The organism is Phocaeicola dorei (assembly GCF_013009555.1).
Classification (GTDB): domain Bacteria; phylum Bacteroidota; class Bacteroidia; order Bacteroidales; family Bacteroidaceae; genus Phocaeicola; species Phocaeicola dorei.
Genome location: NZ_CP046176.1, coordinates 1,564,277 through 1,794,962, shown reverse-complemented (window position 1 = coordinate 1,794,962; position 230,686 = coordinate 1,564,277). Strand labels below are relative to the sequence as shown.

At 41.3% G+C, this 230,686-nt stretch carries 204 protein-coding genes, 4 tRNA genes and 16 pseudogenes (2 of these 224 cut by a window edge); 109 read left to right on the top strand and 115 right to left on the bottom strand.

From position 1 onward, the window contains the following. The 3 genes from GKD17_RS07430 to GKD17_RS07420 all read right to left on the bottom strand — a co-directional run. A protein-coding gene (locus GKD17_RS07430) for a glycoside hydrolase family 140 protein (protein ID WP_007852656.1) crosses the window boundary here: on the bottom strand, window positions 1-528 show its 5' end (the start). The gene continues 942 nt to the left of window position 1, outside the view; 528 of the gene's 1,470 nt are visible here — the first part of the coding sequence; it begins with the start codon at window positions 526-528; its stop codon lies beyond the left edge, outside the window. Window positions 529-724: 196 nt separating this feature from the next. Beyond that, window positions 725-1,921: a glycoside hydrolase family 88/105 protein gene (locus tag GKD17_RS07425; RefSeq protein ID WP_007837938.1), complete on the bottom strand. Its 1,197-nt coding sequence runs from the start codon at window positions 1,919-1,921 to the stop codon at window positions 725-727. Between the two features lie 48 nt (window positions 1,922-1,969). Beyond that, window positions 1,970-4,414: a glycoside hydrolase family 95 protein gene (locus GKD17_RS07420; protein ID WP_007837937.1), complete on the bottom strand. Its 2,445-nt coding sequence runs from the start codon at window positions 4,412-4,414 to the stop codon at window positions 1,970-1,972. Window positions 4,415-4,579: 165 nt separating this feature from the next. Here GKD17_RS07420 and eno point away from each other — a divergent pair, with 165 nt between their 5' ends. After that, a complete protein-coding gene (eno, locus tag GKD17_RS07415) occupies window positions 4,580-5,875 on the top strand; it encodes a phosphopyruvate hydratase (RefSeq protein WP_007837936.1) in 1,296 nt (431 codons plus the stop codon). Window positions 5,876-5,959: 84 nt separating this feature from the next. Here the strand turns inward: eno and GKD17_RS07410 are convergent. The 3 genes and pseudogenes from GKD17_RS07410 to GKD17_RS07400 form a co-directional block, all read right to left on the bottom strand. Continuing rightward, window positions 5,960-6,284 (bottom strand): annotated as a pseudogene (locus tag GKD17_RS07410) (PD-(D/E)XK nuclease domain-containing protein); the annotation flags it as partial. After that, window positions 6,280-8,715: a helicase-related protein gene (locus tag GKD17_RS07405; protein ID WP_007837934.1), complete on the bottom strand. Its 2,436-nt coding sequence runs from the start codon at window positions 8,713-8,715 to the stop codon at window positions 6,280-6,282. The gene GKD17_RS07405 and the pseudogene GKD17_RS07410, both read right to left, overlap by 5 nt. A gap of 109 nt (window positions 8,716-8,824) precedes the next feature. Continuing rightward, a tRNA-Thr gene (locus GKD17_RS07400) sits at window positions 8,825-8,898 on the bottom strand. A 256-nt stretch (window positions 8,899-9,154) separates the two neighbouring features. On the opposite strand from GKD17_RS07400, the gene GKD17_RS07395 reads away from it, so the two are divergent. Genes GKD17_RS07395 through GKD17_RS07370 form a run of 6 tightly spaced genes read left to right on the top strand, consistent with a single transcriptional unit; the run spans window position 9,155 to window position 13,450 of the window. Continuing rightward, window positions 9,155-9,688: a DUF4199 domain-containing protein gene (locus GKD17_RS07395; RefSeq protein WP_007837933.1), complete on the top strand. Its 534-nt coding sequence runs from the start codon at window positions 9,155-9,157 to the stop codon at window positions 9,686-9,688. Between the two features lie 3 nt (window positions 9,689-9,691). Next, window positions 9,692-10,645, top strand: a complete 954-nt coding sequence (locus GKD17_RS07390) for a glycosyltransferase family 2 protein (RefSeq protein ID WP_007837929.1) — start codon at window positions 9,692-9,694, stop codon at window positions 10,643-10,645. 1 nt (window position 10,646) lies between these two features. After that, window positions 10,647-11,195: a DUF6452 family protein gene (locus GKD17_RS07385; protein ID WP_007837928.1), complete on the top strand. Its 549-nt coding sequence runs from the start codon at window positions 10,647-10,649 to the stop codon at window positions 11,193-11,195. After that, on the top strand, window positions 11,143-11,844 hold the full coding sequence (locus tag GKD17_RS07380; protein ID WP_008652553.1) for a DUF6048 family protein: 702 nt from the start codon (window positions 11,143-11,145) through the stop codon (window positions 11,842-11,844). Before GKD17_RS07385 ends, GKD17_RS07380 begins: the two co-directional genes overlap by 53 nt. Before the next feature lie 3 nt (window positions 11,845-11,847). After that, on the top strand, window positions 11,848-12,420 hold the full coding sequence (locus tag GKD17_RS07375) for a manganese efflux pump MntP (RefSeq protein ID WP_007842750.1): 573 nt from the start codon (window positions 11,848-11,850) through the stop codon (window positions 12,418-12,420). 13 nt (window positions 12,421-12,433) lie between these two features. Continuing rightward, entirely contained in the window at window positions 12,434-13,450 is a 1,017-nt protein-coding gene (locus tag GKD17_RS07370; RefSeq protein WP_007837924.1) for an FAD:protein FMN transferase, read from the top strand. Window positions 13,451-13,608: 158 nt separating this feature from the next. On the opposite strand, the gene GKD17_RS07365 is transcribed toward GKD17_RS07370, so the two are convergent. After that, complete coding sequence (locus tag GKD17_RS07365; protein WP_005844726.1) at window positions 13,609-14,211, bottom strand: MarC family protein; 603 nt, start codon at window positions 14,209-14,211, stop codon at window positions 13,609-13,611. A gap of 186 nt (window positions 14,212-14,397) precedes the next feature. Between GKD17_RS07365 and GKD17_RS07360 the strand changes: the two genes are divergently transcribed. From GKD17_RS07360 to GKD17_RS07335, 6 genes are all read left to right on the top strand, one after another. Next, window positions 14,398-15,075 carry a Crp/Fnr family transcriptional regulator gene (locus GKD17_RS07360; RefSeq protein WP_007837923.1) on the top strand — a complete coding sequence of 226 codons (678 nt, stop codon included), beginning with the start codon at window positions 14,398-14,400 and terminating at the stop codon, window positions 15,073-15,075. 157 nt (window positions 15,076-15,232) lie between these two features. Then, entirely contained in the window at window positions 15,233-17,275 is a 2,043-nt protein-coding gene (locus tag GKD17_RS07355) for a M3 family metallopeptidase (RefSeq protein ID WP_007837922.1), read from the top strand. Between the two features lie 13 nt (window positions 17,276-17,288). Next, the gene (locus GKD17_RS07350) at window positions 17,289-17,783 is read left to right on the top strand and encodes a DUF4847 family protein (protein WP_007837920.1); all 495 of its coding nucleotides are present in this window, start codon (window positions 17,289-17,291) and stop codon (window positions 17,781-17,783) included. A gap of 4 nt (window positions 17,784-17,787) precedes the next feature. After that, a complete protein-coding gene (locus tag GKD17_RS07345; protein WP_005844718.1) occupies window positions 17,788-18,222 on the top strand; it encodes a deoxycytidylate deaminase in 435 nt (144 codons plus the stop codon). A gap of 14 nt (window positions 18,223-18,236) precedes the next feature. Beyond that, complete coding sequence (locus GKD17_RS07340) at window positions 18,237-19,985, top strand: S41 family peptidase (protein ID WP_007842744.1); 1,749 nt, start codon at window positions 18,237-18,239, stop codon at window positions 19,983-19,985. Further along, window positions 19,960-20,439 carry a 5-formyltetrahydrofolate cyclo-ligase gene (locus tag GKD17_RS07335; RefSeq protein WP_007837918.1) on the top strand — a complete coding sequence of 160 codons (480 nt, stop codon included), beginning with the start codon at window positions 19,960-19,962 and terminating at the stop codon, window positions 20,437-20,439. Before GKD17_RS07340 ends, GKD17_RS07335 begins: the two co-directional genes overlap by 26 nt. Window positions 20,440-20,611: 172 nt before the next feature. Here GKD17_RS07335 and GKD17_RS07330 read toward each other — a convergent pair whose 3' ends face one another. Together GKD17_RS07330 and recF are read right to left on the bottom strand one after the other, a co-directional pair. Continuing rightward, the gene (locus GKD17_RS07330; RefSeq protein WP_007837917.1) at window positions 20,612-20,902 is read right to left on the bottom strand and encodes a DUF721 domain-containing protein; all 291 of its coding nucleotides are present in this window, start codon (window positions 20,900-20,902) and stop codon (window positions 20,612-20,614) included. Further along, a complete protein-coding gene (gene recF, locus GKD17_RS07325; RefSeq protein WP_007837916.1) occupies window positions 20,899-22,014 on the bottom strand; it encodes a DNA replication/repair protein RecF in 1,116 nt (371 codons plus the stop codon). The genes GKD17_RS07330 and recF overlap by 4 nt, the downstream gene beginning before the upstream one ends. A 152-nt stretch (window positions 22,015-22,166) precedes the next feature. Between recF and GKD17_RS07320 the strand changes: the two genes are divergently transcribed. The 5 genes from GKD17_RS07320 (at window position 22,167) to GKD17_RS07300 (ending at window position 25,762) form a co-directional block, all read left to right on the top strand. Further along, entirely contained in the window at window positions 22,167-22,844 is a 678-nt protein-coding gene (locus GKD17_RS07320) for a tetratricopeptide repeat protein (protein ID WP_007842740.1), read from the top strand. Between the two features lie 96 nt (window positions 22,845-22,940). After that, window positions 22,941-23,447, top strand: coding sequence for a 6,7-dimethyl-8-ribityllumazine synthase (gene ribH, locus GKD17_RS07315; protein ID WP_007837914.1), 507 nt, complete (start codon window positions 22,941-22,943; stop codon window positions 23,445-23,447). A 111-nt stretch (window positions 23,448-23,558) separates the two neighbouring features. After that, window positions 23,559-23,641: transfer RNA gene (locus tag GKD17_RS07310), tRNA-Tyr, on the top strand. Between the two features lie 8 nt (window positions 23,642-23,649). Continuing rightward, window positions 23,650-23,722: transfer RNA gene (locus GKD17_RS07305), tRNA-Gly, on the top strand. 1,335 nt (window positions 23,723-25,057) lie between these two features. Next, window positions 25,058-25,762 (top strand): pirin family protein, encoded by a 705-nt coding sequence (locus tag GKD17_RS07300; RefSeq protein ID WP_007837904.1) that lies wholly within the window; start codon window positions 25,058-25,060, stop codon window positions 25,760-25,762. Window position 25,763: 1 nt separating this feature from the next. On the opposite strand, the gene GKD17_RS07295 is transcribed toward GKD17_RS07300, so the two are convergent. From GKD17_RS07295 to GKD17_RS07260, 8 genes are all read right to left on the bottom strand, one after another. Then, window positions 25,764-27,506, bottom strand: coding sequence for a hypothetical protein (locus GKD17_RS07295; RefSeq protein WP_007837895.1), 1,743 nt, complete (start codon window positions 27,504-27,506; stop codon window positions 25,764-25,766). 19 nt (window positions 27,507-27,525) lie between these two features. Next, the gene (locus GKD17_RS07290; RefSeq protein ID WP_032936507.1) at window positions 27,526-28,728 is read right to left on the bottom strand and encodes a 6-bladed beta-propeller; all 1,203 of its coding nucleotides are present in this window, start codon (window positions 28,726-28,728) and stop codon (window positions 27,526-27,528) included. Between the two features lie 182 nt (window positions 28,729-28,910). Then, on the bottom strand, window positions 28,911-29,669 hold the full coding sequence (locus tag GKD17_RS07285) for an exodeoxyribonuclease III (protein WP_007837890.1): 759 nt from the start codon (window positions 29,667-29,669) through the stop codon (window positions 28,911-28,913). Between the two features lie 152 nt (window positions 29,670-29,821). Next, complete coding sequence (gene secG / locus GKD17_RS07280; protein WP_007837888.1) at window positions 29,822-30,184, bottom strand: preprotein translocase subunit SecG; 363 nt, start codon at window positions 30,182-30,184, stop codon at window positions 29,822-29,824. Between the two features lie 5 nt (window positions 30,185-30,189). Continuing rightward, a complete protein-coding gene (locus GKD17_RS07275) occupies window positions 30,190-30,942 on the bottom strand; it encodes a hypothetical protein (RefSeq protein WP_008652565.1) in 753 nt (250 codons plus the stop codon). Window positions 30,943-30,958: 16 nt separating this feature from the next. Further along, on the bottom strand, window positions 30,959-31,486 hold the full coding sequence (locus GKD17_RS07270) for an LptE family protein (protein WP_007837880.1): 528 nt from the start codon (window positions 31,484-31,486) through the stop codon (window positions 30,959-30,961). After that, on the bottom strand, window positions 31,473-32,735 hold the full coding sequence (locus GKD17_RS07265) for a sigma-54 interaction domain-containing protein (protein WP_007842724.1): 1,263 nt from the start codon (window positions 32,733-32,735) through the stop codon (window positions 31,473-31,475). The genes GKD17_RS07270 and GKD17_RS07265 overlap by 14 nt, the downstream gene beginning before the upstream one ends. Window positions 32,736-32,903: 168 nt before the next feature. Beyond that, window positions 32,904-34,211 carry an inositol-3-phosphate synthase gene (locus tag GKD17_RS07260; protein ID WP_007845157.1) on the bottom strand — a complete coding sequence of 436 codons (1,308 nt, stop codon included), beginning with the start codon at window positions 34,209-34,211 and terminating at the stop codon, window positions 32,904-32,906. A 135-nt stretch (window positions 34,212-34,346) separates the two neighbouring features. On the opposite strand from GKD17_RS07260, the gene GKD17_RS07255 reads away from it, so the two are divergent. Beyond that, complete coding sequence (locus GKD17_RS07255) at window positions 34,347-35,243, top strand: PfkB family carbohydrate kinase (protein ID WP_007837877.1); 897 nt, start codon at window positions 34,347-34,349, stop codon at window positions 35,241-35,243. A gap of 52 nt (window positions 35,244-35,295) precedes the next feature. Here GKD17_RS07255 and GKD17_RS07250 read toward each other — a convergent pair whose 3' ends face one another. The 9 genes and pseudogenes from GKD17_RS07250 to rlmN form a co-directional block, all read right to left on the bottom strand. Then, a complete protein-coding gene (locus GKD17_RS07250) occupies window positions 35,296-36,495 on the bottom strand; it encodes a sugar MFS transporter (RefSeq protein WP_007837876.1) in 1,200 nt (399 codons plus the stop codon). 5 nt (window positions 36,496-36,500) lie between these two features. After that, a complete protein-coding gene (locus GKD17_RS07245; RefSeq protein WP_007837875.1) occupies window positions 36,501-37,223 on the bottom strand; it encodes an HAD family hydrolase in 723 nt (240 codons plus the stop codon). A 4-nt stretch (window positions 37,224-37,227) separates the two neighbouring features. Beyond that, window positions 37,228-38,232 carry a lysylphosphatidylglycerol synthase transmembrane domain-containing protein gene (locus GKD17_RS07240; protein ID WP_007837873.1) on the bottom strand — a complete coding sequence of 335 codons (1,005 nt, stop codon included), beginning with the start codon at window positions 38,230-38,232 and terminating at the stop codon, window positions 37,228-37,230. Next, a complete protein-coding gene (locus GKD17_RS07235) occupies window positions 38,229-39,179 on the bottom strand; it encodes a CDP-alcohol phosphatidyltransferase family protein (RefSeq protein ID WP_007837871.1) in 951 nt (316 codons plus the stop codon). Before GKD17_RS07235 ends, GKD17_RS07240 begins: the two co-directional genes overlap by 4 nt. Before the next feature lie 4 nt (window positions 39,180-39,183). Continuing rightward, window positions 39,184-40,038 (bottom strand): ATP-grasp domain-containing protein, encoded by an 855-nt coding sequence (locus GKD17_RS07230; protein ID WP_007837870.1) that lies wholly within the window; start codon window positions 40,036-40,038, stop codon window positions 39,184-39,186. Window positions 40,039-40,059: 21 nt separating this feature from the next. Then, a complete protein-coding gene (locus tag GKD17_RS07225; protein WP_007837868.1) occupies window positions 40,060-40,770 on the bottom strand; it encodes a nucleotidyltransferase family protein in 711 nt (236 codons plus the stop codon). 43 nt (window positions 40,771-40,813) lie between these two features. Beyond that, window positions 40,814-41,914: a 4-hydroxythreonine-4-phosphate dehydrogenase PdxA gene (gene pdxA, locus GKD17_RS07220; protein WP_007837867.1), complete on the bottom strand. Its 1,101-nt coding sequence runs from the start codon at window positions 41,912-41,914 to the stop codon at window positions 40,814-40,816. Between the two features lie 27 nt (window positions 41,915-41,941). After that, window positions 41,942-43,006, bottom strand: a complete 1,065-nt coding sequence (locus tag GKD17_RS07215; RefSeq protein ID WP_007837866.1) for a DUF4837 family protein — start codon at window positions 43,004-43,006, stop codon at window positions 41,942-41,944. A gap of 25 nt (window positions 43,007-43,031) precedes the next feature. Next, window positions 43,032-44,064 (bottom strand): annotated as a pseudogene (gene rlmN / locus GKD17_RS07210) (23S rRNA (adenine(2503)-C(2))-methyltransferase RlmN). Between the two features lie 86 nt (window positions 44,065-44,150). Here rlmN and GKD17_RS07205 point away from each other — a divergent pair. The 6 genes and pseudogenes from GKD17_RS07205 to GKD17_RS07180 all read left to right on the top strand — a co-directional run. Beyond that, entirely contained in the window at window positions 44,151-46,622 is a 2,472-nt protein-coding gene (locus tag GKD17_RS07205; RefSeq protein WP_007837863.1) for a DUF4922 domain-containing protein, read from the top strand. Between the two features lie 56 nt (window positions 46,623-46,678). Beyond that, complete coding sequence (locus GKD17_RS07200; RefSeq protein WP_007837862.1) at window positions 46,679-47,995, top strand: SpoIID/LytB domain-containing protein; 1,317 nt, start codon at window positions 46,679-46,681, stop codon at window positions 47,993-47,995. Window positions 47,996-48,060: 65 nt separating this feature from the next. Beyond that, a complete protein-coding gene (locus tag GKD17_RS07195; RefSeq protein ID WP_007837860.1) occupies window positions 48,061-49,335 on the top strand; it encodes an MFS transporter in 1,275 nt (424 codons plus the stop codon). 540 nt (window positions 49,336-49,875) lie between these two features. After that, window positions 49,876-50,013 carry a hypothetical protein gene (locus tag GKD17_RS07190; RefSeq protein ID WP_007837858.1) on the top strand — a complete coding sequence of 46 codons (138 nt, stop codon included), beginning with the start codon at window positions 49,876-49,878 and terminating at the stop codon, window positions 50,011-50,013. A gap of 209 nt (window positions 50,014-50,222) precedes the next feature. Continuing rightward, window positions 50,223-50,780: a DUF4251 domain-containing protein gene (locus GKD17_RS07185; protein ID WP_007837852.1), complete on the top strand. Its 558-nt coding sequence runs from the start codon at window positions 50,223-50,225 to the stop codon at window positions 50,778-50,780. Window positions 50,781-51,013: 233 nt separating this feature from the next. Further along, a pseudogene (locus tag GKD17_RS07180) lies at window positions 51,014-51,217 on the top strand (DUF4251 domain-containing protein); the annotation flags it as partial. Between the two features lie 816 nt (window positions 51,218-52,033). On the opposite strand, the gene GKD17_RS07175 reads toward GKD17_RS07180, so the two are convergent. The 4 genes and pseudogenes from GKD17_RS07175 to GKD17_RS23540 all read right to left on the bottom strand — a co-directional run bounded on the left by GKD17_RS07175 (window position 52,034) and on the right by GKD17_RS23540 (window position 53,684). After that, on the bottom strand, window positions 52,034-52,345 hold the full coding sequence (locus tag GKD17_RS07175; RefSeq protein ID WP_004295270.1) for a helix-turn-helix domain-containing protein: 312 nt from the start codon (window positions 52,343-52,345) through the stop codon (window positions 52,034-52,036). An 8-nt stretch (window positions 52,346-52,353) separates the two neighbouring features. Next, complete coding sequence (locus tag GKD17_RS23695) at window positions 52,354-52,818, bottom strand: IS5 family transposase (protein WP_005650024.1); 465 nt, start codon at window positions 52,816-52,818, stop codon at window positions 52,354-52,356. After that, on the bottom strand, window positions 52,772-53,143 hold the full coding sequence (locus tag GKD17_RS07165) for a helix-turn-helix domain-containing protein (protein ID WP_005641938.1): 372 nt from the start codon (window positions 53,141-53,143) through the stop codon (window positions 52,772-52,774). Before GKD17_RS07165 ends, GKD17_RS23695 begins: the two co-directional genes overlap by 47 nt. A gap of 224 nt (window positions 53,144-53,367) precedes the next feature. Further along, window positions 53,368-53,684 (bottom strand): annotated as a pseudogene (locus tag GKD17_RS23540) (helix-turn-helix domain-containing protein). Window positions 53,685-53,757: 73 nt separating this feature from the next. Between GKD17_RS23540 and GKD17_RS07155 the strand changes: the two are divergent. Both GKD17_RS07155 and GKD17_RS07150 read left to right on the top strand, forming a co-directional pair. After that, window positions 53,758-53,934, top strand: a pseudogene (locus GKD17_RS07155) (Ppx/GppA family phosphatase); the annotation flags it as partial. A gap of 128 nt (window positions 53,935-54,062) precedes the next feature. Next, window positions 54,063-54,191, top strand: a pseudogene (locus tag GKD17_RS07150) (transposase); the annotation flags it as partial. Window positions 54,192-54,401: 210 nt separating this feature from the next. On the opposite strand, the gene GKD17_RS07145 reads toward GKD17_RS07150, so the two are convergent. The 14 genes and pseudogenes from GKD17_RS07145 to GKD17_RS07085 all read right to left on the bottom strand — a co-directional run bounded on the left by GKD17_RS07145 (window position 54,402) and on the right by GKD17_RS07085 (window position 66,693). Continuing rightward, a complete protein-coding gene (locus GKD17_RS07145) occupies window positions 54,402-54,938 on the bottom strand; it encodes a methylglyoxal synthase (RefSeq protein WP_005835659.1) in 537 nt (178 codons plus the stop codon). A 54-nt stretch (window positions 54,939-54,992) separates the two neighbouring features. Beyond that, on the bottom strand, window positions 54,993-55,802 hold the full coding sequence (locus GKD17_RS07140) for an arginase family protein (protein WP_004295276.1): 810 nt from the start codon (window positions 55,800-55,802) through the stop codon (window positions 54,993-54,995). A gap of 16 nt (window positions 55,803-55,818) precedes the next feature. Continuing rightward, window positions 55,819-58,377: an alpha-glucan family phosphorylase gene (gene glgP, locus GKD17_RS07135; protein WP_004295277.1), complete on the bottom strand. Its 2,559-nt coding sequence runs from the start codon at window positions 58,375-58,377 to the stop codon at window positions 55,819-55,821. Between the two features lie 21 nt (window positions 58,378-58,398). Next, window positions 58,399-60,645 (bottom strand): cation:proton antiporter domain-containing protein, encoded by a 2,247-nt coding sequence (locus tag GKD17_RS07130; protein WP_005835662.1) that lies wholly within the window; start codon window positions 60,643-60,645, stop codon window positions 58,399-58,401. A gap of 13 nt (window positions 60,646-60,658) precedes the next feature. Continuing rightward, on the bottom strand, window positions 60,659-61,642 hold the full coding sequence (pfkA, locus tag GKD17_RS07125; protein ID WP_004295279.1) for a 6-phosphofructokinase: 984 nt from the start codon (window positions 61,640-61,642) through the stop codon (window positions 60,659-60,661). Window positions 61,643-61,667: 25 nt separating this feature from the next. Further along, a pseudogene (locus GKD17_RS23170) lies at window positions 61,668-61,742 on the bottom strand (RNA polymerase sigma factor); the annotation flags it as partial. After that, entirely contained in the window at window positions 61,708-62,163 is a 456-nt protein-coding gene (locus tag GKD17_RS07120) for an RNA polymerase sigma factor (RefSeq protein ID WP_005641942.1), read from the bottom strand. The gene GKD17_RS07120 and the pseudogene GKD17_RS23170, both read right to left, overlap by 35 nt. An 85-nt stretch (window positions 62,164-62,248) precedes the next feature. Beyond that, on the bottom strand, window positions 62,249-62,677 hold the full coding sequence (locus GKD17_RS07115; protein ID WP_004295281.1) for an Hsp20/alpha crystallin family protein: 429 nt from the start codon (window positions 62,675-62,677) through the stop codon (window positions 62,249-62,251). Window positions 62,678-62,745: 68 nt separating this feature from the next. Then, complete coding sequence (gpmA, locus tag GKD17_RS07110) at window positions 62,746-63,495, bottom strand: 2,3-diphosphoglycerate-dependent phosphoglycerate mutase (RefSeq protein WP_004295282.1); 750 nt, start codon at window positions 63,493-63,495, stop codon at window positions 62,746-62,748. A 13-nt stretch (window positions 63,496-63,508) separates the two neighbouring features. Next, entirely contained in the window at window positions 63,509-64,558 is a 1,050-nt protein-coding gene (locus tag GKD17_RS07105) for a class I fructose-bisphosphate aldolase (RefSeq protein ID WP_004295283.1), read from the bottom strand. A 28-nt stretch (window positions 64,559-64,586) separates the two neighbouring features. Continuing rightward, entirely contained in the window at window positions 64,587-65,069 is a 483-nt protein-coding gene (locus GKD17_RS07100) for a ferritin (RefSeq protein ID WP_004295284.1), read from the bottom strand. Window positions 65,070-65,119: 50 nt separating this feature from the next. After that, window positions 65,120-65,767, bottom strand: coding sequence for a MarC family protein (locus GKD17_RS07095; protein WP_005835670.1), 648 nt, complete (start codon window positions 65,765-65,767; stop codon window positions 65,120-65,122). 102 nt (window positions 65,768-65,869) lie between these two features. Continuing rightward, window positions 65,870-66,322: pseudogene (locus GKD17_RS07090) on the bottom strand (ferritin-like domain-containing protein). 161 nt (window positions 66,323-66,483) lie between these two features. Then, a complete protein-coding gene (locus GKD17_RS07085) occupies window positions 66,484-66,693 on the bottom strand; it encodes a hypothetical protein (RefSeq protein WP_004295287.1) in 210 nt (69 codons plus the stop codon). 1,378 nt (window positions 66,694-68,071) lie between these two features. Between GKD17_RS07085 and GKD17_RS07080 the strand changes: the two are divergent. Next, a pseudogene (locus GKD17_RS07080) lies at window positions 68,072-69,094 on the top strand (site-specific integrase); the annotation flags it as partial. A gap of 68 nt (window positions 69,095-69,162) precedes the next feature. Here the strand turns inward: GKD17_RS07080 and GKD17_RS07075 are convergent. From GKD17_RS07075 to GKD17_RS07060, 4 genes are all read right to left on the bottom strand, one after another. Continuing rightward, window positions 69,163-69,702, bottom strand: coding sequence for a flavodoxin (locus GKD17_RS07075; protein WP_004295290.1), 540 nt, complete (start codon window positions 69,700-69,702; stop codon window positions 69,163-69,165). Between the two features lie 42 nt (window positions 69,703-69,744). Continuing rightward, window positions 69,745-70,776 (bottom strand): alpha/beta hydrolase, encoded by a 1,032-nt coding sequence (locus GKD17_RS07070; protein WP_005835680.1) that lies wholly within the window; start codon window positions 70,774-70,776, stop codon window positions 69,745-69,747. Between the two features lie 7 nt (window positions 70,777-70,783). Then, on the bottom strand, window positions 70,784-71,956 hold the full coding sequence (locus tag GKD17_RS07065) for an aldo/keto reductase (protein WP_004295292.1): 1,173 nt from the start codon (window positions 71,954-71,956) through the stop codon (window positions 70,784-70,786). Between the two features lie 126 nt (window positions 71,957-72,082). Then, window positions 72,083-72,640 carry a PPC domain-containing DNA-binding protein gene (locus GKD17_RS07060; protein WP_005641953.1) on the bottom strand — a complete coding sequence of 186 codons (558 nt, stop codon included), beginning with the start codon at window positions 72,638-72,640 and terminating at the stop codon, window positions 72,083-72,085. A 118-nt stretch (window positions 72,641-72,758) separates the two neighbouring features. Between GKD17_RS07060 and GKD17_RS07055 the strand changes: the two are divergent. The 4 genes and pseudogenes from GKD17_RS07055 to GKD17_RS07040 all read left to right on the top strand — a co-directional run. Next, window positions 72,759-73,583 (top strand): annotated as a pseudogene (locus GKD17_RS07055) (AAA family ATPase); the annotation flags it as partial. After that, window positions 73,580-74,701 (top strand): DUF6371 domain-containing protein, encoded by a 1,122-nt coding sequence (locus GKD17_RS07050; RefSeq protein ID WP_005835686.1) that lies wholly within the window; start codon window positions 73,580-73,582, stop codon window positions 74,699-74,701. The pseudogene GKD17_RS07055 and the gene GKD17_RS07050, both read left to right, overlap by 4 nt. Window positions 74,702-74,988: 287 nt before the next feature. Beyond that, window positions 74,989-76,455, top strand: a complete 1,467-nt coding sequence (locus GKD17_RS07045) for a hypothetical protein (protein ID WP_005835689.1) — start codon at window positions 74,989-74,991, stop codon at window positions 76,453-76,455. A 177-nt stretch (window positions 76,456-76,632) separates the two neighbouring features. After that, window positions 76,633-77,556, top strand: coding sequence for an Abi family protein (locus GKD17_RS07040; RefSeq protein WP_007837814.1), 924 nt, complete (start codon window positions 76,633-76,635; stop codon window positions 77,554-77,556). 243 nt (window positions 77,557-77,799) lie between these two features. Here GKD17_RS07040 and GKD17_RS07035 read toward each other — a convergent pair whose 3' ends face one another. Continuing rightward, entirely contained in the window at window positions 77,800-78,777 is a 978-nt protein-coding gene (locus GKD17_RS07035) for a bacteriophage abortive infection AbiH family protein (protein ID WP_005835694.1), read from the bottom strand. A 1,292-nt stretch (window positions 78,778-80,069) separates the two neighbouring features. On the opposite strand from GKD17_RS07035, the gene GKD17_RS07030 reads away from it, so the two are divergent. Beyond that, a complete protein-coding gene (locus tag GKD17_RS07030; RefSeq protein WP_038606157.1) occupies window positions 80,070-80,258 on the top strand; it encodes a hypothetical protein in 189 nt (62 codons plus the stop codon). Between the two features lie 103 nt (window positions 80,259-80,361). On the opposite strand, the gene GKD17_RS07025 is transcribed toward GKD17_RS07030, so the two are convergent. The 5 genes from GKD17_RS07025 to GKD17_RS07005 all read right to left on the bottom strand — a co-directional run bounded on the left by GKD17_RS07025 (window position 80,362) and on the right by GKD17_RS07005 (window position 89,256). Then, the gene (locus tag GKD17_RS07025; RefSeq protein ID WP_005835699.1) at window positions 80,362-80,964 is read right to left on the bottom strand and encodes a Crp/Fnr family transcriptional regulator; all 603 of its coding nucleotides are present in this window, start codon (window positions 80,962-80,964) and stop codon (window positions 80,362-80,364) included. Window positions 80,965-80,973: 9 nt separating this feature from the next. Continuing rightward, entirely contained in the window at window positions 80,974-82,590 is a 1,617-nt protein-coding gene (locus tag GKD17_RS07020) for a RagB/SusD family nutrient uptake outer membrane protein (RefSeq protein WP_005641955.1), read from the bottom strand. 12 nt (window positions 82,591-82,602) lie between these two features. After that, on the bottom strand, window positions 82,603-85,299 hold the full coding sequence (locus GKD17_RS07015; RefSeq protein WP_005835700.1) for a SusC/RagA family TonB-linked outer membrane protein: 2,697 nt from the start codon (window positions 85,297-85,299) through the stop codon (window positions 82,603-82,605). A 1,170-nt stretch (window positions 85,300-86,469) separates the two neighbouring features. Further along, window positions 86,470-88,077: a carboxymuconolactone decarboxylase family protein gene (locus GKD17_RS07010; protein ID WP_005835705.1), complete on the bottom strand. Its 1,608-nt coding sequence runs from the start codon at window positions 88,075-88,077 to the stop codon at window positions 86,470-86,472. Between the two features lie 24 nt (window positions 88,078-88,101). After that, window positions 88,102-89,256: a lactonase family protein gene (locus tag GKD17_RS07005; protein WP_004295300.1), complete on the bottom strand. Its 1,155-nt coding sequence runs from the start codon at window positions 89,254-89,256 to the stop codon at window positions 88,102-88,104. Between the two features lie 279 nt (window positions 89,257-89,535). On the opposite strand from GKD17_RS07005, the gene GKD17_RS07000 reads away from it, so the two are divergent. Further along, the gene (locus GKD17_RS07000) at window positions 89,536-90,456 is read left to right on the top strand and encodes a helix-turn-helix domain-containing protein (protein ID WP_007837811.1); all 921 of its coding nucleotides are present in this window, start codon (window positions 89,536-89,538) and stop codon (window positions 90,454-90,456) included. A gap of 68 nt (window positions 90,457-90,524) precedes the next feature. Here GKD17_RS07000 and GKD17_RS06995 read toward each other — a convergent pair whose 3' ends face one another. The 5 genes from GKD17_RS06995 to GKD17_RS06975 all read right to left on the bottom strand — a co-directional run bounded on the left by GKD17_RS06995 (window position 90,525) and on the right by GKD17_RS06975 (window position 94,268). Then, window positions 90,525-91,451 (bottom strand): site-specific integrase, encoded by a 927-nt coding sequence (locus GKD17_RS06995; protein WP_005641960.1) that lies wholly within the window; start codon window positions 91,449-91,451, stop codon window positions 90,525-90,527. 7 nt (window positions 91,452-91,458) lie between these two features. Further along, complete coding sequence (locus GKD17_RS06990; protein ID WP_004295303.1) at window positions 91,459-92,220, bottom strand: hypothetical protein; 762 nt, start codon at window positions 92,218-92,220, stop codon at window positions 91,459-91,461. Between the two features lie 29 nt (window positions 92,221-92,249). Continuing rightward, the gene (locus GKD17_RS06985; protein ID WP_005835710.1) at window positions 92,250-93,170 is read right to left on the bottom strand and encodes a relaxase/mobilization nuclease domain-containing protein; all 921 of its coding nucleotides are present in this window, start codon (window positions 93,168-93,170) and stop codon (window positions 92,250-92,252) included. A 4-nt stretch (window positions 93,171-93,174) separates the two neighbouring features. Continuing rightward, on the bottom strand, window positions 93,175-93,546 hold the full coding sequence (locus GKD17_RS06980) for a plasmid mobilization protein (RefSeq protein WP_005650044.1): 372 nt from the start codon (window positions 93,544-93,546) through the stop codon (window positions 93,175-93,177). Between the two features lie 227 nt (window positions 93,547-93,773). Beyond that, window positions 93,774-94,268 carry a DUF3408 domain-containing protein gene (locus GKD17_RS06975; RefSeq protein WP_004295306.1) on the bottom strand — a complete coding sequence of 165 codons (495 nt, stop codon included), beginning with the start codon at window positions 94,266-94,268 and terminating at the stop codon, window positions 93,774-93,776. Window positions 94,269-94,745: 477 nt separating this feature from the next. Between GKD17_RS06975 and GKD17_RS06970 the strand changes: the two genes are divergently transcribed. Next, window positions 94,746-95,057, top strand: coding sequence for a helix-turn-helix domain-containing protein (locus GKD17_RS06970; protein WP_004295307.1), 312 nt, complete (start codon window positions 94,746-94,748; stop codon window positions 95,055-95,057). Window positions 95,058-95,100: 43 nt separating this feature from the next. Beyond that, complete coding sequence (locus tag GKD17_RS06965; RefSeq protein WP_004295308.1) at window positions 95,101-95,424, top strand: helix-turn-helix domain-containing protein; 324 nt, start codon at window positions 95,101-95,103, stop codon at window positions 95,422-95,424. Window positions 95,425-95,764: 340 nt separating this feature from the next. Here the strand turns inward: GKD17_RS06965 and GKD17_RS06960 are convergent, their stop codons facing one another. From GKD17_RS06960 to GKD17_RS06950, 3 genes are read right to left on the bottom strand one after another with little or no spacing between them, the layout of a single operon-like run. After that, window positions 95,765-95,914, bottom strand: coding sequence for a hypothetical protein (locus GKD17_RS06960; RefSeq protein ID WP_229095249.1), 150 nt, complete (start codon window positions 95,912-95,914; stop codon window positions 95,765-95,767). Between the two features lie 34 nt (window positions 95,915-95,948). Beyond that, window positions 95,949-96,341: a hypothetical protein gene (locus tag GKD17_RS06955; protein ID WP_005835711.1), complete on the bottom strand. Its 393-nt coding sequence runs from the start codon at window positions 96,339-96,341 to the stop codon at window positions 95,949-95,951. 31 nt (window positions 96,342-96,372) lie between these two features. Continuing rightward, on the bottom strand, window positions 96,373-96,933 hold the full coding sequence (locus GKD17_RS06950) for an RNA polymerase sigma factor (RefSeq protein WP_004295311.1): 561 nt from the start codon (window positions 96,931-96,933) through the stop codon (window positions 96,373-96,375). Between the two features lie 323 nt (window positions 96,934-97,256). On the opposite strand from GKD17_RS06950, the gene GKD17_RS06945 reads away from it, so the two are divergent. Continuing rightward, a complete protein-coding gene (locus tag GKD17_RS06945; RefSeq protein WP_235778247.1) occupies window positions 97,257-97,508 on the top strand; it encodes a hypothetical protein in 252 nt (83 codons plus the stop codon). Between the two features lie 370 nt (window positions 97,509-97,878). Here the strand turns inward: GKD17_RS06945 and GKD17_RS06940 are convergent, their stop codons facing one another. The 4 genes and pseudogenes from GKD17_RS06940 to GKD17_RS06925 form a co-directional block, all read right to left on the bottom strand. Continuing rightward, entirely contained in the window at window positions 97,879-98,478 is a 600-nt protein-coding gene (locus tag GKD17_RS06940; protein ID WP_004295313.1) for a GNAT family N-acetyltransferase, read from the bottom strand. 5 nt (window positions 98,479-98,483) lie between these two features. Beyond that, the gene (locus tag GKD17_RS06935) at window positions 98,484-98,651 is read right to left on the bottom strand and encodes a hypothetical protein (RefSeq protein WP_004295314.1); all 168 of its coding nucleotides are present in this window, start codon (window positions 98,649-98,651) and stop codon (window positions 98,484-98,486) included. Window positions 98,652-98,684: 33 nt separating this feature from the next. Beyond that, window positions 98,685-99,168 (bottom strand): annotated as a pseudogene (locus tag GKD17_RS23535) (hypothetical protein). Continuing rightward, the gene (locus GKD17_RS06925; protein WP_005835714.1) at window positions 99,158-100,405 is read right to left on the bottom strand and encodes a site-specific integrase; all 1,248 of its coding nucleotides are present in this window, start codon (window positions 100,403-100,405) and stop codon (window positions 99,158-99,160) included. The pseudogene GKD17_RS23535 and the gene GKD17_RS06925 overlap by 11 nt, the downstream one beginning before the upstream one ends. A 254-nt stretch (window positions 100,406-100,659) precedes the next feature. Here GKD17_RS06925 and GKD17_RS06920 point away from each other — a divergent pair. From GKD17_RS06920 to GKD17_RS06900, 5 genes and pseudogenes are all read left to right on the top strand, one after another. Then, window positions 100,660-101,028 (top strand): annotated as a pseudogene (locus tag GKD17_RS06920) (DUF4251 domain-containing protein); the annotation flags it as partial. A gap of 25 nt (window positions 101,029-101,053) precedes the next feature. After that, window positions 101,054-101,686 carry a DUF4136 domain-containing protein gene (locus tag GKD17_RS06915; protein WP_007837788.1) on the top strand — a complete coding sequence of 211 codons (633 nt, stop codon included), beginning with the start codon at window positions 101,054-101,056 and terminating at the stop codon, window positions 101,684-101,686. A 12-nt stretch (window positions 101,687-101,698) separates the two neighbouring features. Beyond that, window positions 101,699-102,337: an outer membrane beta-barrel protein gene (locus GKD17_RS06910; RefSeq protein ID WP_007837787.1), complete on the top strand. Its 639-nt coding sequence runs from the start codon at window positions 101,699-101,701 to the stop codon at window positions 102,335-102,337. Between the two features lie 116 nt (window positions 102,338-102,453). Then, the gene (locus GKD17_RS06905) at window positions 102,454-103,497 is read left to right on the top strand and encodes a sensor histidine kinase (protein WP_007837786.1); all 1,044 of its coding nucleotides are present in this window, start codon (window positions 102,454-102,456) and stop codon (window positions 103,495-103,497) included. Continuing rightward, on the top strand, window positions 103,490-104,275 hold the full coding sequence (locus GKD17_RS06900; protein WP_007837785.1) for a LytR/AlgR family response regulator transcription factor: 786 nt from the start codon (window positions 103,490-103,492) through the stop codon (window positions 104,273-104,275). The genes GKD17_RS06905 and GKD17_RS06900 overlap by 8 nt, the downstream gene beginning before the upstream one ends. Before the next feature lie 101 nt (window positions 104,276-104,376). On the opposite strand, the gene GKD17_RS06895 is transcribed toward GKD17_RS06900, so the two are convergent. After that, entirely contained in the window at window positions 104,377-107,508 is a 3,132-nt protein-coding gene (locus tag GKD17_RS06895) for a DUF6298 domain-containing protein (protein ID WP_007837784.1), read from the bottom strand. 248 nt (window positions 107,509-107,756) lie between these two features. Between GKD17_RS06895 and GKD17_RS06890 the strand changes: the two genes are divergently transcribed. The 11 genes from GKD17_RS06890 (at window position 107,757) to GKD17_RS06840 (ending at window position 120,795) form a co-directional block, all read left to right on the top strand. Beyond that, on the top strand, window positions 107,757-108,596 hold the full coding sequence (locus GKD17_RS06890; protein ID WP_007837782.1) for an ATPase: 840 nt from the start codon (window positions 107,757-107,759) through the stop codon (window positions 108,594-108,596). Next, window positions 108,593-109,429, top strand: a complete 837-nt coding sequence (gene murQ / locus GKD17_RS06885) for an N-acetylmuramic acid 6-phosphate etherase (protein WP_007837781.1) — start codon at window positions 108,593-108,595, stop codon at window positions 109,427-109,429. Before GKD17_RS06890 ends, murQ begins: the two co-directional genes overlap by 4 nt. A 3-nt stretch (window positions 109,430-109,432) precedes the next feature. After that, window positions 109,433-110,134 carry an SIMPL domain-containing protein gene (locus tag GKD17_RS06880; RefSeq protein WP_007837779.1) on the top strand — a complete coding sequence of 234 codons (702 nt, stop codon included), beginning with the start codon at window positions 109,433-109,435 and terminating at the stop codon, window positions 110,132-110,134. A gap of 516 nt (window positions 110,135-110,650) precedes the next feature. Continuing rightward, window positions 110,651-112,447 carry a 30S ribosomal protein S1 gene (gene rpsA / locus GKD17_RS06875; protein WP_007837774.1) on the top strand — a complete coding sequence of 599 codons (1,797 nt, stop codon included), beginning with the start codon at window positions 110,651-110,653 and terminating at the stop codon, window positions 112,445-112,447. A gap of 248 nt (window positions 112,448-112,695) precedes the next feature. Next, on the top strand, window positions 112,696-113,142 hold the full coding sequence (locus GKD17_RS06870) for a cold-shock protein (protein ID WP_007837772.1): 447 nt from the start codon (window positions 112,696-112,698) through the stop codon (window positions 113,140-113,142). 70 nt (window positions 113,143-113,212) lie between these two features. Further along, complete coding sequence (locus GKD17_RS06865) at window positions 113,213-114,142, top strand: ribonuclease Z (protein WP_007837771.1); 930 nt, start codon at window positions 113,213-113,215, stop codon at window positions 114,140-114,142. Between the two features lie 33 nt (window positions 114,143-114,175). Continuing rightward, window positions 114,176-114,727, top strand: coding sequence for an RNA polymerase sigma factor (locus GKD17_RS06860; protein ID WP_007837769.1), 552 nt, complete (start codon window positions 114,176-114,178; stop codon window positions 114,725-114,727). Window positions 114,728-114,771: 44 nt separating this feature from the next. After that, on the top strand, window positions 114,772-115,149 hold the full coding sequence (locus GKD17_RS06855; protein ID WP_005848193.1) for a hypothetical protein: 378 nt from the start codon (window positions 114,772-114,774) through the stop codon (window positions 115,147-115,149). A gap of 11 nt (window positions 115,150-115,160) precedes the next feature. Further along, window positions 115,161-115,607, top strand: a complete 447-nt coding sequence (locus tag GKD17_RS06850; RefSeq protein ID WP_007837768.1) for a hypothetical protein — start codon at window positions 115,161-115,163, stop codon at window positions 115,605-115,607. Between the two features lie 272 nt (window positions 115,608-115,879). Continuing rightward, the gene (locus GKD17_RS06845) at window positions 115,880-119,041 is read left to right on the top strand and encodes a SusC/RagA family TonB-linked outer membrane protein (protein WP_007837767.1); all 3,162 of its coding nucleotides are present in this window, start codon (window positions 115,880-115,882) and stop codon (window positions 119,039-119,041) included. Between the two features lie 23 nt (window positions 119,042-119,064). Next, window positions 119,065-120,795, top strand: coding sequence for a RagB/SusD family nutrient uptake outer membrane protein (locus tag GKD17_RS06840; RefSeq protein WP_007837766.1), 1,731 nt, complete (start codon window positions 119,065-119,067; stop codon window positions 120,793-120,795). Window positions 120,796-120,989: 194 nt separating this feature from the next. Here the strand turns inward: GKD17_RS06840 and mazG are convergent, their stop codons facing one another. Next, a complete protein-coding gene (gene mazG, locus GKD17_RS06835) occupies window positions 120,990-121,775 on the bottom strand; it encodes a nucleoside triphosphate pyrophosphohydrolase (protein WP_007842683.1) in 786 nt (261 codons plus the stop codon). A gap of 110 nt (window positions 121,776-121,885) precedes the next feature. Here mazG and GKD17_RS06830 point away from each other — a divergent pair, with 110 nt between their 5' ends. After that, window positions 121,886-124,513: a valine--tRNA ligase gene (locus GKD17_RS06830; RefSeq protein ID WP_007837764.1), complete on the top strand. Its 2,628-nt coding sequence runs from the start codon at window positions 121,886-121,888 to the stop codon at window positions 124,511-124,513. Between the two features lie 180 nt (window positions 124,514-124,693). On the opposite strand, the gene GKD17_RS06825 is transcribed toward GKD17_RS06830, so the two are convergent. Further along, window positions 124,694-125,134 (bottom strand): DUF6249 domain-containing protein, encoded by a 441-nt coding sequence (locus GKD17_RS06825; protein ID WP_005847274.1) that lies wholly within the window; start codon window positions 125,132-125,134, stop codon window positions 124,694-124,696. 143 nt (window positions 125,135-125,277) lie between these two features. On the opposite strand from GKD17_RS06825, the gene GKD17_RS06820 reads away from it, so the two are divergent. After that, a complete protein-coding gene (locus GKD17_RS06820) occupies window positions 125,278-125,823 on the top strand; it encodes an RNA polymerase sigma factor (RefSeq protein ID WP_007837761.1) in 546 nt (181 codons plus the stop codon). After that, window positions 125,820-126,188, top strand: a complete 369-nt coding sequence (locus GKD17_RS06815) for a hypothetical protein (protein ID WP_007837760.1) — start codon at window positions 125,820-125,822, stop codon at window positions 126,186-126,188. Before GKD17_RS06820 ends, GKD17_RS06815 begins: the two co-directional genes overlap by 4 nt. A gap of 73 nt (window positions 126,189-126,261) precedes the next feature. On the opposite strand, the gene GKD17_RS06810 is transcribed toward GKD17_RS06815, so the two are convergent. The 5 genes from GKD17_RS06810 to lnb all read right to left on the bottom strand — a co-directional run bounded on the left by GKD17_RS06810 (window position 126,262) and on the right by lnb (window position 134,045). Further along, the gene (locus tag GKD17_RS06810) at window positions 126,262-126,711 is read right to left on the bottom strand and encodes a hypothetical protein (protein WP_007837759.1); all 450 of its coding nucleotides are present in this window, start codon (window positions 126,709-126,711) and stop codon (window positions 126,262-126,264) included. 70 nt (window positions 126,712-126,781) lie between these two features. Continuing rightward, the gene (locus GKD17_RS06805) at window positions 126,782-127,774 is read right to left on the bottom strand and encodes a DUF6340 family protein (RefSeq protein ID WP_007837758.1); all 993 of its coding nucleotides are present in this window, start codon (window positions 127,772-127,774) and stop codon (window positions 126,782-126,784) included. A gap of 122 nt (window positions 127,775-127,896) precedes the next feature. Beyond that, the gene (gene secA, locus GKD17_RS06800; protein ID WP_007837757.1) at window positions 127,897-131,193 is read right to left on the bottom strand and encodes a preprotein translocase subunit SecA; all 3,297 of its coding nucleotides are present in this window, start codon (window positions 131,191-131,193) and stop codon (window positions 127,897-127,899) included. A 96-nt stretch (window positions 131,194-131,289) separates the two neighbouring features. Next, window positions 131,290-132,873, bottom strand: coding sequence for an alkaline phosphatase family protein (locus tag GKD17_RS06795; RefSeq protein WP_007837756.1), 1,584 nt, complete (start codon window positions 132,871-132,873; stop codon window positions 131,290-131,292). Next, window positions 132,870-134,045 (bottom strand): lipoprotein N-acyltransferase Lnb, encoded by a 1,176-nt coding sequence (gene lnb / locus GKD17_RS06790; protein ID WP_032936691.1) that lies wholly within the window; start codon window positions 134,043-134,045, stop codon window positions 132,870-132,872. The genes GKD17_RS06795 and lnb overlap by 4 nt, the downstream gene beginning before the upstream one ends. Window positions 134,046-134,171: 126 nt before the next feature. On the opposite strand from lnb, the gene GKD17_RS06785 reads away from it, so the two are divergent. The 8 genes from GKD17_RS06785 (at window position 134,172) to GKD17_RS06750 (ending at window position 144,156) form a co-directional block, all read left to right on the top strand. Beyond that, on the top strand, window positions 134,172-134,900 hold the full coding sequence (locus tag GKD17_RS06785) for a type III pantothenate kinase (RefSeq protein WP_007837752.1): 729 nt from the start codon (window positions 134,172-134,174) through the stop codon (window positions 134,898-134,900). Beyond that, window positions 134,887-136,203 (top strand): porin family protein, encoded by a 1,317-nt coding sequence (locus GKD17_RS06780; protein WP_007837750.1) that lies wholly within the window; start codon window positions 134,887-134,889, stop codon window positions 136,201-136,203. The genes GKD17_RS06785 and GKD17_RS06780 overlap by 14 nt, the downstream gene beginning before the upstream one ends. 47 nt (window positions 136,204-136,250) lie before the next feature. Beyond that, window positions 136,251-137,606, top strand: coding sequence for a tetratricopeptide repeat protein (locus tag GKD17_RS06775; protein ID WP_007837748.1), 1,356 nt, complete (start codon window positions 136,251-136,253; stop codon window positions 137,604-137,606). A gap of 2 nt (window positions 137,607-137,608) precedes the next feature. Next, window positions 137,609-138,253 carry an LPS export ABC transporter periplasmic protein LptC gene (lptC, locus tag GKD17_RS06770; protein WP_007837746.1) on the top strand — a complete coding sequence of 215 codons (645 nt, stop codon included), beginning with the start codon at window positions 137,609-137,611 and terminating at the stop codon, window positions 138,251-138,253. Between the two features lie 13 nt (window positions 138,254-138,266). Further along, a complete protein-coding gene (locus GKD17_RS06765; RefSeq protein WP_007837744.1) occupies window positions 138,267-139,526 on the top strand; it encodes a hemolysin family protein in 1,260 nt (419 codons plus the stop codon). Between the two features lie 105 nt (window positions 139,527-139,631). Further along, window positions 139,632-141,764: a peptidylprolyl isomerase gene (locus GKD17_RS06760; RefSeq protein ID WP_007837738.1), complete on the top strand. Its 2,133-nt coding sequence runs from the start codon at window positions 139,632-139,634 to the stop codon at window positions 141,762-141,764. A gap of 712 nt (window positions 141,765-142,476) precedes the next feature. Next, window positions 142,477-142,920 carry a hypothetical protein gene (locus tag GKD17_RS06755; protein WP_007842669.1) on the top strand — a complete coding sequence of 148 codons (444 nt, stop codon included), beginning with the start codon at window positions 142,477-142,479 and terminating at the stop codon, window positions 142,918-142,920. Between the two features lie 21 nt (window positions 142,921-142,941). Beyond that, window positions 142,942-144,156 carry a sodium ion-translocating decarboxylase subunit beta gene (locus GKD17_RS06750; protein ID WP_007837729.1) on the top strand — a complete coding sequence of 405 codons (1,215 nt, stop codon included), beginning with the start codon at window positions 142,942-142,944 and terminating at the stop codon, window positions 144,154-144,156. A gap of 93 nt (window positions 144,157-144,249) precedes the next feature. Here the strand turns inward: GKD17_RS06750 and GKD17_RS06745 are convergent, their stop codons facing one another. The 7 genes from GKD17_RS06745 to GKD17_RS06715 form a co-directional block, all read right to left on the bottom strand. After that, window positions 144,250-145,335: an energy transducer TonB gene (locus GKD17_RS06745; RefSeq protein WP_007845182.1), complete on the bottom strand. Its 1,086-nt coding sequence runs from the start codon at window positions 145,333-145,335 to the stop codon at window positions 144,250-144,252. Between the two features lie 127 nt (window positions 145,336-145,462). Then, window positions 145,463-146,506 (bottom strand): ketol-acid reductoisomerase, encoded by a 1,044-nt coding sequence (gene ilvC, locus GKD17_RS06740; protein ID WP_007837725.1) that lies wholly within the window; start codon window positions 146,504-146,506, stop codon window positions 145,463-145,465. A 34-nt stretch (window positions 146,507-146,540) separates the two neighbouring features. Further along, window positions 146,541-147,284 carry an acyl-[acyl-carrier-protein] thioesterase gene (locus GKD17_RS06735; RefSeq protein WP_007837723.1) on the bottom strand — a complete coding sequence of 248 codons (744 nt, stop codon included), beginning with the start codon at window positions 147,282-147,284 and terminating at the stop codon, window positions 146,541-146,543. Further along, window positions 147,284-147,838: an acetolactate synthase small subunit gene (gene ilvN / locus GKD17_RS06730; protein ID WP_007837721.1), complete on the bottom strand. Its 555-nt coding sequence runs from the start codon at window positions 147,836-147,838 to the stop codon at window positions 147,284-147,286. Before ilvN ends, GKD17_RS06735 begins: the two co-directional genes overlap by 1 nt. Before the next feature lie 10 nt (window positions 147,839-147,848). After that, window positions 147,849-149,546, bottom strand: coding sequence for a biosynthetic-type acetolactate synthase large subunit (gene ilvB, locus GKD17_RS06725; protein ID WP_007837719.1), 1,698 nt, complete (start codon window positions 149,544-149,546; stop codon window positions 147,849-147,851). 101 nt (window positions 149,547-149,647) lie between these two features. Then, window positions 149,648-151,450 (bottom strand): dihydroxy-acid dehydratase, encoded by a 1,803-nt coding sequence (gene ilvD / locus GKD17_RS06720; protein WP_007842662.1) that lies wholly within the window; start codon window positions 151,448-151,450, stop codon window positions 149,648-149,650. A 410-nt stretch (window positions 151,451-151,860) separates the two neighbouring features. Next, window positions 151,861-152,235, bottom strand: coding sequence for a hypothetical protein (locus GKD17_RS06715; protein ID WP_005848211.1), 375 nt, complete (start codon window positions 152,233-152,235; stop codon window positions 151,861-151,863). Window positions 152,236-152,590: 355 nt separating this feature from the next. On the opposite strand from GKD17_RS06715, the gene GKD17_RS06710 reads away from it, so the two are divergent. From GKD17_RS06710 to GKD17_RS06700, 3 genes are all read left to right on the top strand, one after another. Then, entirely contained in the window at window positions 152,591-153,157 is a 567-nt protein-coding gene (locus GKD17_RS06710; RefSeq protein WP_007837717.1) for an FKBP-type peptidyl-prolyl cis-trans isomerase, read from the top strand. 427 nt (window positions 153,158-153,584) lie between these two features. Then, the gene (locus GKD17_RS06705; protein ID WP_008652602.1) at window positions 153,585-154,853 is read left to right on the top strand and encodes a putative DNA modification/repair radical SAM protein; all 1,269 of its coding nucleotides are present in this window, start codon (window positions 153,585-153,587) and stop codon (window positions 154,851-154,853) included. Continuing rightward, the gene (locus GKD17_RS06700) at window positions 154,850-155,617 is read left to right on the top strand and encodes a TIGR03915 family putative DNA repair protein (protein ID WP_007837714.1); all 768 of its coding nucleotides are present in this window, start codon (window positions 154,850-154,852) and stop codon (window positions 155,615-155,617) included. Before GKD17_RS06705 ends, GKD17_RS06700 begins: the two co-directional genes overlap by 4 nt. Here GKD17_RS06700 and truA read toward each other — a convergent pair. Further along, complete coding sequence (truA, locus tag GKD17_RS06695; protein ID WP_007837713.1) at window positions 155,583-156,356, bottom strand: tRNA pseudouridine(38-40) synthase TruA; 774 nt, start codon at window positions 156,354-156,356, stop codon at window positions 155,583-155,585. The genes GKD17_RS06700 and truA overlap by 35 nt on opposite strands. Window positions 156,357-156,390: 34 nt before the next feature. Then, window positions 156,391-157,065: a DUF5715 family protein gene (locus GKD17_RS06690; protein ID WP_005848222.1), complete on the bottom strand. Its 675-nt coding sequence runs from the start codon at window positions 157,063-157,065 to the stop codon at window positions 156,391-156,393. Between the two features lie 157 nt (window positions 157,066-157,222). Here GKD17_RS06690 and GKD17_RS06685 point away from each other — a divergent pair, with 157 nt between their 5' ends. The 10 genes from GKD17_RS06685 (at window position 157,223) to GKD17_RS06640 (ending at window position 166,569) form a co-directional block, all read left to right on the top strand. Then, window positions 157,223-158,227, top strand: a complete 1,005-nt coding sequence (locus tag GKD17_RS06685; RefSeq protein ID WP_007837712.1) for a PhoH family protein — start codon at window positions 157,223-157,225, stop codon at window positions 158,225-158,227. A 20-nt stretch (window positions 158,228-158,247) separates the two neighbouring features. After that, a complete protein-coding gene (locus GKD17_RS06680) occupies window positions 158,248-159,192 on the top strand; it encodes a phosphoribosylaminoimidazolesuccinocarboxamide synthase (protein WP_007842657.1) in 945 nt (314 codons plus the stop codon). Window positions 159,193-159,288: 96 nt separating this feature from the next. Next, the gene (gene ubiE / locus GKD17_RS06675; protein WP_007837710.1) at window positions 159,289-160,026 is read left to right on the top strand and encodes a bifunctional demethylmenaquinone methyltransferase/2-methoxy-6-polyprenyl-1,4-benzoquinol methylase UbiE; all 738 of its coding nucleotides are present in this window, start codon (window positions 159,289-159,291) and stop codon (window positions 160,024-160,026) included. 18 nt (window positions 160,027-160,044) lie between these two features. Continuing rightward, a complete protein-coding gene (locus GKD17_RS06670) occupies window positions 160,045-160,785 on the top strand; it encodes a shikimate dehydrogenase family protein (protein ID WP_007837709.1) in 741 nt (246 codons plus the stop codon). Between the two features lie 7 nt (window positions 160,786-160,792). Further along, on the top strand, window positions 160,793-161,743 hold the full coding sequence (locus GKD17_RS06665) for an alpha/beta hydrolase (RefSeq protein ID WP_007837708.1): 951 nt from the start codon (window positions 160,793-160,795) through the stop codon (window positions 161,741-161,743). Continuing rightward, window positions 161,740-162,660, top strand: coding sequence for a TPM domain-containing protein (locus GKD17_RS06660; protein ID WP_007837707.1), 921 nt, complete (start codon window positions 161,740-161,742; stop codon window positions 162,658-162,660). Before GKD17_RS06665 ends, GKD17_RS06660 begins: the two co-directional genes overlap by 4 nt. A gap of 36 nt (window positions 162,661-162,696) precedes the next feature. Then, on the top strand, window positions 162,697-163,278 hold the full coding sequence (locus GKD17_RS06655) for a LemA family protein (protein WP_005847199.1): 582 nt from the start codon (window positions 162,697-162,699) through the stop codon (window positions 163,276-163,278). Between the two features lie 206 nt (window positions 163,279-163,484). Further along, window positions 163,485-164,561: a chorismate synthase gene (gene aroC / locus GKD17_RS06650; protein WP_007837704.1), complete on the top strand. Its 1,077-nt coding sequence runs from the start codon at window positions 163,485-163,487 to the stop codon at window positions 164,559-164,561. Between the two features lie 13 nt (window positions 164,562-164,574). Further along, window positions 164,575-165,927: a dipeptidase gene (locus tag GKD17_RS06645; protein ID WP_007837701.1), complete on the top strand. Its 1,353-nt coding sequence runs from the start codon at window positions 164,575-164,577 to the stop codon at window positions 165,925-165,927. 12 nt (window positions 165,928-165,939) lie between these two features. Next, window positions 165,940-166,569 carry a nitroreductase family protein gene (locus GKD17_RS06640; protein ID WP_007837700.1) on the top strand — a complete coding sequence of 210 codons (630 nt, stop codon included), beginning with the start codon at window positions 165,940-165,942 and terminating at the stop codon, window positions 166,567-166,569. A gap of 87 nt (window positions 166,570-166,656) precedes the next feature. Here the strand turns inward: GKD17_RS06640 and GKD17_RS06635 are convergent, their stop codons facing one another. Both GKD17_RS06635 and GKD17_RS06630 read right to left on the bottom strand, forming a co-directional pair. Continuing rightward, window positions 166,657-166,905, bottom strand: coding sequence for a hypothetical protein (locus tag GKD17_RS06635; RefSeq protein WP_007837699.1), 249 nt, complete (start codon window positions 166,903-166,905; stop codon window positions 166,657-166,659). Window positions 166,906-167,107: 202 nt separating this feature from the next. After that, window positions 167,108-167,431, bottom strand: a complete 324-nt coding sequence (locus GKD17_RS06630) for a hypothetical protein (protein WP_007837698.1) — start codon at window positions 167,429-167,431, stop codon at window positions 167,108-167,110. A gap of 356 nt (window positions 167,432-167,787) precedes the next feature. Between GKD17_RS06630 and xpt the strand changes: the two genes are divergently transcribed. From xpt to GKD17_RS06610, 4 genes are all read left to right on the top strand, one after another. Next, entirely contained in the window at window positions 167,788-168,354 is a 567-nt protein-coding gene (gene xpt, locus GKD17_RS06625; protein ID WP_005847479.1) for a xanthine phosphoribosyltransferase, read from the top strand. A gap of 4 nt (window positions 168,355-168,358) precedes the next feature. Further along, window positions 168,359-169,690, top strand: coding sequence for a nucleobase:cation symporter-2 family protein (locus GKD17_RS06620; RefSeq protein WP_007837697.1), 1,332 nt, complete (start codon window positions 168,359-168,361; stop codon window positions 169,688-169,690). Between the two features lie 102 nt (window positions 169,691-169,792). Further along, complete coding sequence (locus GKD17_RS06615) at window positions 169,793-171,223, top strand: RapZ C-terminal domain-containing protein (protein ID WP_007845217.1); 1,431 nt, start codon at window positions 169,793-169,795, stop codon at window positions 171,221-171,223. Beyond that, window positions 171,220-172,065 carry a sugar phosphate nucleotidyltransferase gene (locus GKD17_RS06610; protein ID WP_007837695.1) on the top strand — a complete coding sequence of 282 codons (846 nt, stop codon included), beginning with the start codon at window positions 171,220-171,222 and terminating at the stop codon, window positions 172,063-172,065. Before GKD17_RS06615 ends, GKD17_RS06610 begins: the two co-directional genes overlap by 4 nt. A gap of 128 nt (window positions 172,066-172,193) precedes the next feature. Here GKD17_RS06610 and metH read toward each other — a convergent pair whose 3' ends face one another. From metH to GKD17_RS06585, 4 genes are all read right to left on the bottom strand, one after another. After that, window positions 172,194-174,947 carry a methionine synthase gene (gene metH, locus GKD17_RS06605; RefSeq protein WP_007837694.1) on the bottom strand — a complete coding sequence of 918 codons (2,754 nt, stop codon included), beginning with the start codon at window positions 174,945-174,947 and terminating at the stop codon, window positions 172,194-172,196. A 110-nt stretch (window positions 174,948-175,057) separates the two neighbouring features. After that, window positions 175,058-175,510 (bottom strand): SsrA-binding protein, encoded by a 453-nt coding sequence (gene smpB / locus GKD17_RS06600; RefSeq protein WP_007837693.1) that lies wholly within the window; start codon window positions 175,508-175,510, stop codon window positions 175,058-175,060. Next, window positions 175,510-176,079 carry a Yip1 family protein gene (locus GKD17_RS06595; RefSeq protein WP_007837692.1) on the bottom strand — a complete coding sequence of 190 codons (570 nt, stop codon included), beginning with the start codon at window positions 176,077-176,079 and terminating at the stop codon, window positions 175,510-175,512. Before GKD17_RS06595 ends, smpB begins: the two co-directional genes overlap by 1 nt. Window positions 176,080-176,817: 738 nt before the next feature. Next, complete coding sequence (locus GKD17_RS06585; protein ID WP_032936503.1) at window positions 176,818-177,573, bottom strand: hypothetical protein; 756 nt, start codon at window positions 177,571-177,573, stop codon at window positions 176,818-176,820. A gap of 347 nt (window positions 177,574-177,920) precedes the next feature. On the opposite strand from GKD17_RS06585, the gene GKD17_RS06580 reads away from it, so the two are divergent. Together GKD17_RS06580 and GKD17_RS06575 are read left to right on the top strand one after the other, a co-directional pair. Then, window positions 177,921-178,535, top strand: a complete 615-nt coding sequence (locus GKD17_RS06580; protein WP_007837689.1) for a hypothetical protein — start codon at window positions 177,921-177,923, stop codon at window positions 178,533-178,535. 215 nt (window positions 178,536-178,750) lie between these two features. Beyond that, window positions 178,751-180,130, top strand: coding sequence for a sodium/glutamate symporter (locus GKD17_RS06575; RefSeq protein ID WP_007837688.1), 1,380 nt, complete (start codon window positions 178,751-178,753; stop codon window positions 180,128-180,130). Between the two features lie 164 nt (window positions 180,131-180,294). Here the strand turns inward: GKD17_RS06575 and GKD17_RS06570 are convergent, their stop codons facing one another. Beyond that, entirely contained in the window at window positions 180,295-180,804 is a 510-nt protein-coding gene (locus GKD17_RS06570; RefSeq protein ID WP_032936685.1) for a DMP19 family protein, read from the bottom strand. Between the two features lie 237 nt (window positions 180,805-181,041). Between GKD17_RS06570 and GKD17_RS06565 the strand changes: the two genes are divergently transcribed. Both GKD17_RS06565 and GKD17_RS06560 read left to right on the top strand, forming a co-directional pair. Next, the gene (locus GKD17_RS06565) at window positions 181,042-181,743 is read left to right on the top strand and encodes an iron-sulfur cluster assembly scaffold protein (protein ID WP_005847450.1); all 702 of its coding nucleotides are present in this window, start codon (window positions 181,042-181,044) and stop codon (window positions 181,741-181,743) included. Window positions 181,744-181,761: 18 nt separating this feature from the next. Continuing rightward, window positions 181,762-182,772 carry a GGGtGRT protein gene (locus tag GKD17_RS06560; RefSeq protein ID WP_005847449.1) on the top strand — a complete coding sequence of 337 codons (1,011 nt, stop codon included), beginning with the start codon at window positions 181,762-181,764 and terminating at the stop codon, window positions 182,770-182,772. Window positions 182,773-183,340: 568 nt separating this feature from the next. On the opposite strand, the gene GKD17_RS06555 is transcribed toward GKD17_RS06560, so the two are convergent. From GKD17_RS06555 to GKD17_RS06520, 8 genes are read right to left on the bottom strand one after another with little or no spacing between them, the layout of a single operon-like run. After that, complete coding sequence (locus GKD17_RS06555; protein WP_005847448.1) at window positions 183,341-184,369, bottom strand: DUF4857 domain-containing protein; 1,029 nt, start codon at window positions 184,367-184,369, stop codon at window positions 183,341-183,343. A 32-nt stretch (window positions 184,370-184,401) separates the two neighbouring features. Then, a complete protein-coding gene (locus tag GKD17_RS06550; protein WP_007837683.1) occupies window positions 184,402-185,073 on the bottom strand; it encodes a hypothetical protein in 672 nt (223 codons plus the stop codon). A gap of 23 nt (window positions 185,074-185,096) precedes the next feature. After that, window positions 185,097-185,984, bottom strand: coding sequence for an ABC transporter ATP-binding protein (locus GKD17_RS06545; protein ID WP_005847446.1), 888 nt, complete (start codon window positions 185,982-185,984; stop codon window positions 185,097-185,099). A gap of 27 nt (window positions 185,985-186,011) precedes the next feature. Next, window positions 186,012-186,587 carry a PepSY-associated TM helix domain-containing protein gene (locus GKD17_RS06540; protein WP_005847445.1) on the bottom strand — a complete coding sequence of 192 codons (576 nt, stop codon included), beginning with the start codon at window positions 186,585-186,587 and terminating at the stop codon, window positions 186,012-186,014. Beyond that, a complete protein-coding gene (locus tag GKD17_RS06535) occupies window positions 186,571-187,155 on the bottom strand; it encodes a hypothetical protein (protein WP_005847444.1) in 585 nt (194 codons plus the stop codon). The genes GKD17_RS06540 and GKD17_RS06535 overlap by 17 nt, the downstream gene beginning before the upstream one ends. A 20-nt stretch (window positions 187,156-187,175) precedes the next feature. Beyond that, entirely contained in the window at window positions 187,176-188,726 is a 1,551-nt protein-coding gene (locus tag GKD17_RS06530) for a DUF6850 family outer membrane beta-barrel protein (protein WP_007837682.1), read from the bottom strand. Between the two features lie 38 nt (window positions 188,727-188,764). Further along, entirely contained in the window at window positions 188,765-189,979 is a 1,215-nt protein-coding gene (locus tag GKD17_RS06525; protein ID WP_008652641.1) for a DUF4876 domain-containing protein, read from the bottom strand. 21 nt (window positions 189,980-190,000) lie between these two features. Then, entirely contained in the window at window positions 190,001-192,736 is a 2,736-nt protein-coding gene (locus GKD17_RS06520) for a TonB-dependent receptor (protein ID WP_007837680.1), read from the bottom strand. A gap of 454 nt (window positions 192,737-193,190) precedes the next feature. Between GKD17_RS06520 and GKD17_RS06515 the strand changes: the two genes are divergently transcribed. Both GKD17_RS06515 and GKD17_RS06510 read left to right on the top strand, forming a co-directional pair. Further along, complete coding sequence (locus tag GKD17_RS06515; protein ID WP_007837678.1) at window positions 193,191-193,481, top strand: hypothetical protein; 291 nt, start codon at window positions 193,191-193,193, stop codon at window positions 193,479-193,481. A 98-nt stretch (window positions 193,482-193,579) separates the two neighbouring features. After that, window positions 193,580-193,945, top strand: coding sequence for a hypothetical protein (locus tag GKD17_RS06510; protein ID WP_007842609.1), 366 nt, complete (start codon window positions 193,580-193,582; stop codon window positions 193,943-193,945). A 264-nt stretch (window positions 193,946-194,209) separates the two neighbouring features. On the opposite strand, the gene GKD17_RS06505 is transcribed toward GKD17_RS06510, so the two are convergent. The 5 genes from GKD17_RS06505 to GKD17_RS06485 all read right to left on the bottom strand — a co-directional run bounded on the left by GKD17_RS06505 (window position 194,210) and on the right by GKD17_RS06485 (window position 199,747). Continuing rightward, window positions 194,210-195,940 (bottom strand): ABC transporter ATP-binding protein, encoded by a 1,731-nt coding sequence (locus tag GKD17_RS06505; protein WP_007845248.1) that lies wholly within the window; start codon window positions 195,938-195,940, stop codon window positions 194,210-194,212. 11 nt (window positions 195,941-195,951) lie between these two features. Next, window positions 195,952-196,572, bottom strand: coding sequence for a class I SAM-dependent methyltransferase (locus GKD17_RS06500; protein WP_007837672.1), 621 nt, complete (start codon window positions 196,570-196,572; stop codon window positions 195,952-195,954). 12 nt (window positions 196,573-196,584) lie between these two features. Then, window positions 196,585-198,381, bottom strand: a complete 1,797-nt coding sequence (locus GKD17_RS06495; protein ID WP_007837670.1) for an ABC transporter ATP-binding protein — start codon at window positions 198,379-198,381, stop codon at window positions 196,585-196,587. A 140-nt stretch (window positions 198,382-198,521) separates the two neighbouring features. Then, on the bottom strand, window positions 198,522-199,133 hold the full coding sequence (locus GKD17_RS06490; protein ID WP_007837668.1) for a TetR/AcrR family transcriptional regulator: 612 nt from the start codon (window positions 199,131-199,133) through the stop codon (window positions 198,522-198,524). 98 nt (window positions 199,134-199,231) lie between these two features. Beyond that, entirely contained in the window at window positions 199,232-199,747 is a 516-nt protein-coding gene (locus GKD17_RS06485) for a TlpA family protein disulfide reductase (RefSeq protein ID WP_022185602.1), read from the bottom strand. A gap of 65 nt (window positions 199,748-199,812) precedes the next feature. Here GKD17_RS06485 and GKD17_RS06480 point away from each other — a divergent pair. After that, window positions 199,813-200,988, top strand: a pseudogene (locus GKD17_RS06480) (MFS transporter). Window position 200,989: 1 nt separating this feature from the next. Here the strand turns inward: GKD17_RS06480 and GKD17_RS06475 are convergent. After that, window positions 200,990-201,379 (bottom strand): DUF2721 domain-containing protein, encoded by a 390-nt coding sequence (locus GKD17_RS06475; RefSeq protein WP_007842602.1) that lies wholly within the window; start codon window positions 201,377-201,379, stop codon window positions 200,990-200,992. Between the two features lie 118 nt (window positions 201,380-201,497). Between GKD17_RS06475 and GKD17_RS06470 the strand changes: the two genes are divergently transcribed. After that, complete coding sequence (locus GKD17_RS06470) at window positions 201,498-202,667, top strand: DUF3843 family protein (protein WP_007837658.1); 1,170 nt, start codon at window positions 201,498-201,500, stop codon at window positions 202,665-202,667. Here the strand turns inward: GKD17_RS06470 and GKD17_RS06465 are convergent. The 6 genes from GKD17_RS06465 to GKD17_RS06440 all read right to left on the bottom strand — a co-directional run bounded on the left by GKD17_RS06465 (window position 202,664) and on the right by GKD17_RS06440 (window position 206,531). Further along, window positions 202,664-203,671, bottom strand: a complete 1,008-nt coding sequence (locus GKD17_RS06465) for a 2-hydroxyacid dehydrogenase (protein WP_007837650.1) — start codon at window positions 203,669-203,671, stop codon at window positions 202,664-202,666. The two genes, GKD17_RS06470 and GKD17_RS06465, sit on opposite strands and share 4 nt — an antisense overlap. Before the next feature lie 65 nt (window positions 203,672-203,736). Continuing rightward, window positions 203,737-204,318, bottom strand: a complete 582-nt coding sequence (locus GKD17_RS06460) for a Maf-like protein (RefSeq protein WP_007837649.1) — start codon at window positions 204,316-204,318, stop codon at window positions 203,737-203,739. Window positions 204,319-204,335: 17 nt separating this feature from the next. Then, window positions 204,336-204,854, bottom strand: coding sequence for a KdsC family phosphatase (locus GKD17_RS06455; RefSeq protein ID WP_007837648.1), 519 nt, complete (start codon window positions 204,852-204,854; stop codon window positions 204,336-204,338). 5 nt (window positions 204,855-204,859) lie between these two features. Next, entirely contained in the window at window positions 204,860-205,666 is an 807-nt protein-coding gene (locus GKD17_RS06450) for a Rossmann-like and DUF2520 domain-containing protein (protein ID WP_008652681.1), read from the bottom strand. Then, window positions 205,666-205,992 (bottom strand): hypothetical protein, encoded by a 327-nt coding sequence (locus tag GKD17_RS06445; protein ID WP_007837645.1) that lies wholly within the window; start codon window positions 205,990-205,992, stop codon window positions 205,666-205,668. The genes GKD17_RS06450 and GKD17_RS06445 overlap by 1 nt, the downstream gene beginning before the upstream one ends. Before the next feature lie 2 nt (window positions 205,993-205,994). Next, complete coding sequence (locus GKD17_RS06440) at window positions 205,995-206,531, bottom strand: nitroreductase family protein (RefSeq protein ID WP_007842596.1); 537 nt, start codon at window positions 206,529-206,531, stop codon at window positions 205,995-205,997. 45 nt (window positions 206,532-206,576) lie between these two features. Between GKD17_RS06440 and GKD17_RS06435 the strand changes: the two genes are divergently transcribed. The 7 genes from GKD17_RS06435 to GKD17_RS06405 all read left to right on the top strand — a co-directional run bounded on the left by GKD17_RS06435 (window position 206,577) and on the right by GKD17_RS06405 (window position 212,822). After that, window positions 206,577-207,599 (top strand): GNAT family N-acetyltransferase, encoded by a 1,023-nt coding sequence (locus tag GKD17_RS06435; protein WP_007837641.1) that lies wholly within the window; start codon window positions 206,577-206,579, stop codon window positions 207,597-207,599. Between the two features lie 156 nt (window positions 207,600-207,755). Further along, window positions 207,756-208,169, top strand: a complete 414-nt coding sequence (gene mce, locus GKD17_RS06430; protein WP_005847427.1) for a methylmalonyl-CoA epimerase — start codon at window positions 207,756-207,758, stop codon at window positions 208,167-208,169. 102 nt (window positions 208,170-208,271) lie between these two features. Further along, window positions 208,272-209,825 carry an acyl-CoA carboxylase subunit beta gene (locus GKD17_RS06425; protein ID WP_007837638.1) on the top strand — a complete coding sequence of 518 codons (1,554 nt, stop codon included), beginning with the start codon at window positions 208,272-208,274 and terminating at the stop codon, window positions 209,823-209,825. A gap of 27 nt (window positions 209,826-209,852) precedes the next feature. Then, complete coding sequence (locus tag GKD17_RS06420) at window positions 209,853-210,782, top strand: OadG family transporter subunit (RefSeq protein ID WP_007837636.1); 930 nt, start codon at window positions 209,853-209,855, stop codon at window positions 210,780-210,782. 23 nt (window positions 210,783-210,805) lie between these two features. Then, window positions 210,806-211,237, top strand: a complete 432-nt coding sequence (locus GKD17_RS06415) for an acetyl-CoA carboxylase biotin carboxyl carrier protein (RefSeq protein ID WP_007837634.1) — start codon at window positions 210,806-210,808, stop codon at window positions 211,235-211,237. 1 nt (window position 211,238) lies between these two features. Continuing rightward, window positions 211,239-212,399, top strand: a complete 1,161-nt coding sequence (locus tag GKD17_RS06410; RefSeq protein ID WP_005848291.1) for a sodium ion-translocating decarboxylase subunit beta — start codon at window positions 211,239-211,241, stop codon at window positions 212,397-212,399. Window positions 212,400-212,573: 174 nt separating this feature from the next. Continuing rightward, window positions 212,574-212,822 (top strand): cyclomaltodextrinase C-terminal domain-containing protein, encoded by a 249-nt coding sequence (locus GKD17_RS06405; RefSeq protein WP_007837632.1) that lies wholly within the window; start codon window positions 212,574-212,576, stop codon window positions 212,820-212,822. Window positions 212,823-212,913: 91 nt separating this feature from the next. Here the strand turns inward: GKD17_RS06405 and GKD17_RS06400 are convergent, their stop codons facing one another. Together GKD17_RS06400 and GKD17_RS06395 are read right to left on the bottom strand one after the other, a co-directional pair. Then, window positions 212,914-213,672, bottom strand: coding sequence for an SDR family oxidoreductase (locus tag GKD17_RS06400; RefSeq protein ID WP_007837631.1), 759 nt, complete (start codon window positions 213,670-213,672; stop codon window positions 212,914-212,916). Between the two features lie 4 nt (window positions 213,673-213,676). Further along, window positions 213,677-214,495 carry an alpha/beta hydrolase gene (locus tag GKD17_RS06395; protein ID WP_007837630.1) on the bottom strand — a complete coding sequence of 273 codons (819 nt, stop codon included), beginning with the start codon at window positions 214,493-214,495 and terminating at the stop codon, window positions 213,677-213,679. Between the two features lie 97 nt (window positions 214,496-214,592). Between GKD17_RS06395 and GKD17_RS06390 the strand changes: the two genes are divergently transcribed. Continuing rightward, window positions 214,593-216,302: a heavy metal translocating P-type ATPase gene (locus GKD17_RS06390; RefSeq protein ID WP_007837629.1), complete on the top strand. Its 1,710-nt coding sequence runs from the start codon at window positions 214,593-214,595 to the stop codon at window positions 216,300-216,302. Between the two features lie 22 nt (window positions 216,303-216,324). Beyond that, window positions 216,325-216,750 carry a Fur family transcriptional regulator gene (locus tag GKD17_RS06385; RefSeq protein ID WP_007837628.1) on the top strand — a complete coding sequence of 142 codons (426 nt, stop codon included), beginning with the start codon at window positions 216,325-216,327 and terminating at the stop codon, window positions 216,748-216,750. Window positions 216,751-216,923: 173 nt separating this feature from the next. Here GKD17_RS06385 and GKD17_RS06380 read toward each other — a convergent pair whose 3' ends face one another. Next, window positions 216,924-218,075 (bottom strand): acyltransferase family protein, encoded by a 1,152-nt coding sequence (locus GKD17_RS06380; protein WP_007837627.1) that lies wholly within the window; start codon window positions 218,073-218,075, stop codon window positions 216,924-216,926. A gap of 117 nt (window positions 218,076-218,192) precedes the next feature. After that, window positions 218,193-218,756, bottom strand: coding sequence for a Crp/Fnr family transcriptional regulator (locus tag GKD17_RS06375; RefSeq protein WP_007837625.1), 564 nt, complete (start codon window positions 218,754-218,756; stop codon window positions 218,193-218,195). 533 nt (window positions 218,757-219,289) lie between these two features. On the opposite strand from GKD17_RS06375, the gene GKD17_RS06370 reads away from it, so the two are divergent. Further along, on the top strand, window positions 219,290-219,733 hold the full coding sequence (locus GKD17_RS06370; protein ID WP_007837618.1) for a hypothetical protein: 444 nt from the start codon (window positions 219,290-219,292) through the stop codon (window positions 219,731-219,733). Between the two features lie 158 nt (window positions 219,734-219,891). After that, window positions 219,892-220,335 carry a PH domain-containing protein gene (locus tag GKD17_RS06365; RefSeq protein WP_007837616.1) on the top strand — a complete coding sequence of 148 codons (444 nt, stop codon included), beginning with the start codon at window positions 219,892-219,894 and terminating at the stop codon, window positions 220,333-220,335. Window positions 220,336-221,236: 901 nt separating this feature from the next. Here GKD17_RS06365 and GKD17_RS06360 read toward each other — a convergent pair. After that, window positions 221,237-221,321: transfer RNA gene (locus tag GKD17_RS06360), tRNA-Ser, on the bottom strand. Between the two features lie 146 nt (window positions 221,322-221,467). Here GKD17_RS06360 and GKD17_RS06355 point away from each other — a divergent pair. The 9 genes and pseudogenes from GKD17_RS06355 to GKD17_RS06310 form a co-directional block, all read left to right on the top strand. Continuing rightward, entirely contained in the window at window positions 221,468-223,978 is a 2,511-nt protein-coding gene (locus GKD17_RS06355; protein ID WP_007837615.1) for an endonuclease MutS2, read from the top strand. Window positions 223,979-224,313: 335 nt separating this feature from the next. Continuing rightward, window positions 224,314-225,472: pseudogene (locus tag GKD17_RS23050) on the top strand (site-specific integrase). A 52-nt stretch (window positions 225,473-225,524) separates the two neighbouring features. After that, a pseudogene (locus GKD17_RS06340) lies at window positions 225,525-225,837 on the top strand (hypothetical protein). Window positions 225,838-226,192: 355 nt separating this feature from the next. After that, window positions 226,193-227,560: pseudogene (gene mobV / locus GKD17_RS06335) on the top strand (MobV family relaxase). Window positions 227,561-227,740: 180 nt separating this feature from the next. Further along, entirely contained in the window at window positions 227,741-228,490 is a 750-nt protein-coding gene (locus tag GKD17_RS06330) for a class I SAM-dependent methyltransferase (RefSeq protein WP_007837606.1), read from the top strand. A gap of 1 nt (window position 228,491) precedes the next feature. Continuing rightward, a complete protein-coding gene (locus GKD17_RS06325; RefSeq protein WP_007837605.1) occupies window positions 228,492-229,076 on the top strand; it encodes a GNAT family N-acetyltransferase in 585 nt (194 codons plus the stop codon). Window positions 229,077-229,113: 37 nt separating this feature from the next. Beyond that, entirely contained in the window at window positions 229,114-229,629 is a 516-nt protein-coding gene (locus GKD17_RS06320) for a hypothetical protein (RefSeq protein WP_007837604.1), read from the top strand. A gap of 269 nt (window positions 229,630-229,898) precedes the next feature. Beyond that, complete coding sequence (locus tag GKD17_RS06315; RefSeq protein ID WP_007837603.1) at window positions 229,899-230,450, top strand: RNA polymerase sigma-70 factor; 552 nt, start codon at window positions 229,899-229,901, stop codon at window positions 230,448-230,450. Between the two features lie 102 nt (window positions 230,451-230,552). Beyond that, on the top strand, window positions 230,553-230,686 hold the start of the coding sequence (locus GKD17_RS06310; RefSeq protein ID WP_007837602.1) for a FecR family protein. 1,036 nt of this gene lie beyond the right edge of the window; 134 of the gene's 1,170 nt are visible here — the first part of the coding sequence; the start codon lies at window positions 230,553-230,555; its stop codon lies off the right edge, out of view.

The following is a 230,686-nucleotide window of genomic DNA, read 5'->3' as shown; positions in this document are numbered from 1 at the left end:
CGGCTCATCCTTGTAACGTTCCGCAAGAAATTTACCGTATGCCACGGCTTCTTTTTCATTCATCAACCCTTGTTCCACGGGAGTTCCCCAAATACATACCATCCCTATATAGATGCCCCGTGAAGCAGCACTTTTAATAATATAGTCCATGTGGTCCCAATATCCATAAATCCCTTTGCGGTTGATATCCTTGAAATTAAAACCGTCTATCATGGAATACTGACCGTAAATATTCATGGAAGGCACACCGTTCAATACCTGCACCTGCACCATGTTATATCCGGCATCCTTGCACTTATTCAGATAGTAAGAAACCTCGTCACGATTCAAGCGTTGCGGCATCAGCCATCCAGTTTCACCCAACCAGAAGAAAGGTACTCCATTTTCATGCTTCAGGTAGCGTCCCTCCTCGGACACCACCAGTTTGCCATTCTTCCAGGGAATATACGTTTTCGCTTTCTGCGCCGGCAAGGAAGTAGAGTAACATAGCAATAAAGCCAATAAGGAAAGTAATGCGTGTCTGTTCATCATTGTATTTTCAAATTCGTTTATTAATTAATTAACAATCTCTAAACAAGAGCTTTTATCAAAACAACAAGGTGTTAAAAAAAGGTCCTTATGTTTTTTAAAAAAGGCGGTTATCTTTTTTAAAAAGCTCTTGATCTTATGAGAAAAGATGAAGACTTTTTTGACAAATGTCCTCATCTTTCTCAGATTATTCCTACTACTTCATTTTCTCATATTCAATAGCCGCCAAAATAAAGGAACCTACTGACTTCGGATCATTCTCTATTACCGGCTCACCTATATAATAAGCAAAACTTCCATCCCGGTTTCCTTTACCGCCTAATCCGGCAACAGCACAACAGTTGGTAATAGTGTACGAACCATCAGGTTCTTCTTTAATGAATTGTTTGATCAGGCCATTAAAACCACGTTCTGCAGCCATCTTATATTCCGAAGAAATATATCCTTTATTCACTGCTTTACACAAGAAATACACAAAAAGCGATGAAGCAGAAGATTCCAAATAGTTTCCTTTACGGTTATTTTGGTCAGTCACCTGCCACCATACCCCTGTTTCAGGATCTTGATATTTTACAATACCTTCGGCCAACATATTTATGATCGTCATTATACTGTCACGTCCTTCGAACTGCGCCGGCATATAATCCAATACATCCACCACGGCAGCGGCATACCAGCCTATACTGCGGCTCCAGAAATTGGGTGAGCATCCGGTTTCCTTATTTGCCCAATTTTGTGTCTTGCTCTCATCCCAACCATGATAAAACAAACCGGTTTTAGGATCATACGTTTTACGGGCAATCAGCTTTATTTGATTCACAATATCGGCATTGACCGTAGTATCCTTGAATACGTTACCATATTGAGCCAAATAAGGAGAAGCCATGAATATACCATCCAGCCACATTTGATGCGGATATATCAGTTTGTGCCAGAAGCCACCTTCACTGGTACGGGGCTGTTCGGTCAGTTGTTTACGAAGAGTATCCATCGCCACCTTATAACGCCCGTCTCCCGTCTTTTCATAAAAATCGAATAAAATCTTTCCGGCATTGATATTATCAATATTAAAAGAAAGATATTTCATGGTCTTTATCTTACCGTCAGTGTCTATCAGACTGTCTGCATATATTTTTGCATAATTATAATAGGCTGTGTCACCGGTGTGTTTCCATTCCTCCAACATGGATTTCACCACCAGTCCGTGCGTATAGCCCCAACGAGGCTTTTTCGCTTTTTCTATCATCCAAGGCTCAGGGAAACGTTGCATTTCCGACTGAGCCATACGTTCGCTCCATTTGATTTCTTCGGTCTGTTTAGGAGTGGCAGTACATGCACACATTCCACCTACCAGCAACAATGAGCAAATAATGTTTAATCCTGTTCTTTTCATATTTCTTCTTTTTACTATTTTTCATCCTTACAATCAGTGCAAGAATCATCACTTACCTAAGAATATATATTCTTCACCTGCTTTGGTTTCCAGATCATAAAGATAAGTTTTTTTCAACTCAACTTTATTCAATTTCGCTTCTTTATTTATAATCGGTTGCAAGATTTCGGGTATGGCATACAATTTATTCGGATTCTCCCCTTTTGCCGTTCTCAGCCCTTTGCCTGCCAGCGGATTTAAAGAACGCAAACGACAGTTCCCCCCATTACGGGATTTCACCACCAACCGGCTCACTTTACCATTCTTCCAACTCAAATCCAATTCAAAACCTCCACGAGCTATAATCCCGTTCACGCTTCCTTCTTTCCATTGCGCCGGCAATGCGGGAAGTAAATAAATAAAACCATCGTGGCTCTGCATCAGCATTTCTACGATACCCGCTGTACAACCAAAATTACCGTCAATCTGAAAAGGTGGATGGGCATCAAACAAATTAGGATAAGTTCCTCCTTTTTTCTTCTCGTTACGTACGAGAGTCAACTGATCGGTTATCAGTTTATAAGCATGATCACCATCCAACAGACGAGCCCACAAACATACCTTCCATCCCATACTCCATCCGGTAGACGGATCGCCACGATGGATCAGCGAAGTACGTGCCGCATCAAACAATTCGGGAGTACGGTAAGGAGAAATCTGATTACTGGGGAACAAACCATAAAGGTGTGACACATGACGGTGCACATCCTGCGGATTGTCCCAATCTGTCATCCATTCCTGCAATTGCCCCCAACGTCCTATCTGCATGGGTGCCATTTCCTTTAAACGCTGTTCCAAATGGGTGGCAAATTCAGCATCCGTACCCAATAATCGGGCGGTAGTGATTATCTGATTCCATAAATCGAATATCAGTTGGTTATCCAAAGTACACCCAGCAGCCGTAGTCGCTTTTCCATTACTGCCCGCATGAGTATTCTCCGGAGAATTGCTCGGGCATACCACCAACCAGTTATGTAACGGTTCCTTCACCATTATTTCATCAAAAAACTTACCGGCTTCTTTCATGATAGGATAAGCCGAACGGAGAAACTCCATATCGCCTGTATAAAGATAACGTTCCCACAAATGACGGCACAGCCAAGCTCCACCCGTAGGCCATAATCCCGACGGAGCCTTGTCTATAGCTCCGGTAACACGCCATATATCCGTATTGTGATGCAATACCCAACCATCCGCCCCATACATAATCTTTGCTGACTCACGCCCTGTTTCACTCACTTCACGAATCAGCTGTATCAAAGGCTCGTGCAATTCGCTAAGATTCGTCACTTCGGCCGGCCAATAGTTCATTTCAACATTGATATTACAAGTATATTTACTATCCCAGGAAGGAAATAATTTATCATTCCAAATGCCTTGCAAATTAGCAGGCTGCCCACCCGGCTGTGAAGAACAAATCAACAGATAGCGGCCGAAACGGAAATAAGTAGCTACCAGAAAATCATCCTTCGTTTCCTTGAAATTCTGCACACGCATATCAGTGGTTACCCCTGCATATTTGTCTATACCTAAATCCAAAGAGACACGGTCCATATATTGCTTGAAAAAATCAACATGTGCCTTACGTGATGTCACATAATCCTTACTTACAGCCCGGCGCAGATAGTTCTTCGCACGCTCCACTTGGTTACCTGTTATATCCTTATAATTAGTAAAGTTGGTAGCAATGGAAATATAAATCACAGCCTCATCCGCCCCTTCTATACTCAAGACTCCGTCACGACAAGCCTGGGTCCCTCCTTGACTACGTGCAGTCATACGTCCCTGAAATTCGACTTTCCCTTTTAGCCCCTCATGCCAAGAAGATACGCCCGAAAGGGTAACCTCCTCCCCTTCCGTCGAGACCATCACATCCTGATGCGGAGTAGTAAGATTGGCATTACAAGTAATCTTTCCGGGTTGGCTGGCAGTAAGACGCACCATAACTACCTGATCAGCAAACGAAGTCAATGTTTCACGCTGATAAGTCACCCCGTCCACCTTATAACGTACAATGGTACGAGCTGAGTCCAGGCTCAGTTCCCTATAGTAATCGGAATAACGTGTATGCCCCGGAAAAGAAATATGCAGATCGCCAAACGATTGATAGGGCATACCACTATTGGTTTTCGCCATTATTTTCTCAGTAGCCAATGTTTGTGCTTCAAGATATTTTCCTTCGAACACCAACTGGCGCACTTTGGGAATATATTCCAACGCATTGGGATTAGCATTATTATTGGGACGTCCTGCCCAAATAGTTTCTTCATTCAACTGGATATGCTCCACACCGGGATTGCCGAATACCATCGCTCCCAACCGCCCGTTACCCAGCGGAAGTGCTTCAGTCCAAACTTGAGCGGGTTCATCATACCACAGTTTATATTCTTGTGCGGCAGCCTGCAAGTAAGAACTTGCCCATAACAGCCCCCCCACTATCCATTTTATTTTCATATTGATCTCTAGCTTTTATTAAAGGGAGACGAAAAATAAAGACGGATGTACTCTGTGGAAAGAAATAAAAAAGTAAATATCATGAAAAAACTTTCCCTAGTACCTCAACAAATCCGGCTTCTCTATTGTTATTAAAATAAAACCATCTTATAAAATTAGAACTATATGAAAATAGCAGAGATTAAAGGAAGAGAGATTTTGGACTCACGTGGTAATCCCACTGTGGAAGTGGATGTTATATTGGAATCAGGGATTATGGGCCGTGCCTCTGTCCCATCGGGTGCGTCAACCGGTGAACATGAGGCTTTGGAATTACGTGATGGCGACAAGACCCGTTACGGAGGCAAAGGCGTATTAAAAGCTGTAGAAAATATAAATACTCTTATCGCTCCGGCATTGAAAGGAATGGACTCTATGGACCAACGTGGTATTGACAAAGCCATGCTTGATCTGGATGGAACTCCAACTAAATCAAAACTGGGCGCAAATGCTATTTTGGGCGTATCCCTAGCCGTGGCAAAAGCTGCAGCCAATTATTTGGATATTCCTCTTTACAGATATATTGGCGGAACAAACACCTATATCATGCCTGTTCCAATGATGAATATCATTAATGGAGGCTCACACAGCGATGCCCCTATCGCTTTTCAAGAATTTATGATTCGTCCTGTCGGTGCTAAAACATTCCGTGAGGCCTTGCGGATGGGCGCAGAAGTATTCCATGCTTTAAAAGAGGTATTGAAAAAACGCGGACTAAGTACAGCCGTAGGAGACGAAGGTGGTTTTGCCCCTGCGTTGGATGGCACCGAAGATGCTTTGAATTGTATCCTTGCCGCTATCGAAGCTGCCGGATATGAACCGTTTAAACATATCACCATCGGCTTGGATTGTGCTTCTTCCGAATTCTATCATGACGGCATCTATGACTATACCAAGTTTGAAGGCCCAAAAGGGGAAAAGCGCAGTGCCGCCGAACAGGTTGCTTATCTGGAAAAATTGAGTTGGGACTACCCCATTGATTCGATAGAGGATGGTATGGCAGAAAACGACTGGGAAGGATGGCGCATGCTGACCGAGCGTCTGGGCAATCGCTGCCAGCTGGTAGGTGATGACCTGTTCGTTACCAATGTGAAGTTCCTGGAAAAAGGAATCAGTGAAGGTTGTGCAAACTCTATCCTAGTAAAAGTAAATCAGATCGGTTCGCTGACCGAAACTCTGGATGCTATTGAGATGGCTCAACGTAACGGCTATACCACTGTGACCAGCCACCGTTCCGGTGAAACGGAAGATGCTACCATTGCGGACATCGCCGTAGCCACCAATAGCGGACAGATTAAAACCGGTTCACTGAGCCGTAGCGACCGTATGGCGAAATACAACCAGTTGCTCCGCATTGAAGAAGAATTGGGCAACCGTGCCGTATATGGATATAAAAAAATAGCACGCAATTTTAAAGCGTAAGCGGTTTGTATCCCCAATTCCATAAACGAAGAATGCCTCAAGACGGATCGTGATGATTCCGGCTTGAGGCATATTTTTGCACTATTATTTAATCACAACAGGGTTACAATGTTTTTCCTCCCATTCCTCCACCGTCATGGTTTCCGATGAAAAACTGATACCAATTCCCGTAACTTTGCACGTATCTGTCAGATAAGGCTTAGCATATCCTTTGTCCTCTATCTGCTGTAAAGCTTCAGCAGCCGTACTATCCAGTTTAAGCTCAAATATATATATACATAATCCTTTGTTTCCAATATACAGTCCACTCTTCCTCTTGCCCGAGTTTTTTCCACATGCAATTGACAATATAGCTTTCTGCCGCCTCAGCTGTCTTTATCGAGCCGTGAAAATCATACGGTATTTCAGACCTTACACAGCCGGCATTCCACAACACAAGAATATTTTTCTTTCAATCCCTCCAAATTCATCCCCGTAAAATAATCCTCTATAAACTCCCATCGCTGCTCGTCACTTAACTTCGTATTGCCAAAGAACAGCCGGAACAACTCTATCTGTTCCTGGAATATTTTCTCATTATTCTCCAGCACACGGTTCTGATAGCCCTCCGAGGCAGCTTCCTTTTTCAATATCTCCGCATCACGAACACGCACTCCAACAGAAGGAACACCCCCCTCTACGGTAAAGTCCACCACATTGAGCATAGACAGCAAGTTGAGCAACATATTGAGATCGGAGAACGGAGTGACATAGAACAACAGCCGGTCTCCTTTCTTTCCTGTAATACGCTGGGCACACAACTTCTGGTAACGGGACAATAACAAATCAAAACCACGGGTAACGGTAAACATCAGTTTGTCTTCATCTTTCTTCTTGGCACTGGTGATGTAACTCACACTTCTGCCCTCCTCTACCCTGGACTCCAGTAACGAAGTGATAAAACGCTTGGCAGAAGGAACATCCATATCATACGCCGCAAAAATACTACGCAAATCGTCCTCCTCGAACTTTCCTTTATTACCATACAGACTCACCGTCAACAAATCTTTCAAACTCTTCAAGAGACTTGCCAGCTTGGAGCAGATATCCGCTGCACTCTCTTTTAACAAGACATCATGCTTACCCACAGCTGCCGCACGAACTCCCTCAAAGAGATTTCCATTGTATAAATCGCGCTTAAACTCACGATACCCCATCTCCGAGAAACAATTTTCCCACAAAGATTCAAAAGCCACCTTGTAGACTCCTTCAACCCCTTCCACGGGAACCATATACTGCTTGTATTTTTTACGGAAAGCGGCATCACCCGTCTTTTCCTGTACATAGCCATCGGCAAACAGAGTCTGTGAATTGATTTCAACAGGAGAACCGCCATGCCGGAAACTCAGATCCTCTTCTATCCATAACAAAGCCGTCTTGATGACTTGCTCCAAATCCGATTCATATTCCAGCTTGTTCTTTTTACGAGGCAGCCTCACTGCAAATTCAAAATCGGATAAAGACATCTGCATTTCATCACTACAGCCTTTCATCAGATATATTTCCCATACTTTCTTCAGAATCATCCCCAACTGTTCCTGGGAGATGGCACCTGCAGAATGCAGGCGTTTCATATAATAAAAGTCGCGTTCATTAAAGTCCGTCGCTGCCACACCAGAAATGTTCTTATCACGGGCTGCACGGCCAATCTCCTGAATATAATCGACAAAGGTACCGGATGGAGCCACATGATACACACGGTCAATATCGCTGATATCCACCCCCATGCCAAAAGCTTTCGTAGCAACGATTATTTTTTTCTCACCCTCCTTAAAAGCTTGTATAATTTCGGCTTTTTGCTCTTTATCCTTTTTACCATAATAAGATGCCACCCAATGCCAGTTAGCCGGATACACCCAAGTCTTCAGTTTCATATCTATACCTCCGGCAAAAGGATAATAAATAATAGTCTTATGCCCGTCCAGAAAATCCTCCACCCGGGCGGCAACAGTACGTTGCTTGGCCTTATCGTAGGTCTCTCCCTCCTCTATGGTCATGGCGGTAATGTCAAAGCCAATATTTTCACGCTTCACCGTGCCCACGTACAAGGCACACGGAGCAAGATGCAACGACCGGATGGTATCAAAAATCATATCGTTCCCACCTTTGGGATTCCACACAGCAGTGGCTGTCAATGCAAAAACAGGGAATACATATCCCAACGCATTCTTTAAAGCTTCCAGATGACGCCCTAGAAACCAATAATCCACCCGGAACTCTTTACCCCAAGTAGTCACGGTATGAGCCTCGTCAACTACTACCAATCCAATGCGGCGTTCACCTACGAAATAACTAATATCATACGCCAACAATAATTCAGGGGAAAGATAAAAAAGATCAACCTCCCCGTCACGGACACGACGATATACTTCGTTCTTTTGTTCAGGTGAAAGATCGGACGAAGCATACGCCACACGTTCATATCCTAACTCCTGCAACGCCTCAACCTGGTCCACTATCAATGCTTTCAGCGGAGAAACCACAAGAGTAAGAAGCTTATATTCATTACCCAGATAAATGGCAGGGAGCTGAAACAACAATGATTTTCCAGCTCCGGTCGGAGCAGTCAGGAGCAAATTATGAACAGACGAATCACCCTTGATCCCTTTTTCAGCTTCCATGATGACTTCCTCAATTAATTGCCCTTGAGACAATTGCAATTTTTCCTTACCTTTGAACAAGTCATCATAAACTTCTAAATTACGGAAATCTTCATATCCGTACACTTCCTGCAAAAGAACCTTTACCGCTTCACGGCATTTAGACGGCAATACTCTTGCCGCAATCTGTGACTCTATCATACAAAAGAACTCTTAAATAACGGTTGTACCAACCTTAAAACTAATATCAGCGCAAATATAATAAAAAAGCGAGAAGAATGAAGATTTCTTCGTCCTTCTCGCTTTTCTGAGCCTCTTGTCGGATTCGAACCAACGACCCCGAGATTACAAATCACGTGCTCTGGCCAACTGAGCTAAAGAGGCGGGTGGGTAAGCTTACTATATCGCGCCGCTACAACCAACTACCTTTGCTGCGATCAAGCCCTGGAGGATTCATCAGGAGCTGGCCGTATAGGACTTACCCATTTTTGTTTTGCGAGTGCAAAGGTAGACATTATTTTCAAAACTACAATACTTTCGAATACTTTTTTTGATTTTAGCAGAAAAAATACATTTTTCACCCATAACTATAGGACGGATTCCCGTAAAAGAAGTACTTTTGTGCACTTATTAATAAAGAATGACGAATTATAAACCGACTTTGCAGGAATGCGCCATGCGCTATGGTACGGGCATGGGTCTTTTATGGGCCTTCAAATTCATGCTCTTCCCACTAGGATTGAGAATACCTTTCCTACAATTACTTTTTATAGTCTTAACTATAGGAGTACCCTTTTTAGGATACATATTTGCCAAAAAGTTCAGAGAACGGCATTGTGGCGGAAGCATCACTTTTTCACGTGCGTTTCTATTCACTACCTTTATGTATATGTTCGCCTCTCTATTTGTAGCGGTAGTGCATTACATCTACTTCCGCTATATAGATGGCGGGTTCGTATTCGAGGCATACCGCTCCATCTTAAATCAGTTCAAAGAAACTGCCGGACCCGAACTGACAACCTCACTAAACCAATTTGAAGAAGCGATAGATTTACTGTCGGGACTTACCCCGCTGGAAATGACATTTCAACTGATATCACAAAATATGTTTTACGGGATGCTAATGGCTATCCCTACGGCATTGATCGTGATGCGTAAAAAGAAAAATGAATAAAAGATGGATATATCTGTAGTTATTCCTTTGTATAACGAAGAAGAATCTTTGCCGGAACTATTCGCATGGATTCAACGTGTAATGGATGCCAACCACTTCAACTATGAAGTTATTTTTGTCAATGACGGCAGCACCGACCACTCCTGGCAAGTGATTGAGAAACTACGCTCGGAATCGGACAACGTAAAAGGTATTAAATTCCGCCGGAACTACGGCAAGTCCCCTGCTTTGTATTGTGGTTTTGAAAAGGCGCAAGGTGATGTGGTGATTACAATGGATGCCGACTTGCAGGACAGCCCGGACGAAATACCGGAATTATACAGAATGATTACAGAAGACGGCTACGACTTAGTATCAGGATACAAGCAAAAACGCTATGACCCGTTATCAAAAACCATTCCGACCAAACTATTCAACGCCACAGCACGTGCCGTCTCAGGCATCAAGAATCTGCATGACTTTAACTGCGGACTAAAAGCTTATCGTCGTGATGTTGTAAAGAACATCGAAGTATACGGTGAAATGCACCGCTATATCCCCTATCTGGCAAAGAATGCAGGTTTTCCTAAGATAGCCGAGAAGGTAGTACACCATCAGGCACGGAAATTCGGTAAAACAAAATTTGGCGGATTAAACCGTTTCTTCAATGGTTATCTAGACCTCATCACTCTGTGGTTTTTATCCAAATTCGGTATCAAGCCGATGCACTTCTTCGGGTTTATGGGATCATTGATGTTTATTCTTGGTTTCATTTCCGTCATTATCATCGGAGCAAACAAGCTATATGCCTTGTCACATGGTTTACCTTATATATTAATTACTGATTCTCCTTACTTCTATCTGGCCCTAACTTTGATGATTTTGGGAACCCAACTGTTTCTGGCAGGATTCATAGGAGAACTGATAGCCCGGAATGCTCCTGAACGCAATAATTATAAAATAGAGAAAGAGTTTTAAAATGAAGAGACTACCAGCCATTATCTTATTGCTCCTGATTACCGTAAGCACCTTGATGCAAAGCTGTGGGGAAAGCGATTGTCCGCTTACCACCAATTCCTTTGCCCATTTCGACTTTCTGGATGCAGAAACACACCAAGCTGTGAAATTCAGTCCAGCTTTTGACGTCACTGGATTTATCACTACCGATGTGATTGTACGTGACACACTGGAAGATGGAACTATTAAGGAAACTGTAGTAAAAGACTCATTGATGAATGACACGATATTCAATAAAGCGGAAAGCAGTATGAGCCTGCCTTTGAGTTATACATCAAAAACTACCTACGTATTGCATTATACGGAAAAGATGCGTGACACCATCATACTCATTCACCAGAATATCCCCTACTTGCAGAATATAGAATGTGGCACCATGATGTTTTATAAAGTGGAAGACATTAAATACACCACTTATAACTTAAAATCTATCGAGACTGTAAATCCGGACATCAATAATGAAGAAAAAAAGAATTTCAACATATATTACGTTGTTAACGCTACTGAGTAGTATGCTATTGTACAGCCCCACACTGGCGGCACAAGAAAAAAAAACAACCATAGAGGAAGAAAAGGTACCCTTCTATCAGGGAACTACTATCGGTATAGATATATTTGGCCTGGGAAGCAAAATTTTTGGAGGTGACATTACAAGTACAGAAATCAGCGTAGAGGTCAATTTGAAAAACCGTTATGTCCCCGTAGCTGAAATTGGATATGGAACCACCGACACTACTGATGACGGTACCAATATACATTATAAAGCCTCAGCTCCCTATTTCCGTATAGGTATGAACTACAACTTCTTTTTCAAGAAGCCCTATCTGCCTGGTTTTCTGTATGGAGGCATACGTTACGGATTCACCTCTTTTTCATACGATGTAGATGCTCCGACAATGAAAGACCCTACATGGGGATTTCCGGAAATCCCCTTCAGTTATGAGGGAGTTAAAACCACAGTAACCTGGACCGAACTGCTGGCAGGAATAAAGGTAAATGTATACAAGAATTTCTATATGGGCTGGTCACTGCGCTACCGCATACGCATGAACATGAAAAAGACGGAACACACCGAGCCTTGGTATATTCCCGGTTTCGGAAAGAACAACTCGACTAACTTAGGAGTAACATACAGTTTAATATACAAATTACCATTTTAACTAATGACAACTTTAGAAATATGGCTCCTTGCCATCAGCCTTGCTATGGACTGTTTCACTGTTTCCATAACAAGCGGAATTATCATGCGTCGCATTTGCTGGCGCACTTTTTTTATTATGGCATTCTTCTTCGGTCTTTTCCAGGCCGTCATGCCGCTTATCGGTTGGTTTGCCGCCAGCCGCTTCAGCCACCTGATAGAGGATTACGACCATTGGATCGCTTTTGGGTTATTGGCATTCCTGGGAGGGCGTATGATTAAAGAGAGTTTCAGCAATGAAGACAAATGCTGCTTCGACCCCACTAAATTAAAAGTGGTTGTTACGCTGGCTATAGCAACCAGCATTGATGCGTTGGCCATCGGTATATCATTTGCTTTTGTAGGAATGAACTCTTTCACTTCCATTCTTTCTCCCATTGTCATCATCGGCTTTACCTCTTTTGTTATCTCAACATTAGGAAGTCTGATAGGTGTATTTTGCGGCAAGCGTTTCAACCTGCGCATGGAATTATGGGGAGGTTTGGTTCTGATTATTATCGGTGTTAAAATCTTAATAGAACATTTATTTCTTTCTTAACTAAAATACAGGTATGAATAAAAAAAAATTAGCATGGCAATTGCCGTTTCTAGCAATTCTGATAATAGGAACAATTATTATTCTAAAAAAGCAAGCACCTTTCCGTACGGATGAAGGCTTTGTATTCGGTACTGTATACAAAATCACCTACCAGTCCGAAGATAATCTGAAAGAAGAAATAGAAACCGAACTGAAGAAAGTGGACTACTCCCTCTCTCCTTTCAATCCGAATTCTGTAATCACCCGCGTAAACCACAATGAAAAGACAGAAGTTGACAGTTTTTTCGTACATGTATTCCATCTCGCAAAAAAAATATCCGATGAAACCCATGGAGCCTTTGATATCACTGTCGCACCTTTGGTAAATGCATGGGGATTTGGATTCAAAAAATCTACAGGAGTGGATTCACTGATAGTGGACAGCTTACGCCCAATGATAGGATATCAAAAAATAGACTTACAGAACAACCGGATAATAAAAAAAGACCCTCGTATAATGCTGGATTGCAGCGCTATCGCCAAGGGATTCGGAGTAGATGCAGTAGCAAGGCTATTAGAACGTAAAGGGATAAAAAACTACATGGTAGACATCGGTGGTGAAGTAGTGGTAAGAGGCAAAAATTCCAAAATGAACGCTTGGCGTATCGGCATAAACAAACCTGTAGATGACTCCTTGTCAGTAAACCAGGAGTTACAGACTGTACTTGCCATTAGTGACGTAGGTATGGCGACATCAGGAAATTATCGTAATTTCTATTACAAAGGTGGAAAGAAATATGCACATACCATAGACCCACGCACCGGATACCCAGTACAACATAGCATCCTGTCATCCACTGTCATTGCAAAAGATTGCGCCAGTGCCGATGCATACGCTACTGCTTTCATGGTGATGGGACTGGACTCAGCCAAAGCTTTTTGTGAAGCACATCCTGAACTGGATGCCTATTTTATCTGCTCGGGCGAAGGGGATAAATATGAAACTTATTTTACAGATGGGATGAAGAAATTTATCGCCAGCGAGAAATAGACATCAAAGAGGCGCATCAAAACATCGAACAACTATCATTCAAATGGAATGATACCGGGACTCACCACAGATTAATATCGATTTAACACAAAGCAGTTGGTTTCCAATAAAATATCTATGGTGAGTTCCGACATTATTATCTGCAAAGAAACAGCATATTACTGAGCTTTCTGAAACTGTTCTATCAACAAAGTCAGATTAGCCGTAAATAAACGCGCTGATATTGCTAACAAAATGATTCCGAAAAACTTACGAATAACATAAATTCCACCTTTACCCAAGAAACGTTCGATACGATCTGTCAACTTCAACACCACATAAACCCAAACCATATTCAATATCAAGGCTACAACAATGTTTACAGGAGCATACTCCGAACGAAGGGAAAGTAACGTAGTAAACGCCCCCGCACCTGCCAATAACGGAAAGACCAAGGGAACTAAAGTCGCTTCCTTGATAGGACCTTGATTCTTGAATATTTCGATATCCAAAATCATTTCCAAAGACATGAGAAAAATAACAAAAGCACCCGCCACGGCAAACGAAGCGATATCTACCTGAAATAACTTCAGCATCATATCTCCTGCATAAAAGAAACCTATCAATAAAGCAAAAGAAATGCCGGTAGCTTTATTAGCATTGACATTTCTCCCTTTCTGCTTAAGGTTCAATATAATAGGAATAGATCCGATAATATCAATGACAGCAAAAAGTACGATAAACGCACTTAAAAATTCTTGAAAATCAAATGATCCAAACATAAACTCCTCCTTTTTTGAATGCAAATATATTTATTTTTTATACAGCCCGCAAGTATTCTGCTTTTAAACATTAGGAGACGGTAAGAAACAATAAAAAAAATAAAAGTTCTCCCACCTATAAATAATAAATCTCGTTTTATCGTTACCTTTGTGTGTTAAACTATAACTTAACGAACATTAGAACTTATGGAAATAACAATGTATGATACACTTTTACAACTTCCTCTCTTCCAGGGATTATGTAAAAATGACTTCACCAATATCATAGGTAAGGTAAAGCTACATTTTCGTAAATACAACGCCGATGATATCATTGTGGAACAAGGAGCACCTTGCACTCAATTAATCTTTCTCTTAAATGGGGAGATAACCTCCCAAGCAACCGATAACCAACATTCATACTCCTTATTTGAAACTTTTGGAAGTCCTTTCGTTATAGAGCCCTATTCATTATTCGGCATGCAGACCAACTATACAGCGACTTACAAAGCACGTACAAATATTAACATAGTTACCATAGATAAGTTATTTGTATTAAATGAACTGAACAACTACGAAATCTTCCGCCTTAATTATTTAAATATTCTGAGTAATAGGGCACAAGTGGCATACGAAAAATTATGGAACAGCCACATAGGTAATACAGAAGAAAAAATACTGAATTTTTTAGTACTGCGTTCCATGAAGCCCGAAGGGAAAAAAATTCTTAAAATCAAAATGGAAGATTTGGCGAGTTTGATTGATGAGACACGAATCAATGTGTCAAAAGTACTGAATGATTTACAGGAACAGGGATTGGTACAACTTAGCAGAAAAGCAATCTCCATTCCGGCATTGGAAAAACTGACCGAAAAGAATAAATAATCAGGTAAAACCTCATAAAGATGAAAAGCACAGGCATTTCTGCTTGTGCTTTTTTATTTTTAACCTAACTATTTAATATACTTTGTTAAATAAGTAAATAGAATGAGGATAGTGATACTTTTTTTTAGCAAATTTGTAAGTCAAATAAAATAGTGCCATGACTGAAAATAAAAATCCATTTTTAAAACCCTATAACACTCCTCATGACACGGCTCCGTTCCATCTCATCAAGATAGAACATTATGAACCTGCCTTGTTGGAAGGAATGAAAGAACAAAATGAGGAAATTGATGCAATTGTCAATAATCCCGAAGCACCGACTTTCCAAAACACCATTGTTGCTCTGGAAAATTCGGGTGCGTTGCTAGACCGCGTAACTACTGTTTTCGGCAATTTGATGAGTGCCGAGACTAGTGACGAGATGCAGGAATTGGCAGAAAAAATGATGCCCTTACTGTCTGAACACAGCAACAACATCAGTTTGAATGAAAAACTGTTTGCCCGCATAAAAGCTGTATACGAGCAGAAAGACCAGTTGCAACTGAAAGGTGAAGACGCCCAACTGCTGCAAAAAACATACGACAGTTTTGTAAGAAGCGGTGCCAATCTGACCGGTGAGGCAAAAGAAAAGTTCCGCCAACTGAATACTGAATTAAGCATATTAACCTTACGTTTTTCTCAGAATCTGTTGAAAGAAACGAATAACTACGAATTGGCATTGACGAAAAAACAATTGGAAGGATTACCCGAAAGTTCATTGGAAAGTTATGCTCAAACAGCAAAGGACAAGGGAAAAGAAGGCAGCATCATTACATTGGATGCTCCCAGTTTTGTTCCTTTCATGAAATATTGTGACGACCGTTCACTGCGCAGAGAAGTCTATATGGCTTATAATACCCAATGTACACACAATAACGACTACAACAATGTGGACATCATCAAGCAATTGGTAAACATTCGCATGGAACTGGCTCATTTACTAGGCTTCTCCACTTTTGCCGAGTATAAACTGAAAAAGCGCATGGCCGAAACAAGTGATGCCGTATACAAATTGCTCAACCAATTATTGGAAGCCTACACCCCTGCCGCCCTAAAGGAAGTAGCAGAAGTAGAAGCATTGGCACGCGAAATGGAAGGCAATGATTTCCAGCTGATGCCATGGGATTGGGCCTATTATTCAGAAAAACTGAAAAATAAGAAATTCAATCTGAATGAAGAAGAGTTGCGTCCTTATTTTGAGCTTAGCCAAGTAGAGAAAGGCGTATTTGGTCTGGCTACCCGTCTGTATGGCATCACATTTAAAGAAAATAAAGAAATTCCGGTCTATCATCCCGATGTAAAAGCTTATGAAGTATTCGACAAAGACGGAAGTTTCCTGGCTGTACTTTATACAGATTTCCACCCCCGTGCCGGAAAACGTTCAGGTGCATGGATGACCAGCTATAAGGAACAGTGGATAGAAAACGGAGTCAACAGCCGCCCCCACGTATCCGTTACCATGAACTTCACCAAGCCATCGGCTGGAAAACCGGCATTGTTGGCTTTCTCGGAAGTAAATACTTTTTTACACGAATTCGGACACGCCTTGCACGGAATGTTTGCCAATACCACTTATTCAACCATGAGTGGTACCAGCGTATACTGGGATTTTGTGGAGCTTCCATCACAAATTATGGAAAATTTCGCCACTGAAAAAGAATTTCTCAATACATTCGCCAGACATTATCAGACGGGAGAACCCATTCCTGCCGAACTGATTCAAAAAATTGTAGATGCATCCAATTTTAATGTGGCCTACGCCTGCCTACGTCAAATAAGTTTCGGCTTACTGGATATGGCATGGTACACCCGCCAGGAAACATTTGACGGAGATGTCCGCGCTTATGAAAAAGAAGCATGGAAAAAAGCGCAAATACTGCCCGGAGTAGAAGATACCTGCATGTCCGTACAGTTCTCACATATCATGGCGGGGGGATATTCTGCCGGATACTACAGTTATAAATGGGCGGAAGTACTGGATGCGGATGCCTTCTCCTTATTCAAGGAAAAAGGAATCTTCAACCAGGAAGTCGCTGCTTCTTTCCGGGAGAATATTCTCTCGAAAGGAGGAACGGAACATCCGATGGCCCTTTACAAACGCTTCCGTGGACAAGAACCCAGTATCCATGCCTTGCTGAAAAGAAATGGAATAATCAACTAAAAAACTAAACAATATGAAACTAAAGTCTATTCTTTATATACTGATGCTACTCCCCTTCTTATGGAGTTGCAACAATGAAGACGATGTAGAGGAAATCTTTGCAAGCGGCACATGGCATGTAGTGGATTTCTATGGTAAAGCCAATTGGGACAAACGGAACGGAGAGCCCAAATACAATGCAATGGCACACAACCCGGATAAGACTATCGCAGCCGAAGGAAGAAAAGCCTTGGATATCATTCATGGTTTCAACATTACTTTCAAAGCGGATGGCACTTTTACAGGAAGCATACAAAACGGAACCATTGAAGGCACATGGCAAGCGGATGGAAAAGACCGGACAGTAAACATAAATTTTACCAAGACTCCATCTTCAACAAGCTATAATAACGAGTTCATAGAAGCATTGAATAATGCAATATTTTATCAAGGTGACAGCAATGTTTTATTGCTAGCTCCCGAAGGGAAAAAAACTTATATTCAATTTGCACATAATAAGCAAGACTGAAATAATGGAAACGAAAGAAGAAAAACAACTCAAACTCGACAAACGATACATCCGCATGGCTAGTATTTGGGCGGAAAATTCATACTGTGAACGCCGTCAGGTAGGAGCATTAATCGTAAAAGACAAGATGATCATCTCCGACGGATATAATGGAACTCCTGCAGGATTCGAAAATGTATGCGAAGATGACAACGGAGTCACCAAGCCTTACGTGCTACACGCCGAAGCGAATGCTATCACCAAAATAGCACGAAGCAACAACAGCAGTGACGGAGCAACCATGTACGTCACCGCATCTCCTTGCATAGAATGTGCCAAACTCATCATCCAAGCAGGAATCAAACGTGTAGTTTACTCAGAAAAATACCGTTTGGAAGACGGGCTTGATTTATTGAAACGCGCAAATATTGAAGTAATCTATATCAATCCCAATGAATAATAGCAAATAAAGATATGAGCAAAAATCGAACATCCCGTTTTATGCCGGTAATCGTTGCGGTAAGCATCGTAGCCGGAATATTGATTGGAACTTTTTACGCCAACCACTTTTCAGGAAACAAATTAGGTATCATTAATACTTCATCCAACAAACTGAATGCATTATTGCGTATCATTGACGACCAATATGTAGATACAGTAAACATGGGTGAACTGGTGGAAGATGCTATGCCGCAAATTCTAGGCGAGCTGGACCCTCACTCTTCTTATATTCCGGCAAAAGACCTGGAAGCTGTAAATTCTGATTTAAAAGGGAGCTTCAGCGGAATTGGTATCCAGTTTACCATCCAGCAAGATACCATCCATGTAAACAGTGTCATCCAAGGCGGACCATCAGAAAAAGTGGGCCTAATGGCAGGAGACCGCATTATAGAAGTTGATGACAGTGCCTTTGTAGGAAAAATTGTCACCAACTATGAATCCATGAAAAGACTGAAAGGTCCCAAAGGCAGTGAGGTAAAACTTGGCGTTTTTCGTCCGGGAGAAAAAGAAACTTTACACTTCACCATTGTTCGTGGTGACATACCGGTAAAGAGTGTAGATGCCGCCTATATGTTGAATGACAAATTCGGTTACATAAAAGTAAACAAGTTTGGTGAAACAACTTATCCCGAATTATTGATTTCATTAGCCAAGCTAAATCAGGCAAACTGCGAAGGAGTGGTAATCGACTTACGCGGTAATACCGGCGGATATATGGGTGCAGCAATCCAGATGGTAAACGAATTCTTACCCAAAAACAGACTCATCGTTTATACACAGGGACGTAAGTCTCCACGTGAGAACTATACATCCAACGGAACCGGAAGTAGCCAGAAAATGCCTATTGTCGTATTGATGGACGAAGGATCGGCTTCTGCCAGCGAAATTTTTGCCGGAGCTATCCAGGACAATGACCGAGGGACAATCATCGGGCGCCGCTCTTTCGGAAAAGGGCTAGTACAACAGCCTATCGACTTCAGCGATGGTTCAGCCATCCGTCTGACAATTGCCCGTTACTATACTCCGTCAGGACGCTGTATACAAAAACCGTATGTAAAAGGTAATGACGCAAATTATGAAATGGATATCCTGACCCGTTACGAACACGGAGAATTTTTCTCACAGGACAGTATCAAACAGGATCAAAGCCAAATCTTTGAAACTTCTTTAGGCCGTCCTGTATATGGAGGTGGAGGTATTATGCCCGATATCTTTGTACCGCAGGATACTACCGGTGTGACTTCCTATTATCGTATGTCCGTTAACCGCGGACTAACCATCCAGTTTGCTTTCCAGTATACGGACAACCACCGTGCCGAAATGCAAAAATATGAAACAGAAGAAAGCCTGTTGCAATATTTGAAACATCAGAACATTTTGGAACAATTCGCCCGTTTCGCTGAAAGCAAAGGGTTAAAACGTCGCAACATATTGATGTACAAATCACAGAAACTATTTGAAACAAATTTATATGGAAACATCATTTATAATATGCTGGGCATGGAAGCTTATATAGAATACTTAAACAAGAGCGACAAAACTGTCCTCAAAGCATTGGAAGTATTGGATAAAGGTGAATCATTTCCCAAAGCTCCCGAACAACCCATAGAACCGAAAGTAAGCGATGAAGGAACTAAAAAAACAACTGCGCAAGCAGATAGCGCAAGAAAAACGCCGTCACGACATCACCGAATTAATGACAAAGTCCGCTGCTTTGCTTGAGAAACTGGAACAGCATCCCAAATTTGCATCGGCCCGTACCGTTTTGCTCTATTATTCATTGGGTGATGAAGTACAGACACATGACTTCGTTGAGAAATGGCACCGGCAGAAAACAATTTTGCTGCCGGTAGTCAAAGGAGACGAATTGGAACTCCGTATTTATGCAGGTAGACAAAACCTGAAAAACGGCGAGGCTTATCACATAGAGGAACCGACGGGAGAAGCATTTACAGCGTATGAGAAGATAGACCTCGCCATTATACCGGGTGTTTCTTTTGATGCCCAAGGCAACCGATTGGGAAGAGGAAAAGGATATTATGACAAATTACTGCCTCTTCTTCATTCCTATAATATAGGTATATGTTATAACTTCCAAGTAAGCGAAAAGCTGCCTGTCGAACCTTTCGACCGGAGAATGGATGAAGTCTGGACTGAGAATGGAATACTGAAATAGAATCTATCGTGATAAGAACTGCCCCATAAGCCACTCTTACATCACACTTCTTTCAAGTCAAGTGTGGACTTTACGAAAAAGATGAAGGAAAATCCGTAAAAATCCGCACCTGGCAGGAAGTTTTACAGGAACCTTCGGAGATAACCAAAAGAACATACAGAAGACCGCCTAGTTAACGAAAAATAATATTGACTATCACTTGTGCCCCTACCTGCTTATTCAGATTCTTCACCAATAAATCACGTCCCATCATCAACTCCTGACGGAGCACGGACGAAGTGATATGCACATAAAGTATTTGATTCTTGATATAAAGATTACTAGTATATTTGGTAATGGCAGGCCCCACAACATCTTTCCATGCTTGTATCAGACGATACTCATTCAGTGGTGCCTCCAAAGCATTCTGCCGGAAGAATTTCCGAATCATCTCCCCTATTTGTTCCGCATCATTACGTCTCATTCAGCCACTTCCTTTCTTTCAGTCACACAGCCATCTTCTACAGAAAAGACTCTGTATTCCCTTTCAATCTTTTTCAATATTTTATCCAGATGATCCCTATTGGTATCCGTAATGAAAATCTGTCCGAAACTATCCCCGGCCACTAGTTTCACAATCTGTTCCACACGGGAAGCATCCAACTTATCAAAAATATCATCCAGCAACAACAAAGGAGTGCTATTGCTCCCCGTTTTCTTCAAAAAATCAAACTGAGCCAGTTTCAAAGCGATCAGATAAGTTTTATTCTGCCCTTGTGAACCTTCCCTCTTTATAGGGAAATCACCCAACTGCATCACCAAGTCATCTTTATGAATTCCTCTCAGCGAATACCCCATTATACGGTCACGTTTGCGGCTCTCTTTTATTATATCCAGCAAATTCCCATTCATAGCATGAGATTCATACGCCAGATTCACTTTCTCCTTATCTTGCGAAATATAAGAGTAGAAAGATTGAAAAGTAGGAATAAATTCGGCTATAAACTCACTACGTTTTCTAAAAACAATCTCGCCTGCAAATGCCATCATCTCCTCCCATACCAACATCAATTCCTCATCAGGTTCCTGCTCCGACTTCAATAAGGCGTTACGCTGTGTCAGCGCTTTATTATAACGTATCAGTGCATCCAAGTATTCCTTATCATATTGAGATATCACCACATCCATAAAACGGCGGCGCTCGTCACTACCTCCCGCAATCAGTTCCGCATCAGCAGGAGAAACCATTACGAGAGGAATAAAACCGATATGATCTGATAAACGGCTGTATTCCTTTTTATTCCGCTTAAACTGTTTTTTCTGACGACACTTCAAGCCGCAATATACCTCTTCAGGATCTCCTTGATTCGTTTCATAGAAACCCTGAATCACAAAAAAATCGCCCTCGTGACGGATATTCTGCGAGTCTATGGGATTAGTGGCACTTTTACAGAATGAAAGATAATAAACCGCATCCAGCAGGTTCGTCTTCCCCATGCCGTTCTGTCCGATAAAACAATTCATCTTTGGCGAGAATTCCAGTTCTGCCTGCTCCAGGTTTTTATAATTCAATATCGAGATGCGTTTCAGTATCATAGAACTTCTGTTTAATTGAGGATACAAAATTAGAGATAAAAACGGGAAAAACTAAAAAAATATGCCCGTAAATTTCATTAATACATAGAAATGAACTACTTTTGCTGACCGAAAAAGTAGATTCGCAAAATAATAAAAAAGTAAATATAAAAATGGCAGAACAAAAACACACTCAGGACCCATTGGATATGGAAGAAGCACTGAGTACTTCAGAAGCATTCCTTATCAAGTACAAAGGAAAAATCCTTGGAACTATTGCAGCAGTTGTGATTATCATTGCAGGTTTCATGGGATATAAGCATTTTATTTCTGAACCCAATGAAATGAAAGCATCAGAAGCTTTGTTCAAAGGAGAACAATATTTCGGAGCCGATAACTTTGAAACAGCATTGAACGGCGACAGCATTGGTTACAAAGGTTTCTTGAAAGTAGCAGATGAATTCAGCGGAACAGCTGCCGGTAATTTAGCAAATGCTTATGCAGGTATCTGCTACGCACAGTTAGGCAAATATGAAGACGCAGTGAAGTATTTAGATAAATTCAGCGCTAAAGATCAGTTGGTAAGCCCCGCTATTTTGGGAACTATCGGTAACTGCTACGCTGAGATGGGGCAATTGGACAAAGCTGCCGGAACTTTGCTGAAAGCAGCAGACAAAGCAGACAGTCAGGCATTAAGCCCTATCTATTTGATTCAGGCAGGTCAGTTGTTCGAGAAACTGGGTAAGAACAGTGAAGCTGTTAAAGCTTATACATTGGTGAAAGAAAAATACTTCAATTCTTATCAGTCAATGGACATCGACAAATATATCGAGCGTGCCTCTATCAAATAAGAAAAGAAATATACCTTGAATTATATAAAGAGGTTGTCTGCACCCACGTACAGATAACCTTTTTCTTTTATTAATCCCACTAAAAAACAAAAAATAATGGCAACAGCGTATCATAACTTATCTGATTATGACTTTAACTCGGTTCCCAATGCAGAAAACATGCGTTTCGGTATCGTAGTATCCGAATGGAACAGTAACATCACCGGTCCCTTATTGGAAGGCGCCGTAACCACCTTGAAAAAACATGGTGCAAAAGATGAAAATATTTTGGTACAAACTGTACCCGGAAGTTTTGAACTGACTTTTGGTTCCGCACAAATGATAAAAAGCGGAAAAGTAGACGCAGTGATTGCAATAGGATGTGTAGTTCGTGGTGACACTCCACACTTTGACTATGTATGTGCCGGTACTACCCAAGGCATCGCCCAACTGAATGCCGAAGGAGATATTCCTGTAATTTATGGTTTGATTACCACCAATACCATGCAACAAGCAGAAGACCGTGCCGGTGGAAAATTAGGTAATAAAGGAGATGAATGTGCAATAACTGCCATCAAAATGCTCGATTTCAAGCAAAAAGTGCAGGGAAAGCAGATTTTTTGAAAAAAAGTTCTTGTAGAATTTGCATATTCAAAAAAAAGACGTACCTTTGCATCGCAATTGAGAAACAAGCCTACTCAATAAGAGAATTGAGATAGAATCTTAAGAGCGAATGGGCAAATACCAGAGTGGCCAAATGGGGCAGACTGTAAATCTGCTGTCTTTCGACTTCGGTGGTTCGAATCCATCTTTGCCCACAAAAATTGCGGAAGTAGCTCAGTTGATAGAGCATTAGCCTTCCAAGCTGAGGGTCGCGGGTTTGAGCCCCGTCTTCCGCTCTACAGAAGAGATGATTAAATCATCTCTTCTTTTATTTTATATCCTACCCTTCCTTCACTTACCCGATAATTATAAGAGCAGGATGTCCAAGAATTCTTGTTCGGCTCCAAGAAACCAGGTTCATCCGATATTTCATAGAGGAACACTTTTGCTTTGTCCCGTTTTTGTGACAGACCCTCTGCAAGTAATAGGTGAATCTGATAAAACTTCAAGCATAACTCCGGGAAACTCTGAGCAAAACTCGTCAAACCTATAAGGATAGTTTGAAAAAACCTTCCGGCATAAAGTGAAAAAGGGTGGAACGCTTTTTGGGAAGAAGAAAATGCAAATCCGGTTTACACGTACGTACGCATGAGGCGATGCATACATATGTATAGCTTCATGCATACGTACAGGCCGGGCTTGTCCAAAGGACAGGCCTAGCTTGTTTGACGAACATGCTTAGCTTGTTCTGTGGACAACGTCATAAGTTATCTATGAGCTATAAGATTTAAATGTATGAACTGTAAGATTAACTACTCAAGTTGCCAGCATCCGAATTGTCTTTACATGAAAAATAAAATTGTTCAATCACTATAATCAATTAGTATCCAGTAATTTGTGGTGATAAAAGGACGTAAAAGACGCTCAAGTGGTTTGACCCCGGACAAGCCCAACATGCTCCAAGGACATGCCATGCCCGTCTGGTTCCGGAAACGAAAAGTGTATGGCATATTCACCGTCAACTACCACTTGGGCATGTCTTACCATCTTTCTACACAGTAAACCATTGAACAACAATAAGATATGGTGATGAAAGGATTTTATTCCGTTCGTAAAAACAAATGTATACATACAAATTCGTTTTCTTCTGTTGGGCAATCAATCATCACATTGCTTTATTTTACTTTCCCAATCAGTTCGATAGCCCTTGTCCGGTTTCAAGAAGCTACATTTCCTCCTACCGGAGTGTTCAGAATCTTGATACAAATTCTGCCGGATCCTGCGCCAAGTTCTATGAATTCTTGTGCCAAACATAAGTTCCTTTCATTAAAAGATAAGGATGTTTTTCCAAAACAATAAGGTCTTTTAAAAAAAGATAAGGCCCTTTTTGAAAAACGAACTTATCTTTTTACCTGTCTGCTAAACCAAAAGCTTCTTACCATAGAGTGTTCTCCAAAAATCTTCACTAAAACCGAAACAAAATGTGTTTTCTAATGTAACAAAAGACTCTAACAGATCATTTAAAAGAGCTGAATCTAAAGTACAACCCACCTTACAGCAACCGTTAAACTTTTCTGTTTCCCAATTGTTATATCAAATATCAACAAATTAAAAAAGAAAGGATATGAGTTATGAAAACAGTAATTGACAAAGCTAATACAAGAGGGTATTTTAATCACGGATGGCTAAAAACCTACCATACATTCAGCTTTGCAGACTATTATAATCCAAGACGAATTCACTTCGGTGCTTTACGCGTACTAAATGATGATACAGTAGCTCCCGGAGAAGGTTTCGGTATGCACCCCCATAAAAATATGGAAGTGGTGTCTATCCCTTTACAAGGATATTTAAGACATGGAGACAGCGTACAGAATGAAAGTACCATTGCCCCAGGTGAAATTCAGGTAATGAGTACAGGCACAGGCATCTATCATAGCGAATACAATGCCAGTAAGACTGAAGACGCAAAATTCCTGCAAATCTGGATTATTCCCAATGTGGAGGGAACTAAACCCGAATACCATAATTATGACATTCGTCCGTTATTGAAACGTAACGAACTAGCCACCTTCATCTCACCATCTGGCAATACACCGGCGCATCTGCTACAGGACGCATGGTTCTCTATGGGCACATTGGATGCCGGACAAAGTGTGACATACCGTATGCACAAACCACGCACAGGTGTTTATATCTTCATTATAGAAGGAGAAATAAATATAGCAGGCGAGAATCTTTCACGTCGTGACGGTATCGGTATCTGGGACATTGAAAGTGTCACAATTGAAGCTAAATCCGAAGCGCAAATACTGGCCATCGAAGTAGCCATGTAAGCTATATATTTGTGTCGCAATCATCCAAACGGAAAATTTGCGCCACAAATTCATCTTTGCTTCCTTGTTCTATACCCATCTTTCTACAAATTCTATATACCACACGGTTTACAGAACGGGACTGCACTCCCAACAAACTGGCCATCTCATCAAATGAAAGTCCCACTACAAACAGGTAACAAATATCCTTCTCTCCGTTGGTCAGAGATGGATAAAGCTTTTCCAATCGCTCGGCCCAGCGATTACGGGATATGTTCAACCAATACTCTAATTTAGTACGGTCTTCAGCAGGGGTATAATGAGGAGTTCCCTTCGTCACGATTTGCAAGTATACTTGTGCTGCCTCCACCGACTCAACCGGAAGCGAGATGTGTTTCGAACGGAAAGTGAGTTCCAACTGACGAATACGTATTTCCTTACTTTTCTTTTCCTTTTCAAGGATTTGCATCTGTTCTTGCAGATTCTTCGCCTCACCTTGATTCTCTTCTATCCTCTCTTGTAAATCATCAATCTGCTGCTGCAACATGGAAGCATCCCTTTTATAATGACTTAAAATCTCCAGTTTCTGGCGGCGAAAAAATTTCCAACTACCCCATAGCAGTAAAGTCAATGAAAAAACAGCAGCCACTGTTATCAACAGAGTAATGCTCCATCGGCTTCGATATTCATCATTCTGACGTAATAAAGCCATGTAATCATATCTTTTCTCGATTTTAAACAATTCAGTACGGCTTCCGGAAGTAAATAGTAATTCCAGTTCATTGATATAGCATTGCATATATTCATTAGCCTTACTTAACTTACCAGCCGCCAGCAAATCCTGGTATATAGCTTTGTACACAGAGGATCTCAAAAGTGGTCGCGAAGATTTCAATGCCCTATTACGAAGGCTGTCTACTAGTTCAGTTTTTCCTAAATGTTTATAGATAACAGCTAATTCAGCATCATACCAGTAACGGGACTCAACAGTAGTGGTATAGTCCATCGCTTTTAACAGGAACGAAGCCGCCGAATCCCATTCCTGCTTGTCTTTCTCCTTCAAGGCCCATTGATAATAGATTTTCTCTTGCGAGGTAAAGTCCATCCTATTAACCAAACCTAAAAACTTATCATAAACCAACTTGACCTCTTCATTGTACCGGGGAGTTCCCTGAGCCAGATAAAGAGGGGCAAATATATATTCTCCCCCCATTGCATTCCAAGCCGGAACTGATAGATTAAGATCCAACGCCTTTCTATAATACGACAGTGAGTGCTCATAATGAGCATACCTTCCATTGATATTCCCTAAAGCTGTATATATCAAAAAATGGATCCGCAAATCCTTAACAGTCTTTACCGCCTCCTCTGCCTGTTTATAGGCATACAAAGCTTCATTATCCTGCCCCAAGTCCTCTAAAATATATCCTTTATAAAGCAAAGCGGAAGCTTTATCATCTGCATTACCTTGTGAAGAATAATACTGTACAGCAATGTTTATCAATGAATCGGAAGATATCTTATGCCCACATCTATACATAGCTTGTGTCATCAGTAATGCATAGCACGCTTGTTCTTCTACGGAAAGTTTATCGGGAAAAGGAATGGCATTCAGTATCCGGTAGGAGGAATCCGGGGCACTCCACAAATAATATTTCCCCCATGCCAGTCTAGAAGTGCCCTTATCCTGACTGCAAGAGGAGATGATACCCAATATCACCACCATCCATACAGCCCAGCCTATAAACAAGTACTTTCTCATCATATCGCAAATGTATCACTTTTTAGCCTTCTCGCAATTTATAGACTATAAAAATAGGATTACTATCCACATTTATCTTTTTTAATTCATCCGGAACAGTAAGGGTGGATCCTTTTTCATAAAGACTCAGCTCATAAGGAATGACAACCTGCACCAAACCATCTTTCTCCATACGGCCCCAAACGGGAAAGCTACGATAACTCCGTGTCCCCAACATACCAAAAAGAAGATTGGCATCAGAAAGTTTAAAAATATCTTCAGGCTGCTCACATTGCTCCGCCAGAATCTTCCCTGTTTCTTTATCAACGGAAACCACATAATATCCTCCATCATACCTGCAACGGAAATAATAACTTCGTGGCGTCTCAAAAAGATCAGACACAAAAATATCCTTATTTCCTCCAAATTTTTGATGTAAGCTACTGAAATCAGTCGCATCCAGGCAGCGGATGATTTCTTGGTCTGAATTCTGTAAATTCAAAACACAAGCTGGCATAATTTTATGATCGGAAATTCTGAAAACAGTATCATTACATCCTGTTTTAAACAGTAATGACTGCTGCTTACCTGAATAGGTAGCTGCAATGCCTATAGTAAAACCTGCTTTCTCCGGAGGAACCAGTGGCGAAGTAAAATCATTCTTTACAGCAATAGTGTCCCCTTGCTCTGTGAATATGCCTAAGCCATAACTCCCGCTCCGAAAAGGAATATACGGAAATGCCACCGAAGCAAAACAGTCTTGTTCCACCTTACGCTGATATACTATCTGATAATCATGGTTCAAATTTTGAATAAACTCCCCCTCTAAGGTGTAGACCCCTATCTGATTAGCACTGAACAGGTAAAGACGATTATTTTCCTCATCGGCCTGTATACCTGCTAAAAAATTACTGAACTCCCCCGGTCCTTGTCCGAAAGGAATCAATGTCTTTATAAAATGACCTTTCCGGTCAAACTGAACAATCCGTTGTTCTTTTACGGGAGAAACATAGATGTATTTGCTTGTCAAAGCATATTCGGATACTCCATCCAACAAAGAAGCGGGATCATCGGTTGTTTCCAAAGGTATATATTCCACACTCTCTACCTCATCTTGCAGATTGAGCATAGAAGGATGATCTATCCCCTGTCGCAAGTCCACCGAAATTAATTCTCCGGAACCGGAATGTCCGGAGTCACAAGCTGCCATCAAAGGCAACAAGCAAAATAAATGCCATTGTTTCATAGATTCAATCAGTTTTTCAGGAAAAAAATATTTATTTCCCGAAACAAAGATATACAGGAATCCATGATTTATGAGAATAAAACAGAATAAGTTTTGCGACGACACAAATCCCTGATTATCTTTTTATTGCAGATAATCAGGGATTCATTTTGCGACAACTACAAAGTTTTTTTAGCCCATTTTTACAATTCTATTGTCAATTCCACCGGACAATGATCTGATCCCAAGATGTCAGTATGAATCTGAGCACCTCTCAATTTATCCTTCAACGAATCGGAAGTGAGAAAATAATCAATACGCCAACCCGCATTCTTCTCACGGGCTTTGAAACGATAGGACCACCATGAGTAAATTCCCTCTTGCTCCGGATAGAAATAGCGGAATGTATCCGTAAAACCTGATTCAAGCAAAGTAGTGAACTTTGCACGCTCTTCATCAGTGAAACCTGCATTTTTCCGATTCGTTTTAGGATTCTTCAAATCTATCTCCTTATGTGCTACATTCAAATCACCACACACAATTACCGGTTTTTTCTCTTCCAATTTCTTCAAATAAGCACGGAAATCATCATCCCATTTCATTCTATAATCCAAGCGTCGCAATTCTTCCTGCGAATTAGGAGTATAAACAGTTATCAGATAATACGATTCCAGTTCAAGCGTAATTACACGGCCTTCGTGATCGTGCTCTTCAATGCCTAAACCGTATGTAACGGACAATGGCTTTACTTTAGAAAAAATAGCAGTACCCGAATATCCTTTCTTTTCAGCATAATTCCAATAGGACTGATACCCTTCAAATTGTACATCCAGTTGTCCTTCTTGCATCTTTGTTTCCTGTAAACAGAAAAAATCAGCTTCCAAACGATTGAAAGCATCAGCAAAACCTTTATCGTAACAAGCTCGCAAGCCATTTACATTCCATGATATGAATTTCAACATGATTCTTTTATTATTTTTAAACTAACATATTCCAGAACAAAAGTAAGCACAAAAGCATACTTATCAAAGCAAAATATCTTAAAACAAAAAAGCGCTCTGTTTCACTGATAAAACAGAACGCCTATCCTTATTAAGGAAAATGCTCTCTTTAATTACTGTGCCGAATCACCCGGAGCAGGAGTCTCTGCAGCATCATTTGTCTGCGGAGCAGCAAAACCTGAAGGTGCATTCAACGGATTGGTAGCTCCCTCTTTCACCGCTTCTTCCATGATGATAGAAGAATCTGTATGAGCAGTAGGAACAAAATAAGCGGTAAGCACGCTACATGCTACCATAAAAGCAGCTAATCCCCATGTTAATTTCTCAATAAAATCCGTAGTCTTACGAACTCCCATAATTTGATTTGAAGAAGCAAAACTAGAAGCCAAACCACCTCCTTTTGAATTCTGAATCAGTACGACGAAACACATCAAAAGAGCTGCAAGCACAATTAATCCAATAAGTAATAAATACATTTTCTTTATTTTGATTTAGTGTTAATAATCAATTTCTCCAAAAATCTTATTTGGTCTGCAAAGTAAGCGTTTTTTTTTGGATATTTCAAATTTAATTTTTTAATAATTTCCAGAGCCTTAGAATATCTTTGCTGTTTAACGTATATTTTGGCCAATGTTTCGGTAAAATAGCTTTCATCTTCTATATCTTCCTCCGCTTCCGGTTCATCCTCTTCGGGCATTTCCTTTTTCACCGGCACTTCCTCTTTTATCCCTAATTGAGGTAATAAAGGTTCCTCTGCAGACTTTTCAATGAAATCATCTATCAGACTCTGGCCTTTCATCCGAGGAATACCATCATCGGACGGATGCTCTTCTTCATGTAATAAGAAAGAAGTATAATCGGCTGTTACATCCATAGGCAACTCCACGGCAGCAGAGTCCTCGGGTAAAGAAGACAGAAAAGCATCTATCAATGAAAGAGTACGGTCCAATCCGCCTTCCTCCTTAGGCTTCTCTTGCTTGTCAAGAGGAGAAATGATAAAACGCTCCCCTTCTATCAGATAAAAAAGAACTTTGCGATCGGCCACATACAATGCAGCCTTACGCAATTCTTCACCGAATGTTATATCATGCAGTAAAAACAGATTCTTCAGATAAAGCAACCTCACCGTCTGAAAATACGGATAACGCGCAAGCAACGTACGCAGCTCGTATAGTGTATCCCGATTTAATAATTCAGGATGGGTTATCCATTCATATAATTGCTGTTGTGTCATGACGGAAAAGGGCTCACTACCAGTTTGCCACGGTAGCATTGAATATTTGCTCTACAATTTCTTTAATCATCTGGGTTACTAATTCATCCTGTACAGCACTCAACTGCTGATTAGCGTTGTATTCTCGGCTAGCCGAGAATTGTTGACCATTCATATTCTCTGTCGGATTGGAATTGTTGACAAAGTTCACCCTAACCGTCATACGCAATTCCACCATGCTGGAATAACCGTCAGAACCAATTCCTTTATTCAAAGCATCATAATTGGTTATTTCCCCTGACAATTGCAGGTCACCTCCACGCTTGGCTTGCTTCAACCGGGTCTGCTGCATATAAATATCCTGCAATGCCGTATTGAACATGCTCTCCATCGGTCCCCACACAAAACCTGCCGAACGGTTCGGGAAGTTTTCGAACGAAATAGTCTTTACCTTAGTATAGTCTATAGACGATCCGTTAAACTTATAAGAGATGGAACAAGCAGTTACTATTCCCGCCAGTACCATCAACACACCAACTACTTTCAATTGTTTAATCCAAACCATATTCTTTTATTTTTCTATAAAGTGTGCGCTCTGAAATATTCAAATCTTTTGCCGCATTCTTTCGTTTTCCATGATGACGGTCGAGCGCCTTACGTATCATTTCTTTTTCCACTTCATCCAATGACAGTGTCGCTTCTTCCACAAATTCCTCCGTGTCCTGAATATCATCTACTACAGGATGCACGGATTTAGCGGCAGAGATAATGGTAGGTGTAGCAGGCACTACTGTAGCGACCAAATTCCGTTGAGGTTCTTGATAATAAGAAACTGCTGTAGTAGCCGGTGGCGGAACAGGTTGCGCTCCACGTTCCGACATCAAGGTGTTTACCAATTTCTTCAACTCAGTTACATCACGCCGCATATCAAACAGCACCTGATACAGAATCTCGCGCTCACTTTCAAAAGCCTTCCCCGCACTTGCTTTCACACCAAATAAAGCGGGTAAACCGGAGTTTACACGTTGTTCCGGTAAATAATTTCTCAAAATTTCCGCCGTAATGTCGCGATTGGTTTCAATAATAGATATCTGTTCTGTAATATTCTTCAACTGGCGTACATTACCGGGCCATGGGTAAGCCAACAACAAGGCTTTTGCATCTTCTGTCAGCTGAATGGCCGGCATACGGTACTTCTCAGCAAAATCCGATGCAAATTTGCGGAAAAGTAATGTTATATCATCTCCACGTTCGCGCAGAGGTGGTATCTTGATAGGCACAGTGTTCAGACGATAATATAAATCCTCGCGGAAACGGCCTTCGGCAATGGCTTCCGTCAGATTTACATTGGTAGCGGCAACAATACGTACATCCGTCTTTTGTACTTTGGATGAACCTACTTTAATGAATTCACCACTCTCGAGCACACGTAGCAGACGCGCCTGCGTAGCAAGAGGTAACTCTCCCACCTCATCCAGAAAAATAGTTCCACCATTGGCTTCGGCAAAATAACCGTTACGGTCACTGATAGCTCCTGTAAAAGCACCTTTCTCATGTCCGAAAAGTTCTGAATCTATTGTACCTTCAGGTATAGCTCCACAATTCACGGCTATATACTGTCCATGTTTCCGACGGCTGAACTGATGGATGATCTGCGGAAAATTTTCCTTTCCCACACCACTTTCACCGGTGATCAATACTGATAAATCTGTGGGCGCCACCTGAATAGCCACGTCTATGGCACGGTTCAATCCTTCAGCATTACCAATAATACCAAATCTGAGTTTAACATTTTGTATTTCTGACCTGACCATATTCATTTTATTATATGACAAAATTACAAATTCCCGAGCAGACAGCAAGTAATTATGGCAGAAAAATAAAAAATAAGGCGCGGATTTCACGGATTGATACGGTCTTTTATAAAGAGAAACCGTAAAATCCGCGCAATCCGCGCCTGAATAAAAACAGTCTGTTATAAATTAATCAATTTCCTGATCAGCTTCATAACCACCCATTTCGCGAATAGCATTCTTCAAGATAGCATACTGCTGGAAGAGATGGTTGACAGGTATTTCATTTTCTGTATAATCATGCATCGGGCTCTTCAAGAAGAAACTCAAGAAACGCTGTATACCAAAACGTCCTGCACGTGCAGCCAAGTCACTCAATAATACTAAATCCAAACATAAAGGAGCAGCCAAAATTGAATCACGGCAAAGGAAATTAATCTTAATCTGCATGGGGTAGCCCATCCATCCGAAGATATCGATATTATCCCAACCTTCCTTACTGTCATTACGAGGGGGATAGTAATTGATACGTACTTTGTGATAATAATCTGTATATAAATCAGGCTGGTCTTCGGGTACAAGAATCGACTCCAAAGTAGACAGCTTGCTGACTTCTTTAGTACGGAAGTTAGCCGGTTCGTCCAACACCAAACCATCACGATTACCTAAGATATTTGTAGAAAACCAGCCGGACAAGCCTAAGCAACGGGTTCCGATAATCGGAGCGAAGCCTGACTTAACCAATGTCTGGCCTGTTTTGAAGTCCTTACCAGCAATAGGCATCTTCGTTTTTTCAGCCAATTCCCACATAGCCGGGATATCAACTGTAGTATTAGGAGCTCCCATGATGAAAGGGCAACCTTCTGACAGCGCTGCATAAGCATAGCACATAGACGGAGCAATGTGTTCCTTATCATCCTCTTTCATCGCTTGCTCCAATGCTGCCAAGGTTCCGTGTACTTTTTCTTCAACAGGTACATAGATTTCTGTAGAAGCAGCCCAAAGAACTACGATACGGTCGCAATTATTTTCAGCTTTGAAATTGCGGATATCTTCACGCAGCTGTTCTACCATATCCCAACGATTCTTGCAATCTTTCACATTATCGCCATCCAAACGACTAGCATAGTTGTGATCGAAAGCAGCTTTCATCGGAACTATCTTTTCCAGTTCTTCCTTTACAGGAAGAATGTCTTTTTCTTGTAAAACTTCAGCATTTACAGCTGATTCATAAGCATTAGCAGGATAAACATCCCATGCACCAAAAACAATGTCGTCCAAAGTTGCCAATGGAACGATTTCTCCATAATGCAAATACTTTTTATTTTCTCCACGGCCAACACGCATTTTATCATATTGAGTCATAGATCCGACAGGTTTTGCCAGTCCCTTACGAGCCATCAGCACACCTGTCATAAAAGTTGAAGTAACAGCGCCCAATCCAACACAAAGAACGCCCAATTTACCGGTTGCCGGTTTCACATTCATTTTTTCCATTCTAATTTCTTTGTTAAAATTGCATCTCATAGCAGAGATTAAGATAATTTGTGCCAAAGTTACACCTTCTTTTGAAAACTTCCATGCTTTTTCTAGTTTTTTTTGTAGCTTTGCAACCGTTTAATATAAATAGGTATGGATGATATTTGTTGCATAGGCCACATTACATTAGATAAGATAGTAACACCCAGGAAAACGACTTATATGCCCGGCGGAACATCCTATTATTTTTCACACGGAATCAGTCATTTAAAGGATACAAAGCATTATCAGCTGGTCACAGCACTAGCGCCCAGTGAATTTAAAGCTGTAGAAGATATCCGTGCAAAAGGTATCAGAGTCACTGTTATTCCCAGTCAGCGAACAGTCTATTTCGAGAATACATACGGGGAAAATCAAGATAACCGCAGTCAGCGGGTATTAGCTAAAGCCGATCCTTTCACAGTGGAACAGCTACAGAATATAAATGCCCATATTTTTCATTTGGGAAGCCTTCTGGCAGATGATTTTTCACTGGATGTTGTAAAATATCTTTCAGAAAAAGGTATTTTGGCGGTAGATGCCCAAGGATATTTGCGCGAAGTCCGGGGTGAAAGAGTTTATCCCATAGATTGGACAGACAAGTTGGAAGCCTTAAAATATATTGATATTCTAAAGGTAAACGAACACGAAATGGAAGTGCTTACCGGTCACAAAGACATAAAACAAGCCGCTTTGCAACTTGCTGAATGGGGAGTAAAAGAGGTATTGATAACCTTGGGAAGTCTGGGTTCTGTAATTTATGCAGAAGGTAGATTTCATAAGATACCCGCCTATCCTCCTAAAGATATAGTTGATGCTACAGGATGCGGAGATACGTATGCCACAGGATATTTATATATGCGCAACAAAGGAGTATCCTATGAAAAAGCCGGTTGTTTTGCAGCAGCCATGTCGACACTGAAATTAGAAGCATCCGGTCCCTTCAGCAAAACAGAAGAAGATGTATGGGATATTATCCGGACTAGTCCTTTGAAAGCCGAGGAAATTTAAAAATAGATAGAAATCCCGATAAAGCCAGACAGCCATATCGGGATTTTTTATTTCAGTTTCCTTCTACATCGGCATACCACGAATAGAATAATACAACACAAAAAGAAACAAATGGTATAATGAATGATAAGGACATATTACTATTGTCTGCCACATATCCCATCAACACAGGGCCAATAGCTCCTCCTACAGGAGACATCATTAAAAAAGAAGAGGCTCGTTTGGTTTTATTTCCCAACCCTTTCAAAGATATAGCAAAAATAGTGGGAAACATGATGGCTTCGAACACATATACCAAAAACAAAGCAACTAATGAAATTTTTCCTAAATTGCAAACGATAAGAAAAGTAGCCGCTACCGTTCCCAAAGCACAGTATAGCAAAACTCTTTCTGCACGAATTCGCTGCATAATCCAACTACCGGCAAAACGTCCGCACATAAATAGCCCGAGCCCACCGAATGAAAGCACTACTGCCGCATCACGGGCATTCATCCATCCATCGTCCACCACATAATTGATAAAGAAACTATTGATAGAAATCTCTGCTATTTCATAACTGAATAGTGCCAGTAGACCAAATAAAAATAATTTATGCGACCATAAGCCTTTTTTAACTGTCTTTCCATTCACCACATTGTCTGTATGAACAATCTCCGGAAGTTTGATACGGGAAAAGACCAGTGCCACTATCAGCACAACTACCCCCATCAGCATATAAGGATATGAAATATTCGCCTCTCCCTTCTCCGAGAACAACAATAGTCCTCCCACCAAAGGGCCGCAAATACATCCTAATCCATTAAAGGACTGGGCCAGGTTCAACCGACTGGCAGCTGTTTCCCTATCCCCTAATTCTGTCATATAAGGATTTGCAGCCGTTTCCAAAAAAACCAAGCCGCAAGCGATGACAAACAAAGAGAACAGAAAAAATTCAAATGACATCCAGTATTCGCCGGGAATAAACATCAACGACCCGATGCCGTAAAGCAATAATCCGAAAACAACTCCCCTACGATATCCATATCTGGTGATGAATAACCCTGCCGGAACAGCCATTACGAAATAACCTAAATAAAACATTACCTGCACCATTGCCGAATGAGTACGGGTAATATCCATCACCTCTTGAAAATGTTTATTCAGCACATCAAGAATAGCATGTGCAAATCCCCATAAAAAGAATAAAGAGGTTACTAAAACAAAAGGAACTAGATAGTCCCTTTTTACCAATGCATGTCTTTGTGTCTCCATACTTTTTATAATAGAACAGGCAGTTGGGCCAAATTCGTTATAATCACATCAGGAACAGATTCGTCAATGACTTCTCCTCCCCAACCTTCTCCTTTCAACCAAGCTACACGACATCCCACCGCTTTGGCAGGAACAACATCTTTTGAGAAAGAATCTCCAACCACCAGCACATTCTTTGCCACAAATCCCATAGCATCCACTCCGAGTCTGTAGATAGCGGGATCTGGTTTACGAACACCCACCACAGAGGATTCAATAATTTCATCAAAGAAATCCAGAAGTCCAAAATCCTTTAAAATGGTCTGAATATTACCATAAAAATTAGAAACCAGCACTAACTTATATTTTTTGGACAACTCTTCCACTACCGGACGTGTAACCTGCAATATATCCAATACATACTCATAACAGCTGTCTGCTACTTTCGTGGCATAAGATTGCAGTTTCAACTCATCCATAGGCAACTTTCTCTGTTCTGCCAACCATTCCATCTGAAGTTTGGCCTTAATGGAAAGTACATCATGAAAATCATGCCAAGGCTGGACAAAAGGGTATTTAGCCAACGCTCTTTCTCCAAAGACGTATGCCTCACGAAAACTCTCCTTATCCACCGGAATCTGATGTTCCACATACTTGGCCCACAATACTTCCGCCCAGTGACGGCTATTCGTATCTATCGTACCGCCGTAATCAAATATAACTCCCTGAATATCTTTCAATGCGTTCATTATCTCATGCTTTATTAGTAGGTGTACCGTTGCCGACTTTCATCAACAACACACCAATTACAATCCAAATCAATTCACGTACACGGGTTATCAATCCGGTATAAACTCCGAAAGCTCCCGGAATAGCCAGTCCTCCTACCGCTAAAGCAAAGCCCCCCTCACGAGCGCCCAATTGCATAGGCGAGAAAAAGAACAAATTAGCAAATAAAGAAGTAAATGCCATAATCAGAATACAAGCCGGAAAGCTAACATCTGTTGTCAGAATATTCAATATGAAATACACTTCCAGGCAACCTAGAATCCGAGCCATGAATTCCAGACTTAACGAGGCATAAAATGTAGACTTACGCTGTTTGTGCAGCTCTGCTATCTGACTGTCCACACGTTCCAAAGTCTCCCGTTTGTTTTCTGAAAAACGTTTGGCCCATCCTTTAATAAAAGGAATATATTGTAATAATTTTAAAGTACGGACAGCCATTCCATTCTTGTATCCTTTCATAAAAAAATAAATAGCCAAAAGAGAAACCACACCCACAACAGCCAGCATAGTCCCCATGGCAATATCTACCGGGCGTAAAGCCAAATACAAGAAAATAGAACAAAACCAAAAACAAAAATGCGAGAAAATATGCATCATCACATAAAGGATAACTGATGATGTTGCCTTACTGGCCCCGACATAAGGAGTCAGTTCCATGATACGGTAAGGTTCTCCTCCCATTAATCCTACCGGAGTAGCATAATTCAGTGCAAACCCGGAAACTGTAAGCTTATAAACTTTCCAAAATGGAATAGGCGTTCCTTTTTTTCCATCTCGGATAATAATGTACCAAGAAAGGGTATTGAACAAGTAAATGATAATCCATAACCCTACTACAGCCGGCAGCCAAATCCCTGCCCGGCGCAAGTTAGCCAACAATTCATCATACTCCATATCAAAAGTACAGAGCATTACCACGATAGCTACAATCCCAAATATCAGGAATATATTTCTATATTTACTTTTCACTTCGCCGCGTATTTATAATATAACTGTGCGCAAACCGCCTCGTGGCAATGGCGCATATATACAAATAAAGAAGTCATTACAATAATCTCGAATACAAAATACAACCAAGGTTCGCCAATCAGCAAACTGATATACAAAGCAATGGCACGTGTATTAAAAGTCAAGATATTGGTATATTTCATCAAAGGTTTGCTAGCTGCACGAAATTCGTTCCGCAACTCCTGTGGAATATTGTCCCCATACTTTTCCTTTACCAAAGCATAGAAACGCTGAAAATTAGGGGTCATTCTTTCCTGCTGACGTGTGTAATTACCATAAAAATACAAAAAAGCTTTCCACCAGAAATTTCCTTTCCAAGGTAAACTATAGAAGATCTCACGCTGTTGTTTGAAATTATCCAGCTCACTTCCATTTTTCCCTTTCAGAAAATATAAATGAATATTACGATAATAATCCGCCAATGTACATTGTTTACTATGACAAACAGTGCCCGAAAAAGCAGCCAATATCCAAATAAAAATCCCCCAATGCATCCCGTCACCAATATGAAACGGCATAGGCTGGTCCATCAGTCTGAGACAGATCGCCGCATAAATAGTAAAGAACCAAATATCACCGGCAAAGCCATCCAACATACGTCCCCACTGGGTTTTCTGCCCTGTAAGCCGTGCCAATTGGCCGTCCGCACTGTCATAATGGTTTGCCCACATCAATAGAAGTATACCAATCAGGGTATGTTTCATATCGGGGTAATAGAACATCACGCCTGCGCCTATACCTAGAATAATAGAAAAAATGGTCACGACATTGGGATGTACCTTCAATTTTTTAAACAATAGCGCCCATGCATATCCTATGGGACGATTGAAATAAATATCCAGGAACTCCTCTGTGTCCATGGATTTGAAAGAAGCCTCTATTCCTTTCTTCTCACTCTCTGTACTCATGTCTTTATTGTTTCATTTGCTTTTTAGCCCGGTTATAAATGCACTCTGCAATTTTACCTCCCGCTTCCTCACGACAACGGGCAAAGCTGGGCCAATCATTAAAATCTATAATCCGCAGTGTTCCGTCGGCTGAAACCACACAATCACCTCCGTAAATGGGTACGTTCAGCGCCTCAGCAGCTTTATCACTTTGTATTTTCAATTCCTCTACGCTAAAAGGAATCCCTTTGGCTATTCCGTTTATTTTTTCCAAACCGAACTTACTGTGCGAACAAGGAGACGGATAAAACCAATAAAAGAAATCAGTGCCGTGTACCCCATAGAATTTCACCAAGTCGCCTTGCAAGTGCTCATTGATGACCGCAACAGGAATGTCACGGTTGCGAAAATCAGCCAGAATATTCTCCACCTCTTCCTTACAAGTGGCATAAGCTACATCTTCTTTCACCATAGCATGAGAGTCTCCCCGCTTTACCCAACAAGGATAACAGTTTTCAGAATACTCGTCTGCTGTGGAAATAATAAAACTCTGCGGATGAGGAACTCCTCTTTTTATAAGTAGCTCCGTCATGGGTCTACGTACACAATTATCTATACCGTAAGCAGAGTTTATCACCAACGCACCTCCATCCTCCAAAGACTTCAAGCGGGCTATTGTTGCTTTATCACGGGCCATATCAAAAATGATATCTCCTTTGACACCCTGCTCCACGAAATCCTTCTCGGCATAAACCTCAACTTCACAGCCCAATTGTCCCAACTCTTCCACCACCTTATTAAATATGGCGGCATCATTGTCCACATGATTGGGTGAATATTCGTTTCCACGGCTTACCCCTATTATTGAAATCACATTCATTCCTTTATGTTATCTTTTAAATTACTCGTCCTTACCGGTCAGAAAGTTTTCCGCTTTCACTATATCACTGGCATGGTCTACATCCAGAATTTTTGTAAAAGGATAAGCCTTTAATTTCAAGCCGTCGGCCACTAACTGCCTCTGGAAGTTGCGCATACGGGACATACCTTTTTCCATACACCCGTGCAATGTCTTGACCGCTGTCGGAGTCAGGCAGTAAATTCCTCCCGATATATAGCGGCATCCGGAGATGGCCTCATCATGAAAGCCAGTTATGTTCAAAGCTTCATCTGTAGAAATGTAAAGCGGTTTTTCATCGTCTATGAAATCGGTCACCGCCATATATCCATCTTTGTCCGATTGTTTGAACGCTTCAATAAAAGTCGAGAATTCTTCTTCACGGAATATGGTATCTACAGTAGTCAAACAGAACTTATCGTCTTTCAAATAAGAGTTCAGTTCATAAAAACTATGCATTGAACTAGGCGTAGTTTTCACAACTACTTCCAATGGCACTGTCGCTTCCGCCTGTAGTTTTGCCAAATGCTCTTTTGTCAACGGACTTTCATTATTAATAATGATGACCACCTTATCAGCCCCGTTGCGCACAAAGATCTGTATCAGACGGTCAATCATGGCAACTCCGTTCAGTTGCACCAAAGGTTTGGGTAAAGCTACCCCTTCTTGTGAAAGTCGGGAGCCTTCACCCGCTGATATAATTGCAAATTTCATTTCTACTCTTTTTCTTGAAATTATATTTTAGACCGGTTCACCATCAATCTTCATCATCAATGGTATCTAACTTCAGTTTATCGCTATCATCCCGTTTCTCATAATACTGTTTACGCAATGGATGTGCATGGATTTCTTTTTCGACAATCCGATTACGGAAAACATCCATAGCCACATAGATAGCCTGGCGAAAAGAATCTTCCAAGGCAACCCCTTGTCCGGCAATATCATACGCAGTACCATGTGCCGGAGAAGTGCGTACAATAGGAAGTCCTGCCGTGTAATTCACTCCTTCATCCATTGCCAAAGCTTTGAAAGGAGCCAATCCCTGATCATGATACATAGCTAGAATTCCATCAAAATGAGTATAGTTGCCAGATCCCATAAAGCCATCGGCCGGATAAGGTCCGAAACACTGAATGCCTTTAGCAACCATTTCCTTCATTGCCGGAATTATGATATCACTCTCTTCCGTACCAATCAATCCCTCATCACCCGCATGAGGATTTAATGAAAACACAGCTATACGCGGACTGTCGATGCCAAAATCCTCTTTTAAAGAACGATGGAAAACAGCCAATTTTTCCATAATAAGTTCCTTGGTAATATCTTGTGCTATCTCGCGTACAGGAACATGACCAGTCACCAAAGCTACCCGGAAATCATTCTTCAGCAAAATCATTAACGCTTTCTGTCCTTCCCCCACACGCTCTTCAATATATTCTGTATGACCGGGGAAATGAAAAGTTTCCGACTGAATGGTATGCTTATTGATAGGAGCAGTTACCAAAACATCAATCATTCCCTCCCGATAGTCCTGCAAAGCTCTCTCCAACGCATCCAAAGCTGCTTTACCAGCTTCCGGTGTCGGTTTGGAGAGCTCCACCTTCAATTCGTCTTCCGTACAATTCACGATGCTCAGTTTATCCGGCTGAGCATCATCTGCAGAATTGACAATACTGAAATTTGTTTGAATATCCATTGCTTTACGATGATAAGCAGCCACTTTAGGTGATCCATAAATAATGGGTGTACAAAGTTCCAGCATGGTAGGATCCGAAAAAGTTTTGAGAATTACTTCATATCCTACTCCGTTGATATCCCCATGAGTAATACCAACTCGTATCTTGTAGTTATCTTCCATCTATATTATATATTATAATGTCTCTTCTTACTTTACCCGGCTTGTTGTATCTATTTTTTCTTCCGGAATATTACCACTAATTACAATTTCGTCAATCAAGCTTTCATTGGGCAATCTCAATGTATAAAGTGAAGCTTCCATCTGACGCATCAGATTACGTTTCAATTTATCCGGTGAATAAATAAAGGCCTCAACCACAATGACACGACCGTTAGCACGATCCACCCGTGCATGAGACACAAACGGACCTCCCATCATGTCACCTTCCATTTCCCATAATCCGCGAGCTTCTTGCGCATACTCTCCTTTTACAACAATATCTTCCACATCCACAAACATAGAGTCTGTTGCCATATACATTCCTTCGCGTTCACCCGGAATATTTGCTTTCATTACAGAATCACGTTTATGAATGAAATAATCTTTAGTAAAGGTATCCTTGTCTGTATAAGGATAAGAGTACATTACAAAATTCATATCCGCTGTAGCACGATTAGTAGAAGCCCACAAAAAATCTTTGCCTTCTTTATAGTTAGCCAGTTCTATCGGCACCCAGATATCACAATCAAAAATACTTCCTACCTTAGTGGAAATCACATCGCTATGTTTTTGTTTCAACAAAGTTATCTGACGATTCATCTCAGCTTTCACAAAGAAATCTATAATCACTTTACTGTTCTTTGCTACAAATTCCTCAAATTCGTCTTCATTAGGAGCCTGAATTGTCATAATCATCTGTGGAGACGCATAAACATCACGGGAAAACTTGAGTTTGGGCTGAGTATAAATATCTTGAATATCCACAATGATGATATTACGGAATATTTTCAGCACACGGTCAAAATGCTGAGGGTCCACATTTGATATACGAAACGAACGCTCCGCCTGGGGCAGTCCGGGCACATTGGTATCCAATACATCAAACAATGCACGTCCTGCAGGACGGTCCCATACAGGTTTATTTACTACGACCAATACTTCGTAAGGTCTACCGCTGGACGTGGGGGTAAACAAGTTCTTTTGTCCCTTCTTACAAGAAGCCAGTACCAGAACCACCAGCACCAAACTTAAATAAAATGCTATTCGTTTCATAATTATATGGTATTATTGTTGTTATTTACTGTAATGTAACACCTTTCTCCTTCTGTTGTTTAGCCGTTGACAACATTCCACAAGCAGCAAAAATATCTTCTCCTCTTGAAGCACGGATCGTAGCAAATACGCCATGCTGCGTCAAGTAATCACGGAAGGCAACCATTGTTTCCATATCTACCCCTTCCAAATCCACATTAGGAATGGCATGAAACCGGATCAAATTGACACGACATTCAATGCCGCGCAAAAGTTTCACAATCTCTTTCGTTCACCCCTTTGAATACGATATACTCAAAAGACAGACGCCGCTGTTTGCTAAAATCATAATTATGCAATATATCAATAATTTCCGTAATGGAAAAAGCTTTCTCGGCAGGCATTAAATCCCTTCGTTGCGAAGGAATCGGAGTATGCATACTGATAGCCAGATGACAATCACTTTCATTCAGAAAGCGCTCCAGTCCTTTCTTTAAACCCACAGAAGAAACAGTGATGCGTTTCGGGCTCCAGCCGTAACCATATTCTGAAGTCAGAATCTCAAGCACTTTCAACACCTCATCCAGATTGTCGAAAGGCTCTCCCATACCCATGAAAACAAGATTAGTCAGCTTTTCCCTTTCAGGAATAGAATAGATCTGGTTTAATATTTGATGGGCACTCAGATTAGCTGTAAAACCTTGCTTCCCGGTCATACAGAACTTACAATTCATCTTGCATCCCACTTGCGAGGAAACGCAAAGAGTAGCCCGGTCCTCATCGGGTATATAAACCGCTTCAATAAAATTATGAGCCGGTGTACGGAAAAGATATTTCACCGTACCGTCTACCGAACGCATTTCTTCCACCGGAGCAGATGCTCCCACCTCATACCCTTCTTTCAATGTTTCGCGATGCTTTAATGACAAATTGGTCATTTCGTCTATCGTTTCCACCTTTTTATCATACAACCAAGACGTAATCTGCTTTGCGGCAAATTTAGGCATTCCCAGATTCCTCACAATCTGTTGAATCTCATCCAATGTCCTGCCAAGTAATGCTGTTTTCGGAGTTTCCATTTATATTTAAAAGACAATTAGCGTACAAAGGTAGAGAAAAAATAAGATATATTACCTATCTTTGCCGTGAGAAATACTTTTTAACAATGAGAAAAACAATTAATTGCTTTATTCCTTATAGGGAAAGCACAGCGGCAGAACAGACAATCCATGCTCTAAAAGAAAGTAGCATAGTCAACAAAATCTATCTGCTGAACATCGAACCCAACAAGACATTATCCACCCCCGAAGGATGCGAAATATTACCTGTTGATTCACTAACCAGTTCTAAGACAATGAAGATGATTGCTGAAAAAGCAGACACACCTTATATATTGCTCTATACCAAAACTTCTGCTTTGGAACTGGCTTACAAGGCACTGGAACGCATGACGGACTTCCTGCAGGACAGAGAATGCGGCATGGTCTATGCCGACCATCATGAATGGAAAAACGGAGAAAAGAAGAAACATCCCGTCAACGACTACCAACCCGGCAGTGTGCGTGATGATTTCGACTTCGGTCCGCTACTGATATTCAACAGAACGGAATTCATCCTCGCCAGTCTCCAAATGACAGAGGAAAGAAAGTATGCCGCCCTTTATGAACTGCGTCTGTTCCTTACCCTCCATTCTCATCTGGTACATATCAACGAATATCTTTATACGGAAACAGAAAGCGACAACCGCCTGTCCGGCGAAAAGCAGTTCGACTACGTAAATCCCCGTAACAGGGAAGTACAGATAGAAATGGAAGAAGCATTCACACGATACTTGAAATCCATCAATGCCCTCCTTGAACCCATATGTGTGGAAACGGATGTAAAGAAAGGAAATTTCGAATATGAAGCCTCCGTCATCATCCCCGTGCGCAATCGCGCCCGTACCATTGACGATGCCATCCGGTCGGCACTCACACAAGAAACACGCTTTCCATTCAACATCATCGTCGTGGACAATCACTCGACAGACGGAACCACAGAAATCATCGGTCAATACAAGGACAACAAAGCGGTAATCCACCTTCAGCCCCAACGTACCGATCTGGGCATAGGGGGATGCTGGGACCTCGCAATCAACCACCCCCGGTGCGGACGCTTCGCCATACAGCTTGACAGCGATGACCTGTACAGCGACACCCATACCCTGCAAACCATCGTAGACACGTTCTACAAAGAGCAATGCGCCATGGTAATAGGAACTTACCGCATGACGGACTTCCGGCTGAACACCATCGCTCCGGGAGTGATAGACCATAGCGAGTGGACGAAAGAGAACGGACACAATAACGCATTGCGCATCAACGGTCTGGGAGCTCCGCGCGCATTCTTCACACCTATCCTGCGCGAAACAGGCGTGCCCAATGTCAGCTACGGAGAAGATTATGCCCTGGGACTCATTTTCTCGCGCCAATATAAGATAGGAAGAATCTATGATGTACTCTATCTGTGCCGCCGCTGGGAAGGGAACTCGGATGCCGCCCTGAGCATAGAGCAGACCAATGCCAACAATCACTACAAAGACAGCCTGCGCACCCGTGAACTGGGAATCCGCAAAAAATATACAGAAGAGCTGAAGAACCGGAATGAAATCAAGCGATTTATAGACAGCCAACTGGCGTGCTGGCCACTGGCACACCACAACCACGAGGCATTACAGACTGTACAGACCAAGGAACTGTCCATAAACGGCTACACGTTTGTGGTACAGTGCAATGCACAGCGTGCGGTTTCGACTACCGCCAAAGTGGATAAGGACAGCATCCAAGCACGCCCCTGTTTCCTGTGCAAGGAAAACCAGCCTAAGGAGCAGAAAGCACTGGAAACCATCACTGCAAACAGAATATGCGTTAACCCTTATCCCATATTGCCGGATCACCTCACTATCGCCCATAAAGATCACATCCCCCAACTCATGGATGAGAATATTTTCAGTTACGATGACGTCCGTGCATTCGTACAGAAATATCCGGACTACGCCCTATTCTATAATGGAGCACATTGCGGAGCCTCTGCACCGGACCATCTCCATCTTCAAGGAGTCAGAAAAACTGATGTTCCCATCATCCCGAACGTACAACAGCTGATAACCCACGCACAGACAATCGATATACGCAGCATGTATTTTCCCTACCTAGAAGAAGAGGAAGATTATCCACTAGAATGTAGCCGAATTTACCTCAACACCAAGGACTATCCCTGTCCTTTGGTAATCCTCTCAAGCAACACGCATTATGACGACTCCCTGTTATACAGCGCCCTCGCCGCTTTCCCACCGGATGAAGACGGACAAGAAGCGAAGTTCAACCTGCTGTTATGGAAGGAAGGCCATCTATACTATACGGTGGTTTTTCCCCGCAGCAAGCACCGTCCCGACTGCTACTTTGCAAAAGGCAGCGAACAGATGCTCATCAGTCCGGGAGCTTTGGACATGGCTGGCGTAATCGTCACCACCCGTCAGGAAGATTTCGACAAAATAACAGAAGAAAAAGTGGCATCCATCATAAAAGAAGTGGGAATAACAGTAGAAGAAGCCGAGAAGATACCCGGACGTTATTTTGACGAGAAAGCAAAAAGATAGAGAGAACACGAAGAGATGAAGGAATTACAGCAAGCCCATAAACAAGACGAATAACAATGAAAGAACCCGAAATAAGCGTAGGAATAGTAAACGCACAAGAAATTCATTTTTCACTGAACGGCAATTTTTTCGCTAAAGGAGAAACGGTCTGTGGTGAACAACAAGTAGCCTTCAGCGAAGGAGGTATTCTGTGGAATGGTAATCTTTACCGCGAACTGACCTTCACTCCACAAGACGAACATGCCTCGTTTTCATTATATGACGTAACCATCGGAATTAATTTCCACTGGGAACGGCAAGAAACCCAAAGTTTTATGGGAACACTGAAACTAGTGGTGGACGAAGGCAAAATCACCGCTATCAATATTCTTCCCGCCGAAGACTATTTGATAAGCGTCATCTCTTCGGAGATGAACGCCACCTCCTCTTTAGAGTTTCTGAAAGCACATGCCGTGGTATCACGCAGCTGGCTGTTTGCTCAAATAGAGAAACGCAAAGCTTTAAGTGGCAAAAATGAAGGTTTCTTTTCCTTTATCAAGACCGATACCGAATATATCCGTTGGTACGACCGGGAAGACCACACCATATTCGACGTTTGTGCAGATGATCATTGCCAACGTTATCAGGGAATAACCAAGGCATCCAGTGCTGCCGTAACTGAAGCAGTACAGGCAACCCGAGGGCAATTACTAATGTATGAACGCGGCATCTGCGATGCTCGTTTCTCTAAATGTTGCGGAGGTGCAAGTGAGGAATTCGGCTATTGCTGGGAAGATAAGAATTATCCCTATTTGTCTACCATCCGTGATACGGAAGAAGAAGAAAACCGTCCGTTACCCGATCTGACTAAAGAAGAAGAGGCAGAACGTTGGATACGTACTTCTCCCGTTTCGTTCTGTGATACCCACGATAAAAAAGTAATTTCACAAATACTGAACAATTACGATCAGGAAACCACAGATTTCTATCGTTGGAAAGTGCGTTATTCCCAGTCAGAGCTAGCCGAACTGATCCGTCAAAATACAAAATCAGATTATGGAGACATCATCGACCTGATTCCCATCCAACGTGGCAAGTCCGGACGTATCTGCAAACTGAAAATTGTAGGTTCTTTGAAAACATTGACTATCGGAAAAGAATTGGAGATACGTCGTACCCTGTCTTCGTCCCACCTATTCAGTTCAGCCTTTGTAGTAGATAAGGGAGAATTGAAAAACGGCGTCCCCGAATGGTTTCTGCTAACGGGTGCCGGTTGGGGACATGGAGTAGGCCTGTGCCAAATCGGGGCTGCCGTAATGGGGGAACGGGGATATACCTACGACGAAATTCTATTGCATTATTATAAAGGTGCAGATATCCGCCGTTTCTATTAACCGATCCACCAAGCCATGCGCCGGATAGGATTTCCATCCGGAATCTTTAAAATGAAAAAGGAATAATGAAAAACAAACATACTTCACCGTGGGCATGGATACCCACGCTATACTTTGCACAAGGGCTGCCCTACGTGGCAGTGATGACTATTTCAGTCATTATGTATAAAAGATTAGGAATCAGCAATACCGAACTGGCTTTTTATACCGGCTGGCTTAATCTGCCCTGGGTTATCAAACCTTTGTGGAGTCCTTTCATAGACCTTATCAAAACGAAACGCTGGTGGATCGTCACTATGCAACTCTTAATGGGTGCGGGACTGGCAGGCATAGCCTTCACCATCCCCACCGAACACTTTTTCCAACTTACGTTGGCAATTTTCTGGTTGTTGGCATTCAGCTCTGCCACGCATGACATTGCTGCCGATGGTTTTTACATGCTGGCACTGGACTCGCACCAGCAAGCTTTATTTGTAGGAATCCGCAGTACTTTCTATCGCATTGCGACTATTGCAGGACAAGGGTTGCTTATCATGCTTGCAGGAAGACTGGAAATTGTAACAGACAATATACCTTACGCCTGGTCCATCACCTTTTTTGTATTGGCCGGGCTTTTCCTGGGAGTGTGGATCTATCATAAGTTTATTCTTCCCCATCCGGATTCAGACCATGCAGCTAAAGAAGTTTCCGCTTCTACCCTACTCAAAGAATTTTTTGGCACTTTTGCCAGTTTCTTTCAGAAAAAGCAGGCAAGTATTGCTATTCTCTTTATGTTACTCTACCGTTTACCGGAAGCACAACTGGCAAAAATGTGTATTCCTTTCTTTATAGATCCTATTGAAGAAGGTGGTTTGGGGCTCACCACTGAGGAGATAGGTTTCGTACAAGGAACAGTCGGCATCATCGGGCTTACCCTTGGAGGTATTTTAGGAGGAATAGCCGTAGCCCGTAACGGTTTAAAACAATGGTTGTGGCCGATGGTATGGGCTATTTCCTTACCTGATTTAGTCTATGTTTACCTCAGTTATGTCCAACCCGATTCCCTATACCTTATCAATATTTGCATTTTTATAGAGCAATTCGGTTACGGATTCGGTTTCACAGCTTATATGCTTTATCTTATTTATTTTGCGGACGGAGAACATAAAACGGCACATTATGCCATTTGTACCGCATTTATGGCATTAGGCATGATGATTCCCGGAATGGCCGCCGGTTGGCTTCAGGACCAGATGGGATACAACCATTTCTTTATCTGGATTATGATATGTTGCGCTGTAACCTTTGGGGTGACGGCACTGTTAAAGATTGATCCGGAATTCGGCAAAAAAAAAGATTGATGCCGATGATGAAGAATACATCTACAAACTGAGACTTTGCCCTCTTTCTCCAACAGAGTTTTTCATTTCTGCTACCACTACTGAGCTTTTATCAGAAGTAACAATCTAGATATAAGCATCTTATAGAGGTGGTGGCAGCAGTATTTTTTAGATACCCAAAAGGCTGCCACCACCTCTTATAATACTTTTCTCATCAAGACTCGAATTATTCCCACAAAAAGGAACATATATTTAGAGGAATTCTTCCGCTCCTTTTGAAAAAAGATAAGGAACTTCCGAACAATACATGCTTATCTTCTGATACATTCAACCGCATGATGTTTCGGTTTCAACTTAATGGAACAGTCTGGAACAACTCGGCATGTAGAATGAATGCAGTGTAGTTTAACGCTTTAGGTTGACTACTCTTTCATCTTACTTGTACGGATGGTTGACAGAGATAATACTTAGTTATAATATCAGTTGACTCTTTCAAGAGTTATTTCTTTGCCGGGTTGACAATCTTCCTGCAATTACTATTATCAAAAAGAATATCCTAAAATGGTGGCAGTAACATTTTCCATCCCTTCAAATATTCTGCTGCCATCACCCCTCAAAGCCTTTATTTATGAGCATTCCAGACAAAAGGTGGCAGCAGTGGCAGTAGAAAAGAAACTCTATAGAGAAAAAAATAAATAGAAGTTCACATAGCCCCCGGAAGAAAAAATCTTTTTTAAAAGATAGAAAGACAGAAAATAATGCTATACTTGCAAACTCAAGCCAAATAAAACAGACTAGAAAGAATATGACAAGGAAGAGTTTTAACCTAAAAAATAAGATAAAGTCCTCTCAACAAAACAGTTATTATATTTGTTTCATATTCAAACAATAACATAAAAGATACATATATGAAAAAGATTATTTTATTAGTATTCGTCACCTTGTTTTGCTGCATAGACTACTCACAAGCACAAACAACAGAAAAGAAAATGACACGTCAGGAAAAGAAAGAGGCGCAAAAAGCCATGGAACAAGCCTTGTTCGAAGAAGCCAGACAAGCTATAGAAAACAAAGCTTTCACACTGGAAGCTGACCGGGTTATATTTAAAAGAGGCAGAAATGCCTTTGTTTCTTCTAATACCAATTTTGTAATGGTAGACGACGATAGAGCATCCGTACAGGTAGCGTTTAACATTCCTGCCAGCGGCCCTAACGGATTAGGAGGTGTCACTGTAGACGGCAATGTTTCCGGTTACAAGATCAAAACCGACAAGAAAGGAACCATGTATCTGACAATGAGTGTAATGGGGGTGGGTATATCTGCTCAGGTAAGCATAACATTACCTCATGGAAGCAACAATGCCACCGTAGATATACGGCCCAACTTCAATTCCAACCGCCTGACTTTATCCGGTGAACTACTGCCGCTTGACAAGTCAAATGTATTTAAAGGAAGGTCTTTCTAATCACTTTATAGTTCATAGAACATAAGCCCCGGAAATTTTGTTAAAGCAGATTTCCAGGGCTGTTTATTTCCCATTCATTCCTCTTCACACTTTTAATTTCAGTTCTTCAAAAATACACTTCAGCAACCAGTTTTTCCGTTTCAGTAACAAATTACTACCTACTTATGCCAAAGCTTATTATGTTTGTACCGGATTTCAATAGGAAAACAACATAAAATAAAAAAGTAGGTATTATGAGAAAAGTTGTAATATTAACATTAGTAACCTTGTTTACCTGCGTAGAGTACTCACAGGCACAAACAACAGAAAAGGAAATGACACGTCAGGAAAAAAAAGCAGCTCAGGAAGCTTTGGACAAAATGTTATTTCAGGAAGCCAAAGAGGCAATAGACAACCAAACCTTTGTACTGGAAGCGGACAGAGTTTACTTTAAATTCTTATCAATTTGATGGATTAATTTGAAAGACAAACGCTTATGGAAGTTCTGAAAAGTCTAAGGTAACGATTTGGAGATTGTGCTAATTTCAGTACTTTACAGTCTCATACTTATGAACAACTTTTATAGGACAAAGATACTATTTTTTTTGAATAAGAGAATAATTTCACAGGAAAAATAGAAATTTTATGGGGAAGTGTTCTGATAGCATGTCGTTGTAGATTGTAGGGAGGGGATGTAAAACGGCAGGCACATAGAATTTCCGATATTCAGAAAGCCGTATTCCCAAAATAGAGATTATTTTTGAAAGAATCACATAATCCGCTAAGAATAAAAGTTTATGCGGATCATCAAAAAACGAGGTAACGAGTTGGCAACCGTTCTGGTTTCTACATACTTGCATCAATTGCGTTGATGTGCAACTCACTTTATGTAAAGGTACGATTTTTTACGGAACATGCAAAACACCTTTGATTTTTCTTTTTTAGCAACCGTCAAAAACAATCTTTCGGTTTCATATCCCGGTCACAAAGGCGGTACAGTCTCTTTATGAAAAGTAAACAAAGGTCAGGCAGGATTGAAACAGACTGTTACGAGAACAGTCAGAAAAGGATTGCATACAGGAATTACAGTCTGATACCGGGCAGGGGACAACTTTGTGCCAAAGTCCAAAAAGAGGTTCTTTTTCCAGACGGCAAACTCCCTCACCTCTAAAAAACAGTCTGTGGCTGGCGCACGCAAACGTCCAGCCTTTATGCGGACAGCCTTAATGCCCGCAGCCTGTACAAGTGCGTAAAAAAACAGGTAAATGGAATCTTCATCCGCTTCCCCGCGCCTTGCCGACACTCCTATATTCCCGTTCCAACACCTGCTCGATCTCGCTCCTCTTGTACAAGACCTTGCCACCAAGTACATAGTAAGGCAGCGTGCCGTTGCTCCGATACTCGCCCAATGTCCTGCGGCTGACTTTCAGCATACACGCCACCTCACTGTCGCACAGGTACACGTCTTCTTTTGGCGGAACCGCGCCATCTCCGAAAATGCCGTCAATCATCGCCGACAGCCGGTCGATACGCTCGTGGATGGACTGCATCCACGCATCGTCTTTCGTTTTCAATTCATTAAACATTATATAGATTAATTTGTTATATGACTCATTTTGTGACTGATTCTGAAGTTGTGTAATCCACAAGCAATAAGAATCACCATATCTTCGAAACCGAATTTATGGCATCTGAATCGTTCTTTGACAATACGGCATTTTTTCATACCACCTATGGCATGCTCCACTTTAATCCTAACTCCGGAAATCCGCTTGTTCTCTTGTTTTTCAACACAAGTAAGCTCTTTCCCTTTAGGTTTCTTTTTGGGCATGCATATTTCAACTCCATCCGGTTTGTGTCCGATGAAACCTGTATCCTGCCAGAGCCTAATACCTTTGGGAAGTAGAAGAGGTTCTTCATCACAAATCTTTTTGTCATGGACATGACCTTTGTATGTGGAGCTCAACCATACAATCCGAAGATTGTTAGTACATAACAGGTTATTCTTTATGCTATGAGTTTTTTTTACCACTATAGCATGCAGACTGCCAGTCTTCATCCAAAGGACGCTGAATAGGTCGCTCGGTTCCGTCCAACAAGACTTCTTCGCACCCTTGAAGAATGTGTATCAGACGTTTGGAGTTACGGTCAGGCAATTCACCAAGCGTTTTCAATGTACGCCGGAGAATCTCAGAAAGAAGGTGAATCCATCTATTGGCCTGGGGCTGGGTCATCTCAAACTGAATAGCATGGAGTTCCTGAAGGGGATTGGTCTTCAGATATACCAATATGAAGAACATTTTGTCCTGAATCAGAGACAACACTGTTGTAAGATATACGTTGGCGCACTTTACCTTCCAAGGTAAAATGGCTGTAATATTCATCCCAATGGTACTTGAAAGTTATTAGCAAAGCGTCAAACTCAGCAGGAGTTAATCCTGTCGCAGCAAGCACTTGGCTATGACGGTGGCGAATCTTGTCGTAATACATCAATTGAACTTTTTAGATCACAAAGATAAATCAAAGAACGCTTTAATCAATTATTCGATATAAACTCTATTATACATACTGCTCATTTGTCTTTTGTTGATACTTCAGTTCAATTCCTTCAAATGGTGTGCCCCCTGTAGCGTGCATCCTTGCGTCTGTCCTCCACTTTCGTGACGATACGCTCCACGTCTTCCGGCAGGTAATAGGTACGGTTGCCTATCTTGGTATAGGCGAGCGTGCCGTTATCCCGCAAGGTCTGCAAGGTGCGCTTGCTGATTTTCAGCTTCAGGCAGACATCCTGGTGGTCGAGCCAGCCAGCCGTCCTCTTCACGCCTTTCAAATCCAGATGGGGATTCCCTCCACCCTATGTATGAACCGTTCGATTTTCATGGCAAATTCCTCGAACGCCTTCCTTTCAAAACATACGGTTTCCATAACAATCCGATTTTATGTTGATACTTCAAATTCATACCATCCGGAGAAACGGTCACTCGTGGTGCCGGTATAACAGCGCATGGAAGAATTTAATCTGAAAACTGACCGTGCAGATGTTATTGTTCCCGCCGCTGAGATATTTCTGATAATTGCAGGTATTGTCAAAGCTGAGTATATCCATGTTCCGGTCATTGGCTTAGCAGATGGTATTATTGACAATTTGTATGCCATATACCTGAAAACGGAATAAAAGGAATTGTGCATAGCTGTTTTAACTAGGGGATATTCAGTAAATCCTATAAAATTAGCCAACTAATTCATACTAAAAGTATTGCGAATTAGTTGGCTTTTTGTATCTTTAGGTATTTCCCCTAAAATTTTGAAGAACGATTGACAAATGCTTCAGCGGAGTCGTTCAATGCTAAAATCAAAGCTCTTCGAAGCCAGTTTAGAGGGGTGGCTGATCTGAAATTCTTCATGTTCAGACTGGCTAGGCTATACGCTTAAAGGAAAGCTTGCCAACCGGAAAAATCCGCTGCCCCTGGAAAAAGCAGCATAGCCAAAAGAAAATATAGCAGAACTGTAAAATATAAAAGAGTTTGTGCCAACGTTTTGACACAAACTTAGCAGATTACTATTCAGCTGATACCTATTCTGAAAGATGTAAACAACTTGTTTCTTAGATAGCCTTATAAATATTCTACTACTTATTACAGTTCATTTAGAAATGTTATTCTCACTTTTATTCCTCCGCTTTTTCACTTGCTCCACTGCTTCAGATATGATTCCCTTGTTTTCAAAACGCTGCGTGTAATTGGTGTAATCCGGGTGAATACGTTCGTAAGTTAGGTCAGTGAATAAGGGACTCGTAATAATGTGGTCCGCAGTCGAACGGTTACAGCAGAAAACAATATTTTCAACTCCAGCCAGTCTGGTCAATGCTTTCACATCCGTATCATGCGGCTGTAGTGTCATCGGATCTGTAAAAAAGAACAGATAGTCTATTTCTCCTTCTACGATCCGCGAACCAATTTGCTGGTCACCTCCTAAAGGACCAGATTTCAGGATTGTGATATCCCATTTGATTTCAGGATGTTTTTCTTCAAGGGCTTTTTTAATTAGTGTACCGGTTGTACCCGTACAATAGAATTTATGTCCTATCAGACGTTCCGAGTTCCAGAGAACCCACTCTATCATGTCTTTTTTCATTGCATCGTGTGCAACAAGTCCAATTCTACGAACAATTGTTTCCATAAAGCTAAATTATTTTATTTTTATATGATAATTATAATAACAAAAAAACTAATTCTATTGAAGGCCGGAGGATGACCGGATAAATCTGAGCAATTCTTTGTTTGCCTGGCTATCCATGACGGTTTCCCGTTTTTCTTCAAAAAGATTGAGTGTTGTGGAGCATTCCCCACAGATGTCAATGCCTACTACCTGTTCTTTCTGAAGAATAACAGCCAGCAGTTTCTCCAATTCCCATAAGCTGAGAGAACCTTGATCCCAGTTTGTTGCTGCCGAAGCCGGATTCAAGACATCCTTGTCTATGGAAATGTAAACCGGTCCGTTGATATGTCCGGAAGAAAAGTTCTGCCAACCCTCTTCGTGCATGAGCGTAGTTTCACTGTAAAACCGAACTTGTCTTTCATATCCTTTCGGCACAGCCTGTATCAGTTTGTCTGAAGAACCTACGATAATTACTTTCTTGCAGTTGTTGTTATGGTCCAATATATCCTTTACCCAACTTCCGCAAGAAAGTATGTTGTCAAACAACGGTGGCTGCATATCGGGATGGTGGTCGAACACAATCAGCGAAAACGGAGTTTCAAGTTTGTCTGTCCAGAATTTAGTCAAATAATGATAATTGCCTGAATCGATGAAATGGACTCCCTCCGCCGGATAATCAGCAATCATCCCCTTCAAAGCCAAAGCCCCCTCCCTGTCACAGTAGCCATCTGTACCATAAAGATGACGACAATCCAGCCATATAAATTTATTGTTCCGGGCAAACGCCTCGTAGTCATACACTCCCGTGAAGTTCATGATGATGATCGGCCATGCTATCCGTTTATCTGTTTTTTGATTTTGCCCGCTCATACGTTGTTTTTGCATATCCTTTTACTGTTCATTAAAACCATCGTACATAACAGAAATCTTGTCGGTGAGGTAACAAAGCATTCTTGGGATACATACGGAAGGCCTGCTTGAAGCTTCCAGCGTTGAAAATGCCGGATGTCGCCTTAAAGGTATATAAATTCCCATTCTTGGAAACCGGCAAAAGGGGAATAACCTCATATATGTGATCCTGACCGTCTTCACGCCTGATAATGACCGATTCTATTCCGATTGCGTCATCCAGGCCTTTCTCATCAACGACAACCGTCACCTCATATTCCTTTCCGGCTTCAACCGTGGCATTCAGCCCATTCCCTGCCTCTATGGATTTGATTTCTATGGCATCCCATCTGCTTCGGACGTTTGCTTTCCAGTCAGCCATCATTTTCGCCTTCGCAAAGTTGTCGGCTGCCAGAATGTGGAAATGCTCTGACAGTTTGTTATAGAACCTGTCATAGTAGTCGTCCAACTGTCTTTTCATGGTAAAATGGGGAGCGATTTGTGCGATTGAGTTCTTGATATACTTGACCCAGTCTTCCGAATAGTTCTTCCCCCCATGCTCGTAATACAGTGGCAGGATGTCATGCTCCAACAAATAATAGATGGCTTCGGCATCCAGCTGGTTTTGGTACTGTTCATTCTGATAAGTCCTTTTATCAGTCAGTGCCCATCCAGCATCCTTACGGTATCCTTCATACCACCAACCGTCCAGCACGGAGAAATTAAGCACACCGTTCATCAATGCCTTCTCGCCCGACGTACCCGAAGCTTCTGCCAACCGCGTAGGGGTGTTCATCCAAATATCCACCCCCGAGATAAGATGGCGTGCCAGATCCATGTCGTAATTCTCCAAGAATATGATTTTACCTAAAAATTCCGGACGCCGGGATATTTCCACGATTTGCTTGATCAGCCCCTGCCCGGCACCGTCATTGGGATGGGCTTTGCCTGCAAAGATGAACTGTACCGGATATTTCGGATTATTCACAATCCTGGCAAGTCGGTCTATATCCGTGAACAGAAGATGAGCCCTCTTATATGTAGCAAAACGGCGTCCGAAGCCTATTAGAAGAGCATCGGGATTGAATCTCTCAAAAATGGAAACGCTCAATGCCGGATCAATCTGACTCCTGAGCCAGTCCTTGCTGCATTTGCTTTTGATATAGTCCAGCAATTTTGCTTTCTGTTTTAACCGGGTATTCCATATCTCTTCATCCGGGATGCCATAGACGGCCTCCCAGATTTTCTGATTGGACTGGTCGCAGAAAAAATTCTCATCAAAATTGTCCTTGAAAAGCTTTTTCCATTCTGCCGCACACCAGGTAGGCAGATGTACCCCGTTGGTTACATAACCCACATGGTTCTCTTCCGGGAAGTATCCCTTCCAGATCGGCGCAAACATTTGCTGGGATACCGATTTATGCAACTTGCTGACACCGTTTACCTCCTGGCAGGTCTTGCAGGCGAAGACAGACATGCAGAAACGTTCCTCCTTGTCTCCCGGATTGTGACGCCCGAGATCCATCAGGTTATCCCAGGTTATACCCAACTTGCCAGGATATCCCTTCATATATTTATTGAAAAGCCCTTCGTCAAAATAATCATGACCAGCGGGTACGGGAGTATGTACGGTATAAAGTGAGGAAGCACGTACCAGCTCCATGGCCTGCCCGAAATTCAAGCCGCCATTTATGTAATCACAAAGCCGCTGGATATTGATCAGTGCGGCATGCCCCTCATTACAGTGATATACATCTTTCGTTATACCTAAAGCTCTCAGCGTTATCATCCCGCCTATGCCAAGCAGTATTTCCTGTTTTAGCCGATTCTCCCAGTCGCCTCCATACAGATGGTGAGTGATAGGGCGGTCAAACTCGCTGTTGAGTTCATTGTCCGTATCCAGCAGATAAAGGGGAATACGCCCCACACTGGCTTTCCAGACATTGGCATGTACCACAAAACTGTCGGCATAGGGGACGTGGATTACCAGTTGTTTCCCATCCGGTTGCATTACCTTTTCAATCGGGAGCTGCCCGAAATTCTGCGCTTTATAATTGACTGTCTGCTGGCCGTCCATGGAAAGCGACTGGTCAAAATAACCGTAACGGTACAAAAGTCCTATGGCACAAAGGTCCACATTGCTGTCCGACGCCTCTTTCAGGTAATCCCCCGCCAACATTCCCAAACCGCCGGAATATATCTTAAGGACTTCATCCAAGCCGTATTCCATGCTGAAATAAGCTATTGACGGGCGCTGGTGATCCGGTTCCACATCTACGTATTTTTTGAAGGCGGAATAGACGGCATCCATTTTATAGACAAAGTTCTCATCATGTGCCAGCGCTACAAGCTTCTCATAATTTATCCGCTCCAGAAACAATACCGGATTCTGTTCCACCTCTTTCCAAAGTTCCGAATCCAAATCACAATACAGTTTCTTTGCGTCATCATTCCATGTCCACCAGAGATTATGTGCGATTTCTGCAAGTTTTCGCAGTTCTGCAGGAAGATGTGAACCTACTGTAATCTCCCTCCACTGAGGGGTATTTACATTATAACTTGAATATTCCATGACATTTTAATTAAATAAGTCCTAATCTTTATTCAGTCCTTTTATTATTTTTCGTTTACCGACAATCCATACCGTATCATTCTCCTTGAAAATTGTATCAGGGTCTGGATTCATAATATTCACGGTACTCCTCTCTATTCCGATAATGATGCTATCCGATATGTCTGCCTCCCGGATCGTCTTTCCGATCAATGGTGAACCTCCTTCGACAGGAAATTGCCCTATTTCCATCTCATCCTGCGAGGATGTTCCGTTCCCGTTCCTTTCTACCTTCTTTTGCTCCATGGATGTCCGGAAGCTTTCCAACTGTCGGTCCGTACCTACGACCGTAACCTTGTCATATGGATAGAGATGTTCTTCCCCTTGTGGTATATCTAGGCGTTTTTCTCCACGGGTGATTGAAATCACATTTATCTGAAACAAGGTGCGCAAGCTGCTTTCTTTTAATGTTCTGCCCACATATATGGAATCAGGGGATACTGTGAAATCCGCCAAATGTAATTCCTTGAACGGGATATTGCTGCCAAAGGTGGAGCCTGTATCACTTTCTGTAGAAAGTCCATTCCCGTCCGTCCCCTGAAAGTTTGCCATAAATTGTCTCTCTATAGTCAGCGACCGTTTCTTGATCCGCTTGGAAAAATAAATGACGGCAATGATAATGGAAGAGACTACCAACCCGGCTCCCAAGGCAACATTGAAAAGATGGGTAATGATACTCATCATGATAATCGTGCAGATCAGTATTTTGACAAGTACTATTGATACCAAAGGCCCTCTGTTGAACTTGTTGTCCGTCCAGAGTTTACGGAACTCGGTTGAATTGTTCCTTTTCATGATGATGGCCCATAGAAACGGGGATATGACAAGAAAGATGATGATGAAGCCCAACAAGTTCCCTTCCATTCCCGGCAGACTTTTCCTAATCAAAGGATGCACATAGGAAAAATATAAAGTGATGAAAAAAACGCATACGACCAGATAGAGTGTGACAGACACCAGCATAGACCGGATCAGTTTATGCCAAGTACCCTGGTGTTTTACAGTCATTGCCCCGGACGTATAGTGTACGAGATAATCTTTCAGGGATTCAGGCATGTGGATGTCTATAAACCGGTATGCTGGTTCCGAAAGCCGTATCATATAGGGGGTAAGAAAAGTCGTTATGACAGATACTGCCACTATGACCGGATAGAGATACTTGTCCGTAACATTCAGACTGACGCCTAAAGATGCGATGATGAATGCGAATTCACCGACCTGTGTCAGTGAAAAGCCGGACTGTATGGCAATTTTCAACGGCTGGCCGGAAAGCAAGACACCAAAGCTCCCGAACAGTACCTGACCGGACAGTACCAGCAATGTCAGGATGAGAATAGGGACGGCATATTCCCACATCATGGCAGGATCGATCATCATTCCTACCGACACGAAAAATATGGAAGCGAACAGGTCTTTTACCGGCTGTACGATATGTACGATTTTTTCCGCTTCAACGGTCTCTGCCAGCAGGGACCCCATGACAAAGGCTCCCAATGCGGCAGAAAATCCCGCTTTTGTCGCAATCATCACCATTCCCAGGCAAAGTCCCAGAGAGGTTATCAATAAAATCTCGTTGCTGGTGAAACGGCGTATCTTCTTCAGCAGGGTAGGTATCAGATAGATACCCAATGCCGACCAGAAAATCAGGAAAGCGGCCAGCTTCAATATACTTTCCAGCATCTCCTTCCCTTCAAAATGTTTGCCTACCGCCAACGTGGAAAGAACAACCATCATCACTACAGCCACCAGATCTTCGATAACAAGAATCCCCAAGACAATGCCAGTGAATTTCTGTTGGAGAAGTCCCATGTCATTGAAGGCCTTGAATACGATGGCCGTGGACGACATGGACAACATTCCACCCAGAAAAATACTGCTCATGTGGGAGAACCCCATTGCATTCCCCGCTGTATAACCTATGAACATCATGCCACATACAATAGTGACAGTGGCAACGATAGCCGTAATGCCCACATTTATCAATTTCTTGAACGAAAAGTCCAGTCCCATCGCGAACAGCAGAAAAATGACACCGATGTCCGCCCATATTTTGATATTGGCAGGATCGGAAACAGTCGGGACCAGAGAAACGGAAGGACCCGCCATAATACCGGCTACAATGTAGCCCAATATGACCGGTTGCTTCAGCCACTTGAAAATGACGGTTACAATACCGGCAATAATCAGAATTATGGCAAGATCCGATATTAAAGGAGCAACTTCTGACATATTAACGGTTATTTTAGATCGATAATTCGTTAAGGACCCGGATCAGGCTTTTGTCAATAGGCTTGTCCTTTTTGATTGCCTGGACAAAAGGAACATAAACAATCTCGTTGTTCCGTATGCCTATCATAACATTTCGCTGGCCTTCCATTAAGGCCTGGATTGCGGCTTCACCCAGCCGGCTTGCCAGTATACGGTCATTGGCACTCGGAGCACCACCCCGTTGCAGATGGCCCAGGATAGAAACCCTGACATCATACCCGGGATATTCCTTCTTTACCCGGTCGGCGTAATATATGGCACCTCCATTCTTGTTTTCAGGACTTTCGGTCACAATTACGATGCTGCTGTTTTTCGTCTTTCTGAATCCGCGCCCGATGAATGTTTCCAACTGGTCCACGTCCGTCCTGTCCTCCGGGATGATGGCCGCTTCAGCACCGGAAGCTATTGCGCTGTTTTGTGCCAGGAAGCCCGCATCACGCCCCATCACTTCGACAAAGAAGATACGGTCATGGGAGGTTGCCGTGTCCCTGATTTTATCCACGCATTCCACAATGGTGTTCAATGCCGTATCATATCCTATGGTAAAATCGGTACCATATAGGTCATTGTCAATGGTGCCGGGCAATCCTATGCACGTCACATCATACTCCTCCGCAAAGATACGGGCTCCCGTCAGGGAACCGTCTCCACCGATAATTATCAAAGCATTGATGTTCTCTTTCTGTATGACCTTATAAGCTTTCTTGCGTCCTTCGGGAGTGGTGAAAGTCTCGGAGCGAGCTGTTTTCAGTATGGTGCCTCCCCTCTGGATAATGCTACTTACATCTTCCGTCGTGAGTTCTTTCACTTCACCGGCAATCAGCCCCTCGTAACCTCTATAAATTCCTTTCACTTTAAATCCGTTAAAAATGGCGGCGCGGGTCACGGCACGGATAGCCGCGTTCATTCCTGAAGCATCCCCTCCGGAAGTCAGAATTCCAATATACTTGTTATCCATAATTTGTTTTTTATATTTTAATTAATCAGGCAAAATTAGAAAGCAACTGTTTTAGCCTTTTTCTGCTATAAAAGATACGGCTTTTTATCGTACTCAGTGACACTCCTATCTTTGCGGCTATTTCCCGATATTTGACTCCGGTACAACATAAAAACGACATAATGTGCTTTAGGCAATGTTTTAAGGGCTTCCCTTATCTCTTTTGCATCATGCCCGTTATCCACGAAAATGAAAGAGTCGTCCCTTAACAGGAAATGATATTCAGGTTCTGATAATACATATAAATTCCCTCGTATTTTCTTTGTCCGGCAATTATTGATAAATGCATTGCGCATGATGGTATACATCCAGCCTTTAAAATTCGTACCGGAATCAAACTTATCCTTATTATCCAACGTCCTCAACATTGTTTCCTGCAACAAGTTTTCTGCTTCATCCTTGTCAGCAGTCAGTTTATATGCAAAACAATGCAGTTCATTCTGAAGGGCTACCAGCGCTTTATCGAAATCAAATCCTCTCATTATATTTATTTTGGAATTCAAATATCCGGGTGAAGGCATTCCCTGATAATAAGAAATGCCTTCTGTAGAGTCTCATCAAGATATCTTATTTGACATCAATAGTTTTGGTGGTTTCCTGAACCTTCTTATCTACGACTTTGGGAATATCGATAAACAGGACCCCGTGTTCCACTTTGGCCGAAATTTTATCTTTTTCCACATTATCCGGCAGCAGGATACTCTGCTGGAATCGGGAATAGGAGAATTCACGGCGCAAGTATTTTCCGTCTTTCTTCTCCTCCTTTTTCTCGTCCTTTTTTTCCATGCAGATTACCAGATTGTTGCTTTCATCCACACTTACCTTAAAATCATTCTTGGTCATTCCCGGAGCTGCCAGTTCTACCTTGTAGTCCTTTTCATTCTCAATCACATTGATGGCTGGAGCCGTAGCGTTTGCTCTTGCCATCCATTCATTGTCAAAGAAATCGTTAAAAATACTCGGTAACCAATTCTGGTTTGTTTTTACAGGTACCATTTTTACCTCCTCTTTAAAAGTTAATAATTAAAACTTAAAAAAAAAGCATCTGCTTGATAGACAGATTTTTATTTTTTAGCCATCCCTTGTTTGGCCACAGCTTCTGCCCGTTTCCGTATCTCTTCCGGGTTTCCAAGGTAGTAGTCCTTGACAAGAACCAGCCTGTCGTCAAATTCAAAGACATAAGGAACTGCCGTAGGCAGGTTCAGGTTGGAAATATCCGTATCGGAAATTCCTTTGAGATGCTTGATGATTCCGCGCAGGCTGTTACCATGGGCGACTACCAGCAGGCTGTCCTTATACATCAATGCGGGAAAGATGATGCATTTCCAGTAAGGCATGACACGCCCAATAGTATCTTTCAGGGATTCCGTACGGGGAAGTTCGCTATCTGGTACACCGGCATAGCGGATATCCATGCCCGGATTACGGGGATCATCTTTGCCTACCGGAGCGGGAGCCACGTCATAGCTTCTTCGCCAGATGTGTACTTGTTCTTCACCATATTGGACCGCTGTTTCACTCTTATTCAGTCCCTGAAGCATGCCGTAATGCTTCTCGTTCAGCCGCCAGGTCTTTTCAACCGGAATCCAGTCTTTATCCAGCCGGTCCAAGACACAGTTCAACGTTTTTACGGCACGTTTCAAGTAAGAAGTGTAAGCTGCCTCAAAAGAAAATCCAGCCTCCCGTAATGCATCGCCTGCCTTGCAGGCTTCTTCAACTCCTTTCTCGCTTAAATCCACGTCCGTCCATCCAGTAAAACGGTTTTCTTTGTTCCATAGACTTTCGCCATGACGTAATAACACTATTCTTTTCATGGATACTTCTTCTTTATGCAATGGTTATTGAAGAATCCAGATATACGTCCTGAATGGTGTTCAGAAGTTGAATTCCGTCTTTCATCGGTTTCTGGAAAGCCTTACGACCGCTGATCAGCCCCATACCACCTGCACGCTTATTTACTACTGCCGTTACGACAGCATCATGCAGGTCGGATTCCCCATGGGATTCACCGCCCGAGTTAATCAATCCGACACGTCCCATATAGCCATTCGCCACCTGATAACGGCAAAGGTCTATCGGATGGTCAGTGGTCAGTTCCGAATACATACACTCGTTTGTCTTTCCGAATCCGATAGCCTTGAAACCGCCGTTATTGGATGGGAGCTTCTGCTTCACGATATCGGCTTTAATGGTAACCCCGATATGGTTGGCTTGTCCTGTCAAGTCGGCAGCGGCATGATAGTCGGTACCATCCTTTTTGAAGCTGCTGTTTCTCAAATAGCACCACAGAATAGTAGCCATTCCCAGTTCGTGGGCATATTCAAAAGCCTGTGACACTTCCACTATCTGGCGGCGGCTTTGTTCCGAACCGAAATAAATGGTAGCACCGACAGCTACGGCTCCCATGTTCCATGCCTCTTTCACCGTACCGAACATTACCTGGTCGTAGCTGTTCGGATAAGTCAGCAACTCATTATGGTTCAGCTTGACGATAAAAGGTATCTTGTGTGCATATTTGCGTGCCACGGCGCCCAACACACCGAATGTGGATGCCACGGCATTACACCCTCCTTCAATGGCCAGCTTTATGATGTTTTCGGGATCGAAATAAAGCGGATTGGGGGCGAAAGACGCTCCTGCAGAATGTTCTATGCCCTGGTCTACAGGCAGAATGGATACATAGCCCGTATTGGCCAGACGTCCATGTCCGTATAAAGCCTGCAAACTTTCCAATGTACGGATATTCCTGTCGGAATTCATCCATACCTTATCTATCATATCCGGTCCCGGAATATGGATAAGTTGTTTGTCTATCGTCTTACATGTATGGTTCAGGTAGTACTCAGCCTTTCCTCCCAATAAATCTACTATTTTCATTTTATTTATTTTTATTGATTATTCTGGTTTATGACTCCCGTTCACCCAGTTTTGCATCCATAAAAAGGATAGCACAGTCTCCGGCTTTCCTCAGATGACTAACAATATTGAGTACATTCGCTTCATCTTCTACTTGCTCACGAACAAATTGCCACAAGAAGTCCTGAGTGGCATTGTCTTTCTCTTCGGATGCTACCTGTACCAACTCATCAATCAGTTTGGAAACATGTTTTTCATGCTCCAAAGCATGCTCGAATACTTCAACAGGGTTACCCCAACCTTGTGGAACCACATCGACCTTGTCTACTTTCGGGGTTGCCTCACGCTTAATCATGTACCCGGCAATGGCATATGCATGCCCGGTCTCTTCTGCAGACTGTTTCTGCATCCAGCGAGCCATTCCGGAAAAGCCCTCTCTTTCCAGATAAAAAGACATTGATAAATACAGGTTGGCAGACCATAATTCTGCTGTGATTTGCTCATTCAGAGCATTTTGCAATTTTTCAGTCATGATGAATCAAACTTTTAATGTTAATAATAAATCCAAATTATCTCTCTTCTTTAAGAACAAGCATGGGCTTGTTTCAAGATTTCAATTAATACCGGACGTATCCCGCTGATAAAACATTCCACGGCGATCACTATTAGAATAAGTCCCATCAGTCTCATCATCACATTGTTTCCCGTCTCTCCCAAGATTTTTAAAAGCTGGGTGGACGCGCACAGAATAAAGAAGGAAAGAATGCAGACCAAAGCGATTACGCCAAGCAATACTATTTTGAAAGTATATTCCGAAGCATCTTCCATCAATGTTATTCCACTGGAAATCGCTCCCGGACCGCATAACATCGGAATGGCAAGAGGTGTGATGGTTATATCTTTGGAATATTCTTTTCGTTCAGTTTCATTCAGTTTCACATGGGTAAAATGTGCCTGCAACATATCATATCCGATTTTAAAGATGATGATACCTCCCACAATCCGGAATCCGTTTGTTGAGATGCCGAAAAAATGAAACAGAAACCTGCCCGATAATGTAAAAAGGACTAATATGATAAATGCAATGGTACATGCTTTCAAGGCGATATATCTGCGTTCTTTCGTATCCATTCCATCAGTCATTTGCAGGAATACCGGCATCACTCCAAGAGGGTCCATCAAGGTGAATAGCGAAGTGAAACACAATGTTAAATATACAAATATATCCATGATGACATATAGTTTATTATCGATTATTATATCGCAAAAAACATACCAGATAGCATTCTGCAATATTAAATTTTGCATAACATCAATCTTAAATCCATACCGTCAAAAATAAGGTAGTTTCCGTTCGTTTTCCTTGGCGAGGATACGTAACAATTCCATAAATGCCGTACTTACATATATACGGTCTGCATACAGCCCGCTGATGAAAGAATGGAAGGACATGCTTACATTCCAGCATAATATGAGAAATGTGTTTACCTGACGTGATATGTACTGCTCATGTTCAAGCAATTCATTCAAGGCATTCAATGGCGTTGTCCATTCATGTGTATCCCGTTTCATTTCATTGATTACAACACATCCTCCATCATAGCATATCCGATTCATCATCTGATAAACCTTGTTCATATTGTCCTGTGCTTGGGAGTTCAGCTAGGAGCTAAGTATTGGAAGCCGTTCATCTTCAAAATAAACCTGCAATGACAGGTATAAACCGGTTGACCATATTTCTGTATTGATCAACTCATTCATGGCGTTTTCTATTCGTTTATCCATTATCACTCTGAATATTGAAAATCCATTACTAATATCATGTGTTATTCTCAGTATATAAAAATTCCATTCGATTGTGGGTAACCCATAAAACGGAATTCTTAAACGAGGCTTAAATAATAGGATAACTTATCGGCGTAGACAAATTGTCATAAAAAATAGCACTATGATGTCTTTTTGTCTTGCCTCCCTTGCAGAATATCCAATAAGACATCCAGTTCTCTTTCTATTCCTTCAATCTTATCGGAAATACAGTCCAAAGTATTATGGTGCAGACTAGCTTTACACTCCTGCAACTCTCTTGACAGAGAAAGTATCTGTAACCAAAGTTCTTCCTCTATGTGATAGGGGGAGTTACTATTATCTAGTACCATAGCAGGAGAAGGCAGAAAAGTGCTTTGGCATGTAATTTGTATGATAATGAACGGTATGTTCCGAAAGAGACAGGAATGGAAATGAAAGGATAGAATATTCCACAAAAGACAGTAACAAACAAAGGGGGAAAGTCGTTGGAGACAGTTGTCTCGCTTTTAAAACAAGTTGCTTTCATAATGTTTATTATAAGCCAACCCTGTTCCCTGGAGTTGTGTTTATATAAAGTTAAGCGTGGGAACTTTGGTATTACCGTTCAGAAGTATCCCCATACTCAACAACATATAATACACAAAGCCCCACGTCTATATATAACAAAAATCTATATAGATAGAACGTGGAGCGTCCAATGTATTATCCAATTGTTGTTTCGAAATTGGGGATTTCCTGAACTTGGATAATGCCTTAACGCTTTACTATAAATCTTCTATTTTCAAAAGACTAATACAAATGTAATAAAAGAAATGAATTCTTTGAAAGGAAATATCTCTTTTTTTTAAGGGGTGGCTTAATTTTTCTTTATTTAAAGTCTTAGAATTACTGCCCACCAAAGCCCGTCACGAATGTTTTGAAATCCTCAAGCTGTACATTAAGCTCTATATAGTATAGCAGAATAGCAGAAAAACAGACCATGATACCGCAGGTATATAGGTCATAACCCACTCTTCCGTAAGTATCTTATCTATTTGACAATAATAAAAATGTAAAGGAGGATAATGACATGGACAATATTCGTATCCCAATACATATAGGTTAACATATAAGGGAGAATGGTCACGGAGTCCACAAACCATAGAATGAAAAAATATATTTCCATCGTGTACGGTTTATGTCTCTATCCGGATATTTGACCGGTGCCGCAAATGCGCAATGCATACTCCACAAAAAACACCAGGGAGGAAAAATAAGTCATACTGAATAACGCCTGTCTGTAATGGGCCATGGATACAAATGAACTACAGATAATAGCTGCAATAGATATAACGATACAAGCACAAAATAATGTACGAACGTGTCCATCAGTTGCATTTGGATGAAACAGTACCACTTTATGCAATGTTTGGTTAGATTGAGTCTGAACATAGGACCTTAAAAATTAGACGGATATAAATTTACTAAAAATCTGTGGAAAAGAGGAATAGAAAGGCGGAAATGTTTTTAAAACGGCTATGAATAAAGCGTTTGTGAGGACAAATGAGGACAAAGGCATAAAACGAGGTAACGCAAAAAAAAGTAAATTTATGAAGTAGAAAGGTTGCTAAATCATTACCCCGTGAAAGGTGGTTTTTGATACTCCGTGCTGAATTTTTCTCCGTATGGCTTCGGTTGGTTTACAAGGCATAACTCATTGATACTTAATTTTAAACTTAAAAAACGAGTATGGCAAGAAGTACATTCAAAGTGCTGTTCTACGTGAACGGCAACAAGGAGAAAAACGATATTGTCCGCATCATAGGACGGGTAACGATTAACGGGATTGTGACGCAGTTCAGCTATAAGTAGAGTATCCCGAAAACGCTTTGGGACGTGAAAGAGAACAGGGCGAAAGGCAAGAGTGCGGAAGTACGTGATATCAACCTTGCCCTTGACAACATCAAGGCTCAAATCATCAAGCACTACCTGCGTATATTCGACCGTGAAGCGTTCGTGACGGCTGAAATGGTGAGCAATGCTTATCAGGGTATCGGCAGTGAGTATGAGACACTGCTCAAAGCGTCCGGACGTGAGAACGAAGTATTCAAGAAGCGTGTCGGAAAAGACAGGGTAATGGCAACCACCGTTCACGGGTGGTGGCAAGAAACCATGTGGCAGCGTTCATCAAGTCTTTTTACAGACGGACGGATATGTTCATGCTGGAGATTAAGCCCGACTTCATCAAGGGGTTTGCAGCCTACCTATCAACGAAAGCGGGACTTCACAACGGGACGATATGGGAAAAATGCATGTGGCTGAAAGGCGTTGTCATGTGTGTGCACTTTAACGGACTAATACCGAAAAAAACGTTTGCCCAATTCCACATCAGCCCTAATGTGACGGAACGTGAGTTCCTGACGGAAGATGAACTGAAAACGTTGATGACGCACGAGTTGGGGATGTCCAACTGTTCTATATTCGTGACATTTTTGTTTTCGCCAGCTTCACTGCCCTCTCTTTCGTGGACATCAAGGAACTAACCAATAGCAACATCGTAGAAGTGAATGGTGAGAAGTGGATATTGTCCAAACGGTACAAGACAAAAGTGCCGTTCCAAGTGAAACTGTTGGATACTCCTTTGCAGATTATCGAGCGTTACCGACCCTGTCAGGAAGACAATCTCATATTCCCTAATCTCAACTACTGGTCTATCTGCAAATCTCTGAAAAAGGGGATGAAAGAGTGCGGATAACAAAGGATATTTCATTTCAGTATTAAAACTATTAAACGGGCGTAATTTAATTCGACAGAAAATCCGGCTTCTGACAGCCATTTTTTCACTTCATTCCGAGAGTTTGCAGTTTGACTGCCATAAACAGCAATATTTCAGCATGGGGACATAGTTTGCGGATATTATCCACACTTTGTGCTGTTCCGCTTCCTCCATGTGTACAGAATGGGAGTATCTTTTTCCCGGACAAATCATAACCGGACAGGAAACTTTTTACAGGAGAAGACAGAAGACCACCCCAAATAGGACTACCGATAATCAATGTATCATAATCATCCATATTCTCTACTTTTGTACGCAGAGCTGGAAGAATATGATTGTCTCTTTCATTTTTGAAACGGTCAACCACTTCATTATATTCATCAGAATAGGGTTCTTCCGGTTCAATCTCCACCATGTCGCATCCAATAAGTTCATGGATAATGTTGGCTACAGTTTGCGTATGTCCGCTCCATGAGAAATAGACTATCAATGTTTTCCCCGGCTCTGAGTGAGGCAACGAATCTATCTTATCTTCAACAGCCGGAGTGTTGCTGCACGAAAGGAAGGTTAAGAGCAGCATTGCCAATAAGCACTTCAGTTTCATAACTATTTTTATTTAGGTTTTGGGGTTATCCTCTGTTAATTTCTATCTGTCCAGCTGTTTCTCATACAGCCACTTCGACAGCAGGTCAGCTACTTCCACATTGTTCAAATCCGACATCGGGAAGTGCGTATTCCCATGCAGACCGACATCGGGCAGATGAATGACCGTCACGTCACCGCCCAGCTTATTGAGCATTTCGGCCCACTTGCGCATGAGATGCAGACGGCGTGTCCATTCGTAAAGTTCCGGATGTTCGTCTGTTTCGGGCAGGTTATCCCCATAGTAAATGATGATGGGAATTTCCATGTATCTCTTGAAAACTGCCATAGGGACTTCTATTCCTTCTGTTTTTTTAGACCGTGTCAAGACTTTGCCTTCTTCGGGAACTTGACCGGTTGGGAAGGGTACACTTCCACCGGGTTCGTATGCTACAATGGCTTTGATGTTCTTCGTTTTGAGCAAAGTAAACCAACCCACCGGACCGCCTTGTGAATGAGTGACAAATATGGCCGGACCGATTTTGTCAAAAAGAGCAGCATAGGCATCGGAATAGACATCGAAGTCCAAAGGTCCGATGGTCGGCGTCATCTGCCGGAAGTACTGGTTTAAGGCTTCCCGGTCGCGACTGAACTGTACACCCTCGAAATAATCAGGATAGATTCCCACACGGAAACGGTTGAACCATTCTTCTTCATCGAATACCGGTTCCAGTGTGACAGCTTCCGTACTCCGTCCGGCATTTTCCCGGCGAGGCTGGTCGACAAGATAGGTGGAGAAACCTTTGCGAAGAAATATATTCTGAAACCCTTCGCGTCCGTCAGGAGTGGTCTCCCATGTTTTGGAAAACTGGCCGACACCATGTGCAAAAACAAGCGGATATTTCCGTGCATCAACCGGTTTCTGATAAAATACATAAGCATGGTCGCCGTGGTATTTGTGTCCCAATGAATCGGTCAGTACGGTGCCACCTACGGCAAAACTGCCTTGTTCCTCTATTTGCAGAATATTCCCTTTGTAACAATTACAGCCCGACAGTAAAGCGATGAACGTCATGTAAAATATCTGTTTCTTCATACACGGATTATTTTGGGATTTTAGACTCCTGCAAGGCATCGTAGCGGCTACCCACCACAGGAATGGCAGCTACGGCTGTTTCCAGTTCTTCTATCTCTTCTGCCGTGAAACGGATGTCGCAGGCACGAAGGTTCTCTTCCAGATGAGAGAGTTTGGTGGTGCCCGGAATAGGCACGATAAAAGGCTTCTTGTTCATCAGCCAGGCCAAAGCTATCTGTGCCGGGGTAATGCCTCTTGTACGGCCGAAAGCGTTAAGAACTTCCACAATACGATAGTTGGCGCGTATGGCTTCGGGCTGGAAGCGTGGCAAGGTCTGCCGGTTGTCGTTGGTAACATCAAACTTGGTATATTCATTGATCATACCGCCCAAAAAACCACGGTTCAGCGGACTGTATGGAACGAAACCGATGCCCAAATCCTCGCACAGCTCCAACACTCCGTTCGTCTCTACCATGCGGTGCATCAAGTGATATTCGCTTTGGATTGCCGTAACCGGACATATCTTGTGCGCACGGCGGATGGTATCAACGTTTACTTCACACATGCCCCAATGCAGGATTTTACCTTCCTTGATGAGTTTGCTGCATGTTTCAGCCACCGCTTCAATCGGTGTGTTCGGGTCTATGCGGTGCTGGTAGAACATGCCCAATGTTTCAACTCCGAGATTGCGCAACGAGTTTTCACAAACCCGGCGGATGTTGGCCGGAGTGCTGTCCTCTTCGGTTTTAATCTGCACACCGTTTACAAACTTATGTCCGAACTTCGATGACACAAATACCCGGTCGGTATATCCTTTTAAGGCTTCGCCGACCAATTTTTCATTGATGTGGTAGCCGTAGCTTTCGGCTGTATCGAAAAGGGTCACCCCACGTTCAACAGCTTCATGCACCAGGGCGATTTCTTTTTCCCTGCTCGGGTACTGGCTGCGGTTATGGTTCAAGCCCATACAGCCATATCCCATTGCAGAAACAGTGAATGCCGTATTTCCGTGTCCCAATGTTCGCCGAGTGCGCACCGCCGCCATGCCTGCAGGGATGTTGTTTGCAACTTGTTGTTTCCCCATCCATACCCGTTCTGCTGCCGTTACCTTGTTCAAGGTAGGCCCGACACACATGGCAGCTCCTGTCAATGCCGCCATTTTAAGGAATCTCCGGCGGCTCATATCCTTGTCTTTATCCATATTTGATAGTCTTTAAATTATTTCTGTTGCAAAGTTAACGTGACAGAATTGATAAACTTTTTTTGATATATATCATCTAAGCTGAATGATGTATTATCCTGTATTCCAAGCGATATTTATAGGCAACTATCTTTCAAAATCGTATATATTCAGTCCTAAATCCGGATTATATGTGCGACTTATCCGCTCGCTATAATCTTCCACCACGAACTCCCCTGCACCATTCTGTATTGCGGAAAGTAGATGTCCGGCTAAAGCGGAATAGTCGCTCCTGCCGACGGTTATATGCAAATGAAGATATACCTGCTCATTCATAGATGATATATTCCCTGTAAGGTTGGATATTTCCATTTGCTCCCGGAATGTCTTATCATCATATGCTTTTGTCTTGGGATTGAAGAAACGGAGGGTCAGCTCTCCGATAGCACCAATCCCGTTGATAGAACCCGACAGAATTCCTTTCTCCTTGCAGAAAGCATTCAGGGCTTTCACAATTTCAGTATGATTGTTAATGCTGACAATATACTTGTTGCCAATTTTCTTGTACGAATACATATTCTTTTCGTTTTGTGCGTTTGCCGGAGCAATCAGTACCCCGACAAACAGCAAGATAAACAATAATTTCTTTATAAAATGCCCCATCAGTACACTTATGACTGTCTCTGTTTTGATTAATCTTACCATAATAGATAAAATTATCCCACATCAGTGCTTTCCACTTTTGTTTTTAATCTGCACACCGTTTACGAACGTTACCTTGTTCAAAGTTGGCTCTTCCTTCTTATTTTCCATATTCTATAATCTAGATTTCGAGTTGTCCGAGAAACAGTTCCAGCTCCGCTATACCAACGAGCACGGCAATCTGTATTCCTTCCCCGAAAGGCTGTACCGTGTATCCCTTGATTGTGATTCCCTCCTTGATGCCAACTTCGAGGAGGCAATCATCGGTAGCATCGAGCAGATGGCACTGCAGACAGGATGCAGGATATTCATCGTTGATAACCTTACCTATCTGTGCTGTGCCATGGAAAAGGGGGATGCGGCAGGACGGCTGATGATCCAGCTCAACAATCTCAAGAAGAAATACGGGTTGTCCCTCCTCGTCCTGGCACATACTCCCAAACGCTCCTTGGACTGTCCCATCACCTCGAACGACCTTGCCGGAAGCAAACGCCTGTACAACTTCTTTGACAGTGTATTTGCCATTGGCAAAAGTGCCCAAGATGGAAGTCTACGCTATGTGAAGCAACTTAAGGTGCGCTATGGGACATACTCATACGATGGCGACAATGTCATCATCTATGAGATTGAGAAGGTCGATTGCTTTCTGCAATTTGTACACCGAGGGTACTCCACGGAAAAGGAACATCTGAAGCAGTTGGGAGACGATGAATCCACCCGTAGGGACAGCCAGATATTGGAGCTCTCCCGAATGGGCAAGTCGTTAAGGGAGATTGCTTCACAAGTAGGTTGCGGTAAATCAACTGTCGGGCGAGTAATCCACCGAAGCAAAGAGAATGAAAAAGCCATCGTCCCAAGTGTCCCACCGTCCCAGCCCTTAGGGGAACGGGAGATGGGACAGGACGGGACACCCGATAATACCGAGAGAAAGGAGGCCAAGGCATGAAACGATATTCATTACAAAGCTACAAAGGTATAGCCACACGGCATACCTGTCCAAGTTGTGGCGACAAGCGTTCCTTTGTCTATTATGTGGACGAGGAGAATACACCTCTGCATCCGTCAGTCGGAAGATGCAACTACGAAAGCAGCTGCGGGTATCATTACACTCCCAAGCAATACTTTCAGGATCATCCCGAATGCCGTACCTTTGATGCTTCTTCTTTTGATGGGCAAATGAAAGAAGTGAAGAGCAAGAGCACTCCGACCGAGCCAATGAAACCTACGCCCATCGGCTATGTTCCGATTCACTATGTGGAGAAATCTAAAAGCGTGCAGAGTAATTTCTTCCGCTTTCTCTCTATATTGCTTGGCAACTACTATGGCAGCAAGTCTCAGGAGGTGTTGAACCGCTTGTTGGATGAGTATCGTTTGGGGGCGACCCGTGACGGTGCTGTTATCTTTTGGCAGATAGACAAGAACGGAAAGGTGCGTACAGGAAAGGTAATGCAGTACAATCCCGAAGATGGACACCGTATCAAGGAACAAGGTGTAGCCATCAACTGGATACATAACATACTGAAAAAGCAGAATGTATTGCCAGAAGAATGGCTACTATCCCAATGTCTTTTCGGTGAACACCTGCTAAGCCTCTATCCCGACAAGGTGGTGGTATTGGTTGAATCCGAGAAGAGTGCCATCATCGGCTCTGCTATCTTCCCTAACTATGTATGGTTGGCGACAGGTGGCAAGAGTCAGATGAAAGAGGACAAACTTCGTGTGTTGAGCGGAAGAACCGTACTTCTCTTTCCCGATGCAGACGGATATACCGAGTGGAAACAGCGTGCCGAGAGCATGACCTATTGCAAAGCTATCGTTTCTGACCTCTTGGAAAAACACGCTACTCCCAAGCAGAAAGCAGACCATATCGACATAGCCGACTGGATTATTATTCAGATACAGGAAGGCAAGTTAATGTCCACTGCCAACCACTTGGTAGAAGCTGAAAAAATCCTCCAACAGATGATAGAGAAGAACCCTGTACTGCAAAAGCTGATTGATGAACTCGACCTTGTATTGGTCGATGCAAGTCACATCGCAAGCGATGACAAAAGCCCTCCTTGACAGCAGGAGAGCGGAAGCCGTAGGCTGTAGCGGACTGACAAGGGCTTGCCCTTGATATAGCCCACTATAACTACACGCTTCGCTTACGTAGTTGTGGGCTCTCCCGAGGGGATTAAGGCTTTGCCCTAATGACCCACTTAGGGCGTTTCTCCCCTGAGCACCCAGAGCAAAGAGTGACCCTCTCTTTGCAATCTCCGCTTATGGGTTGTACCCCTAAGAACCCCTTGCGGTTATGAGCGGACAAATAAAAGAAATGTTAGTCAATAACTCAAATCAAATTCAAAAAAATGGCAACAAAAAGCAGTATACATATCAAGCCTTGCAATATAACATCAAGCGAGGCTCATAACCGCAGGACTCCCGAATACATGCGTAACATCGGGGACTCCAAAATCTATATCGTACCCGAACTCTCTGCCGATAACGAGCAGTGGATAAATCCCAGTTTCGGCAATGTCGCTTTGCAGACGCATTATGACAACATCAAGCGTATGGTTAAGGAAAAGACTGGGCGTGCGATGCAGGAAAAGGAACGTGAACGCAAAGGCAAAAACGGAAAGATTATCAAGGTGGCCGGGTGCTCGCCCATCCGTGAAGGAGTATTGCTTATCAAAGCAGATACCACCTTGAATGATCTTCGCAGATTTTGTGATATATGCGAACAGCGTTGGGGTATCACTCCGATACAGATTTTCATACACAAGGATGAAGGGCATTGGCTCCCTGGCGAACCCGATGCAGGCGATAAGGAGAGCTTCAAAATTGGGGACAGATGGTTCAAACCGAACTACCATGCCCATATCGTTTTTGATTGGATGAACCACGACACAGGAAAGAGCTGCAAACTTAATGATAACGATATGATGGAAATACAGACATCAGCATCCGAGATTCTTGAAATGGAGCGAGGACAATCGAAAGCCGAGACAGGCAAGGAACATCTGGAACGTAACGACTTCATCCTTGAAAAACAGAAATCCGAACTCCGTAATTTGGATGCCGTAATGCGATACAAGGAGTATCAAGTGAAATGTGCCGAGCAGGAGGTTCAGGAAGCAGAGAGTATAACACAAGCCCTACGTGATGAAGCCCTGCAAAAAGAGAAGCAGAGTGAAATGCTCGATAAGGCTATCAGTGATAAACGCTCCAAACTGAACAAGGAGAAAGGAAACCAGTTGCTCGGAGCAGTTGCTGATTGGGCTACGGGAAAGTCCAAAGCCTTGAAAGGCGACATTGAGGACTTAAAATTTGACTTGGCGGAAGCACACGAAACCATAGCCGAAGAACGCAAACGGACGCAGGCTGAAACCGCCAAACTTGAAGCCTACAAGAAAACAGTTGCACAGCAGATGGAAAGTGCCGTTCGCAATGCCACACTCAAAAAGGACGATGAAATTAACAACTTGAAAGACCGCATTTCGTGGAGAGACAAGATGCTGGGGATGTTCACAAAAATCCTGATGCAAAGTAATGGCACCTTCAGAAAGGCAGTCGATTCAATCATCAACTTTGCCAAAGATACATATCGTAGTATCTTCAGCCGAGAGGAGGCAAAGACCATCAAGAGTGTGATGGAAGCCTTTGGTAAAAATAAGGAGGATTACAGAGCTATTGGAACTTTCCTCGTGTTCACGGCAGACAAAAAAGAGAACCTATCCAACAGCGAGTACCGCAAGGCTGTTCGCGAAGTGGATGATGTTGCTATCGGCAGATATGAACAGGCGCAGAAGCGTGGAAATTCTCTAAAACTGTAAGGATTTAGGTAAAAAAGCATGATTCTTGTAAAATATTTCTGCAATTATTTGTTATTAGAGACAAAAAGCATTACCTTTGCATCGTAAATATGATGATCATCGGTTTGTGCCGAGTCAATGATAACAGAACCCGTTAGCATCCCGTAGAACTGCTGGCGGGTCGCTTTTTTTATTACTATGAACCAGCGCCCACGCACAATAGAAGAACAGGTCTCATTGCTCAGAGCAAAAGGGATGGAATTTGAAGATTTAGGCGAAGCAAAAGCTTTGCTTGCTCGAATCAGTTATTTCCGGTTGAAGTATTTCTGGACAGACCTGATTGATGACTCTACAGATGGTGATTTCTTGCCTGATACATCTTTTGATATGGTCATGAAACGCTATAATTTCGACCATAACCTACGATTGGTGTTGTTTGATGCAATAGAAATGATCGAAGTAGCTTTTCGTGCTAAAATCATCAATCATATGTCAAAAGCAGCAGGCAATGGACTTTGGTATCTTGATGCATCATTGTTTGAAGATGCCGACAGACATCAAGAGTTTGTGCTTAACTTGAAATATGAGTTTGAAAGAAGTACTGAACCATTTGCTAAGAAGTACATTGAGAACCATCCCAATTGGCAAGGGGATAGTTTTGAGGGTGATAACCCTGATGCTTGGATGATAATTGAGGTGGCTACTTTCGGCACACTGTCGAAGATGTATAAGAACTTGAAGAATCAATTGCCTCAAAAGTCAGCCATTGCAAATGATTTTGGACTTTACTCATCGAGAGAGTTTTCTAACTGGATAGAGATAATCTCGTTAATGCGAAATATCATAGCACACCATTCTCGTCTATGGAACAGAGCACTCAGCAAGAAAATATCGAATATCAAGGGGCATAGAGACCTTTGGTTGAATAACGAATTCTCAGAAATGCAGAAGAAAAAGCCCTATGCAGTAACTTGTGCATTGGTTTATCTCTGTAGAGCCGTAAGTGGTAGCAAATCTATCCAAGAAAAAGTAAAGGCGTTGTTTGAGACAAGTTCCCAAGTCATACCTATTCATAAAATTGGTATTCCTATCAACTGGAAGAATGAACCTCTTTGGAGATAAACAGTGAGTCTATCTGTGTGAGTTTGTAAATGGACCTGTAAAAAGGTTCTTATAGAGCATAAAAACTCAAACAAAAAATAACAGAATCCGTCAGCATCTCGTAAGAACTGCTGGCGGGTCGCGTTTTATTACCGTGAAACAAATAGATGTACCACAGCATATATATTAAATGAGTGACTTATTGCACAAATAAGTGAACAGGCTAATCCACATAATTTGAATGTAATAAGAGAGAGAAATTGATTAGTTGGCTGGAAAATCTATTTCTAATTGTAATCGAGATATTAATGTGTTCAGTTCAATCACCTTATAGTTGGTTATTTTATGTAAATCAATAAACGATGTGATTTCCATTTCACAATATCCTTGATAATCACTTATTTCCCATTCTGCGTCTCTTGCTATTTGAGCAACCATGTTTAAATATGGCGCATCAACTTCCGAGAATGACATTCCATAAACATGTATATGTGTCACATCGTAAAGGCTATCAAAGAAGTCTTTATACCTATGCAATAATTTTTTGACAGGTTTTTGTTGAGATGCAACGCCACTTACTGCGGCATCTTCTGCTAATTGTTGGTGTAATTGATGATTGTCCTCCATCTCCATTCTCCATTGTTCATATGCTTCTGGATCATCGTCAGAAGGTGGTTCTGGATCATTTACTATTATCATCTTCCGTAATTCATCCTCTCCTACACAATGTCCTAGAACAAATTCTTCATTATCATCAATACAGCCATGTATGTGAAGAATTTGTGCGGAAGGAACACCATACATATTCTCAAGAGTTTTCGAATAATTAAAGGTTAAGAAACGAGATCCTTCTCTTATCAATTCAATCTTTTTGTCTTCTCTTGGAGAATTCAGTTGCAGTATCCAATTTCTAAAACAACTTCTTAAATCGCTATATAGTCCATCAAGGCTCTGCTCCACCTCTATTTGGGCATCATTCCACATTCTATCACAATGGTCAGACATCAAATCCGGCACATTTTCACTTGCTACAGCACTAGCATATTCTAATATATCTAGTGAACCAAGTTGATTCTCGAAATCAGACCACCACTCATCATCACAACAGCCGTAGGCTTCTTCTATGTCTTGAATGACAGTCGGTTCATTTTCATATAACCAATCACGAAAATTTCGATATGAACTATTTATGCCATGGTGTAAATCAAAACCATTACCAATTATATATAAATGTCTCTCCATATGTGTGAATTCATCTTACCTATGCTATTTTGTATCTCATACAAAGATACATAAACTATTTCTATAATTAGTATTATCACTTATTAAACTTTATTCAGATAATGTGATACGGTTATATAATAACTTAATTTACAAGGTGATTTATAAGAGGAAGAAAAAAACGTTAATTAACATTCCATTTAAAGAGTCATATCTTAGTTTTTTATCTCAATATCATTTCAAACATAATTCATGATTTGATAAATGTCAAATAAATCTGCTTAAATTTAAATTTTCACACTTTTATTGCAGTCTGTAATTCTAAATCGACATACATTTGCACCAGAAAAACAAAACAGGATAACAGAAAATAAAAAGAAAGTCATAAATAATAACTATTAAATAACGATTTGAATATACAAATATTGGTGATTGTTAGGATAATAATATCAAATTGTCAAAGAAAGAAAAAAGTGAGTATAAACCCCTCTTCGGAGGAACTAAATTTGGAAAGGTATGAAAAAGATTGAAATGTTTTTAAGTACTGTGTTTGCTAATAATAGTGCAAATTCCAATAAGTGTAATAAGATTAACTTTTGGTGTCCGACTGGGATGCCCCCCATCTTTTGTGATTTTCAAAGCAAATGAATTTGAGACACATTAGAATTTTATAATAATCGAGCGCTGTGAATTGGCAGCTCAGTAGTACTAACGTTCTCTCGAAACTAGAGAGACTAATTCAGATAGGTATGAGAAAGATTATAGTTTATATTGGTTCAATATTTTCAAATCATCCTACTAATTTGAATGCCAACGACTGCAACAATATCAACTTTTGGTGTCCAACCGGGATGAATCCAATATTCCATCATCAGATCAAGTATTATCAAGACTAATGGAATAATAGAACCTACGGCAATCACCAATTATAATTAGTATTAACCAACTTTTTACATTAAAGAGCTTAACAGCTAAAGGTATAAAAAAGATTGTAAAAATGACTAATATAGTTGATAACAATAGTTTGAGAATAAATTACTTGTGCCCCACTGGTATGATCCCTGTCTTTTATAATTTAAAGTCAAGCAAGAGAGGAAAGTAAATAGGGTTTAGTTTATGCATAGTAAATGTAAGATTTACTTGCAACAGGTAAAAAGATTTTTAAGGTTAACAATGTATGCGGCATGCTAAAAAGTGATTATTATGTTGGAAGTTGTTCTATATAAGTATTTACTTTTTGTCGTTCAAAAGATATGACTTCAATATAGTAAACATACACTTTTTAGTTTGCCCTTATTTTTCGAATAAGATGAGTGAGTCATAAACATCAGTTACATATTATGAATACTTTCGGCTCTATCACGTATGAATTTTTTAACAATAAAAAGAACTATCATTTTGATTTAACAGGAGCTTTTAGTAACATTATTGAAGAAAGTGAAGCAATAGAATATGATGATGACGACGATGAGGATGAATTCGATGATGATGACGATGACTAACATCTCATTAATCCATAGCTTTTAAGTTTATTAAAGAAACAGGTCAGGACGCTATATCCTGACCTGTTTTTGATGTTAGTTAAGTCCTAATAGTTAGTTTGCTTTATTTGCTCTCAGCATTAGCTATTGATGCACGTACTCTGCTTAATGTTTCCAATGTCATCTGAAGATATGAAGCAATCATTGTCAAAGGTGCTCTTCTAGTTATTTCAGGAAAATGTTGCTGTAATCTAGCGTATCTGTCATTTGCTGATTCGAAACGTAAAATGTCAGCCTTTAATTGTGATAACATTAAGGAATTTTCAAAAAAACTCCGATATAGATAAGCTATATCACCATTAGCATCAGAAAGTTCTTCCATTATATCACGCGGAATTTCCCATAAAACACTGTTTTCTACAGCATCCATCATAAGATGTGTTGGCTCTCGGTTAAAATAGCTGTCAATACACCAGACAACATCTTTTTCACATGCTAAATGTTCTATCACATCCTTATCATGCTTTAGGTAGTGCTGTCTAATAAATCCCTTTTCTATATAAAATAGGCAATTACAGATATCACCTTCATTTAGAATTATATCACCTTTTTGATATTTCTTAGGCTGAATAATATCTGCAAAAAGGCGAATATTCTCCAACTTAAGTTTGCGATTAGGGCATGTTTCAGCTATAATCTGTTTTGCAATGTCAAATTGAATACTCATAGGCTAAAGTTATTTATATCCAACATTTTGTTTCAATTTTGGGTTCAAGTCTATACTTTTTTGTGGAATAGGAAAAACTGTGGTATACCCATTTTTCTCATCAGCCAGTTGGACTCGCTGATCGTATGATTTGTGATAAACTCCAAAACGCACCATATCTTGTCGTCGCCAGCCTTCCCATACTAACTCCAACAAACGCTCTTTCAATATGTTCTCAAGCGTAGCTTCTCGATATGGCATACCAACACGACCTCGGACTTCGTTCAACTCCAACGAGCCATCCTCACCATTACGTACCTTTGCCTCGGACTTCATCAGGAGAGCATCGGCATAGCGGAATAGCACGATGTCGTTATCCGGTTGTCTACCGTCGGAATGTGAGGTCCTATCAACCTCATATTTTGCCATACGAGCACCAGCTGTCTTGACATAGGAGCTTCCCGTAAGATTCAACTTTAGCTCCAATGGGAAATACTCCAACTGCTGTCCATTGTCCATCATTACAGGCTTTCCATCAACCTCTACGATGCCGGCATAGAAGTTCTTTTCAAAGCGAGCATCTACATCATCTGTGCCGTATCCGTTGGCTAAGACTGTTGAGATATTGGCACTGGTACCATTTTCCGATGAGCCACCCAACGCACCGCCATGGTTGTAGTGTCGTGATCGGAAGAGATACCAGAACTGCGCAGCATAGAGGTTCTTATCCAACGGAATGGTGAATATGTTTTCGTTGGAGTTCTCGTTATGCACAGAGAAATTATAGCTATAATCGTCCTCCAACCGATAACCTACCTCGGCAAGTTTATTGCAATATTTGATACAGGTCTGCCAAGCGTTGAGTTTCTCACCATCGACGGTGAAAAATATCTCTTTACCGTTCCGTGGAACGCCATCAGTCCAATTATCATCACAATATATCTCGGCATTAAGAGCCAACTTAGCCAAAAGGAAATTAGCTACAGGTGTTGTTATACGACCATAGTAGTTACCCATCTTATTACTACGCTCATTTGGCAACAACTCGGCAACCTCCTGCAACTCATTCACGATAAAACGGAAAACCTCGCTACGCTCGCTCTGCACAACTTCATCCTGCGGTTGTTCATAGGATGTTACGATGGGCACTCTGCCATACATATCCATAATGTAGTAGTAGAAAAGTGCTCTCAGAGCTCGCACCTCAGCTTCGTAGGCCACTCTCTGCTCCTCAGATAGGTTATGGCTATACTTATCGATGATATGCAGAGATTTGTTCGATAACACAACAACCTTGTAGAGGTATTTCCAAGTATTGTAGAGTGGTAAATCATTAGGACTCCACTTATGCTGATACATATTCGTCCACAAACCTCCATCGTACCAGTCGCCACCACGAATAGGTATCATGGCTTCGTCTGTAGTAAGTGTGTTATAGTCATAAATCCCACGACAGGTCCCCTGTAAACCCTCACTGTCTGCACTGCCACCAATGTAATTGTAGAGCACAGCCACTGCATTAATATATATGTTGTTGGCATTGTTGTAAATGTCTTCTTCATAAAGTTGATCTCTAGGGTCTTCAGTAAGACAAGAGGTCATCATCGTTGCCAAAGCAACCATCAATATGTTTATATATCTTTTCATAACTGTAAGCGGTTAGAATTGAATACTAAGACCTAACGAATAGGTACGATATAAAGGATAGGTGCGTTTGTCGTCAATGCCCAAAGTGTTGCTTACTACATAACTGTTTATCATTGGAGTAAGACCGCTATAGCCTGTGATTGTTGCAAGGTTGCTAATGCCTGCCGAAAGACGCAATGACTTCACAGCCTTGGATTTCATTGGAATATTGTAGCCTATGGTAATATGTTCAATATTTACATAGTCACCTTTTTCCAACCAATAGTCTGAAACATTCTGATCAATAATATTTTTTTCAGGAGCACCCTTCAATACATTGTAGTCAGGGAATATAGACATATTGGTATAAGCCAAGCCCGTGCCATTGAATATCTTATGACCGAAAGCACCATTTATCTGCATGGCAATATCAAAGGACTTGTAACGGAAACTGATGTTTGATCCAATAGTTACCTTGGGGGTTGCCTGACCTGCTATATACCTGTCTCCGCCATCGCTAAAATCAATCTCGCCATCATCATTCAAATCTTCAATATCGTAACTGTAGCCACCAAGTTCATTTTCTTTAAGCCCTTTGCAGTGAGGTAGATAGAATACCCCCAATGGCTGACCTACAATCTGATATACTACATTATTGTCTCCACCGTTCTGACCTGCACCATAAAGCGAGCCAATCGGAGTAATATCTGAAGCTGTCATATGCATACCATTATACTCTCCACTAAGCGAAAGTAACTTATTCTTCTGGTAGGACATATTGAAGTTGATATTCATCTCCATATCCTTTCGTTGAATGGGAACTACCGAGATTCCTAGTTCGACACCCTGGTTAGACATCGAGCCGATATTTGCCATCAGTTTATCGAACGCAAAGGTCGGAACGGGAACATCATACTCATAGAGCATATCCGTTGTCTTTGAGTAATATAATTCCGAGGTAAGCATCAACCGATTATCCCATATACCTAAGTCAAAACCGATATTAAATGTTGAACGAGTCTCCCACTTAAGGTCCGGATTCGTGTTGCGTATACTTCCCATTGTTACGGTAGGTGCACCGTTGATGGATACGATACCATTCTCCTTTACGGTATTAAGTGTTGTATAGGATGTTATACCTCCAAGATTTCCTGACCGACCATATCCGGTTCTTAGTTTCAACATTGTTATAAAGTCAGTATCAGAGAGGAAGCCTTCTTTTTTTACATCCCAACCCAGTGATACTGATGGGAAGAATCCGAAAGTATTGTTATCGCTTACCATTGAAGAGCCATCTCCACGGAGTGCTGCCGCAATAGAATATCTATCCTTGTAACTATATGTGACACTACCCATTATTGAAGCAAGTGACGGGTCTTCATAGCTACTGCTCGTACCACCGAAAGGACGCGATGATGTTGCTCCGATGTTATTATAGGAGAAATCATTTGTTGTTATTCCTTTTGCCTGCACCCATAAACCAGTCCTTACCTGTTTAAGATATTCTGCGCCAACAACAGCATCAAGGTGTGAGTCTCCCCAAGCATTGTTATATGAGAGGGACACATTTGTAAAGTAGTCTTCACCCTTGAACTCTCCACGATAAACATTGCCTTGCGCCCACACCCATGTAGGACAAAATTGAGCATTTCCCGTAGATGAATATGAATAAGAGCCGAAAGCCGACAATATCAAATTGTCAAGGATATTAAATTTCAGCCCCAAATGTGTATTGAAATTCCGTTCTTCGGAGTCATTTTTCTCATAGAGGAGTGCTCCGGGGTGGTTGATGTGTGATGCAGCCGAGTTCTTCACCCAGTTGCCATTAACATCAGTTCCTGCTGGATATGTAGGATTCTGTGCAGCTGCCGAGTAAAACAGCATTCGTGTATCGAAAATGTCGTGTATCTTTGACGAGTAGCCATATACACCAAAATCGCCAACTAAGCGACCATCGAAAGCCTTTTGTGTAGCATCAAGTTTTACCACTAAATTTCGGTAATCGTTAACTTTGACAATTGTATTATGATCCATAAAACCGAACGATGCTCGATAGTTTGAGTTTTCCGAACCACCGCTAAAAGCCAAGTGATGCTGATGTATCAAGCCCGTACGAGTAATTACATCGTGAAAATTGGTGTTGTAGCCACCATTATTGTAATCTAATCCAAGTGCCTCTGCTGTAGCTATATACTCCGGGCCGTTGAGCATTTGCAGATGTTTATACATTGACTCGAATCCGTAGTTGCCATCATATGATATTTCGAAACCTCGCCCCGTTCCTTTCTTGGTCTTAATCTCAATTACACCTGAAGCACCACGGGAACCGTACATTGCCGTTTCGGTAGCATTCTTCAAAATAGTGAAACTCTCGATGTCTGCGGGATATATGGTAGATAGCGTAGCGATGTCAGATGTCACTCCGTCAATAATTACTAACGGGTCATTGCCACCCATAATGGATGTGGTACCACGCACACGGATACTATTCAGCATAGCGAGCCTGTCAGTCCCATTAGTGGTGACGTTCACACCGGCAGACTGACCACTCAATACATCCAAAGCATTATTCAATGGTCCCTTCTTGATATTCTCGGGCCTGATATGCTCTAATGATTTAGTCGCCGAAATGGTATCTTGTTTCTCTCTGATATTCTGTACTTGTGCATCAATTTTTTGAGCACTACAGATGAAGAACATTATGACAAGACAAAGACTGACTCTTCCCATCTTGATTCGTTAAATCTCTGTAGATTCCCCAGACCAGACAGTTAATAAATCTTATACGCAATGTATTATAAAGAGGGGGATTGGGAATCTGTACTATTTCCCTGCCTGTCCGTCCGCTTAGCCATTGTATATTTTTTTTTGTTATTTCATATCAGTGATGCTGATAATCCAAGCAAGAACAGAGTAAACATCTACCTCTTTTATACATAAATCCTTTCCAAGGACTTTATAAGCGCAACCATTAACTACATTACATTACAAAGGTAACAATAATTTGTCATTTGAAGAAATTTAGAAAAAAGAAAAAGTCATTATGCGTGATATTTTTTATTTAATTACGACATTTATCAAATACAAAAAATCATAGAAGGACAAAAATCTTTAAATGATTTGATTATAAACAAACTTTAAATAGTTAAATTGCAATAATACTATACCATGGTTGTTCTTTACCTTAATGTAATACTACTGTTATATATCTGGTCATTTATCTCCTTTTGTCGGATGCAAAGGTTGCCAAACCTCTTTTAGAAAACGAAAAGTTCAAGCGGTAAACCATTTGGAGCAGTTTCGTCCTCCGTTGGAGAGTAAACAGCTCCAAAACCTTTTCTTATTCATCGGCTTGGCTGAAAACTGCATCCGGCAACGGAGATAAACGACTGACGAAATAATAGCATAAAACAGCATAGCCCCCCCCTTAATAAGGCAATTTTATCAATGCTGTTTTCATTCTTTTCAGAGGACTATTATTTTCGACAGAGAGAAATTTGGCAAGCGGCAGATTTCACTCCCTCAAAAATAATAGATTTGAATTGCTGTCCTCTTGCCTTTATTGGAAATTGTAGTACCTTTGTAGTGGCTTGTGCGAACGAGCCAAGCAATGTGGAAAGATGGGAACATCGAACCATCAATAAAGTACCGAAAAGAGGGAAAATACCCTCTACCACCGCTCTTTGAGTGTTAAGAAATAATAAAAAGGTTAAATCTTCACCTTTTAGAATGTACCCCTAAAGGTTATGCCCATATTTCTGACTTATAACTCACAAAATATTGAGTAATAACTGGTTGCAAATACTATAATCTTTAAATTGTTTCTGTTGCAAAGTTACCCTCCTGCGTATTCGCTTTGCTGTATCATAATCACGGATAGCATTACCATTTTCATCTGAATTACCGCAAAGCATACCAGAAGAATTCCGAAATTTTTTCGAACGGTATCTTATCCATCCGGTCATACAAGTCTACATGATTGGCTCCGGGAACGATATACAGTTCTTTCGGTTCGCTGGCTTCTTGATAGGCATCCTCACTGAAATAGCGCGAATGTGCATGCTCGCCTGCAATGAATAGCACGGGGCGTGGTGAAATCTCTTTAATCATGGCAAACGGATAGAAGTTCATCAATGCCGCCTGACTGGTAAAGCGTATACCTTGATAGCGCGGATGATAGCCACGCAAGGGGTTGCGATAGTAATCGAAAAACTCCTTCTGCACGGCATTGGCATTTCCCAGCAGTTTCTCCGGTGTGCCAAAGCGGATACGTGCTTCTCCCGTTTCTGCTTCCTTCCAACGTTGTTCGGCAACTTCATCCAACAGTTTGCGTCTTTGTTCATCCGTCATCGAATCCCCCAAACCGTTACGGGTGGCACGCCCCATATCATACATGCTCACGGTTGCCAATGCCTTGATGCGGGGGTCGAGAGAAGCCGCACAGACAGAGAACCCGCCGCTTCCGCAGATGCCAATCACACCGATACGGTTGCGGTCAATAAACGGTTGTAGTCCGAGCCAGTCTACAGAAGCACTGAAGTCTTCCACCAATGCGTCGGGCGATACCGTGTGACGCGGTTCTCCTCCACTTTCACCTTGATAGGAAGCATCAAAAGCCAGAGTCACGTAGCCTCGCCGTGCCATTTCCTGTGCATAGAGTCCGCTACACTGTTCTTTCACAGCCCCGAACGGGTGTCCGATGATGAGGGCTGCATAGTGTTGCGCTTCATTGAAATCCTTCGGGAGGTACATTTCGGCGCAAAGCATGATATCATACCTGTTTTTATAAAAGACCTTACGGACAGTAATTGTCGGATCTGTTTGAAAAGTCTTTGCCGGTTCATCGGATTCAGAAAGCACCATTCCGTTCCGACAGCGTGCCGCCATGATAAGTACTTCGTCTATCTGAGCCTGTGTCACGCCGTTGTGCTTGGCATGGGCAATGTGAGTATTCAACTCATTCTTCACGCCGTCCAACACCGACAAGGCAGCCACAGTAGACAGTTCACGGGTACGCCAGTCGAGATTGTCACGGCTGAATATGTCACCGAACAGATGAGCTTTCAGAAATTGGTCCAATGCCGGAGCAAATGTCAGCACTTCTCCTAGTGCCGGACGACCGAACAGTTTCAGCTGGTTTTGTCCACCGACAACAAACATATCCGAACTCTTTACCGGAGAAGGCTCCCGTCCGGCTTCATCCTTTATGCCTTGTGCTGCACGCTCTTTGGTGAGATTCATCAGCGTAACCAATGCACCCATGCTGCGTGGAAAGCCGCAATAGGCATAGAGCTGGGTAAGTACTTCTTTTTCTTCGCTCACGGTCAGCCCACAGTCAAGTCCTCTGGCAAGGATCACTTTGAGGCTGTCCTGATTGCCACGTGCGGCATACATACTGATGGCGGCAATACTTTGTTCTTTCTTGCTTAACATATTGTCCTTGTTTTGTGCCTGCGTATAAACGATACAGCATATCAGGCAGGCGATGGTTGTAATTAACTTGTTCATATTGCTTTCTGTTTAGTGATGAATTTATAAGAACTTGACAAACGCCGGTCTTTCCAGTCGGATATTTTTTCCCGTATTCTTCAGTAACCCCGTATTTCGGTTTCTTTCGAATATCTGTATGCAGTTGGCATCCCTGCAAACCACTGCCAAATAGCAACCATCCGGAGAGATGGCAAAACTTCGCGGATAAAGACCTGTTGGCTGAAATCCTATTTGAACCAATGTTCCTTTTTGGGAATCAATGGAATAAACAATTATGCCATCTTCTTTCAAGTGCTTGGAAGCATAGAGGAATTTGCCATCGGATGAAACATGGATATCTGCATTTCCCTCTGCAACGAAAGGGTCGCAGACAATTGTTTGTAAACGTTCCAACTTGCCTTCATTATAGGAGAATACAGTTATTTTACCCGAGAGTTCACTGATGAGATAAGCAAATCTGCCATTCGGGTGAAAACATATATGTCGAGGTCCTGAGCCGGAATCCATCTGTATGCGGACTACTCTTGATTCATCCAACAGAGAATGAGCCTTACCTGCTTCCGGTCGTTTGCCTATCGGAAACAGATAGATACAATCTGTTCCCAAATCGGTAGCAAGAAGGAATTTGCCATCAGGTGTAAAGGTCACGCAATGCAGATGCGATTGTTCCTGCCTTTTTTTATTCGGCCCATTTCCAGCAAAACGAATTATTTTTGTATCACGTTGCAACTTTCCTTTCTTATCCTGTGAGAATACCGTGATGCTGCCACCCTTATAATTTGCTGTCAGAACAAAGTATTCCTTTGGACTGAGAGTAATATAAATAGGAAGTTCACCGTCTGTAGATTGCGAGTTAAGCAGAGACAGCAGACCACTTTCCTTATCAAAAAGCAAAGCATTGGCAGTCGAACTTTTCCCTTCATCATCGCCTATGGCATAAATTCGATTACCAGTGCTATCAGATGTAAGGAAAGCAGGATTTGAAATCCCTCTCAGCCCACACGGATAGTCGACATCGGCAGTTTGTCCGTCAAACCGGTACATTCTGACACCTTCTTCGTCTGGCTTCATATAACATCCTACCAACAGAAATTTTGCATAAGTTCCCTTATCCGGGACATCTTCGGTTGACCGCGCTTGAATCGTAGTGAAGCTAAGCCATAAGATTAACATGACAAATAAAGCTTTTGGTTTCATCTTATTTACCTTTTTGGTTTCACTTGCAAAATTACAGCATTCACATACTGAAGATTAGACCTCAATCACTGATAAAATTACCACTTTCATCGGGCTTGGACCGGGTTAAATGTTATCTGTGAAAATGGTAAGACAGTCTGTGATTAGGGTTATATGTTCGTTGATTGAATGAACTAACTTTGTCGTCATGGAATAAAATAAATAAGGGATAGAAAAGAAACAGCTGTTCCTCAGACAGCAATGTCAATATAAATACTTATTTTTGTAAAAAACAAAAGGATGGTTATGGGAGATATAACAAGAATAGATACAGTTCAGCAGTACTGCGACCTTTTCGAAGTCGAAGCTCTGCACCCGTTGGTCAGCGTTGTGAATTGTTACGAGGTGCAGCCCATCAGACACTCAAAGAAACTGTACAACATTTATGCTGTGTTGCTGAAAGATACTGACTGCGGTACGATGAATTATGGACGGAGCCTCTATGACTATGAAAAAGGCTCCATGCTGTTTATCGCTCCGGGGCAGGTAATGGGTTCTGACGATGATGGCAGTCTGCACCAGCCGGCCGGATGGGCCCTGATGTTCCATCCCGAACTATTGCGCGGTACTTCCCTTGCACATATAATAAAAGAGTATTCTTATTTCTCATATAATGCCAACGAAGCACTGCACCTGTCAGAACAGGAGCGCAAAGTAGTCATTGAATGTATAAACAATGTAGCAGAAGAATTGAGGCATCCTATTGACAAGCACAGCCGTTCTTTGATTATTGATACCATGAAGCTTCTCCTTGACCGCTGCATCCGCTTTTATGACCGCCAGTTCATTACAAGGGAAAATGCCAACAACGATTTGTTGGCGCATTTTGAATTGTTGCTCAATAATTACTATCATTCTGCCTTGCCAACGAGTAAAGGTATTCCGACGGTACAGTATTGCGCTGACCAACTGTGTCTTTCCACCAATTATTTCAGTGACCTGGTAAAAAAGGAAACCGGTATGTCAGCAATCAAGCATATCCAGCAAAAAATTATGGATATAGCCAAAGAGCGCATCATGAACACGCAAAAAAGTATCAGTCAAATCTCAGATGAAATGGGTTTCCAATACCCGCAACATTTCACACGTTGGTTCAAGAAGATGGAAGGTTGCACACCGAACGAATATCGCAATGAAATTATAAAACAAGCGATAAACTAACTGGTCTTATCATCATTTATTCGTAGAGTCTCTTACAAATAATACTCTGGATATAACCAACAAAGCAATTAATGAACAACTTTGAAATCTTGAACCGATAAACAAAAAAGTTTGATGATCTCCTGCATACACTTTTCCCATCGGATGAACAGCTGTTGTCCGGTCTTTTTCCTGCGGTAAGTCAGGATTCCGTTCGCAATGTCTCCCTTTTTCAGATAAGCCATGTCCACAAAGGACATCCCCCGTGTGTAAAAGCAGAACAGGAACATGTCACGTGCGAAATCAAGGTGGGGTTTCAGGGACAAGTCCAGTCTTTTGATACGCCTGATATCATTTAAATGAATGGCCCGTTTCAAGGTCTTTTCCACACCTGTATAAACAGACTTGAACAGGTTCCGCTGTCCGGTCAGTCCGTTCTCCACCGCACGGTTGTAGACCGCTTTCAGAATGCGCATGTAGAACGAGATTGTATTGGGTGAGTTCCCCCTGTTTTTCAGATAAGCCTCGTATTCCATGAGCAAGTCAGAGCTAAGTTCGCCAAACAGTATATCGCTACCTTTCATAAAACTGCTGAAACTTTTGAGCGCGGCTGTATAGGTTTCAGAGGTCCGTATCTTTCCCAAACGTTTCAGCCTTACTATCTGTTGCCGGATATAGTCGTTAAACGAAGGTTCTTGTCCGCTGTCATGGAAACGTATGACGATATCATCCGCTGTAAACGGACCGGATTGGCTTAATGTCCTGATAGCCTTTTCCAGTCGGATTTTGTCCCGTCTTATCCGTTCCCCTACCGATAGAAGATAATTGTCCCGTTCCATCCCTGCAGGGTGTTGACAGGGAATGACCGCTTCGGAACGTTGGTCCCATTCCGAAGCGAAAAGTTTGTATCCGGTACTGATCTGCCTGACCACACGGTTATGAATCACCTGATAATACAGTGCGCCCTCCCTGCCTTCCGCGGACGAGGACCTGAATTTGGTTCTGATTGTTGCCATAGTGCAGTCATTTTGAATTGGGATTGTCCAGTTGCTTCCTGATTTCCTGTGCCTCCCTGAACAGCCGGTGCGCCAGACTGTCCTTGTAGGCTGCCATTTCATGGTTACGGATGCGGTTCCTGACCGAGTCCTCAAAAGCGGTCACCAGCCTTTCCACACGCCGGATCTTTTCCTCGTCCCGCTTGATGGTGAAATGCTTCTCAAGGAAGGCGATGTCGGGATCATCCCCCGGCAGGCAGATCCTGATGGCTCGGTATTTCAAATCGGCATCTTTCAAAAGCCGGTTCGTGCGGTACTGGTTGCAGTTGGTCCAGACGGAAATGATCAGTGCCAGGATCAGTGCTGAAGCTGTCGTTACCACTGCCTTGGATGCGCTTTCCAGACGGTAGGTCACCAGTCTGCGCTCCGGTTCCTTTTTCAGCAGGACCATTCTCTCATCCAGCCGTCTCACTGTCTCCTTTACAGCTTGGCAGTCTTGACTCAGGCAGTATCTAATCTTTTCCATCTCCCCGGCAAACGTTTCGGCAGACAACGGCCAGCCTTCCGACAACCGGACGGTATGGTTACGTACCGCTGCTATTTCCAAGCCGTTTTTCTCCACCGCGGATTGCAGGCGTTCCAGACGGATTTTCAGTTCCGCAATCCCTTCCGGGGAACTGGTCCGGTTTCCAACTGCGGGGCTTGTGCCTTCCACGGGCAGCGTCTCCACTTTCTTCTCGATCCTTTCAAGGCATCCGTAGATGCCTTCCAGATAATTTTCCTCTTTCATCTTTCAAAGTTTTTTGTTATACATATGGTTCACAAACTCCTTCCTTTCCTGCGCTTCTTCTTTCTCCGCAGGCGTTCCGCCTCTTTCTCGTCCTCCGTCGGTGCCACCGACGGCATGAACACGCCACCCGTACCGGTGACTTCGACCAGGTTATCAATAACAGAACCATGACTTTGTTCATGGTACGGTTGCTTTTGGGAAACGTCATTTTCCAGGGACGTGACATGGTTATGGTCCAATGCCGCATCCAGCCTTGACCAGCTGAAACTGCGGTCAATCCCACTTCCCTTGAATGACAGACCGTTCTTTATAAAGCGGATGCCCTGCACTTCATTAGTGTTTTCCTTGTACTTGAATTCCATTTCCACGCCCATTTTTAAGAGCTTATTTTGAAATTCTTTCCATGTATCTGCACTCCTCAAAGCTTCCTTGACCGCACGGTATATTTCGTATTTCACCTTTTCGGAAGCATGCAGCTTTTCCGTTTTAACGGACTGTTTGCCTTCGGAATAGGTGAGCGAATACTTGTCCTTAAGCATTTTTGTCACTTTCTCGTTGCGCCTGAAATCGTTGCTGTCGGAAATCACCTTCCCGTCGAAGTCCACCCGGTTGAAGACGATGTGGCAGTGCGGGTTGTCCGTCCCGTGATGCCTCACCACGATGAACTGCGTGTTCCGTATCCCCATCAGTTCCAGGTATTCCCCCGCCAGCCTTGCCATAAACGCGTCGGTCAGCCTCGGTGCGTCCTCCGGCTTGAAGCTGAGCGCGATGTGTCCCACCGGTTTCGCCACGTCCGGATTCAGCAGGCATTGCCACCGGAAACTTCGCGCCATCTCTTCTGCCGTTCCCAGCAGCACGCCTTCCGAGGCGATGATTTCCGCGTCGTCCTTCTGCGTCACGTAGCGTATGCAGCCGCCGAACGAGCGGCCTTTCCTGATCTTCCCTATCATGAGGCTATCCTCCTTTCGGTCTGTAATCATCCATGATCCGCTTCAGCTTTCCCAGCAGCCCCTCTATCAGCAGCCTTGTCCTGTAAAAGCCGGTCTGGTGCGAGAGCTTTGTCAGCTGGTTCAGGTTGTTAGCCATTCCCGCCAGGCTGCGCAACAGTGCGTTCTCCTCCGGTGTATGCCTTGCCGTAACGGTGGCCGCCAGTGCTGCCTCCCTGATATAGACCGCCAGACTCCGGCCGGACTTCCCTGCCCTGAACCTGAGAGCCTCGTAGCTGACGGGGGAGAACTTCACCGTCACGCCTCTGGTCAATTTACGCGTCCTGCCCAGTGCCGGACGGCCACATTTTTTCTTCATCCCATTCACATCGTTTGTCATATGTTTTTTCTTTTTCGTCCGTACTTCTTTCATTCCAAAATCTGCGACCGGCGGGAGCGGATTTGCCCTCCCAGCAACCGCCGGGCGCGGGGAGCAAGGGTTTTCGGGAATCCGGAAACATACCCTTGCTCCCCCCACAGAAAAATCCCCCCGCATTTTCCACATTGAAGCGGGTACACAGGGGACTGTGCATACATCGGGTATACTCCACGCCCGGTAACAGGCTGTCAGATTTTTCTCCACTGCTCGATGTCCTCACGGTAGGCGGCAAGATGCTCCCTGGCAAGGTTCTCCAGCAGTCCGGAAACGCTCATGCCACGCCCACCGAGCCTGCGGACGATGGCGTCCAGTTCGTCCCTCACATCCTCACTGACGAACACCGTCTTGCGCTTCCTAATCTTCGGGACGGTGAGGTATGTTTCTCGGTACTCCTCCAGCGAGGCCCTACGCTGCCTGCCGCTCGTCCTTCTTCTCACGGGGTCTTCCGGTTCCGGCGGGGTGTCCTTTCTTCCCGCTTCCCCGGACACCTCTTCCGCAACGGCCCCGGATGGAATCACCGGTTCCGCATCCGTACCGGCGGATTCTCCCGAACCGGGTTCCATCATGAGTCTTTCCCACCACTCGTCGTGGCCGGCTCCGGGACTACGGCCGTTCTTTCTGTCTGCGGTTTCGGATACCGCCATTTTCTTCCCTTTCGTTTTTTCAGTCGGTTCACTTTTCATTGTACATGGATTTTAGATGGTTGATACTGTGGGCACAGTCTACCCGTTTGCCCGATTGTCGGAAGCAAATAAAACGATAATAACAAGTGCTGTGAAACGGACGGGTCCGATTGGCGGGGTTTGCCGTGTTATTCATATTGTTGGATCAGTCTGACGGTGATGACTTCACAAATATACGCACCGGAAATTTCCCACTCTTCGGGAACGGATCTGAACGTCTGTTTACTAAAAGCAAATGAATATTAAAATCCGATTTCCATGACATCTGATGACATATAATGACATCTGATGAAGGGGCGGAACCATATCCGGGAACAATCATTTACTTTGCAGATGAAACAAGTACGCATATGGTGTCAAAGGTAGTCATCCTGTCTTGAAATTCAGGACGTTCCGCCGGGATTCACTAAATTGCGGAACGGAATCCGGATCCGAAAAGAGAATGAAACAGATGTCAAACCTGAAATTACAGTGATTATGGAAATAGTGAACATTGAGGCAAGGACCTTCGAGGCGATGCTCTCGGCCTTCCGGACGTTTGCGGACCGGCTGGACACCCTCTGCCGGCTGTACGGCGACATGGAGGAGAAGAAATGGCTGGACAACCAGGAGGTGTGCCTGCTGCTGAAGGTCAGCCCGAGAACCCTGCAGACCCTCCGTGACAACGGCACGCTGGCATACACACAGATCTGCCACAAGACATATTACAAGCCCGGGGACGTGGAAAGTATCATCCGGATAGTGGAGGAGCGCCGCAAGCGGGCTGAAAGTATGGGAAGGTCGATCTGAAAGGCCATGAAAAACGAATGTCGAACAAAAAAAAGATCAAGTCATGATGAATACCGATAACCGTCTGCTCACCCGTGAGAGCAGCGAGCATATAAGAGAGTTCTTCTCCACCGTCGAACGTCTCTCCGTTTCCATGGAGCGTCTCTTTGCCGGCAGGTCACCGGCGATGGCGGGCGAGAACTTCTATACGGACCGCGAACTGGCTGAAAAGCTGAAAGTGAGCCGCCGCAGCTTGCAACAGTACCGTGACAGCGGTCTGCTTGCCTTCACCCGGCTGGGCGGCAAGATACTGTACCGTTCTTCCGACATCGAGAAGCTGCTTGACGGCTGCTACCGGGAGGCGAGAACCAGGCCGGAGGAACTTTAGAAAAGTTCCGTACGGGATCGTGAATGAAGGGGCGGTCGGTTGTCATACCGGTCGCTCCTTCATTTTCTTTCCACCGGATGAACGACTTTAATTTGCTCGTAAAATACTTATACACAAAGTGTTTTTTTCTTTATGAATTATGATCCGGTGACAACATTGGCATAACATGGCGGGACATGGAAACATTTTTCCGATATGGCAATAAGATACGGGGATTCCATTATAAAAAAAGACTCTTATTTTATTATGTCATTATGTTATTCTGAAATTGGGGCGGGCCGTTCGTGTACCGGTGGGACGATCCGTTCCCGTAATGGCGGCACATTCCGTACTGGTATCATTATCCTCCGGCAATGCCGTTTCCCGGTCTTTTCGGAGTGACCTTATGCCGGCCGGTGACAACCGCATGTCCGTGTGTAAACATGGCGGCGCATAAAAACAGGCACATCCTCCGGGCTCCTGTCCCGTCGGATGCACCTGTCTCCGTCATGTCATATACAGCCGGACTCCTCCGGCCCATGCCTCTATCTGAGTATCGGATTCGAGAGCAGTATCTTGTAATAGGCCACTCCGCCAATCTCTACCGGCATCCTCGCCATCATGAACTGCACGCTCTTCCTCTCCACCTTCGCCTGCCGCATGAGTCTCTGCACGATAAACCCCGCCGAGAACCTTGCGCATCTTTTATCCTTCCAGACAATGAACCCCTCGCTGTCATCGGCCCGGCAGATGTACCAGTCATCCGTCTCGTCGTCGTGGGCGAAGTTCACCCGTCCGCCACCGAGGATTCCCAATTCGATTGACATCGTCTTTGACAGATAGACGGTCCCCCTGCTGTCAAGGTTGATGGTCCGCTTTCCCTTGTATGTGACTTCCTGCGAACGGGAGTTTTCCCTGTTGTATACTATCAGTGCCATAACTTTCTTACTTTTCCGTTAAACAATTTTTTCAATACATGAAGCTTTCCACCGCCAGCATCTGACTTCTCCATGCGAAACCGCTGTGGGTACGTACCGCGTCCACTATCCTGCATACTTTCTGCGATATGGCCGATGCCGAGATACCCATGCATTCCGCCAGTGCCTTGAACGAGAACTGCGCCTCATAGAACCTGAGCATGAACATCCGGTACTCCTCGTAGGAGAACTTCTGCCTTACGAAACGCAGTATGTCTCTTACCAGCCGCTCGCACCCGTTCAGGTCGTCCTCGGAAAGGAATTTTGCCTCTTCGCCACATCGGAGGAAGAAATCATCTTCAGGGTGTGCATACCGATTCTCCCTTTTAATCTTTACCAGGGCCGCCTTTTTGTAGCATCCGATGAAATACGCGTCATAGTCCGTTATGTCCTTTCCGGGAACCAGCACCTGCCTTCTTACAAAAAGGTAGGTGTCATGGAAATTGTCCTCGTCCAGCATTCCGTACCGGCGTAACGTCCCTCTCAACCTGTCATAGGATGCAGTGAACCACTCGTTGAACAGTCTTTCCTTTTCTGCGCTCTTGTCTGCCATAGCTTTATATTTTTTTGAGTTATACATGGCCTACACGGGTAGGCATTCTTATTTCTTGTGCTTCCTCCAGTTTGTTTTTCGGCGGTCTCCGGCAAGGCTTGCCGTGAAAAAATACGCTCACGCGAAGCGTGAGGAAGATTTTTTCACGTGCAACCAGCCCGAAGGGCCGCCTTGCGGGACCGGCCTGAAAAACAACTATTTTTGCCGCAAGAAATGAGGATGATGGATTCCTTCCTTCTATCTATTGTCTGTCCGGTGAGAATTTAGATTCCATGCAGCTTTTCTGTCTTTGGTATGTTTGGAGAAATATTCAAGGATATGAAATGAGAACGGCAATACGTGATGTTGCGGAAGGAGCAGATATGGGATTGGAAACAGGAAGCGTGCCCGGGCTTTCATGCAGTTTATACGGCGGTGTTGATTTTGGGGAGGATTACAGGGAAGTGACAGGAAAGTCGGCCGTTCCGGAGAAATTGTATGTGTACGTTGTTACTTCCGAAATACGGAGTCTTTTAAAATCATGGAAGACCTCATTCGGGAGTGTGTCTCGATATTTGCCTGAGACAAAATTATAAGTCGCCTATTCATGGATAAGTATTTGGAATATATCAACGACATGCTACGATGCAATAAAGAGAATCGGAACGGCAGACTGAAACTCGCAATCTGCTGATAATGCGGACTATTCTAAAACAAGTGTGGAAAACTTGAAGACATCCGACGGAAAACCTTGGAAAAAGAAGAACCGGACAAAGTCTCCGCCTTCAAAATAATGCTCTATTATGCCACAGGTGCGGCATTACTTGTCATTCCGGATTGGCTTCCCATGAAATCCACCGCCCGCCATCAAGAAAACGACCGGTGCCATATGGCAGGTAATCGTAGCGACAGCCTGTCTTTGGAACCCGTTGTCACCCTAAAGGATTTTACTGATATATTATTATGTCAGTCCTTTTTCAAATCAAAATACAGCAAACGGGTTTTCAAAGGTTCATCTTGCGGAATATCATAATATTGCTTTTCTATCACGTCTGTTTTATAGAGTGGAACGAAACCGTTTCTTTCATAATACCTGAGAATCTTTTCCTCATTGTATGCATCCACCACGATAAAACGGCATCCTGTCTTGTTGTCCTCATGACGGAACCAGTCTTTTATGAAAGCCATCAGTTGCCGTCCTACGTGGCTTGATGTACCCTGATATTCCAGGTTGACCCCCAGTCTTCCTATCAGCACGGCCGGATAGCTGCGTCCACGTTTAGGATTTACAATATTGCGTTGCAGCCTGTTTTTATCATTGGGGGATATTAATCTGGTCTTGATACTGTCATTGGACAAGGTAAACAAGGCCACAATACGATGCGGGATTTCAGTCGTCACCCAACAATATGTTTTCCCAAGGAGTTCATCCGCATACAGATCGGCATCATTGAGAAAAAAATCATCAAGGTCATTCTCGCCACAAGTGAAAGGAAGGCAATTCCTCCGTACTTCCTTGTTATAGGCAAGCATGACACAATCATCATATAAAGAAATACCGTCCATTGCTGTTAATTGAACCGGAATGAACGGGATTTCTCCAATACTTTTCGCAACCGTTTCTTTGCCTCCACTGATAACCGGGGTGTTACCTTTGCGGCGTTCTTGTCTGCACTGCGTACGAAATCTTCCGCCGTAACGCCCTCCAAAACCGGAATGTTCTTGATAGTTATAGCCATAATATTATTTTTTGCAAAAATACAACTTTGTTGTTATACAGCCAAATAATAGCCCGTCTTCCACTCTTTTTTCCGGAATGTTCCTCCATATCCGGAAAAGTCTGTGTCACGCCACCCGTTGCGGTAAGCCGTTTTTCTCAAGGAAAGGGCAGGCAATACCGGCGGACGTGGATATGGGCAAAACAACCCGCATATGCAATGCAGAGGGAGCAGGAGAGCCTTCACCACAGCCGGAGAGAAAAGTGGTTTCATGCCGGGGTACGGCATGAAAAGGGGGCTCCCGGACAGTTCTTTTCCTTGTCGCACATGCACTACGTCGGTCGCAGTTTTCGCCTTCTGAATCCCTCTTACGTCCGTCCCTGCGCTTTCGGAGCGTTTTTCCGGCAGAAAATTTCGCCGTACGGAAATTTTCTGCCGGAAACCGAAGGGAAAACGCGGAGTCCCGCAGGGACGGACGAACTTTGATGAGGAAGGGGAAAATCATCCGTTTCATAAATACCATTTCCTCAGATGGCATCGCATATTTCCTTCTCCATCTTTTCCAGCTTATGGGACAGGATTTCCATGTCGCTGCTGATCTTCTGGTTGGTTATCCGGGCATATATCTGGGTGGTTTTCAAATCCGTATGCCCCAAAAGACGGCTTACGGTCTCGATGGGTACACCGTGCGAGAGCAGCACGGTGGTGGCGTTCGTATGCCGGGCCACATGATAGGTCAGCCGTATCTTGAAACCGCACTGCCTGCCAAGTTCCTTCAATATGGTGTTGCATCTGCCGTTGCTCGGTACCGGAAATACATGACCGTCCTTGGACAGTCCCTTATACTTCTCTATGATGCGCTTGGGCACGTCCAGCAGGCGGATGTTGGACTCGGTGTTTGTCTTGCGACGGCGGGTGATGATCCAGAGGTTGCCGTCGAAGAAGGTCTGGAGCCGGTCGGTCGTCAGTGCCTTCACGTCCGCGTATGCCAGTCCGGTGAACACAGAGAAGATGAAGAGGTCGCGTACCAGTTCGCAGGTCCCGCTTTTCACCGGGGTCTCCATCAGTGTCTGTATCTCACGCTCCGTCAGGTAGCCTCGGTCAACGCTCTCGGGGGAATTGATGTACCCGGCGAAGGGGTTGAAGGGAAGCGCACCGCTGTTGCGGGCGATGGAGATGACGTGCTTGAGCCCGATCATGTAACCCCATACGGTATTGGTGCGGCATTTCTTCTCCGTACGCAGGAAATACTCGAAGTTGTTGATGAAGGTTAGGTTGAGTTCCTTCAGGGGGATGTCGTCACGGCGGTATACTTTCGGGACGAACTCGCAAAGGTGCCTGTATATGGTACGGTAGCGGTTGTATGTTCCCTGCACGCGGCTGTGTCCCACTTTCTTGATGAACTCCTCGTTGTGCTGCTCGAAGAGCTTCAGCAGCGTCTCGCGTTTCACGCCCAGCCCGAGGCAGGCGTCCCTCAGCCTGGCGGCGGTGACATAGCCGTCGGACTGCATCAGTTCCTGGTAACGGCGGTTCACGTCCACGCGTATCCGGTCAACCGCCGCATTGATTTTCTGCGCCTCGGCGCTCTTGCCCGTGGCACGTGCCGTTTTCACGTCCCAAAGTTTCGGGGGCACGTCCAGCTTGCAGCTGAACTGCTTGATTTCGCCGTCTACCGTAAGACGGCACATCAGGGGGAGATAGCCGTTGGCTCTCTCGCTGCCCTTCTTCACGTAGAAGAGGATTTTGAAGGTCGATCTGCTCATACTCGTTTTCATACTTTTTTGATCGTTACAAAGTTAATATCAAGCGAGTTGTCCTCAGGTATGAAAAACTGTGCAAATTACTGAAATAGAATCTGTTGTGCCGTTTCTTGTTCCTGTTATATCAGTAACGATATGGGAACTGAAGTCTTTCGCAGCTTTTATCGGACCTCCTTTTTCAGCTTATGCAGTATTATGAGTTAAACACCTAACCACTTAATAGACTGCATTTTTGCTGTATTATCATCAACCTTGCTTTTTCTTTCTGCGTTTACTTTAAATACGGAACCTCCGCTTTCGTTTCATCCAACACCAACTTTGTAGGACTGGACGGTGACAAGGCTGTAGTGCAAGTAGCATTCAATGTACCTTTCAGCGGTCCGAACGGACTAGGAGGTATTACCGTAGACGGGAATGCTTCGAACTATAAAGTAAAAACCGACAAAAAAGGTAATATTCATGTCAGTATGAACGTGATGGGAATCGGAATCTCAGCCCAAGTAAGCATTGATATACCTTATGGAAGCAACAATGCGACTGTAGATATTCTTCCGAACTTTAATTCCAGCCACATGACTTTATCCGGTCAAATATTGCCATTAAAGAAAGCCAATGTGTTTAAAGGACGCTCACTATAAACTACTTAACTAAAATAATAGGAATATGAAGAAGCTACTATTTCCACTATTCATGCTTGCCATGATAGTTACTTCGTGCGAGAAAGATCCGGATATGAATAAACTGGATAGTGACTACAGCGTTTACACCGATTATGACAACAGTGTACATTTCAATGAGTTTTCCACCTATTATCTGCCAGATAGCATTCTGGTTCCGGACAACAGCCTGAAAGCCAATTATTGGAAAGATGAAAATGCCCAAAACATTATCAGTGCAGTAGCCCATGAAATGGAACAGAAAGGCTATGTAAGGACGGAAGATAAAGAAAAAGCCAATGTAGGCATTCAGTTGTCATACGCCCAACAAAGAATACAAATAACCACAGGAGGATGGTATGGCGGCTGGTGGGATGCCGGATTCTGGGGACCTTACTGGGGAGGAGGATGGTATTATCCTTATCCGGTAACTTACAGCTATGACACAGGAACCCTGATTATGGAAATGGTTGATTTAAGACAACCTGTCGATCAGTCTAACCAAAACAAACTGCCTGTCATCTGGCATGCTTATGCGTCAGGACTGCTATACGGAAACTCCCATTTCAATATGCAGTTGACATTAAATGCCGTCAATCAGGCATTTGCACAATCTCCTTATCTGTCAAACAAACAATAAAACCGGAAAATCATGAAAACGAAAATATTAAAACACAGAGCTCCCAAACGTATCCTCATCGGAGTGTTATTAGTTCTCTTTTGTTTCACAAGTAAAGCACAGATCTGGGAAAATGTACATTTCAACGTAGACTGGCAGATGAATATGCCGTTGAACAGCAACTTTGCCGATAAATTCAGCGGATGGGGAATGAACTTTGAAGGAAAATATGATCTGACTCCCTATTGGTCTATAGGAGCTTTCCTTAATTTTCATACCAATCACCGATACGTGGACCGCCAGACCATCCCCCTCACCCCAACGGCTTCATTGACAACAGACCAGCAACAATCGGCGTTCCAACTTCCCTTTGGAATATCTGTATCCTACAAGTTACTGGATAACAGGTATGTAAAACCTTACTTCGGAGTCAAATCGGGTGCCATGTATTCTCAAAACTCCATTTACAACAATCTGGTACAATGGTATGAACGCCCGTGGGGATTCTATGTATCACCCGAATTGGGAATAGATATTCATCCGGTACCTTATCAGCGTCTGGGATTTCATGTAGCCGTATATTATAGCTACGCAACCAATCAAACCGATATCCTGACTTATTCTGAAGATGGAAGAAATAGCATGGGTGTGCGTGTAGGAGTTTGTTTTTAATCCATACTAAGCGTTTGCTCATAAAAGAGGAGATTTGGAAAGTATTCTATTTTTTTCTGAATTTCCTCTTTTTTTCATAGTTTTGTAAAATAACCCAAATCATTTTCAGCAGCGGAATGGCTATGCAAAATAAATACAATCAATTCTTCAACTTTTTCCTGTTTTCAGGTCTGGCATGTTTCTCATACCTTTCGCTGGTACTATATACCGACCTTACGCCTCAACATCAGAAAATATTAATCTCCTTTCTGGGATTTATTTCTGTGGTATTCATATTCAATCTGGTAGGCTTTAGTCTGATATTCATCAACCGATGGCTGAAAAAAAGCTATCTATTCTTTATCAAGAAGAGAAACAAACTGATCATCAATTGCATTTTGATTGCAGCTATTCTTTTCTTCATGAATTACGCTACTCTGACCATCTGTAAAGTATTGCTGGAACTGCCCTTCCCATTTGTACTAAGCAGTCCGGGCCTGCGCTTGATCATGATTATATGGTTGGTAGAAATTGTGATTGTGAGCCTAAGTATCATGAACGCTTTTTACAGGCAGCTGGTTATTCTGCATGAAAAAACAATGAAACTGGAAGAAAGTTCCATCAAAGCACAATACACGGCTTTACAAAATCAATTAAATCCACATTTCCTGTTCAATAGTTTGAATACTTTAATATCCGAAATAGAATACAATCCGGAAAACGCAGTAGTTTTTACACAAAAGCTATCGGATGTTTATCGTTATATCCTAAAAAGTCAGGAACAAGGACTTGTTACTTTACGTAATGAACTGGAATTTCTGGATTCATATATCTATCTGCATCAAGTGCGTCTGGGAAAATGTATTCAACTGGAAAACAAAATACCCCCCACGTTATTGAACAAGAAGATTCCTTCATTAACTCTACAGTTGCTTATCGAAAATGTGATAAAACATAACATCATCAATATGGAAAATCCAATGGTCATCCATTTGGATTATTCTGACAAAGATCAAACTCTTTCCGTAAGAAACAAGATCAAATTAAAAAAGAATGTTGCAAAATCAGGAATGGGACTGAAGAACTTATCTGCCCGCTATCTGCTGATTTGCAACTTGCATATCACAATTATTGACGATTCTGAATATTTCACCGTTAAAATACCTTTGCTGAATGAATAAGATAAAAGCCGCTATTATAGAAGATGAAATTCCTGCAGGACGCCTGCTACATAAAATGTTGTCAGGATTAAGGCCAGACTGGGAGATAGTTGTATTACCCGGCAGCGTAGAGGGATCTGTAAAATGGTTCCAGGAGCATCCACACCCGGATATAATCTTTCTAGATATCCAACTGACCGACGGCATTTCTTTCACTTTCATAGAACAGACCCAACCGGAAAGTATGATTATTTTTACCACCGCCTACGACGAATATGCCATACGTGCTTTTACTGTAAACAGCATAGACTATCTGCTGAAGCCAATAAACAGGGAAAGATTGGCCGAAGCCATCGAAAAGTTTGAAAGATTAACTGCCAGATATGGCAATGCCAACCTATCGAGCTCATCCAATGAATTACTGAACTTACTGAAAAATATAAGTAATCCGGAAAAAAAATACCGTACCCGCTTCCTGATATCAGGAGACGAAAAGCTGTATACCTTGCAAGTAGAAGATATAGCTTATTTCTATTCTGAAAACAAAATTACTTTTGCCGTCACAAAAGAAGGGAAAGAGCATATCATAGATTTATCGCTCGACAAACTGTCCGAACAACTAAACCCAGATATTTTTTTCCGCACCAACCGGCAAACATTGGTTAGTGTACATGCCATACAGAAAATAGAAAACTATTTTTTAGGAAAAATAATAGTACAGGTAAAACCGCCATTTAAAGATAAAATTACTGTAAGCAGAGAAAAGATAGCTGCAATGAAGCTTTGGCTCAATTATTAAAAAAGTCTGTTTATATAAAAAAGCACTAACTTATAAGTAATAGGAACAAGATTGGAATCCGTTCCTATTACTCAACCAACAGTTTTACAAAAGCTTTGCAATCACAATTGTAAAAAACAAATAGAACTTTCAGCAGGAGCCTTTAAAATTACTTTTCCACCTCCTCTCACGCTACCATCTTCTTTTATAACCGTTCCTTTATCCGGATCAATCCAAAAGACTTTATACGTTTCTCTATCTCCCATCAAATCCAAATTAATCTCATTCTTCACACAGTACCCAAGGTATCCCTTTCCGACAGCCCCCATTACCCACTGAGTATCCATATCGGTCTGTCTATCTATAGGAGAAAAAGAAGAAGCCTTCTCATAAACCGGTAATTCATCAATCGGCGGAATTTTGGCAAAAGAGCCACCCGCCATAAATATAGCCCAATTCATAGCATTACGAGGAACTCTAATTGTACTACCATTATAAACCACAGCTTTATCAGGATACTTACAGCGATATTCACGTACCGCACGATAAACACTGGCACAAGATACCGTGCCCGGATCAATCAGTCGCGCATGCTGGCGAAGAGCCAGACTTACCCCTCCCTGAGGTTCGTATAAAGTTCCATCTGCGCGATAATGCCACTGACGGATATCAATCACATCAACCATTAAAGTATGTTTTTTATCTTTCAAGACAGAATCCTGCACATCTTTTGTTGCTGTCAACGCCACTAACTGATGGTTATCACACGCATTGACCTCTTCCAACCAAAAGTTCATAAAATTCAATGGTCCGGTATATTCCAATCCAATGCTATGTACCACACCATTATTGTCATGGAACACATTTACACTCTGACGAATAAATTTACTGTGATATTCACGGATAACCGGACGAGTAATATCATAGAACTGTTCTGCCATATACACTCTCTTGTCCCCCGAAAAAACAGTCTTTTCCGCAAATCCCAACTGATTTATATTATTAGCAGAGCGCCAAGGATAATCACACCAGTGTGCTCCTTCTTCTATGATATTGTGCTGGTTATAATGATCATGTAACAAAACCAGTCCGTCTCGATCCGCCACATCTACAAATCGCTTCAAACGATTCCAATACCAAGGATTGAATTTATTCAGATCATATTTGCTTAAGCGATCCTGAGCTTCCCCCTGCCCGCTACGGCTATAAGGCATTTCATTAAAAGGAGCCCAAACTTCAGCATCAGCATGCATATTCCGCTCATGATCATTACGACGACGCTCATACCACAATCCTGTACGATGATGAAGCACATGTGCTCCCGAAAGCAATAATACTTGCGCAACACTATCTGGCTCTTCGGTATATCCCGTACCGGTGCGTCCCGGAACAAACTGACTGAGTGATCCTTTGCCCTGCCATCCTGTAGTACCGGGAATATTCTTGCGAAAATAAGTTCCGTTAATGAGAATATGATTTCCCCGCACAATCCAGCCATTTTTCACTTGTAAAGGTTCTGTCATGACCACATGCTTCTCTTTTTCAGGCCGCCAGTTCACTTCGTTTAAAAGAGGAGCATTATTCTGGGTTATCTCCAAAGGATATTTCACTATCATACTGTCTATCCATACATCCATTCGCATATCCGGTTTTAATGACTGTACAGACATCCAATGAGCGTACTCGGGAGTTGGCTTCGTAGTTTCACCAGTAGTGTACACAAATATTTTCTTTTCTTCCATTGAAGATTTATCCATACGAGCCGCCAGTTGAGCATAAAAAAAACTTTCCGGCTTGACAAAAGTATGCGACAATTCATAATGGCCATTACCAAAAGGTTGCGTCCACATTCCATAAGCCCAATTATGAGCTGTAGGAGGAGTAACACAATGAGTCTGTGAAGCTCGTCCCTGCCAGCACATAGAGTTAGCCGCCACCCAACCGGCTCCCTGATCTGCCATATCCCGATAACCCAATTGAATAATTCCTCCTGACACCGTTATTTTATCCATCAAAATACCATTAGAGAAGCCACCAGTAGATCCACTGAAACTATAAGGCCGTTCGGAATGACATTGTACAAAAGCATTAGGTCCAGGTACGGCAACCCCAACTGTAAAATCACGGTACCCCTCTTCAGAATAACAACGCTGAAAAAGAGTTAGTTGTCCCAAAGTATGAAAAGCATAACGCCTATGGTTGGCTATCTCGGACACGGGATACAGAAATTTACAATCCTCCACAGTCACCTGCATCGCTCCCTCCAATACCATTACCGCCGAACCTGCAAAATGATGAGCCTCCACTCTTCGTACCCATCCATCTTTCACATGATTGAAGGTAATTGCCTGCCAACGATGGTTCTCATCTTTCAAATTAGTATGATCATATTCAGAATCGCAACACAAATTCTCTATTCCGACATTATTAATCCTCCCAGTCCATGAAAGAGGTAAAATATACCCACCACCATACTTGGGATCAAGGCTCATGGTCAATGGTACATCTATGGTAATACTTTCAGAGGTAACAGCAACCACAGTACGCTCCCACACCATATCATGACGACCGGGAGTCCATTTCGAGAAATTATATTCCTGTTCATTGCCCAATCTATCCGTACCAAGCACCGAAAGCCATCCGGCTGTTGATGGACGGACAATGCGTATTTTATCTCCCACCTTCAATGTTGCAGTTTGTTTCAAAGGAATAACCGTAGCATTTACAGGTACATACTGCCCGGCAATATGAATAGTGTCTTCCGTTTTCGCATTATTATAACCCAAAACACGAATCAATTCATCTTTCATCGGTCCCAATGCACGTAAAACCGTTCCTCCATTTTTATGGCATCCGCTACCACGGAGAACCACTCCGTCAGCCCGCATCAAAAGTTTACCTTTCAATTCATAGTTACCGGGAGCTAACTGAACTGCACCTCTGAAACCATCCGGTTCCATAGGAAGAGAGGCTACATAATTCAATGCCTGCTGAATAAGACCGGTTGCATCTCCATCCACGACAGGAACATATACTTTTGCATCCACCCAAGGAATGGGATACTCAGATTGGCGATAACCACAAAAAGAAAAATCAGGTATCCGATCGCCGTTAGGATACGATTTATAAACCAGTTCGTCGGTTTCAGTAATATGAACAGGTGACTGAGGAGTAGTCTTAAAATGTGCATCTATAGTTGCAAAGAGGAATACTCCGGCAAAAAGCAGAAGTGTCCGGCATAAATTGTGTTTCATAGTTTCATACCTAAAAATTCGAATACACAAAAATAGCAGCAAAACAGATACACTTTATTGAAAAATTGGTCAAAATTGGGTAGAAATCGAACACCAGACTAAAATTATAACTATTTGTACATCAAATTAAATATAGAAACAGAGTTACTAAAATAATATAAGAGCCCGACAAATAAATACGGAAAACAATGGATATCGGATAAATTTATACTATTTTTGTAAGACTAATAATCATCTTATTATCCGATATGATAGTAATAGCAGATAGTGGTTCTACCAAAACAGACTGGTGTCTGGGTAACACCAAGACAAACAGCAGGACAGTTCGAACAGGAGGTATCAACCCCTTCCACCAATCAGTTGATGAAATAAAAGAAGTGATTGCCTCCACACTAACTCCCCAGTTGGGAGACACCACTGAATTTACAACTATTTATTTCTATGGTGCAGGATGTATTCCCGAAAAAACGAATATAGTGAAAACAGCTTTGGCGCAGAACTTCCCCAAAGCAAATATCCTTGTCGAAAGTGACTTGTTAGGTGCCGCCCACGCCCTATGTGGTAAAACGGCAGGGATTGCATGTATTTTAGGAACCGGATCCAACTCTTGTTTTTATGACGGGGAAAAAATAACAGCTAATATTTCTCCGTTAGGGTATATTTTAGGAGATGAAGGTAGCGGAGCCGTATTAGGGAAACGTCTGGTAGGTGACTTCCTGAAACACCAACTTCCCGATGACCTTTGCCGAGATTTCCTTAAAGAATACGATTTGACCCCAGCACTGATTTTAGATAAAGTATACCGACAGCCCTTAGCCAACCGCTTTCTGGCGGGTCTGACTCCTTTTCTTTTCGCCCACAAGCATAGACCAGAGATGCAGAATTTATTAATTTCCTGCTTCACTGATTTCTTCACCCGTAATGTAATGCAATACGAATATCATGATATTCTTGTACATTTTACAGGTTCTATTGCATTTTACTTTCAAGAAGAAGTAAAAGAAGCAGCTCTAAGACTGAATGTGTCCATCGGAAAAGTTTTAAAAAGTCCACTGGAAGGATTAAAGGATTATCATTTCGAAGTATGAATTTTATAAAAATAACCGAACAACCGTCCATACATGAGGATTTGGAACAAAAATCCGTCAGAGAGTTACTGGAAGGTATCAACGAAGAAGACCGGAAAGTAGCCTCAGCTGTTCATGCCTGCATACCACAAATTGAAAAACTAGTAAATGAAATAGTAGAACGTATGCATCAAGGAGGACGCATATTCTATTTGGGAGCCGGAACCAGTGGACGCCTAGGAGTATTGGACGCTTCTGAAATTCCAGCGACTTTCGGTATGCCTGATACCTGTGTCATAGGTATTATAGCCGGTGGTGAACAAGCTTTGAAACATCCTGTAGAAAGTGCTGAAGATAATAGTCAAAAAGGCTGGATGGAACTACAAAAGCATCACATCACAAATAAAGACATCCTGATAGGCATAGCGGCATCGGGAACAACTCCTTATGTTATAGGAGCGCTGCAAAAAGCGAGAGAACACGGAATATTAACAGCAAGCATCAGCAGCAATCCAAACTCTCCACTCTCGAATGTAGCAGATATACCCATCGAAATGATAGTCGGTCCGGAATTTATCACAGGCAGCTCGCGCATGAAGAGCGGCACAGGGCAAAAAATGATACTGAATATGATAAGTACCACCGTCATGATAAAACTAGGCAGAGTAAAAGGAAACCGGATGGTAAACATGCAACTCAGCAATCAAAAACTAGTAGACCGAGGAGTACAAATGCTAATTGACGAATTACATATTAATAAAGCAGAAGCAAAACAATTGCTGCAAGAACAGGGCTCTGTTAAAAAGGCATTTGACGCTTACAAAACAAATAATTGTATCACTAAAAACGACTGAAGTATGAAAAGTTGGAAACAAGAAGCCGTCATCCTTGCTATAGGCATGTTGGTGATGGGGTATTTTATCAAACAGGGATTGGACACTTTCTCTGGTAAAGACAGAGTAGTGAATGTGAAAGGTCTGGCAGAAATGGAGGTGCCAGCTAATAAAGTAACTTGGCCTTTAATGTATAAAGACCTGGGAAATGATCTCCCGACCTTATATAACAAAATAAATACAACCAACCAAACAATTGTCGGCTTCTTGAAACAGAAAGGAATCACTGAAAACGAAATCAGTATCAATGCACCGGAAATTATAGACATGCAAGCTGAACGTTATAATAATAATTCAGTTCCCTTCCGCTATAATGTGACCTCTGTCATCACGGTTACTTCAACTAAAGTAGATCTGGTGAGAAAGATGATCAGCGAACAAAGCGAACTCTTAAAGCAAGGTATCGCTATTACCGGTGGAGATTATCGTTACAATGTGCAATATGACTATACCGGTTTAAACGACATCAAGCCTCAAATGATAGAGGAAGCAACTAAAAACGCACGGGCGGCAGCTATTAAATTCGCCAAGGACTCGGACAGCGAACTTGGTAAGATAAAAAGAGCTTATCAGGGACAATTCAGTATCGAGGATCGTGATGCCAATACTCCTTACATCAAACGTATCCGTGTTGTAACCACCATTGATTACTCTTTGGAAGATTAAATATCCATTTGGCGAAGCATATTAAACAAAGCTTCTTTGTTCAGAGGCTTGAACAAATAACCGTTAAAGCCTCTGGACATTACTTTCCGCTTATCTTTCAGAAGTATTATTCAAATTATAGTAATTGGTCTTTTCAACCAAAAAATTCCGATCAACCCAAATTATATATGCATCCACATTATACAATATGGTATCCGAAAATTCTTTCACGGAACACACCTTATTTTTCTTCTTAACGAACTCCTTTTCCAAACTTTTCCTCTTTCTTATCTCCCATAAAAAACCTAAAAGTAGAAACAAACTAAAATGAACGCTACCATATTTTAATAGGTTAAATTTCTACAAATGTACAAACATAAATTAAAAACAACGATTATATCCCATTTAAATTTTAATCAGCAAGAAATTTCAGCAAACTTGTTTGTGTTTCAGTATTTTGTTGTATCTTTGCGCCCGAAATTAGATAAACAATATAATGTCTAACGTAATTAACTGAGAATTTTAACAATTTTATTAATGGAAAATTTAAAAAACATCACTCCTGTTGAAGATTTCAACTGGGATGCTTATGAAAACGGCGAAGCTGTAACCAGCATGAGCCACGAAGATCTTGAAAAAGCTTATGACGGTACGCTGAACAAAGTAAACGACCGCGAGGTTGTAGACGGTACTGTTATTGCAATGAACAAACGCGAAGTAGTTGTCAATATCGGCTACAAATCAGACGGTATCATTCCTTTGAATGAATTCCGTTACAATCCAGATTTGAAAATAGGTGATACTGTAGAAGTATACATTGAAAATCAGGAAGATAAGAAAGGACAGTTAATTCTGTCACACAAAAAAGCACGTGCTACTCGTTCTTGGGACCGCGTAAACGCTGCTCTTGAAAATGAAGAAATTATTAAGGGTTACATCAAATGCCGCACTAAGGGTGGTATGATTGTGGACGTATTCGGTATCGAAGCATTCTTGCCGGGTTCTCAAATTGATGTGAAACCTATCCGCGACTACGATGTATTTGTAGGTAAGACAATGGAATTCAAAGTGGTTAAAATCAACCAGGAATTCAAAAACGTTGTTGTTTCTCACAAAGCTCTTATCGAAGCTGAACTTGAACAGCAGAAGAAAGAAATCATCGGTAAACTTGAAAAAGGACAAGTACTGGAAGGTACTGTTAAAAATATCACATCATACGGAGTATTCATCGACCTTGGTGGTGTAGATGGTTTGATTCATATCACTGACCTGTCTTGGGGGCGTGTAAGCGATCCGAAAGAAGTAGTTGAACTGGATCAGAAGTTGAACGTAGTTATCCTTGATTTCGATGACGAAAAGAAACGTATTGCTCTTGGTTTGAAACAACTGACTCCGCACCCATGGGATGCTTTGGATGCTAACTTGCAGGTAGGTGACAAAGTGAAAGGTAAAGTAGTCGTTATGGCTGACTACGGTGCATTCATCGAAATTGCTCCGGGCGTAGAAGGTTTGATTCACGTATCTGAAATGTCTTGGTCACAGCACTTGCGTTCTGCTCAGGACTTCATGAAGGTAGGTGACGAAGTAGAAGCTGTTATCCTGACTCTTGACCGTGACGAACGTAAGATGTCTTTGGGTATCAAACAGTTGAAACAAGATCCATGGGAAACTATCGAAGAAAAGTATCCTGTAGGTTCCAAGCACACTGCAAAAGTTCGTAACTTCACTAACTTCGGTGTATTCGTGGAAATCGAAGAAGGTGTAGACGGATTGATCCACATCTCTGACCTGTCTTGGACTAAGAAAGTAAAACATCCTTCTGAATTCACTCAGATCGGTGCAGATATCGAAGTTCAAGTATTGGAAATCGACAAAGAAAACCGTCGCTTGAGCCTTGGTCACAAACAGTTGGAAGAAAATCCTTGGGATGTATTCGAAACTGTATTTACTGTAGGTTCTGTACACGAAGGTACTATCATCGAAATGTTGGATAAGGGTGCTGTAGTAGCTCTTCCTTATGGTGTAGAAGGTTTTGCAACTCCGAAACACCTGGTAAAAGAAGATGGCTCTCAAGCCCAATTGGATGAAAAACTGTCATTCAAAGTAATTGAATTCAACAAGGATGCCAAGAGAATCATTCTGTCTCACAGCCGCATTTTCGAAGATGCTGCCAAGGCAGAAGAAAGAGCTGAAAAGAAAGCAGCTTCTAATGTAAAGAAAACAACTAAGAGAGAAGACGCTCCTGCTATCCAAAATCAGGCAGCTTCTACCACTTTAGGTGATATCGATGCTTTGGCTGCTTTGAAAGAACAGTTGGAAAACAAGAAGAAGTAATCAGTTTACTTCAAGATAAGCCAAAAGGATGCATTTATTAAAATGCATCCTTTTTTATGCCATTATTTCTTAAAAAGGAAAATATTCTATGGGATATCCGTAATAAAACCGTATCTTTATAGAGTAATAAAATTTCGAGTTAGTATTTCACAACGACTTCTCCCCCGTTTTCTTATTACCTCATTATTAATTCCATACACTTCCCCTTAGCAGGTCGGACTGTATATTACTAATTTAAAAAGAATCAAATGGCGAAACCTATTTCATTTACCAAACGAGATCTGGAAAAGAAAAAACAAGAAAAGCGTTTAGCAAAACAGCAGAAAAAAGAAGAAAGAAAAAATAACGGCACATCCTCCTTCGAAGATATGATTGCCTATGTGGACGAGAACGGTATGATAACCGATACTCCTCCCATTTCTAATAATAAACCACAAGAAGTGGATATGTCCACCATTGAAGTTTCAACTCCTCGTAGAACTGAAGAACCGATAGAACTAGTACATGAAGGAAGAATAGAGCACTTCAATGTATCCAAAGGATATGGATTTGTAAAAGATTTGAAGAATGCAGAGAAATACTTCTTTCATATTAGTGGACTGATAGACAATATCATAGAAAATAACATCGTGACTTTTGAACTAGAAAAAGGGTCACGTGGTATGAATGCTGTGAAAATAAAACTTAAGAAATAGTTCAATCCTATAATGCCGTTTTTACGGCATTTTTTATTTTCCATTCAAAAAAGATAGTATCTTTGTAACGATGGAGAAATTTGAAGTACATATATTAGGATGCGGGTCAGCATTGCCGACCACACGGCATTTTGCGACCTCACAAGTCGTAAATATCCGTGAAAAACTATTTATGATAGACTGTGGTGAAGGAGCACAAATGCAATTACGCAAATCAAAACTGAAATTCACCCGGCTAAACCATATATTCATTTCACATTTGCATGGCGATCATTGTTTCGGACTAATGGGACTGATATCAACTTTCGGTATGCTGGGAAGGACAGCCACACTCTATATTCACTGTCATGCAGAATTAGAACGTCTTCTTACTCCGCAACTCGACTTTTTTTGCAAAGGTATGAGTTACAAAGTCGTTTTCCAAACTTTTGATCCGGGCAAAGCTGAAATAATTTATGACGACCGTTCGCTAACCATAGAAACAATTCCCTTACGTCATCGGATACCAACATGCGGATTCCTCTTTTCAGAGAAACAGACTCCCGCCCATATTCGTCGCGACATGATTGACTTTTATGAAATCCCCGTATACGAACTCAACCGGATAAAGAATGGCGCCGATTACACATTACCGGACGGAAAAATAGTACCAAACAACAAATTGACTATCCCTTCTGCCCTTCCCCGCCGATATGCCTATTGTTCAGATACTATTTATTTGCCACGTATCATAGAACAAATATACGGAGTGGACCTGTTATTTCATGAAGCCACCTTTGCACAAAGCGAACAAGCCCGTGCGAAAGAAACCTTTCACACAACTGCTTCACAGGCTGGAGAAATCGCCCGTACCGCAAAAGTAAAACAACTTCTTATAGGACATTTTTCAGCCCGCTACGAAGATGAAAGCATATTGTTACAGGAAGCATCGGATATTTTTCCTAACACTCTACTTGCACGGGAAACATTAAAAATTTCAATAGAATCCATTAAACCATAACATAAACCGGATATCTAATTAAAAAATAGGAACATGAACACTTATAATGAGAAAGAAATAATAGCTTTATTACAGGACCCGGCACGACAAAAAGAAGCCTTCGAATGTATTGTCAACGAATACAGCGAACAGCTATATTGGCAGATACGCCGGATGGTACTTTCTCATGAAGATGCCAATGATCTGTTACAGAATACATTTATCAAAGCATGGACTAATCTAGAGTATTTTCGTGCCGAAGCCAAAATGTCAACCTGGCTTTACCGCATAGCTTTGAATGAATGCTTAACCTTTTTAAATAAACAACGTGCCACCAACCAATTATCCATAGACGACGCTGATGCAGATATGGTGAACAAACTGGAAAGTGATACATATTTTAATGGAGATGAAACTCAAATATTATTTCAAAAGGCATTACTGACACTCCCTGAAAAGCAGCGTATAGTATTCAATTTAAAATACTTTCAAGAAATGAAATATGAAGACATGTCTGAAATATTAGGAACAAGTATAGGAGCACTGAAAGCCTCCTACCACCATGCAGTGAAAAAAATAGAGAACTTTTTAAAAGAATACCTTTAAACCTTTTTAAAAGAAATGTATCTAACAAAGAAAGGAGAACCACTATGAAGGAAGAAGATGAACTATTAAAAAAATGCGGGACAAAAAATCCATTCATGGTACCCGAAGGTTATTTCGACAACTTCTCAAAAGAGTTGATGAATAAATTGCCGGAGAAGGAACAAACTTCTACTCCGCAAGAAACAATAACTACTTGGCAACGTATCAAGCCTTGGATATATATGGCAGCTATGTTTTGTGGATTGATGTTCAGCGTCAGAGTTGTTGTAGGTCCCCCTAAACAAGACACTCCTATTTTTACAGCAGCGGAAACTGAACAATTCTCAGACGAATATATTGAAACGATTTTAGATCATTCCATGATGGATGATTATACGCTCTATCAATACTTGACAGATGCAAATTCAGATATGTATAATTAAATAATAACCACATGATACAAAGACTGGTAACCTTGCTTATCACTTTATATATAAGCATTTCGCTACAGGCGCAAGACAAAAAGAAACCTGGTTTCACCAAAGAAGAATTCAGAGCTAGACAAGAAGCATATCTCACGCACAAAGCAGAAATAACGCAAGAAGAGGCCACTAAATTCTTCCCTATCTACTTCGAATTACAAGACCGTAAAAAAACAGTAAATGATAAAGCATGGGAGCAAGCACGCAAAGGCAAAAATCCTAAAACAACCGATGCCGAATACGAACAAATTATAGAAGGTATTGTCAAAGCAAGGATTGAAGCCGATAAATTGGATTTGGAATATCTACAGCGCTTTAAAAAAATCTTATCTCCCAAGAAAATATATAAGTTGCAACGTGCAGAGATTAAATTCCACCGTGATATCTTAAAAATTATGCACCAATCTCAAAAAAAATAAAAGCAACAAGAGATATTTCTAACTTTTTCCCCAAATCTATCAATCAACTTAGATTTGGGGATTTTTGTATTTAAAAAGTTCAGCGAAACGACAAAATGCTTAAGATGCTTCTTTTATAAAAACAAGTTAATTTTCTTGCTTATTAAGTTTTTGTTACATTGATTAGAATATGCTTTTATTTTTAAACATTTACCATCAAAAATATTTTGATTTATTAGATTTTATTCCTAGGTTTGTGCAAACCATAAACTTACAAATCTATTACAAACATTATGAAAAAGACACTATTACTACTATTCGTATGCTTATTCGTAGGAATAAGCCATGCACAAGCACAGGTAACAGTGAAAGGAACCGTTATCTCAAGCGAAAACAACGAACCGGTAATCGGAGCTTCCGTATTGGTAAAAGGAACAACCAATGGAACAATCACCGACATCAATGGTCAGTTTACACTTACAAACATCTCACCTACCAACAAAACAATTATTGTTTCTTTCATTGGAATGGAAACCCAAGAAGTAACCATCAAGCCGGAAATGAAAATTGTTATGACTTCAACAACAGAAGTGATGGAAGAAGTTTTGGTAGTTGCTTATGGTACTGCAAAAAAATCAGCTTTTACAGGATCTGCAAAAATGATTCATACAGAACAAATAACTAAACGTCCGGTTACTAATGTCATAGAAAGTTTATCTGGACAAGTGGCAGGCCTACAAATGACAATGACAAATGGACAGCCTGGCGAAACTCCAAGCATTCTGATACGTGGCATCAGTTCAATGAGCGCAAAAACAGATCCCCTCATCGTATTAGACGGTATGCCATACGAAGGAGGATGGAATAACATCAATCCAGCAGATGTAGAATCTATTTCTGTACTAAAAGATGCAGCATCCACAGCTCTTTATGGTGCTCGAGGTGCTAACGGTGTCATAATTATAACAACAAAATCAGCCAAAGCAGGCGATGCAAAAATCACAGTAGACGCTAAATGGAGTGCCAATACCCGTGGTGAAATAGAATATGACTACATAAAAGATCCAGGAGAATATTATCAAGCACACTATAAAGCATTATACAATTATTATTTAAATGCCCAAGGACAAACCCCTGACCAAGCATATGTCAGCGCAAATACTAATATGATAGGAACCAACAGCCAAACCGGCGGTTTATCCTACAACGTATATTCATATCCTGAAGGAGAATATCTGATTGGTAAAAACGGTCTTCTTAATCCTAATGCAAAATTAGGACGGATAGTAAACGGTTATTATCTCACTCCCGATAATTGGGTTGATGCCACATACCATACAGCTTTACGCCAGGAATATAATGTCAATATTTCCGGTGGAAGTGACAAAGCGCAAATCTATGCTTCTTTCGGATATCTAGATGAAGATGGCATCGCACAAGGTTCTGACTATAATCGTATTACCGGTCGTCTGAAAACGACTTACCAGGCTAAACCATGGATGAGATTTGGTGCCAATATCAGTTATACACACTCAATACAGAATGCAGCGGCCGGCGGCTTTGCCCAGGCATTCAATACAGCCCCTATATATCCGCTTTACCTACGTGATACAAATGGTAAGATCATGCAGGATAAAAATGGTGACATGTACGATTTCGGAGTATCCAACCAAGGTCCTCTAAACCGTCCCATCAACCCGAACTCTAACGGAATAAAATTAAGTCAGCTTGATACATATAACACCTCTGCAAATACTTTGAATGGAGACGCATTTATAGATATTAATTTCCTGAAAGACTTCAAATTCACATTCAATGCAGGCACTTCGATACGTGACAGCCGGTACAAAAATGCTTTAAATCCTTTTTATGGAACAGCAAATTCCTTGAATGGAAGCATCAATGTCCAGCATTGGCGTCGAACAACCCTCAACCTACAACAAATATTAAATTATAATCATAGCTTCGGATTACATAACGTTTCATTGATGGCAGGTCATGAAAGCTTTAATAACGTTTATGAAGAATTATACGCAGCCAAAAACAGTATGTTCTCTTTTTTTCAGAATCAAGAATTAAACGGTGCCATCAGTGGTACCAACGATGAGTCATCCTATAAGAGCAAATACAATACTGAAGGATATTTATTCCGAGGTATGTACGACTATGACGGCAAATATTTTTTCCAACTTTCTTATCGGCGCGATGCCTCTTCCCGCTTCCACCCGGATAATCGCTGGGGTAATTTCTACTCTGTGGGAACTGCTTGGATTCTTACCAAAGAAAAATGGTTGGATGACATTAAATGGCTCGATTTATTAAAACTAAAGTTTTCTGTAGGTCAACAGGGTAACGACAGAATAGACGATTTCTTATATGTAGATACTTACAATATCAATAACAGCAATAATGAGTTATCATTAGGTTTTTCCAGAAAAGGAAATAAAAATATTACCTGGGAAACCAATACAAATATAAATTTAGGTATAGAATTCGAACTATTAAAAGGCAGATTAAGTGGTAGCATAGAATATTTCAATCGCAGAACAACTGATATGCTTAACCGTTTTTCCGTACCTTTATCATTAGGGTACTCAGGCTATTATGACAATATTGGCGACATGAATAACAAAGGTGTTGAAATTGATTTAAAATATATACCAGTCAAGACTAGAAACGTAACATGGAATATTGGCTTTAATGCAACACATTATAGAAATAAGATCAGCCGTCTTGCAGAAAGTAAAAAAACAGACATTATAGATGGACATGCCGGTTATGTAAACGGTCTGTATTATTACGGAGAAGGACTTCCAATGTATACTAACTATGTTCAAAAATATGCAGGTGTGTCCGAAGAAGGCAAACCACAATGGTATTATACAGATAAGCAAACCGGTGAGATGAAAACAACAACAACCTATTCTCAAGCTGATCTATACTTATGTGGTGACGCTGTTCCAGACCTATACGGTGGTATCAATACCTCTCTTTCATTTTATGGTTTTGATTTCTCTGCACAAATAAACTACAGTATAGGAGGTCAGGCATACGACTATGGTTACCAAGCATTAATGTCACCTCCTACTTCAACTCATTTAGGATATAATGTTCACAAAGATATTTATAAAGCATGGAGCCCGGAGAATACTCAAAGTGATATTCCACAATGGCAATTCAATGACCTGTACAGTGTAAAAACATCCGACAGGTTTCTAACTAATGCATCTTCCATAAGTATTCAAAACATTCAATTAGGATATACTTTTTCAAAAAAAACACTTAGAAGTCTATATCTAACTAATCTGCGCATTTATGTGGCCTGCGACAATGTTTATTATTGGTCAAAAAGAAAAGGTTTCGATTCACGCGTAACATGGAACGGAAATAAAGATTCATCCGGAGAATATTCAGCCGTACGCGCATTCTCCGCCGGTCTAAGTTTACAATTCTAATCAACACATAAACAATCAAAAATATGAAAAAGAAATATATTACCAAACTAACGATTGCTGCATGTCTGTCATCAGCATTAAGCTTAAACAGTTGTATCGAAGAGGTATTTCCAGAAAGTAGCACAGCTACCATAGACCAAATAGGAAAATCTGACCAAGCTATCAGCGCAATGGTAAACTCAGTAGTCGCATTTATTAATGCATTTAGAAGTTACGGTCCACAATTTTATCATGATTTTGGATATAGTGGATATAATTTAATCAGAGAAAGTGCATGCGAAGACTTCTTCTGCCACGAACCCAAATTTGACTTTTTTGATACTTATGGAGTATGTAATGATTTGGGTGATGCTGATGTTGTCAATACCATTTGGTATTATAACTACAAGTTTCTGAATAATGTAAATAATGCACTGAGTGCTTTAGAAAAAGCAGATGATGCACCCGAAAACAAGTATTATAAAGGTATATGCCTATCTTATAGAGCCATGATATACATGGACTTAGTCCGAATGTATGAATATAAAAAAACAGGAGTAGAGAAATTAGATGCAGAAGCAGCCAGTAAAAATTTATATGGCATAACCGTACCCATTATTACCGATGAAACCACAGAAGAAGAAGGGCGTAATAATCCACGTGCTCCCTTCTATGCCGTATACAAATTCATATTAGATGATCTAGCCTCAGCTGAGGAGCTTTTGAGTGATTATCAACGCCCAACCAAAAACTTGCCCTGTACCCCGGTTGTCCATGGTCTGATGGCACGTATGTGGCTGGAAATGGGATCTCGTTTCGAACTTTACCCTGAAGATCTCAACACCCTAAACAACAATACAGATTTAAACATTGCATCAAAAGAAACTTGTTTCACTAAAGCAGCCGAATACGCACGCAAAGTCATTAACGAAAGCGGAGCAATGCCTCTGACCGAAAAGGAATGGTTTGGTGGAGACAGCTATACTACCGGCTTCAACAGTGTACTAACCAATTCATGGGTATGGGGATCCATCATGACTACCGAGGATGTACATAGCTATTGGCTCAACTTTGCCGGAAGCATGTGTCCTGAACAAACTTTCGGTTACGGTAACCGAAAATGGCAAGGATACAAGCTTATCGGCAAAAAATTGTTCGATCAAATACCAAATGCAGACTGGCGAAAAACAACTTGGATTGCTCCTGAAGATGCACACAAAGCTCCCGGAACTAAATATAAAACTTTGTTGACCGATGATGATTTCGCTGATATGCCTCCATATACAGGTATCAAATTCCGACCTAAAAATGGAGAAATGAACGATTATACAATCGGAGCTGCCGTTGACTATCCGTTAATGCGTATAGAGGAAATGTATTTAATTGAAGCCGAAGCAATAGGAATGAGCCAAGGATTAGCAGCCGGTATTTCTAAATTAGAAGATTTCGTAAATACATTTCGTTATAATACTTCTGTGGGTAGCTATACATGTAAAGTAAATGATCTAAAAGAGTTTCAAAAGAAGGTTGTTGAACAGAAACGTATTGAATTCTGGGGTGAAGGGATCATCTTTTGGGATTACAAACGGTTAGAGTTACAAGTTGTTCGTGGTTATCCAGGTACTAATGCTCCTATCGGATATCGATTTAATTCAATAGAAGGCTACTGTGCGCCCTGGATGAATATCTTTATCAGTCTTTATGAAAATGTATTCAACAAAGGTGCAGTTTTAAATCCTGATCCTTCACAAGCCATCAAAGAATGGGTAGAATAAAATTCATGTAAAACTTATTTTATAAAGAATGGGGAGCTGTCATAAAAAAAGACAACCCCTCATTCTTATAGAACACAATTTGATATCACCATACATTAAATTACCTAGAATAAATACAATACCCTTTATTGATTAAAACAGAAAAACAAGCAAGACAAAAATAACACACATCATAAAAAACAATTCTAACCCTACTATTTTTCTTCCTTTTTAGCCTCATTCCATATAGCATCCATTTCTTCCAAAGTCATATCCTTCAAGTTCTTTCCCTGTTTGATGGTGTGTTCCTCTAAGTAATTGAAACGACGGATAAACTTCTGGTTAGTGAGTTCCAATGCATTATCCGGATTAATCTTGTAAAGGCGGGCCGCGTTTATAAGACTGAACATTACATCACCGAATTCCGCTTCCGCCTTCTCCTTATCCATGTTCTCCACCTCAGCTTCAAACTCGCCGATCTCCTCTTTTACTTTAGTCCAAACCTGCGAACGCTCCTCCCAATCAAATCCCACGTTGCGGGCCTTGTCCTGAATGCGGTATGCCTTGATTAGCGAAGGCAAAGCAGGAGGTACTCCGCTCAAAACCATTTTGTTACCATCCTTTTCCTTCATCTTCAACTGTTCCCAGTTTTCAGTCACCTTCTCGGCAGTCTCGGCTTTCACTTCGCCAAAGACATGAGGATGACGGAAAATCAGCTTCTCACAAAGACAGTCACACACATCCTTAATATCAAAATCTCCTGTTTCACTACCTATCTTTGCATAAAAGGCCACATGCAACAACACATCACCCAACTCTTTACAGATATCCTTCTTGTCATCCTTCATCAAAGCATCACAAAGTTCGTAAGTTTCTTCAATCGTATTAGGACGTAGACTTTCATTCGTCTGTTTCCGATCCCAAGGACACTTCTCTCGCAACTCGTCTAAAATATCGAGAAAGCGGCCAAATGCTTCCATTTGTTCTTTTCTTGTATGCATAATCAGTTTATTAATATCATTTTGTAGTGCAAAAGTACATAATAATCCAACGACTTTTATTAATTTTGCACTCAATTATGCGATAATCAATTAAATAAATAAAATATAAAATGGAATTAGCAAGTAAGTACAATCCCGCTGACGTGGAAGGAAAATGGTATCAGTATTGGCTGGACAACAAACTCTTTAGTTCAAAACCCAACGGACGTGAACCTTACACAGTCGTCATTCCACCACCCAACGTAACCGGAGTACTCCATATGGGACACATGCTAAACAATACCATTCAGGATATATTAGTACGCCGTGCCCGCATGGAAGGCAAGAATGCCTGCTGGGTGCCGGGAACCGACCATGCTTCCATTGCCACAGAAGCCAAAGTGGTGAACAAACTGGCCGGACAAGGTATAAAGAAAACTGACCTTAGCCGTGACGAGTTCCTGAAACATGCCTGGGCATGGACAGAAGAACATGGAGGTATTATCCTGAAACAGCTGCGTAAACTAGGTGCATCCTGCGATTGGGACCGTACAGCATTCACCATGGACGAAGAACGTAGCGAAAGTGTTATCAAAGTATTCGTAGACCTTTACAACAAAGGTTTGATCTATCGTGGTGTACGCATGGTAAACTGGGACCCAAAAGCACTGACAGCTCTCAGTGATGAAGAAGTTATTTACAAGGAAGAACACAGCAAACTGTATTATCTCCGTTACAAAGTAGAAGATGATACTGAAGGACGCTATGCAGTAGTTGCTACCACTCGTCCCGAAACAATTATGGGAGATACTGCCATGTGTATCAATCCCAATGACCCGAAAAACCAATGGCTGAAAGGCAAAAAGGTAATTGTACCACTGGTAAACCGTATCATTCCGGTTATCGAAGACGACTACGTAGACATTGAATTTGGTACAGGATGTCTGAAAGTAACACCTGCCCATGATGTGAATGACTATATGCTTGGCGAAAAATATAACTTGCCCAGCATTGATATCTTCAATGACAACGGAACACTGAGCGAAGCTGCCGGACTATATATAGGTATGGACCGTCTTGATGTACGTAAACAGATTGAACAAGACTTACAAGCTGCCGGATTGCTGGAAAAGGTAGAAGCTTATACCAATAAGGTAGGTTTCTCGGAACGTACCAATGTAGCCATCGAACCGAAACTGTCCATGCAGTGGTTCTTGAAGATGCAACATTTTGCAGACATGGCATTGCCTCCTGTAATGAATGATGAACTGAAATTCTATCCTACCAAATACAAGAATACCTACAAAAACTGGCTGGAAAATATCAAAGACTGGTGTATTAGCCGCCAACTTTGGTGGGGACATCGCATTCCAGCATACTTTCTGCCCGAAGGCGGTTATGTAGTAGCCGAAACAGCGGAAGAAGCTTTGAAGTTGGCACAAGAAAAAACCGGTAATGCCAATCTGAAAATGGAAGATTTACGTCAAGACGATGACTGTCTGGACACTTGGTTCTCTTCATGGCTGTGGCCCATTTCTTTATTTAACGGTATCAATAATCCTAATAATGAAGAAATAAACTACTATTATCCTACTAGCGACTTGGTTACAGGACCGGATATCATTTTCTTCTGGGTGGCACGAATGATTATGGCAGGATATGAATATAAAGGTGATATGCCGTTCAAAAACGTTTATTTCACTGGTATCGTACGCGACAAACTGGGACGTAAGATGTCAAAATCTTTGGGTAATTCACCCGACCCGTTGGAACTAATTGACAAGTATGGTGCCGATGGCGTGCGAATGGGTATGATGCTTGCCGCTCCCGCAGGAAACGATATTTTATTTGATGATGCGTTATGTGAACAAGGACGTAACTTCAATAACAAAATATGGAATGCATTCCGCTTGGTGAAAGGTTGGGAAGTTGCCGATATTGCACAGCCCGAATATGCAAGACTGGCCACTGAATGGTTTGAATCCATGTTGGCAAAAACAGCTGCAGAAGTAGCTGACTTATTCGGCAAATATCGTTTGAGCGAAGCACTGATGGCTGTATACAAATTATTCTGGGACGAATTCTCAAGCTGGTATCTGGAAATGATCAAGCCGGCATACGGACAACCCATTGACAAAGCGACCTATGAAAAAACTTTAGGTTTCTTTGATAACTTGCTGAAGTTGCTGCATCCGTTCATGCCTTTCATTACCGAAGAGTTATGGCAACATATATATGACCGCAAAGAAGGAGAAAGCCTGATGGTCCAGCAATTGAACATTCCGACTGCTTGTAATGAGATTATCGTCAAAGAATTTGAAGTAGTGAAAGAAGTAATCGGTGGTATCCGCACTATTCGTTTACAGAAAAACATTGCACAGAAAGAAACTTTGGAGTTGCAAGTAGTAGGTGTAAATCCAGTAGCTACATTCAATCCTGTTATTACTAAATTGTGTAACCTCTCTTCTATCGAAGCCGTAGAGAATAAAGCTGACGGCTCCGGCTCATTTATGATAGGTACAACTGAATATGCCATACCATTGGGCAATTTAATCAACACAGAAGAAGAGTTGGCAAAACTGGAGGCTGATTTAAAATATCAGGAAGGCTTTTTGCAAAGTGTATTGAAAAAATTAAGCAATGAAAAATTTGTCAGCAAAGCACCAGCCAACGTTATTGATATGGAACGCAAGAAACAGGCTGATGCAGAAAGCAAAATAGCTTCTTTAAAAGAAAGTATTGCTGCTTTGAAAAAATAAAAAAATATACCGCTTTACAGAGATTGCAACATTCTATGTAAAGCGGTCATCACTTCTTTTTTAGTAAAGAGATGTGTCAAAAGTAATTCTGCTATTGTCTTGCTGCAAAGCTCGGATAGTTTTGATAATTACTTCAAATTTTGACACATCTCTTTCTTTTTTCTAATTGTCTTTCATTATTCAACGGGTATGATCTTTCCTGTTTTTCTGAGAAATTTTCAATTCTACTATAAAAGCAACTACCAAGCCCAAACCACCAAAAAGCAAGACATTTGCACCATAAATCAATGAAGTTAACTCGCTCATGCGCCAATTACGCTCTGTGAAATAATCGGGAACCGTGGTTGCACAAATAATATAACCAGTCAACAACCCTAGTCCCATACCCAGCAACAAACAGCCAAATTTCAAGGCCGAGAAAGAAATCGGAGAAGATGACATGAAAGGAGTTCCTACAGGAAGAGGCAGGCTAAGCCTGTTCCCCAACATGGAAGGATCTAACTTGTCTCCCAATTTTTCTATCATAGTAAGACGCTCTTTCTTACCAACAAAAAGTTCAAATAATTTGTAGATTCCTAATGTAATGATACCTACAACAATCCAACCGGTAATGTAACCCATAATTTATTCGTATTTAAGTTATTAATTTTGTTCCTTTGTATCCATTAGACGCTGCGTAGCCAAAGAGGTTACACTTTTGAGAAAGAAAAAATATTTTCTCTTTTTATGTAACCTCTCTCCCAGCCCTGCGTCTAATAGACAAAATGGAAAACGACGAAACACATATTATTCATAGGATATTAAAAGGAGAAACTTCTCTCTACGAATACTTCTTGGATAAATACAGTCAGCAAGTATTTATCCTGATTATACGCATCGTGGAGAATCAGGAGGATGCGGAAGAGTTGACCCAGGATACGTTCTTGAAAGCCTTTGAACATCTTTCGTCGTTTAAAGCAGAGAGTAGTTTCTCTACATGGATATACCGCATTGCATATAACACCGCCATATCGGCAACCAGAAAAAAAAAACAAGAGTTAATTGTTATGGACAGTGCCATGTTAATGAATATATCTGACCAGCAAATAGACGATGCCCTGAATGATGAAAGCGGGGAACGGGTAGGAAAACTCAATAAGGCCATCAAGAAACTGGATGCAGAAGAACGCGCCTTGATTTCCCTATTTTATAATGAAGAGAAAACTATCGGTGAAATCGCCCTTATCCTGGGACTGACGGAAAGCAATGCAAAAGTAAAATTGCATCGAATAAGAAAAAAATTATATATACTCATAACAGAAGCAGAATGAACGAGAAACAAAAAGATAAAGGATTAATGAAGGCTGTAAAAGAACAGCCCCAATTCCGGCTGACCTCCAATTTTACTTTCCGCACCATGCAGAAAGTAGAGGAAGCTATACTCTTACGTGAAAAGAAACAGGAGAGAAAGATGTTACTAGCTACTATTGCTGCTTCTCTATTCTTAATAATAAGCAGCAGCATCGGTCTGTATATTTATTTTGGAAAGCATCTTAAAGCAACTATGTATCATGCATTTAGTCATGTTTTAAAAATACAAATACCTCTCATTTATCTGCTATTCATCATAACTATACCCTTATTCATTATTTTTGACCGATGGATGAGAAAACAATATTTTAAACACCACTCTTGAAAAATCATTTTCCTCTCCTATGATATAAAAAAGCATCGGGAACTTTACTATCCCGATACTTCTATTATTTTATCTATTTTTCAAGCAAGTCTTTTAAAAATGCATCCAATTCTTCATCCAAACCCTTTAAAAGTTCATCATTCAGTAATAAAGTGTCTTCCTCATCTATCAATAAAAGTTCGGTTACAGTTTCCCTATCCTCATCAACTAAAACAAAAGAATAAGGCTTCATTATAGCTAACTTATCCAAAACTCCCGTATCTTTCAATGCGTTGATCTCCCCACGAAGTATACGCTCTACTATTGTATAAAAATCATCTTCACTATAATCCACCCACTCTTCAATTATGGTACGTGACAATTCTTCGTCATCATCATTAAAAATAACTAATTCACCACTGTCCTGCTTAGGTTGCAAATGGATATCGGTGACTACTGTTCTCTCTCCATCCGCTATATATTTATCAACCGCTTCCCGGAGCGAAGACGCAATAGAAGCATGTGACTGTGCACTGAATTTCATACCAAAATCAATTTTATATATTATTTATATCCAAAAGTACAAAAAAAATCTTTCTCTCAACACTTATTCTCTAAAAATTATCATCAAAACGTTTCATTTGTATTCTTAATTGGGATAGCTTACTCTCTCTTTTCTCTAACTCCAATGAATAAAAGGCTATCAATTGTTCATCCCTGCTGCCTGATTTCACCAATTTCTTCGCTTTACCCAACCATTCCTTGGCCTGTTCTACATTATCCTTTATTTCATAATATAGTGCAATATTAAAAGCCGCTTTCATCTTTTGCTGGCCTTTTCTCTTCTCATAGGCTATCTTCCACTGACTATACGCTTCATCCCAATTGTTCTCACGAAGATATACACCGGCATCACGCATTTCAATATTCCCGCCATCGTAATAAAAACGAGCCACCTCATCCCAATGTGGCAACAGATGTTCTACTGGAATAGAAGCGGCATATTCCGAAGCTTCTTTTACTATCTTCCGGTCAGAAAGAGCTGGTTCTATTTCCCAGGAAATGGTATCTTGCTTGGCAACTACAAACAAAGGTTTATCACGATTGGGAATGTATACTCTAACAATCGGAGATATAATTCCATCTACAGCATCTATAGGCATAGGAAAATCCGGATAGAACAGTACGCCGGGCTTAGTCTGAATATGAATACGATCAAAAGACAATATCATATCCACCCCCAAATCCTCGCTCAGTTTCCGTACTTCCTCATTGGTCAGAATGACATTAACCCGTGGCACTTTATCCTGTGCCCGGAATACAGAATCACAGATAATGACCTGATCGAAATAATTCACATTGGCAATATTCTCTGCCAAAGCTTCGGATGCCACTTTACCATCGCCTTCCAATTCGCTGCTCAGTATTTCATGATTATCTTTAGTTTTCAGTACAGGCATATTGTTTATCACAGCCACTTTTCTCACAGCATCTGGAAAACTGACATCGGCTGCCTGTAACTGATCAAAAGATATGGTCTGCAAACTGCTGCAGGAAGCAAGAAGCGTCCCAGCAACTAGAATTATTAATGAAACGGATCTTTTCATATTATCATTTTTTCTTAGGGAACAAAAATACGCTTATTTACGTAAGAAGTGAGTTAAAAGGAATAAAAAAAACGTCCGGGTAGTAAATTCGCCCCGGACGTTTCTATAATAATCGTTATTTATCACGCATTTTGCCCGTGACAGTTCTTGTATTTCTTACCGCTTCCGCAAGGACAAGGATCGTTACGACCTACTGTCTTCTCTGCACGAACCGGCTCACGCTTTACCTCACGAGTATCACGTTCGGCAGCAGCTTGCTGGTGAGGATCACTTAAATCCTGCTTCTCCTCTCTATACTGTTGGCGAGGAGTCTGCGGTTCGGGAGCAGCCTCACGAACTTGTTCCGGTTCTTGAACCGGGATTTGTCCGCGCATCAATACAGAGATGGTATTATTATTGATCTTATGTACCATGTTGTCAAACAAATTGACCGATTCCAACTTAAAGATCAGCAACGGGTCTTTCTGCTCATAGCTAGCATTCTGTACAGAATGTTTCAGTTCATCCAGCTCACGCAGATTTTCTTTCCAAGCATCATCAATAGTATGAAGCAGTATCGCCTTCTCAAATGATTTCACAATCTCTTTACCTTCTGTTTCATAAGCCGCTTTCAAGTTAACAGAAATATTATACAAGCGCTTGCCATCAGTAATAGGAATCATGATGTTTTCATACATATGTCCTTGCATCTCATATACCTGTTTGATAACGGGATTGGCAATCTGGGCCATACGGTCTGTCTTGCGCTTGAAGTTGTTCATTGCCGCTTCAAAGGTTTTCTCTGCAAGATCTTCTTTTCTCATCTTGTTGTACTCCTCTTCTGTGAATGGTACTTCCATTGCCAATGTCTGCAATATTTCCATCTTCACATTATCAAAGTCGCCCAATTCTACAGCATAAGCGCAACGATCCCAAATCATATTCACGATATCCATACCGATACGCTCACCCATCAAGGCATGACGACGTTTGGTATAAACAGCCACACGCTGTTTGTTCATCACATCATCATATTCCAGCAAGCGTTTACGAATACCGAAGTTATTTTCTTCCACTTTCTTCTGCGCACGTTCAATGGAATTTGAAATCATCTTGTGTTCAATCATCTCACCTTCTTTGAAGCCAAGTTTATCCATTACACTGGCAATACGATCTGAAGAGAACAAACGCATCAAATCATCTTCCAATGATACAAAGAACACAGATGAACCCGGGTCCCCTTGGCGACCGGCACGACCACGCAACTGACGGTCCACGCGGCGACTTTCATGACGTTCCGTACCGATAATAGCCAAACCGCCCGCAGCTTTCACTTCCGGACTCAGCTTAATGTCGGTACCACGACCTGCCATGTTAGTAGCAATAGTCACGATACTCTTCTGACCTGCCTGTGCCACAATATCCGCCTCTCTTTGATGCAGTTTCGCATTCAACACATTATGCTCAATCTTGCGCATAGCAAGCATTTTGCTCAACATTTCAGAGATTTCCACCGAAGTGGTACCTACCAGAACAGGACGTCCTTCTTTCACCATTTCTTCAATCTCTTCGATAACAGCTTTATACTTCTCACGTTTTGTCTTATAAACGCGATCATTCATATCTTTACGGGCAATAGGACGATTCGTCGGAATAACAACGACATCCAATTTATAAATATCCCAAAGTTCTCCCGCTTCCGTTTCCGCTGTACCGGTCATACCCGACAATTTATGATACATACGGAAATAGTTCTGTAAAGTGATGGTAGCAAAAGTCTGGGTAGCAGCTTCCACCTTCACGCCTTCTTTGGCCTCAATAGCCTGATGTAAACCGTCAGAATAACGACGGCCTTCCATAATACGTCCTGTCTGTTCGTCAACAATCTTAACCTGTCCGTCGATTACAACATATTCGTCATCCTTTTCGAACATAGCATAAGCCTTCAGCAACTGGTTGATAGTGTGTACGCGTTCAGACTTGATAGCGTAATTTGTCATCAGTTCATCTTTCTTGGCCAGCTTTTCTTCTTCTGTCAGATCTGTCTCATTTTCCAAAGCAGACAATTGGGAAGTAATATCAGGCAAAACGAATAAAGTAGGATCTGCCGCATTTCCTGTAATCAGGTCGATACCTTTATCGGTCAAATCTACGCTGTTTTGCTTTTCATCAATTACGAAATACAATGGATCAGTGGCTTCAAGCATACGCTTGTTATTCTGTTCCATATAAATTTCCTCGGTCTTCAGCATACCTGCCTTAATACCTTGTTCACTTAGGAACTTGATTAATGGCTTATTTTTGGGGAGTGCCTTATGACTACGGAACAATGCCAAAAATCCCTCTTCCTGATCTTTCTTGTCATCCGATGCAATCAAGCGTTTGGCATCGGCCAAATATTGGGTAGCCAACTTTTTCTGAGCTTCAAACAGACGCTCTACTAAAGGACGAAGTTGTTCAAACAACTGATCCTCACCTTTAGGAACAGGACCGGAAATAATCAACGGAGTACGAGCATCGTCAATCAATACAGAGTCCACCTCATCGACAATAGCATAATTATGTTTACGCTGCACCAAGTCTTTTGGACTGACAGCCATATTGTCACGCAAGTAATCGAAACCGAATTCATTATTCGTGCCGAAAGTGATATCGGCCATATAAGCTCTGCGGCGTGCATCTGAATTAGGCTGGTGTTTATCAATACAGTCCACACTCAATCCATGGAACTGATACAATGGCCCCATCCATTCCGAGTCACGTTTTGACAAGTAATCATTAACAGTAACTACGTGTACACCATTACCGGTCAGTGCATTCAAAAATACAGGTAAAGTGGCCACTAACGTCTTACCTTCACCAGTAGCCATTTCGGCAATCTTGCCTTTATGTAACACTACGCCACCGAATAACTGTACATCGTAATGCACCATGCTCCATACCATGTCATTGCCACCAGCAATCCAATGGTTCTGCCAAATAGCTTTATCGTCCTCAATACGCACAAAATCTTTTCCTTGAGCAGCCAATTCACGGTCAAAATCGGTAGCGGTTACAATCAATTCCGGATTTTCAGAGAAACGGCGTGCAGTGTCTTTTACAATGGCAAAAGCCTGCGGAAGTACATCATCCAGTGCCTTTTCATATTTTTCCAGCACTTCTTTTTCCAGTTTGTCTATCTGCGCGAAGATGCCCTCACGATCTTCCAGTTCTGTAGTTTCGATAGTACCTTTCAATTCTTCTATCTTCTTTTGTTCCTCTGCAGCCGAATCAGAAATGTATTTCTTTAATTCTACTGTTTTTGCACGAAGCTCGTCATTGCTCAATTTGGCAATTTCCGGATAAACAGCCTTTACTTTATCAACCCATGGCTTGATTTCTTTCATGTCACGAGTGGCCTTATTTCCAAATAATTTGCCAATAAATTCATTAAATCCCATTGTATTTTTTTGTTTTTATTATTTTCTAATTTGATTACTTTTGAAAATGCAAAGTTACAATAAAATGCAGATTAATTTGCACTTCTCTCCTTAATATTATTTTCTGATGTCTGTCATTGGTGCCAGAACGGCTGCATTAGGAGCACGAATACGCATATAATGAGCTACGGTGGGTGCTATATTACCTATTTTTACAGGCGCATGGATTATTTCCGGTTTTATTCCGTTCCCAATGAAAATCAATGGAGCCGACGCATACGAATAGCGTTGCACCTGCGTATCAAGCGAATGTTCACGGAACACAGTCCAACCTGGTAAAACTTCTATCCACAAGTCTCCAGAACATATCGGGTTATAGTAATTCTTTATTTTATCAATGGTAGGAGTCCACGCCCCCAATTGTAAACGTTGTGAAGAATATACATCTTTCACCCCACTGAACTGTACCAAAAATTCTGCCGCACGGTTCAATATCTCGGACATATTCAGTTGTTTCTGCTCTATCAGCTTATGATTCAAATATATTTGTTGCTCAAAATGTGCCTCCACCCATTGCCCTTCACCGTAAATAGCAGCCAAATAAAGGTTTAACAGAGCAGAACAACGTTCAATATGGAATTCTCCACCCGGTATTTTATATTGAGGAGGATCAACAGGATCTGTGTCAGCATATCCTGTAGAGGTTATAAAGAATAAAGTATTGTTCAAACCAACTTTCCGGTCTATCAATTCCAATAATTCAGCAATACTGTTATCCAAGCGTACATATGTATCCTGCATTTCCATCGGGAGTTCTGCAGGAGCCTTATGATCATAATTCCCGGCATAATATGCTAGTGACAAAAAGTCCGGAACAGCATCCTTTCCAATGGAAGTATTACTCAAACAAGCATTAACCAAACGGTTTACCTCATCATTAGCATAGGGACTTGTTTTCAATTTACGGTATTTATTTTTCCGTTCATCATCGAAATTATGCTTGAACGTAACTTGTTTGTTCTCGCTAGTCAAATATTTATAGACAGTCACAGGCAAATAAGGCGCCCACGACATATTGCCGATACGGAAATCTAGTCCTTCACGGTCATTATAAGTAGTCACCCATGCAGGAAATATACCGTAATATGTGCTGCCACTCCATTTTCCTGTTTCATCATTCAACCAGAATGCACCTTTCGAAGCATGGCCGGCAGCTAACACCGCCATTTCACGTGTAGGAGCGATAGAATAAACTTCAGCTACTCCTTGTGTGGCTATTACCAACTCATCTGTCAAAGTCGACACCTTCATTTTCTGCGGAGAAGTAGACTCTGAAGTATAAATGCCCATAAAATCAGCATCGTCCACACAATTAAGGACTCGAAGAGTACTGCGGTCCATCCAGTTATCCCCCACGATTCCGTTGGTATAAGGTGTAGTACCAGAATAAATGGCCGCCACAGCTGATGACTTATCTACATTAATAAAATCATATTCGGCATTCCGATAAATCCGTCCTTCTTTCCACAACCGCTTAAAACCACGTTCACCGTATAAAGCCGAAAAAGCCTCTATATAATCAGTCCGCAATTGGTCAATAGTCAATCCGACCACTAACCTAGGGACCGCAGGAATGTTCTGTGCCTGCAACCCTGTTAATGCGATAACAGTCAAAAGAGAAGTTAAGATGCGTCCTTTCATTTATTGTTTTGTCTGTAATATAATAAAACGTGGTTTGCAGAACATATTAACAAACACAGTGCCAAAGGTAATACCGTTACGTTGAATTTTTGCTGTATAAACGGCATTATCATCATAAAAGATGTTAAGCACACTATATTTATTGTATGATAGTAGTCTTTTTTACCTTTTATAGCTCGATAAACCATAACCGGAAGATAAATTAAAGGGATAGGATTCAATAAAAGGATAAGCCAATTGGACCCTACCGTAGGATGAGTAGAAAAAAAGACCAAGAAAGTGATGACACATCCCGCCAATCCTTGTACACCGAAAAGAAGCAAATCCCAAATCCAGATTATTTTCCTGATTTTAAACTGCAACCACCCTACAAAGCAAGTAACTCCTATTAAAATAAAGACACACACCATGGGTGACAACGGAAAGCCTTCCCTAACGTCCTCTGGTTCTACATCCACTACCTTTTTTTCATGCAGAATCAAAGGACGCACGCTGTCACCTACTACTATAGTTGCTTTTTTTGCTGCCTCCAACATATAAAAAGGAGCGAACATCTGCTTACGCGTATCAATAGGCTTATCAGCTTCACTGCCCAAACACATATCAATGCCCAGCTCATCCCATTCGTGCCCTTTAGTATATTGATGGACAATATCCCGAAAAGAGAGACTCTCTTTTCCTTCAGAATAAACAACCTTTCCTTCAATACACTTTTCTATTATATCACGCGCACGTGTAGTGCAATTATCATAGAAAAAGTTATAACGATAAACCCTATTCTTCGGCAGATAATTCTCTTCCAGCAATCTTCTGAGTTTCTGTTTTTCCGAAATAGTCAAATTCAATGTCTGCTGATAGACCGAGGAACCACGCATAGCATAACTACCTTCAAAATAAGGATAACGGGTTACGCCCAATTCATAATCAGTCTCTCCTTTGACAAAACGATAGATAAAACGGGGAGTATTAAAGCTGAACATACCATAATTAAACACCCAGTCCTCTCCACGTGCCGTATCCTCATAGCGCAATGCCGTATGCCCGAACAAAGCATATATTTCTGTACCGGGAGCACAAGTCATCAGACTCACCTTTATATTATCCTCCTGACCTCTAATCGATTGACTCAAGGAAAAGAATAACAAAATCAATGCTATAATTAATTTATTCATAAAATCCATTTTCTGTTTACCGATGCAAAAGTACACCTAAATATTAATTAATTCCTCACAAATACCATTTTTTATTGCTATTCCTATTTATTTTTTACGTTACTTTGCAGCCGAAAAAGCAAAGTTGTGAATTTAATAATCGACATAGGAAACTCAGTAGCTAAATTGGCTATATTTGACAAAGGCGAGTTAGTTGAAGTATTTCGTGGCTCCAATCATTCTTTAGATTGTCTCCCGATGCTTTGTTCTCGATACCCCTTGAAACGAGGTATCATAGCTTCTGTCATAACACTAAGCAATACTATCCGGCGCCAACTGGGAAGATTGCCTTTTAATATCATCGAATTAAGTCATGAAACCCCTGTTCCTATCACTAATTTATATAAAACGCCTCAAACACTGGGTATGGACCGTTTAGCAGCTGTGGTTGCAGCAAACTGGCTGAAGCCTGGACACGATGTACTGGTTATTGACGCAGGGACCTGTGTTACATACGATTTTATCGATGCCGACGGATCCTATCATGGGGGCAATATTTCTCCAGGAATGCGTATGCGTTTCAAAGCATTGAACATATTCACCGACAAACTCCCCAAAGTAAGCGCCAAAGGAGAAGTTCCGATGTATGGGCAATCTACAGAAACAGCTATCCGGGCAGGGGTCATTCGCGGAATGGAATTTGAAATGAGCGGGTATATCACCCATCTTCAAAAGAATTATCCGGGACTTTTGGTTTTTTTAACGGGCGGAGATGAATTTTCTTTTGATACAAAATTAAAAAGTATCATCTTTGCAGATAGATTTTTAGTATTGAAAGGTTTAAACAGAATATTAAGCTATAATGATAAACTATAAAAGACTGATTAGTGCGTCAATATTACTCACAGTCACAGGGCTAGCCGTAGCCCAAACAAGCACAAATTCTCCCTATACACGCTACGGCTTTGGTCAGTTAGCTGATCAAAATTTTGGTAACAGTAAAGCGATGGGAGGAATAGCATACGGCTTGCGAAACGGCTACCAAATCAACGCATCTAATCCGGCATCTTATACAGCCATCGATTCATTGACATTCTTGTTCGATGCAGGAATGACCCTTCAAAATGCGAACTTCAAGGATGGTAATGTAAAAACCAATGCTAAAAATTCAAGCTTTGATTATTTGGCTATGCAATTTCGCCTATGGAAAAAAATGGGGATGACAGTTGGGTTTCTTCCATTTTCCACAGTAGGTTACAGCATCTCCAAAACACATGATTTTGAGGATGTTAACAATAACGGGAAGTGGAGCGAATCTTATGATGGCGACGGAGGTTTTCATCAAGTTTTCATAGGATTAGGTTATAAAGTTTTTAATAATTTGTCTGTTGGTGCAAATTTTTCGTATCTTTATGGAGATATTACTCATCAATCCATGACAACTATTGGAGCGACAGATACACGTAGTATTAAATTAGACAAATTTTCTATCAGTGATTATAAATTAGATTTTGGTTTACAGTATACTTATAAGTTAAATAAAAAAAACACTATTAATATAGGTGCTGTTTATACCTTGGGACGTACCTTGCACGGAGATGCATATAAGTATCATCAAACAGGTGCGGAAAGTAATGGTTCTATCTATGTACAGTCACAAACTGGCGATACTATTCCGAATCCGTTTAAAATGCCACATACATTTGGTATAGGGCTTACATATGTATATGATAACCGCTTAACTATAGGGGTTGACTATACTTTACAAAAGTGGAATACAGCCGATCTAGCTTGGAGTAAGTTCAATAAAGAAAGTGTGGAAATGAATAGCCGTACAAAAATAGCTTTTGGTGCGGAATTCGTACCAAGTTATATCAGCCACAACTATCTGAAACGTATTCGTTACCGTATGGGGGCCTATTATTCAAGTCCTTATAATAAGGTCAGCTATACTAGTCCGGACACAGGAACAACCAGTTTCCAAGACGGTGCACGCGAATATGGTGTCAGTATTGGGTTTGGACTTCCCATGTTCCAAAGTAAATCTATGCTGAACATTTCCGGGCAATACATTAAAGTCAGTCCTAAATTTAAAGGATTAATGGAAGAAAATTATTTGAGAATCAATATTGGACTTACTTTCAATGAACGTTGGTTCATGAAGTGGAAAGTTGATTAATAAAATGGAGAGAAGCAAATAAATAACAACAACTAAATTTATATACGATGAAAATGAAGATGGTAACAGCGCTGTTCGTTCTTTCCTTAGGTACGACAGCTTCTTTCGCTCAGACCGGAGCGTCAGACGGATCAAGATTCGGACATGGTGAAGACAGTATCCGATGCTTGAAAAATATCAGTATTTACACTGAGTATGTTAAGACTAACAATTTCAAGGATGCTTACACTCCTTGGATGAGTGTATTTACAGAAGCCCCCAAAGCTCAAGTAAGCACTTATACTAATGGTGCAAAAATTCTTCGTGCCTTAATAGCCGGTGAAAAAGATGCAGCTAAACAAAAACAATACTTTAACGAACTGATGAAAGTTCACGACCAACGCATCCAATATCTGGACGATTTGAACAAGTTGGTTAAAAGAGATGCTACAAAAGGCTCAATCATCGGTATGAAGGCCCATGACTACTTCACAATGGGTGGCCAAGACATGAATGAAGCATATAACATGTTCAAAGAAGCCATTGAACTTGAAAAAGAAAACTCTGACTACTTTGTATTACAAGAGTTCATGGATGCAGCTGCCCGTAAAATGAAAAGTGATGAATCATACAAAGAACAATTCATTCAAGATTATTTATTTGCATCAGGAGTTGCTGATGGAGCTTTGAAAGCCGCTACAAAGGAAAATGACAAAAAATTATTGAAAGTGGCAAAAGACAATATTGACGCATTCTTCATTAATAGTGGTGTGGCAACTTGTGATAATTTACAAGCAATTTATGCTCCGAAAGTTGAGCAAAACAAGACTAATTTGGATTATCTGAAACAGGTTATCTCTGTAATGCAGATGTTAAACTGTACAGAACAAGAAGCTTACTTTGCTGCATCTGAAGCTGCACATGCCATCGAACCGACAGCAGAAACGGCTGTAGGTTGCGGATACATGTATTATAAGAAAGGCGATATGGACAAATGTATCGACTATTTTGATCAAGCTATCAATTTAGAACAAGACCAATTAAAGAAAGCTGATTATGCATATAAAACCGCTGCCATTTTATTTAGTAAGAAACAGTTGAGCAAAGCAAAACAATATGCACTGAAAGCGATCTCGTTAGATGGCAACAACGGTAAACCTTACATTTTGATTGCTAACATGTATGCATCAAGTCCTAATTGGAGTGATGAAGCAGCATTGAACAAATGCACTTATTTTGCAGTTATCGACAAATTGCAAAAAGCAAAAAGCGTAGATCCTAGTGTTGCTGAAGAAGCAAACAAACTAATTAGTACTTATGCAGCCCATACCCCCAAAGATGCTGATTTGTTCTTCCTCAGTTTAAAGAAAGGTGACTCTGTTACAATCGGCGGATGGATTGGTGAAACAACAACTATCAGATAATTATGTCGTCTGAAAAAGAACAAAAATCACACTTTATATTCTTAAACATAACAGTTGCCGTTTGGACAACTGTTATGTTTGTTTTATTTCCAGCATGCTCAAGAGGCGAAAAGAATCTGGCAGAAGCTATTACAGAAAGAGATTCGTTGCCCAGCATGAAAACATTGGGAGTTACTACCCTTATATCCGATTCCGGTATCACCCGCTACAAAATTATCACAGAAGAATGGGAAATTTATGATAAAAAGAATCCTCCTTATTGGGCATTTGAAAAAGGAGTTTATTTGGAAAAATTTGATTCCCTATTCCATATTGATGCCAGCATAAAAGCCGATACAGCTTATTACTACGAGAAAAAGAAACTTTGGGAATTGAGAAGCAATGTGCATATCCGCAGCCAAAGAGGCGACAAATTTGACACAGATCTGCTCTTTTGGGATGAAAAGCAGGAAAGGGTCTATTCTGACAAATTTATCCGCATTGAACAAGAAGATAAAATCATTACCGGTTATGGATTTGAATCTAACCAGCAAATGACAGAATATCAAATTTATAATAACACAGGTATTTTCACTGTAGAAGATACAGCACCAGCAGACAGTACAAAAGCTGTTGCAAATAGTACTAGAACTGATTCGATACGCTAATTCACTCACTATTATGGGTATTATTATACAGATTCTTATTACAATGGCTTTTTCCGCTTTTTTTTCCGGAATGGAAATAGCCTTTGTTTCATCCAATAAATTACGTTTTGAAATGGATCGTAACAACCAAAGCATAAATTCACGTATACTTTCCATCTTCTTTCATAATCCGAACAATTTTATCTCTACCATGTTGGTAGGAAACAACATCGCTTTAGTTATTTACGGTATATTGATGGCACAAGTCATTGAACAAAACTTGTTGTCAGGATTGATAGACAACCACTTTTTATTAGTACTAATCCAAACAATTATTTCCACATTAATCATTTTGGTCACAGGAGAATTCCTACCTAAAACCTTATTTAAGATTAACCCCAATTTCACTCTGAATATTTTTGCAGTTCCCACTTACATTTGCTATGTCTTACTCTATCCCATCAGCAAGTTTGCTTCGGGAATATCCAATATATTACTTTACATTGTAGGCATTAAAACAAATAAAGAAGCTAATGAAAAAGCTTTTACTAAAGTCGACCTAGATTACTTTATTCAAAGTAGTATACAAGATGCTCAAAATGAACAAGACATAGACACCGAAGTCAAGATATTCCAAAATGCACTAGATTTTTCGAATATTAGAATTAAGGATTGTATGGTACCTAGAACCGAAATTGTTGCTATCGAATATGGAACTCCCATAGAAGAATTAAAAGCCCGCTTCATTGAAAGCGGAATAAGTAAAATTATTGTCTATAAAGAAAACATTGACAATATTATAGGTTATATACATTCCTCTGAAATGTTTCGTGAACAGACAGACTGGACTAAGAGTGTCCGCCAATTGCCTATTGCTCCTGAAACGATGGGAGCGCATAAGCTGATGAAATTATTTATGCAACAAAAGAAATCCTTAGCTGTAGTAGTCGATGAATTCGGAGGTACATCCGGCATCGTGGCGCTAGAAGATTTAGTGGAGGAAATTTTCGGCGAAATAGAAGATGAGCATGATACAACTTCTTACATTGCCAAATCCGTCGGTGACAATGAATACATCCTTTCCGGACGTCTGGAAATAGAAAAAGCCAATGAATTGTTCTCACTTGACCTACCGGAAAATGATGATTACCAAACTATCGGTGGACTCATCCTGCACCAATACCAAAGTTTCCCCAAAATACATGAAGAGATCATTTTCGATAAATTCCATTTCAAAATAATTAAAGTAACAGCAACAAGAATTGAATTAGTAAAGTTGAAAGTAATCGAATAACAGATTTTTTTCACAATAAAATAGCTTGTAAGCTGCATTTTTTGTATCTTCGTGCGCTAAATCTATGAAGTATAAAAAAACAATAAACAAAAATAGTAAAATTAAATGGCAACATTACAAACAATCAGAAGTAAAGGCCCTCTGTTGGTCGTTGTAATCGGACTTGCCCTCTTCGCATTCATTGCCGGAGACGCATGGAAGGTTCTCCAACCACATCAGGGTAAACAAGACGTAGGTGAAGTAAATGGAAAAACACTTACAGCACAAGAGTATCAAAAAATGGTAGATGAATACACAGAAGTCATAAAATTGACACAAGGTGTTTCTGCATTAAATGACGACCAACTGACTCAAGTGAAAGACCAAGTATGGCAATCTTACGTAAATAACCAATTAATCGCAGCGGAAGCTGCAAAATTGGGGTTGACCGTCAGCAAAGCTGAAGTTCAAGCAATCATCGAGGAAGGTACTAACCCATTGTTGATGCAAACCCCGTTCCGCAATCCGCAAACCGGTGCTTTCGACAAAGATATGCTGAAAAAATTCCTAGTGGATTACGCTCATCTGGACGCAAGCAAAATGCCTGCACAATATGTAGAATACTATCAAAAGATGGGAGCTTTTTGGAATTTTATTGAAAAGACTTTGATACAATCCACTTTAGCTGAAAAATATCAGAACCTGATTGCAAAATCATTGATTTCAAATCCGGTTGCAGCTGAAGATGCTTTTATATCACGTACTGAACAATCAGACGTTTTATTAGCTGCAATTCCCTATTCTTCTATCAGCGATTCAACTATTACAGTTTCAAATAGTGAAATCAAAGATCTGTATAACAAGAAAAAAGGTTCTTTTGAACAGCCAGTTGAAACTCGTAACATCAAATATATTGATGTATTGGTTACTCCATCTGACGAAGATCGCAAAGAGGTATTAAACGAAGTAACCGAATACGCTACCCAGCTAGGTACTGCTGCAGACATGAACACATTCATCCGTTCCACCGGTTCTGTAGTTCCTTTTTCTGAAATTGCAATCAACAAGACTGTATATCCTAATGATGTAGTTGCTCGTTTGGACTCTGTAACTATCAACGAAGTATATGGTCCTTACTATAACCAAGCAGATGATTCATATAATGCTTTTAAAATTATTGCCAAACAGACAGCTCCCGACTCAATCCAATATCGTCAAATTCAGGTATATGCCGAAGATGCTGCTAAAACCGCAACTTTAGCCGATAGTATTTTTAATGCACTGAAAGGTGGAGCAGACTTTACTGATATTGCAAAAAAATATGGTCAGACAGGTGAAGCGACTTGGTTGACTGCACGCAACTATGAAGGTGCTGCATTAGATGCAGACAATGCTAAATACATTAACACATTGATAAACTCTAATGTCAAAGAATTAACCAATCTTCAGATCGGACAAGCTAACGTTATTCTTCAAGTATTGGACAAAAAAGCTATGAAAGATAAATATAAAGTTGCAGTGATTAAACGTCCGGTTGAATTTAGCAAAGAAACATACAACAAAGCATACAATGATTTCAGTCAATTCGTAGCACAGAACACTACAATGGATAAAATTATTGCCAATGCAGAAGAAAGCGGATATCGCTTGTTAGAACGTGCTGATTTCCGTAGCGCAGAACACCGTGTGGGTGGTGTAAAAGGAACTCGTGAAGCGTTGAAATGGATTTTTGCAGCCAAGGAAGGTGAAGTGTCCCCATTGTATGAATGTGGTGAAAACGATCACTTGATGGTAGTTGCTCTTGAAAAGATTAATCCTGCCGGATATCGTAATATTAATCTTGTTGCCGACATGCTGAAAGCAGAAATCATCAAAGATAAAAAAGCTGAAAAACTGATAGCTGAAATGAAAAGTGCAAGCAGCATTGACCAAGTAAAAAGTATGGCAAATGCAGTTAGCGATTCTGTAAAACATATAACTTTTTCTGCTCCGGCATATGTTTCAGTAACTCGCGCTAGCGAACCAGCTTTAGGTGCTTATGCAAGTAAAGCTGAAATAAATAAGTTAACTGGTCCTATCAAAGGTAATGCAGGTGTTTACATGATTCAGGTTTACAACAAAGAAAAGAGTGCAGAAGAATTTGATGCCAAGAATGAAGAAAACAACTTGTCCAATATGGCAGGGCGTTATGCTAGCAGTTTCATCAATGACCTGTATAAGAAAGCTGATGTAAAAGACGACCGTTACTTATATTTCTAATATCAGAAAGTTATCAATAAGACAAAACAGGCTGTATCGAAAATTCGTCGATACAGCCTGTTTTGTCTTATTCCTATTTTCGCAAAAATTAAAGATGAAATAATTTATAAAATCTATTCGTTTACGTTCCGTATTCCCATTTTTATCATTATGTTTGCAACAGTAATTATGAAGTATTTTATTGCTATATGTACGTGTATCCTTTTGTTATGTAGCTTTAATAGTACAAATAAAGGAGGAATTATCCGCGAATGCCCGCCAGAAGTCATATCTTCTATATCCATGCTTTCGGATGATACGAATTCCTATCGCCAATTATCTACAGAAAAACGATATGACGCTCCTAATGTGAAACTATCCGAAGTAAATCTTTTATGTTTCACTTTACGTACTCCGATGTTTACCAAAACATCAAAACCCTTATCTACAATCAAAGTACTTTGCCATTACCGTATTCTTCTACCTGAACAAAAATTTAATAGCCTATATCCTAGCATTAATTATGTAAAATCCTCGTGTAAATACTTCATTTACACATTAGGACATATTTTGATTTAGCAGCTATTTCCTCTTACTTATTCTTGATCATTATTATTCCGGATTGAAATTATTCTATCGGCGTGTATACATATATGTGTGACACTACGATGTGAATATCACTATAACTCGGAATTTAATACTATTTTACCTACTAAATCACATTTATATTATAATGCTACACTTATTTTTATCCACATTGGCCATGATGGGGCTTACTTTCCTCATCGGTTTTTTTGTCGCTGCTATTATTAAAGGAATAGCGCTGGCAGCAGATTCTATGGATTTCTATAGCTCCCACCTATTGGAACTTCAACGTTTAAGAAAAATCAAAAAAGCACGTGCCCGTTTTATCCAATTAGTATGGAATAATTCTCCAGAAGAGATGGAAGCTCTAGGAGACAGCCGTGAAAACTGGAACCGAGGAATGAACAGCGATCTGAGAGGAAAACAGGAAGGTGGTTACTACCATGGTGTCAGTCATGGAGCATCCCAATTAAATCTGATAGATTATTACTATCCGGACACAAAGATGATCTACCTTAAGAAACGGGAGGAAATGCATAATCAGCAACAAAAAAGCACTCATGTGAAAAAGAATCTTTCAATGAATAAATAACCTGAAAATCAACAATTAGATATGGAAAATATAGATTTTGGAATACTTTTCCAAGGCATTGGTACAATGATAGAAAGCGGTTGGTTCCTTGCCTGTGCGCGCGTTTTTTTAATTCTTTTGGGATTTCTACTCATTTATCTAGGTTGGAAAGGAATATTGGAACCCATGGTCATGATTCCAATGGGACTCGGTATGATAGCCATCAATTGTGGAACATTAATCATGCCGGATGGAAATCTAGGCAATCTTTTTCTTGATCCCATGCTCTCGGATACAGACGAATTGATGAATACCATGCAAATAGATTTTCTGCAACCGGTTTACACCCTCACATTCAGTAATGGACTCATCGCTTGTTTCGTCTTCATGGGAATCGGAACCTTGCTAGATGTAGGTTTCCTGCTACAAAAACCTTTTGCTAGTTTGTTTCTGGCACTTTGCGGAGAACTAGGAACCTTTCTCACATTGCCAATTGCCAATGCACTTGGCTTATCGGCACAAGAGAGTGCTTCTGTAGCCATGGTAGGAGGTGCAGATGGTCCGATGGTACTGTTCACTTCATTGGCATTAGCCAAGCATTTGTTTGTACCGATTACCGTGGTAGCTTATCTCTATTTAGGATTGACTTACGGCGGTTATCCCTATTTGGTTAAATTACTGATTCCCAAACGTTTCCGTTCCATCAAAATGACCGTAAAGAAAGCGCCGAAGAATTACGATGCCAAGGTAAAGCTTGCTTTCGCAGCGGTACTCTGCGCTGTACTCTGCTTCCTTTTTCCAGTGGCCTCTCCCCTGTTTTTCTCTCTATTTCTAGGAGTGGCTGTACGTGAATCAGGGATGAAACATATTTATGATTTTGTCAGCGGTCCATTGCTTTACGGTTCTACTTTTATGCTGGGATTATTATTAGGAGTGCTTTGCGACGCTCATCTGCTACTAGATCCTAAAATCTTAAAATTGCTGATACTAGGTATGTTGGCATTGTTACTATCAGGTATCGGAGGTATTTTAGGCGGATATATCATGTACTATATCAAGAAAGGAAATTATAATCCAGTCATTGGCATTGCTGCTGTAAGCTGCGTACCAACTACTGCCAAAGTGGCACAAAAGATTGTCAGTAAAGACAATCCTGATTCATTTATCCTAGGAGATGCACTAGGAGCCAATATATCGGGAGTTATTACTTCAGCAATTATTACAGGTATTTATATCACAATCATCCCGCTATTATGAAACAGCATGAATCCTACCTAATAAATTTCATCCACTTTTAATAATGCTATCATTTTCGCAGAGGGCAGTCCGCGTATCTGCCCTCTGCCACCACTACCAACTAAAAATAATTGGAATGGTGAATTGATTCACATAAAACTCCCGATACCATTTCTTTGAATTGAAATAATACCCCGTACTCCATCTTTCATTCACTAATTGAAGTACCCGCAATGCTTCGGCATCCATTAATGGATCAAGTCCTCTCACCAACTGAAAATCTTTCATTGAACCATCTATATCCACATTGAAACTATAAATCACCCGTCCCTGCTTTCCCGTAGCCTTCATTTCGGGAGTAATTTTCAGATGAGAATTAATAAATTGCGTCAAAGCAACAGTACCACCGGGATAAGAAGAGTATCTATAAGGCTCCCAAGTGATCTTTTCCAAATCTTCCTGTGCGCATTCCCTATATAATAAATAATGCTCCAGATCCTCTTTCCAAAAACGCATAGTTAAAAAATAATCATATGGCACAGATTTTCTGTTTTTCATAGCAGGAATCAACCGGGGAAAATTAGAAAGAATACGTATGGACTCTTTATCAAAAGCCGGATGAGTACCTTTTATCACACGGATATCCACAATTTCTCCTTTTTCATTTACCGTAAAACGGCAAATAGCGACGGCTTTATCCACTTTATCGTCAGGCCAACTCATATTTCCCATAACAAGACTACGAATATCATCAGGAAAGACAGGCATGGAATCGACAAGTTGTCCTCTGCAAGATTCCAGAACTTGCTGCTGCCGCCAAATGCGGTCACTGTAAACATCAGGATTAAAAGGAATATGAAAGACGATAGTAGTATCTATATCTCTACCCGCTTTCTTTGCAGGCTGCCATTCACGCATACCCTCAATCACATCTTCGGCCGCCTTAGCAAACAAGGGGTGAGTGGCTTCAATATATTTACAACGGACAGTCCCCAAACTATCAATGCGGAGCGTACACACAGCTTCACCTGCAATATTGGCCCTTAATAAAGAATCCGGATATACGAGCTGCCACACAGCATAATCCGTAATACCTTTTACTGTAGGATAATATGGCGGGAGATTCATGTTCTTTTGTGCATAAAAAGATAGAAAGGGAAATATGCACCCTATTAATAAAAGTGATAATCTATTATTCATGCCTAAGTCAAGTTTTCACAAAATTAGCGACTACACATGATATAAACAACACCACTAACATTAATATATATAAAAGAAAGCGGAGATACCTCATCGCATCCCCGCTTTCTACATTAAATACTAACTATTAATTATTTTCAGGACGAAGTTTACGTACGGTTACAGCAGTCTGCCACATTTCGCTTTCACGCAATGCCTTCAATTCTTCTTCCAATTTTTCACGATAATCGGGTTTAGAGTTAGAATCGATAGAAATCTGAGCCTCGTTGCCAGTCTTCACACTGTGATATAACTTTTCAACTACGGGTTTGATAGCATCGTGAAATGGGGTCATCCAATCCAATGCACCGCGCTGAGCAGTGGTAGAGCAGTTAGCATACATCCAGTCCATACCATTCTTAGCAAACAAAGGCATCAATGACTGGGTTAATTCTTCTACAGTTTCATTAAATGCTTCAGAAGGACTATGTCCGTTTTCACGCAATACTTCATACTGAGCCAACAACAATCCTTGGATAGCCCCCATTAAAGAACCGCGTTCACCTGTCAGGTCAGAAGTTGCTTCACGCTGGAAAGTCGTTTCGAATAAATAGCCTGAACCGATACCAATACCCAATGCAATAGTACGTTCATAAGCCTTACCGGTTACATCCTGATAGATAGCGTATGAAGAGTTCAAGCCACGACCTTCCAAGAACATGGTACGCAGTGAAGTACCCGAACCTTTAGGAGCTACCATGATCACATCAATATCAGTAGGAGGAACTACCCCTGTACGGTCACTCCAAGTAATGGCAAAGCCATGAGAGAAATAAAGTGCCTTGCCTTGGGTCAAGTAAGGTTTGATAGTCGGCCATACAGACATAACAGCTGCATCAGATAACAGACACATTACGATAGTCGCTTTCTGACAAGCCTCTTCAATACCAAACAGAGTTTCACCCGGAACCCATCCGTCAGCAACTGCTTTTTCATATGTTTTTCCCGGACGCTGACCAACAATTACATTGAAACCATTGTCCCGGAGATTCAAAGACTGCCCCGGTCCCTGTACACCATACCCGATCACAGCGATTGTTTCATCTTTCAATACTTCACGTGCTTTTTCCAAAGGAAATTCATCGCGGATAACTACAGTTTCTGTAACGCCGCCAAAATTCAATTGTGCCATTTTAAATTATAAATTAAAAATTAAAAATTAGATTCTAAATAAATATCACCTTACTACGAACGACAACATCTGTGCCATTCTTCTTCACCTCTATATCATATTCTTTCTCCTCCACTTCCTCGCGGTAGAAACTCAATATATCACCATAATAACTCTCAGCTACATAAGCCATCTCAAAACGTTTAATCCGTTTCTCTTTAAAAAACTCTATAGGAAACAAATCGAGAATATGTTCTATATACTTAATACTGTTCACATGACCATTAATATCAATATCGCTATATCTGGTCTGGTATTCAGAAACCGGAGCTTTCTCTGTCACCTTAATACGACCGGGCTTGCTTATAGGACATTTCTTATCGCATACATAATCAATGATACTACCTCCGTGAAGCGTAAGCAGGTCAGCAGGTTTGCGAGTTTCCATACTGATCATCGCCCATACAGAACGGGCGTATCCGACAGTCTTTCCTTCCTTGTCCAAAATTGCAAAATTACGGTCTGTAAAAAGACGATAAACATTCTCTACCCATGTCTGAATACTGAAACCCTCATATTGACAGGGCATATTCTCTAACTCTACAGCTAAACGGGAAAGTACCCATGTATAATGATTCTCATTGAGCGTAGCAATTCCGAAACCCCGGTCGGCAGCATGAAAGCCGGCACAATTCAGTAAATGATTACCCAACACACTCATGGTCAACTTTCCACTGAAATCACAGTGAAAGGGTTCTGCCACAAATCTGTATGTTCCTACTTTATTCTCACTCATCATTATTCTGTTTTTTGCTGGCGATACTTTTCCTCGCGTTGGGTCAGATATTCGTTCACACGCTCGAAACAGCTGGTAGTAATGGCCACACGTCCCGAACGGACAAACTGCAACACACATCCCAATCCGCGCAACTCCTCATAAAGAGCAGTAATTTCCTCACTCATCCCATTCTTTTCAACAATAGAGAAAACCGGATTCACTTCTACAATGCGGGCACTATAACGGCGGATAACTTTAGATGCCATAGGATTCTCCTGAAATTCAGGAGTAGAAACCTTGTACAAAGCAATCTCATGCTGATAAATCTCACTATCAGTAAAATAATGTGCCTGCAAAACATCTATTTTCTTTTCAATCTGCTTCACCACTTTTTCTATCACATCCTGGGTGGTCCAAGCAGTAATAGTATATTTATGCACCCCCTTGATGGAAGATGCAGAAACATTAAGACTTTCGATATTAATTTGGCGGCGAGTAAACACTGCCGTAATCTGGTTCAGCAAACCGGCGATATTTTCTGAATGAACGATTAATGTATATAATGTCTTGTCCATAATTATTAAATTAGCATTCCAGTAACATCTGATTCACCGAGCCTCCCGGAGGTGTCATCGGCAACACATTTCCCTCTTCTATCACACAAGCTTCCAGCAGGAATGGCCCGTCAGTAGTCAACATTTCATGGATAGCAGCCTGCAATTCCTCACGCTTCATAACACGGCGGGCAGGAATCTCATATGCCTCGGCAATCTTCATATAATCCGGATTCAACATCGGAGTAAATGAATAACGATGACCAAAAAACATAGCTTGCCATTGACGAACATTACCCAAATAGTTATTGTTCAATAAAATAATCTTTACCGGTGCTTTTTGCTCCATGATAGTTCCCAATTCTTGAATATTCATCTGCAAACCGCCATCCCCCATAAATACGCATACAGTACGATCCGGGCGACCGAAAGTAGCGCCTATAGCAGCGGGAAGACCGAATCCCATCGTTCCCAATCCACCCGAAGTTACAATGCTACGGTTCTTACTGTATTTAAAATAACGAGCAGCCATCATTTGGTTCTGTCCTACATCTGTCACCAATACAGCCTCGTTGTTCGAAGCCTCACTTACCGCACGCACCACTTCACCCATATTCAACGCCCCGTCAACAGGATGAATTTCTTTACTGATAACATGTTCATATTCCGTCTTTTCATATTCAGTAAAGCTATCAATCCATTCGGAATGTTCATTCTTCCGGATAAGTTGCGTCAGCATAGCTAGCGTATATTTACAATTACCTAATACGGGTACATCCACTTTTACATTCTTATCTATTTCAGAATGGTCAATATCCAAATGAATCACCTTTGCCTGTTTAGCATATGTATCTAATTTTCCAGTTACACGATCGTCAAAGCGCATACCTACAGCAATCAACACATCACATTCATTAGTTTTGACATTGGGCCCCAGATTTCCATGCATACCTAACATTCCTTTGTTTAAAGGATGCGAAGTTGGTATAGCCGAAAGTCCCAGCAAAGTACAGCCACAAGGCATATCGGCTTTTTCTATAAATGCACGTAACTCATCTTGCGCATTACCTAACTCTACCCCCTGTCCTACCAACACTAATGGCCTTTGAGCATTGTTTATCAATTCGGCAGCCTCCTGAAGAGATTCCTTATCAGGATTAGGTTCTGGATCATAACTACGGATAAAATCAAGCTTCATCGGTTCATAATCCACCATCTCCACTTGTGCATTCTTGGCAAAGTCCAAAACGACAGGACCGGGACGTCCGCTTTTAGCTATATAGAAAGCACGGGCTACAGCCCAAGCTACATCTTCCGCACGACGAATTTGGTAACTCCATTTGGTAATAGGCTGAGTGATGCCCACCAGATCCACTTCCTGAAAAGCATCCGTACCTAAAAAGGAAGCTCCTACCTGCCCGGCAATCACCACGATAGGCGTGCTGTCAATCATAGCATCGGCAATGCCAGTAATGGTATTTGTCGCACCGGGCCCGCTAGTCACCAAACAGACACCAACCTCACCGGATACGCGGGCAAATCCCTGTGCTGCATGGGCAGCTCCTTGTTCATGACGGACCAATATATGGTTCAATGTATTTCTATGATGATATAAAGCATCAAAAGTAGGCATGATAGAACCTCCGGGATATCCGAAAAGAGTTTTCACTCCTTGATACTCCAAAGAACGCATCATCGCCTCTGCTCCTGTTATCTTTTCTTTTGCCATAATTGTTTAGTTGAGAATTGAGAATCAAAAAAATACGATGCCGTACAATCGACCAATGACAACAAATCTATTTTTTTTATTCTCAATTTTTAATTTCTAATTTAGTCAATGATTCTCACTCCTCCTTTATCTGCAGAACTTACCATACTAGCGTATGCCTTCAAGCTTTTAGGAACTTTACGGTCACGGGTCACCGGTGTCATCGGTCGGGCGGCCAATTCTTCGTCACTCAGTTTCACATTGATACTGCGATTCGGAATATCGATTTCAATTATATCACCATCCACTATTTTTCCGATATTACCACCCGCTGCAGCTTCGGGAGAAATATGCCCGATGCTTAATCCCGAAGTTCCTCCACTAAAACGTCCGTCGGTAATCAAAGCACATTCTTTTCCTAAATGCTTGGATTTGATATAAGAAGTAGGATAAAGCATTTCCTGCATACCGGGACCACCTTTCGGACCTTCATGAGTGATAACAACAACATCTCCGCTGACTACTTTTCCTCCTAAAATACCTTCACAAGCAGCATCCTGCGAATCAAACACCTTGGCAGGCCCCGAGAATTTCCAAATACTTTCATCCACTCCGGCCGTTTTCACTACGCAACCATCCTGTGCAATGTTCCCTTTCAAAACGGCCAAACCCCCATCTTTACTATAGGCATGTTGCAAATCGCGGATACAACCATTGGCACGATCTGTATCCAGTTCTTTATAAACAGCATTCTGAGAACCTAACTTTATATTGAATTTGTTTCCCGGAGCACTTGAATAAATACGTTTTGCTTCAGTATCCACTTCTTTCTTACATATATTATATTTTTCGACAGCTTCCGCCAATGTCAGGCCGTCCACTCGTTTCACATCAGTTTTCAGCAAACCACCCTTGGATAATTCTCCCAATATATTAAGGATACCACCGGCACGGTTCACATCCTGGATATGATATTTCTGTGTATTCGGAGCTACTTTACACAAACAAGGCACATGGCGTGAAAGCATATCAATATCATCCATCTTGAAATCTACTTCCGCCTCGTGGGCGATAGCTAAAAGATGGAGCACAGTATTGGTAGAACCACCCATTGCAATATCCAATGTCATGGCATTCAGAAAAGCGTCACGAGTAGCAATGTTGCGTGGTAACACGCTGTCATCTCCCTCCTCATAATATTTATAAGCATTCTTCACTATCAGAGCAGCCGCATCTTTAAACAACTGAGTACGGTTGGCATGAGTCGCCAAAATAGTGCCATTCCCCGGAAGCCCCAGACCAATAGCCTCATTGAGGCAATTCATGGAATTAGCCGTAAACATACCCGAACAGCAACCACAGCCAGGACACGCATTATTTTCAATTTGAGCCACATCCTCATCGCTGACCGATGCATCAGCAGATTTAATCATGGCGTCTATCAAATCAAGATGCTGGTTATTCCATTCTCCCGCTTCCATAGGACCACCCGATACAAAAACAGCCGGTATGTTCAGTCGCATGGCAGCCATCAGCATACCTGGAGTGATTTTGTCACAATTACTGATACACACCATTGCATCCGCCTTGTGAGCATTCACCATATATTCCACGCTGTCGGCAATGATATCACGACTGGGCAGTGAATACAGCATACCATCGTGTCCCATAGCTATTCCGTCATCAATGGCAATCGTATTGAATTCTGCTGCAAAACATCCCAGTTTTTCAATCTCAACTTTCACCTGCTGACCTATTTCATGCAGATGGGTATGTCCCGGAACAAACTGTGTAAACGAATTTACTATGGCTATAATGGGCTTGCCCATCATTTCTTTTTTCATGCCGTTAGCCACCCATAAAGCTCTCGCTCCTGCCATACGGCGACCCTGTGTGCTAAACGAACTGCGTAACTGATTCTTCATCTTATTCTAAATCTATAACGTCCTATACTTATTGAAAAAGCCTTCCTCACCATGTGAGAAAGGCTTCCAATTATTTCTTTATATGTACAACTACACATACACAACCTTTCTCACGCTCCTAGTGTGACCACCACGACGCGAATAATATGCAGGACTGCTAGGTTATTTAGAGTAGTAATATTCATATATCTGTTTTCTTTGTTTCTTTAACGACTGCAAAGGTAAGGCGTTTTTCGTAACAAACAAATAAAATGAAGATTTTTTTTCTTATAAATTATTATTCGTAACTAAATCGAGCTTTAAACAATCATTTTATCACAAATATACACTGTATCTTCCAACGGATAAATAAAAAAGAGAATGCATTGGTTTGCATTCTCTTTTCAGTTCATTTATTTCATTTTATAAATTTACTTATTCGCCACATCTTCCATATAGGAATCCAACCCCTTGTTTTTCAATGTAACATTCAACAACTGTACATACTTCTTGTACTGCTCATTTGTCAATGTACGTTTCATCAGTTTGAAGTTTCCATATACGGCTTCACGCAATTTTTTACCTTGTTTAGCTTCTTTTGCGTAGCTTGCGCTTTGTACTTTGTCAGCAAAATAATCAGAAATATTAGCAACTTCCTCCATCTGACGTGCATCCAAATTCAAATATTTGCTCAACTTTGCGACGTTAACATCTACCTTCCAATCTTTACCTTCTACTTTTTCTCCTGCAAAACTTGTAGCTGACATTCCTAATGCCACTACAACCAACAATACTAAACGTTTCATAATACCTAAAATTTTAATTTGTTAAACCTAAAAACAATTTATTTAGTACCTAAGAACTAAATAATACCTTTTAAAAACAATCTCGTTATCTCTTTCTCTTTACACTGCAAATATAACAACATGCTTTACGACATGTTGTCATATATCCGTTAATTAAAGCAAAAATCTATCAAGGAGAGCGGTTAATTGATTTATATCAAGGATCAAACGCAATCAAAAGCGCATTTATAGTATCATAATAACAAATTTATGTAATATAAACGTAATAACAAAGGATTAAGGGGAATTAATTCGTATCTTTGCCAACAAAAAACTTACGTAAATAGTTTATATTACATTATTATAATAAGAAAACATGGAAAATAAGTACATCACCGTAGCATACAAACTTTATGTAATGCAGGACGGCCAGAAAACATTGGTAGAAGAAGCAACTGTAGAACATCCTTTCCAATTCATATCCGGATTAGGAACCACACTGGAACGCTTTGAAACAGAAATAACAGCCTTAAAGAAGGGTGACAAATTTAAATTTGTCATTCCTACCGCAGAAGCCTACGGAGAATATATGCCCGAAGGTGTGCGCACTGTATCTAAAGATATGTTCACCATTGATGGTGTTTTTGATGAAGAACGCATCTTCCCGGGAGCTGTCATTCCCTTACAGGACAATGAGGGACATCACTTCTACGCTACCGTAAGCGAAGTAACCAATGACACTGTAACTGTAGATTTGAACCATCCTCATGCAGGTAAAGATCTCACTTTTGAAGGTGAAGTAGTAGAATCCCGCACAGCCACTAATGAAGAAATTCAGGAAATGGTAAAAATGATGAGTGGAGAAGGATGCGGCTGTGGTTGTGGTGACTGCGGAGAAGGATGCGGTGATGAAGGTGGATGCGGATGCGGACATTGTCATTAATTTCGTTAAACAATAGATAAAGAAGAGGACGGAACAAAACATCCGCCCTCTTTTTATTATTGATAACGAAACAATACTGATTGGCAGCTTCAGTGTTTCTTCAAACATTTCAAAAAAAAGAACTTGAAGTTTTCAAAAAAGATCTAGTTCTTTTCTATTAAACATCTAGTTCTTTTAAAAAAAGAACTAGACCTTTTTTAAAAACGTCCGGTTCTTTTTGACTATAGGACCGGTTATCTTGATTCATAGGCGAAACAAATGCATTTAGCTGGGTAATAAACACATTTTTCTTCTATTGCAAGACACAGATAATAAGACTAAAGAATAACATAATGTAACAAAGAAGTTAAAAATGAACAGAGAGAATGCCAAACCGTTTGCCCATTCCAAACACTATCTGTATTTTTGGCAGAAATATTCTGATCAAATGAATGAGAATGTCCTTGCCAAATTGAAAATACTCGCAGAATCTGCTAAATATGATGTTTCCTGCTCTAGTAGTGGGACCGTGCGCCGTAACCAATCCGGCGCATTGGGAAACACCGTAGGCGGCTGGGGGATATGCCATAGCTTCGCCGAGGACGGTCGTTGCATATCCTTGCTGAAAATAATGCTGACCAATTATTGTATCTATGACTGTGCCTATTGTATCAATAGAAGAAGCAATGACATTCCCCGCGCCACGCTTTCGGTAAGCGAACTGGTAGACCTCACCATCGAATTCTACCGACGCAACTATATAGAAGGGCTTTTCCTCAGTTCCGGCGTTGTACGCAATCCTGATTACACCATGGAAAGGTTGGTACGTGTTGCCAAAGACCTGCGGTTAGTACACAAATTCAACGGATATATTCACCTGAAAAGTATCCCCGGAGCCAGTCGCGAACTAGTCAATGAAGCCGGACTCTACGCCGACCGTCTCAGTGTAAACATAGAAATTCCCAAAGAAGAGAATCTGAAATTACTGGCTCCCGAAAAAGATCACAAAAGTGTATACCAGCCCATGCGCTATATCCAGCAGGGAATACTTACCAACAAAGAAGACCGAAAAAAATTCCGCCATGTTCCACGCTTCGTTCCTGCCGGACAAAGTACGCAGATGATTGTCGGTGCCACAACCGAATCAGACAAAGACATCCTTTATCTTTCTTCTTCACTCTACCAACACCCCACCATGAGGCGCGTCTACTACTCTGGATATATATCCGTAAATACATACGACAAACGGCTTCCGGCACTGAAACAGCCGCCATTGGTACGTGAGAACCGTTTGTATCAAGCCGACTGGCTGTTACGTTTCTATCAATTTAAAGTAGAAGAAATAGTCGATGACTCCTATCCTGATCTAGATTTGGAAATCGACCCCAAATTAGGTTGGGCATTACGGCATCCAGAACAATTTCCTATAGATATAAACCAGGCAGATTACGAAATGATTCTCAGAGTACCGGGTATCGGAATCAAATCGGCAAGACAAATCATCGCGTCACGCCGCTTCTCAAAACTGGGATTCTATGAACTGAAAAAAATAGGTGTAGTGATGAAAAAAGCGCAATACTTCATAACCTGCAACGAACTCCCCACCCGGACTGTTAATGAACTAACTCCGACAGGAGTACGCAGACTGTTAGTACCCAAACCCAAAAAGAAAGTGGACGAACGCCAATTAATACTAAACTTTACTGATAACGAATGATTCTGTTTATCTATGACCATACATTTGAAGGCTTGCTGACTTGCATTTTCGATGCTTACTTCCGCAAAACCTTTCCTGACTTGCTCTTGATGGAAGGCGAGCCGCTACCCTTGTTTTACAATGAAGCCATACACATAGCCACTGATGAAGAGAAAGCCGGACGCGTGTGGCGCGGATTACAGAAAAAAATCTCCAAGCATGCCCTTTTCAGCTTGACCTGCTGCTGGTTATCAGAATTACCAAAGGTGGACGAAATGCTTTTCCACTATATCCAGAAGGCCATAAACTCTCCTCATTCTATTGAGACCAACTTTGCCGATCCTGATGTGCTGGAGCTTGCGAAAATCTATAAAAGAGTAGATGGAGAACGAGTACACCTCATGCAGTTCGTCCGTTTCCAAAAAGCAGCGGACGGAACTTTCTTTGCAGCCGTAAAACCTCAATTCAACGCACTGCCACTGGCTGTGGATCATTTCAAAGACCGTTTTGCCGACCAGCGTTGGCTCATTTATGATGTGAAGCGACAATATGGGTATTACTATAATCTAACAGAGATGGAAGAAGTAACATTTGAAGATCCCCGCCAAGCACATCTGGTCACAGGAATGCTAAATGAAACATTGATGGACAACAATGAGAGATTATTTCAGGAACTTTGGAAAACATATTTCAAGTCCATTTGTATCAAAGAACGTTGGAATCCCCAAAAACACCGGCAAGATATGCCTGTCAGGTATTGGAAATATCTGACGGAGAAACAATAAACAGTTCTTCCGGATATCCCACATCTACTAAAAACAAGGCATGTCCCGGCACAGAACTACCGGCACTACAACGATCTTTATTCTCTATCACCTTCCTGAACCCATCTAAAGTCATTTTACCACGCCCCACTTCCACCAGCGTACCTACCACAGCCCTTACCATATTCCGTAAAAAACGGTCGGCTTTAATAGTAAATACCCATTCTGTTCCACTCACCCGCGTCCATTCAGCATACATAATCCGGCAATTATTCGTCTTCACATCAGTATGCAATTTACTGAAACTGGTAAAATCAGTATAATCAAACAATACACGGGCAGCCTCATTCATTTTCTCAAAATCCAATGAATTAAAAAGCCTCCAAGCATAATGACGGTTAAACGGATCTTTCCGGATAGTCACATAATACTTATAAGTACGATAAGTCGCGTCAAAACGGGCATGCGCATCATCCTTCACCCGCTTCACATCGTAAACCGCTATATCGGAAGGAAGCAAGCGATTCAATTTCTCCGTTATCTGAACACAATCCAACTCCTGGTCATAATCAAAATGCGCGACCATGAGACGTGCATGCACGCCGGCATCAGTACGTCCTGCTCCCACTACCTCTATTTCTTGACGGAGAAAAGTAGAAAAAGCACGCATTAATGTTTCCTGTACACTGTCACCATTGGGCTGAATCTGCCAACCGTGATAATTTGTCCCATCATAAGCCAAATATATGAAATACCGCATCGTAAAGCCTCTAACCAAGTGAAAATTCAATAATTCAGCGGGCTGTTATATGAAAACATCCCTGTTTCAACTCATATTTGATATAGCATTTGTCCGACTTCCGAAGATCACGGAGTACCTCGGCCAATACCAACTTCAGCGTATCCGGACTAACATCCTGCATAGGACGTCCATCCGGATCTTCCACTTTACAAAACCGACGGTAACTGACATCGAAAGTTGTCCCAAAAGCATGAGCTGAATTAGCAGAAGCATTTCCATTGCGACGACGAAGACGTTTCACATCATCTGCCGTACGAAGTACAGAAGTAACAATGATTTGATTAGGATTCAATCCTTTGCAACTCAATGAATCCAAAAAATTGGCTCCTATTGTATCCAATAACGCACTAGCTTGCGGAATCAGAAAAGGAATGGAGTGAGTCAGCGAATCCATAGCATAACGCTCACAAGGTTTTATCTGGACCAATTTACCACCCAATCCCTCTGCTTCCGAACGAGAAGCCAACGGGCGAATTCCTATTTTCTTCGCTACACTGAGATGAGTATCATTCAAATCACCGAAACTACGTTTATAGCTAATTACACCTTTTATATTATGAGGCTCATTCATCTTCATGGACATATCTTTTTCCTTGCAACCGGAAGAAACTGTCAAGGAAAACAAAAGTGACAATAGCGTGCAACATGCACCTTTCATACAATTCATAATCTAACTATCTTTTCAAATTCCTCGCAAAGATAGATTAAAATCCTTTTTCTGAAAAAGCTTATGCAAATAAATTGCCCGGAAAATAAGAACAATGAAAACCTTTCATTAAATTTGCACCCTATAAACAAGTACGTAAAGTACCTAAACTAGTTAAATGATAGAAAAACATATAGTTTTAGAGGATATTGATCCTGTTATATTTTATGGCGTAAACAACGTCAATATGAAAATGATACAAGCTTTGTATCCCAAATTAAAAATTGTGGCACGTGGAAATGTCATCAAAGTATTGGGAGACGAAGAGGAAATGTGTGCTTTTGAAGAGAATATATTGGCTTTGGAAAAGCATTGCGCCCAGTATAATTCACTGAAAGAAGAAGTGATTTTAGATATAGTGAAAGGTCGTTCACCCCAAATAGAGAAAACAGGGGATACTATTGTATTCAGTGTAACAGGAAAACCGATCGTCCCCCGTAGTGAGAACCAATTGAGGCTGGTACAAGAATATGAGAAGAACGATATGCTGTTCGCTATCGGTCCCGCAGGTTCAGGAAAGACCTATACCGCTATTGCCCTTGCTGTCCGTTCTCTGAAAAACAAAGAAATCAAAAAAATTATTTTGAGCCGTCCAGCTGTAGAGGCAGGAGAAAAACTCGGATTTTTACCCGGTGATATGAAAGATAAGATTGACCCTTATCTACAACCACTATATGACGCATTACAAGATATGATTCCCGCCGCCAAGCTAAAAGAATATATGGAACTGAATGTGATTCAAATTGCCCCATTAGCATTTATGCGCGGACGCACCTTGAATGACGCTGTAGTGATATTGGACGAGGCTCAAAATACCACCACCCAGCAAATTAAAATGTTCCTCACTCGTATGGGGATGAACACCAAAATGATTGTAACAGGTGACATGACACAGATAGACTTACCATCTTCACAAACTTCGGGATTGATACAAGCACTAAAAATTCTGAAAGGCGTGAAAGGAATCAGTTTCATCGAACTCAACAAGAAGGACATTGTACGGCACAAACTGGTTACCCGCATTGTGGAAGCATACGAGAAGTTTGAAGAAAAACAGAAAACCCTTCATTCATGCCATTCTGAACGAAGTGAAAAATCTGAAAACATAAAACGAATTTATTGATTTTAATTATAAATAAAGACATGAGTAAAGCATTAACAAGAACAGACTTTAACTTTCCGGGACAGAAAAGTGTGTACCACGGCAAAGTGCGTGATGTATACAACATCAATGACGAAAAGTTAGTAATGGTAGCTACCGACCGTATCTCCGCATTCGACGTAGTTCTGCCTGAAGGTATTCCCTACAAAGGACAAATGCTGAACCAGATTGCAGCCAAATTTCTGGATGCAACTACTGACATCTGCCCCAACTGGAAAATGGCGACCCCAGATCCTATGGTTACCGTAGGAGTTATGTGTCAAGGTTTTCCTGTGGAAATGATTGTCCGTGGTTACCTGTGCGGTAGCGCATGGCGTGCTTACAAAAACGGCGTTCGCGAAATCTGTGGTGTACAACTTCCCGAAGGAATGAAAGAAAACCAGAAATTTCCCGAACCAATCATTACTCCAACCACTAAAGCCGAAATGGGCCTGCATGACGAAGACATCTCTAAGGAAGAAATTCTGAAACAAGGTCTGGCTACTCCCGAAGAATACGAAATATTGGAAAAATATACATTGGCTCTGTTCAAACGCGGTACTGAAATCGCTGCAGAACGCGGACTGATCCTGGTAGATACCAAATACGAATTCGGTAAACACAACGGCACTATTTACCTGATGGATGAGATCCACACTCCGGATTCAAGCCGTTACTTCTATTTGGAAGGTTATGAAGAACGCTTTGCAAAAGGCGAACCTCAAAAACAACTTTCTAAAGAATTCGTACGCGAATGGTTGATGGAAAATGGTTTCCAAGGCAAAGAAGGACAACAAGTTCCCGAAATGACTCCGGAAATCGTAAATTCTATCAGCGAACGCTACATGGAACTGTTCGAGCACATCACCGGCGAAAAATTTGTGAAAGCAGACACTGAAAACATCGCCGCACGTATAGAAAAGAACGTAACCGAATACTTGAAATAAATAAAAATGAAAAATTAAAGATTAAAAGACAAGTACAGGAATCCAAAAATCCTCCACCCTCTCCTTTTAATCTTTAATTTTCAATTTTAATTAAACATGAACTACCCACAAGAAAAAATCAAGCCCTACAACGCTGACGAAAAGAAAAGCGTCCAAGTAGAGAAAATGTTCGACAACATTGCCCCTGCTTACGACCAGTTGAATCATGCCCTTTCATGGAATATTGACAAAAGCTGGCGCCGCAAAGCCATTAACTGGCTGAAACCTTTTCACCCGCAACACATAATGGATGTAGCCACCGGAACGGGCGATTTTGCCATTCAAGCCTGTCAGACACTTCACCCCCAAGAGCTGATAGGTACCGATATATCCGAAGGCATGATGAATGTGGGACGTGAAAAAGTAAAAGCCGCCGGACTGGACAGCCGTATCTCCTTTGCTAAAGAAGACTGTACAGCACTTACCTTTCCCGACAAACGCTTTGACGCTATTACCGTAGCATTCGGTGTACGCAATTTCGAGGACCTTGACAAAGGACTCCGCGAAATGCACCGCGTACTGAAAGACAACGGAAAACTAGTCATATTGGAACTCTCTGAACCCGACTGGTTTCCCATGAAACAGCTATATGCTGTCTATTCTAAAATAGTCATCCCCACTTTGGGCAAGCTACTCTCTAAAGACCGTAGTGCCTACACTTACCTGCCGCAATCCATCAAAGCCTTTCCACAAGGCGAAATAATGACAGACATTATCCGTAAAGCCGGATTCAATCAGGTGAGTTTCAAACGGTTGACGCTAGGTATCTGTACGCTTTATTTAGCAACGAAATAATTTAAAGTATAGAGTTTTATGAAAAAATATGGTTTGATAGGTTATCCGTTAGGACACTCGTTCTCAAAGAACTTTTTCAATGAAAAGTTTCATTCGGAAAACATTGATGCCGAATATGTAAACTTCGAAATCCCATCCATCAAAGAACTGCCTTCTGTGTTATTGGCTAATCCTGATTTAGTAGGGTTCAATGTCACTATACCTTATAAAGAACAAGTCATCTCTTATTTGGACGAACTGGATAAAGATGCGGCAGCCATCGGAGCCGTCAATGTAATCAAAATTGTCCGCCAAAAAGGTAAGACTAAGCTAATAGGCTATAATTCCGATGTGATTGGTTTCACTCAATCTATCGACCCCTTGTTGGAACCCCAGCACAAAAAAGCTCTGATTCTAGGAACAGGAGGTGCCTCGAAAGCGATTGCCTACGGACTGAAAAAATTAGGTTTGGAATGCAAATTCGTATCACGAAACCTGCGTGAAGAAATGCTGACTTACAATCAGCTCACTCCCGAAATCATGGATGAGTATAAAGTAATTGTTAACTGCACTCCTGTAGGTATGTATCCCCGTGCCGATGAATACCCCAATATTCCATACCAATATCTCACACCCAACCATTTGCTTTATGATTTGTTATATAATCCTGACACTACTCTTTTTATGAAAAAGGGGGCAGACAAAGGGGCAATTACCAAAAACGGTTTAGAAATGCTCTTATTGCAAGCCTTTGGTGCATGGGATATATGGAACAAATAGATAAGGTATGAAAAGAAAAAAAATGATTATTGGAACGAGTTGTATATTCGTTCTGCTTATTATAGTCCTACTTGGAGCCAGTCAATATATGCTGAACTATTCCTTACGCCCTAAAAACAGGGGAAAGAATTTAGAAAGTTCCTGGCAATATATGTTTAAGACTTACTCCTATCTAAAACCATGGATAGATAGTCTGAAACAGAACCAAGCACTGAAAGATACCTTTATCTATTCTCCCGACCACGTAAAACTGCATGCTTACTATGTGGCTTCCAGCCGCCCGACAGCCAAAACCGCAATTATAGTACACGGGTATACAGACAATGCCATCCGCATGATGATGATAGGTTATCTATACAATAAAAAATTGGATTTCAACATCCTCCTACCTGATTTGCGCAATACTGGTCTGAGCGGTGGAAATGCCATACAAATGGGATGGTTAGACCGCAAAGATGTAACACAATGGATGGAGGTTGCCAATCGAATTTACGGTGCCAGTACCAGCATGGTAGTACATGGAATCTCGATGGGTGCAGCCACCACTATGATGGTTTCAGGCGAACCGCAACCCGACTATGTGAAATGTTTTGTCGAGGACTGCGGATATACCAGCGTATGGGATCAATTTTCCAAAGAATTGAAAGAACAATTCGGCTTGCCTCAATTCCCGTTAATGTACACTGCCGACTGGTTATGCCAGCTGGAATATGGATGGGGATTCAAAGAAGCATCCGCATTGAAACAGGTAGCCCGATGCCATCTGCCCATGTTCTTTATCCATGGTGATAAAGATGACTACGTACCCACATGGATGGTGTACCAATTGTATGAGGCAAAACCTCAGCCCAAAGCATTATGGATAGTTCCGGAAGCAGACCATGCACATTCCTATCTGTTCAATACCGAAGAATATACCCAAAAAGTAAAAGCATTTGTAGACAAATACATCCAATGAGAAAATTGACATTTTTACTTACTTTTTTCATGCTCCTTGGCTCCGTCCACCTTCAAGCCAAAGAATATGCCATAAAAGACATACCGATGGTACATTTGCAAAACCGTACCCGCTACGTCAGCAATCCCGACGGTATCCTTTCATCAACCGCTGTCACCACTATGGACAGCATCCTCTACGCTTTAGAGCAAAAAACAGGTATACAAACATTAGTGGTAGCGGTAACAGGCATAGAGGGAGGTGATTGTTTTGATTTCGCCCACCGGCTGGGACAGGAAACGGGCGTAGGACAAAAAGAACGTGACAATGGGCTGGTCATCTTGCTTTCCACCGACGAGCGGTGTGTGCAGTTCGCTACTGGATATGGTCTTGAAGGGATATTGCCGGATGCCATCTGCAAACGGATTCAGAACCGCTATATGCTGCCCTATTTCAAGGACAATAACTGGAACGCAGGAATGGTAGCAGGAATACGGGCTGTAAACGGCTATCTGGACGGTTCCATGGAAAATATAAACAATGACGAAAGCGAAGATGATCCCTTAGAATTCATCATCATCTTTTTTGTGATTTTCGGAGGATTTATTGGCATCGGATTATATGCAAACTGGCGTAAAACACGCTGCCCCCATTGCAAAAAACACAAATTGCAACGTCTTTCTTCCAAAGTTATAGACCGAAGTAACGGAACAAAGACTGAAGAAGTAGTATATAAATGCAGAAATTGCGGACATATCCTCAGACGGAAAGAACGGTCGAGAGATGAGAATTACAAAGGTCCCCGAGGAGGAGGTCCGTTCATAGGCGGAATGGGAGGAGGATTTTTTGGTGGCCACGGTGGAAGTGGCGGCGGATTTAGCGGAGGAAGTTTCGGAGGTGGAAGCTTTGGAGGCGGAGGAGCCGGAAGCCGTTTTTAAGAACAAGAATATTCATAATTTTAATAGTATATACATATGAAAAAGTCAACGATTATTGTAATAGTAGTCATTGTATTAATTGCCATTTGGGGAATAACCTCTTATAATGGTATGGTAAAAATGGATGAATCTGTCAGCACAGCGTGGAGCAATGTAGAAAACCAGTACCAACGCCGTTCTGATTTAATCCCCAACTTGGTAAATACAGTAAAGGGATACGCCTCACACGAAAAAGAAACTTTTCAAGCTGTAGTAGACGCCCGTAGCAAAGCCACTCAAATGCAGATCAGCGCCGATGACCTGACTCCCGAAAAAATGCAGGCCTATCAAAAGGCACAAGGCGAAGTAGGTAGTGCGTTGAGCCGCCTGCTCGCTATCACCGAAGCTTATCCCGACTTGAAAGCCAATGAGAACTTCAAAGAGTTGCAAGCACAACTGGAAGGTACAGAAAACCGAATCAGTGTAGAACGCAAAAGATTCAATGACACAGCACGCGCATATAACACAGCTATCCGCACTTTTCCCCGCAATTTGCTTGCAGGTATGTTCGGATTTGACAAACGCCCATATTTTGAATCTGAAGAAGGAGCTGATAAAGCACCTAAAGTAGAATTCTAACTCTTACAAGTCCCTGTTTCCAATCTTAAGAAACAGCTTTCGGGTACGGATTGTAGAAACCATGCAGTTTTTTTATGCCAAACTGTAAAAATCATACAATCCGTACCCTATTTTTATCCATCTCACTAATTTTTCAACAACAATCAAGCATATTATCCCTAAAATCATTATCTTTACGGAAAGAAACTTTTAAAACTACAAGCAATATGTTCAATTCATTTGGTAATATTTTCCGGTTAACCAGTTTCGGTGAATCCCATGGACCGGGAGTAGGCGGCGTCATTGACGGCTTCCCTGCCGGTATTAAGGTTGATATGGATTTCGTTCAGCAGGAACTGAACCGCCGCCGTCCCGGACAGTCATTACTTACCACCAGCCGCAAGGAGCCTGATACAGTGGAATTCCTTTCAGGTATATTCGAAGGCAAGTCCACCGGTTGCCCCATCGGATTTGTGGTATGGAACAAGAACCAACATTCAAACGACTACGAGAATATCAAGAATCTGTTCCGCCCTTCACACGCAGATTATACTTATATGCAAAAATACGGAATCCGTGATTACCGTGGCGGGGGACGTTCATCAGCACGAGAAACCATTTCGCGCGTAGTAGCAGGAGCTTTAGCCAAATTAGCATTGAAACAACTAGGAATCAGTGTCACAGCTTATACCTCACAAGTAGGATCTGTCAAACTTGATAAAGATTACAAAAGCTATAACCTCGAATTGATAGAAACAAACGATGTGCGTTGTCCCGATCCGGGGAAAGCCAAGGAAATGGCAGAGCTTATCTGGAAAATCAAAGGAGAAGGCGATACAATAGGTGGTGTAGTGAGTTGCGTCATCAAAGGATGCCCTATCGGATTAGGCCAACCCGTATTCGGGAAGTTACATGCCGCACTAGGAAATGCCATGTTAAGTATCAATGCCGTAAAAGGTTTCTCTTATGGACAAGGTTTTGACTCTATGGAACTAAAAGGCAGCGAGCAGAATGATGTATTTTATAATAATAATGGAAGAGTAGAAACAAAAAGTAATTATTCCGGAGGAATACAAGGAGGCATCAGCAACGGACAAGACATTTACTTCCGTGTGGCATTCAAACCAGTTGCCACAATTCTGATGGAGCAACATACTGTAAATATCAACGGCACAGACACGACCATGAAAGCCAAAGGACGTCATGACGCCTGCGTGCTGCCGCGTGCCGTCCCCATTGTAGAAGCCATGGCTGCCATGACCATTTTGGATTATTATCTGATAGACAGGACTACACAACTATAAGAATCATTCAATTATGGAAATAAAACAATACATTAAAGAAAATGAAGCACGCTTCATGGAGGAACTTTTCAGCCTCATCCGTATTCCCAGCATCAGTGCTTTACCCGAACATAAAGACGATATGCTGGCCTGTGCCTTACGTTGGAAAGAACTTTTGTTGGCAGCCGGAGCAGATGAAGCCATAGTAATGCCCTCACAAGGCAATCCATTGGTATTTGCACAAAAGCATGTAAGCAATGATGCTCCTACCCTATTGATTTATGCCCACTATGACGTAATGCCTGCCGAGCCGTTGGGCCTTTGGAAAAGCCAACCTTTTGAACCTGAAATTCGCGACGGACACATTTGGGCACGTGGCGCTGACGATGATAAAGGACAAGCTATGATCCAAGTAAAAGCATTCGAATACGTAGTAAAAAACGGACTGCTGAAACACAATGTGAAATTTATTTTCGAAGGTGAAGAAGAAATAGGTTCTCCCAGTCTGAATACCTTCATCAAGGAACATAAGGAATTGCTGAAAGCCGATGTAATTCTAGTTTCGGATACCAGTATGCTAGGCGCGGACCTTCCCTCTCTGACTACAGGTTTACGAGGTCTGGCTTATTGGGAAATAGAAGTGACCGGTCCGAACCGTGACCTTCATTCCGGACACTTCGGCGGAGCGGTAGCTAATCCTATCAATACCCTGTGCAGTATGTTAGCCCAAGTCATTGGCGAAGACGGACACATCACTATCCCCCATTTTTATGACGATGTAGAGAAAGTACCGGCTGCCGAACGTGAGATGATTGCACAAATTCCTTTCGATGAAAAAAAATATATGGAAGCCATTGGCGTAAAAGCACTGAAAGGTGAAAAAGGATATTCCACTTTAGAACGTAATAGCTGCCGTCCCTCTTTTGATATTTGTGGTATCTGGGGCGGATATACAGGTGAAGGTTCAAAAACCGTACTTCCCTCAAAAGCATATGCCAAGGTATCGTGCCGACTGGTTCCACATCAAAACCACGCAGTTATTTCCCAATTGTTTGTGGACTATATCCAGTCTATCGCTCCGGAATATGTACAAGTAAAAGTAACCCCGATGCACGGGGGCGAAGGATATGTATGCCCCATCACCTTGCCCGCCTATCAGGCTGCCGAAAAAGGCTTTGCTAAAGCATTCGGGAAAAAACCACTTGCCGTACGCCGTGGAGGAAGTATTCCTATCATCAGTGATTTTGAACAAATCTTAGGTATAAAGACCGTTCTCATGGGATTCGGGTTGGAAAGTGATGCCATCCATTCGCCTAATGAAAACTTCTCTCTGGATATATTCCGTAAAGGAATTGAAGCTGTGGTAGAATTCCATCTCAATTATTAATCAATAATAAAAATGAATGCGGCAACAATCTTTAAAACTCTGACAACTGTTACTCTTTCAATAACATTACTAATGACAGGAGGTTGTAACAATATGGAAACAAAAAAAGAAGAAACAGGAAAAAACACGGCTATAGAAAATATCTTTGCCCGAAAGAGCGTCCGTGCCTATACATCCCAACCGATAGAAAAAGAGAAAGTGGACTTATTAGTAAAAGCTGCTATGGCTGCACCGACAGCAGTAAACAAGCAGCCTTGGGCTTTCGTGGTAGTGGATGACCGTACAGTATTAGATAAACTAGCCGCCGAACTGCCTTATGCCAAGATGACGGCACAGGCTCCACTAGCCATCGTGGTTTGTGGTGATTTAAGCAAAGCTCTGAACGGAGAAAAAGACCGGTACTGGATGCTAGATTGCTCCGCCGCATCCGAAAATTTGTTACTGGCAGCAGAGTCAATGGGGTTGGGAGCGGTATGGACTGCGGTCTATCCGGAGAACGACCGCATTGCAAAGGTAAGGTCAGTCTTATCTTTACCAGACCATATCATTCCTTTCAATTTGATTCCAGTGGGTTATCCACAACATCGGGAAGAATCTAAAGATAAATTCAAGACCGAAAATATCCATTATAATAAATGGTAAACAAAGGTCTAGAAATATAAATTAAGTCGGCTGGTTTAATATAAATCAGCCGACAATCTCTTTCCATTCATTCATAGTTAATTTTCCTCAATCTCTATCAGCCTCATCAAGTTTCTTTTTGGTCTTTTCTATCTTGTTTTTAGCTTTATCCAAAGTTTCCCCAACCTCATCAGCTTTATCCTCAATCTGATCCTTGGCATCATCCATCACGTCTTCAACCGATTCTTTGGCTTTTTCTATACGCTCCTCAAATTTATCCTTTCCTTTCTTTTCACCACAAGATGTAACAGCAAACATCGTCATGCACACTAACACTGCAAATAATTGTCTTTTCATACTTTTTCTATTTGATTATAAACTTGATTTTAAACTATGTTCAAATATAAGCATATACCCTATTTCTTACAAATTCAATCTGTTCTTTGCTATATATAAAGTCTAAATCCGACAGGAAAAAGAACTTATCCCATCAAAAAAGCCACCATAGCAAGGTGGCTTTCAATATATTAATAAAACATTCTATATTACCTGTCAAAAACTACTTTGTAGCAGGAGCTGTTTTAGCAGGAGCCGTCTTTATATTAATAAGAATACTATTTTCAACTCCTTCTTTGGTTACATATACTATTCTGTATGCCTTTACCCCTTCTTCTTTTAGAGAAAGAGAAGCACTTTTAAGAGTCGATTCGGGATATTTTTTAGCTATGGCATCTTTAACAGATTGAGGAACCTCTTTCAGGTCTATGTTTTTAAATCCGTCTTCCACAGTAACTGTATCATTCTTTACTTTCATGGTATCATCAGCCATGACAAAAGTTCCTACACCAAAAAGGAATACAAGTGATAAAAATATCTTTTTCATAATGGTTAAATTTAAATGTTTACCTACCGACAGATATCATAAAAGACAAGAAAAATATACATCATATTCAGTCATTTTCCTCCATTAGAATATCTTCGTTAAGTAAGAATACTAAATTAAGAAAACTATATTGAGAACTAAATTATTAAGAAAAGAAGTACATACCAAATATATAAACTAAAGTTTGTGGAAATAAACATTCTTTAATCCACACCAGCTTATGCTTTCACAGCCCTATCTATTCCAACTTTCCTAGCCATTAAGTAAAAAAGCTTCTGTAGAGATAGTTGTACAAACGTTTGGCATAATGCCGCAAAATACGTACTTTTGCGACTCATTTATAAAATACTATTTGAATGAAAGCACTAAAAGAACGCATTTTACGGGACGGAAAATGTTTCGAAGGAGGAATACTGAAAGTAGACAATTTCATCAATCACCAAATGGATCCTATCCTCATGAAATCCATTGCTGTAGAATTTGTACGCCGTTTTGCCTCTACCAATATCAATAAAGTTATGACCATCGAAGCCAGTGGTATAGCTCCCGCCATCATGGTAGGCTACTTACTGGAACTTCCTGTTGTCTTCGCCAAGAAAAAGAAACCCGTCACAATGGAAAATATGCTCACCACCAGTGTATATTCATTTACTAAAGACCGTTCTTATGATGTATGCGTCAGCAAAGATTTCCTGTCCAAAGGAGACCGTGTTCTTTTTATTGACGACTTTCTCGCCAACGGCAATGCAGCCAAGGGGATCATCGATTTGGTAGAAAAAGCCGGGGCCGAACTATCCGGAATGGGATTCATCATCGAAAAAGCATTCCAACATGGCGGAGATTATTTGCGTAATGCAGGTATCCGCGTAGAGTCATTGGCCATCATTGAAAGTCTGGACAATTGTGAAATCAAAATAAGATAATCCCATGCAGGAATCTCAAACCGCCCAATCCAATACCGGACTGATTTACGGATTGAACGACCGCCCTCCTGTACGAGAGGCCATTTTTGCCGCCATACAGCATTTGCTTGCTATTTTTGTGGCCATCATTACTCCGCCTCTTATCATCGCTGGAGCATTAAAACTGGATTTGGAAACGACCAGTTTCCTAGTATCCATGTCTCTCTTTGCCTCAGGTATTTCTACCTTTATCCAATGTAAACGGATAGGAGGTATCGGCACCGGCCTTTTATGTATCCAAGGAACTAGTTTTTCATTTATTGGTCCTATCATCTCGGCAGGTATGCTGGGCGGACTTCCACTGATTTTCGGCACTTGCATCGTGGCATCATCTGTAGAGATGGTCATCAGCCGCATCTTAAAATATACCCGTAAAATAATCACCCCTCTGGTATCAGGTATTGTAGTCACTTTGATTGGAATGAGCCTGATAAAAGTAGGTATCACAGCTTGTGGCGGAGGTGTCTCCGCCCAAAGCAACGGCACTTTCGGAAGTTTTGAGAATCTAGGTCTAGCTCTACTGGTACTCATTCTCATTATCCTTTTTAATAGAAGTTCCAACCGCTACCTACGCATGAGTTCCATCGTTATCGGCTTGATTATAGGATATTTAGTTGCCTGGGGCCTCGGTAGAATTGATTTCTCGGCAGTACAAAGTTTTGGTGGTTTCAATATTCCCCTCCCATTCAAATACGGACTGGATTTCGACTTCTCCGCATTCATAGCTTTGGGATTAGTATTTTTGATAACAGCCATAGAAGCCTATGGAGACATTACTGCCAATTCTCTGATATCAGGAGAACCTGTAGAAGGAAAAGTATTCATCAAACGTGCTTCAGGAGGAATTTTGGCAGACGGATTCAATTCGATGCTGGCAGGTATTCTCAATTCTTTTCCAAACTCCGTTTTCGCGCAAAATAACGGCATGATACAACTGACAGGAGTAGCCAGCCGATATGTAGGCCATTACATTGCAGGTTTCCTTATTTTATTAGGATTATTTCCCAGTGTAGGATTAATTTTCTCCCTAATGCCCGAACCTGTATTGGGAGGCGCTACTTTACTGATGTTCGGAACAGTAGCTTCAGCAGGCATTCGTATTATCGCAGCACAAAAGATTAACCGGAAAGCAACATTAGTCATCGCACTTAGTTTCGCTTTAGGTTTAAGTGTAGAAATGGTTCCTGAAATACTATGTCAATTTCCAGAATCAATAAAGAATATTTTCTCATCCGGCATTACAACAGGTGGAGTTACTGCCATCATTTCAAATGCACTGATACGGATGAAAGAGTAAAAACAAGTAATTTTCTCATAAATTGGAACTAAAGCATTAACTTTCTTTGCAAATCAGCAAAGGAAGGGAGAATAATATATATCTTTGCTCCAAAATATGATTATGACTACAGAGGATTTACAGAACCTATATCAAACCTACCTCGGAGAAGTACCCGAAGAGATTGTAGAATTACCCTCATCCGGTTCCAACAGGCGTTATTTCCGGCTGACCGGAACTAAAAAACTGATTGGCGTATACGGCACCTCCAAAGAAGAAAATGAAGCCTTTCTTTATATGGCAGTACACTTCCGCAAGAAAGGTCTTCCTGTTCCAGAAGTATACATCTGTTCTGAAGACAAGAATTGTTATCTGCAAGAAGATTTAGGAGATATCCTTTTATTCAACGCTATTGAAAAAGGGCGGGCGACCAGCGTCTTCTCCGAAGAGGAGAAAGAAATGCTGCGCAAGACCATCCGCTTACTGCCTTCTATCCAATTTGCCGGAGCAGACGGCTTTGATTTTTCACACTGTTATCCCCAAGCCGAATTCAACCAACGTTCTATCCTTTGGGACTTGAACTATTTTAAATACTGCTTTTTGAAAGCTACCGGACTGGAGTTCCAAGAAGACAAGCTGGAAGATGACTTTCAAAAAATGAGTGATGTACTGCTACGCAGTTCTTCCGCCACTTTTATGTATCGGGATTTCCAAAGCAGAAACGTGATGATAAAGGATGGAGCACCCTGGTTCATTGATTTCCAGGGAGGACGTAAAGGACCGTTTTTCTATGATGTAGCCTCTTTCTTATGGCAGGCTAAAGCTAAATTTCCCGAAACTCTGCGCAATGAACTGTTGGAAGAATATATAGACGCCCTATGTAAATATAAACCCGTAGACCGTGATTATTTCTTCAACCAACTGCGTCATTTCGTGCTCTTCCGCACCTTGCAAGTATTGGGAGCTTACGGTTTCCGTGGCTATTTCGAAAAGAAGCCACATTTTATCCAAAGTGTACCATACGCCATTGAGAACCTGAGGCAATTACTTCATAATGAATATCCCGAGTATCCCTATTTATGCTCCGTACTAAGGGAACTTACCGAACTGAAGCAGTTCAAGGATGATTTGAAGAAACGGCAACTCACAGTGAAAGTCATGAGTTTCGCCTATAAGAAAGGTATTCCCGATGATCCTACAGGCAACGGTGGAGGGTATGTCTTCGATTGCCGTGCCGTAAATAATCCCGGAAAATACGAACGTTATAAACCTTTCACCGGGCTGGATGAGCCGGTCATTCGCTTTCTGGAAGAAGACGGTGAAATATTCCCATTTCTGGATGCTGCTTATTCTTTAGTAGACGCTTCGGTAAAACGATATATGGAACGCGGATTCAGTAACTTATCTATATGTTTTGGCTGCACAGGAGGACAACATCGTTCTGTTTATTCGGCACAACACATGGCAGAACACCTCAATAAAAAATTCGGTATAAAAGTAGAGTTAATACACCGAGAACAGAATATAGAACAAACATTTGAAAGAACATTATGAAAGCAATGATTTTTGCAGCCGGACTAGGCAGCCGACTTAAACCTTTAACAGACACCCGGCCTAAAGCATTAATAACGGTGGGTGGAAAAACCATGTTAGAGCACATCATCTTAAAACTGAAAGCAGCAGGATTTGATGAAATAGTAATCAATGTACACCACTTTTCCAATCAGATTCTCGCTTTTCTGGAAGCTAACCAGAACTTCGGAATCGATATACAAATCTCGGACGAGACAGACTGTCTGCTTGATACGGGCGGCGGTTTGGAAAGAGCATACTACTTATTACATCATCCTGAGGATATGTTTACCAAAGAAGGCGAAACTCCGTATGAACTGATATTCGAAAATCTGATGAAAGGAATGGATGAGGAAGAAATAATCGAAAGAGGCTTAGGAATTATGCGGAAAGAATGCTACTTGCTCCACAATGTAGATATCCTTTCCAATTGCGATTTTGAAAGTCTTATGTATTATCATCAGAATAGTTCTAACATCAATGCCACCCTTTTAGTCAGCCCACGCAAGACCTCCCGTTATCTGTTGTTTAATGACGATAATCTGTTACGTGGCTGGGTCAATAAAGACACCATGGAAACCAAACCGGCAGGACTCCGGTATAAAGAAGGGGAATATCGGGAATACGCCTATAGCGGGATACAAGTGACTACTCCTAAAATTTTAAATCTCCTTCCCAGAGGAAAATATTCCATTATCGATTTCTATCTCTCCATATGTCACAGAGTCGACATCCAGTGCTATGTAGAAGATGATTTGCAATTGCTTGATATCGGTAAACCGGAAAATCTGGAAAAAGCGGAAGAGTTTCTCAGTAAATTATAACCAGTCCAAGAAATATATCCAATAAAACAGCTTCTTATTCTTTCGGATAAAATGGGCAGATAAAAAAAGTCGTAACTTTATGAAGTGCCCCCCAAAAGTTTTGTGTCTAACTTTTGGGGGACACTTCATTATGACCAAAGGTTCAATTTATTTTTTTGAGCTTCCTCCAAAGATACCGTTTTTACCTGTTTGGTACTGTTTTTCAGACGAAGTTCCTCATATTCTTTGTTCAGCCTTTCCACAAATTCAGAAGAAGATTCCGGATTCAGCAAACGGGCGGCTACCAAGGCATTCTGTGAAGCATCTTTCATGTGAATGACCGGACCTCCATAAACAGGTGCTATTTTCAAGGCAGTATGCAGCTTGGAAGTAGTGGCTCCTCCAATCATAATGGGAATGTCCAGCCCCGCACGCTTTAACTCTACAGCCACATGCGCCATTTCTTCCAATGATGGAGTAATCAGCCCGCTTAATCCTATTATATCCACCTTTTCCTCTATAGCCTTCCGGACTATCATTTCAGCAGGAACCATCACGCCAAGGTCTATAATTTCATAGTTATTACAAGCCATGACCACTGATACGATATTCTTCCCAATATCATGCACATCCCCTTTTACGGTAGCCATCAATACCTTTCCAGCGCTGCGGGCACCTTCTTGTTTATCAGCCTCAATAAGAGGTTGCAAAATAGCTACTGCCTTTTTCATGGTACGAGCAGTCTTCACAACTTGCGGTAAGAACATTTTCCCTGCTCCAAACAGCTCTCCTACCCTATTCATACCTTCCATCAACGGACCTTCAATAATATCCACCGCCTTAGGATATAGTTTCACCGCTTCCGCCAAATCTTCTTCCAAGTGATCACCAACACCTTTTATCAAGGCATACTGAAGACGTTTCTCTACCATCGGTTCCTCACGCCACACATCCTGCTTTACGGCTTCTGTTCCGGTCGCCGTATTTTTCAACGCCTCAGCAGTTTCTATCAAACGTTCGGCAGCATCGGGCCTGCGGTTTAAGACTACATCCTCTATCCGTTCCAGCACATCAGCAGGAATATCTGTATAAAGCACCGAAGTAGCAGGATTTACAATACCCATATCCATACCTTGACGAATAGCATGATAAAGGAATACGGCATGCATTGCCTCACGGATATAATTATTTCCACGGAAAGAGAACGACAGATTGCTCACACCACCACTGATATGTGCTCCGGGTAAATTCTTCTTTATCCATCCGGTGGCATTGATAAAGTCTACCGCATAATTATTATGCTCTTCAATACCAGTAGCCACAGCCAGTACATTGGGATCGAAAATGATATCATGAGGATTAAAGCCTACCTGCTCCGTCAATATTTTATAAGCACGGGCACATACTTCAATTTTACGTTCAAAAGTATCAGCCTGTCCTTTCTCATCAAAAGCCATCACCACAGTGGCAGCTCCCAATTTCTTTATCAGACGGGCATGTTCTATAAATTTCTCCTCCCCTTCCTTCAAAGAAATAGAATTGACAATAGATTTTCCTTGCAGACATTTCAGTCCGGCCTCAATGACTTCCCACTTGGAAGAGTCAATCATGATGGGTACACGGGCTATATCAGGCTCGGACATGACCAGATTCAAGAAAGTAGTCATCTCCTCCCGGGCATCCAGCAAACCGTCATCCATATTCACATCAATCACCAAAGCACCGTCTTCCACCTGCTTGCGGGCGATACTTAGCGCTTCCTCATATTTCTTTTCATTGATTAAACGGAGAAATTTACGGGATCCGGCCACATTGCAACGCTCACCTACATTAATAAAATTCATTTCGGGAGTCTGCTCCAACAGTTCCAACCCGGAAAGCCACAGCCTCTCAGGAGTGGTGGCAGGAATATGAGGAGGCACCCAGGCAGAACCGGAAACAATCAATTCCTGATATTTTGCAATATATTCCTCCGTTGTACCACAACAACCACCGATAATGTTTACTAATCCTTCATCGATATATTCCTTCACTTCTGAAGCCATTTCCTCTGGAGTCTGGTCATACTGTCCCAAACTGTTGGGAAGTCCGGCATTGGGATAGGCACTTATATAATAAGGTGCGCGTGCGGCCAGCCCTTCCAAAAAAGGTTTCAATTGTTTCGCTCCGAATGAGCAGTTCAGACCGATAGAAAAAATAGGCGCGTACTGTACGGATGCCAGAAAAGCATCCAATGTTTGCCCCGAAAGAGTACGTCCTGCAATATCCGAAACAGTAACAGAAAGCATAAGAGGAACCTCGCGCCCTGTCTTCTTCATTGCCGTTTCCGCAGCATAAATGGCCGCTTTGGCATTCAGGGAGTCGAAAATGGTTTCTATCAGAAGCGCATCCACCCCTCCTTCCAGCAGGGCCTCCATTTGTTCCTGATAGGCGGTGGCCAGTTCATCGTATGTCAAAGCACGCAAGGCCGGATTATTGACATCCGGACTCATGGAACAAGTCTTGTTGGTAGGACCTACCGAACCTGCTACAAATCTAGGTTTACGAGGGGTCTTCGCGGTATATTCATCGGCCAGTTCGCGAGCAAGTCTGGCAGCGGCCAGATTAATCTCACGACACAAATCCTGCATATGATAGTCTGCCATCGAAATCCGTTGGGCATTGAACGTATTTGTTTCAATAATATCAGCTCCCGCTTCCAGGTATTTGCGGTGAATGTCCTTTATCACATCCGGACGAGTAAGGCAAAGCAAATCATTATTACCTTTCATTTGTCCGGGTATCCCGGCAAAACGCTCTCCGCGAAAATCCTGTTCGGACAGGTTGTACCGTTGTATCATGGTTCCCATCGCACCGTCAAGGATGAGGACCCGCTCGTTGATTATTTGTTTTAATGTAGCCATAGGTCTATTTTTTAGGCACGAATTACACGGACAACACGGATTTCCTCTGTGGTTGCTACAACCGGGAACCGTGAAATTCATGTAATCCGTGCCTAATTATTATAAAATATTTATCTTTTAAACATACGGTCCATTTCGCGACGGTCGTCTTTTTCTTTCAACGACTCGCGCTTATCATATTGTTTTTTACCTTTTGCCAATGCGACAACCAACTTTGCCAGTCCTTTTTCATTAATAAACAGACGGACAGGAACAATCGTAAAACCGGGATTCTTTCCGGCTTCTTCCAATTTTCGCAGTTCTTTCTTGCTCAACAATAATTTGCGTTCTCGACGGGCGGAGTGGTTATTATATGAACCATAGAAGTACTCGGCAATGTGCATATTCTTCACCCACAACTCGCCTTGCACAAAATAACAATAGGTATCTACCAGGCTGGCTTTGCCCAAACGGATGGATTTTATCTCAGTTCCCGTGAGCACGATACCTGCCGTGTACGTATCGATAAATTCATAATCGAACGATGCACGCTTATTCTTTATATTAACAGGAGTCGGTTTCATTAATTCAAAATAACAGATAACTCATTAAACACAGCGGCAATCAATGCCGGACAAACAATTATAATAACTGAAGCAATCAAGGTGTATCGTGTCAGTTTCTCTTCATTTACCTTCATCAGGGTACGTGCACCTTCGAACACCACAAATACGGTGTAAAATTGCAATATCCAATGAAGGATGGAAATAGAAAACAACCCGCTGACAATATCGAGCACAAAAGTCACTACCATAGAATAACCTACAAACTGCTGATTTAGTTCATACTGGTCTTCACGCCCTAAAAGTTTCTTGCCCAATTGGTCTATGGCGTATGCCGCCAAAAAATATCCTCCAAACAAGGATACAAATATAGCACAACATCGTGTCATCGCTATTTGGAAAGCAGCGACTCCTTCCGTATTTCCTATGAATGTACCTATAAAAACGGATAAACCACATAAGCCTATCATGGGATAAACAAATGCTCCCAACACTTTACGCCTATCCTCTTCTCTGCTAATTTCCTCCCACACTTTTGCCGGAGACGAAATCAACGCTATTACTCGCTTAAATAAATCTTTGTAGTTCAATGCCTAATCTATTTACCTCTGTTCAACTTCAATGAAATGCAAAGGTAATTAATTCACTGGAATAAACGAATAAAAAACGCATACTTCTCTTGGGGGAATCAAAAAATAAGAGTACTTTTATTATAAATTTAGAAGAAGGACAAATATAACTAAGGCAAAATGACAAAAGAAAAAACTTTGAAAGCTTTAGAATATAAAAAAACTAAATGTTAATTTAAAAGAAGGATGTCTGGGAATTTTCTCTCCATAGGGAATGCATAGCTTTATAATCAGGTTCATCCTTAAAAGATCTTATCCATACCTCTAAACCTTTCTTGCCGTATGGTTAAGGGTTTTCTTCCTGCCTGTTTTATCTCCGCAAGCCTTTGGAGTTAACTCCATAGTCTTGGGAGATAACTCCAAAACTTATGGAGATAACTCCAAAGGCTATGGAGATAGAATACATCCGCATAAAAAGGTTTAATCAAGAGATAGAAAATGTTTATGCAACAGGAACGAATGCGATATGTTGTTATTACGGCAGCAGAAAGATCGAACCGTTTAAAAATTCATGTTAACTCTTTTCACATGCAGGAGGTATATACTGAATCTAAAGAAAGATATGAACAGGAAAATAAGAAGTAGTCCCCGTCAAATTTCTATCCCCCTTATCTTATGAATTGAACCATATAGTTCCATTAAATAAAAAATCCCCTTCAACCGTAGCTGAAGAGGATTTTACTATATAATAAAATATCATTAATAGCTTGCTTGCATATTCGAAGCACTACATTTCACTGTAGAAACAAGTTCTTTATCATTTTCTCCCTTTGCCGTCACCTTAACTACAATAGTATCACTCTTAGGCACTACTTGATCGAAAATATCACGAAATTTCATATCATTAAAAGGCATATGGAAACTAATCAAAGCACTCCTTGTCTGATAAGCATCATCAGCTCCTTTGGTCTGTTGAAGTTTTGTCACCAATGTATCCTCTTTGGCTTCTACAGCATATAAATGGAAATCGTTCATACTCAGCTGTTCTTTAGTTTTAAAAGTAAAAGGTACGTTAACATATCCATTTATGGCCCATATCTTATTATTAGAATCTTCCAATGACACTAGTGCATAATCAGTTCTCAATGTATCAGACTGAACATTAAAATCTTTATAATTCAAAATAGTCAATACGCCAACTTCACTTACCTTATAAGACTTTTTCCCTTCTGTAATTGCTTCTCCTTCCATCAATTTGATCCCTACCTGCGCACGCTTGTAATAACTGCCGTCAAATGCCTTAAGACCAGCCAATACACTTGAAGCCACTGGAGTATAAGTATATCCCCATGCATCTCCTTTCAGAACGGTTCCACCAAAAATACTACCTTCTTCCACAGTAACGATCTCATAAAGATCATAATTGGAGCCGCTATCACCATCATTCAAACAAGAACTAAAAGTAAACACCGATACTAACCCAGCAAATATTGCTGCCAATTTCATTTTTTTCATTTTCTTCTTTATAATTATTAGGGTTTGCAAAATTAAATAAAAGAACCGGTTTCCAAGAAAGAAACTTAATTCTTTTTATTGTTTTAATGATTAAATGAAAAATTGGCTTAAATACTGCGTCGTCACTTACTTTTTAACATTATTTTTTATTCATATCTCATTCTCTGATAAGACTTGCTTTATCTTTTGTTTTAGCTATTTTTTCCACCGAGATTCACTTGTAATCTATCTGCCATTAACCCATTAATAAAAATTAATACATAAAAGAACAAGCAGTTTAGCTATAGTACCACTTTATTTCCTATCTTTGAAACAAAACACCCATTAACCATAAAATCTAGAATATTATGCTAATACTCAAGAAATCATGTAAAGCATTGTTCACCGCCCTATGTACATTGTTTATATACTCTTGCAGCAGCAATGATAAACTGGATATCAACAATTATCAGTTGCAATCCATTCAATGGAAACTTAGTGCAGATGATGCCGAGAAAGTCGATACAATTGAGTTGCCTCCTAAAATAACCAGCAACAATACAGAAGAACCTATGTCTATCACTTTTTCATTTGAAAAAAACATAAAAGAGACATCACAATTTTACAGTGACGACCCGGAACTATTCAATTCTTTGACTTTAAAAGAGAATATATTGGTTGATATTACAGCTAATGCCAGTACCTTGAGTTCTGAATATAGAAAATTATCATCCGACTTACATGCACCTCTGTCCCTTAACGAAACAGTGCTTTCCCCTCTATATAAATCAAAAGAAACACTAAAACTTTCTCCACATACAAAAGTAACGACTGAATGTAAAATATATATCAAAGAATATACAGCAACCTATTTGGCTATTTTTGCAAATGACAAAGGAGAAACTATAGAGATGAGTGGCAAATGGAAAGGAGCATTCAATAAAGGTTCCAAGGTTACTTATATTCTTAAAGATATAAAATGAAACATTTGAATTTAATATAGGGTAATGAAGTGGACTACAGCATAACCAATCCTCATCTACCCTATATTTTTCAAGAACATTTTTTTAAATCAGCCTATGACTAAAAGAATCGGCATAAATATATAGTTAAATATGTAATCTACATGATACCTGTATATTATTTTTGCCGATAAGATAAATTTCCATTCCTACCGATTCGGTAAAATAAACTATTTATGAACACTGTATTCTTCAACGAATACATCCAAACAAGCCCTAAATTTATGACCGATTTCACCCCGTGGACACTCTTTGTCGATACAGGCATCATCTCAGTATTGCTACTGCTCGGCAAACTCATGAGAGTAAAAATAAGATTCATCCAAAAGCTGTTCATTCCCCCCAGTCTGTTGGCCGGGTTTATGGGACTGGCCTTGGGACCTCACGGTTTCGGCATCATTCCTCTTTCCACCCAAACAGGAACTTATGCCGGCATATTGATAGCCTTCATTTTCGGTGCCCTCCCCCTCACCTCACAAAAGGCAGCTAAAGGAGATGCAGACAATATAGGCAGCATGTGGGCATATTCACAGGCAGGAATGTTGTTGCAATGGGCTTTTGGGGGACTGTTGGGATTGATTGTCTTAAACCGGATATGGCCCTTGAACCCTGCCTTCGGCATCACTATGCCAAGCGGCTATTGCGGCGGGCACGGTACAGCAGCAGCCATCGGACAGGCTTTCAGCCAGTTCGGATATGACGAAATTCTAACTTTGGCCATGACTGCCGCCACCTTCGGTATCGTAGCAGCAGTCATTATCGGATTGATCATTATAAAATGGGGGACAAAGAAAGGGCACACCTCCTTCCTCGCCAATTACGATGACCTTCCTCACGAATTACAGACAGGCCTGTTGCCCGGCGACAAACGGGAAAGCATGGGTGAAAGTTCTTGCTCTTCCATCTCCATTGACCCGCTGACCTTCAATCTTATCATTGTAGCAGTGATAGCATTAGGCGGATACTGCATCAGCAAAACAGTATCCCACTTTATGCCGGGGTTTGAACTGCCGGTATTCAGTTGCGCATTTGTGGTGGGTATGTTCATCAAAAAGATATTCGACAAAACAAAGACCAGTGATTATGTCTGCCCGCAAACCATAGGACACATCAGCGGAACTTTTACCGATTTTCTGGTAGCTTTTGGAATTGCTTCCATTAAAATATCTGTTGTAATAGAGTACATCATACCCTTATTAATTCTGTTAGTCTCAGGATTAATTGCAACCCTGATTTATGTTCTGGTCATGGCTCGCAAATTAATGAAAGACTGTTGGTTCGAGAAAGCTATCTTCACATGGGGATGGTTTACAGGAACTATGGCTATGGGCATCGCATTGCTCCGCGTTGCAGACCCCAAAATGCGCAGCCGATGCCTGAATAACTATGCACTGGCTTACTTGTTCATCGCCCCGGTAGAGATTTCCCTGATAACTTTCGCTCCGGTAGCTTTCTTGAACGGTTACGGGCTGATGTTTACAGGAATCTGCCTAGCGGCAGGACTTGCCGTGCTGGCAACCGCTTATATCAAAGGCTGGTCTATCAAGAAACAATAAATGACACAGGAATAACAAAACAGAAAAAAGTAAGTTAACTTACTTGACCAAATAACATAGGTTCGTCAGCCAACGAACTATCTTACTTAGCCATTGAAGCCAATTTACTTTTTTATATCAAAACTCATGAGTCTATACCAGGCAAACGTACGCAAAAGTCCTTGTCATACAATCTCCGCAAACTCCTCAATATGATTGTCCACATATTCTGCAATCCGGACAGTTACCAACTCTTCCATATCCATGAACTGCTCTTCCAACTCATCAAAGGCCTCGTATTGCTCATACATTGCCATAAATTCCTCATCATCCCTGTCCTTTTCCAAATCAGCACGGTTCTCATCATATATTTTCTTCGCGCTATAAATCAATTTGGCAAATTCTTTCGCTCCAAACTGCCGCATTGCTTTTGCAAAAGGATTATCAAAGATATAAGGTCCAAAACCATTCTGTATCAATTGCACAAAACCACCTTCATTTATTTCTTCACGCAAGAAATGATACCCCAACAATGAATGCTGGTAACCATTGAGCAAAGGCATTGTTTCCGCATTGACAACACCCCCTGTCACCTCTAGGTATTTATCTATAAACACCTTCAAAAAACCATCCATACCCTCTTCCGCACCTCGGCGCAAAGCTTCGTCTGTAATTGCTATTTTATTTGCTTCCATTCCTATCATTGTAATATAGGTACAAAGATAGAGGTTTCATCGGAAAGAAAAAACATTTTGGCAACTCTAGTTTGCAAAATGCTGTCCTACAATAAATTTATTTTATTTAAAGATAAAAAGTGACGGGCAACAAGTTGCAGAAAAGAATAAAACGACTAACTTTGTGGGCGAAAAGAATAACCAATCTTTTCACGTGGTTTACGAATATTTATTTTATTACCAAAAAACGTAAAGAATATGACTTATTCACACGAAGTAGAACACATGTGTGTTGTGAAAAAAGGTCCTAATCACGGACCAGCTCCTATTCCTGAAGAAGGAAAGTGGGTAAAATCAAAAGAAATTAAAGACATCTCTGGTTTGACACACGGTATTGGCTGGTGTGCTCCTCAGCAGGGTGCTTGTAAACTAACCCTTAACGTAAAAGAAGGCATCATTCAGGAAGCATTGGTAGAAACTATCGGTTGCTCCGGTATGACTCACTCAGCCGCTATGGCTGCTGAAATTCTTCCGGGTAAGACTGTATTGGAAGCATTAAACACTGACTTGGTTTGTGATGCTATCAACACAGCAATGCGCGAACTATTCCTTCAAATCGTTTACGGACGTACTCAGTCAGCCTTCTCAGAAGGCGGTCTGATTATCGGTGCCGGTTTGGAAGACTTGGGTAAAGGTCTTCGCAGCCAGGTAGGTACTTTGTATGGTACTTTGGCTAAAGGTCCCCGTTACCTTGAAATGGCTGAAGGTTACATCAAAAACGTATTCCTGGATAAGAACGACGAAATCTGCGGTTACGAATTCGTTCACATGGGTAAGTTCATGGACGAAATCAAGAAGGGTACTGATGCTAATGAAGCATTGAAGAAAGTTACAGGTACTTACGGACGTGTAACTGAAGAACAAGGAGCTGTTAAGAAAATTGATCCACGTCACGAATAATTATAAGGAGGAAAGAATATGATTAGAGAAGTAAAATTCGAAAGCCAAGACCGTCGTATCAAACAGATCATTGCTGCTTTGAACGAAAACGGCATCAAAGACATCGAAGAAGCTAACGCAATCTGCGAAGCTGCCGGACTTGATCCTTATAAAACTTGTGAAGAAACTCAGCCTATCTGTTTCGAAAATGCCAAGTGGGCTTACGTAGTAGGTTCTGCCATTGCATTGAAGAAAGGTTGCAAAAACGCTGCTGAAGCTGCCGAAGCTATCGGTATCGGTCTGCAGGCATTCTGCATTCCGGGTTCTGTAGCCGACGACCGTAAAGTAGGTATCGGTCACGGTAACCTGGCTGCTATGTTGCTGCGCGAAGAAACTAAATGTTTCGCATTCCTGGCAGGTCACGAATCATTCGCTGCTGCCGAAGGTGCTATCAAAATCGCTGCAAAAGCAGACAAAGTACGTAAAGAACCTCTGCGTTGCATCTTGAACGGTTTGGGCAAAGACGCTGCACAGATCATCTCTCGTATCAACGGATTTACATACGTTCAGACTGAATTCGATTATTTCACAGGTGAACTGAAAGTAGTTCGTGAAATCGCTTATTCTGACGGTCCTCGTGCAAAAGTGAAATGCTACGGAGCTGATGATGTTCGCGAAGGTGTAGCTATCATGTGGAAAGAAGGTGTAGACGTATCAATCACCGGTAACTCTACTAACCCGACTCGTTTCCAACATCCGGTTGCAGGTACTTACAAGAAAGAACGTGTTCTTGCAGGTAAGCCTTATTTCTCAGTTGCATCAGGTGGTGGTACAGGTCGTACTCTTCACCCGGATAACATGGCTGCCGGTCCTGCTTCTTACGGTATGACCGACACTATGGGTCGTATGCACTCAGACGCTCAGTTCGCTGGTTCTTCATCAGTTCCCGCTCACGTGGAAATGATGGGCTTCCTCGGTATCGGTAACAACCCGATGGTAGGATGTACAGTAGCTTGTGCTGTAGACGTTGCTACTGCTTTGAGCAAGTAATATAATACATTGCTAATATATAAATCCCTATAACCATTGCAGTTATAGGGATTTTTATTTCCAGTAATTTCATTCGTTTAACTGATGACCCACCCCCTCCTATTTTTCAATATCAATCAAAAGTATTGCAAATAATTGTCTAAAATTACGGAATGAAATTGGTTCTTTAAATCATAAATCGGTTATACAATTAAGAGTTGGTTTAGGATAAAAGGAGGTCAAAACGAAGATTATTTATATGCAATCTGGCATTTTTGAAAATTTAAAAACAAGCAAAATTCAACAACCTGTTTTATCCTGCATATACTCAAAGAACGATTATCATAATATAAAATTGACGAGCAAGAAAAACTAGATCAAATCCCTGTATCTTAAATATTATCAAAAAAAGGAAGGCTGTTTTCACGCCCTCCTGTCTGTCCGCACAATTATATAATCCCGTATTTGCAGTATCTCACAGAAGGTAGAGTTAGCTGATGCCTAACATGATAGCCCCTTTACCTAGTTGTTTTCGGTCTGTTCGAACTAATATACATTTTAATATCACACTTCCCCTGCCAAATTCACATCAAAAACGAGGTTTTACAAATTTGTCATCTGGAGATGTAAAAGACAACCCCGGAACAGAACGGCGGATATCTTTATAGGCATGTTCTTTAATCAGTGAATAATCTGTAGCATCCAAAGCATAGTAATAATCATCTTTATCTGTCGATAACTTTACAGTCCAGTCAAACATATTTCCAAAGATGGTCAATTCATCTTTTGCCGGATCGAAACCGGGGAGAGCTGATTTCACCAAACTTCCATCACTATTGATAATATAAAAATGATGCTTGCTATCTACCATATACCCCAAAGTCCGACGGCTACGGAATTCAGTAATAAACACATATTCCGGCAAGACTCCTTCAGGCAACTGAATAGCTTTCACATACGGACGTCCTTTGGTGCACTTCAGATGGAACAATTTATGGTTGGCATCTAAAACCAGATATCCCTCATCATAGTCTTTACGAGTAGTTGGATTGCCCGAAGCATAGCATGCAGGAAAAGCAAACCCTTTCTGAACCAGCATATCCGTAAACAATTTGCTTTTCGCCTCATCGATACAATTCGTCTCCATACGAATAAATTCTATACCTTTATCGGTAAAACGGAATGCATCTTCGGGCATTTTCAAATCCACCCGTTTGGACATGGACTCCATCAGAAAATAGAGTCCTGTCTGGGGAGCATTGATGGCTGACGGCACACTCTTGAAAGTAAAGTTTGTCAATTGAATATCTTTCGGACTAACTGCCTTACCACAAATGGTATCAGGGAAACGTTCGTCCGCCGTAAGCTGGCGCACATAGAGAGAAGGCAACAAACTGTCTACCTGCTGTTGTGTATATGTATTGCCTTTCGTATCATAGCGGTGAAGTTGCTTATTCTCATCTAGTTGTGTAATAACAAAATCACCAAGTACGGAACTATACATAGTAAAAGGAGTTTTGACAGGCTTCAGTGTGAGAAAAGCATAACACCAAGGCAACTGCCATACAAGCAGGACAGCTACGGTAATATAAAAAAATATTTTGCTGAATCGAATCATGTTTGTTTGATTTTTTAATAATAAACATTCAATTAATCTTGCTTACCGGCCTTGAACCGTACCACAGAAATCCACGAAAGAGAAGCGGCAAGCAACGTATAAAGTGTCAGACAGGGCAAGAAACTATTATATGCCTCCGCTCCCGGAGCCAGAAAGTAGACACGGAAAATCAATGCCGCAATAATCAGATTCAAAACCCTGCGCTTCCATGTGGGTTCCAGGCAAATCCATGAAACAAGCAGATAACTGGCAAATCCGGCAAGAAACCATGGAGCCGCAGATAATAAAACACGCTGCACCAACTCACTTGTAAAATGTTGTGGCAGATAAACTCCCATCATAATAAAACTCATAGCAAAACAGGTCACCAGTGCAAGTACGCCATAGGCCAACATTGACATGACCATTTTCTTCTGTGAATAAGGCAAATGCAAAGTAAGCTTCAAACACTTACGTTGCATCTCGGGGAAAAACTGTACGGCAGCAAGCAAGATACCGATAAGTAAAGGGACAAATTGCAACAAATCAATAAATATAGCATCCTTCTGGACCATCACTACCCATAAATGATCGATTCCCTGTATGGCAATGGTACGGCCAATACGAAGCATGGAATATCCTGTGATCCCTATCATAAAAAGAGTTGCCAGCAACCAATACCAACGCGTTTTTATCCACTCTTTATAAAATATGGCTTGTATCATATTTCTTCTATTTAGTTTACATATTAATACTTTCCGGTAAGACCGATAAAGGCATCTTCCAGACTTACATTTTCGTGCTGCAAACCAGTAAAGGGAACTTGACTTTCCTTCAACAGTTTCTCCACATCCACGGGAGGCAAAAAGGAGTACGTTTCCAAGGTTTGACGAATGACAGCCGGATGATAGCAAGTTGCCGGCAACTGAGGCTGATAACCCTCGGGCACAGTACAAGTATATCTTCTCAGCTCTTTCATCAACGTTTCAATAGGCTGTTGAATAAGGATAGAGCCATAATCCATAATAATACAATCATCAATCAACCGCTCCATATCCTGAATAATATGGGAAGTCAGGAAAACAGTCTTGTTCTCGGAACGGGCATAATCACGTAAATAATCCACAAAAAGACGGCGATAGCCCGGATCAAGTCCTAAAGAGAAATCATCCAGAATCAACAACTCCGGATTTTGTGCCAGGATCAGTCCCAATGCCACTTGCGAACGCTGTCCGTTCGACATTCTTGAGATACGTTGTCCCGGAGCTACCTTCAATTTATTCATCAAGTCATAATAAGCCTCCTTTTTCCATTGTCCCGGATAAAAAGAAGCATAAAACTTTTCTATTTGTGTGATATTCATAAACTGATATTGAACATGACCTTCCAGCAATAAACCGATATTCCTGCGTAAAGCAGGGTTCATGGTCTGAATGTTCTCACCAAAGATGCGACATTCGCCTGAACGCGGCTGAAGATAACCGCTCAATATATTAATGGTTGTCGTTTTCCCTGTACCATTTTTACCCAACAACCCCAAGATACGCCCTTGAGGAACTTCAAAACTCAAGTTCTCATAAATCTTGCGTTGACCGTAATAATGGGTCAGGTTCTTACATTCTATAATTGCACTCATGCTTTATAAATCATTTTTCGTTTGCTATTAGAAACACGCCAGGAAAAGAATAGGAATCAAGATACCGGCCACCAACTCGATTCCTCCTCTGCCCCACAATCCTTTAGGACCTTTTATCATCACTATACCGCTGACAGTGATAATAATCAGACAGACAGCAAAAGCATCGGCAAACCAAGTCCACCACTTACCCGGATTGAAATGGAGTTGTACCATGGAAGAGATCAGCGGACGGCGCTTCACCCCCTCGTAGACAGCATCTTTTGTCCGGGTGTTAATCACCAGACTTGAGCCTCCTTTCAGAAAAACCTTAATCAGATCCGGCTCCGGGTAATAATATTTAGTAAAATTTCCGGCTTCGCCCAGCGGTTCCAACAAAGTCAAAATCATCTTCTCATTAACTTTGCTCTTGTCCGACAGATCCTCTGTTATTTTATATTCCGTTCGTGTAACTGTATAATGGGGATTTATGCTATCCCTATGGTTCATCACGATACCCGAAATAGCATAAATCAAAATCATTCCCGCAAAGAAGAAAGACAGATCACGATGGATGATCCGGCTCCACTTGCGGAATGCAGTACCTTTATTCTGCGATTTCATAAGAACTGGCTTCCATATAGTAGAATGACAGATAATCTTTTCCGGTAGCAGCTTTTCTTTCTGCTATCTTTGCGCGAAAGTCCGCAATACGGGCTTCAGGGGTGCTGGCTGTTTCACCGCGTGCTTTTTTTTCCGAATCACACCCGGCAGCAGTTTCTCCATGAGATTTTTCAGTCTGTGCTTTCAGTTTAGCCTCCCAGTTTTGCAAGTAAGCTTCATCTACCCGCTGTTCCTTTAACGTTCCGGTCACTGTGACAATAGCGTTGATGCATTTGGTATCAAACGAGCCCAAAGGTCCGGCTTCCACACGAATCGTTTTGGTATCATCACTGCCCATCAGGAATATTTTTGTAGCTCCGTGCTTGCAGGTATGTGTGCAGATTCCTTCGATAGTCACCTCCTTGTTGGCCAGTGAATCGGCATGCACCAGCAGATTATCGATACTCAATGCCGCCGGAGCCGCCTGCTCCGTTTTTTCAGACTGGCTCTGTTTGTTACTGTTTCCACAAGAAGTAGTAGTTACTAAAGCTGCCATTAAGGTTGCAGCGACCATAAACTTAATTTTCATATGCTAACTGTTTTTATTTTTTAAAAAAAGATGCCCAATGAACAAACGGCATACTGGGCCGTTCCGCATTTTTTATAATATGCCGCCTGCCATTGAACAGACAAAGACAGGTTATATTGTTTCATGATGGGATAATCCCCTTGCAGACGAATCCCCACCATACTATAACTATCAGATAAATAGTCAATATTTGCCAATAAAGTCTGGGCGGACGACTTCGCGGCATTCAATCCCGGTAAAGAATATTCAGCCGATAAATTGGCATAATATCCACCGTTAGCTTCTGCGGTCAATCGTAGCAGCCTCTTCTGATACAGCAAACGGGCACGCAAAGAACTCTCCAAAACAGACAAGTGAACAAACCGGGATACGGCGTTGTAATCCGTTTCCAACCGATGGTAGATTATGTTTGGGACAATTGCTCCTCCCCATACACCTTTATCGGTCAAAAGCTTCTCCCACAAACCACTTACGGCAATCCGACTATTCGTGACCTTCATTCCCGGAGATGTACTAATTAATGCTCCATAGGAGCTTCCGCCCGCCTCTCCGTAAATATTCTCCATTCCTTTACGAACTATATAGCCTGCATCCAGTTTCACAGCAAGGTGTTCTGCCTGCTGAAGTTCCCGCATCCAGGTCACGTTTCCTTTCAAATCAGTCGTATTCAATTCCAGCAAAGTGAGATTATTGGCATTGCTCAATTTCTTGTCCATTGACATACGGTCAATTGAAACTGTGGCCGATATCCCCTTTTCCGTATCAACTGGCAGAATGCCTATGCTTCCTCCCCACCGGATGCCTTGATGCTTCGTCCCGGTCTGGTTTCCGGCGAAACGCACATAATCCATGCCCAATCCCAACATATGGTATACCGAAGTAGAGCCTTTATCTGCAAGGAATGAAATCTCACTTTTCTGCTGATAAAGCCGGAAATCTGCGGAAACTCCCAAACGATATGTCCCCAGACGATATCCTGCTCCCAAAGCAAAAGAGAGATCGGAAGCTGTATTACGTGGACGCGGATCTTTATCCCGATAATTATGAGACGCTCTGTAACCACCGGTGATTCCCCATGTCCAGGAACCTGACTCACTGGCGTAACCTCCATTGAAATAATAAGTTTCTCCCTTCAGGAAACCACCAATGGAATCACCAGTCACGTAAGGAGCTATCAATTTCCAGTCTATATTTTCATTCCATAACACATTCTCCTGCTTCTCACTCCTGTATCCTGCTGAACCGAATACACGATCACGTTCCGAAAGAATAACGAAGGAATTGACATCTACCCCGATACGGGTATCCTTATCACCTTCCTGTTTCAAAGATGCTTTTCCTTTATCATGATAAGCTCCATTTACGTCCAGCCTTGTCCATGTATACGGAGTATAGTAATAATAAAGTGCCGGATTCTGCCATATCTCGCCACGAAATCCGGTCGCAAATGAAGCGGTACGGATTACCTTATCGGACAGGGAGAGTGTGTCGGTAGTCTGCCCGAAGGCTTCCTGCCGACTCTCCACAAATAAAGCAATCAGCAACATAATGATAATTCGGATTAGCATCATGAATAATAAAGATTTATATATCAATAAGACGGATTCAATTATTTGTTAAACAGGCTCGGAGTAGCCGCAGGTGTGAAATCAACGGTAGAGTTATTTGTATCCTGCAATACTTCCCGATCACCATCCTTGTAGGCGGCTTTACGCATTACGCACTTTCCGATGTTTTCTGCAACGGTATTGTTCATACCGATATAAGTATGCCCCATATCCAGCCCGGTAGAGGTTACATTCCACTGCCATTCATTGGAAGCACCTACATTTACAGCATCAATCACCCATTCATTGGGGAACTTATATTTGCTTTGCGGTTTACTGGCTGTTCCATTTTGCATAATATACGTATAGTTGTATGCATAGTCTGAAATATACTTTTCTTTAGTCATACTTTTGGGTAATCTGCCAATAGCATAAGCGCGATTTCCCTGTTTATTCAACACCCAGATAGTTTTGGAATAACAATAATAAACATCCAGATTGGGAACAGCCGGATTATCCACATCTTGCTTTGATTCAATATACCACTCAAAATTGGCTTTACTTAAATCTATAGAATTCGGATTAGCCTCTTTATGATTGATCGCATTGTCACAAAGGATAAAGGATTCTCCCGGTTGTACCGGATAATCTGTTCCACTGCCCGGTACTGCTACAACAGAGCCTACCGCAATAGCTTCATCCATGATATCCGGATCTACCGATTGATATTTCTGAGTAGTTTGGAATTGTGATTCCATAAATATCAATCCATCCGCATACAAAACTTTATCCGAGTTATTATAGATACGTATATACTGGTCGCCATTATATTGCTTACCTGCTTCATTATAGGTTCCGGGAATAAATATCTCGGCAATCACAAAATCAGGGTCACCTGTATTGAGTACATGAACCTTCAGTTCCAGCTTGTACGACCCTCCAGATACGGCCACATTCTGTTGTACTCCCTGTACATCGACTTCCACCGGAGTTCCATTCTGTGAGTAAGTTCCCTTACCAATGAAAGTTACATTATACAACCCGTCCGCCAGTTCAATACTCTGAGCCGGATAGGTAATGTCTGTCTTGACAGATGTATTTACATTTTCAAAAGTATAGGTTCCACCGGTCAGTTGCAGCCCCTCGATAGTTGTATCTACAGTAGTGGTAATACCTACAGTGGATATGCTCACTTTGTCATCATCACTACATGCGGTAAATCCCAGCATTGTCGCAAAAAGGACTAACATTGTCAATTGATTCTTTTTCATCTTCATCTCTATTTTATTGTTCATTTACTAAAAAGTTAAGTTCATTTCCATACCGAAATAAGGCGATTCGGACGTTCTCCGTTGCAGTACGCCCCGTAACGTATAATCAGGATAAATACCCAAAAGCCGGTTTACATAAAAAGCCAGATTCAGATACTTACCGATCCGTTTACTCGCCTTCAAATTGATATCCATATAAAAAGGCACGGTAGTACGCTCAAAATAAGTGGCTGAATATTTCTCCACCAGATGCTGTAACTGAATATTGTTTTTATCCTCTTCGCGAAACGGATGCGTTTCACCGGATTGATCTATATAGCTTACCGGCACGCCATTATTCCACAAGTTCCGTCTGTTGGTATACCAAGTGCATTGTGCCGACGTAGAGAAAGTAAGTCCCAAACGCTGTATATAGGTATCAAACATAAAGTTCGTATTGAATGCCTGGCTTTCTGTTCCGTTGTCCCCATTGTACAATCCCACATATTTCAGCTGTTTATTGTCCAACAATATAGAAGAGGCCTTATATTGAGGAGAATCCGAATTATAAATTGTCTTTATCCAGGCTCCATACATAGTGACGCGAGTCTTGAGCGATTCTATTCGTTTGGAAGCGAACTGAAACTCCACTCCTTCTTTACACACCTTCATTACATTACCTTGTGTGGAATACACATCCAGATTATATTCATTTGTATAAGTCAACTGAGAAAGTTCTGGAGGAGCCGTCAATGCTGATCCGTCGATACTAGCAGGATCATATAGTTTATATGCCAATGACCTATAATAAGTGATATCATCAAAAGCATTATTCATCCGTTCGCGGAAATAAGTTATCGACAGGCGGTTTCCCTTATAGCTGACGTCGGCCCGCACTTCCCATTTCATGTTACGTGCTGGTTCCAATTGATAGTTTGTATTATCCCATTTATATGTCATCATATTGATACGGCGATAATCCGGATTGGTATGGTAATAATTCAACTGAATCAAATCTACATACTTAAAATCCGGATATAGCTGTGCGGTGGTCGGCATACGGCTGATCCAGCCCAAACCTCCCGAAAAGGCAACATCCCATCCGTTTGATACCGGTAAACTCCATTGCAAGTCCAGACGAAGATCGGGATATATCTTGCCCTGCATCTTATATTTAGTGTCCAGCCCCAATAAAGACTGCAAACGGATACCAGCCGTAAAAGCCAATTTATGTCTATTTACAGGAAGATTCAACACCTCCTCGGCATAGAAGGCGAAAGGTTGCAGCCCCGGTATATCCTTAAAACGGCGAGGCCGTGTACTCAAACTTTCACTGATGGGCCGTGTCACATCGAATACCTGGCCTTCTCCCAAATTCTTCTGATAATTCCATTCCATCCCCATATTCATCGCATTCTGTAATACCCCCAACGGGAAAGCCAACCGCGTACGGGCGGAAGCCGTAACATATAAAGGTTTACCATCAATATCCATCTGTGCCACATAATTATAAGGTAGATAGATGCCATCAAACTCTCCGGTTTCTGTCTGAGTAGCAATAGCTGCCGGACGATTCAGAGAAACGGACTTTATTTCACGCATCTTCTCCCACTGCTGACTGACAGAAGTAGTCACACCAACCTCACGAATCCATAAATGGGCCGGAAACTTCATGCTCCATTTCCCCGCTATCTTCAGGCTGTTAAAGTCCGATTTATAAGAATCTTCCTTTACTGTCGCATCTTTATCCCTCTTCGCATCATCAAACGAGCCGGTATAATCGGAACTGATATTCCAATGAATATTACGTTCATTCCATAACCATTTGCCATCCAAGCGGGCGGAAGCAGTAAGGCGAGTGTAATTTTTCACACTGTTACGCGGATCTATTTTGGACTCCAAATAGTTTAAATCAGCATTCAACACATAACGCCCGTTCCCATCCAGCCGAATTCCCTTGCCTACAGAAAACAGTTTACTGGTTTTATCAGCCTTAAAACGCGCAGACAAGGGGCTCTCATTCATTTTACGCTGAATGATTACCGCACCGTTTGCCACATTACCATAAGCCACGGAAGGAATGCCACGAATGATTTCCACCTTCTCAATATTATCGGTTGAGATGGTACGCATATCCATCCCTTTTGACATTGTGCTCGTTGCATTCACTGCGGAAGTACTGTTTGGCATATATTGCAGATTCGCATCCGTATTCTGGGAGATACCATCAATATAAAATCCAACTCCCAATGAAGAGATATCCTCCGTCTTACCTGTTTCACGTATCCGGATCAGATTGGCCTGCCCCATCTGAGGATCAGCCGACTTTCCTCCAGGTACTAATTCCATCAAGTCACTGAAACTGCTGGGCTGAAGATGTTTCATGGCTGTACGGTCAACGATAGAAGCGCTGGTAGCGCGTTTTGATTCAGAAGCGGTCACCACTACCTCGTTCAGCGCCATGACCGAAGGTTTTAAATAAAAGATTGCTGAAATATCCCCAATGACCTTCACTTCTTTTTCTGTAGAATCATATCCTAAATAGGATACAATAACCCGATAAGTTCCAGGATGGATATGTAGAAGTTCAAAATGTCCATTCGCATCTGTTATTCCCCCATAAACAATCTGCTTATCCACAAACAATTGAACTGTAGCGTAATCCAACGCTTTATGAGTCTGCTCATCCAGTACAGTTCCCCGAAATACAAATGTCTGCCCCCATAAAAGAGACACATTGCTACAAATTATAAATAAAAAAATATATGTAATCTTACAAATCATTTCATTCTCTATTGGTTTGCAAAATTACAATTCATAAAAGCTCGGCACAATCCCCATTTCTAGGTATATACTAAATTATACATAGATCGGAGATACCTACATGACGGTATACAATTTACAAATAAAATCACTTTCACCTAAACTTTATATTCACATTTTTTTTCAATGATAAGATAAATACATCTACTTTTTACCTGTTTCAATGGGGAAAATGCCACGCCATATAAATACAGTTCATTATCAACATATTACCCCATAAGCAATGGTATGAAAGCATAATGGCATACAACTTTATATTACAAATCCATTGGCAGAATATTTATATCCGGCAGTCAAGGCACATCAGGTTTATTAAGTAATATCTATCCTTCAAATATTAAATTAGCAAGTGAAGAAAAGCAACTGCAAAAAACACTATATTTGTGGAAATGAATTCAAATTAAACAGTTAGATTATGGGAACTTTAGGTTGTATCAATGACATGATGAGAAGAGATAAAGAAAATCGTGAACTACGAAAAGCAGGAAAGGAACGCTTAAATGAAATTCGAAACCGACTGGTTGATTTGAACAAAAAAGAGCACTCCTCCCATCTATCCCTTGAGCAATTAGAAGAGATCAGAATAAAAACGCAAGAAAAAGAAGAAGCGGAAACTAACCAGCTCTTCAAAATAAAATTAATCATGTTAGGAATCGTTCTGATATCAGGAGCTCTGGTATGGATAGGGATTACCTTCTTTTTTTAAAATTCTACTCTCTATTTTCTTCCTTATTCCTTGAAAAAACCAATAAGAATTCTTATATTTGTGATACCAACTTGGAATAACCTTAAAAACAGATAGATATGAAAAGAATATTATTACTACTGGTTTTATGTTTAAACATAAGTATGGTGCTTGGACAAGAGTATAAAAATTGGGATAAATATGATATAGAGGGATTCTATACGATTGCCAAATCAAAAGCAGAAGCCAAGATTAGCAAAAATGTATTGAGGGAAGGAGCAGATTATTATATTCCTACCGAAATGGATGACCAAGTATTCCCAAGCGGAATCAGTAAAAAGATCACTCCCAAGCTGTACAAACTAAAAGACACCGAGATTTATGTCTTTTTTACTTTTCCACCATTCCTGTATGATTCAGACAACGGAATGATAGAAATAAAAAACAATAAAGGAGTTTTTTATAAAAGTCCGACAAATCCTTAAAAATGATTTAAACGAGAAATATCATATTTGTTTTGAGGCATGGAACAATGATCTGATAACAATCTTAATCTGGTTTGTTACTACCCGACCGCTCTTCCGCAAAACACTTCTTTCGGATAGAGAATACATTATTTTCACAACGTTAAAATATTCTGCAAAATAATATTTTTTCTCATCTGTTCATATTTAAGTCCTATTAAGAAAAGTTGAAAAGAGAATAGTAATTCATATTCTCTTTTCAATTGTGTAATCAAATAGAATTCCTCATAAATTCCATCCAGAAGTACTTTCCTGAATTTTCCATAGCCGGGCATAAAGACCATCTACCCGAATCAATTCATCATGTGTTCCTTGTTCCTTAACTTGACCATCGTCCAAAACAATTATCCGATTAGCATTCATGATTGTCTTGAGCTTATGAGCGATAGTTATAACAGTACGACCTTTGATGAGAGTATCGATGGCCTTCTGCATTTCCACTTCATTTTCAGGGTCAAGCGAGGCAGTTGCTTCGTCCAATAGAATGACTTGTGCGTCTTTCAGAACAGCACGAGCAATGGATATACGCTGTTTTTCTCCTCCGGATAAAGTACAACCGCCTTCACCTATCATCGTGTCATAGCCTTGCGGCAACTGCATGATAAAATCATGGCAACAAGCTTTTTGGGCTGCGACAATAATTTCATCATCCGTTGCACCAGCCTTACCAAAACGTATGTTGTTGCGTACCGTATCTTGAAACAGATAGACATCCTGGAATACCATAGAGATATGACTCATCAAACTTTCCGGATTTATTTTATCCATCGGGAGATCACCAAAAAAAACACGTCCTTTCTGTGGGTCATAAAAACGGGCGCAAAGTTTCATTACTGTACTTTTTCCACTTCCGGAAGGACCGACAAGGGCAGTCAATGAGTTTTTGGAAAGCGTAATTGAAACATCATGCAGGACTTCCTTGTCCCGGTAGGCAAATGAAACATGTTCAAAACATATATCACCTGTAACCGGAGATTGCAGTTCTCCTCTCATTTCCGGCTCATCCATCAGTGTTAAAATACGCCCTCCAGCAATGGAGAAATAACGAAACTCGGCAAAGTTGGTCAAGGCAGAAGTTAACGGGTCAAACACACGAGATCCTACTACAAGAAACAGTATAAAAATAGGCAACGAGAGATCTCCACTCAATAGCAAATAAGTACCGCACAGTACCATCAATGTCAGCCCGGCACGCACCAAAGCAATGGAAAGCAGCACAAACGGGCCTAACTGTGCCTCCTGACGGATACAGGCACGGCGCAGTTCTGCAAACGCATCACGCAACCGGTCAAAATGGGCTCCCAACAAATTGTAAGCTTTCACCACCCGGATACCTTGCAGATATTCTTCAAATCGGCTTCCAGCATTAATTTTGGCCTGAACCTGACTTCCACTCAATTTTTTCTGCACACTCGTACTTACCCACAAAATGAATAAAGCCAGTGGTAAAGCGGCAAACATAGCAACAGCCATCCGCCAATCTATCCATATTAGTGAAGCAAAAGCTAGTACAGGCATAACTACAGCCCCCATCAGTTGAGGCAAATGATGGGATATTCCGGTTTCTGCCATTGAAAAATCGGTAATAAGCATAGACGACAAGTCACCGGGATCACGTTGTGAAAGAAATCCTAACGAGAGCTTCCGCAAGTGTTCTGCCAAAGAAAGACGTCCCGAAGCACTCATCTCATATGCCCCTCTAAAATTGGAACGATAGGAAGCTCGTTCCGCTAACGCCATGACTATCATATAACAAGCCATCACTCCGAATATATACCACAAACGAACCGTGTCAAGTGGCCGGCCACTTCCATCGAACGTATTAAAAACAATACGTACCGCCTCAATAGAGAGGCAAAACGGCACAATATTAATCAAATTGGCAAGCACTGTTAAACCTACTGGTCTACAAAGACGTTTCGTATGACCAATTGTAATGTTTTTGATCGCATTCATACCTGTTCCTTTCATTTACGTGCGATAATATACATTTCTTCTTTATTATGAACAACCTGAATGGTTGAAAATCCGGCCTCTATCAACAAATCCTTCAAATCTCCGGCTGTATATACCACCATTCCTTTTATCCGTTCAGTCCACATTTTTCCGAGTTCAGGACTGCTTGCTTCCAAGCCGACAAGGAAGCATCCTCCTTTTCGTAAGACTCGTACCACCTCAGCCAACGCTATCTCTATGGGCGACCAAAAATAGACTGTTTCAAAAGCAGTAACAGCATCAAATGTCCCGTCTTTGTATGGCAAGGAGCACACACTTCCTTGCTGTATGAAACATCGTTTATTCAATTCTTTCACATTGTATTTGCTTGCAAAAACTACACTCTCTTCCGATAAATCTATACCATAAACCTTTCCTTGAGGACATTGTTTCAACAAACGATTCAGGTTGGCTCCACCTCCGCATCCAATATCTAGGACAGTCCATTGCGGTTGCCAGTTTACCTGTTTCATACCACGACGGGCCAAAGAAGCATGAAAACGATTCATTCCCCATAAAATCATCCGACCCCAAAAACCTTTCGGACAGCTTGTATTCTGCAAAATACTGTTTAATAAATGCTTGTTTCTCATATCAATATATGTTTAATTCTTGTTTAACGACCAATGGTAAGCGTTTCTATAAGCATCCCACATACTTTTATATACCCCCTCTTTCACAGATAAAATATTATGTTTTCCACATTGCACAATCCGGCCTTCTTTCATGACAACAATCTGATGAGCTGATACAATAGAAGACAAACGGTGAGCTATTACAATAACCGTCTTGTCTTTTATCAAAGACTGCAAGGCCATTTGCATCTTATACTCGTTTTCCGGATCAGCAAAAGCAGTGGCTTCGTCCAGTACTAGTATCGGCGCATTCTTCAAGATGGCGCGTGCCACGCATATCCGTTGCGCCTCACCGCCCGAAAGAAATATACCTTTATCCCCAATTTTAGTATCATAACCATCTGGCAACCGTTCTATGAAATCATGGCATTGGGCGGCTTCAGCAGCAGCTATCACCGCTTCTTTACCGGCAGAAGGAGAACCGATGGCAATGTTTTCATACAGCGTATCATAAAACAAGAAAGTGTCTTGAAAGACAAACGATACGGTATCCATCAACTCTGCTGTTGCTATTTGCTTGATATTCACACCACCGATAAGGATTTCGCCCTGCTCTACATTCCAAAAACGCGGTATCAAGTTGGCTACCGTCGATTTACCGCTACCAGATGGTCCTACGAGCGCAGTTATTTCCCCTTGCTGTGCCTTGAAATTGATATCATGCAAAACTTTCGTCCGTGTTCCCTGTTCTGTGTTCTCATAAAAAAATGACACATGACGAAATTCTATATCATACCTCTCCGGCACTTGTGGATGTTCCGGCTCGGGAATAGGTTGCCTCTCCAGTATGCGGTCAATACGTGCTACCCCCTCATTGATTTCCCGTGTGTTCCCACCCAAGAAAGTCAGTTTGTAAATAGGTGAAGCCACACCTGGTCCCATAATAATAAAAAACAACCATACCGCAGCCAGTGACAAAGATTGCGGGTTGGCATTCAGCAACAGGATACCCATTGGAAGAATGAATGTCACCATTGAACCAAGCAGAACAGTAAAGGCAATCATCCCGTTCTGGTAGGTATCACAGCATTTCAAAGCAAATGTCTTGTATGCCTGTATCTCTGCATTGAACTGGCGGAACGAGTATACACTTTGCCCAAAAATCTTTACTATAGGCATTCCACGAACATATTGTACAGCAGAAGTACTCATCCTTTCCTGTGCATCGTAATAGACACGCATAAACTCCTTCGCTTTCTTTCCCATAAAATTGGAAAATTGCAGGAAAAGGCTTAATACGACAACTGTCAAACACGCCACTGTCAACCATACATTTAATGAGAAGAAAATGACAAACATCACTGCCACCGTAGCTATCACATTTACCAAATCGGGGATAGTATGTGCAATGAATCCCTCTATCTTCTCGATATTCTGATCCATCGTTTTTTTGATGGACCCGATGGAAGTGTTGTTCAGATAGCCCAACGGAAGTTTACCGATATGTTCGGATAAACGGACACGCAACCCATACAAGATTCGGAATGCGGCTACATGAGAGGACATAAGGGCAGCGTACAGCAAAACCAATCCGCCGACAAGTCCACCCAGTGCGATCCATCCCCAACGTATCATTTCAGTTCCATTTGCCAAAACAGGATTGCTGCCATGCAACAACAACTCTTTCAGCACCTCATAGACAGCCCAATAGGGCACAAGCATACACATGGCACTACCTACCGACAACAAACCTGCCAGCAGAAGCAACCCTTTCTTCTGTCCCGCAATCTCTAACAAACGGGACAATCCTTCTTTCTTCTTTTTCATATAATTGTACTATATCAAACGGATTATTAGTGAACGGTATTCAAATTTGTTCATAAAAAAAGGAGGAAACCTCCGTAAAGACTTCCTCCTTTCCTGCTGCCTTACTGTAGCAACCAGTCTGTATATACAAATTTTACCTGTCATATTCGAATAATGGCCCTCCAACCTTGGATCTCAAATAGAATATAATTGTGTAAAATAGCTTTCATTTCCTGTTTCGCTATTGAATGCCTCAAAAGCTCCTCAAACATAGTAAACATCCATACAGTATGCAAATGGATTATAAAATCGGGAATAGCTATATTTATCATCGGGTACTTTCTCTGCATCACCGTAAACCAGACTTTGACTAATTCGGTTGAACGGTCTGTATAATTCTCCCGAAAACGTTCCAATGAAGAACCTTGCGCACGAAATAACAGTATTTTCATCAATCTGTGGTGGGTGTCATACAAGGAAATATATTCGTTTATACAGGTTTCTAAGTATTCTTCCGACCTCATCATCATAATATCCTCGCCCTGTATTCCATGATGTTCCTGCAACAGCATTTCCAACGCATACAAAACCGGACGAACAACTTCATGAAACAGCTCATCCTTACTTTTAAAGTAGTTGTAAATATTTCCCACCCCAACACCTACATCCACAGCTATCTCACGCATGGAAGTCTTGGAATAACCTTTCAACTCAAATTGTTGTTTGGCTACATCCAAAATACGGCTACGTATGTTATCCTTTAATATTTGCATGTATAGTCAGTTGTGATTCTGTTTTTATGATGGCAAAGGTAATGAGCTTATCATTATCTGACAATACCTATTTTTAGGGATTTTACCCTCTCTAAAAACTACAAACAGGTTTCTATAGCCTCAGCCAAATCTTCATAACTTGCCAACGGGTTATCCGTGAAAACACTACGGATAACCAACTCTTTATCTATGACATAAACACGAGGTATCCCCGATTTAGCAAACTGATAGTATACCGTGCGGTTTTCTTGGGCCGAATAGGGCAAAGTCAAATGATTTTCGTCCCAATAACGGACAATCTCTGCCGAACTCTCTTCCCTGCTAATACAAACCATCCGGATTCTTTGACCGTAATCCGTATATATTTTTTGCAGCACAGGAAGTTCTTTCCGGCAGTCCGGACAACCCGTATGAAAAAACACAATCAAGGAAACCTCTCCTTTCAGGGTTTCGGAAGTTATTATTTGTCCATCATCCATTACCACAGAAAAAACAGGAATGTTCTCTCCTGTTTGTAAATCAACAGTACCTTCCTCCACATCATCATCAATACACGCTATAAACATTACACAGGTCCAAAACAGAAAACAGACCGTTTTTATACAATTCTTCATTTTCATTTCTATTTTTCTTCTTTACAAAGATAACATGATTTTCATGAAATTACTACTTTTGCAGCATGAAACAAGAATTAAAAGAAAACCAAGGACTACCTGCCTCCTTACTTTGGACGCTAGCAATTATTGCGGGAATCTCCGTTGCCAATTTATATTATAACCAACCTTTATTAAATCGCATCAGCCGTGATCTCCAAACATCCGAATTCACCGCCAACCTGATAGCAATGATTACCCAAATAGGTTATGCCATCGGATTGCTGTTCATTATTCCTTTGGGAGATTTATTTAAAAGGAAAACCATTATTCTAATCAATTTCACAGTCCTAGTCGTTTCATTACTAACCATCGCACTGACTCCTTATATCCATCTCATTTTATTTGCCTCTCTGCTGACCGGCATTTGTTCGGTGATGCCACAAATCTTTATCCCCATAGCTGCACAATTCTCCACCCCCAAAACCAAAGGAAGAAATGTAGGCATGATTGTATCAGGGTTACTGACTGGTATTTTGGCTTCGCGCGTAGTCAGCGGAATCGTCGGCGAATATTTGGGATGGCGGTTTATTTTCTTTGTAGCGGCGGGAATGATGGTGATATGTCTCATCATTATCATGCGTGTACTACCCGATATGCCATGTAATTTTAAAGGGAAATATAGTGATCTGATGAAATCCTTGTTTTCATTAGTGATAGAATACCCCCAGTTACGTATTTCTTCCTTACGTGCCGGAATTGCTTTCGGTTCATTCCTAGCTCTGTGGACTTCGCTGGCATTCAAAATGGGACAAGCTCCTTTCTTTGCAGGAAACAATATTGTAGGGTTATTAGGATTGTGCGGCATAGCAGGAGCTCTCACCGCCTCGTATATAGGAAAATATGTACATGTTTTGGGAGTCAAACGACTGAATTACATAGGTTGTGGCTTGATTTTTGTGGCGTAGTTCTCACTTTATTTCGGTCAGGACTCTTACGTGGGTATCATCACCGGAATTTTTATTATAGATATAGGTATGCAATGTATCCAATTGAGTAATCAGACTACGATTTTCGCCCTCAACCCGAAAGCAGCCAACCGTATTAATACCATTTTTATGACAACTTATTTTATAGGTGGTTCCGTAGGTACATTCCTTGCCGGAACATTCTGGCATTGGTTTGGATGGCAAGGAGTAGTAGGAACAGGGATCGCATTAACAGCCTGTTCCTTTATGATAAATATCTTTGCAAAAAGATAAATCAAGAATCCATATCACTCAGATGCAGTTCCAGCGCCTTGACGGAAATATAAATCTCGCGGACAGAAATGCCTAAAGAAATAATGAGCAGCACCAGTGCCAGTCCAAAAATATATACGGATATGAGGTAAAGCTGTATATACATTAAAAACATACTGACCACGCAAAGCAACAAGCTCCCGATACCTGTCACCTGCATAGCACGTGTCAGATAAAGGCGTTTGCGGAGATTAGAAATCTGTGCTGCCGTAACCGCCGAATGATTTTCACGATACTGATCCTTCAACGTGCGTACTAACTGGGCATATGACAGAAAACGATTGGTATATGCCAGCATAATCAGCGATATGGCTGAGAACAATAAAGCAGGAGTTGTTAAATCTATTTCCATTTTTATAGGTATTTCAAAGTTAGAATATTGCAAAGATAAAGTAAATATCCCGATATTCTCCTTCCTTTTTACAATGAAAGGAATATCTTTGCAATAAAAATAATTCCAATAAACTAATATGCAAACCATAAAATTATACATAAAAGACTGGTTGGCTATCCATCCTTATATCCAACAACAGACTACAGACAGATATTTTGTCGATCTGGCTAACCGATTATACTCCACTTGTACGATAAGAGAGATTCCCGAATCCATTAAAAAGAAGTTATGTCTTTACACCGCTGCCTATTTTGAAGATGTCATTTCAGGTTTAGGTCTATGGCAAGCATTCATCAAAAAGCATCTGGAACTATATGATACGTCACTTCCTTTCTATACCATCCGACCGGATTATATAAAAGATGAGATCAATGAGGAAGATATCCGTTTCATCATTTGGAACACTTTAGAGAAGGCTCCATATAAACATCTGTATATCAATCCGATGGACAGGAATATCGAAGAAACTGCACATTTATTTTTCCGGATATTGGATGAAGAATATGAAACGGCTCCCGCCAATGCCACGTTACAGGAGTTCTTTATGGATTTCAAAGGAAAAGAGGACGCAAACCATAAACTACGCTGGCTGTTCGGACATACTTATCTCACAGAACCATCTGTACAAGAATATATTGCACAGGTTACAGAAACCGACAAATTCATCATTCCATGTGGCCCCCTTGCCCTGTTTCTTCATGAATGGATTGACCTGCTGACCAACGGAGAAACCGAATGTTGGGAAGAGATAGAAGGACTATACCCTGCCATTCCCGAAATATCGGACGAGATGAAGGAAAGGAACCACCATACCTATCAATTGTTCACGCAAGGCACAAATGGTGCCCGTATCGTATATCTGAAAAGCTATAAAGAACTACACAGTTTCCTTACCCAAGTATTACAATGGCCGGACGATTCCAATCACACTTTGCCCCAAATGAAGGAACATAAGGATTTCATCATGATGGTAAATTCCGAAAAAGGTATTCTATTGGCGAAGGATATATGCAAATACATCAGTGATCCTCTTAACCCGATGTATGATGCCGCAACGGCTGCCCAAGAGGCATTCAGCCTGCTTACTATCCCGACCAAATGTCCGCCGGACCTGATGGAATATTTAATAAACAACCACTATATCCCCGATGCACAATTCCCCGAATTTGGTGAAAAGGAACTGGTTCAAAAGAATGCGGACTTTATAGCCCGCCATTCCTTATTGTATTACTACAGGGGAGATTAGACCCTCCCCACCGCTACTTCGTTCACCAAAGGTCTACCTTCAACAAAGTCTTTCACGTTTTGTAGAGTAGTATGAGCAATATTCGTCATTGCCTCTTTGGTAAAAAAAGCCTGATGTGAAGTTACAATCACATTATTGAAAGACAGAAGACGAGCTAAAGTGTCATCATCAATAATCTTATCAGACTTATCTTCATAAAAATAAGGCTCTTCTTCCTCGTATACATCCAGACCGGCATATCCCACTTTTTTGGTCTTCAGCCCCTCTATCAAGGCATTGGTGTGAATCAACTGCCCACGCCCCGTATTGATAATCATCACCCCATCTTTCATTTTACTGATGGAATAATCATTAATCAGATACTTTGTCTGTTCTGTCAAAGGACAATGCAGGGAGATGATATCCGAACTATGATAAAGTTCATCCAAAGTACAATAAACCACCTGATGTTCACGGGCAAAATTGTAATCGGGATAAAGATCATATGCAAGAACATTCATACCAAATCCACGTAATATCTGAATTAAAATCTTGGCAATCTTACCCGTACCGATAATTCCGGCAGTCTTGCCATGCATATCAAATCCCATAAGTCCATGCAAAGAAAAGTTTCCGTCACGTGTGCGCATTGTGGCACGAGGAATCTTACGATTGAGTGACAACATCAATGCCACTGTAAATTCGGCAACAGCATATGGCGAATATGCCGGTACCCGTACCACTTTCATCTTACCTGCCGTTGCCGCTAAATCCACATTATTATAACCAGCACATCTTAAAGCCAGCAGTTTAACACCATTATCCGCCATTGCCCGGATAACTTCGGCATCAGCCGTATCGTTTACGAAGATGCAAACCACATCCACTCCTTTGGTCAACACCACGTTATTCATATTCAAATGGCCTTTGTAATACCTGATATCAAAGCCAAACTTCTCATTAGCCTCCGTAAACGAGTGTTCGTCGTAGGGTTTCGTGTCGTAAAAAGCTATTTTATAAGCCATAATTATTTTTTATTTATAGTTCATATAAATAACAAAAACACGTCCCTTACTGTTCACATACAGACTTATAGTTTTTTCAGTTCTGTGTACAGGCACTGCACAGGGAGTCCCATCACATTGAAGTAACTACCCGAAATTCCACAGACACCAATGAAGCCTATCCACTCTTGTATACCATAAGAACCAGCCTTATCCATCGGCTTGTAAACCCGAATATAATAATCGATCTCCTCATCGGACAATTCTGCAAACGTTACTTCTGTTACAGCAGAAAAACTTCTCTGAGTCCTGGCAGTAGTCAGACAAACCCCAGTTATCACCTGATGGGTCTTGCCAGAAAGCTTCCACAACATCTGCCGTGCATCATCCTCGTTATGAGGCTTGCCCATGACTACACCGTCCAACCATACAATGGTATCAGCAGTAATAATCAATTCGTCCGGATGCATGGTATTCCGGTAAGCAGCCGCCTTCTCGCAAGCTATATACAAAGGAATTTCCTCTGCTTTCAATGTATCCGGATAGATTTCCTCTATGCCGGGTAGTGTTTTTACCTCATATTTTATACCTAAGCCGGATAACAATTCTTTGCGGCGCGGAGAATTGGAAGCAAGGATTATTTTATATTTTTCTAAATTTTCCAACATAGCTTTTCTTTATTTCATTACCACCCGAAGGCTCTTTCATGAGCCATCCATTTTCCTTGAGCTTTCAAAACCTGTTCCACCACGTCACGGCCACATCCATACCCCCCATTACGATGAGAAATATAAACAGCTGTTTCTTTTATCTCAGGTGCCGCATCAGCAGGACAACAAGGTAGCCCACACAAACGCATCACTTCATAATCGGGAATATCATCGCCCATATAGAGTATCTCCTCGTCCTGCAATCCATATTTTTCCTTCAAATGGGCATACTCCCGGGTCTTTACCGCAGCAGCCAGATAAACATCCTTGATACCCAGCCCCTCATAACGCTTACGCACCGCCTCGGTATTTCCACCAGTAATGATGGCAACATGCAGCCCGCATTTCACAGCCAACTGTAATGCATACCCATCCTTGATATTAACCGTACGCATGGGTTCACCATTGGGGTGCAAATAAATAGTTTCCGCACTCAATACCCCATCGACATCAAATACCAATGCCTTTATTTTCTTTAAATCATAGTTTATCATACCACTTATGAGTTCTTTCCCTCTTTATTTGTCTGAATAACAGACAAAGGGAGATCATGAATACTTTTACTTATCTTTTCGTACAATTCCTGCAAAGACTCCTCATCCGCCAACATCTCCAAATGTTTGCTTATTACGTTTTCATCGTAGCGTACAGCCGGACCTGTCTGCGCCTGTGTGGGAGAAAGTTCATGTACTTTGCCGGCAGTTTCGTCTATCAGCGGAAGCATCACTTCAAAAGAAATCCCCTGCTTTTCCAGTATATGTGAACTTAATGCATACATATGGTTAGCAAAATTACAAGCAAAGACTGCCGCCAGGTGCAAATGCCTACGTTGACCGGAAGTCACTTCATACACTTTAGGACTGAGACGAACTGCCACCATACGCAGCACTCCCACTTCTGCCGGAGCAGATGCTTCTATAAAAAAAGGTACGGTATTGAAATCAACTTCACGCTGCTTGCTAAAAGTCTGCATAGGATAAAGTACCCCATAGCGTTTTACCAACCCCTTCCATAAATCCATAGGCATACTACCCGCCGTATGTACAAACAAAGCCTGCTCCCTTCCTTTCACCAATACAGGAGCCAATTGTCGCAAAACTGCATCTTTCAGCGCTACAATATACAAATCGGCATCCCGACGTATCTCATCCGGCACAATTGTGTAGTCTACTAAAAGTCTGTCAGCCAATGCAGAAGCAGACTCCTCTGTACGGCTGTATACCTGCAAAATAAGACACCCTGCCTTTTGTAAAGCGATTCCCAAATGGGTAGCCACATTGCCGGCTCCTATCAGAACTATTTTCATCATCGGGTCGAAACTAAATATAAAATAACTCCTAACAACAACAAAGCCGCCGGCAACAAATAAGCAGACATCTGCCCCAACAAAGCTATCACCAAACTGATATTCAATATCAGCCATATACCCGCCAATACAATTCCTACTGACTTATCGGCCTTGAACCAAAGGAAAATAACAGCTGCATACAGTAACAGATTGTCTTTCTGCATAACCCATGGCAACCCGTGTGAGGCAAATCCTATAAACTTATCGATCAGATAAAGCATACCCATCACAATGAGAAACACCGCAGAAGCTTTATACGTATCCTTATGATTGACAGCAGCCACGTTTACTTGCCTCCAAATTTATTGATGTGAATTTTCTCCCATTGCAAATGGTCCTCATTAAAAGGCTTGCGTTCCATGCCCTTATGTCCTACCGCTATAATGGAAACCACCTGCAACTGCAACGGAATATCAAGCAGCGTATGCACGTATTCACCCGAGGGCATCCCGGTAGCGGTAAAACGTTCACGCACCTGTATCCAACAACTTCCCAACCCCAAATCTTCTGCCTGCAACTGGATCATTATGGAAGCAATTGCCGCATCTTCAATCCAAACATCACTAGCCAACGGATCAGCCATCACAACTACAGCCATAGCAGCATCCGCTAGAAAAGCTGCCCCCATCTCCTTACAATGGGAAAGTTTTTCCAGCATATCCTTATCATCTACCACAAGAAACTGCCAGCAATTGCTACGTTTAGAAGACGGAGCCATCAAAGCAGCCTTCAACAAAGCAACCACCTCTTCCTGTGTCAACTCTTGATCCGTGAACTTACGCATACTGCGTCTGTTCTTTATTAAGTCACTAAATTGTTCCATAATATACTCAGTTAATTTATTTTTCTGCACAAATATACAACTAGAATGTGGATTGATAAACAAAAAACAATAAATTTGCAATTAGAGATGCCTGTCAGATTAAGTACATATCGCAAAGGAAATGCCATTCCCCCTCTGCCTGGAACAAACATTTTCCATTCTACCGAGTTGTTTCATGTCTTTGAAATGACTCGGGGATACGAACCTCTGCTTATCGTAGCCTATATAGGAAACCGTCCTGTAGGCAAACTGCTGGCTGTCATCCGGAAGAGTATGCGCTTGTTCCCCCCCGCAATCATCAAACGATGCGAGATTTATGGCACAGGCGAGTATTTTGATGAAGAACAGAATAAGGAAGACCTGTTCGGGGAAATGTTGGAACATCTCACCAACGAAGTATTATGCAAATCGTTCCTCATCGAGTTCCGCAACTTGGAAAATCCGCTATTCGGATACAAAGCTTTCAGAAAGAACAACTATTTCGCCATTAATTGGCTAAGAGTACGTAACTCACTGCACAGTAAAGTCCCTTACGAACGGCTGAGCATGTCTCGCAAAAGACAAATAAACAAAGCGTTGAGAAACGGTGCCATCATGGAAGTAGCCGACAATGAGAAAGATATTCAAGATTTCTCACGAATGTTGAAAAAAGCCTATTCCTCACAGGTAAGAAAACATTTCCCGGACATCGGCTTTTTCCGGCTATTAGCATGGCAAAACCCAGAAAAAGAATTAGCCAAAGTGTTTCTTGTGAAATATAAAGGCAAAATCATAGGTGGTTCTATCTGTCTTTTCTCAAAAGAAAGTGCTTATCTGTGGTTCTCAGGAGGTATGCGGAAAACCTATGCTTTTCTTTACCCCGGTATTCTAGCCGTATGGGCACCTATTACCTATGCTCACGAAAAAGGATATGCACATTTGGAATTCATGGATGCAGGATTACCGTTCAAAAAGCACGGTTACAGGGACTTTATACTCCGCTTTGGCGGCAAGCAGAGCAGTACACGCCGCTGGTTCCGCTTCAGTTGGAAGTGGCTGAACAAACTCTTGTGCAAATTCTATATTTAATTCATTTTTGTCTTTTTGTCTAAAGTGTTGTGAAGCATCTCGCAAATAAGAAATAAAATTGAAGAAATATTTCTTTATTTAACTCGAAATTACTTTCTTTGTGCAGTTTTATCTGAAAACTTGAGTATAAAACCAAACTATTAAAATTATAAGATCATGAAAATCTCACACATTGAACACCTGGGCATTGCCGTAAAGAGCATTGAAGAGGCCCTGCCGTATTATGAAAACGTATTAGGTCTGAAATGCTACAATATCGAAACAGTAGAGGATCAGAAAGTTAAAACCGCTTTTCTGAAAGTAGGTGATGTTAAAATAGAACTGCTGGAACCTACAAGCCCCGAAAGCACTATCGCAAAGTTCATTGAAAAAAATAATGGCAACGGTGGTATGCATCATTTGGCTTTTGCAGTGGAAGATGGTGTGGCAAATGCGTTAGCCGAAGCGGAAACCACTGGCATCCGTCTCATTGACAAAGCTCCGCGTAAAGGTGCTGAAGGTTTGCAAATTGCTTTTTTACATCCCAAATCAACTTTGGGCGTCCTGACTGAGCTTTGCGAAAAACCATAAAACACGAGATCTGACTATTCACGATTGAAATCAGTGTATTTAGTCTGGTTCAAGCGTAAATAGAAATATTTTTTAATCGTAAATTGTAAAATCATAAGTAAAATGAGCAATCAACTTGAAAAAATAAAAGAGCTTATCGAACGCCGGGCTACAGCACGCATGGGTGGAGGTGATAAAGCAATTGCAAAACAGCATGAAAAAGGAAAATATACAGCCCGCGAACGCATAGCCATGTTGCTGGATGAAGGCAGTTTCGAAGAAATGGATATGTTTGTGGAACACAGATGCACCAATTTTGGCATGGAGAAAAAACATTATCCGGGCGACGGTGTAGTAACAGGTTGTGGTACCATAGAAGGACGTTTAGTTTACATCTTTGCACAGGATTTCACTGTTTCTGCCGGTTCTCTGTCAGAAACAATGTCTCTGAAAATCTGCAAAGTAATGGATCAAGCCATGAAAATGGGTGCTCCCTGTATCGGTATCAATGACTCGGGTGGCGCACGTATTCAAGAAGGTATCAATGCGCTGGCCGGTTATGCTGAAATTTTCCAACGCAATATTCTTGCTTCAGGTGTTATTCCACAGATTTCAGGTATTTTCGGTCCTTGTGCAGGCGGAGCTGTTTACTCTCCTGCGCTGACAGACTTCACATTGATGATGGAAGGCACATCATACATGTTCCTTACCGGACCGAAAGTGGTAAAGACTGTTACAGGTGAAGATGTAAGCCAAGAAAACTTAGGTGGTGCAAGCGTTCATTCTACCAAATCCGGTGTTACTCATTTTACTGCCAAGACGGAAGAAGAAGGGTTAGCCATGATCCGCAAATTGTTAAGCTATATTCCTCAAAATAATCTGGAAGAAGCTCCCTATGTAGACTGTACCGATCCTATCGACCGTCTGGAAGACTCTTTGAACGAAATTATCCCCGACAGCCCCAACAAACCATACGATATGTATGAGGTGATCAGCGCCATCGTAGATAATGGTGAGTTTTTGGAAGTCCAACCTCACTACGCTAAAAATATCATCATTGGTTTCGCACGTTTCAACGGACAATCTGTAGGTATTGTTGCAAACCAGCCAAAATATCTGGCGGGTGTACTTGACAGCAATGCGTCACGTAAAGGTGCGCGTTTTGTACGTTTCTGCGACGCTTTCAATATACCTCTTGTTTCATTGGTAGATGTTCCGGGATTCCTTCCAGGCACAGGACAAGAATACAACGGCGTAATCCTCCACGGCGCCAAGTTGCTGTATGCTTACGGCGAAGCGACTGTACCCAAAGTAACAATTACCCTGCGTAAATCATACGGCGGATCTCACATTGTAATGAGCTGTAAACAACTTCGCGGTGATATGAATTATGCATGGCCTACTGCCGAAATCGCCGTTATGGGTGGTGCAGGTGCAGTAGAAGTATTATACGCCCGCGAAGCCAAAGAACAGGAAAATCCTGCCGCATTCCTAGCCGAAAAAGAAGCTGAATACACCAAGCTGTTCGCCAATCCTTACAATGCTGCCAAATATGGCTATATTGATGATGTGATTGAACCGCGTAATACCCGTTTCCGCATCATCCGTGCATTGCAACAGTTGCAAACTAAGAAATTAACCAATCCGGCTAAGAAGCATGGTAATATTCCTCTTTAATTAAAAATTAAAAATTGAGAATTGAACATGAAGAAATTAAATATAGGAATATTCCTTTCTTTGCTGCTGATGGTGGGTTTATGTTCTTGTGGAGAACAGAAATCAAACACCAAGCTGGTACTGAATGAAGTGCTGATTGAAAATGAAAGCAATTTCCAAGATGACTACGGAGTACACAGCGCATGGATTGAAATATTCAATAGATCATTTGGTAGCGCAGACCTTGCCGGTTGTTTACTGAAGGTGAGCAGCCAGCCTGGAGATACTGCTACTTATTTTATCCCTAAAGGTGATGTATTGACTTTGATCAAACCTCGCCAGCACGCTTTGTTCTGGGCAGATGGTGAACCTAACCGTGGTACTTTCCACACCAACTTCACCCTGAATGCCGCAACGAACAATTGGATCGGCTTGTATGATTCAGGCAAGAAATTATTGGATCAGATTATAGTTCCTGCAGGTACATTACAGGCAAACCAATCATACGCACGTGTCAGCGACGCTGCAAATGAATGGGAAGTAAAAGGTTCTAGTGCAGACAAGTATGTAACTCCTAGCACTAACAACAAGACTATCAACAGCAACGCTAAGATGGAAAAGTTTGAAGAACATGACAGTGTGGGTATTGGTATGTCCATATCAGCTATGAGTGTCGTATTCGTAGGCTTGCTCCTTCTGTTTATTGCTTTCAAAGTTATAGGCCGTATTTCTGTCAACCTGAGCAAGCGCAATGCCATGAAGGTAAAAGGTATTACCGACAAACAAGAAGCCAAAGAAAAGAAACTGGGTGAAGCTCCAGGCGAAGTATTCGCCGCAATTGCCATGGCTATGCACGAAATGCAAAGCGATGTACACGATGTAGAAGAAACTGTTCTTACCATTACTCGTGTAAAACGTAGCTATTCACCGTGGAGTTCTAAGATTTATACCTTGCGTGAAACTCCCCACAAAAAGTAAGTCACCAATAAAAAGATAAAACGATGAAAGAATATAAATATAAGATTAACGGTAACATATATAAGGTTGCCATTGGAGATATAGAAGATAATATCGCTCATGTTGAAGTAAACGGCACTCCTTACAAAGTAGAAATGGAAAAAGCCCCGAAAGCTGTAATGAAACCGGTAGTTCGTCCTGCATCAACCAGCCCTGCTCCGGCTCCAACTACAGTAGTAAAGCCTGCTGCAACTTCTACAGGAAAATCGGGCGTTAAATCTCCGTTGCCAGGTGTAATCCTTGATATTAAGGTAAATGTTGGTGATACCGTAAAAAAGGGGCAAACCATCATTATCCTTGAAGCTATGAAGATGGAGAATAACATCAACGCAGACAAAGACGGCAAGATCACCGCAATCAATGTAAGTAAAGGAGAATCCGTTCTCGAAGGTACTGACCTTGTAATTATTGAATAATATGGGAGAATTTATCAACTTTTTAGGGAATAACCTAGCTGACTTTTGGACATATACGGGTTTTGCCAATGCTACTGTTGGTCATATCGTAATGATCCTGATAGGTTTATTCTTCATATACCTTGCCGTGGCCAAGGAATTTGAGCCGATGTTGCTCATTCCTATCGGTTTTGGTATCTTGATCGGTAATATTCCTTTCAACATGGAAGCCGGACTGAAAGTCGGCATCTATGAGGAAGGTTCTGTTCTTAATATTTTATATCAAGGAGTTACCTCCGGATGGTATCCACCACTTATCTTTTTAGGTATCGGTGCAATGACGGATTTCTCGGCATTGATTTCAAATCCTAAACTGATGTTGATTGGTGCTGCCGCACAGTTTGGTATTTTCGGTGCATACATGATTGCATTGGCAATGGGCTTTGATCCGATGCAGGCTGGTGCTATCGGCATCATCGGTGGTGCGGACGGTCCGACAGCAATCTTCCTTTCATCCAAACTGGCGCCTAACCTGATGGGAGCTATTGCGGTATCAGCCTATTCATACATGGCATTGGTACCGGTTATCCAGCCGCCTATCATGCGTCTGCTCACTACCAAGCACGAACGTTTGATCCGTATGAAACCACCACGCGTCGTTTCTCATACAGAAAAAGTAATGTTCCCTATCATTGGTTTGTTACTTACTTGTTTTCTGGTTCCGTCGGGTCTGCCTCTATTGGGTATGCTTTTCTTTGGTAACTTATTGAAAGAAAGCGGTGTAACCCGTCGCTTAGCAGAAACTGCCCGCGGTCCGCTGATTGATACCATTACCATCTTATTAGGATTGACAGTAGGTGCTTCCACGCAAGCTTCAGAGTTCCTTACCATTGATTCGATCTTGATTTTCGCGCTGGGTGCATTGTCATTCATCATTGCTACTGCTTCTGGAGTTATCTTCGTGAAGATATTCAACTTGGTATTAGGTAAGGATAACAAAATCAACCCGCTTATCGGTAATGCCGGTGTATCTGCTGTTCCCGACTCGGCACGTATCTCTCAGGTTATTGGTCTGGAATATGATCCTACCAACTACTTGTTGATGCATGCTATGGGTCCCAACGTAGCTGGTGTAATCGGTTCTGCCGTAGCAGCCGGTATTTTACTTGGATTCTTGATGTAATTCATTGAACAACAACAAATAAAATCCTCTTCAACTAATATGTGGAAGAGGATTTTTTATTGATATAGATTAAGAAATGAATGATTTATTATGAATTTTGAATGATTAGTTATATAAGATATGCTGAAAAACATATAAATTTGCCACCGTAAAACCAAACTAAATTAAACGAAGATGGAAAAGAAAACAGTTAAGTACCATATTCCCCAACACGGAATATATATGTACGCACGTACTAATTCTGGGAAAACTGAACTCATTGTCCTAAACAGCACCAATGCCGAACAAGTGGTGGCTAATAACCACTACCGCATAATGACAAATGACTCAAAAAGCGGTAAAGAACTTATCAGTGGCAAAAAAATTGACCTTACCAAAAATATGACAGTCGGTGCACGTCAATCATTGATTATTGAATTATAATTGTTTTTTAAGGTAAGAAGGTAAAATGAGAAGGTAAGAATAAAGGCGGCTTTATAAAGGGTCGCCTTTATTTATATCTCTTCTACCTCTTTTATTTGCGTGAAACAATTGTCCCTGTAGCTTGATAAGTAGGCATAACCAACATTTCTGCAATCTGCATATATTCTGGTACAGAAGCAGCAAAATAAACAGTTTCCGCAATATCATCTCCCGTCAATGGACGAATACCTTTATATACATTATCCGCCTTTTCCTTATCTCCTCGGAAACGAATAACTGAAAAATTTGTTTCTACCAACCCCGGTTTAATATTAGTCACTCTCAATGGAGTATCAACTAAATCTATACGCAGTCCATCCGATAAAGCTTTCACAGCGGCCTTTGTAGCACAATACACACTACCTCCCGGATAAGCAGCATCTCCGGCAATAGAACCAATATTAATAATATGTCCTCGTTTACGTTCCACCATTCCCGGTACAATCAGGCGTGTCATTGCCAGCAAAGCCTTAACATTAGTATCTATGACAATATCCCACTCATCCAGACTACCTTCCTGTTCTTTATCCGTACCGATAACCAACCCAGCATTATTCACCAGTATATCAATGGATTGCCATTCCTTGGGTAATGATTCCAAAGCAGACGTTGCCGCCTTACGGTCGCGCACGTCAAAAGGAAGCAAATATATTTCCGTACCATATTGCTTTTCTAATTCTTCTTTCAATGCACTCAGTTTATTTACGTTACGAGCATTTAAAATCAAACTTGCTCCCTGTGAAGCAAACTTGCGAGCGCATCCGGCACCGATACCGCTGGAAGCTCCTGTAATAAAAACAATTTTATCCATTTTATTATTTCGATTTATTAAAGAACTTACTGAAAAATAGTATTTGATAGTCTATGGCATTATTCCAATACCTGCCTGTATGCCCGCCCGGACGGATGATAAAGTCATGATTTATTTTCTTCTTCAACAGTTTTTCGTGTACAGCCTTATTCACTTCCAGAAAGAAATCATCACAACCGCAATCTATTATAACAGCCAGATCACCATTTTTTATCTTATCCAACTGATTAATTACCGTATGTTCGTCCCATCTCTGCTTGTTGCTCGCTTCTTCGCCTAATTGCTTCTTCATCTCCCAATTATTGGGAAACGGACGGATATCTAAACCTCCGCTCATACTACCTCCTCCTCCAAAGACATCTTTATGACGGATGGACAACCATAAACTTCCATGACCACCCATACTTAACCCGGTGATAGCACGTCCCCCTCTCTCCACTTTCGTAGTAAAATTCTTATCAATATAGTTCACCAATTCTTTTGATACGAATGTTTCATAACGGTACTCCTTATTCAAAGGGCTGTCCCAATACCAACTGTTCTTCCCGTCCGGACAAACAAAAATGATTCCTTCCTTGTCAGCTATTTGAGGTAATTCCGGTTTTATACCGAGCCACGTTCCCGCATTGCCTCCATATCCGTGAAGCAGATAAAGTACGGGACATTTTTCACCTGCCATGGCTTTATCCGGACAGATGGTAATTACCTGAACCTCCTTATTCATTGCGTCACTATGTACCGACAAAGTATCCACTTTGGCCGCCTGCATTCCCACAGACAAACACCAGCTTCCTATCCAAAAAGCCCAATATATTTTTTTCATGTATATAAAAAATTACCCGATGTAAAAGTACAATATAATTTGCAATTTAGTTGCATCTTCTTTCCACTATCTTTGTTGCCATAAATAAAAAGAAACAATGAAAAAAATAAAATTAGAATCAGTTTTCAATGAATTCACTTTAATGGGGATAGCTGTATCAGGAGCATTCTATCTAGGAGAATACTGGGAAGGTATTGCCGTTATTCTGTTCTATCTCATAGGTGAATGGTTCCAACACAAAGCTGTACACAAAGCACGCAGCAACATCAAAGCATTATTGGATGTACGTCCCGAAACAGCCACTGTAGTATATAATAACACATATAAAATAACAGCACCGGAAAAAGTACAGCCAGGAGAAACCATTGAAGTAAAAGTTGGAGAAAAAGTATCTCTAGACGGATTTTTACTGGAAGATTCCGCTTCATTTAATACGGCCGCCCTAACCGGAGAAAGTGTTCCCCGGACTCTATATAAACAAGAAGAAGTTTTAGCAGGAATGATCGCTTCAGATAAAGTGGTACGGATCAAAGTAAACAAACCGTATGATCAAAGTACGTTAGCACGTATCCTCACTTTAGTACAAGATGCAGCAGAAAGAAAAGCCCCTGCCGAATTATTTATCCGCCGTTTTGCACGAATTTATACACCGATAGTGACAGGACTGGCGATACTAGTTGTCATACTCCCCTATTTATACTCTCTGATAAAACCTGAATTCATTTTTGTTTTTGATGATTGGTTCTATCGGGCTTTAGTATTCCTAGTCATATCATGTCCTTGCGCATTAGTGGTCAGCATTCCATTAGGATACTTTGGAGGTATTGGTGCCGCATCTCACAAAGGGATTCTTTTCAAAGGGGGTAATTATCTAGATGCCATAACCCAAATAAACACCGTAGTATTCGATAAAACCGGAACACTCACCCAAGGTGTATTCAGTGTTCAGGCAATATCGGCAGCCGAAGGTGTTTCGCAAAAGGAACTGCTTCAACTTATCGCCTCTATAGAGAGTTTCAGCAATCATCCTATCGCAAAAGCCATTGTCAAATATGCGGAAGAACAAAGTATATCTCTTAACTCGTCACTGAGAATCACTGAATTTGCCGGATATGGAATAAAAGCCGTAACAAACGGTAAAGAAGTATATGTAGGAAATACACGGTTATTATCAAAATACGGCATCTCTTTTCCCTATGAAATCAGCAACATGACAGAAACAATCGTGCTATGTGCAATGGAAAACAAATATTTGGGATATCTTTCATTGGCGGATACCCCAAAACCTGATGCTGTACAAGCCATCCGCGAGCTGAAAGACTTAAATATTAATAATATTCAAATATTATCGGGAGATAAACAGACAATTGTTTCTAATTTAGCCGAAAAGATAGGTGTCACACATGCTTTCGGCGATTTACTACCCGAAGGTAAAGTAGCACATTTAGAACAATTAAAAGCAAATTTTGAAAATCGTGTAGCTTTTGTAGGAGACGGTATCAATGATACTCCCGTACTGGCACTCAGCGATGTTGGGATTGCCATGGGTGGTCTAGGCTGTGACGCTGCTATAGAGACTGCGGATGTAGTGATACAAACAGACCAACCCAGTAAAGTAGCGGAAGCTATAAAAATAGGAAAACAGACCCATCGCATTGTATGGCAAAATATATCGATGGCATTCGGAGTGAAATTGTTAGTATTGCTATTAGGAGCCGGCGGAATGGCCACTATGTGGGAAGCTATATTTGCAGATGTAGGCGTAGCTTTACTCGCCATTTTTAATGCAATGAGAATACAGAAATGAAAAGAATAAAATGATTTGACCTATGAATGAAACAATCTATTTAAAAAAATTGGAACAGCGGGAAATCAAACCGACAGCCATACGTCTGCTTATTCTAAAAACCATGATGCAGCACAAAGAAGCATTTTCACTGTTGGATTTGGAAAACGAATTGGATACGGTAGACAAATCAACCATCTACCGCACCATAACCCTTTTTTTAGCCCATCATTTGGTTCATGGCATTGATGACGGCACAGGATCGTTAAAATATGCCGTGTGCAGTAATGATTGCAATTGTGAGGTAGACGATCTCCACACTCACTTTTATTGTGAGAACTGTCATCGCACGTTTTGTATGAAAAGTATCCACGTGCCCATCGTGACACTACCTCCCGGATTCACCGTACAAAGTATCAATTATGTCCTGAAAGGTCTATGCTCGGAATGCTCTCATCAACATGTGTGACTATTGCCAAAAAAGGAAATCAATCCTAAAGCCCATTTTGAAATAATCGAATGCAGGCATCCGAATTTACAGATCGGATGCCATTCATCTAATTGTCAGTTATTCAAAGCTGTAATATCTTCTTGTATAGTGTCCGACCTTTTAATGAACATCCATCAAGAAATGCAGTATTTTTATTTGGGAGCAAGAAACTTCTTACTCAGCCATTTTCTTACGGGCTCATCATACAGTTTCAGACACAGGCAAGCCAAAATGACACTCAAAACAAAAACACCCACAGCTACATACCAAGTTTCTCCCAATGTATAAAGTTTATTCTCAATCAACCATGCGTAGAACAAATACATCAACGGATAATGTACTACATAAACCGGATAGGATATATCTCCCAAGAACTTGCATATCTTTGTAGACTGCTTATCCGTAGTAGTACCCGACGCCCCCAGCCACACAAGAAAAGGAAAAACCGCAATTACACAAAAAGCTTCATAAATACCATTCATGCAAATCGGCTCCAATCCTTCCAGATAAGGAACCGAGAACAGCGCAATCAGTATAATAGTACATATCCAAAATGCCCCATTCACCTTCATAGGCTTGAAGTTACGCGACATCAACATACCCAACGAGAATGGGAAAAGCATACGCAAGGTTCCACCTAAGAAATTCACTCCGTCGAGTGTCCATCCCACTCCCATATTCCCATAACCAGATACATTGAAAACAGCAAATGACGCTAATGCCATACCCAGCAACACAACCAGCACAGCCAATGCTTTATTAGACAAACGACGAATGAACAACGCATAAAGAATATTACCTATATACTCAAAAAACAGGGACCAGCAAGGTCCGTTCAATGGAAACATCTCACCATTACCACGAACTTCATATCCCACACCCGGCATGGCAGGAATAAAGAATATTGTACAAAGCAAAGACAACATAATCATGGAAATGGCGACATGCGTTCCATCCCATTGCACACAACCTTTAATACAGAACGTAATAGCTCCCAAAACAGCACCCATAATTACCATCGGATGAAGACGGATCAAACGGCGTTTGAAAAAGTCTTTCATAGTGAAATTCTTCCCCCAACGGTCATCATACGCATAACCGATAACAAAACCCGAAAGAATAAAAAAGAAATCCACAGCAAGATACCCGTGGTTGAGAGTCTCGATATTACCGGCACTAGCAAAAGCAAAGCCTTCAAATACATGATACCATATTACCATAAGAGCAGCGACTCCTCTCAATCCATCAAGAAGATCATAATGAGGCTTTGTATCTGTAAATGCTGCAGAAGAGATTTTTTCCATAATAAATTAATAGATTTAATAATTAATTCTTTTTAACCGTTACTAATAATGCTGCAAAGTTACACAACTTAAAGGCTTTTAAATTTGTCCTATGACAAAAAAACAGTAATACATAAATTATTTTTTAGCTCGAAGACGACTAAGTGTGGGAAGTGTTATACCCAAATAAGATGCAATATACCTTAACTTCACCCGTTGGCATATTTGAGGAAACTGTTGTTTAAACTCCTCATATCTTTCTTTTGCAGGCAAAGTCAGCCGTTCTTTGTGAGAACGATGCAAACGCCTGTACTCATTTTGATGAATAATCCTCCCCCAATTAGCCAATTCAATATTAGTCTGAAACAGCTTGGTTAAATCAACTAATGATATTTTGTAAACAACTACATCTTCAAGCGTTTCCACAAATTCCTCGCTCGGCTTATTATAGTACAACTCGTCCATACTGAAAACAATACCTCCTTCCCATGAAAAGGAGGTTGTTATTTCTTCTCCATTTACAAGCCAGAAAGAACGCGTCATTCCTTTTTCTATGAAATAAGCTGATTTACAAAATGTATTCTCCTTTATTAACTGATATTTCTTAGGGAAACGACATAAAATCATACATTTTTTCAGTTCTTGTATCGTATCTTCAGAAACCGGACACAAAGAGAGCATATTATCTATAATGTTTGTCATAAAACCTCAGTCCATTTAAAATACATATAAAAAAACACCAAATATAAACACGAGATATACCTTGTTTTCTTTTCAGCCAAAAGTACAAATATATATTGGAAAACGACATCATTTTTTCCAAATAATCGGAATTTCCAAGACCACCCCATACAAGAATGTCCATATACCTCTTTTATTTATTACTTTTTGTTCAAATTACAAAGATAAAGCATTCAAATGCCAATCAAGCTTTTAAAACTTCCCATTGCTTAATGCACCACTCTAAAAGAATTGCAATAGCCTTCAAATCACTTTTCATATAATCTATCAGAAATTTCATACCAAGAAAATCCAAAAGAAATACCAAAGAATTGAACATTTTTTATGAAAAACAGCCCTTGACAGATTGGCAGATGCAGGCTATTTTTGCATTTTAACAATTATAACCCTTAAAACAAAAAAAATATTTACTTTGCAGTATGAAGTATCTATTATCAGAAGAGTAAAATCTTAATTAATAATCTGCTACTGCTTTAACCAACAAGTCCAATCACATGAAAAAAATTATAACATTACTTTTAATATTGTTGTTTACCACAAAAAGCACTTTCTCCCAATCACCAAACAATATAGAGAAGTTCACCGTAGTCTGTGTAAATGATAAAGATAGTATTTTAAACAAAATAAAAATGTCTACTCCCCAATTCTACAACATCGGAAAAGGTAAACGTATAGAGATAAAAGTATGCAATGAAGACAGCATACAAATAAGAAGAGTACGCTGTCTTTTATATTATTCCAACTCCGGCAAGAAAGAATGTATAGGAAAAATATGGATTTCCCCTCTCATTGGCTACGAAACCTGCTATTTTTGTATGAACGTGGATATCCCCCTAACAAAAGACGAATGGCATAAACTAACTTTCCGAATAAAGAGAGGAAAAAATTATAAGGATTACAAATTCTTGAAACAACAAGTACAAGAAGAAAATATTTGATAAGAAAAGAGATATTGACAAGAAGAAAAACAGGAAGAATTGTTTTTATTTTAAGTTTCAGCTTTAAAATAAACCAAGATTTATTTTATACCATTCTGATTATCCTTATATTTGTCTTTTGATAATAAAATTATGCAATCTATTAATTTACAAAAACAATGAGCTATATCCAAAACAATCTACAAGCTGGTGAAGAAATAAAATACAAAGCAGATATTCACTGGTATATATTTGCATATCCGGTAATACTACTATTATTAAGCGTTTTCTTTTCTTCTGCACAAACCGGATTTTTCCATTATGTTAGCTTATTTCTATTATTGTCCGGATTATTCCAATTGATAAAAAGAATTCTTCTTAAGATGGGCACTGAATATGTTGTCACAAACAAGAAAGTCATTCTAAAATCCGGTATTTTAAGCCGGGATGCCCTTGAATTGGTTTTAAACAAATGCGAAGGGATACGGATTAATCAAAGCCTCATGGGACGTATGCTCGGTTTTGGTTCTATTGTAGTTACTACAGGCGGAGTCACCAACAAATTTGACTTTATCACCAATCCTATAAAGTTCAGAAACGAAATCAATGCGCAGATTCAATAAATGAAAAGCATTTAAAGAATACAAAGGGGGCGGATATAAAAGCTTTTATACACAAAACTGTAATGGAACTCCTCTGTTAGGATAATATAATCTGCACTTAGGTTTAAGTATTGTATTAAAGGTAATCAGGAATACCAAAAGAATGTTTTAATATGTTTATTGAGAATCCTTATCAATGGGGAGTGTCGTATGACTATGCTTTACCCTTGTCAGAAAACACGCTTTTGCACATACATTCACACGGGGCTATACATACGTACAAGCTTATGCGTATGTATGTAAAACGCTTTAGTCCAGAATGAAATTCCATATCAAAGACAAGGACGTTTTTTAAAAAGATCAAGAGCTTTTCAAGAAAGATAACCGCCTTTTTTTTAAAGAACAAGAGTTTTTTTTAAAATGTCTTGCTCTTTTTTTATCGCTGCCGGGAATTCGTAAGCTATCATTCCGTGGAAGTGTCTCCCCCCTTCATGCGCATTCTTACGAGAAAAAAGCTTGAAAACGCTCTACTTTATACCAAGCTGGAACGGTCTATAAAAAGAGAATATATAGCTGACAGCAAGCATATTATGTAAAAATCAACCTCAAAACATAGTGAGGGCATGAGAGTATAAGTGAAAGCAAATATTTTTACTATTGTCATATAAGTCATTTATAATTAACCTATTATACATGCAGTGAGGGCATGAGGGCATAAATACCCCCGAACTTTCTAGTGAGAAAGATAATACGTCAAGGACACTTTCCGAAATTGATCAGAGAACAAAATGATCTTTATAAAAGCTAAAGTCCGTTGCAGGTGAGTCTGGATATACTTAGATAAAATAATAAAAACACCCAATCTTTCTATATGTAAGATTGGGTGTTTTTATTATAACTCATTGATTTTCAATACTTATTGCGGAGAGACAGGGATTCGAACCCCGGGTACCTCGCAGTACAACGGTTTTCAAGACCGCCGCAATCGACCACTCTGCCACCTCTCCAAGACTTCTTTTCAGAAGTGCTTTCCGTTGAAAGCGTTGCAAAGATACGACTTTATTTTAAATAAGCAAATAGTTTACCAGTTTTTTTGCTATAAAATTTTCAAATCGTATTTTTGCATACGAATAATAAACGAAAGAAATAAATCATGATATACCCTCAGAATTTCGAACAGAAAATAGGTTTCGATTCCATCCGTCATTTACTAAAAGAGAAATGTCTCAGCACATTAGGTCAAGAAAGAGTAGATGAAATGAACTTCTCAGAATCCTTTAAGGATATTAATGAATGGCTGGAACAGGTAATGGAATTCATACGCATCATACAAGAGGAAGACAGTTTTCCCGACCAATATTTTTTTGATGTACGCCCATCACTAAAACGTATCCGCGTAGAAGGTATGTATTTGGATGAGCAAGAACTGTTTGATTTACGCCGTTCTTTAGAAACAATTCGTGATATCATCCATTTTCTGACACTGACCCCGAATGACGAAGAACAAGAAAAAGAAAACTCCCCCTACCCTGCCCTACAAAAACTGGCAGGAGATATTATCGTGTTTCCTCAACTCATTACGCGTATTAACAACATCTTAGACAAATTCGGAAAAATCAAAGACAACGCTTCTTCCGAATTATTACGCATCCGCAGAGAGTTGGCCTCGACAGCCGGAAGCATATCACGCAGTTTGAATGCAATTCTACGCAACGCTCAAGCAGAAGGTTATGTTGATAAAGATGTAACTCCTACCATGCGTGACGGAAGACTCGTCATCCCTGTCGCACCGGGATTAAAACGGAAAATCAAGGGAATTGTACACGATGAATCATCCACTGGCAAAACAGTTTTCATAGAACCGGCCGAAGTAGTGGAAGCAAACAATAGAATACGGGAATTGGAAGGAGAAGAACGCCGGGAAATCATCCGTATCCTGACAGATTTCTCTATCATAGTCCGTCCACAGGTCCCCGCCATCCTCCAGTCATACGAGTTTTTGGCAGAAATTGATTTTATCCGTGCCAAAGCCCATTTTTCAATTCAGACGAACGCCACCAAACCATCATTGGAAGACAAACAGATTTTGGATTGGACCATGGCCATACACCCACTATTACAACTCTCGCTGGCCAAGCATAATAAAAAGGTTGTTCCTCTAGATATAGAACTAACTCAAAATCAACGTATCCTAATTATATCCGGACCGAATGCCGGAGGTAAATCCGTTTGTCTGAAGACTGTGGGATTACTACAATATATGTTACAATGTGGTATGCCGGTTCCGATGCATGAACGTAGCCATGCCGGATTATTCGGCAGTATCTTTATAGACATAGGTGACGAACAAAGTATCGAAGACGATCTGAGTACCTACTCCTCACACCTTACCAACATGAAAACAATGATGAAAAGCTGTAACGAACGCAGCCTTATCCTCATTGATGAATTCGGCGGAGGTACAGAACCACAAATTGGAGGAGCCATAGCTGAAGCTGTGTTGAAACGTTTCAATGAAAAGGGCACATTCGGCGTTATCACTACTCATTATCAAAATTTGAAACATTTTGCCGAAGATCACGAAGGAGTGGTTAATGGCGCCATGTTATATGACAGGCATTTAATGCAAGCTTTATTCCAATTACAAATAGGAAATCCGGGAAGTTCATTTGCAGTAGAAATAGCTAGGAAAATAGGTTTACCGGAAGAAGTAATAGCCGACGCATCCGAAATTGTAGGGAGTGAATATATCAATGCTGATAAATATCTACAAGATATCGTACGTGACAAACGTTATTGGGAAACCAAGCGTCAGAACATCCGCAAACGAGAAAAACAGATGGAAGAAACCATCGCCAAATACGAAGAAGAACTACAGGAACTGGAGAAAAGTCGTAAAGAGATTTTGCGAAAGGCCAAAGAAGATGCGGAAAAATTGTTACAGGAATCAAATGCCCGAATTGAAAATACCATCCGTATCATCAAGGAAGCACAAGCCGATAAAGAACGTACACAATCGGCACGTCAGGAACTGACTGATTTTAAAAATCAGATAGAAGATATCGAGAAAAAGAACAAGGAAGATGAAATCATCCGGAAAATGGAAAAACTCCGTGAAAAACAAGAGCGGAAAAAAAACAAAAAGGATAAAGCCAAGGCGGAATCTTCCCAACTGTCAATACCCAAAGAACAGCCTATCACTGTAGGTAGTACTGTAAAGATCAAAGGTCAATCCAGTGTCGGAGAAGTACTAGGAATTAATGGCAAAAATGCAATAGTTATGTTCGGAATGATAAAAACCAATGTAAAACTGGATAAGCTGGAACGTAGCACACCAATACAGCCCACCCAGAAAACAATGGTAAAAAGTACCTTCGTCAGCAGTGAAACACAAGATCGGGTATATGAAAAGAAACTAAATTTCAAACAAGATATTGATGTACGCGGTATGCGTGGCGATGAAGCTATACAGGCAGTAACTTATTTTATCGATGATGCCATACTATTGGGAATAGACCGTGTACGTATCCTTCACGGAACAGGTACAGGCATACTACGCACCCTGATTCGCAGCTATTTGGGAAGTGTTCCAGGAGTAGCACACTATCAAGACGAACACGTACAATTTGGTGGGGCAGGTATTACTGTAGTAGACTTAAAATAAACACATAGCGGATTTGCAAATTTGGGCAAAGCGTAGCGAATTAGCTGAAAAAGCGTTCGTTACGCTTTGTTTTTCTATTAGGTAGAGCCAACGGAATGCCACCTCGAAGCCAAACGGTGCAGAAGTTCAGTTACCACCTCATTACCCCCGTAACGGGTGCATATTTCTTGCTAAGAGGTTCTTTTACTGCGTTTTGTGTTGATTTGCATAGCTGTCGGTAACTCACTATAAACTAATTTTGTAACCAAAAAAAGGAGTGAGTTATGCGAAGTACATTCAAGGTCTTATTTTACGTGAAGAAAGGCAGCGAAAAACCCAACGGCCACCTGCCTTAGATGTGCCACCTTACGGTGGACGGAGAGATTAAACAGTTCAGTTACAAGATGGACGTTCCCCTGCGGTTGTGGGACGTGAAAACGGGCCGTGCTTCGGGCAAGAGCGTCGAAGCGCAGAGAATCAACCTTGCGGTGGATAAAATCCGAGTGGAGGTAAACCACCACTACCAAGAACTGATGCAAACGGACGGGTATGTTACCGCCGCCAAGTTGAAAGACGCCTATCTCGGTATCGGCGTCAAGCAGGAAACCTTACTGAAACTCTTCGAGCAGCACAACGCCGAGTTCGCCAAGAAAGTCGGGCACAGCAGGGGCAGGGGACATTCCGATGCTATCAGACGGTTTGCAGCCATATTCGGGAATTTCTGCCCCATACCTACAAGCGTGAGGATATTCCGCTAAAGGAACTCAACCTCACATTCATCAACGACTTCGAGTATTTCCTGCGCACGAAGAAGAAATGCCGCACCAATACCGTGTGGGGCTACATGATCGTGCTGAAACACATCGTTTCCATAGCGAGGAACGACGGGCGTCTGCCGTTCAATCCTTTGCAGGGTACATCAACTCGCCCGAAAGCGTCAATAGAGGCTACCTTACCCAAAAGGAGATACAGACGCTCATGGACGCACTGATGAAGAACACCTACCATGAACTTGTACGGGACTTGTTCGTCTTTTCTGTTTTCACGGGTTTGGCGTACTCGGACGTAAAGAACCTCACCGCCGACCGCCTGCAAACATTCTTCGACGGCAACCTATGGATCATCACCCGACGGAAGAAAACCAACACCGAATCGAATATCCGTCTTTTGGACGTTCCCAAACGCATCATCGAGAAGTATAGGGGACTGACAAAGGACGGTTGTGTGTTTCCCGTTCCGAGCAACGGCAGTTATAACAAGACACTCAAAGAGATAGGCAGACAATGCGGCTTCAAGGTGCGGCTGACCTATCATGTAGCCCGACACACGAACGCCACGACCGTACTTCTGTCGCACGGCGTACCCATCGAAACCGTGAGCCGCCTATTGGGGCACACGAACATCAAAACCACCCCAATTTACGCCAAAATCACCGTCCAGAAGATAAGCCAAGACATGGAAACCTTATCGTACAAGCTGGAGGAGATGGAGAAGAACATCTGCCGAGCCATTTAGTCACCTTAAAACAGCATACCGATGAAAGAAGAAAGGAACAGAATACGGCAATATCTCCCTGCCGACCGACATAGGCGCAACCGCCATGACCGAGTGGGAAATCTGCGAACTGTTCGGGATTGTCGCCCCGACGGTTCGGGCAAGTATAAAGGCACTCTGCAAGAGCGGAGTTTTGAGATAGGAGCAGCATAGAGGTTTACGACCTCGAAACGATAGCCGTCCTCGCTTTCCGTATCGAATCGTTCGGGGCGACGAAAGTCCGCAAAGTGTTGTTGGAGAGAATAACGCACCAGCGAAAAGAGAAAACGACGGTTATCGTATCTGTCGTTGCCGACACCGAGCCGAGCCGCCGATGGATGGCGTAACGGTCTGTCGGTCGGGGTATCAGTCCGTCATACATTCATACGGTCATACCGTCGCACGGACGGAAAGGGGCTGTTTCCCGACCGAAAGGGGGAAATAATAAGGTGGGGTTATACGGGTAAGCAGGCGGCAGGGAGAGCTACCGCCGAAAGACCGCCGACACGCCGCAGGGTATTTACGGAGAAAATACCGTAGCTTATTAGGGAATTTTCCGAGCCGCAATACTCCGTATCGCTGAAAATTCCCCAATAAGGCAAGGGGCAAGCCCCTCTGCACACCCCATCGGGGACGGCTATTTGCCGCCCCCGAAGATACGAAGAATCATTGTTTCACAAGCTAAAAAAGAAAGGAATATATATGGGTTTCGTAGTATTGCACATGGAAAAGGCGCACGGCAGCGACAGCGGAACGACCGCCCACATCGAGTATTTCATCATCCCGAAGAACGCAGACCCGACACGGACGCACCTGAACCGAAAACTCGTTGCGTACCCCGACGGGATTAAAGACCGTTCGGCAGCTATACAGAGAAGATTGGAAGAAACGGGACTGACACGCAAAATCGGAAACAACCAAGTACGGGCAATCCGCATTACCGTGTCGGGAACGCACGAGGACATGGAACGCATCGAAAGGGAGGGGCGTTTGGACGAGTGGTGCGCCGACAATATGAAATACTTCACCGACACGTTCGGAAAGGAGAACATCGTGGCGGCGCACCTGCATAGGGACGAGGAAACGCCCCACATACACGTCACGCTCGTCCCCATCGTCAAGGGAGAGCGCAAACGCCGCAAACGGGAGGAACAGACAAAGAAGCGATACCGCAAGAAGCCGACCGACACCGTAAGACTGTGCGCAGACGATATTATGACACGACTGAAATTAAAGTCCTACCAAGATACCTATGCCGAAGCGATGGCGAAATACGGGCTGCAAAGAGGCATAGACGGCTCGAAGGCACGGCACAAGTCCACGCAGCAGTATTACAATGAAACGAAGAAACTCGCCGACAGCCTCAAAGCGGAGGTCGTGGATTTGCAGCGTCAGAAAGAAACGGCGCAGGAGGAACTCAAACGGGCGAAAAAAGAGATACAGACCGAGAAGCTGAAAGAGGCAGAGACCACCGCAGCCGCCAACATCGCCGAAAGTGTCGGTTATCTTTTCGGTAGTAACAAGGTCAAGACGCTGGAGAGGGAGAACACCGCCCTGCATAGGGAGGTGGCCACGCACGGGGAAGCCATCGAAGCCCTGCAAACCCGAATACAGACCATGCAGGCAGACCACAACCGACAAATGGCGGAAGTAGAGCGGAAGCACCGCAGGGAGATAGCGGACAAGGAAGCGAGGCACAAGCAGGAAATATCGTTTCTGAAAACGGTAATCGCAAGGGCGGCGGCATGGTTTCCCTATTTCCGTGAAATGCTCCGTATTGAAAACCTATGCCGCCTTGTCGGGTTCAGCGACGGGCAGATCGCAACGCTCGTCAAGGGAAAACCGTTGGAGTATGCAGGGGAACTCTACTCGGAGGAACACAAACGGAAATTCACGACCGAAAAGGCAGGGTTTCAAGTGCTGAAAGCCCCCACGGACGGGACGAAACTGGTTCTTGCCATCGACCGAAAGCCCATAACCGAATGATTTAAAAAGCAATTCGACAAGCTAAGGCAGAATATACATCGCCCCATGCAGCCGCAAAGGAAAGGAAAGGGGATAAAACTGTAATTCCTTCATTACATTAAAGTACAATAAAAAGTGCTGTTCATAAACGGCTAATGTGCGGTATTTTTGCTAATTTTACATCGAATATGAAGAATGAAAAGCAAAAGAGATATAAACACTATATGAAAACAAAGTGATTAATCTTACAGAATTAAATAATTGAAAATAACATCTTTACATAAGATGATTGAAGAGAAGAACTATTACGGAAACCTTTGTACAGAGATGTACGAAATCTTGCATGCAGAAGCACCGCAAGACGAATTGAATTTTTATCTTTCTTATGCTGAAAAAGGAAAAAAGATTTTAGAACCTTTATGCGGCAGTGGACGTTTTCTTGTTCCATTCGTGGAAAGAGGGCTTGATATAAGTGGCATAGACTTATCCAATGAAATGTTACAAAAGTTAAAACAGAAATTGCCTGAGGCAAAAGTCGTTCAAGCTGATATTATAAAATATTCTCCAAGAGAGAAGTTTGATTATATATTTATCAGCTCGGGCTCTGTGTCATTATTTACCGATACTGATTTGTGTAAACAAATCTTGTGCAGAATAAAAGAATGGTTGTCTCCAATGGGTAAGTTTGTATTTGCTGTTGATACAATCGCCAATAGATGTACAGATGACAATGATTATGCGATTGCGGTTTCTGTAAAGACAAAGGAGAATTTTGAACTGGTGTTAAAGTCGAAGAACCATTACGATGAACAAAGTCAGACCCAGCTCTCTCCCGGAATTTATGAAATGTATAGTGATACGAAATTGATTCAAAGCGAATTTATGGATTTCCAGACGCACCTTTATAAGTATGGTGAAATGGAAGAATATTTGAAAGAAGTCGGGTTTACTCAAGTCAAAACTTATTCTTCTTTTGACAAGGAAATAGCCATTAACGATCGATGTGAAATGTTTTTATTTGAATGCAGCTTATAATATGAATACCCCCACAATAAAAACTGACAGATTGATTCTAAGGAAATTTCTGGAAAACGATATAGAGGCTCTTTTCCTTATTTTGAAAGACAAAGAAGTCAATAAGTTCCTTCCTTGGTATTCTCTAAAAGATATCGAAGAAACCAAAAAATTCTATGCGGAAAGGTATGCAGCCAAATATGAACAACCTCAAGCATACGCTTATGCCATTTGTCTGAAAGACGACAATTTTCCAATAGGATATGTTAAAGTTGATATGGAAGAGCACCATGATTTTGGTTATGGGCTCCGTAAAGAATTTTGGCACAGAGGTATCGCTTCGGAGGCTGGCAAGGCTGTTGTCGAACAAGTAAAGAAAGATGGATTACCGTACATTACTGCCACACATGACAGGAACAATCCAAGAAGCGGTAATGTAATGCAGGCTTGCGGTATGAAATACTGCTACACGTATGAGGAATTGTGGCAACCTAAGAATTTTTTGGTCGCATTCAGAATGTATCAACTGAACTTTACAAAAGGGCAGGATTGGATATACCAAAAATATTGGGAGGAACATCCTAACCATTTTATTGAAGAGTTGTAACCCTATTGGATAGTGGGTTATTTTTGCTATATTAGTTATGATTATTTTGATTGCTGGTGACACGCATACGGGAAAAACCTTGCTTGCACAAAGACTGTTGGAGAAATACAAATATCCCTATCTGTCAATAGACCATCTGAAAATGGGACTTATTAGGAGCGGGCAGTGTGGTCTTTCCGCTGATAGCAGCGATGCAGAACTGACGGAATATCTGTGGCCGATTGTTCGGGAAATGATAAAGACCTGTATTGAAAATTCTCAGAACCAGATTGTGGAGGGCTGCTATATTCCGTTTGGTTGGGAAAAAGATTTCTCCCTTGAAGATTTGCGACAAATCAAGTATATCTGTTTAATATTCAGTAAAAAATATATAAAAACTCGTTTGGATGATATTCTTCGATTTGAAAAAGTAATAGAGAAACGATTGTCTTCTGATGTAATCTTAGACGAGATAATAAAAACAAACGAGTATAACTTGGAACAATGTGTGTTACGACACTATAACCATATTCTGATTGATGATACTTATCAAATTGACATTGAATGCATATAGTTTTTTGATTGGAACATTGTAGTTTTGAATATTTGTTCTAACTTTGCATTTAGAAGGGTTATTTGACAGCATAGCAACGCAAAACGCTGAAATTCGCACAGTTGCCAAATCGTTACCTCTATTTCTCAAATAATTCGCTAAAAGTTTATTCTTCAATCGGTTAAGTCAAACCGATAAAAATCTAAAATAATATTTTAATAGAATAAGAGGCTGTTTTTAATTAATTTTCTCTATATTCGCACTAAAATTAGAGAAAATTAAAAGCAAAGGTGGCAGCTGGAACTTCTCATACAACTATAAGTATTAAGCTCAATGAGCAAGGGTTTCATGATATTTTCAATAAATATTATGTAACTCTATGCTTATTTGCCAATCAATATACAGAAAATCAAGAAACTTCAGCAGATATTGTACAAGATTCATTTGCCAAACTATGGCAAATAAGAGAAGATTTTTTTTATCTGCACCAAGTAAAAGCATTTTTATATACAGCTGTACGCAATAAAGCACTCAACGAACTGGAGCATTCAAAAGTAGTATATGAATACGCTCAAAATGTCATCGAAAAGAAAAAGGATTCCTTTTTTCACGATGCAATCGTTGAAGAGGAAACTTATCGTATCGTTTCTGAAGCCATAGATAAATTACCCGACCAAATGAAAGCCATTATGCAACTAGCTCTGGAAGGGAAAAAAAATGCAGAAATAGCAGACAGACTAAACATATCTACAGAAACAGTCCATACATTAAAGAAAATAGCCTACAAGAAACTCAGAGAGAACTTGAAAGACTACTATTACTTCCTCTTGTTCTTTATATAAAAAGACATTAATTTGTTTTTTTTCAAAAAAGTCGTTTTATTATTCACCCAAATTTCAAACAGACTTGTTTTATTATAAAAGAGATAAAAAACAGGTCAAAATATGATAAAACAAGATTTCTATATAGCCAACCTCATAGCAAGGTATCTGTCGGAAGAAATAACCCCGGAAGAAACAATAAAACTAACTACTTGGAGAGAAGAATCTACAGCGCACGAGATTTTATTCAAGAAAAT

Excerpts from the sequence above, each read along its gene's own strand:
- GKD17_RS07270 (WP_007837880.1), bottom strand. The coding sequence starts at position 31,486 with ATGGTTTGGATTAAACAATTGAAAGTAGTTGGTGTGTTGATGGTACTG.
- GKD17_RS07345 (WP_005844718.1), top strand. The coding sequence starts at position 17,788 with ATGGAAACGAAAGAAGAAAAACAACTCAAACTCGACAAACGATACATC.
- GKD17_RS06450 (WP_008652681.1), bottom strand. The coding sequence starts at position 205,666 with ATGAAAATAGTTCTGATAGGAGCCGGCAATGTGGCTACCCATTTGGGA.
- GKD17_RS07225 (WP_007837868.1), bottom strand. The coding sequence starts at position 40,770 with ATGAAATTTGCAATTATATCAGCGGGTGAAGGCTCCCGACTTTCACAA.
- GKD17_RS06755 (WP_007842669.1), top strand. The coding sequence starts at position 142,477 with ATGCTACACTTATTTTTATCCACATTGGCCATGATGGGGCTTACTTTC.
- murQ (WP_007837781.1), top strand. The coding sequence starts at position 108,593 with ATGAATTTTATAAAAATAACCGAACAACCGTCCATACATGAGGATTTG.
- GKD17_RS07130 (WP_005835662.1), bottom strand. The coding sequence starts at position 60,645 with ATGTCAGAAGTTGCTCCTTTAATATCGGATCTTGCCATAATTCTGATT.
- GKD17_RS07385 (WP_007837928.1), top strand. The coding sequence starts at position 10,647 with ATGAAGAGACTACCAGCCATTATCTTATTGCTCCTGATTACCGTAAGC.
- GKD17_RS07355 (WP_007837922.1), top strand. The coding sequence starts at position 15,233 with ATGACTGAAAATAAAAATCCATTTTTAAAACCCTATAACACTCCTCAT.
- GKD17_RS06410 (WP_005848291.1), top strand. The coding sequence starts at position 211,239 with ATGGGAGAATTTATCAACTTTTTAGGGAATAACCTAGCTGACTTTTGG.
- mce (WP_005847427.1), top strand. The coding sequence starts at position 207,756 with ATGAAAATCTCACACATTGAACACCTGGGCATTGCCGTAAAGAGCATT.
- GKD17_RS06775 (WP_007837748.1), top strand. The coding sequence starts at position 136,251 with ATGAAAATGAAGATGGTAACAGCGCTGTTCGTTCTTTCCTTAGGTACG.
- GKD17_RS07190 (WP_007837858.1), top strand. The coding sequence starts at position 49,876 with ATGGTGGCAGTAACATTTTCCATCCCTTCAAATATTCTGCTGCCATCA.
- aroC (WP_007837704.1), top strand. The coding sequence starts at position 163,485 with ATGTTCAATTCATTTGGTAATATTTTCCGGTTAACCAGTTTCGGTGAA.
- GKD17_RS06500 (WP_007837672.1), bottom strand. The coding sequence starts at position 196,572 with ATGAGAAACAAGCATTTATTAAACAGTATTTTGCAGAATACAAGCTGT.
- GKD17_RS06845 (WP_007837767.1), top strand. The coding sequence starts at position 115,880 with ATGAAAAAGACACTATTACTACTATTCGTATGCTTATTCGTAGGAATA.
- truA (WP_007837713.1), bottom strand. The coding sequence starts at position 156,356 with ATGCGGTATTTCATATATTTGGCTTATGATGGGACAAATTATCACGGT.
- GKD17_RS06945 (WP_235778247.1), top strand. The coding sequence starts at position 97,257 with ATGAGAACGGCAATACGTGATGTTGCGGAAGGAGCAGATATGGGATTG.
- pdxA (WP_007837867.1), bottom strand. The coding sequence starts at position 41,914 with ATGGAAGATAACTACAAGATACGAGTTGGTATTACTCATGGGGATATC.
- GKD17_RS07000 (WP_007837811.1), top strand. The coding sequence starts at position 89,536 with ATGGTTATGGGAGATATAACAAGAATAGATACAGTTCAGCAGTACTGC.
- GKD17_RS07375 (WP_007842750.1), top strand. The coding sequence starts at position 11,848 with ATGACAACTTTAGAAATATGGCTCCTTGCCATCAGCCTTGCTATGGAC.
- ilvN (WP_007837721.1), bottom strand. The coding sequence starts at position 147,838 with ATGGACAAGACATTATATACATTAATCGTTCATTCAGAAAATATCGCC.
- ilvB (WP_007837719.1), bottom strand. The coding sequence starts at position 149,546 with ATGGCAAAAGAAAAGATAACAGGAGCAGAGGCGATGATGCGTTCTTTG.
- GKD17_RS06750 (WP_007837729.1), top strand. The coding sequence starts at position 142,942 with ATGGAAAATATAGATTTTGGAATACTTTTCCAAGGCATTGGTACAATG.
- GKD17_RS06760 (WP_007837738.1), top strand. The coding sequence starts at position 139,632 with ATGGCAACATTACAAACAATCAGAAGTAAAGGCCCTCTGTTGGTCGTT.
- GKD17_RS07235 (WP_007837871.1), bottom strand. The coding sequence starts at position 39,179 with ATGAGTACAGAGAGTGAGAAGAAAGGAATAGAGGCTTCTTTCAAATCC.
- GKD17_RS06610 (WP_007837695.1), top strand. The coding sequence starts at position 171,220 with ATGAAAGCAATGATTTTTGCAGCCGGACTAGGCAGCCGACTTAAACCT.
- GKD17_RS06435 (WP_007837641.1), top strand. The coding sequence starts at position 206,577 with ATGTGGATTGATAAACAAAAAACAATAAATTTGCAATTAGAGATGCCT.
- GKD17_RS06805 (WP_007837758.1), bottom strand. The coding sequence starts at position 127,774 with ATGAAAAGATCCGTTTCATTAATAATTCTAGTTGCTGGGACGCTTCTT.
- GKD17_RS06585 (WP_032936503.1), bottom strand. The coding sequence starts at position 177,573 with ATGAAAAAAATGAAATTGGCAGCAATATTTGCTGGGTTAGTATCGGTG.
- GKD17_RS07245 (WP_007837875.1), bottom strand. The coding sequence starts at position 37,223 with ATGAACGCATTGAAAGATATTCAGGGAGTTATATTTGATTACGGCGGT.
- GKD17_RS06330 (WP_007837606.1), top strand. The coding sequence starts at position 227,741 with ATGATTGAAGAGAAGAACTATTACGGAAACCTTTGTACAGAGATGTAC.
- GKD17_RS07115 (WP_004295281.1), bottom strand. The coding sequence starts at position 62,677 with ATGGTACCTGTAAAAACAAACCAGAATTGGTTACCGAGTATTTTTAAC.
- GKD17_RS06640 (WP_007837700.1), top strand. The coding sequence starts at position 165,940 with ATGAATGCGGCAACAATCTTTAAAACTCTGACAACTGTTACTCTTTCA.
- GKD17_RS06565 (WP_005847450.1), top strand. The coding sequence starts at position 181,042 with ATGACTTATTCACACGAAGTAGAACACATGTGTGTTGTGAAAAAAGGT.
- GKD17_RS06680 (WP_007842657.1), top strand. The coding sequence starts at position 158,248 with ATGAGTAAAGCATTAACAAGAACAGACTTTAACTTTCCGGGACAGAAA.
- GKD17_RS07290 (WP_032936507.1), bottom strand. The coding sequence starts at position 28,728 with ATGAAACAATGGCATTTATTTTGCTTGTTGCCTTTGATGGCAGCTTGT.
- mazG (WP_007842683.1), bottom strand. The coding sequence starts at position 121,775 with ATGCATACAAGAAAAGAACAAATGGAAGCATTTGGCCGCTTTCTCGAT.
- GKD17_RS06535 (WP_005847444.1), bottom strand. The coding sequence starts at position 187,155 with ATGAAAATTAAGTTTATGGTCGCTGCAACCTTAATGGCAGCTTTAGTA.
- GKD17_RS06925 (WP_005835714.1), bottom strand. The coding sequence starts at position 100,405 with ATGAAAACGAGTATGAGCAGATCGACCTTCAAAATCCTCTTCTACGTG.
- GKD17_RS06355 (WP_007837615.1), top strand. The coding sequence starts at position 221,468 with ATGATATACCCTCAGAATTTCGAACAGAAAATAGGTTTCGATTCCATC.
- GKD17_RS07405 (WP_007837934.1), bottom strand. The coding sequence starts at position 8,715 with ATGATAGAGTCACAGATTGCGGCAAGAGTATTGCCGTCTAAATGCCGT.
- lptC (WP_007837746.1), top strand. The coding sequence starts at position 137,609 with ATGTCGTCTGAAAAAGAACAAAAATCACACTTTATATTCTTAAACATA.
- GKD17_RS06525 (WP_008652641.1), bottom strand. The coding sequence starts at position 189,979 with ATGAAGATGAAAAAGAATCAATTGACAATGTTAGTCCTTTTTGCGACA.
- GKD17_RS06615 (WP_007845217.1), top strand. The coding sequence starts at position 169,793 with ATGACTACAGAGGATTTACAGAACCTATATCAAACCTACCTCGGAGAA.
- GKD17_RS07120 (WP_005641942.1), bottom strand. The coding sequence starts at position 62,163 with ATGAGAGGATTTGATTTCGATAAAGCGCTGGTAGCCCTTCAGAATGAA.
- secA (WP_007837757.1), bottom strand. The coding sequence starts at position 131,193 with ATGGGATTTAATGAATTTATTGGCAAATTATTTGGAAATAAGGCCACT.
- GKD17_RS06475 (WP_007842602.1), bottom strand. The coding sequence starts at position 201,379 with ATGGAAATAGATTTAACAACTCCTGCTTTATTGTTCTCAGCCATATCG.
- GKD17_RS06665 (WP_007837708.1), top strand. The coding sequence starts at position 160,793 with ATGAAAAGAAAAAAAATGATTATTGGAACGAGTTGTATATTCGTTCTG.
- GKD17_RS06735 (WP_007837723.1), bottom strand. The coding sequence starts at position 147,284 with ATGATGAGTGAGAATAAAGTAGGAACATACAGATTTGTGGCAGAACCC.
- GKD17_RS06965 (WP_004295308.1), top strand. The coding sequence starts at position 95,101 with ATGATGAATACCGATAACCGTCTGCTCACCCGTGAGAGCAGCGAGCAT.
- GKD17_RS06825 (WP_005847274.1), bottom strand. The coding sequence starts at position 125,134 with ATGGGTTACATTACCGGTTGGATTGTTGTAGGTATCATTACATTAGGA.
- GKD17_RS06400 (WP_007837631.1), bottom strand. The coding sequence starts at position 213,672 with ATGGATAAAATTGTTTTTATTACAGGAGCTTCCAGCGGTATCGGTGCC.
- GKD17_RS07285 (WP_007837890.1), bottom strand. The coding sequence starts at position 29,669 with ATGTTGAAATTCATATCATGGAATGTAAATGGCTTGCGAGCTTGTTAC.
- GKD17_RS07330 (WP_007837917.1), bottom strand. The coding sequence starts at position 20,902 with ATGAGACGTAATGATGCGGAACAAATAGGGGAGATGATTCGGAAATTC.
- GKD17_RS06765 (WP_007837744.1), top strand. The coding sequence starts at position 138,267 with ATGGGTATTATTATACAGATTCTTATTACAATGGCTTTTTCCGCTTTT.
- GKD17_RS07260 (WP_007845157.1), bottom strand. The coding sequence starts at position 34,211 with ATGGAAAAAATGAATGTGAAACCGGCAACCGGTAAATTGGGCGTTCTT.
- GKD17_RS06895 (WP_007837784.1), bottom strand. The coding sequence starts at position 107,508 with ATGAAACACAATTTATGCCGGACACTTCTGCTTTTTGCCGGAGTATTC.
- GKD17_RS07275 (WP_008652565.1), bottom strand. The coding sequence starts at position 30,942 with ATGACACAACAGCAATTATATGAATGGATAACCCATCCTGAATTATTA.
- lnb (WP_032936691.1), bottom strand. The coding sequence starts at position 134,045 with ATGAATAAATTAATTATAGCATTGATTTTGTTATTCTTTTCCTTGAGT.
- GKD17_RS06550 (WP_007837683.1), bottom strand. The coding sequence starts at position 185,073 with ATGATACAAGCCATATTTTATAAAGAGTGGATAAAAACGCGTTGGTAT.
- GKD17_RS06545 (WP_005847446.1), bottom strand. The coding sequence starts at position 185,984 with ATGAGTGCAATTATAGAATGTAAGAACCTGACCCATTATTACGGTCAA.
- GKD17_RS06830 (WP_007837764.1), top strand. The coding sequence starts at position 121,886 with ATGGAATTAGCAAGTAAGTACAATCCCGCTGACGTGGAAGGAAAATGG.
- GKD17_RS07025 (WP_005835699.1), bottom strand. The coding sequence starts at position 80,964 with ATGAGTATTCAATTTGACATTGCAAAACAGATTATAGCTGAAACATGC.
- GKD17_RS06645 (WP_007837701.1), top strand. The coding sequence starts at position 164,575 with ATGGAAATAAAACAATACATTAAAGAAAATGAAGCACGCTTCATGGAG.
- GKD17_RS23695 (WP_005650024.1), bottom strand. The coding sequence starts at position 52,818 with ATGAAGACTGGCAGTCTGCATGCTATAGTGGTAAAAAAAACTCATAGC.
- GKD17_RS06455 (WP_007837648.1), bottom strand. The coding sequence starts at position 204,854 with ATGATAAACTATGATTTAAAGAAAATAAAGGCATTGGTATTTGATGTC.
- GKD17_RS06570 (WP_032936685.1), bottom strand. The coding sequence starts at position 180,804 with ATGGAAGCAAATAAAATAGCAATTACAGACGAAGCTTTGCGCCGAGGT.
- GKD17_RS06980 (WP_005650044.1), bottom strand. The coding sequence starts at position 93,546 with ATGACAAACGATGTGAATGGGATGAAGAAAAAATGTGGCCGTCCGGCA.
- GKD17_RS06655 (WP_005847199.1), top strand. The coding sequence starts at position 162,697 with ATGAAAAAGTCAACGATTATTGTAATAGTAGTCATTGTATTAATTGCC.
- GKD17_RS06780 (WP_007837750.1), top strand. The coding sequence starts at position 134,887 with ATGATAAACTATAAAAGACTGATTAGTGCGTCAATATTACTCACAGTC.
- GKD17_RS06385 (WP_007837628.1), top strand. The coding sequence starts at position 216,325 with ATGAATGAAACAATCTATTTAAAAAAATTGGAACAGCGGGAAATCAAA.
- GKD17_RS07075 (WP_004295290.1), bottom strand. The coding sequence starts at position 69,702 with ATGAAACTGAAGTGCTTATTGGCAATGCTGCTCTTAACCTTCCTTTCG.
- GKD17_RS06375 (WP_007837625.1), bottom strand. The coding sequence starts at position 218,756 with ATGACAAACATTATAGATAATATGCTCTCTTTGTGTCCGGTTTCTGAA.
- GKD17_RS06395 (WP_007837630.1), bottom strand. The coding sequence starts at position 214,495 with ATGAAAAAAATATATTGGGCTTTTTGGATAGGAAGCTGGTGTTTGTCT.
- recF (WP_007837916.1), bottom strand. The coding sequence starts at position 22,014 with ATGATACTGAAACGCATCTCGATATTGAATTATAAAAACCTGGAGCAG.
- GKD17_RS06380 (WP_007837627.1), bottom strand. The coding sequence starts at position 218,075 with ATGGAAAAAATCTCTTCTGCAGCATTTACAGATACAAAGCCTCATTAT.
- GKD17_RS06910 (WP_007837787.1), top strand. The coding sequence starts at position 101,699 with ATGAAAACGAAAATATTAAAACACAGAGCTCCCAAACGTATCCTCATC.
- GKD17_RS06660 (WP_007837707.1), top strand. The coding sequence starts at position 161,740 with ATGAGAAAATTGACATTTTTACTTACTTTTTTCATGCTCCTTGGCTCC.
- GKD17_RS07045 (WP_005835689.1), top strand. The coding sequence starts at position 74,989 with ATGGCAACAAAAAGCAGTATACATATCAAGCCTTGCAATATAACATCA.
- GKD17_RS07195 (WP_007837860.1), top strand. The coding sequence starts at position 48,061 with ATGAAAAACAAACATACTTCACCGTGGGCATGGATACCCACGCTATAC.
- GKD17_RS06850 (WP_007837768.1), top strand. The coding sequence starts at position 115,161 with ATGATACAAAGACTGGTAACCTTGCTTATCACTTTATATATAAGCATT.
- GKD17_RS06405 (WP_007837632.1), top strand. The coding sequence starts at position 212,574 with ATGGAAAAGAAAACAGTTAAGTACCATATTCCCCAACACGGAATATAT.
- GKD17_RS06465 (WP_007837650.1), bottom strand. The coding sequence starts at position 203,671 with ATGGCTTATAAAATAGCTTTTTACGACACGAAACCCTACGACGAACAC.
- ribH (WP_007837914.1), top strand. The coding sequence starts at position 22,941 with ATGGCAACAGCGTATCATAACTTATCTGATTATGACTTTAACTCGGTT.
- GKD17_RS07300 (WP_007837904.1), top strand. The coding sequence starts at position 25,058 with ATGAAAACAGTAATTGACAAAGCTAATACAAGAGGGTATTTTAATCAC.
- GKD17_RS06960 (WP_229095249.1), bottom strand. The coding sequence starts at position 95,914 with ATGACGGAGACAGGTGCATCCGACGGGACAGGAGCCCGGAGGATGTGC.
- eno (WP_007837936.1), top strand. The coding sequence starts at position 4,580 with ATGAAAATAGCAGAGATTAAAGGAAGAGAGATTTTGGACTCACGTGGT.
- GKD17_RS07205 (WP_007837863.1), top strand. The coding sequence starts at position 44,151 with ATGAGAAAAACAATTAATTGCTTTATTCCTTATAGGGAAAGCACAGCG.
- GKD17_RS06440 (WP_007842596.1), bottom strand. The coding sequence starts at position 206,531 with ATGGAACAATTTAGTGACTTAATAAAGAACAGACGCAGTATGCGTAAG.
- GKD17_RS07065 (WP_004295292.1), bottom strand. The coding sequence starts at position 71,956 with ATGGATAAAGACAAGGATATGAGCCGCCGGAGATTCCTTAAAATGGCG.
- GKD17_RS07335 (WP_007837918.1), top strand. The coding sequence starts at position 19,960 with ATGACAAAGTCCGCTGCTTTGCTTGAGAAACTGGAACAGCATCCCAAA.
- GKD17_RS06995 (WP_005641960.1), bottom strand. The coding sequence starts at position 91,451 with ATGGCAACAATCAGAACCAAATTCAGGTCCTCGTCCGCGGAAGGCAGG.
- GKD17_RS07050 (WP_005835686.1), top strand. The coding sequence starts at position 73,580 with ATGAAACGATATTCATTACAAAGCTACAAAGGTATAGCCACACGGCAT.
- GKD17_RS06815 (WP_007837760.1), top strand. The coding sequence starts at position 125,820 with ATGAACGAGAAACAAAAAGATAAAGGATTAATGAAGGCTGTAAAAGAA.
- GKD17_RS06540 (WP_005847445.1), bottom strand. The coding sequence starts at position 186,587 with ATGAAATCGCAGAATAAAGGTACTGCATTCCGCAAGTGGAGCCGGATC.
- rpsA (WP_007837774.1), top strand. The coding sequence starts at position 110,651 with ATGGAAAATTTAAAAAACATCACTCCTGTTGAAGATTTCAACTGGGAT.
- GKD17_RS06985 (WP_005835710.1), bottom strand. The coding sequence starts at position 93,170 with ATGATAGGGAAGATCAGGAAAGGCCGCTCGTTCGGCGGCTGCATACGC.
- GKD17_RS07085 (WP_004295287.1), bottom strand. The coding sequence starts at position 66,693 with ATGGTACTAGATAATAGTAACTCCCCCTATCACATAGAGGAAGAACTT.
- GKD17_RS07070 (WP_005835680.1), bottom strand. The coding sequence starts at position 70,776 with ATGAAGAAACAGATATTTTACATGACGTTCATCGCTTTACTGTCGGGC.
- GKD17_RS06745 (WP_007845182.1), bottom strand. The coding sequence starts at position 145,335 with ATGAATAATAGATTATCACTTTTATTAATAGGGTGCATATTTCCCTTT.
- xpt (WP_005847479.1), top strand. The coding sequence starts at position 167,788 with ATGAAAGCACTAAAAGAACGCATTTTACGGGACGGAAAATGTTTCGAA.
- GKD17_RS06515 (WP_007837678.1), top strand. The coding sequence starts at position 193,191 with ATGGGAACTTTAGGTTGTATCAATGACATGATGAGAAGAGATAAAGAA.
- GKD17_RS06520 (WP_007837680.1), bottom strand. The coding sequence starts at position 192,736 with ATGATTTGTAAGATTACATATATTTTTTTATTTATAATTTGTAGCAAT.
- GKD17_RS07185 (WP_007837852.1), top strand. The coding sequence starts at position 50,223 with ATGAAAAAGATTATTTTATTAGTATTCGTCACCTTGTTTTGCTGCATA.
- GKD17_RS07040 (WP_007837814.1), top strand. The coding sequence starts at position 76,633 with ATGAACCAGCGCCCACGCACAATAGAAGAACAGGTCTCATTGCTCAGA.
- GKD17_RS07250 (WP_007837876.1), bottom strand. The coding sequence starts at position 36,495 with ATGGAGACACAAAGACATGCATTGGTAAAAAGGGACTATCTAGTTCCT.
- GKD17_RS07255 (WP_007837877.1), top strand. The coding sequence starts at position 34,347 with ATGGATGATATTTGTTGCATAGGCCACATTACATTAGATAAGATAGTA.
- GKD17_RS06470 (WP_007837658.1), top strand. The coding sequence starts at position 201,498 with ATGCAAACCATAAAATTATACATAAAAGACTGGTTGGCTATCCATCCT.
- GKD17_RS06880 (WP_007837779.1), top strand. The coding sequence starts at position 109,433 with ATGAAAAGTTGGAAACAAGAAGCCGTCATCCTTGCTATAGGCATGTTG.
- GKD17_RS07370 (WP_007837924.1), top strand. The coding sequence starts at position 12,434 with ATGAATAAAAAAAAATTAGCATGGCAATTGCCGTTTCTAGCAATTCTG.
- GKD17_RS07380 (WP_008652553.1), top strand. The coding sequence starts at position 11,143 with ATGAAGAAAAAAAGAATTTCAACATATATTACGTTGTTAACGCTACTG.
- GKD17_RS07095 (WP_005835670.1), bottom strand. The coding sequence starts at position 65,767 with ATGGATATATTTGTATATTTAACATTGTGTTTCACTTCGCTATTCACC.
- GKD17_RS06630 (WP_007837698.1), bottom strand. The coding sequence starts at position 167,431 with ATGAAAAAGATATTTTTATCACTTGTATTCCTTTTTGGTGTAGGAACT.
- GKD17_RS06485 (WP_022185602.1), bottom strand. The coding sequence starts at position 199,747 with ATGAAGAATTGTATAAAAACGGTCTGTTTTCTGTTTTGGACCTGTGTA.
- smpB (WP_007837693.1), bottom strand. The coding sequence starts at position 175,510 with ATGAAACCGACTCCTGTTAATATAAAGAATAAGCGTGCATCGTTCGAT.
- GKD17_RS07200 (WP_007837862.1), top strand. The coding sequence starts at position 46,679 with ATGAAAGAACCCGAAATAAGCGTAGGAATAGTAAACGCACAAGAAATT.
- secG (WP_007837888.1), bottom strand. The coding sequence starts at position 30,184 with ATGTATTTATTACTTATTGGATTAATTGTGCTTGCAGCTCTTTTGATG.
- GKD17_RS06940 (WP_004295313.1), bottom strand. The coding sequence starts at position 98,478 with ATGGACGGTATTTCTTTATATGATGATTGTGTCATGCTTGCCTATAAC.
- GKD17_RS06860 (WP_007837769.1), top strand. The coding sequence starts at position 114,176 with ATGAACACTTATAATGAGAAAGAAATAATAGCTTTATTACAGGACCCG.
- GKD17_RS06685 (WP_007837712.1), top strand. The coding sequence starts at position 157,223 with ATGATAGAAAAACATATAGTTTTAGAGGATATTGATCCTGTTATATTT.
- GKD17_RS07020 (WP_005641955.1), bottom strand. The coding sequence starts at position 82,590 with ATGAAAAGATATATAAACATATTGATGGTTGCTTTGGCAACGATGATG.
- GKD17_RS06670 (WP_007837709.1), top strand. The coding sequence starts at position 160,045 with ATGAAAAAATATGGTTTGATAGGTTATCCGTTAGGACACTCGTTCTCA.
- GKD17_RS06990 (WP_004295303.1), bottom strand. The coding sequence starts at position 92,220 with ATGAAAGAGGAAAATTATCTGGAAGGCATCTACGGATGCCTTGAAAGG.
- GKD17_RS07145 (WP_005835659.1), bottom strand. The coding sequence starts at position 54,938 with ATGGAAACAATTGTTCGTAGAATTGGACTTGTTGCACACGATGCAATG.
- GKD17_RS07100 (WP_004295284.1), bottom strand. The coding sequence starts at position 65,069 with ATGACTGAAAAATTGCAAAATGCTCTGAATGAGCAAATCACAGCAGAA.
- GKD17_RS06320 (WP_007837604.1), top strand. The coding sequence starts at position 229,114 with ATGATTATTTTGATTGCTGGTGACACGCATACGGGAAAAACCTTGCTT.
- GKD17_RS07365 (WP_005844726.1), bottom strand. The coding sequence starts at position 14,211 with ATGTTTGGATCATTTGATTTTCAAGAATTTTTAAGTGCGTTTATCGTA.
- GKD17_RS07035 (WP_005835694.1), bottom strand. The coding sequence starts at position 78,777 with ATGGAGAGACATTTATATATAATTGGTAATGGTTTTGATTTACACCAT.
- GKD17_RS06970 (WP_004295307.1), top strand. The coding sequence starts at position 94,746 with ATGGAAATAGTGAACATTGAGGCAAGGACCTTCGAGGCGATGCTCTCG.
- GKD17_RS06870 (WP_007837772.1), top strand. The coding sequence starts at position 112,696 with ATGGCGAAACCTATTTCATTTACCAAACGAGATCTGGAAAAGAAAAAA.
- GKD17_RS07420 (WP_007837937.1), bottom strand. The coding sequence starts at position 4,414 with ATGAAAATAAAATGGATAGTGGGGGGGCTGTTATGGGCAAGTTCTTAC.
- GKD17_RS06705 (WP_008652602.1), top strand. The coding sequence starts at position 153,585 with ATGAATGAGAATGTCCTTGCCAAATTGAAAATACTCGCAGAATCTGCT.
- GKD17_RS06955 (WP_005835711.1), bottom strand. The coding sequence starts at position 96,341 with ATGGCACTGATAGTATACAACAGGGAAAACTCCCGTTCGCAGGAAGTC.
- GKD17_RS06495 (WP_007837670.1), bottom strand. The coding sequence starts at position 198,381 with ATGAAAAAGAAGAAAGAAGGATTGTCCCGTTTGTTAGAGATTGCGGGA.
- GKD17_RS07010 (WP_005835705.1), bottom strand. The coding sequence starts at position 88,077 with ATGAACAAGTTAATTACAACCATCGCCTGCCTGATATGCTGTATCGTT.
- GKD17_RS06425 (WP_007837638.1), top strand. The coding sequence starts at position 208,272 with ATGAGCAATCAACTTGAAAAAATAAAAGAGCTTATCGAACGCCGGGCT.
- GKD17_RS06855 (WP_005848193.1), top strand. The coding sequence starts at position 114,772 with ATGAAGGAAGAAGATGAACTATTAAAAAAATGCGGGACAAAAAATCCA.
- GKD17_RS06580 (WP_007837689.1), top strand. The coding sequence starts at position 177,921 with ATGCTAATACTCAAGAAATCATGTAAAGCATTGTTCACCGCCCTATGT.
- GKD17_RS06325 (WP_007837605.1), top strand. The coding sequence starts at position 228,492 with ATGAATACCCCCACAATAAAAACTGACAGATTGATTCTAAGGAAATTT.
- GKD17_RS06620 (WP_007837697.1), top strand. The coding sequence starts at position 168,359 with ATGCAGGAATCTCAAACCGCCCAATCCAATACCGGACTGATTTACGGA.
- GKD17_RS06700 (WP_007837714.1), top strand. The coding sequence starts at position 154,850 with ATGATTCTGTTTATCTATGACCATACATTTGAAGGCTTGCTGACTTGC.
- GKD17_RS06865 (WP_007837771.1), top strand. The coding sequence starts at position 113,213 with ATGGAGAAATTTGAAGTACATATATTAGGATGCGGGTCAGCATTGCCG.
- GKD17_RS06795 (WP_007837756.1), bottom strand. The coding sequence starts at position 132,873 with ATGAAAGGACGCATCTTAACTTCTCTTTTGACTGTTATCGCATTAACA.
- GKD17_RS06820 (WP_007837761.1), top strand. The coding sequence starts at position 125,278 with ATGGAAAACGACGAAACACATATTATTCATAGGATATTAAAAGGAGAA.
- GKD17_RS07215 (WP_007837866.1), bottom strand. The coding sequence starts at position 43,006 with ATGAAACGAATAGCATTTTATTTAAGTTTGGTGCTGGTGGTTCTGGTA.
- GKD17_RS06905 (WP_007837786.1), top strand. The coding sequence starts at position 102,454 with ATGGCTATGCAAAATAAATACAATCAATTCTTCAACTTTTTCCTGTTT.
- GKD17_RS06390 (WP_007837629.1), top strand. The coding sequence starts at position 214,593 with ATGAAAAAAATAAAATTAGAATCAGTTTTCAATGAATTCACTTTAATG.
- GKD17_RS06900 (WP_007837785.1), top strand. The coding sequence starts at position 103,490 with ATGAATAAGATAAAAGCCGCTATTATAGAAGATGAAATTCCTGCAGGA.
- GKD17_RS06690 (WP_005848222.1), bottom strand. The coding sequence starts at position 157,065 with ATGAATTGTATGAAAGGTGCATGTTGCACGCTATTGTCACTTTTGTTT.
- GKD17_RS06710 (WP_007837717.1), top strand. The coding sequence starts at position 152,591 with ATGGAAAATAAGTACATCACCGTAGCATACAAACTTTATGTAATGCAG.
- GKD17_RS06505 (WP_007845248.1), bottom strand. The coding sequence starts at position 195,940 with ATGAATGCGATCAAAAACATTACAATTGGTCATACGAAACGTCTTTGT.
- metH (WP_007837694.1), bottom strand. The coding sequence starts at position 174,947 with ATGGCTACATTAAAACAAATAATCAACGAGCGGGTCCTCATCCTTGAC.
- GKD17_RS06715 (WP_005848211.1), bottom strand. The coding sequence starts at position 152,235 with ATGAAACGTTTAGTATTGTTGGTTGTAGTGGCATTAGGAATGTCAGCT.
- GKD17_RS06365 (WP_007837616.1), top strand. The coding sequence starts at position 219,892 with ATGAGCTATATCCAAAACAATCTACAAGCTGGTGAAGAAATAAAATAC.
- GKD17_RS06840 (WP_007837766.1), top strand. The coding sequence starts at position 119,065 with ATGAAAAAGAAATATATTACCAAACTAACGATTGCTGCATGTCTGTCA.
- glgP (WP_004295277.1), bottom strand. The coding sequence starts at position 58,377 with ATGGAATATTCAAGTTATAATGTAAATACCCCTCAGTGGAGGGAGATT.
- GKD17_RS07395 (WP_007837933.1), top strand. The coding sequence starts at position 9,155 with ATGACGAATTATAAACCGACTTTGCAGGAATGCGCCATGCGCTATGGT.
- GKD17_RS06510 (WP_007842609.1), top strand. The coding sequence starts at position 193,580 with ATGAAAAGAATATTATTACTACTGGTTTTATGTTTAAACATAAGTATG.
- GKD17_RS06560 (WP_005847449.1), top strand. The coding sequence starts at position 181,762 with ATGATTAGAGAAGTAAAATTCGAAAGCCAAGACCGTCGTATCAAACAG.
- GKD17_RS06370 (WP_007837618.1), top strand. The coding sequence starts at position 219,290 with ATGAAAAAAATTATAACATTACTTTTAATATTGTTGTTTACCACAAAA.
- GKD17_RS06975 (WP_004295306.1), bottom strand. The coding sequence starts at position 94,268 with ATGAAAAGTGAACCGACTGAAAAAACGAAAGGGAAGAAAATGGCGGTA.
- GKD17_RS06635 (WP_007837699.1), bottom strand. The coding sequence starts at position 166,905 with ATGAAAAGACAATTATTTGCAGTGTTAGTGTGCATGACGATGTTTGCT.
- GKD17_RS07105 (WP_004295283.1), bottom strand. The coding sequence starts at position 64,558 with ATGAAAATAGTAGATTTATTGGGAGGAAAGGCTGAGTACTACCTGAAC.
- GKD17_RS06415 (WP_007837634.1), top strand. The coding sequence starts at position 210,806 with ATGAAAGAATATAAATATAAGATTAACGGTAACATATATAAGGTTGCC.
- GKD17_RS06810 (WP_007837759.1), bottom strand. The coding sequence starts at position 126,711 with ATGAAATTCAGTGCACAGTCACATGCTTCTATTGCGTCTTCGCTCCGG.
- GKD17_RS07175 (WP_004295270.1), bottom strand. The coding sequence starts at position 52,345 with ATGTTTAATGAATTGAAAACGAAAGACGATGCGTGGATGCAGTCCATC.
- GKD17_RS06460 (WP_007837649.1), bottom strand. The coding sequence starts at position 204,318 with ATGTTGGAAAATTTAGAAAAATATAAAATAATCCTTGCTTCCAATTCT.
- GKD17_RS06530 (WP_007837682.1), bottom strand. The coding sequence starts at position 188,726 with ATGATGCTAATCCGAATTATCATTATGTTGCTGATTGCTTTATTTGTG.
- GKD17_RS06555 (WP_005847448.1), bottom strand. The coding sequence starts at position 184,369 with ATGATTCGATTCAGCAAAATATTTTTTTATATTACCGTAGCTGTCCTG.
- GKD17_RS07140 (WP_004295276.1), bottom strand. The coding sequence starts at position 55,802 with ATGCAAAAACAACGTATGAGCGGGCAAAATCAAAAAACAGATAAACGG.
- GKD17_RS06490 (WP_007837668.1), bottom strand. The coding sequence starts at position 199,133 with ATGCAAATATTAAAGGATAACATACGTAGCCGTATTTTGGATGTAGCC.
- gpmA (WP_004295282.1), bottom strand. The coding sequence starts at position 63,495 with ATGAAAAGAATAGTGTTATTACGTCATGGCGAAAGTCTATGGAACAAA.
- GKD17_RS07265 (WP_007842724.1), bottom strand. The coding sequence starts at position 32,735 with ATGGTCAGGTCAGAAATACAAAATGTTAAACTCAGATTTGGTATTATT.
- GKD17_RS07350 (WP_007837920.1), top strand. The coding sequence starts at position 17,289 with ATGAAACTAAAGTCTATTCTTTATATACTGATGCTACTCCCCTTCTTA.
- ilvC (WP_007837725.1), bottom strand. The coding sequence starts at position 146,506 with ATGGCACAATTGAATTTTGGCGGCGTTACAGAAACTGTAGTTATCCGC.
- GKD17_RS07390 (WP_007837929.1), top strand. The coding sequence starts at position 9,692 with ATGGATATATCTGTAGTTATTCCTTTGTATAACGAAGAAGAATCTTTG.
- pfkA (WP_004295279.1), bottom strand. The coding sequence starts at position 61,642 with ATGGATAACAAGTATATTGGAATTCTGACTTCCGGAGGGGATGCTTCA.
- ilvD (WP_007842662.1), bottom strand. The coding sequence starts at position 151,450 with ATGAAGAATCAGTTACGCAGTTCGTTTAGCACACAGGGTCGCCGTATG.
- GKD17_RS06935 (WP_004295314.1), bottom strand. The coding sequence starts at position 98,651 with ATGGCTATAACTATCAAGAACATTCCGGTTTTGGAGGGCGTTACGGCG.
- GKD17_RS07320 (WP_007842740.1), top strand. The coding sequence starts at position 22,167 with ATGGCAGAACAAAAACACACTCAGGACCCATTGGATATGGAAGAAGCA.
- GKD17_RS07060 (WP_005641953.1), bottom strand. The coding sequence starts at position 72,640 with ATGGTAAGATTAATCAAAACAGAGACAGTCATAAGTGTACTGATGGGG.
- GKD17_RS07230 (WP_007837870.1), bottom strand. The coding sequence starts at position 40,038 with ATGAATGTGATTTCAATAATAGGGGTAAGCCGTGGAAACGAATATTCA.
- GKD17_RS06575 (WP_007837688.1), top strand. The coding sequence starts at position 178,751 with ATGAACACTGTATTCTTCAACGAATACATCCAAACAAGCCCTAAATTT.
- GKD17_RS06950 (WP_004295311.1), bottom strand. The coding sequence starts at position 96,933 with ATGGCAGACAAGAGCGCAGAAAAGGAAAGACTGTTCAACGAGTGGTTC.
- GKD17_RS07340 (WP_007842744.1), top strand. The coding sequence starts at position 18,237 with ATGAGCAAAAATCGAACATCCCGTTTTATGCCGGTAATCGTTGCGGTA.
- GKD17_RS07360 (WP_007837923.1), top strand. The coding sequence starts at position 14,398 with ATGGAAATAACAATGTATGATACACTTTTACAACTTCCTCTCTTCCAG.
- GKD17_RS07165 (WP_005641938.1), bottom strand. The coding sequence starts at position 53,143 with ATGAATATTACAGCCATTTTACCTTGGAAGGTAAAGTGCGCCAACGTA.
- ubiE (WP_007837710.1), top strand. The coding sequence starts at position 159,289 with ATGAACTACCCACAAGAAAAAATCAAGCCCTACAACGCTGACGAAAAG.
- GKD17_RS06420 (WP_007837636.1), top strand. The coding sequence starts at position 209,853 with ATGAAGAAATTAAATATAGGAATATTCCTTTCTTTGCTGCTGATGGTG.
- GKD17_RS07015 (WP_005835700.1), bottom strand. The coding sequence starts at position 85,299 with ATGGGAAGAGTCAGTCTTTGTCTTGTCATAATGTTCTTCATCTGTAGT.
- GKD17_RS07005 (WP_004295300.1), bottom strand. The coding sequence starts at position 89,256 with ATGAAACCAAAAGCTTTATTTGTCATGTTAATCTTATGGCTTAGCTTC.
- GKD17_RS07425 (WP_007837938.1), bottom strand. The coding sequence starts at position 1,921 with ATGAAAAGAACAGGATTAAACATTATTTGCTCATTGTTGCTGGTAGGT.
- GKD17_RS06915 (WP_007837788.1), top strand. The coding sequence starts at position 101,054 with ATGAAGAAGCTACTATTTCCACTATTCATGCTTGCCATGATAGTTACT.
- GKD17_RS07295 (WP_007837895.1), bottom strand. The coding sequence starts at position 27,506 with ATGATGAGAAAGTACTTGTTTATAGGCTGGGCTGTATGGATGGTGGTG.
- GKD17_RS06890 (WP_007837782.1), top strand. The coding sequence starts at position 107,757 with ATGATAGTAATAGCAGATAGTGGTTCTACCAAAACAGACTGGTGTCTG.